The organism is Novosphingobium kalidii (assembly GCF_040534015.1).
Taxonomy (GTDB): Bacteria; Pseudomonadota; Alphaproteobacteria; order Sphingomonadales; family Sphingomonadaceae; genus Novosphingobium; species Novosphingobium kalidii.
In genome coordinates, this window is record NZ_JBEWLY010000013.1 from 277,500 (window position 1) to 503,519 (window position 226,020).

The 226,020-nt window shown below is 62.7% G+C and carries 208 protein-coding genes, 4 tRNA genes, 1 other RNA gene and 4 pseudogenes (2 of these 217 running past the window's edge); 110 read left to right on the forward strand and 107 right to left on the reverse strand.

Annotated elements, in window-relative coordinates; translation table 11 throughout:
• Nucleotides 1-156, forward strand: the 3' portion of a protein-coding gene (locus ABVV53_RS08090) for an ArsC family reductase (protein WP_353983879.1). Its footprint begins 192 nt before the window's first position; 156 of the gene's 348 nt are visible here — the last part of the coding sequence; its start codon lies off the left edge, out of view; it ends in the stop codon at nucleotides 154-156.
• Between the two features lie 3 nt (nucleotides 157-159).
• Here the strand turns inward: ABVV53_RS08090 and ABVV53_RS08095 are convergent, their stop codons facing one another.
• From ABVV53_RS08095 to ubiG, 3 genes are all read right to left on the reverse strand, one after another.
• A complete protein-coding gene (locus tag ABVV53_RS08095) occupies nucleotides 160-1,185 on the reverse strand; it encodes a sensor histidine kinase (protein ID WP_353983880.1) in 1,026 nt (341 codons plus the stop codon).
• 144 nt (nucleotides 1,186-1,329) lie between these two features.
• Nucleotides 1,330-2,388, reverse strand: coding sequence for an NAD(P)H-dependent amine dehydrogenase family protein (locus ABVV53_RS08100; RefSeq protein WP_353983881.1), 1,059 nt, complete (start codon nucleotides 2,386-2,388; stop codon nucleotides 1,330-1,332).
• A gap of 93 nt (nucleotides 2,389-2,481) precedes the next feature.
• Nucleotides 2,482-3,216, reverse strand: a complete 735-nt coding sequence (gene ubiG, locus ABVV53_RS08105) for a bifunctional 2-polyprenyl-6-hydroxyphenol methylase/3-demethylubiquinol 3-O-methyltransferase UbiG (protein ID WP_353983882.1) — start codon at nucleotides 3,214-3,216, stop codon at nucleotides 2,482-2,484.
• Between the two features lie 81 nt (nucleotides 3,217-3,297).
• Between ubiG and ABVV53_RS08110 the strand changes: the two genes are divergently transcribed.
• From ABVV53_RS08110 to ABVV53_RS08130, 5 genes are all read left to right on the forward strand, one after another.
• Nucleotides 3,298-4,557: an aspartate kinase gene (locus tag ABVV53_RS08110; protein ID WP_419956762.1), complete on the forward strand. Its 1,260-nt coding sequence runs from the start codon at nucleotides 3,298-3,300 to the stop codon at nucleotides 4,555-4,557.
• A gap of 120 nt (nucleotides 4,558-4,677) precedes the next feature.
• Nucleotides 4,678-5,697, forward strand: a complete 1,020-nt coding sequence (locus ABVV53_RS08115) for an NAD(P)H-dependent flavin oxidoreductase (RefSeq protein WP_353983883.1) — start codon at nucleotides 4,678-4,680, stop codon at nucleotides 5,695-5,697.
• Entirely contained in the window at nucleotides 5,697-6,551 is an 855-nt protein-coding gene (gene purU, locus ABVV53_RS08120; protein ID WP_353983884.1) for a formyltetrahydrofolate deformylase, read from the forward strand. The genes ABVV53_RS08115 and purU overlap by 1 nt, the downstream gene beginning before the upstream one ends.
• Nucleotides 6,552-6,623: 72 nt before the next feature.
• A complete protein-coding gene (locus ABVV53_RS08125; protein ID WP_353983885.1) occupies nucleotides 6,624-7,025 on the forward strand; it encodes a VOC family protein in 402 nt (133 codons plus the stop codon).
• An 89-nt stretch (nucleotides 7,026-7,114) separates the two neighbouring features.
• Complete coding sequence (locus ABVV53_RS08130) at nucleotides 7,115-7,990, forward strand: dienelactone hydrolase family protein (RefSeq protein ID WP_353983886.1); 876 nt, start codon at nucleotides 7,115-7,117, stop codon at nucleotides 7,988-7,990.
• Nucleotides 7,991-8,204: 214 nt separating this feature from the next.
• On the opposite strand, the gene ABVV53_RS08135 is transcribed toward ABVV53_RS08130, so the two are convergent.
• From ABVV53_RS08135 to gntA, 3 genes are all read right to left on the reverse strand, one after another.
• Nucleotides 8,205-8,651, reverse strand: a complete 447-nt coding sequence (locus ABVV53_RS08135; RefSeq protein WP_353983887.1) for a hypothetical protein — start codon at nucleotides 8,649-8,651, stop codon at nucleotides 8,205-8,207.
• A gap of 236 nt (nucleotides 8,652-8,887) precedes the next feature.
• A complete protein-coding gene (locus ABVV53_RS08140) occupies nucleotides 8,888-9,472 on the reverse strand; it encodes an urea carboxylase-associated family protein (RefSeq protein ID WP_353983888.1) in 585 nt (194 codons plus the stop codon).
• Complete coding sequence (gntA, locus tag ABVV53_RS08145) at nucleotides 9,469-10,179, reverse strand: guanitoxin biosynthesis heme-dependent pre-guanitoxin N-hydroxylase GntA (protein ID WP_353983889.1); 711 nt, start codon at nucleotides 10,177-10,179, stop codon at nucleotides 9,469-9,471. The genes ABVV53_RS08140 and gntA overlap by 4 nt, the downstream gene beginning before the upstream one ends.
• 153 nt (nucleotides 10,180-10,332) lie before the next feature.
• Here gntA and ABVV53_RS08150 point away from each other — a divergent pair, with 153 nt between their 5' ends.
• Complete coding sequence (locus tag ABVV53_RS08150) at nucleotides 10,333-11,256, forward strand: SDR family oxidoreductase (protein ID WP_353983890.1); 924 nt, start codon at nucleotides 10,333-10,335, stop codon at nucleotides 11,254-11,256.
• A gap of 6 nt (nucleotides 11,257-11,262) precedes the next feature.
• Here the strand turns inward: ABVV53_RS08150 and ABVV53_RS08155 are convergent, their stop codons facing one another.
• The 4 genes from ABVV53_RS08155 to ccmA all read right to left on the reverse strand — a co-directional run bounded on the left by ABVV53_RS08155 (nucleotide 11,263) and on the right by ccmA (nucleotide 14,414).
• Complete coding sequence (locus ABVV53_RS08155; RefSeq protein ID WP_353983891.1) at nucleotides 11,263-11,886, reverse strand: carboxymuconolactone decarboxylase family protein; 624 nt, start codon at nucleotides 11,884-11,886, stop codon at nucleotides 11,263-11,265.
• Nucleotides 11,887-11,953: 67 nt separating this feature from the next.
• On the reverse strand, nucleotides 11,954-13,102 hold the full coding sequence (locus ABVV53_RS08160; protein ID WP_353983892.1) for a sulfotransferase family protein: 1,149 nt from the start codon (nucleotides 13,100-13,102) through the stop codon (nucleotides 11,954-11,956).
• Nucleotides 13,103-13,179: 77 nt separating this feature from the next.
• Nucleotides 13,180-13,836, reverse strand: coding sequence for a heme exporter protein CcmB (locus ABVV53_RS08165; protein WP_419956770.1), 657 nt, complete (start codon nucleotides 13,834-13,836; stop codon nucleotides 13,180-13,182).
• Nucleotides 13,836-14,414: a heme ABC exporter ATP-binding protein CcmA gene (gene ccmA, locus ABVV53_RS08170; protein WP_353983894.1), complete on the reverse strand. Its 579-nt coding sequence runs from the start codon at nucleotides 14,412-14,414 to the stop codon at nucleotides 13,836-13,838. Before ccmA ends, ABVV53_RS08165 begins: the two co-directional genes overlap by 1 nt.
• A gap of 11 nt (nucleotides 14,415-14,425) precedes the next feature.
• Between ccmA and ABVV53_RS08175 the strand changes: the two genes are divergently transcribed.
• Nucleotides 14,426-14,752 (forward strand): 4a-hydroxytetrahydrobiopterin dehydratase, encoded by a 327-nt coding sequence (locus tag ABVV53_RS08175; RefSeq protein ID WP_353984211.1) that lies wholly within the window; start codon nucleotides 14,426-14,428, stop codon nucleotides 14,750-14,752.
• Nucleotides 14,753-14,779: 27 nt separating this feature from the next.
• Here the strand turns inward: ABVV53_RS08175 and ABVV53_RS08180 are convergent, their stop codons facing one another.
• On the reverse strand, nucleotides 14,780-15,397 hold the full coding sequence (locus ABVV53_RS08180) for a DNA-3-methyladenine glycosylase family protein (RefSeq protein WP_353983895.1): 618 nt from the start codon (nucleotides 15,395-15,397) through the stop codon (nucleotides 14,780-14,782).
• Nucleotides 15,398-15,516: 119 nt separating this feature from the next.
• On the opposite strand from ABVV53_RS08180, the gene ABVV53_RS08185 reads away from it, so the two are divergent.
• From ABVV53_RS08185 to ABVV53_RS08325, 29 genes are all read left to right on the forward strand, one after another.
• The gene (locus ABVV53_RS08185; RefSeq protein ID WP_353983896.1) at nucleotides 15,517-15,834 is read left to right on the forward strand and encodes a 2Fe-2S iron-sulfur cluster-binding protein; all 318 of its coding nucleotides are present in this window, start codon (nucleotides 15,517-15,519) and stop codon (nucleotides 15,832-15,834) included.
• A gap of 98 nt (nucleotides 15,835-15,932) precedes the next feature.
• Nucleotides 15,933-16,946: a cysteine synthase A gene (locus tag ABVV53_RS08190; RefSeq protein WP_353983897.1), complete on the forward strand. Its 1,014-nt coding sequence runs from the start codon at nucleotides 15,933-15,935 to the stop codon at nucleotides 16,944-16,946.
• Between the two features lie 39 nt (nucleotides 16,947-16,985).
• Entirely contained in the window at nucleotides 16,986-17,306 is a 321-nt protein-coding gene (locus ABVV53_RS08195) for a hypothetical protein (protein ID WP_353983898.1), read from the forward strand.
• Nucleotides 17,272-18,030: a Gldg family protein gene (locus ABVV53_RS08200; RefSeq protein ID WP_353983899.1), complete on the forward strand. Its 759-nt coding sequence runs from the start codon at nucleotides 17,272-17,274 to the stop codon at nucleotides 18,028-18,030. The genes ABVV53_RS08195 and ABVV53_RS08200 overlap by 35 nt, the downstream gene beginning before the upstream one ends.
• A gap of 220 nt (nucleotides 18,031-18,250) precedes the next feature.
• Complete coding sequence (locus ABVV53_RS08205) at nucleotides 18,251-18,868, forward strand: division/cell wall cluster transcriptional repressor MraZ (protein ID WP_353983900.1); 618 nt, start codon at nucleotides 18,251-18,253, stop codon at nucleotides 18,866-18,868.
• Nucleotides 18,865-19,827, forward strand: a complete 963-nt coding sequence (rsmH, locus tag ABVV53_RS08210) for a 16S rRNA (cytosine(1402)-N(4))-methyltransferase RsmH (RefSeq protein ID WP_353983901.1) — start codon at nucleotides 18,865-18,867, stop codon at nucleotides 19,825-19,827. Before ABVV53_RS08205 ends, rsmH begins: the two co-directional genes overlap by 4 nt.
• Nucleotides 19,824-20,378, forward strand: coding sequence for a hypothetical protein (locus ABVV53_RS08215; RefSeq protein ID WP_353983902.1), 555 nt, complete (start codon nucleotides 19,824-19,826; stop codon nucleotides 20,376-20,378). The genes rsmH and ABVV53_RS08215 overlap by 4 nt, the downstream gene beginning before the upstream one ends.
• Nucleotides 20,379-22,193 (forward strand): peptidoglycan D,D-transpeptidase FtsI family protein, encoded by a 1,815-nt coding sequence (locus ABVV53_RS08220; protein ID WP_474100953.1) that lies wholly within the window; start codon nucleotides 20,379-20,381, stop codon nucleotides 22,191-22,193. It abuts the gene before it with no gap.
• Nucleotides 22,190-23,668: a UDP-N-acetylmuramoyl-L-alanyl-D-glutamate--2,6-diaminopimelate ligase gene (locus tag ABVV53_RS08225; RefSeq protein WP_353983903.1), complete on the forward strand. Its 1,479-nt coding sequence runs from the start codon at nucleotides 22,190-22,192 to the stop codon at nucleotides 23,666-23,668. The genes ABVV53_RS08220 and ABVV53_RS08225 overlap by 4 nt, the downstream gene beginning before the upstream one ends.
• Before the next feature lies 1 nt (nucleotide 23,669).
• Nucleotides 23,670-25,139 carry a UDP-N-acetylmuramoyl-tripeptide--D-alanyl-D-alanine ligase gene (locus tag ABVV53_RS08230; protein ID WP_353983904.1) on the forward strand — a complete coding sequence of 490 codons (1,470 nt, stop codon included), beginning with the start codon at nucleotides 23,670-23,672 and terminating at the stop codon, nucleotides 25,137-25,139.
• A 15-nt stretch (nucleotides 25,140-25,154) separates the two neighbouring features.
• Nucleotides 25,155-26,225, forward strand: coding sequence for a phospho-N-acetylmuramoyl-pentapeptide-transferase (mraY, locus tag ABVV53_RS08235; RefSeq protein ID WP_353983905.1), 1,071 nt, complete (start codon nucleotides 25,155-25,157; stop codon nucleotides 26,223-26,225).
• A gap of 7 nt (nucleotides 26,226-26,232) precedes the next feature.
• Nucleotides 26,233-27,576 (forward strand): UDP-N-acetylmuramoyl-L-alanine--D-glutamate ligase, encoded by a 1,344-nt coding sequence (gene murD / locus ABVV53_RS08240; RefSeq protein ID WP_353983906.1) that lies wholly within the window; start codon nucleotides 26,233-26,235, stop codon nucleotides 27,574-27,576.
• Complete coding sequence (locus ABVV53_RS08245) at nucleotides 27,576-28,784, forward strand: FtsW/RodA/SpoVE family cell cycle protein (RefSeq protein ID WP_353983907.1); 1,209 nt, start codon at nucleotides 27,576-27,578, stop codon at nucleotides 28,782-28,784. The genes murD and ABVV53_RS08245 overlap by 1 nt, the downstream gene beginning before the upstream one ends.
• A complete protein-coding gene (gene murG, locus ABVV53_RS08250; protein WP_353983908.1) occupies nucleotides 28,781-29,965 on the forward strand; it encodes an undecaprenyldiphospho-muramoylpentapeptide beta-N-acetylglucosaminyltransferase in 1,185 nt (394 codons plus the stop codon). Before ABVV53_RS08245 ends, murG begins: the two co-directional genes overlap by 4 nt.
• A complete protein-coding gene (murC, locus tag ABVV53_RS08255; protein ID WP_353983909.1) occupies nucleotides 29,962-31,371 on the forward strand; it encodes a UDP-N-acetylmuramate--L-alanine ligase in 1,410 nt (469 codons plus the stop codon). The genes murG and murC overlap by 4 nt, the downstream gene beginning before the upstream one ends.
• The gene (murB, locus tag ABVV53_RS08260; RefSeq protein WP_353983910.1) at nucleotides 31,371-32,261 is read left to right on the forward strand and encodes a UDP-N-acetylmuramate dehydrogenase; all 891 of its coding nucleotides are present in this window, start codon (nucleotides 31,371-31,373) and stop codon (nucleotides 32,259-32,261) included. The genes murC and murB overlap by 1 nt, the downstream gene beginning before the upstream one ends.
• Nucleotides 32,262-32,272: 11 nt before the next feature.
• Complete coding sequence (locus tag ABVV53_RS08265) at nucleotides 32,273-33,241, forward strand: D-alanine--D-alanine ligase (protein ID WP_353984214.1); 969 nt, start codon at nucleotides 32,273-32,275, stop codon at nucleotides 33,239-33,241.
• Entirely contained in the window at nucleotides 33,238-34,167 is a 930-nt protein-coding gene (locus ABVV53_RS08270) for a cell division protein FtsQ/DivIB (RefSeq protein WP_353983911.1), read from the forward strand. The genes ABVV53_RS08265 and ABVV53_RS08270 overlap by 4 nt, the downstream gene beginning before the upstream one ends.
• The gene (gene ftsA, locus ABVV53_RS08275) at nucleotides 34,167-35,447 is read left to right on the forward strand and encodes a cell division protein FtsA (RefSeq protein ID WP_353983912.1); all 1,281 of its coding nucleotides are present in this window, start codon (nucleotides 34,167-34,169) and stop codon (nucleotides 35,445-35,447) included. The genes ABVV53_RS08270 and ftsA overlap by 1 nt, the downstream gene beginning before the upstream one ends.
• 152 nt (nucleotides 35,448-35,599) lie before the next feature.
• On the forward strand, nucleotides 35,600-37,183 hold the full coding sequence (gene ftsZ / locus ABVV53_RS08280) for a cell division protein FtsZ (protein ID WP_353983913.1): 1,584 nt from the start codon (nucleotides 35,600-35,602) through the stop codon (nucleotides 37,181-37,183).
• A 217-nt stretch (nucleotides 37,184-37,400) separates the two neighbouring features.
• Complete coding sequence (locus tag ABVV53_RS08285) at nucleotides 37,401-39,281, forward strand: tetratricopeptide repeat protein (protein ID WP_353983914.1); 1,881 nt, start codon at nucleotides 37,401-37,403, stop codon at nucleotides 39,279-39,281.
• A gap of 131 nt (nucleotides 39,282-39,412) precedes the next feature.
• Nucleotides 39,413-39,931 (forward strand): type III secretion system chaperone family protein, encoded by a 519-nt coding sequence (locus ABVV53_RS08290; protein ID WP_353983915.1) that lies wholly within the window; start codon nucleotides 39,413-39,415, stop codon nucleotides 39,929-39,931.
• A 30-nt stretch (nucleotides 39,932-39,961) separates the two neighbouring features.
• A complete protein-coding gene (gene proC, locus ABVV53_RS08295) occupies nucleotides 39,962-40,768 on the forward strand; it encodes a pyrroline-5-carboxylate reductase (RefSeq protein WP_353983916.1) in 807 nt (268 codons plus the stop codon).
• Between the two features lie 115 nt (nucleotides 40,769-40,883).
• On the forward strand, nucleotides 40,884-41,624 hold the full coding sequence (locus ABVV53_RS08300; RefSeq protein ID WP_353983917.1) for a Bax inhibitor-1/YccA family protein: 741 nt from the start codon (nucleotides 40,884-40,886) through the stop codon (nucleotides 41,622-41,624).
• A 146-nt stretch (nucleotides 41,625-41,770) separates the two neighbouring features.
• Nucleotides 41,771-42,460, forward strand: coding sequence for a hypothetical protein (locus ABVV53_RS08305; protein ID WP_353983918.1), 690 nt, complete (start codon nucleotides 41,771-41,773; stop codon nucleotides 42,458-42,460).
• A gap of 99 nt (nucleotides 42,461-42,559) precedes the next feature.
• A tRNA-Ala gene (locus ABVV53_RS08310) sits at nucleotides 42,560-42,635 on the forward strand.
• 99 nt (nucleotides 42,636-42,734) lie between these two features.
• Nucleotides 42,735-43,790, forward strand: coding sequence for a GTPase ObgE (gene obgE, locus ABVV53_RS08315; RefSeq protein WP_353983919.1), 1,056 nt, complete (start codon nucleotides 42,735-42,737; stop codon nucleotides 43,788-43,790).
• Between the two features lie 103 nt (nucleotides 43,791-43,893).
• Nucleotides 43,894-45,024, forward strand: coding sequence for a glutamate 5-kinase (proB, locus tag ABVV53_RS08320; RefSeq protein ID WP_353983920.1), 1,131 nt, complete (start codon nucleotides 43,894-43,896; stop codon nucleotides 45,022-45,024).
• Nucleotides 45,021-45,929, forward strand: a complete 909-nt coding sequence (locus tag ABVV53_RS08325) for an NAD-dependent epimerase/dehydratase family protein (RefSeq protein WP_353983921.1) — start codon at nucleotides 45,021-45,023, stop codon at nucleotides 45,927-45,929. The genes proB and ABVV53_RS08325 overlap by 4 nt, the downstream gene beginning before the upstream one ends.
• A gap of 23 nt (nucleotides 45,930-45,952) precedes the next feature.
• Here ABVV53_RS08325 and ABVV53_RS08330 read toward each other — a convergent pair whose 3' ends face one another.
• Both ABVV53_RS08330 and ABVV53_RS08335 read right to left on the reverse strand, forming a co-directional pair.
• Nucleotides 45,953-47,230, reverse strand: a complete 1,278-nt coding sequence (locus ABVV53_RS08330; protein WP_353983922.1) for an MFS transporter — start codon at nucleotides 47,228-47,230, stop codon at nucleotides 45,953-45,955.
• A gap of 43 nt (nucleotides 47,231-47,273) precedes the next feature.
• Entirely contained in the window at nucleotides 47,274-47,888 is a 615-nt protein-coding gene (locus ABVV53_RS08335; protein WP_353983923.1) for a TetR/AcrR family transcriptional regulator, read from the reverse strand.
• Between the two features lie 77 nt (nucleotides 47,889-47,965).
• Between ABVV53_RS08335 and ABVV53_RS08340 the strand changes: the two genes are divergently transcribed.
• From ABVV53_RS08340 to ABVV53_RS08365, 6 genes are all read left to right on the forward strand, one after another.
• Nucleotides 47,966-49,426: an efflux transporter outer membrane subunit gene (locus tag ABVV53_RS08340; RefSeq protein WP_353983924.1), complete on the forward strand. Its 1,461-nt coding sequence runs from the start codon at nucleotides 47,966-47,968 to the stop codon at nucleotides 49,424-49,426.
• Entirely contained in the window at nucleotides 49,419-50,594 is a 1,176-nt protein-coding gene (locus ABVV53_RS08345; protein ID WP_353983925.1) for an HlyD family efflux transporter periplasmic adaptor subunit, read from the forward strand. Before ABVV53_RS08340 ends, ABVV53_RS08345 begins: the two co-directional genes overlap by 8 nt.
• The gene (locus ABVV53_RS08350; protein ID WP_419956763.1) at nucleotides 50,594-52,159 is read left to right on the forward strand and encodes a DHA2 family efflux MFS transporter permease subunit; all 1,566 of its coding nucleotides are present in this window, start codon (nucleotides 50,594-50,596) and stop codon (nucleotides 52,157-52,159) included. Before ABVV53_RS08345 ends, ABVV53_RS08350 begins: the two co-directional genes overlap by 1 nt.
• A 42-nt stretch (nucleotides 52,160-52,201) precedes the next feature.
• Entirely contained in the window at nucleotides 52,202-52,804 is a 603-nt protein-coding gene (locus tag ABVV53_RS08355) for a DUF938 domain-containing protein (protein ID WP_353983926.1), read from the forward strand.
• Nucleotides 52,805-52,887: 83 nt separating this feature from the next.
• Nucleotides 52,888-53,844, forward strand: a complete 957-nt coding sequence (locus ABVV53_RS08360; RefSeq protein WP_353983927.1) for an aldo/keto reductase — start codon at nucleotides 52,888-52,890, stop codon at nucleotides 53,842-53,844.
• A 94-nt stretch (nucleotides 53,845-53,938) separates the two neighbouring features.
• Nucleotides 53,939-54,685: an alpha/beta fold hydrolase gene (locus ABVV53_RS08365; protein ID WP_353983928.1), complete on the forward strand. Its 747-nt coding sequence runs from the start codon at nucleotides 53,939-53,941 to the stop codon at nucleotides 54,683-54,685.
• Between the two features lie 39 nt (nucleotides 54,686-54,724).
• Here ABVV53_RS08365 and ABVV53_RS08370 read toward each other — a convergent pair whose 3' ends face one another.
• Nucleotides 54,725-55,972, reverse strand: coding sequence for a cytochrome P450 (locus tag ABVV53_RS08370; RefSeq protein ID WP_353983929.1), 1,248 nt, complete (start codon nucleotides 55,970-55,972; stop codon nucleotides 54,725-54,727).
• A gap of 23 nt (nucleotides 55,973-55,995) precedes the next feature.
• On the reverse strand, nucleotides 55,996-56,322 hold the full coding sequence (locus ABVV53_RS08375) for a 2Fe-2S iron-sulfur cluster-binding protein (protein WP_353983930.1): 327 nt from the start codon (nucleotides 56,320-56,322) through the stop codon (nucleotides 55,996-55,998).
• 128 nt (nucleotides 56,323-56,450) lie between these two features.
• Here ABVV53_RS08375 and ABVV53_RS08380 point away from each other — a divergent pair, with 128 nt between their 5' ends.
• The gene (locus tag ABVV53_RS08380; protein ID WP_353983931.1) at nucleotides 56,451-57,098 is read left to right on the forward strand and encodes a TetR/AcrR family transcriptional regulator; all 648 of its coding nucleotides are present in this window, start codon (nucleotides 56,451-56,453) and stop codon (nucleotides 57,096-57,098) included.
• Nucleotides 57,099-57,117: 19 nt separating this feature from the next.
• Here the strand turns inward: ABVV53_RS08380 and ABVV53_RS08385 are convergent, their stop codons facing one another.
• The 7 genes from ABVV53_RS08385 to ABVV53_RS08415 all read right to left on the reverse strand — a co-directional run bounded on the left by ABVV53_RS08385 (nucleotide 57,118) and on the right by ABVV53_RS08415 (nucleotide 65,368).
• Nucleotides 57,118-58,056 (reverse strand): 1-phosphofructokinase family hexose kinase, encoded by a 939-nt coding sequence (locus tag ABVV53_RS08385; RefSeq protein WP_353983932.1) that lies wholly within the window; start codon nucleotides 58,054-58,056, stop codon nucleotides 57,118-57,120.
• Between the two features lie 148 nt (nucleotides 58,057-58,204).
• Complete coding sequence (locus ABVV53_RS08390) at nucleotides 58,205-60,313, reverse strand: putative bifunctional diguanylate cyclase/phosphodiesterase (protein ID WP_353983933.1); 2,109 nt, start codon at nucleotides 60,311-60,313, stop codon at nucleotides 58,205-58,207.
• A gap of 65 nt (nucleotides 60,314-60,378) precedes the next feature.
• Entirely contained in the window at nucleotides 60,379-61,497 is a 1,119-nt protein-coding gene (locus tag ABVV53_RS08395; RefSeq protein WP_353983934.1) for an NAD(P)/FAD-dependent oxidoreductase, read from the reverse strand.
• Entirely contained in the window at nucleotides 61,491-62,198 is a 708-nt protein-coding gene (locus ABVV53_RS08400; protein WP_353983935.1) for a methyltransferase domain-containing protein, read from the reverse strand. Before ABVV53_RS08400 ends, ABVV53_RS08395 begins: the two co-directional genes overlap by 7 nt.
• Before the next feature lie 2 nt (nucleotides 62,199-62,200).
• Nucleotides 62,201-63,310 (reverse strand): type III polyketide synthase, encoded by a 1,110-nt coding sequence (locus ABVV53_RS08405; RefSeq protein WP_353983936.1) that lies wholly within the window; start codon nucleotides 63,308-63,310, stop codon nucleotides 62,201-62,203.
• 207 nt (nucleotides 63,311-63,517) lie between these two features.
• Nucleotides 63,518-63,694, reverse strand: coding sequence for a hypothetical protein (locus ABVV53_RS08410; protein ID WP_353984234.1), 177 nt, complete (start codon nucleotides 63,692-63,694; stop codon nucleotides 63,518-63,520).
• Nucleotides 63,695-63,781: 87 nt separating this feature from the next.
• On the reverse strand, nucleotides 63,782-65,368 hold the full coding sequence (locus tag ABVV53_RS08415; RefSeq protein WP_353983937.1) for an isocitrate lyase: 1,587 nt from the start codon (nucleotides 65,366-65,368) through the stop codon (nucleotides 63,782-63,784).
• Nucleotides 65,369-65,507: 139 nt separating this feature from the next.
• On the opposite strand from ABVV53_RS08415, the gene ABVV53_RS08420 reads away from it, so the two are divergent.
• The 4 genes from ABVV53_RS08420 (at nucleotide 65,508) to ABVV53_RS08435 (ending at nucleotide 70,754) form a co-directional block, all read left to right on the forward strand.
• Nucleotides 65,508-66,899 carry a helix-turn-helix domain-containing protein gene (locus tag ABVV53_RS08420; protein ID WP_353983938.1) on the forward strand — a complete coding sequence of 464 codons (1,392 nt, stop codon included), beginning with the start codon at nucleotides 65,508-65,510 and terminating at the stop codon, nucleotides 66,897-66,899.
• A gap of 173 nt (nucleotides 66,900-67,072) precedes the next feature.
• Nucleotides 67,073-68,629, forward strand: coding sequence for a class I adenylate-forming enzyme family protein (locus ABVV53_RS08425; RefSeq protein ID WP_353983939.1), 1,557 nt, complete (start codon nucleotides 67,073-67,075; stop codon nucleotides 68,627-68,629).
• Nucleotides 68,630-68,734: 105 nt separating this feature from the next.
• Nucleotides 68,735-69,589 carry a helix-turn-helix domain-containing protein gene (locus ABVV53_RS08430; RefSeq protein ID WP_353983940.1) on the forward strand — a complete coding sequence of 285 codons (855 nt, stop codon included), beginning with the start codon at nucleotides 68,735-68,737 and terminating at the stop codon, nucleotides 69,587-69,589.
• 115 nt (nucleotides 69,590-69,704) lie between these two features.
• The gene (locus ABVV53_RS08435; protein WP_353983941.1) at nucleotides 69,705-70,754 is read left to right on the forward strand and encodes a phosphotransferase family protein; all 1,050 of its coding nucleotides are present in this window, start codon (nucleotides 69,705-69,707) and stop codon (nucleotides 70,752-70,754) included.
• A 50-nt stretch (nucleotides 70,755-70,804) separates the two neighbouring features.
• Here ABVV53_RS08435 and ABVV53_RS08440 read toward each other — a convergent pair whose 3' ends face one another.
• From ABVV53_RS08440 to ABVV53_RS08460, 5 genes are all read right to left on the reverse strand, one after another.
• The gene (locus ABVV53_RS08440; protein WP_353983942.1) at nucleotides 70,805-72,385 is read right to left on the reverse strand and encodes an MFS transporter; all 1,581 of its coding nucleotides are present in this window, start codon (nucleotides 72,383-72,385) and stop codon (nucleotides 70,805-70,807) included.
• A gap of 50 nt (nucleotides 72,386-72,435) precedes the next feature.
• The gene (locus tag ABVV53_RS08445; protein WP_353983943.1) at nucleotides 72,436-73,635 is read right to left on the reverse strand and encodes an amidohydrolase family protein; all 1,200 of its coding nucleotides are present in this window, start codon (nucleotides 73,633-73,635) and stop codon (nucleotides 72,436-72,438) included.
• Nucleotides 73,636-73,732: 97 nt separating this feature from the next.
• A complete protein-coding gene (locus ABVV53_RS08450) occupies nucleotides 73,733-74,914 on the reverse strand; it encodes a thiolase family protein (protein ID WP_353983944.1) in 1,182 nt (393 codons plus the stop codon).
• Nucleotides 74,911-75,348, reverse strand: a complete 438-nt coding sequence (locus ABVV53_RS08455; protein ID WP_353983945.1) for a Zn-ribbon domain-containing OB-fold protein — start codon at nucleotides 75,346-75,348, stop codon at nucleotides 74,911-74,913. Before ABVV53_RS08455 ends, ABVV53_RS08450 begins: the two co-directional genes overlap by 4 nt.
• Nucleotides 75,348-76,565: a CaiB/BaiF CoA transferase family protein gene (locus tag ABVV53_RS08460; RefSeq protein ID WP_353983946.1), complete on the reverse strand. Its 1,218-nt coding sequence runs from the start codon at nucleotides 76,563-76,565 to the stop codon at nucleotides 75,348-75,350. Before ABVV53_RS08460 ends, ABVV53_RS08455 begins: the two co-directional genes overlap by 1 nt.
• Before the next feature lie 136 nt (nucleotides 76,566-76,701).
• Here ABVV53_RS08460 and ABVV53_RS08465 point away from each other — a divergent pair, with 136 nt between their 5' ends.
• On the forward strand, nucleotides 76,702-77,778 hold the full coding sequence (locus ABVV53_RS08465; protein ID WP_353983947.1) for a phosphotransferase family protein: 1,077 nt from the start codon (nucleotides 76,702-76,704) through the stop codon (nucleotides 77,776-77,778).
• Nucleotides 77,779-77,844: 66 nt separating this feature from the next.
• Here ABVV53_RS08465 and ABVV53_RS08470 read toward each other — a convergent pair whose 3' ends face one another.
• Complete coding sequence (locus ABVV53_RS08470) at nucleotides 77,845-80,406, reverse strand: TonB-dependent receptor (protein ID WP_353983948.1); 2,562 nt, start codon at nucleotides 80,404-80,406, stop codon at nucleotides 77,845-77,847.
• A gap of 278 nt (nucleotides 80,407-80,684) precedes the next feature.
• Nucleotides 80,685-81,404 (reverse strand): dienelactone hydrolase family protein, encoded by a 720-nt coding sequence (locus ABVV53_RS08475; protein WP_353983949.1) that lies wholly within the window; start codon nucleotides 81,402-81,404, stop codon nucleotides 80,685-80,687.
• A gap of 88 nt (nucleotides 81,405-81,492) precedes the next feature.
• Here ABVV53_RS08475 and ABVV53_RS08480 point away from each other — a divergent pair, with 88 nt between their 5' ends.
• The gene (locus tag ABVV53_RS08480) at nucleotides 81,493-82,233 is read left to right on the forward strand and encodes a TonB family protein (RefSeq protein WP_353983950.1); all 741 of its coding nucleotides are present in this window, start codon (nucleotides 81,493-81,495) and stop codon (nucleotides 82,231-82,233) included.
• A 1-nt stretch (nucleotide 82,234) separates the two neighbouring features.
• Here ABVV53_RS08480 and ABVV53_RS08485 read toward each other — a convergent pair whose 3' ends face one another.
• The gene (locus ABVV53_RS08485) at nucleotides 82,235-83,998 is read right to left on the reverse strand and encodes a fatty acyl-AMP ligase (protein WP_353983951.1); all 1,764 of its coding nucleotides are present in this window, start codon (nucleotides 83,996-83,998) and stop codon (nucleotides 82,235-82,237) included.
• Nucleotides 83,999-84,141: 143 nt separating this feature from the next.
• Between ABVV53_RS08485 and ABVV53_RS08490 the strand changes: the two genes are divergently transcribed.
• From ABVV53_RS08490 to ABVV53_RS08505, 4 genes and pseudogenes are all read left to right on the forward strand, one after another.
• A complete protein-coding gene (locus tag ABVV53_RS08490; protein ID WP_353983952.1) occupies nucleotides 84,142-84,726 on the forward strand; it encodes a regulatory protein RecX in 585 nt (194 codons plus the stop codon).
• Nucleotides 84,723-85,265, forward strand: coding sequence for a DUF192 domain-containing protein (locus ABVV53_RS08495; protein WP_353983953.1), 543 nt, complete (start codon nucleotides 84,723-84,725; stop codon nucleotides 85,263-85,265). The genes ABVV53_RS08490 and ABVV53_RS08495 overlap by 4 nt, the downstream gene beginning before the upstream one ends.
• Nucleotides 85,266-85,278: 13 nt before the next feature.
• Nucleotides 85,279-85,680, forward strand: a complete 402-nt coding sequence (locus tag ABVV53_RS08500) for an NADH:ubiquinone oxidoreductase subunit NDUFA12 (RefSeq protein WP_353984216.1) — start codon at nucleotides 85,279-85,281, stop codon at nucleotides 85,678-85,680.
• A 247-nt stretch (nucleotides 85,681-85,927) separates the two neighbouring features.
• Nucleotides 85,928-86,110, forward strand: a pseudogene (locus ABVV53_RS08505) (DUF2155 domain-containing protein); the annotation flags it as partial.
• Nucleotides 86,111-86,145: 35 nt separating this feature from the next.
• Here ABVV53_RS08505 and aat read toward each other — a convergent pair.
• Together aat and ABVV53_RS08515 are read right to left on the reverse strand one after the other, a co-directional pair.
• Nucleotides 86,146-86,949, reverse strand: a complete 804-nt coding sequence (gene aat / locus ABVV53_RS08510; protein ID WP_353983954.1) for a leucyl/phenylalanyl-tRNA--protein transferase — start codon at nucleotides 86,947-86,949, stop codon at nucleotides 86,146-86,148.
• Nucleotides 86,950-86,976: 27 nt separating this feature from the next.
• Entirely contained in the window at nucleotides 86,977-87,294 is a 318-nt protein-coding gene (locus ABVV53_RS08515; protein ID WP_353983955.1) for a DMT family transporter, read from the reverse strand.
• A gap of 174 nt (nucleotides 87,295-87,468) precedes the next feature.
• On the opposite strand from ABVV53_RS08515, the gene ABVV53_RS08520 reads away from it, so the two are divergent.
• The 10 genes from ABVV53_RS08520 (at nucleotide 87,469) to ABVV53_RS08565 (ending at nucleotide 95,138) form a co-directional block, all read left to right on the forward strand.
• Complete coding sequence (locus tag ABVV53_RS08520; protein WP_353983956.1) at nucleotides 87,469-88,752, forward strand: MFS transporter; 1,284 nt, start codon at nucleotides 87,469-87,471, stop codon at nucleotides 88,750-88,752.
• A 79-nt stretch (nucleotides 88,753-88,831) separates the two neighbouring features.
• Entirely contained in the window at nucleotides 88,832-89,323 is a 492-nt protein-coding gene (locus ABVV53_RS08525; protein WP_353983957.1) for an asparaginase domain-containing protein, read from the forward strand.
• Nucleotides 89,324-89,440: 117 nt separating this feature from the next.
• A tRNA-Trp gene (locus tag ABVV53_RS08530) sits at nucleotides 89,441-89,516 on the forward strand.
• A 26-nt stretch (nucleotides 89,517-89,542) separates the two neighbouring features.
• Nucleotides 89,543-91,051, forward strand: a complete 1,509-nt coding sequence (locus ABVV53_RS08535; RefSeq protein ID WP_353983958.1) for a hypothetical protein — start codon at nucleotides 89,543-89,545, stop codon at nucleotides 91,049-91,051.
• A gap of 125 nt (nucleotides 91,052-91,176) precedes the next feature.
• Nucleotides 91,177-91,371 carry a preprotein translocase subunit SecE gene (gene secE / locus ABVV53_RS08540; RefSeq protein ID WP_353983959.1) on the forward strand — a complete coding sequence of 65 codons (195 nt, stop codon included), beginning with the start codon at nucleotides 91,177-91,179 and terminating at the stop codon, nucleotides 91,369-91,371.
• A 40-nt stretch (nucleotides 91,372-91,411) separates the two neighbouring features.
• Nucleotides 91,412-91,948: a transcription termination/antitermination protein NusG gene (gene nusG / locus ABVV53_RS08545; RefSeq protein ID WP_353983960.1), complete on the forward strand. Its 537-nt coding sequence runs from the start codon at nucleotides 91,412-91,414 to the stop codon at nucleotides 91,946-91,948.
• A 259-nt stretch (nucleotides 91,949-92,207) separates the two neighbouring features.
• Nucleotides 92,208-92,639: a 50S ribosomal protein L11 gene (gene rplK / locus ABVV53_RS08550; protein ID WP_353983961.1), complete on the forward strand. Its 432-nt coding sequence runs from the start codon at nucleotides 92,208-92,210 to the stop codon at nucleotides 92,637-92,639.
• Nucleotides 92,640-92,643: 4 nt separating this feature from the next.
• On the forward strand, nucleotides 92,644-93,345 hold the full coding sequence (gene rplA, locus ABVV53_RS08555; RefSeq protein WP_353983962.1) for a 50S ribosomal protein L1: 702 nt from the start codon (nucleotides 92,644-92,646) through the stop codon (nucleotides 93,343-93,345).
• Between the two features lie 164 nt (nucleotides 93,346-93,509).
• Nucleotides 93,510-94,184, forward strand: a complete 675-nt coding sequence (locus tag ABVV53_RS08560; RefSeq protein WP_353983963.1) for a murein L,D-transpeptidase catalytic domain family protein — start codon at nucleotides 93,510-93,512, stop codon at nucleotides 94,182-94,184.
• Nucleotides 94,185-94,289: 105 nt separating this feature from the next.
• Nucleotides 94,290-95,138, forward strand: a complete 849-nt coding sequence (locus tag ABVV53_RS08565; protein WP_353983964.1) for a TauD/TfdA dioxygenase family protein — start codon at nucleotides 94,290-94,292, stop codon at nucleotides 95,136-95,138.
• A gap of 58 nt (nucleotides 95,139-95,196) precedes the next feature.
• On the opposite strand, the gene ABVV53_RS08570 is transcribed toward ABVV53_RS08565, so the two are convergent.
• Complete coding sequence (locus ABVV53_RS08570) at nucleotides 95,197-95,958, reverse strand: competence/damage-inducible protein A (protein ID WP_353983965.1); 762 nt, start codon at nucleotides 95,956-95,958, stop codon at nucleotides 95,197-95,199.
• 209 nt (nucleotides 95,959-96,167) lie between these two features.
• Entirely contained in the window at nucleotides 96,168-97,562 is a 1,395-nt protein-coding gene (gene rimO, locus ABVV53_RS08575; RefSeq protein WP_353983966.1) for a 30S ribosomal protein S12 methylthiotransferase RimO, read from the reverse strand.
• 69 nt (nucleotides 97,563-97,631) lie between these two features.
• Between rimO and ABVV53_RS08580 the strand changes: the two genes are divergently transcribed.
• Nucleotides 97,632-98,021, forward strand: a complete 390-nt coding sequence (locus tag ABVV53_RS08580) for a DUF1761 domain-containing protein (RefSeq protein ID WP_353983967.1) — start codon at nucleotides 97,632-97,634, stop codon at nucleotides 98,019-98,021.
• Here the strand turns inward: ABVV53_RS08580 and ABVV53_RS08585 are convergent.
• From ABVV53_RS08585 to ABVV53_RS08620, 8 genes are all read right to left on the reverse strand, one after another.
• The gene (locus tag ABVV53_RS08585) at nucleotides 98,013-99,062 is read right to left on the reverse strand and encodes a potassium channel family protein (protein ID WP_353983968.1); all 1,050 of its coding nucleotides are present in this window, start codon (nucleotides 99,060-99,062) and stop codon (nucleotides 98,013-98,015) included. The two genes, ABVV53_RS08580 and ABVV53_RS08585, sit on opposite strands and share 9 nt — an antisense overlap.
• The gene (locus tag ABVV53_RS08590; protein ID WP_353983969.1) at nucleotides 99,059-99,721 is read right to left on the reverse strand and encodes a LysM peptidoglycan-binding domain-containing protein; all 663 of its coding nucleotides are present in this window, start codon (nucleotides 99,719-99,721) and stop codon (nucleotides 99,059-99,061) included. The genes ABVV53_RS08585 and ABVV53_RS08590 overlap by 4 nt, the downstream gene beginning before the upstream one ends.
• Nucleotides 99,718-100,482 (reverse strand): 5'/3'-nucleotidase SurE, encoded by a 765-nt coding sequence (gene surE, locus ABVV53_RS08595; RefSeq protein WP_353983970.1) that lies wholly within the window; start codon nucleotides 100,480-100,482, stop codon nucleotides 99,718-99,720. The genes ABVV53_RS08590 and surE overlap by 4 nt, the downstream gene beginning before the upstream one ends.
• Nucleotides 100,483-100,485: 3 nt before the next feature.
• Nucleotides 100,486-101,772, reverse strand: coding sequence for a serine--tRNA ligase (gene serS / locus ABVV53_RS08600; protein WP_353983971.1), 1,287 nt, complete (start codon nucleotides 101,770-101,772; stop codon nucleotides 100,486-100,488).
• A 363-nt stretch (nucleotides 101,773-102,135) separates the two neighbouring features.
• Nucleotides 102,136-102,609 (reverse strand): EF-hand domain-containing protein, encoded by a 474-nt coding sequence (locus ABVV53_RS08605; RefSeq protein ID WP_353983972.1) that lies wholly within the window; start codon nucleotides 102,607-102,609, stop codon nucleotides 102,136-102,138.
• Nucleotides 102,610-102,646: 37 nt separating this feature from the next.
• Nucleotides 102,647-103,441: a DUF4198 domain-containing protein gene (locus ABVV53_RS08610; protein WP_353983973.1), complete on the reverse strand. Its 795-nt coding sequence runs from the start codon at nucleotides 103,439-103,441 to the stop codon at nucleotides 102,647-102,649.
• A gap of 53 nt (nucleotides 103,442-103,494) precedes the next feature.
• Nucleotides 103,495-104,169, reverse strand: a complete 675-nt coding sequence (locus ABVV53_RS08615) for a cell envelope integrity TolA family protein (RefSeq protein WP_353983974.1) — start codon at nucleotides 104,167-104,169, stop codon at nucleotides 103,495-103,497.
• Between the two features lie 100 nt (nucleotides 104,170-104,269).
• The gene (locus tag ABVV53_RS08620) at nucleotides 104,270-106,240 is read right to left on the reverse strand and encodes a TonB-dependent receptor plug domain-containing protein (protein WP_353984217.1); all 1,971 of its coding nucleotides are present in this window, start codon (nucleotides 106,238-106,240) and stop codon (nucleotides 104,270-104,272) included.
• A gap of 587 nt (nucleotides 106,241-106,827) precedes the next feature.
• On the opposite strand from ABVV53_RS08620, the gene ABVV53_RS08625 reads away from it, so the two are divergent.
• Nucleotides 106,828-107,997: a tyrosine-type recombinase/integrase gene (locus ABVV53_RS08625; RefSeq protein WP_353983975.1), complete on the forward strand. Its 1,170-nt coding sequence runs from the start codon at nucleotides 106,828-106,830 to the stop codon at nucleotides 107,995-107,997.
• A 283-nt stretch (nucleotides 107,998-108,280) separates the two neighbouring features.
• On the opposite strand, the gene ABVV53_RS08630 is transcribed toward ABVV53_RS08625, so the two are convergent.
• The 14 genes and pseudogenes from ABVV53_RS08630 to ABVV53_RS08695 form a co-directional block, all read right to left on the reverse strand.
• Nucleotides 108,281-111,610 carry a DEAD/DEAH box helicase family protein gene (locus ABVV53_RS08630; protein WP_353983976.1) on the reverse strand — a complete coding sequence of 1,110 codons (3,330 nt, stop codon included), beginning with the start codon at nucleotides 111,608-111,610 and terminating at the stop codon, nucleotides 108,281-108,283.
• Entirely contained in the window at nucleotides 111,610-112,071 is a 462-nt protein-coding gene (locus ABVV53_RS08635) for a hypothetical protein (protein WP_353983977.1), read from the reverse strand. The genes ABVV53_RS08630 and ABVV53_RS08635 overlap by 1 nt, the downstream gene beginning before the upstream one ends.
• 1 nt (nucleotide 112,072) lies before the next feature.
• Nucleotides 112,073-115,198: a DNA methyltransferase gene (locus ABVV53_RS08640; protein ID WP_353983978.1), complete on the reverse strand. Its 3,126-nt coding sequence runs from the start codon at nucleotides 115,196-115,198 to the stop codon at nucleotides 112,073-112,075.
• Between the two features lie 43 nt (nucleotides 115,199-115,241).
• Entirely contained in the window at nucleotides 115,242-118,118 is a 2,877-nt protein-coding gene (locus tag ABVV53_RS08645) for an SNF2-related protein (protein WP_353983979.1), read from the reverse strand.
• A 1,017-nt stretch (nucleotides 118,119-119,135) separates the two neighbouring features.
• Entirely contained in the window at nucleotides 119,136-120,047 is a 912-nt protein-coding gene (locus tag ABVV53_RS08650; RefSeq protein ID WP_353983980.1) for an ArdC family protein, read from the reverse strand.
• A 146-nt stretch (nucleotides 120,048-120,193) separates the two neighbouring features.
• The gene (locus ABVV53_RS08655) at nucleotides 120,194-120,451 is read right to left on the reverse strand and encodes a hypothetical protein (protein WP_353983981.1); all 258 of its coding nucleotides are present in this window, start codon (nucleotides 120,449-120,451) and stop codon (nucleotides 120,194-120,196) included.
• A complete protein-coding gene (locus tag ABVV53_RS08660; RefSeq protein WP_353983982.1) occupies nucleotides 120,448-120,774 on the reverse strand; it encodes a hypothetical protein in 327 nt (108 codons plus the stop codon). Before ABVV53_RS08660 ends, ABVV53_RS08655 begins: the two co-directional genes overlap by 4 nt.
• 32 nt (nucleotides 120,775-120,806) lie before the next feature.
• A pseudogene (locus tag ABVV53_RS08665) lies at nucleotides 120,807-120,989 on the reverse strand (DUF2958 domain-containing protein); the annotation flags it as partial.
• Nucleotides 120,990-121,028: 39 nt separating this feature from the next.
• Complete coding sequence (locus ABVV53_RS08670) at nucleotides 121,029-122,099, reverse strand: PGN_0703 family putative restriction endonuclease (RefSeq protein WP_353983983.1); 1,071 nt, start codon at nucleotides 122,097-122,099, stop codon at nucleotides 121,029-121,031.
• Nucleotides 122,100-122,417: 318 nt separating this feature from the next.
• Nucleotides 122,418-122,978, reverse strand: a complete 561-nt coding sequence (locus tag ABVV53_RS08675) for a hypothetical protein (protein WP_353983984.1) — start codon at nucleotides 122,976-122,978, stop codon at nucleotides 122,418-122,420.
• A 58-nt stretch (nucleotides 122,979-123,036) separates the two neighbouring features.
• Nucleotides 123,037-123,546: a hypothetical protein gene (locus ABVV53_RS08680; protein WP_353983985.1), complete on the reverse strand. Its 510-nt coding sequence runs from the start codon at nucleotides 123,544-123,546 to the stop codon at nucleotides 123,037-123,039.
• A gap of 77 nt (nucleotides 123,547-123,623) precedes the next feature.
• The gene (locus tag ABVV53_RS08685) at nucleotides 123,624-125,663 is read right to left on the reverse strand and encodes an AAA family ATPase (RefSeq protein ID WP_353983986.1); all 2,040 of its coding nucleotides are present in this window, start codon (nucleotides 125,661-125,663) and stop codon (nucleotides 123,624-123,626) included.
• Nucleotides 125,664-125,705: 42 nt separating this feature from the next.
• Nucleotides 125,706-126,527: a hypothetical protein gene (locus tag ABVV53_RS08690; RefSeq protein ID WP_353983987.1), complete on the reverse strand. Its 822-nt coding sequence runs from the start codon at nucleotides 126,525-126,527 to the stop codon at nucleotides 125,706-125,708.
• A gap of 116 nt (nucleotides 126,528-126,643) precedes the next feature.
• Complete coding sequence (locus ABVV53_RS08695; protein WP_353983988.1) at nucleotides 126,644-128,122, reverse strand: DUF2779 domain-containing protein; 1,479 nt, start codon at nucleotides 128,120-128,122, stop codon at nucleotides 126,644-126,646.
• Nucleotides 128,123-128,342: 220 nt separating this feature from the next.
• On the opposite strand from ABVV53_RS08695, the gene ABVV53_RS08700 reads away from it, so the two are divergent.
• Nucleotides 128,343-129,332 carry a helix-turn-helix transcriptional regulator gene (locus ABVV53_RS08700; RefSeq protein WP_353983989.1) on the forward strand — a complete coding sequence of 330 codons (990 nt, stop codon included), beginning with the start codon at nucleotides 128,343-128,345 and terminating at the stop codon, nucleotides 129,330-129,332.
• Nucleotides 129,333-129,775: 443 nt separating this feature from the next.
• Here ABVV53_RS08700 and ABVV53_RS08705 read toward each other — a convergent pair whose 3' ends face one another.
• Both ABVV53_RS08705 and ABVV53_RS08710 read right to left on the reverse strand, forming a co-directional pair.
• Entirely contained in the window at nucleotides 129,776-130,102 is a 327-nt protein-coding gene (locus ABVV53_RS08705; RefSeq protein ID WP_353983990.1) for a hypothetical protein, read from the reverse strand.
• Nucleotides 130,103-130,713: 611 nt separating this feature from the next.
• Nucleotides 130,714-130,935, reverse strand: a pseudogene (locus ABVV53_RS08710) (transposase); the annotation flags it as partial.
• On the opposite strand from ABVV53_RS08710, the pseudogene ABVV53_RS08715 reads away from it, so the two are divergent.
• Nucleotides 130,932-131,704: pseudogene (locus ABVV53_RS08715) on the forward strand (IS701 family transposase); the annotation flags it as partial. The pseudogenes ABVV53_RS08710 and ABVV53_RS08715 overlap by 4 nt on opposite strands.
• Here the strand turns inward: ABVV53_RS08715 and ABVV53_RS08720 are convergent.
• The 11 genes from ABVV53_RS08720 to ABVV53_RS08770 form a co-directional block, all read right to left on the reverse strand.
• Complete coding sequence (locus ABVV53_RS08720; RefSeq protein ID WP_353983991.1) at nucleotides 131,695-132,516, reverse strand: DUF5131 family protein; 822 nt, start codon at nucleotides 132,514-132,516, stop codon at nucleotides 131,695-131,697. The pseudogene ABVV53_RS08715 and the gene ABVV53_RS08720 overlap by 10 nt on opposite strands.
• A gap of 60 nt (nucleotides 132,517-132,576) precedes the next feature.
• Complete coding sequence (locus ABVV53_RS08725; RefSeq protein ID WP_353983992.1) at nucleotides 132,577-133,530, reverse strand: nucleotidyltransferase domain-containing protein; 954 nt, start codon at nucleotides 133,528-133,530, stop codon at nucleotides 132,577-132,579.
• Nucleotides 133,527-134,537 carry an HD domain-containing protein gene (locus tag ABVV53_RS08730; protein ID WP_353983993.1) on the reverse strand — a complete coding sequence of 337 codons (1,011 nt, stop codon included), beginning with the start codon at nucleotides 134,535-134,537 and terminating at the stop codon, nucleotides 133,527-133,529. The genes ABVV53_RS08725 and ABVV53_RS08730 overlap by 4 nt, the downstream gene beginning before the upstream one ends.
• Nucleotides 134,538-134,724: 187 nt before the next feature.
• Nucleotides 134,725-136,020, reverse strand: coding sequence for a three-Cys-motif partner protein TcmP (locus tag ABVV53_RS08735; protein WP_353983994.1), 1,296 nt, complete (start codon nucleotides 136,018-136,020; stop codon nucleotides 134,725-134,727).
• A gap of 431 nt (nucleotides 136,021-136,451) precedes the next feature.
• Nucleotides 136,452-137,126 carry a hypothetical protein gene (locus ABVV53_RS08740; RefSeq protein ID WP_353983995.1) on the reverse strand — a complete coding sequence of 225 codons (675 nt, stop codon included), beginning with the start codon at nucleotides 137,124-137,126 and terminating at the stop codon, nucleotides 136,452-136,454.
• Between the two features lie 114 nt (nucleotides 137,127-137,240).
• Entirely contained in the window at nucleotides 137,241-137,969 is a 729-nt protein-coding gene (locus ABVV53_RS08745; protein ID WP_353983996.1) for a hypothetical protein, read from the reverse strand.
• Complete coding sequence (locus ABVV53_RS08750; protein WP_353983997.1) at nucleotides 137,966-138,919, reverse strand: hypothetical protein; 954 nt, start codon at nucleotides 138,917-138,919, stop codon at nucleotides 137,966-137,968. The genes ABVV53_RS08745 and ABVV53_RS08750 overlap by 4 nt, the downstream gene beginning before the upstream one ends.
• Nucleotides 138,916-140,244: a bifunctional DNA primase/polymerase gene (locus ABVV53_RS08755; RefSeq protein ID WP_353983998.1), complete on the reverse strand. Its 1,329-nt coding sequence runs from the start codon at nucleotides 140,242-140,244 to the stop codon at nucleotides 138,916-138,918. The genes ABVV53_RS08750 and ABVV53_RS08755 overlap by 4 nt, the downstream gene beginning before the upstream one ends.
• Nucleotides 140,234-140,503 (reverse strand): hypothetical protein, encoded by a 270-nt coding sequence (locus tag ABVV53_RS08760; protein WP_353983999.1) that lies wholly within the window; start codon nucleotides 140,501-140,503, stop codon nucleotides 140,234-140,236. The genes ABVV53_RS08755 and ABVV53_RS08760 overlap by 11 nt, the downstream gene beginning before the upstream one ends.
• Nucleotides 140,493-140,768, reverse strand: coding sequence for a helix-turn-helix domain-containing protein (locus tag ABVV53_RS08765; protein WP_353984000.1), 276 nt, complete (start codon nucleotides 140,766-140,768; stop codon nucleotides 140,493-140,495). The genes ABVV53_RS08760 and ABVV53_RS08765 overlap by 11 nt, the downstream gene beginning before the upstream one ends.
• Before the next feature lie 1,361 nt (nucleotides 140,769-142,129).
• Nucleotides 142,130-142,204, reverse strand: a tRNA-Val gene (locus ABVV53_RS08770).
• A 79-nt stretch (nucleotides 142,205-142,283) separates the two neighbouring features.
• Between ABVV53_RS08770 and ABVV53_RS08775 the strand changes: the two genes are divergently transcribed.
• Both ABVV53_RS08775 and der read left to right on the forward strand, forming a co-directional pair.
• Entirely contained in the window at nucleotides 142,284-142,586 is a 303-nt protein-coding gene (locus ABVV53_RS08775; protein ID WP_353984001.1) for a DUF3297 family protein, read from the forward strand.
• 138 nt (nucleotides 142,587-142,724) lie between these two features.
• Nucleotides 142,725-144,095, forward strand: coding sequence for a ribosome biogenesis GTPase Der (gene der / locus ABVV53_RS08780; RefSeq protein WP_353984219.1), 1,371 nt, complete (start codon nucleotides 142,725-142,727; stop codon nucleotides 144,093-144,095).
• Nucleotides 144,096-144,099: 4 nt separating this feature from the next.
• Here der and ABVV53_RS08785 read toward each other — a convergent pair whose 3' ends face one another.
• Nucleotides 144,100-145,212 carry an AI-2E family transporter gene (locus ABVV53_RS08785; RefSeq protein ID WP_353984002.1) on the reverse strand — a complete coding sequence of 371 codons (1,113 nt, stop codon included), beginning with the start codon at nucleotides 145,210-145,212 and terminating at the stop codon, nucleotides 144,100-144,102.
• Nucleotides 145,213-145,365: 153 nt separating this feature from the next.
• Here ABVV53_RS08785 and ABVV53_RS08790 point away from each other — a divergent pair, with 153 nt between their 5' ends.
• Entirely contained in the window at nucleotides 145,366-147,381 is a 2,016-nt protein-coding gene (locus ABVV53_RS08790) for a prolyl oligopeptidase family serine peptidase (protein ID WP_419956771.1), read from the forward strand.
• A gap of 40 nt (nucleotides 147,382-147,421) precedes the next feature.
• On the opposite strand, the gene bfr is transcribed toward ABVV53_RS08790, so the two are convergent.
• The 4 genes from bfr to ABVV53_RS08810 form a co-directional block, all read right to left on the reverse strand.
• A complete protein-coding gene (gene bfr / locus ABVV53_RS08795; protein ID WP_353984003.1) occupies nucleotides 147,422-147,910 on the reverse strand; it encodes a bacterioferritin in 489 nt (162 codons plus the stop codon).
• 75 nt (nucleotides 147,911-147,985) lie between these two features.
• Nucleotides 147,986-148,207 (reverse strand): (2Fe-2S)-binding protein, encoded by a 222-nt coding sequence (locus tag ABVV53_RS08800; RefSeq protein WP_353984004.1) that lies wholly within the window; start codon nucleotides 148,205-148,207, stop codon nucleotides 147,986-147,988.
• Between the two features lie 55 nt (nucleotides 148,208-148,262).
• Nucleotides 148,263-149,474 (reverse strand): DUF418 domain-containing protein, encoded by a 1,212-nt coding sequence (locus ABVV53_RS08805; protein ID WP_353984005.1) that lies wholly within the window; start codon nucleotides 149,472-149,474, stop codon nucleotides 148,263-148,265.
• A 22-nt stretch (nucleotides 149,475-149,496) separates the two neighbouring features.
• Nucleotides 149,497-150,630, reverse strand: a complete 1,134-nt coding sequence (locus ABVV53_RS08810) for an SPOR domain-containing protein (protein WP_353984006.1) — start codon at nucleotides 150,628-150,630, stop codon at nucleotides 149,497-149,499.
• Between the two features lie 232 nt (nucleotides 150,631-150,862).
• Between ABVV53_RS08810 and ABVV53_RS08815 the strand changes: the two genes are divergently transcribed.
• The 3 genes from ABVV53_RS08815 to ABVV53_RS08825 are packed head-to-tail and all read left to right on the forward strand — an operon-like array spanning nucleotide 150,863 to nucleotide 153,190.
• Complete coding sequence (locus tag ABVV53_RS08815; RefSeq protein ID WP_353984221.1) at nucleotides 150,863-151,582, forward strand: ParA family protein; 720 nt, start codon at nucleotides 150,863-150,865, stop codon at nucleotides 151,580-151,582.
• A gap of 1 nt (nucleotide 151,583) precedes the next feature.
• A complete protein-coding gene (locus ABVV53_RS08820) occupies nucleotides 151,584-151,787 on the forward strand; it encodes a hypothetical protein (protein WP_353984007.1) in 204 nt (67 codons plus the stop codon).
• A 32-nt stretch (nucleotides 151,788-151,819) separates the two neighbouring features.
• On the forward strand, nucleotides 151,820-153,190 hold the full coding sequence (locus ABVV53_RS08825) for a tetratricopeptide repeat protein (RefSeq protein WP_353984008.1): 1,371 nt from the start codon (nucleotides 151,820-151,822) through the stop codon (nucleotides 153,188-153,190).
• 72 nt (nucleotides 153,191-153,262) lie between these two features.
• Here the strand turns inward: ABVV53_RS08825 and ABVV53_RS08830 are convergent, their stop codons facing one another.
• Together ABVV53_RS08830 and ABVV53_RS08835 are read right to left on the reverse strand one after the other, a co-directional pair.
• The gene (locus tag ABVV53_RS08830; RefSeq protein WP_353984009.1) at nucleotides 153,263-154,498 is read right to left on the reverse strand and encodes a dihydroorotase; all 1,236 of its coding nucleotides are present in this window, start codon (nucleotides 154,496-154,498) and stop codon (nucleotides 153,263-153,265) included.
• Nucleotides 154,495-155,475, reverse strand: a complete 981-nt coding sequence (locus ABVV53_RS08835; RefSeq protein WP_353984010.1) for an aspartate carbamoyltransferase catalytic subunit — start codon at nucleotides 155,473-155,475, stop codon at nucleotides 154,495-154,497. Before ABVV53_RS08835 ends, ABVV53_RS08830 begins: the two co-directional genes overlap by 4 nt.
• Before the next feature lie 142 nt (nucleotides 155,476-155,617).
• On the opposite strand from ABVV53_RS08835, the gene sppA reads away from it, so the two are divergent.
• A complete protein-coding gene (sppA, locus tag ABVV53_RS08840; RefSeq protein WP_353984011.1) occupies nucleotides 155,618-157,510 on the forward strand; it encodes a signal peptide peptidase SppA in 1,893 nt (630 codons plus the stop codon).
• A gap of 5 nt (nucleotides 157,511-157,515) precedes the next feature.
• Here sppA and ABVV53_RS08845 read toward each other — a convergent pair whose 3' ends face one another.
• Nucleotides 157,516-157,701 carry a hypothetical protein gene (locus ABVV53_RS08845; protein WP_353984012.1) on the reverse strand — a complete coding sequence of 62 codons (186 nt, stop codon included), beginning with the start codon at nucleotides 157,699-157,701 and terminating at the stop codon, nucleotides 157,516-157,518.
• 159 nt (nucleotides 157,702-157,860) lie between these two features.
• On the opposite strand from ABVV53_RS08845, the gene ABVV53_RS08850 reads away from it, so the two are divergent.
• From ABVV53_RS08850 to ABVV53_RS08870, 5 genes are all read left to right on the forward strand, one after another.
• Nucleotides 157,861-157,945, forward strand: a tRNA-Leu gene (locus ABVV53_RS08850).
• 60 nt (nucleotides 157,946-158,005) lie between these two features.
• Nucleotides 158,006-159,622, forward strand: coding sequence for a trigger factor (gene tig / locus ABVV53_RS08855; protein ID WP_353984013.1), 1,617 nt, complete (start codon nucleotides 158,006-158,008; stop codon nucleotides 159,620-159,622).
• 209 nt (nucleotides 159,623-159,831) lie between these two features.
• Complete coding sequence (gene clpP / locus ABVV53_RS08860) at nucleotides 159,832-160,509, forward strand: ATP-dependent Clp endopeptidase proteolytic subunit ClpP (protein ID WP_353984014.1); 678 nt, start codon at nucleotides 159,832-159,834, stop codon at nucleotides 160,507-160,509.
• Between the two features lie 112 nt (nucleotides 160,510-160,621).
• Nucleotides 160,622-161,884 carry an ATP-dependent Clp protease ATP-binding subunit ClpX gene (gene clpX, locus ABVV53_RS08865; RefSeq protein WP_353984015.1) on the forward strand — a complete coding sequence of 421 codons (1,263 nt, stop codon included), beginning with the start codon at nucleotides 160,622-160,624 and terminating at the stop codon, nucleotides 161,882-161,884.
• A 141-nt stretch (nucleotides 161,885-162,025) separates the two neighbouring features.
• Nucleotides 162,026-162,880 (forward strand): VOC family protein, encoded by an 855-nt coding sequence (locus ABVV53_RS08870; protein ID WP_353984016.1) that lies wholly within the window; start codon nucleotides 162,026-162,028, stop codon nucleotides 162,878-162,880.
• Here the strand turns inward: ABVV53_RS08870 and ABVV53_RS08875 are convergent.
• Nucleotides 162,877-163,794 (reverse strand): cation diffusion facilitator family transporter, encoded by a 918-nt coding sequence (locus ABVV53_RS08875; RefSeq protein ID WP_419956764.1) that lies wholly within the window; start codon nucleotides 163,792-163,794, stop codon nucleotides 162,877-162,879. The genes ABVV53_RS08870 and ABVV53_RS08875 overlap by 4 nt on opposite strands.
• 408 nt (nucleotides 163,795-164,202) lie before the next feature.
• Here ABVV53_RS08875 and ABVV53_RS08880 point away from each other — a divergent pair, with 408 nt between their 5' ends.
• The gene (locus ABVV53_RS08880) at nucleotides 164,203-166,716 is read left to right on the forward strand and encodes a TonB-dependent receptor (RefSeq protein ID WP_353984017.1); all 2,514 of its coding nucleotides are present in this window, start codon (nucleotides 164,203-164,205) and stop codon (nucleotides 166,714-166,716) included.
• 161 nt (nucleotides 166,717-166,877) lie between these two features.
• Here ABVV53_RS08880 and mtgA read toward each other — a convergent pair whose 3' ends face one another.
• Entirely contained in the window at nucleotides 166,878-167,546 is a 669-nt protein-coding gene (mtgA, locus tag ABVV53_RS08885) for a monofunctional biosynthetic peptidoglycan transglycosylase (protein WP_353984018.1), read from the reverse strand.
• A gap of 87 nt (nucleotides 167,547-167,633) precedes the next feature.
• Nucleotides 167,634-168,194, reverse strand: a complete 561-nt coding sequence (locus ABVV53_RS08890; protein WP_353984019.1) for a nuclear transport factor 2 family protein — start codon at nucleotides 168,192-168,194, stop codon at nucleotides 167,634-167,636.
• Between the two features lie 233 nt (nucleotides 168,195-168,427).
• Between ABVV53_RS08890 and ABVV53_RS08895 the strand changes: the two genes are divergently transcribed.
• The 5 genes from ABVV53_RS08895 (at nucleotide 168,428) to ABVV53_RS08915 (ending at nucleotide 174,068) form a co-directional block, all read left to right on the forward strand.
• Entirely contained in the window at nucleotides 168,428-169,165 is a 738-nt protein-coding gene (locus tag ABVV53_RS08895; protein ID WP_353984020.1) for an SRPBCC family protein, read from the forward strand.
• On the forward strand, nucleotides 169,162-170,031 hold the full coding sequence (locus ABVV53_RS08900; RefSeq protein WP_353984021.1) for an FAD binding domain-containing protein: 870 nt from the start codon (nucleotides 169,162-169,164) through the stop codon (nucleotides 170,029-170,031). Before ABVV53_RS08895 ends, ABVV53_RS08900 begins: the two co-directional genes overlap by 4 nt.
• Nucleotides 170,028-170,504, forward strand: coding sequence for a (2Fe-2S)-binding protein (locus ABVV53_RS08905; protein ID WP_353984022.1), 477 nt, complete (start codon nucleotides 170,028-170,030; stop codon nucleotides 170,502-170,504). The genes ABVV53_RS08900 and ABVV53_RS08905 overlap by 4 nt, the downstream gene beginning before the upstream one ends.
• Nucleotides 170,501-173,305: a xanthine dehydrogenase family protein molybdopterin-binding subunit gene (locus ABVV53_RS08910; RefSeq protein WP_353984023.1), complete on the forward strand. Its 2,805-nt coding sequence runs from the start codon at nucleotides 170,501-170,503 to the stop codon at nucleotides 173,303-173,305. Before ABVV53_RS08905 ends, ABVV53_RS08910 begins: the two co-directional genes overlap by 4 nt.
• Nucleotides 173,306-173,507: 202 nt before the next feature.
• Nucleotides 173,508-174,068, forward strand: a complete 561-nt coding sequence (locus tag ABVV53_RS08915; RefSeq protein WP_353984024.1) for an opacity protein — start codon at nucleotides 173,508-173,510, stop codon at nucleotides 174,066-174,068.
• 221 nt (nucleotides 174,069-174,289) lie between these two features.
• Here the strand turns inward: ABVV53_RS08915 and ABVV53_RS08920 are convergent, their stop codons facing one another.
• The 3 genes from ABVV53_RS08920 to ABVV53_RS08930 all read right to left on the reverse strand — a co-directional run bounded on the left by ABVV53_RS08920 (nucleotide 174,290) and on the right by ABVV53_RS08930 (nucleotide 176,792).
• Nucleotides 174,290-174,646 carry a hypothetical protein gene (locus ABVV53_RS08920; RefSeq protein WP_353984025.1) on the reverse strand — a complete coding sequence of 119 codons (357 nt, stop codon included), beginning with the start codon at nucleotides 174,644-174,646 and terminating at the stop codon, nucleotides 174,290-174,292.
• A gap of 228 nt (nucleotides 174,647-174,874) precedes the next feature.
• Nucleotides 174,875-175,783: an RNA polymerase sigma factor RpoH gene (rpoH, locus tag ABVV53_RS08925; protein WP_353984026.1), complete on the reverse strand. Its 909-nt coding sequence runs from the start codon at nucleotides 175,781-175,783 to the stop codon at nucleotides 174,875-174,877.
• A 94-nt stretch (nucleotides 175,784-175,877) separates the two neighbouring features.
• Entirely contained in the window at nucleotides 175,878-176,792 is a 915-nt protein-coding gene (locus ABVV53_RS08930; protein ID WP_353984027.1) for an RluA family pseudouridine synthase, read from the reverse strand.
• 48 nt (nucleotides 176,793-176,840) lie between these two features.
• On the opposite strand from ABVV53_RS08930, the gene ABVV53_RS08935 reads away from it, so the two are divergent.
• The 10 genes from ABVV53_RS08935 (at nucleotide 176,841) to ABVV53_RS08980 (ending at nucleotide 186,058) form a co-directional block, all read left to right on the forward strand.
• Nucleotides 176,841-177,236, forward strand: coding sequence for a M67 family metallopeptidase (locus ABVV53_RS08935; protein WP_353984028.1), 396 nt, complete (start codon nucleotides 176,841-176,843; stop codon nucleotides 177,234-177,236).
• An 89-nt stretch (nucleotides 177,237-177,325) separates the two neighbouring features.
• Nucleotides 177,326-177,970: a histidine phosphotransferase family protein gene (locus ABVV53_RS08940; protein ID WP_353984225.1), complete on the forward strand. Its 645-nt coding sequence runs from the start codon at nucleotides 177,326-177,328 to the stop codon at nucleotides 177,968-177,970.
• A gap of 59 nt (nucleotides 177,971-178,029) precedes the next feature.
• Entirely contained in the window at nucleotides 178,030-178,734 is a 705-nt protein-coding gene (locus ABVV53_RS08945) for an N-acetylmuramoyl-L-alanine amidase (protein ID WP_353984029.1), read from the forward strand.
• 8 nt (nucleotides 178,735-178,742) lie between these two features.
• An RNA gene (rnpB, locus tag ABVV53_RS08950) (RNase P RNA component class A) lies at nucleotides 178,743-179,189 on the forward strand.
• Nucleotides 179,190-179,421: 232 nt separating this feature from the next.
• Nucleotides 179,422-179,841 carry a VOC family protein gene (locus ABVV53_RS08955; RefSeq protein ID WP_353984030.1) on the forward strand — a complete coding sequence of 140 codons (420 nt, stop codon included), beginning with the start codon at nucleotides 179,422-179,424 and terminating at the stop codon, nucleotides 179,839-179,841.
• Nucleotides 179,842-179,948: 107 nt separating this feature from the next.
• Complete coding sequence (locus ABVV53_RS08960) at nucleotides 179,949-181,364, forward strand: glycosyl transferase family protein (protein ID WP_353984031.1); 1,416 nt, start codon at nucleotides 179,949-179,951, stop codon at nucleotides 181,362-181,364.
• Entirely contained in the window at nucleotides 181,361-182,566 is a 1,206-nt protein-coding gene (locus tag ABVV53_RS08965) for a hypothetical protein (protein ID WP_353984032.1), read from the forward strand. The genes ABVV53_RS08960 and ABVV53_RS08965 overlap by 4 nt, the downstream gene beginning before the upstream one ends.
• 64 nt (nucleotides 182,567-182,630) lie before the next feature.
• Complete coding sequence (locus ABVV53_RS08970; RefSeq protein WP_353984033.1) at nucleotides 182,631-183,545, forward strand: sulfite exporter TauE/SafE family protein; 915 nt, start codon at nucleotides 182,631-182,633, stop codon at nucleotides 183,543-183,545.
• Complete coding sequence (locus ABVV53_RS08975) at nucleotides 183,542-184,294, forward strand: TIGR02186 family protein (RefSeq protein WP_353984034.1); 753 nt, start codon at nucleotides 183,542-183,544, stop codon at nucleotides 184,292-184,294. The genes ABVV53_RS08970 and ABVV53_RS08975 overlap by 4 nt, the downstream gene beginning before the upstream one ends.
• An 84-nt stretch (nucleotides 184,295-184,378) precedes the next feature.
• The gene (locus ABVV53_RS08980; RefSeq protein ID WP_419956765.1) at nucleotides 184,379-186,058 is read left to right on the forward strand and encodes an ATP-binding protein; all 1,680 of its coding nucleotides are present in this window, start codon (nucleotides 184,379-184,381) and stop codon (nucleotides 186,056-186,058) included.
• A 16-nt stretch (nucleotides 186,059-186,074) separates the two neighbouring features.
• On the opposite strand, the gene ABVV53_RS08985 is transcribed toward ABVV53_RS08980, so the two are convergent.
• From ABVV53_RS08985 to ABVV53_RS08995, 3 genes are all read right to left on the reverse strand, one after another.
• Nucleotides 186,075-187,559 carry an MATE family efflux transporter gene (locus ABVV53_RS08985; RefSeq protein WP_353984036.1) on the reverse strand — a complete coding sequence of 495 codons (1,485 nt, stop codon included), beginning with the start codon at nucleotides 187,557-187,559 and terminating at the stop codon, nucleotides 186,075-186,077.
• A complete protein-coding gene (locus ABVV53_RS08990; RefSeq protein WP_353984037.1) occupies nucleotides 187,556-188,290 on the reverse strand; it encodes a 7-carboxy-7-deazaguanine synthase QueE in 735 nt (244 codons plus the stop codon). Before ABVV53_RS08990 ends, ABVV53_RS08985 begins: the two co-directional genes overlap by 4 nt.
• A 235-nt stretch (nucleotides 188,291-188,525) precedes the next feature.
• Nucleotides 188,526-191,174, reverse strand: coding sequence for a valine--tRNA ligase (locus ABVV53_RS08995; protein WP_353984038.1), 2,649 nt, complete (start codon nucleotides 191,172-191,174; stop codon nucleotides 188,526-188,528).
• 124 nt (nucleotides 191,175-191,298) lie between these two features.
• On the opposite strand from ABVV53_RS08995, the gene ABVV53_RS09000 reads away from it, so the two are divergent.
• From ABVV53_RS09000 to ABVV53_RS09015, 4 genes are read left to right on the forward strand one after another with little or no spacing between them, the layout of a single operon-like run.
• Nucleotides 191,299-192,417 carry an ABC transporter permease gene (locus tag ABVV53_RS09000; RefSeq protein WP_353984039.1) on the forward strand — a complete coding sequence of 373 codons (1,119 nt, stop codon included), beginning with the start codon at nucleotides 191,299-191,301 and terminating at the stop codon, nucleotides 192,415-192,417.
• Complete coding sequence (locus ABVV53_RS09005; RefSeq protein ID WP_353984040.1) at nucleotides 192,414-193,316, forward strand: ABC transporter ATP-binding protein; 903 nt, start codon at nucleotides 192,414-192,416, stop codon at nucleotides 193,314-193,316. The genes ABVV53_RS09000 and ABVV53_RS09005 overlap by 4 nt, the downstream gene beginning before the upstream one ends.
• A 9-nt stretch (nucleotides 193,317-193,325) precedes the next feature.
• Nucleotides 193,326-194,264, forward strand: coding sequence for an MlaD family protein (locus ABVV53_RS09010; protein ID WP_353984041.1), 939 nt, complete (start codon nucleotides 193,326-193,328; stop codon nucleotides 194,262-194,264).
• A complete protein-coding gene (locus ABVV53_RS09015) occupies nucleotides 194,261-194,899 on the forward strand; it encodes an ABC-type transport auxiliary lipoprotein family protein (RefSeq protein ID WP_353984042.1) in 639 nt (212 codons plus the stop codon). The genes ABVV53_RS09010 and ABVV53_RS09015 overlap by 4 nt, the downstream gene beginning before the upstream one ends.
• 17 nt (nucleotides 194,900-194,916) lie before the next feature.
• Here ABVV53_RS09015 and ABVV53_RS09020 read toward each other — a convergent pair whose 3' ends face one another.
• From ABVV53_RS09020 to crcB, 9 genes are all read right to left on the reverse strand, one after another.
• Nucleotides 194,917-195,360: a CAP domain-containing protein gene (locus ABVV53_RS09020; RefSeq protein WP_353984043.1), complete on the reverse strand. Its 444-nt coding sequence runs from the start codon at nucleotides 195,358-195,360 to the stop codon at nucleotides 194,917-194,919.
• A gap of 215 nt (nucleotides 195,361-195,575) precedes the next feature.
• Complete coding sequence (locus ABVV53_RS09025; RefSeq protein ID WP_353984044.1) at nucleotides 195,576-196,205, reverse strand: L,D-transpeptidase family protein; 630 nt, start codon at nucleotides 196,203-196,205, stop codon at nucleotides 195,576-195,578.
• A 23-nt stretch (nucleotides 196,206-196,228) separates the two neighbouring features.
• A complete protein-coding gene (locus tag ABVV53_RS09030; RefSeq protein WP_353984045.1) occupies nucleotides 196,229-196,861 on the reverse strand; it encodes a PEPxxWA-CTERM sorting domain-containing protein in 633 nt (210 codons plus the stop codon).
• Nucleotides 196,862-197,066: 205 nt separating this feature from the next.
• Nucleotides 197,067-197,765 carry an ATP12 family chaperone protein gene (locus tag ABVV53_RS09035; RefSeq protein ID WP_353984046.1) on the reverse strand — a complete coding sequence of 233 codons (699 nt, stop codon included), beginning with the start codon at nucleotides 197,763-197,765 and terminating at the stop codon, nucleotides 197,067-197,069.
• On the reverse strand, nucleotides 197,762-197,980 hold the full coding sequence (locus ABVV53_RS09040) for a hypothetical protein (protein ID WP_353984047.1): 219 nt from the start codon (nucleotides 197,978-197,980) through the stop codon (nucleotides 197,762-197,764). Before ABVV53_RS09040 ends, ABVV53_RS09035 begins: the two co-directional genes overlap by 4 nt.
• Nucleotides 197,977-198,627 carry an HAD-IA family hydrolase gene (locus ABVV53_RS09045; RefSeq protein WP_353984048.1) on the reverse strand — a complete coding sequence of 217 codons (651 nt, stop codon included), beginning with the start codon at nucleotides 198,625-198,627 and terminating at the stop codon, nucleotides 197,977-197,979. Before ABVV53_RS09045 ends, ABVV53_RS09040 begins: the two co-directional genes overlap by 4 nt.
• A complete protein-coding gene (locus ABVV53_RS09050; protein WP_353984049.1) occupies nucleotides 198,624-199,199 on the reverse strand; it encodes an FMN-binding negative transcriptional regulator in 576 nt (191 codons plus the stop codon). The genes ABVV53_RS09045 and ABVV53_RS09050 overlap by 4 nt, the downstream gene beginning before the upstream one ends.
• 38 nt (nucleotides 199,200-199,237) lie before the next feature.
• Nucleotides 199,238-200,518: an RluA family pseudouridine synthase gene (locus tag ABVV53_RS09055; protein ID WP_353984050.1), complete on the reverse strand. Its 1,281-nt coding sequence runs from the start codon at nucleotides 200,516-200,518 to the stop codon at nucleotides 199,238-199,240.
• Nucleotides 200,515-200,931, reverse strand: a complete 417-nt coding sequence (crcB, locus tag ABVV53_RS09060; protein WP_353984051.1) for a fluoride efflux transporter CrcB — start codon at nucleotides 200,929-200,931, stop codon at nucleotides 200,515-200,517. Before crcB ends, ABVV53_RS09055 begins: the two co-directional genes overlap by 4 nt.
• A gap of 241 nt (nucleotides 200,932-201,172) precedes the next feature.
• On the opposite strand from crcB, the gene rpsU reads away from it, so the two are divergent.
• The 5 genes from rpsU to gatB all read left to right on the forward strand — a co-directional run bounded on the left by rpsU (nucleotide 201,173) and on the right by gatB (nucleotide 205,489).
• Nucleotides 201,173-201,379 carry a 30S ribosomal protein S21 gene (gene rpsU, locus ABVV53_RS09065; protein WP_091145878.1) on the forward strand — a complete coding sequence of 69 codons (207 nt, stop codon included), beginning with the start codon at nucleotides 201,173-201,175 and terminating at the stop codon, nucleotides 201,377-201,379.
• Between the two features lie 159 nt (nucleotides 201,380-201,538).
• Complete coding sequence (locus ABVV53_RS09070; protein ID WP_353984052.1) at nucleotides 201,539-202,081, forward strand: FKBP-type peptidyl-prolyl cis-trans isomerase; 543 nt, start codon at nucleotides 201,539-201,541, stop codon at nucleotides 202,079-202,081.
• Nucleotides 202,082-202,188: 107 nt separating this feature from the next.
• The gene (gatC, locus tag ABVV53_RS09075; protein ID WP_353984053.1) at nucleotides 202,189-202,491 is read left to right on the forward strand and encodes an Asp-tRNA(Asn)/Glu-tRNA(Gln) amidotransferase subunit GatC; all 303 of its coding nucleotides are present in this window, start codon (nucleotides 202,189-202,191) and stop codon (nucleotides 202,489-202,491) included.
• A gap of 2 nt (nucleotides 202,492-202,493) precedes the next feature.
• Nucleotides 202,494-203,981, forward strand: a complete 1,488-nt coding sequence (gene gatA / locus ABVV53_RS09080; RefSeq protein WP_353984054.1) for an Asp-tRNA(Asn)/Glu-tRNA(Gln) amidotransferase subunit GatA — start codon at nucleotides 202,494-202,496, stop codon at nucleotides 203,979-203,981.
• 5 nt (nucleotides 203,982-203,986) lie between these two features.
• Nucleotides 203,987-205,489, forward strand: a complete 1,503-nt coding sequence (gene gatB, locus ABVV53_RS09085; protein WP_353984055.1) for an Asp-tRNA(Asn)/Glu-tRNA(Gln) amidotransferase subunit GatB — start codon at nucleotides 203,987-203,989, stop codon at nucleotides 205,487-205,489.
• A 105-nt stretch (nucleotides 205,490-205,594) separates the two neighbouring features.
• Here gatB and ABVV53_RS09090 read toward each other — a convergent pair whose 3' ends face one another.
• From ABVV53_RS09090 to ABVV53_RS09105, 4 genes are all read right to left on the reverse strand, one after another.
• Nucleotides 205,595-206,266: a hypothetical protein gene (locus ABVV53_RS09090; RefSeq protein WP_353984056.1), complete on the reverse strand. Its 672-nt coding sequence runs from the start codon at nucleotides 206,264-206,266 to the stop codon at nucleotides 205,595-205,597.
• A gap of 188 nt (nucleotides 206,267-206,454) precedes the next feature.
• A complete protein-coding gene (locus tag ABVV53_RS09095) occupies nucleotides 206,455-206,751 on the reverse strand; it encodes a hypothetical protein (protein WP_353984057.1) in 297 nt (98 codons plus the stop codon).
• Nucleotides 206,748-209,645 carry a M16 family metallopeptidase gene (locus ABVV53_RS09100; protein ID WP_353984058.1) on the reverse strand — a complete coding sequence of 966 codons (2,898 nt, stop codon included), beginning with the start codon at nucleotides 209,643-209,645 and terminating at the stop codon, nucleotides 206,748-206,750. The genes ABVV53_RS09095 and ABVV53_RS09100 overlap by 4 nt, the downstream gene beginning before the upstream one ends.
• An 85-nt stretch (nucleotides 209,646-209,730) precedes the next feature.
• Nucleotides 209,731-210,177, reverse strand: coding sequence for a nuclear transport factor 2 family protein (locus ABVV53_RS09105; protein ID WP_353984059.1), 447 nt, complete (start codon nucleotides 210,175-210,177; stop codon nucleotides 209,731-209,733).
• A gap of 339 nt (nucleotides 210,178-210,516) precedes the next feature.
• Here ABVV53_RS09105 and clpB point away from each other — a divergent pair, with 339 nt between their 5' ends.
• A complete protein-coding gene (gene clpB / locus ABVV53_RS09110) occupies nucleotides 210,517-213,108 on the forward strand; it encodes an ATP-dependent chaperone ClpB (RefSeq protein ID WP_353984060.1) in 2,592 nt (863 codons plus the stop codon).
• A 24-nt stretch (nucleotides 213,109-213,132) separates the two neighbouring features.
• Here the strand turns inward: clpB and ABVV53_RS09115 are convergent, their stop codons facing one another.
• On the reverse strand, nucleotides 213,133-213,531 hold the full coding sequence (locus tag ABVV53_RS09115; RefSeq protein WP_353984061.1) for a hypothetical protein: 399 nt from the start codon (nucleotides 213,529-213,531) through the stop codon (nucleotides 213,133-213,135).
• Nucleotides 213,532-213,547: 16 nt separating this feature from the next.
• Nucleotides 213,548-216,487, reverse strand: coding sequence for a TonB-dependent receptor plug domain-containing protein (locus ABVV53_RS09120; protein WP_353984062.1), 2,940 nt, complete (start codon nucleotides 216,485-216,487; stop codon nucleotides 213,548-213,550).
• A 206-nt stretch (nucleotides 216,488-216,693) separates the two neighbouring features.
• On the opposite strand from ABVV53_RS09120, the gene ABVV53_RS09125 reads away from it, so the two are divergent.
• From ABVV53_RS09125 to mtnP, 4 genes are all read left to right on the forward strand, one after another.
• Nucleotides 216,694-217,209 (forward strand): hypothetical protein, encoded by a 516-nt coding sequence (locus ABVV53_RS09125; RefSeq protein ID WP_353984063.1) that lies wholly within the window; start codon nucleotides 216,694-216,696, stop codon nucleotides 217,207-217,209.
• A gap of 143 nt (nucleotides 217,210-217,352) precedes the next feature.
• Nucleotides 217,353-218,138: an SDR family oxidoreductase gene (locus tag ABVV53_RS09130; RefSeq protein WP_353984064.1), complete on the forward strand. Its 786-nt coding sequence runs from the start codon at nucleotides 217,353-217,355 to the stop codon at nucleotides 218,136-218,138.
• Nucleotides 218,139-218,146: 8 nt separating this feature from the next.
• Nucleotides 218,147-218,788 (forward strand): TetR family transcriptional regulator, encoded by a 642-nt coding sequence (locus ABVV53_RS09135; RefSeq protein ID WP_353984065.1) that lies wholly within the window; start codon nucleotides 218,147-218,149, stop codon nucleotides 218,786-218,788.
• Nucleotides 218,778-219,668, forward strand: a complete 891-nt coding sequence (gene mtnP, locus ABVV53_RS09140; protein ID WP_353984066.1) for an S-methyl-5'-thioadenosine phosphorylase — start codon at nucleotides 218,778-218,780, stop codon at nucleotides 219,666-219,668. The genes ABVV53_RS09135 and mtnP overlap by 11 nt, the downstream gene beginning before the upstream one ends.
• A gap of 47 nt (nucleotides 219,669-219,715) precedes the next feature.
• On the opposite strand, the gene ABVV53_RS09145 is transcribed toward mtnP, so the two are convergent.
• The 6 genes in view from ABVV53_RS09145 to cpaB are tightly spaced (at most 57 nt apart) and all read right to left on the reverse strand, a layout consistent with a single transcriptional unit that may run on beyond the window.
• A complete protein-coding gene (locus tag ABVV53_RS09145; protein ID WP_353984067.1) occupies nucleotides 219,716-220,723 on the reverse strand; it encodes a type II secretion system F family protein in 1,008 nt (335 codons plus the stop codon).
• Between the two features lie 16 nt (nucleotides 220,724-220,739).
• On the reverse strand, nucleotides 220,740-221,711 hold the full coding sequence (locus ABVV53_RS09150; protein WP_353984068.1) for a type II secretion system F family protein: 972 nt from the start codon (nucleotides 221,709-221,711) through the stop codon (nucleotides 220,740-220,742).
• A gap of 57 nt (nucleotides 221,712-221,768) precedes the next feature.
• Complete coding sequence (locus ABVV53_RS09155; protein WP_353984069.1) at nucleotides 221,769-223,061, reverse strand: pilus assembly protein CpaE; 1,293 nt, start codon at nucleotides 223,059-223,061, stop codon at nucleotides 221,769-221,771.
• 3 nt (nucleotides 223,062-223,064) lie between these two features.
• The gene (locus tag ABVV53_RS09160) at nucleotides 223,065-223,721 is read right to left on the reverse strand and encodes a CpaD family pilus assembly protein (protein WP_353984070.1); all 657 of its coding nucleotides are present in this window, start codon (nucleotides 223,719-223,721) and stop codon (nucleotides 223,065-223,067) included.
• A gap of 11 nt (nucleotides 223,722-223,732) precedes the next feature.
• Nucleotides 223,733-225,319, reverse strand: coding sequence for a type II and III secretion system protein family protein (locus tag ABVV53_RS09165; protein WP_353984071.1), 1,587 nt, complete (start codon nucleotides 225,317-225,319; stop codon nucleotides 223,733-223,735).
• 47 nt (nucleotides 225,320-225,366) lie between these two features.
• Nucleotides 225,367-226,020, reverse strand: partial view of a Flp pilus assembly protein CpaB gene (gene cpaB, locus ABVV53_RS09170; protein ID WP_353984072.1) — the 3' portion only. It continues 360 nt past the right edge of the window; the window shows 654 of its 1,014 coding nt (coding positions 361-1,014); the start codon falls outside the window, past its right edge; the stop codon is at nucleotides 225,367-225,369.

Consider the following 226,020-nt stretch of genomic DNA (forward strand, 5'->3'; position numbering starts at 1 on the left):
GCGCTGCCAGATGCCGCTAAGACAGGCCTTGATGCCGACAAGGCCGTCGCTCTGATGGCGGCGAACCCCAGCTGCATCAAGAGGCCCGTCGTGGAGTATTCAAGCGGCCTGCTGGTGGGCTTCGATCCGACAGCCTGGGAGCAGGCGCTGCGTTGAGGCTCAGGCTTCGTCCCGCTCGTAGATCAGAGAGACTTCACACCCGCATGACGCGTAGCTTGTAGCATGGCGCGCGCGGGCCTGACGGGCGAACGCTTCGAGCAGTTGTGTCCCGATCCCGCCGCCGCTGTGCGCAGGAGGGGGCGCTACGTCGCCTACGCCATTGTCCCGGATGATAAGGCACCAGCCTTGTTTATCCACGTCAAACGTGATCTCCACCAAGCCTGCGCGCCCGTCGGGAAAGGCGTACTTGGCACAATTGGTCAATGCTTCGTTAGCGAAGAGGCCGATGGCCACGGCAGCCTCGCGAGGCAGACTCGCTTCTGAAAAGCGACCTGACACTCTCACCTGCGGGGGGAGCATCGCGTTGCTGGCCCGCGCCAGCATCCGCTCCAGATAAGGCTGCATCTCGACCATGACGCCTTCTCCTTGCTCCCCTGCAAGGTGGGTGTAGGCCTCCGAGAAAGTCCGCACGCGACCGATTGCATCGTCGAAAGCCCGGCGGACCTGTTCAGAGTCCTCGCGTCGCTTTTGAAGCTCGAGCAGGCTTGCGACGAGCGCGAAGTTGTTCTTGGTGCGGTGTTCCAGCTCCGCCAGGAGGACGGCACGACGCTCGATCTCCGCCTCGCCGTGCTGCTGGGCGGCCTCTACGGCCCGACGAAACCTCTCGGCAAAGGCAAGAGCGATCAGTGCTGAGGCGGCATGTAGCGCCACGTGGGCGAATTTGCTGGCATCGGAAGTCATGAGGTCAGCCATCGGCAGCACCTGGGACCAGCCCCAAAGGAAACAGATCCCGTAAGCGACCAATCCTGCTTCCCATCGGCCATACAGGGTCGCCAGGAGAATAGCCGGGTAGACCGTGGCAAACGGCCCGGCACCGGGGGCCAACATGTCGATCGTCAGTCGCAGGACGACCATTGCAACACCGCAGGCCGCGCCTAGCGCGAGCCGCGCTATGGTTTGCGTGAAGGGGCGAGCGAACCAGAGGCCGACATCAAAGTGCGCGAGACGCTGCATCTTCTCGTCCATCCCATCCCCCAACACAGCGCTCAAAAATGCGAATGTCGTGCCACAGCATGGCACGACCTGATCCAGGATTAAGCGCCTTGACCTTCGTAGTCGAGAGACAAGTAGAGCCGAACTCGTGGAGCCGCGGTAATGCGCACCTGAAGACTAGTGGCCGGCTCGCCGCGCCCGCATCCACTCACCAACAGGAGCGTGCGGAAGGCCGACGTCGCGAAGGCCAAGAATGCCAGGACGGGCCGCCTTGATCTGAAACAAGGCATTTACCGCAGGGAGTGCGGTCATCGTGTCCCAGTCATGATTTCCCCAGTGCTCGGGCGGAGTGAAGCGCATCTTCACATCGACGTCGGGGTCGCCTTTCACTTCCAGGCGATACTGATCCGCGTCGATCTCCCACCCTTCGGCAAGCTTCTTGGTGAGATACCAGACGACCTTCATCTGCACGACGGTTCTGCCGCCGACTTTGCCGTTCCAGCCGCCGCGCAGAGCCGCATTGGTGCCTTCGCCCATTTTGAACCATCCGAGGTCCACGTCTTCGGCAGCCGTGGCGTACTCGCAGAAGAACTCGATATCGTCATAGGCGATTTCCAGTGCAGCGCCGATGCGGACGACAACGTCGCGAAACAGAATCAGCCAGTCATGCGCCCGCTTCATCAGATCGTCGGTCATGCCGCCCGGCTCGCCCATCCCGAGCAAGGTCCAGGTCTCGACGGATTCGTAGACCGAGCAGTCCGCCGATTCCGTGGTGCCGACGTAATCGACGTCGCGGCAGATCGCCGTGATGGCAGTCACAACCGAATTGATCCAGCCAGGGTTGATGCCCGTGATATACAGCGAACTGCCCCCGCGTTGGCAGGCTGCCTCCAGCTTCTCCTGAACTTCCCCCTGAATGCCGCCGACATTAAGGAACAGGTTGGTGCTAACGACGTCGAGCCCGCTTTCAAGCAGCCGAACCGCATGGTCCAAGTCCGCCTGGAAAGGCGTGTAGAGGACCGTATCGGCGCCGAGCGCGAGCAGTGCGTCGATGTCGTTGGTCGCTTTGATGCCGGTAGGTGCCCGTCCACACAGATCGCCGGCGTCAGTGCCTGACTTGCTGTCGGAGTAGGCATAGACACCGACAAGCTCCAGTCGCGGATCGTCGAGAATTGCGCGCAACGATAGTTTGCCCACTTTGCCGGTGGTCCATTGGATGACCCGCAGCCTGTCCATATCCCTCTCCTATCAAGCCGGGATTGTCCCCAGTCTGGAGAGCATGTTCGCTCGGACGTGCGGAGAGGGGTAGTTCCCTTTCGGGAACAGCGATCAGGCGCGGGTTGCTGTCACGATGTAGTTGAGCGCGAGATCGTCTGTCAGGTGGAGCCCCGCTAACGGCGACCAGCCGATGCCGCGAGGAGCGCTCATCACCAGTCCCGCGGCCGTCAGCAGCTCGCTGAGCTCTTCGGGCGTCACGAAGTCGCTCCAGCGGTGCGTGCCGCGCGGCACATGCCCGAGGCGTTCCGCCGCCTCGACCAATAACAAGCGCGAACGGGCAGTACGGTTGGGCGTGGAGACCACCAGCAGCCCTCCCGGTGCGAGCGCATCGGAAAGGGCGGCCACGAAAGCCCCCTTGTGCGCAACGTGCTCGATGACTTCCATGGCGCAGACAAGATCGATACCCCTGGGGGCGATCGCTCCGATCTCGCCGGCCTGGTAATCGATCGAAAGCCCCATCGCGAGTGCGTGCGCCGATGCTGCGGCGATGTTTTCGGGTGCCGCATCGATTCCCGTGACGTCCGCACCAAGACGGGCCAGGGGTTCTGCCAGCAGCCCGGCTCCGCAGCCGACATCGAGCGCTCGGCGGCCCGAAAGCGGTTTCAGCGCCTCCGCATCCGTGAAGAAGTGCGCATCTATCGCCTTTCGGATGAAGGCGAGTCGTACCGGGTTCAGCCGGTGCAGCATCGCCGAGGACCCTTTTGGATCCCACCACTCTGCGGCCAGCGCGCCGAAGTGCGCAGCTTCCTCGGGGCGAATAGTGTCCGGACTTATTGCATTGTTCATAACCTACCCCTAACAGCGCGCCCGACTCTAATCCACCTGCCCGAACATTGGGGCTCAGGCGATCGAAGGAGCAGTTGCGACGTGGCCCGCATCGTGATGAAATTCGGCGGCACCTCCATGGCCGGCACCGAGCGCATCCGGCGCGTGGCTGGTATCGTCAAGCGCCAGCAGGAAGCTGGGCATGAAGTGGCTGTAGTCGTTTCGGCCATGGCAGGCGAGACCGACCGCCTCGTCAACTTCTGCCGCGAGGCGAATGCGCTTTACGATCCGGCTGAGTACGATGTGGTGGTGGCGAGCGGCGAACAAGTGACATCGGGTCTGCTGGCGCTGACGCTGCAGGCCATGGGCTGCAAGGCGCGCTCCTGGTTGGGCTGGCAAGTGCCCATCCGCACAGACGACGCGCATGCCAAAGCGCGGATCGAGGACATCGACGCCGAAGCGCTAACCGCTTCCATGGCGAGTGGCGAAATCGCAGTGATCCCCGGCTTCCAGGGCGTGTCGCCGCAGGGCAGGGTGACGACGTTGGGCCGCGGCGGTTCGGATACTTCGGCCGTGGCTGTGGCAGCGGCAGTGCAGGCGGACCGCTGCGACATCTACACGGACGTCGACGGGGTCTATACGACCGATCCTCGCATCGTCGCCAAGGCGCGCAAGCTACCACTGGTCACGTACGAGGAAATGCTCGAGCTTGCTTCAGTGGGCTCGAAGGTGCTGCAGACCCGCTCGGTCAGCCTGGCCATGAAAGAGAAGGTGCGGGTTCAGGTGCTCTCGTCGTTCATCGATGAAAGCGCGCCGCCCGCCGATGATCTGCCGGGAACGATGATTGTCAGCGATGAGGAACTCGAAGGAAGCGACATGGAACGCCAGCTCATCACCGGCATCGCCGCCGACAAGAACGAAGCCAAGATCACGTTGACGCGCGTGCCCGATCAGCCCGGCGCCGTCGCGGCCATCTTCGGCCCGCTCGCCGATGGCAACATCAACGTGGACATGATCATCCAGAACGTCGCCAAGGAAAAGGCCGAGACGGACGTGACCTTCACGGTCCCGCAGGCCGACCTCCTGCGCGCGCAAGCGATGCTGGAGGAGCGCAAGGAAGCCATTGGCTACTACCGGCTGATCTCCGACGACAAGGTCGCCAAGATCAGCGTCGTGGGTGTGGGCATGCGCAGCCATGCAGGCGTGGCATCGACGATGTTCCGCACGCTGGCGGACCGCGGCATCAATATCCAGGCAATCTCGACCAGCGAAATCAAGGTCTCCGTCCTGATCGACGCGGATGAGACCGAGCTGGCGGTGCGTGTGCTCCACACCGCCTATGGCATGGATGCAACGGCTTAAGCGTGCTCTGAAGGACGCCCTCGTAAGCGGCAGGGGGCGTTTGCGCTCCTCCCAGCTTGTGCGAAGGAGCGCCCCGGCCTAAGGCGCCTGCCTTTCCCATTGCGGGTACACGGAGCATTGATGGCCGCCTCTCCCAAGACTTCCGCGCTGATGGCGCGCGGTGCGCAGTTCCTCGGCAGCGAGTATGCGATCCTGTGCGGCGCGATGTCCTGGGTATCGGAGCGTAACCTCGTTTCCGCGATCAGCAATGCCGGCGGCTTTGGCGTGATCGCTTGCGGCGCAATGACACCCGAGCTGCTCGATGCCGAGATTGCGGCCACGAAGGCGCTGACCGGCAAGCCCTTTGGTGTCAATCTGATCACCATGCACCCTCAGCTCTTCGACCTCATCGGTGTCTGCACGGAGCACGGTATCGGTCACGTGGTGCTCGCAGGTGGCATACCGCCCAAGGGTAGCGTTGAGGCGATCAAGGGCAGCGGAGCGAAAGTCATCTGCTTTGCTCCCACGCTTGCGCTCGGCAAGAAGCTGCTGCGCTCCGGTGCAGACGCGCTGGTGATCGAGGGGATGGAAGCCGGAGGACATATCGGCCCGGTTTCGACTTCGGTGCTCGCACAGGAAATTCTGCCGAGCTTGGCAGCCGAGAACGTGGTGTTCGTTGCAGGTGGCATCGGGCGGGGTGAGGCCATCGCCGGTTACCTTGAGATGGGCGCGGCTGGCGTGCAGCTTGGCACTCGCTTTGCGTGCGCAAGCGAGTCCATTGCGCACCCGGACTTCAAGAAGGCATTCTTCCGCGCGTCCGCCCGCGATGCTGTCGCCTCCGTGCAAGTGGATGGACGGCTTCCGGTGATCCCCGTCCGGGCTCTCAAGAACAGGGGCACCGAAGCGTTCACCGCCAAGCAGATCGAAGTCGCCAAGCTGCTCGATGAGGAAAAGGTCGTAATGGGCGAAGCGCAGCTCCAGATTGAGCATTACTGGGCAGGCGCCCTGCGTCGCGCGGTTGTAGATGGCGATGTCGAGAACGGTTCGCTCATGGCGGGTCAATCCGTCGGGATGGTGACCAAGGAGGAACCCGTTGCCGAGATCATCGGCGCGCTGGTCACGGAATGCGAGGCGGCGCTGAGCAAGCGCGCGGCTGCTTGATGGCCGAACCGCTGATCCTGGCTCTCTCGTGTGTCGACAGACCCGGCATTGTCGCCCGGGTGACGGGATACCTGGCGCAAGTCGGCGGCAACATCATCGAGGCGCAGCAGTTCAACGACCTCGCCGAGAACAAGTTCTTCATGCGCGTGGCCTTCGATCCCGGCGCGGCCGACCGTGAGGACATCCGCGAAGGCTTCGGGCCGATCGCCCACGAATACGGCATGGCCTGGTCGATGCTGCGCCGCGACCGGCCGAGGCGCGTGCTGCTGATGGTCAGCAAGTTTGACCATTGCCTTGCGGACTTGCTCTATCGCCAGCGAATTGGCGAGTTGACCATGGAAGTGGTGGGCATCGTCTGTAATCACCCCCGCGAAGTGCTGAACGTGCCGTTGATCGGCGATATTCCCTTCCACCATTTGCCGGTGACGAAAGACACCAAGGCGGCGCAGGAAGCGCAGGTGCGCGCCATCGTGGAGGACAGCCGAGCCGAACTGGTGGTGCTCGCGCGCTATATGCAGATACTCTCAGACGAGATGGCGGCCTTCCTCTCTGGGCGCTGCATCAACATCCATCACTCGTTTTTGCCAGGCTTCAAGGGGGCCAAGCCATATCATCAGGCTCACGCGCGCGGGGTGAAGATGATTGGCGCGACTGCGCACTACGTGACAGCGGATCTGGACGAGGGCCCGATCATCCACCAGGACGTGGAAGCGGTCACCCACGCGGACACACCGGATGACATGGTTCGCAAGGGCCGCGATATCGAGCGTCGGGTTCTGGCCGAAGCGGTACGTTTGCACCTGGAGGACCGGGTGCTCCTGAACGGCACGCGCACGGTAGTCTTCCAGAGCTGAGCAGCCAGCCGATAGTTCTTGCGCCCCTTGCTGCACCGCCTCATCAATGAGGAAAAGCACGGGAGAGCGACCATGCTGGTCAGCGGCATCGATCACATCAACATTCTTACCCACGATCTTGAAGCAACGGCGGCGTTCTACGAGCGGGTGCTGGGCCTGACCCGCAGTGAAAACCTCGGGGTTGCTGCTGGCTTTCGTGGCGCGTGGATGCGCGATGGCTCAGGCGCTGCAATCGTTCACCTCGTCTGGAAGGACCCAGCCTCGGAGCGGTATGATGGGTACATGCCGGGGCAGTCCACCAATGGGGTCCATCACGTCGCTTTCCGATGCCGGGGCTTTGAAGCCGCTCGTGAAAAGCTCGATGCCATGGAACTGCTGTATCGGGTGAATGACGTGGCGAACGGTTCGATCCGGCAGATATTCCTCGTGGATCCGAACGCCGTAAACGTCGAGTTGAACTTCGCCAACGATTGAGCGGCCGTTGCTATGGCCGAGCAATCACTGGCCCGCGGCTTTGCTCTTGGCTAAGCTTGGCCGTTAGCAAGTCAAATTGGAGTGCGAGCATGTGCGAGGATCCGACCGCTCAAGGGCAAGACTCCGGAGAGGGCAACCGAGCGGTAAGCCGTCGTGAGTTCACCGTCCTTGGCGCCGCGATTGCTTTGGCTGGGTGCACCGCAGACGTGCGCGCGGCCGGCACGAGCAGCAATCTGCGGGAACGCATGGTGGAGATTACCACCGCGGACGGCATCGCTGACGCCTTCTTCGTCTATCCCGCACAAGGTGCGCACCCTGGAATCGTGATGTGGCCGGACATCGCAGGTTTGCGGGAAGCCAAGAAGGTGATGGCTCGCCGGCTGGCTGCGGCAGGGTACGCCGTCCTTTGCGTCAACCAGTACTACCGCGGCGGGCCCGCACCCATCCTGCAGAGCTTCTCGGAGTTTCGCACGCCGGAGGGGCAAACCAAGATCAAGCCGCTGCGCGAGGCGCTCACGACAGAGGCGGTAACGCGCGACGCGGGCGCATACGTCACGTTTCTTGATGGAGAAGCGGCGGTAGATAAGACCCGCGGGATCGGCAGCAACGGGTACTGCATGGGCGGCCCATTCACAGTGCGCACAGCCGCTGCCGCCCCCAGGCGAGTGGGTGCGGCAGCCTCGTTCCATGGGGCAGGGCTGGTGACGGACGAGCCGGACAGCCCGCATCGCTTGCTGGCCCGGACGAAGGCCGCATACCTGTTCGCGATCGCCCGCAACGACGATGCAAAGGATCCTTCCGTCAAGGAGCAGTTGCGCAAGGCCGCTGATGCCGCCGGAGTGCCGGCAGAGATCGAGGTCTATCCCGCCGACCATGGCTGGTGCGTACCGGACTCACCCGCGTACGACCCCATCGAGGCCGACAAGGCGTGGGAGCGGATGTTGACCCTCTTCGACAGACTCTAAGTTGTCGCCCGTCCAGGGGCGCTCCTCCGGTCTTGCATGTGACGACCTGGGGATGCGCCAGGATTGACCGGCCTCATCCCGGCGAGCGAAGCCATGGCGTGTTTGATGCCGGCGCTGATGGCGCGGGGTTCAGCTAGCGGCTCAAGAATTTCGACGCTAACGGCATCATCCTGATTGTCGCGCCCGCTGCAGAATCGCGAGAAAGCGGCCGCGCTCAGTTCCCACTGCCAGGCGCGGCAACCGTATCGCTGGGAAATATGCCGGCTACGGCGAGCGCGGCACCCACCTTCGAGAGCGAGTCGAGCAGGTCTCCGACTGCGTCCTCCTGCAAGATGAGTTCCAGTGTGTCGCGGGCGGTGCCTGCTCCGTTGTCGCGCAGAGCCATCAACAAGCTGAGGATGATGGCTTCATGCTCGGAGACACGGCTGCATGCCAGCGGCGCAAATCCGAATGTCTCCAGCGCATCGCGGTTGAACAGGAGCATGGTGCGGTGAAACGCTTGGAGGCCTCCGATCATGCGCCAGCGGGCGAACGCAGGGGCGAGCGCTTGTGCCGGGCAGGTATGTTGGCCCATCGATGTAACCCATGCGCGCATCGACCAGACCAGAAAGCGGCAACCGCAATCGAGGCTCTCGAGCGGACGATCGACGAACTGGTACATTCCGGCATCTCCTGAACGTTCAAATTGGGGCTTTAATTTGCGAACGATTATCATTAGCGTTTGTTGCGCGGCTTTTCCGAGCGGTCAACCCCTTCCGGGATGATCGGCCGGTTGAGCGGCCGGGGGCGGCGTCAGTCATGGGGCGCCGTTCTCTTCTCCCAGCCTTACAGCCGGGGCGGGGCTCAAGCCCGCCCCGGTCTTTTCTCAGCTAATTTCCGGATGAAAGCGGCAGGTGCTCAGCCGTCGATCCGGTAGTCGATCGGCTTAAAGCTTCCTCCGTTGCTGTCATAGGCAGAGCAGGCGGTGAGACCGACGATCAGGTCCTTCTCTGCTCTCAGCGAGATCGAGTCGCCTGCTTTGCTGATGGGCGGCAGGACGCTGACTTTGCCTTCGCCATTCAGCGGCACATTCATGAAGCAGTTGAAGGCGACTGGGATCGCGTCAGGCGTGATGCTCCACGGCGCCAGAGCCTCTGCAAGATTTCCGAAGCAGCCGCGATGGACCGGCTTGTCGGGGTAAAAGTGGCGGAACGTGTGCTCGCTGCACGGCGTCAAGAGGAAATCGTGGCAGCCCACATTGTCCGCCTCGATCGTCATCAGCACGTTAGAACGATTGGACCACAAACGATTGCCGGTGGTGAGGCGAATTGTCTCTTCGTAGTCAAAGGTGCGCCCATTGCTGATCACCTCCCGCGTGTCGTCGCGGCTGAAGGCGAGCAAGTCGGCCACTTGCACGCCTTCGGGATCGACGACCGTGAGAAGCTGGCCTGCGCGCAGTTCAAATCCAGCCGCAGAGCGCGGCGTTATGCGTTGGGTGTTCATTCGGCTTCCGCACGCTCCTGCTTGCCCCGACGCGGGTCGACAAAGGGGCAGCGCCAGCTTTCGCTCACAAGCCGGCCGCTGTATTGCGCAGCCTCGCTTGTATCACCGTGGCGTGCGAGCATCGGGTTCACGGAACCTGCCAGCTTCTCGTCGCGAGCTAGGATGGCCTTGCGGATGTTTTCGTATTTCCCTTGGTCCCGCAGCTGCTCGAACTGATCGTGCAGATTGAAGACTAGCACGGGCCGAGGGAATCGACGCGCAGGACGGCTGGCATTCGGATGCATGCCGACAACGAAGAAGCCTTCGCCGCCAAAGCTGAGCGAAAAATGAGGGTCCTCAGGATCGCCGCTGACTCGTGGATCGTAGGGCTGGTTCAGCCAGGCGTCCTTGTCCGCCAATGACTGGATCCGCTCCCACATCGCCTTCTCGAATCGTTCTTCCGAAAGCTCGCCCGGGCTGGCAAAGATGAAGGCGATGCTGCGAAACAGGCCCGGGTCATCGCGATAATGGAAAGCCCAATCCAGCAGCTCGCGGTGGATGCGCACGTCGTCCCAGCCGCTCTCGACGGACCAGCAGACGATAGTCTTCAATGTACCATGCGCAAGCGCCGACTTCGCGCCGACGCACGGAAAGTCGTTGTCGCGAACGAAGGCAGTAAAGTCCTCTCGCAGCCGAAGCTCGGCCGTTTGCGTAATGTTCGGTCCCATTTGCCTCAATCGATCGTCTTGATCTCGCATCAAGCGCATCTTCTTTGGATGGGGAAAGGGTTTCAGGAGCCCGAAGGTTCCCCGCTTGCCCCCAAGTGCGATGGCCGCGATGCTGCTCATCCAGGAAAAAAGATATGGGAAGGGTTAGTGACCATGGAAAGGGCGTTTGCGGTCGCTGGACGGGCGGTCGTCGTCACCGGCGCGGCGCGGGGGATCGGTCTCGCTCAAGCGCAGTTGCTGGCAACATGCGGTGCGCGGGTCGTACTGGTCGATAACGGCTCGGCGCTTTCGGGTGCGAGCGGTCATACGGGAGCGGCGCATGAGGCAGCCGCTGCAATCGTTGCCGCGGGTGGTGTGGCGGTGGGCTGTGCTGCCGATCTTTCGACGCTGGCGGGCTGCGAAGACGCGATTGCGACCTGCATCAAGGCTTACGGTACGATCGATGGCTTGTGTCACTATGCCAGCCCTTGTCCCGACTTGCAGGGACCCGACGCGATGCGGGACGAGGATATTGCGCTGCTTCTCGCGGTGAATCCCATGGCAGCCATGCGCCTGACTCGTGCCGCATGGTCTATCATGCGCGATCAGGGCTTCGGACGCATCGTTCTGGCGCCCTCGGCGGCGCTCTACGGAGCGGCGGGGAACACGCCCTACGCGGCGAGCAAGGCGGCATTGATCGGGGTCGTGCGGTGCCTGGCCGTCGAAGGATTCGAGCACGGGATTCGCGTCAACGGTGTCCTCCCGGCAGCACAGTCGCGGATGACGGAAGGCTTTCTACCGGAGCCTTACGCCACCTGGTTTTTCGAGCGGATGAAGCCGGAGCACGTGGCCGCAGGCGCCGCGTGGCTGCTCTCTGAGGCATGTGACCTCACCGGCGAAATCCTGGCTGTCGGGGGAGGCCGCGTGGCGCGCATGCAACTCGCCGAAAGTGACGGCGGGTTCGCGTCCGGGGACGATCCGGACGCGGTTGAAGCGGCGATCAGGAGCGCCATGGCCGAGCAGCAGCCCGAGAGTTTTCCCCGCGACCTTGCAGAGCGCAGCGCACGCGTTGCGGCTCTGTTCCGGCCAGCCGGGTGAGCGGCCTCAGCGGTACTCGAAACCAGCCTTGCACTGTATCTTGAGCGAGTTCTGCTGCAGCGCCGTCATGAGGTAGGCGCCCACCAGCATCGGAACTTCGAGCATCTGCTTTTCGGAGTAAGTCTTCGCCAGCGTCTCCCAGGTGTCGTCGGACATGCAGTGATCCGCGATCAGCTCCTCGACGGCGCGTAGCAGTGCCGCCTCGTGCTCGCTCCAGCCTTTCGCTTCAGAGCCGTGGGTCACTCGCTCGATCTCCTCGGCCGTAATGCCAAAAGCCTTGCCGATGTCGACGTGCTCGCACCACTCGAAAGGCGCACGGGCAAGCAGCGCGAGGCGCAGGATCGCCAACTCGCGCTCACGAGGGGGAATGGTGCCGCGCGCAGCCAGTTCGATACCCAGCACCATCTGGCCCTTGAACATGCCAGGATGCCGAAGCGTGATCAGGCTGACGTCTGGGAAGGGGCGATCTTCAGGAATACTGAATGCGCTGCGGATCTCCGCGACCTGTTCCCGTCCTTCGGCAGAGATTTCATCGAGCTTCAGCGGTGCATAGCGCGGACCGCCAGCGATGACCTGCTCCTCGCGGGCAGCGGTATCGAAATCGTACTTGCCGGTGATGGGCTCGCTCATGCTCTCTCCTCTCATGTTCAGCTCTGCCTTGCCTTAATCGCTCAATAGAGCTGGGCAAGGGCGCAGGTCAGTGCGGTTCGCCATCATCCGGGACCCACTTGCGCATTTGGGCGAAATAGTCTGCGAACTGCGCACGTACAGCACCGGTCTCGAGCCCGAACAGCGAAGGGTCTGGCTTGCTGGCGCGTTCACGCTCGTCGTTGCGCGCCCACCAGAGCGCCATCGCCTCGGCGAACTCGGCCGACACATCTTCTCCGAGCCAGGCGTAGAGCCCGCGCACTTGGTCGACAGGGTCTTGCTGCATGGCCTTGAAGTGGATGTCGTAGAACCGCGCATCGTTGCTCTCTGCAGAACGGAAAGCGATCGCGCGCCGCATGCCTTCCGACCACGTGCGAAGGTTAAGCTCTCCGATGTAGCCGTGGTCCAGCGTGTCGGTGAACCGTCCCATGATGTCGGCATAGACGACACAGACGGATAGCAGCACGTCAGAGGGATCGCGGTGAGTCATCACGAAGCGCGCATCCGGGAACGCGCTGTCGAGCGCGTCCAAGTAGAGCAGGTGGGAAGGGGCCTTGAGCCGCCAGCGCCGCTCCGGCTGCCTCCACTGCAGCAGCTTCAGCACGCGTTTCTCGTAAGCGTATGTGGCCGTGAGATCGGCGTTCAGCAGCCAGTCTGCATAACTTGGCATCTTGGCGAAGGAGAGGAAGATCTGGCTGGCCATCGTCAGGGCCATCAGGTCCTGGCACTCCATGGCGCCATCGATACCGGTCGGTGTCCGGGTGCCGCCCTGAAGTTCGCCGTCCAGCGCGCTTGCGGCCATGCCGCGCCTCGGATCGGGGCCTGAGACCGTGGCCGGAGGCGGGCAGGGCTGGGCGCTTTCCCAGACGCGTAAGTAGCGGATCGCCGGATCGCTCGAGAGCAGAAACGACAGGGCCGACGAGCCGGTCCGCGGCAGGCTGACGCCGAACAGCGGCTTGCGGATTTCGCCCTCGTCGATTTCGGGATGCCGGCGGTACCAGTCCTCGATCATCAATCGCTGCTGCAGGTGCAGAAGAATGCGGCCATACACGGCTTTCTCGCCTGCGGCGTTGAGGTCGGCCTCCTGCTCAAGAGAGGAGACCAGCACCTCCAGCCCCTCGCGAAACGCGTCGCCTCCGAAGTCCTCAAGGCCGGTCTCGCTGCGCGCTTTGTCGATGAGTTCGCGTGCGCTTGTCATCTCCGTGCTCTCCCGTGCGATTGTGTTGTTGGCGCTTTATGCCTGTGTCCTGGCGAGCCGAGCAATCGCCGGGACGATCAGTCGCGCGAGGCGCGCACCGCCGCTCCTCCCGCAAACGGGGCGACCGCCAGCAGCACGAGACTGACTGCGCCGGTAAGCGCAATGCCGCTTTGGCCGCCGGTCGAAAGGCTTCCGGCGCCAAAGATCAGCAGGGGCACGCCAAGAGGGATGACGAGGAGACCAGCAAGGGCGGCGCCGCCCCGCAGGCCCGCCGTGATCGCCGCCACTGCCACTCCGAGCGCGGCCAGCCCTGGAGTGCCGGCAAGCAGGCCAAGTTCGACTCTGAGCAGGGCTTCGCCATCGAGCCCGAGCAGCGCTCCGGCGGGAAGAGCGGCGAGCATCAAGGGTGGCCCGAAGCTCAGCCAGTGCGAAAGCACGCGCACGGCGATGACCCACTCTTCGCTGATCCCCCGCAGCGCCCATTGGTCGAACATCCCGCGCTCCAAGTCGGGCTCGATGAGCCGGTCGAGCGGGAGGATGGCCGCCAGCAGGGCCGCGATCCAGATCACCCCGCCCCCGGTCCGCGCCAGGAGGGGCGCGTCGGGACCCACTGCGAAAGGGTAGATCATCGCAACGGCCAGGAAAAACAGGATGGGGAGCATCGCCCCGCCGCCTTGACCGGAGCCGAGCAACCGGGAGAGGTCGCGTCTCAGAAGAGCGGCAAAGAGCCGGATCACGCCGCGTGCTCCTGAAGCGCGAGTGTCGTCATCCCCGGCAAGGCGAACGGCTGGTGAGAGGCGACCAGAGCAATTCCACCCGCCGCACAGTGAGATGCTGTGAGTTCCTCCACTGCACGCGCTGCATGCACGTCTAGGCCGTTGAGCGGCTCGTCCAGCAGCCAGACTGCCGCCTTTTGCCCGAGCAGGCGGGCCATCGCCGCACGCTTGCGCTGTCCAGTCGAGAGATAGCGCACGGGAACGTCGAGCAGTTCGTCGAGGCCCAGCGCCTCGAAAGCGCAGTGAGAGCTTCCGTCGATACCGCTCCAAAAAGCAAGGGCTCGGGCGAGGGGCAGTTCCGGGTCGAGGGCAGGTCGCTCGTCCACAAGGCCGATCGCACCTTGGCGTTCCACTCTCCCTGCGAAGGGGCGTGCGAGGCCGGCCATTAGGCGCAGAAGGCTGGACTTGCCGACGCCATTCGCGCCAACCACCTGCAGCGCGTCTCCTGCAGCTAGCGCAAAGGACACGCCGCGAAACAGCAATCGGTCGCCGCGTCGGCAGGCGAGGTCGTGTGCGGCGATGCGGGCCTCTTGCATGGCATGGCGCGATAGGGGATGTCGCGAGGACTGCCAAGGAGAGCGCAATGACGATACCCCGCCTGACTGATGAAGAGCGCGCCGATGCACTTGCCTCTCTTCCGGCGTGGAGCCTGCGTGAGGATGGACTGGCCATCACGCGCAGCCTGCAGTTCGCCGATTTCAACGCCGCTTTCGGCTTCATGACGCGCGTGGCGATCCAGGCCGACAAGGCCGATCACCACCCGGAGTGGTTCAACGTCTACAACCGCGTCGAAATCACGCTTACCACGCACGATGCTGCCGGCTTGAGTGCACGCGACCTCGCCATGGCGAGGTTCATCGACGCTATCGCCTGAACCGCGCGAACTCGTGCGGCTGTCGCCTCAAAGGGCTGCGTTGTTGTAACAGTGCCAGGTGAAGATCGCCGCCGCGCCGCGGTGAGGGCGCCAGGCCTCGGCAAGCGCTCGCGTCTCCTTCTCGCTGGGGCGAGCGGGCAGGCCCAGAATCTTGTGTAACCCGGCCTGTACCGCAAGGTCGCCGGCGGGCCATATGTCGGGCCGCCCTTCCGCAAACAGGAGATAGATCTCGGCGGACCAGCGGCCGATCCCCTTGATCTGTACCAGTTCGGCAATGGCCTCTTCGTCGTCGCTCGGCAGGTTTTCCAAGTCGAGCGTGCCCGCGACCACCAGTTCGCACAATGACCGGGCGTAGCCTTGCTTCTGTCGCGAGAGCCCGCAGCCTCGCAATGCGTCGAACTCGGCGGCAAGCAAGCGGTCGGGGGGCAGCTCGTCCCCCAGCAAGGCCTGCAGCCGCGCCCACACCGATGCCGCCGCCGCGACACTGACTTGCTGGCCGACGATCGTGCGCAGGAGCGTTGCATAACCCGTTGGGCGGATGCGGGGCTCAGGATAGCCGGCTATGCCAAGCGCCCGCGCCACGCTTGGTTCCCTGGCGGCTAGGGCATCCAGCCCTTCGCGGAGTGCTTCTGCTTGTAGTCCCATGCGATTCGGTTGCCTTGCCAAAGCGAGAGTCACCCACTAGCAGCCTGCAGCGGAGGCTTGTATAGGCACTCGCTATGATACAGTGAGTATCATAGATTTGAAGATGGGACAGAAGCGACATGCCGCAGATCATCGTTGTCAATCAGTCGGGTGAAGAGTCGAGCGTCGAGGCGAACGAAGGCCGCACGCTGATGGAAGTGATCCGTGACAGCGGCTTCGACGAGCTTCTGGCGCTTTGCGGCGGCTGCTGCTCTTGCGCGACCTGCCACGTCCACATTGCTCCGGAGTACTTCGACAAGCTCCCCAAGATGACCGAGGACGAGAACGATCTGCTCGACAGCTCCGAGCATCGCAATGAGTACTCCCGCCTGTCATGCCAGGTGCCGATTACCGGCGTGCTTGAGGGCTGCAAGATCACGATCGCGCAGGAAGACTGAGCGCGCGCACTTCATTGAGGGGCGGTGCCGCAATTGTTTTATCACGCACCACGCGCAAAGGGTTTGCGCCGGACCGCGTGAGTTCCTAATTCCCGACCATGACCGCGCCCCCTACGACCGCGCCTGACGCCCGGACTTCGACTCTCGACCTCATCGGCAATACGCCGCTCGTTCTGCTAAAGGGGCCGAGCGAAGCGGCGGGCTGCGAGATCTGGGGGAAGTGTGAGTTCGCCAACCCCGGTGCCTCAGTGAAGGACCGCGCCGCGCTGTGGATCCTGCGCGATGCGGAGGCCAAGGGGCTACTGCAGCCCGGCGGAACGATTGTCGAGGGGACTGCTGGTAATACCGGCATCGGCATGGCCCTGGTCGCTAACGCCCGCGGCTACCGCACCATCATCGTGATGCCGGAAACGCAGTCGCGTGAGAAGATGGACACTTTGCGCGCGCTCGGGGCCGAGCTGGTTCTGGTGCCAGCGGCGCCATTCTCAAATCCGGCACACTTTGTGCATACGTCCCGGCGCCTCGCTGAAGAGACGGAGGGGGCGATCTGGGCCAATCAGTTCGACAACATCGCGAACCGCAAAGCCCACATCGAAAGCACCGCGCCAGAGATCTGGCAGCAGATGGAAGGCCGGATCGACGGCTTCACGTGCGCAGCCGGAACCGGAGGTACGATCGCGGGCGTGGGAATGGGCCTGAAAGCCTTTGATGAGAACATCACGATCGCGTTGACGGATCCACATGGTGCTGCGCTCTACAACTACTACGCCAATGGCGAACTGAAGGCGGAAGGCTCCTCTGTTGCCGAGGGGATCGGGCAGGGGCGGATTACTGCCAATTTGGATGGTGCGCCGATCGACACGCAGTTCCGGATTTCCGACGAGGATGGCCTTCACTGGGTGGGGCGCCTTCTGTCCGAGGAAGGTCTCTGCCTGGGCCTCTCTTCGGGCATCAACGTCGCGGGCGCGGTGGCGCTTGGGCGGCAGCTTGGTGCCGGCTCGCGTGTGGCGACAATCCTGTGCGACACGGGTTTTCGCTACCTTTCCTCGCTCTACAATCCCGGTTGGCTGGAGGCAAAGGGGCTGCCGGTCTTCCCTTGGCTGTCGAGGTAAGCTACTCTGTCGCTGATGGCAGGGAACGCTCCACCCCGCATGATCGACCCGATCGTCGCAGCACGTCACTATGCGCCGCCGACGGCGCGCGAATTGCGTGCACAGGCGGTCCACCGGCTGCAGGTGGGCATATTCGGCCTTTCAGCCATGCTCCTGATCGTGGGGCTCGCCAACATCATCATGGATCGCGCCCGGCTGACTGAAAGCAGGGAGCCGGTGGAAGCCGTTATCGCCGCCGACGCGCAGCCCAAGAAAGCTGCGAGCGAACCTCTGGCTGATATCGGCGTGGTTCCCTCCGCCGACCCGACGCCCGACGCGATGGTCGATGCGATACAACCCGAAGCTTCTTTTGCGCCCTAGCGCCGCCCGTACGACCTGCACGGCCCTACTGGCGCTTGCGCTTGCTGCGTGCGGAGCAAAGCCGGTTGAGGTTCCTGTTAGTGAGCCGCTGACGATCGGCATCTCGACAAGCCTGCCGCTGCTATGGTCCGAGAGCGGGGATATTCGGGGACAGCTGGCGCAACAGGCACCAGCGCACTGGGCATCAGGATTACTGGACGCGAAAGGTCAGGTAGCTCCGCTCGATACCTTGGCCGACGCCGAAGGTCGCCTTCCCCTGCCGCAGGATGCGCTGCTTGTCCTTGCTCAGCCGCAAGCCCTTACGCCGCAGGAGAACGTGGCGCTCGACGCTTGGGTGCGCGGGGGCGGGCGTTTGCTGTTGTTCGCCGATCCGATGCTGACGTCGCATTCTGCCTTTCCTCTGGGCGACCCGCGCCGCCCGCAAGCCATTGCAATGCTTTCGCCGATCTTGCGTCACTGGGGGCTGGAGCTGGAGTTCGACGCGGATCAGCCCTCGGGTGAGCGTCTGGCGAACGCTTATGGCGTGCAGCTGCCGGTTGATCTCCCCGGACGGTTCCGCATTGCGACGGAAACGCAGTGCCGGCCGGAAGCCGATGCCTTGGTGGTGGAATGCGCAATCGGGGAAGGGCGCGTGCTCGCGGTCGGGGACGCTGCGCTGTTTGATGGGGATGATGCGGGACGAGCCGCCGCCCTCGACGCTCTGATCGACCGAATCACGCGCTGATCTCCGGTCACCGCGCTCCCTGCGGGGATGAGGCGGGATCACTGGTGCAGCTGCCTTTTCAGGCATTTTCTAGGATCTGCGCAGGGGCGAGAGCTTCGCTCGCGTCACCGAACCGTCAGGTTCGCTGCAGCTTGCCGCTGTTTTGCGCAGCTTATCCCATTCATCCCCATTTTTCCCTTTTCGGCCCGGAGCGAAGGGGTTAATAGGAACAGCAATCGGAATGGCTGAACTCGCCGTGCTCGCATCGGGCTCGGAAAGCCGGCCCCGCGCGACCGCGGGGTTCGGAAGAGGGGTGCTGTTTTCGGGAGGGGCATTTCAGGGGATCGAGTCGGCACAAATGGCGGGGCAGCCGTTGATCTATCGAGGACAGGGCTTCTCGCTTCGCCGCGACAAGAACCGCTTCGTGCTGCCCAATCTCTTTCGCGGCACGGTTCGCGAATCGAGCCAGGCGCCGGTCCTCTGCCTGGCCAAGCATGATCGCTGGCCCTGCCTCGTCGGCTACGGCCTCTCGCGCGTGAATGAGTTCGAGAACATTATCGAGCAGGAGCGTGAGTTCGCCATGAAGTCCGGCCAGCCTTTCGATCGCGATATGCTGGCGATGACGCTCTACAACTATCACGAGATTCCTTTCGACGGCAGCGGCCGGTTCGTGCTGCCTGAAGATCTCGCGACTCTCGCCGAGGTGGACGATCAGCTCTACTTTCAGGGTGCGGGTCAGTACTTCTTCGTCTTCGCCCCGGCTGCCCTCGCCGCCATGACGGAGCCTACCTTTAAGGGGGCGCAAGTCTCTTGCGCCAGCCTTGCCGCTGCCGAGTTGAAGAAGGCAGCTCGCAAGTGAGCGCCGCTCCTCACGTTCCCGTCCTCCTCGAAGAGGTGGTCGTGGCACTGCACCCCGCCCCGGGTGCGGTGATTGTCGACGCCACCTTCGGTGCGGGCGGCTACACCCGCCGCCTGCTCGATGCCGGGGCCACCGTGCATGCCTTCGATCGTGACCCCGACGCGATTGCCGCCGCACGCGACGATCCGGAACGCTGGCCCGAACTGCAGGCGCTTGAGCCGCGGCTGGTGCTACACCCGCGGCGTTTTTCCGAGATGGCGGAAGCTCTTGCAGAGCTGGGGATAGAGCGGGTCGACGGCATCGCCATGGATATTGGCGTATCTTCCATGCAGCTTGACCAGGCCGAGCGGGGCTTCGCCTTCTCCAGCAACGGTCCGCTAGACATGCGCATGAGCCAGGAAGGCGAATCCGCAGCCGACTTTCTGAATTCCGCCGACGAAAGCCATATAGCCGATGTGCTCTACCTCTACGGCGAGGAGCGTCAGTCGCGCCGGGTAGCGCGCGCGATCGTTGCCGCACGGCCGCTGGAGACCACCGAGGATCTCGCGCGCGTGGTGAGGAAGGCGCTTGGCTACCATGCCGGTGCGCCCAAGGACCCCGCCACCCGCAGCTTCCAGGCCATTCGTATTCACGTGAACGGCGAGCTCGATGAGCTGGAAGCGGGTCTCAACGCTGCCGAGACACTGCTCGACACCGGCGGCCGGCTCGCGGTGGTGTCCTTCCACTCGCTTGAGGACCGCGTCGTGAAGCAGTTCTTGCGTGCGGCGAGTGGGGCAACTGCCTCCACCTCCCGCCACTTGCCGCAAGCGGCCTCGAACGAGGCACCCACGTTTATCCAAGTATCCAAGGCAATCCGGCCAAGGGAGGCCGAAGTCGCCGCCAATCCCCGTTCACGTTCCGCCACCCTGCGCAGCGCCGTGCGTACTGATGCTACAGCACGCCAGAGGAAATCCGCATGAACCTCACTCGTGACCGCGTTCACTCCATCGGCTGGATGACCGTGCTGCTGATCTGCGGAGCGCTCAGCGTCGCGTTGATGCTGCGGGTGAACGCTGTGAAAAGTCAGGTGGCGGCTTCCGAGAAGCGGCTCGTCTATCTCCAGCGGGACATCGAGTTCCTGGAGACGGAGTTTCAGACGCGCTCGAACCAGCAGCAGTTGAAGACGCTCAACGACGTCGAGTTCGGCTATGAGGCGCCTCGGGCCGAACAGTATATCGAGGGCGAACGGCAGCTTGCCGCACTCGGCAAGGCGCGCGCGCCCGGCGCTCCTGAACCGATCCGTTATGCCAGCGCCGATGTCGGCGCTGAGGAGGCAGAAGATGCAGGCAGTCGTTTCCTGGCTCTGGTCTCACCGGTCACTGGCGTCACGCCGGCTGCAGCAAAGACCGGAGCGGAAACGCACTCCAGCAGCAGCGATGGTGACGAGGCCGAGGCGAAAGTTCTGGCGCGCGATGCAAGGAACCTCAGCAAGCGACTGGCGCGGATCGAACTCGCCGGCGGTGCAGAGTAGATGGCCTCTCGAGCCATCTCGTCTGGTTTTACTGCACCCTTACGCTCCGGGTCGGCTCGTGCAGCGACTGCACCACGCCTGGCGTTCTCCAACCCGGAGCCGGTCTCGTCCGCGGCCCCGCTTTCGACAGGGCGGCATCGGCTTGTCAATGTGCGCCAGCGTGCATTAATCGTTGCCAAGTGGCGAGCGCTTTGGGTGCTTTGCGGCTTCGCGCTCTTGGCGATGTGTGCTCTCGTAAGGCTGACGTTTCTCGGGCTCACCGGAGGCACCGCGCAGCGGACCGATTACAGTAGTCTGCTGCTGCCTGCACGCGGTGTCATTGTCGATCGAAACGGCTCTCCACTCGCGCGTGACTTTCGAGTCTATTCGCTTTGGTTCAATCCCAAAGCGATGACGGATGGCCCGCCCCTCGTGGGTGAGCCCCGTCAGATCGTCGCGAAGCTGCAGGCGATTTTCCCCGACCTGGACACCGCGAAAGTGACACGCCAACTTGCCTCGGGCCAGGCGGGCTACTTGCGGCGCTCTATTCTTCCCGAGGAGGCCAACCGGGTTCATGCCATCGGTGAGCCGGCTTTGCAGTTCCCTCAGGAAGCGTCGCGCTTCTATCCGCAAGGGTCGATGGCGGCCCACGTGCTTGGCTTTGTGGATTCCGGAGGGCAGGGCAAAGTGGGGATGGAGCAGGTGCTCGATGCCCACCTCAAGTCTCCCGAGGGGCGCGCGCAGAGTACGGCTTTGTCGATCGACGTTCGGGTGCAGGGCGCGCTGGAAGATGAACTGGGCCGCGGCATGGCGCTTTCGAATGCCAAGGGCGCGGCGGGTGTGGTGCTGGACGTCGATACGGGTGAAGTGCTTGCGCTTGCCTCGCTGCCCTCGTTCGATCCTAACAAGATCGAACGTTCGAGCACGCCGAACATCTTCAACCGGGTGACGAACCAAGTGTACGAGCTTGGCTCCACGTTCAAGCCGATAACCGTCGCCGCCGCGCTCGACGCGGGTACGATCACCTCCCTGGGCCGTCGCTGGCCGGCCGCGCCGCTGCACGTGGCCCGATTCACCATCCGTGACAGTCACGCCATGGGCTCCTCGCTGAACGTTCCGGAAACGCTGATGCATTCGTCCAACGTGGTCACCGCGCAAATCGCCGATGAGCTTGGCGGCGTGCGGATGAAGAAGACGATGGAGTCGCTCGGCATGAACGAGCGTCCCACGATCGAGTTGCCGGCGCGCGGTTTTCCGATTTGGCCATCGGGCAAGTGGCCGCGGTTGCGCACCATGACCGTGTCCTATGGTCACGGCATCGCAGTGACGCCGCTACATCTCGCTTCCGCTTACGCGGCGCTCGTCAACGGTGGCATCTGGCGCCCGACAACACTGCACAAACTGGCGCCGGGACAGGTGCCTGAAGGGCGGCGCGTGTTCACCGCTTCCACCAGTGCCCGCATGCGCCAGCTTCTGCGGATGATCGTGTCCTTCGGCACAGGCCGCAAGGCTGACGCTCCCGGCTTTCGGGTCGGCGGCAAAACCGGTTCTGCGGAGAAGCCGGGCGCGGGAGGCTATCGCCGCAGTTCCCTGATTGCGACATTCGCTTCTGCGTTTCCAATGGATCATCCCCGCTACGTCGTCATTGCCATGCTGGATGAGCCGCAGGGTACGCCGGCGACCTCGTTCCAGCGCACGGCTGCCTGGAATGCCGCGCCCGTGATCAGCCGCGTGGTGCCGCGTATCGGTCCGCTGCTCGGCATCATGCCGGACGAGACGCGCGATGTGGATATCTCGGATTTGAAGCCCCTGGTACCCGGAGAGGCGAAGGAATGAAGCTCTCGGCTCTCGCGCACGCTGCCGGCATGGCGATGCCCGCCAATGGTGAGGCAGATGTCACCGGGTTCGCCATCGACCACCGCAAGGTGGCTCCCGGAACCGTGTTCGGTGCTTTTCCCGGCGCACGCTTCAATGGCGAAGCCTTCATCCCCGCTGCGATCGAAGCGGGCGCGGTCGCCATAGTCGCTCGTCCCGAGGCAACAGTGCAGGGCGCCGTCCACTTCGCCAACGCCGATCCCCGACACGCCTTCGCGCGCCTTGCTGCCGGCTTCTTCACGCCGGTGCCTGAGGCGCTGGTTGCGGTAACCGGCACGAACGGCAAGACCTCCACCGTCGAGCTCACGCGGCAGCTCTGGCGTATGGCCGGGTTGCGGGCAGCCTCCATCGGAACACTTGGCGTGACCACGAGCGACGAGAGCGTCTCTACGGGGCTCACCAGCCCAGACATCGTCACTTTCCTGTCGAACATGACTGGGCTCGCGCGTGAGGGTGTGACGCACGTGGCCTATGAAGCGTCCAGCCACGGGCTTTCGCAGTATCGCAGCGAAGGGCCGCGAGTGGCGGCGGGTGCCTTTACTAATCTCAGCCGCGATCACCTCGACTACCATGCGACAATGGAAGACTACTTCGCGGCCAAGATGCGGTTGTTCGAGGATGTCGTCGCGCAGGACGGAACGGCAGTGATCTGGGCTGACGATGTGTGGTCCCAGAAGGCGATCGCGCATGCAGAGGGCCGCGGACTTGCACTTTTCACCGTGGGTACTCGGGGTACCGGCCTCAAGCTGATCGAGCGCACGCCGACTGCGCTGGGTCAGACGCTCCACATCGAGCACAATGGCAAGGCTCTCAAGCTGGAGCTGCCGCTGATCGGTGCGTACCAGGCCGCCAACGCGCTGGTCGCGGCCGGTCTTGTGATCGCGACCGGGGGTGAGCCTGGGCTGACCTTCGATGCCATGAAGCGACTGCAGACCGTGCGTGGCCGGCTGGAGCGCGCCGCCATCTCGGCAAAGGGCGCGCCGATCTACGTTGATTACGCGCATACGCCGGACGCCCTTGCGGCTGCCATCGCGGCCCTTCGCCCGCACGTAGCTGGACGGCTTATCGTCGTGTTCGGCGCCGGTGGAGACCGGGACCAGGGCAAGCGGCCGGAGATGGGTCGCGCGGCCTGCCAGGATGCTGACGTAGTCATTGTGACCGACGACAATCCGCGCGGCGAAGATCCTGCCGCGATCCGAGCCATGGTGCTCGCCGGGTGCGACGACGGAGCAAAGGAAATCGGAGATCGCAGCGAAGCCATCGGCGCGGCGATCGCTGAGGCTGGCAGCGGGGACATCGTTCTCGTTGCGGGCAAGGGGCATGAACAGGGGCAGGTGGTTGGCAGCGGCGCGGATACGCGCGTGCTGCCGTTTGACGACGTAACCGTCGCCAGGGAAATGTCTGGCGCGAGCTCTATCCCTTTGGGAGACCAGTAAAATGAATGCCACTGCCCGTATCCTCGACTGGCCCGTCGACGCATCGGACGAGCACCCGCTAGCTCTATGGGACGCGGCCAGCCTTGCGCGCGTGCTGAAGGGTACGACCAGTGCCGAGTTCCTCATCTCCGGCGTCGAGATCGACAGCCGTGACGTGCAGCCCGGCGACTTGTTCTTTGCGCTGAAAGGCGAAACGATGGACGGCCATCGCTTCGTCGAGACTGCGCTTGCCAAGGGCGCGGCTGCCGTGGTTGTGGATCGCCCCGTCAACGGCCCTCACATTATGGTGAAGGACACGATGGAAGCGCTGGTGCGCCTTGGCTCTGCGGCGCGCGCGCGGACCCGTGGCCGCATCATCGGCGTGACCGGATCGGTGGGCAAGACAGGCGTCAAGGAATCGCTCTTCGCAGCCCTCGACCGCGCTTCACACGGCGATGCCCATCGTTCGGTCAAGAGCTACAACAACCATGTCGGCGTGCCCCTAAGTCTCGCGCGGATGCCCGCCCGGGCCCGCTTCGGCGTGTTCGAAATGGGTATGAACCACGCTGACGAAATTGCGGACCTGACACGTCAGGTGCGCCCAGACGTCGCCGTCATTACCACGATCGCGCCAGCTCACATCGAGATGCTCGGCTCCGAGGAAGCGATCGCCGATGCGAAGGCAGAGATATTCGAGGGGCTGGAGCCTGGCGGAGTGGCTGTGATCCCAGCCGACAGCCCGCATTTCGAGCGCTTGAAGGCCGCTGCCGACAAGCTCGGCGTGACGACCGTGTCGTTCGGCAAGTCCGCTCACGCAGATGTGCGCCTGCTGGATACGGTTGCGGCCATAGGTGGCGGATCGCTGGTGACAGCTGACATGGGCGATCGCCGGGTATGCTACACAGTGGCTGCTCCAGGAGAGCACTGGGTGATCAATTCGCTCGCGGTTATGGCCGCGGTCCGCGCGGTGGGCGGGGACCTCGGCGCGGCGGGCGTCGCGCTGGCCGAGATGGAGGGTCTGGCCGGCCGCGGCGCCCGCATCGAAATCGACGTGCCCGGCGATGAGCCCGAGGCAAAAGCCCTGCTTATCGACGAGAGCTACAACGCCAATCCTGCCTCGATGCGGGCGACGTTGGCCCAGCTCGGCCGTACTCCGGCACGCCGGCGCATTGCGGTGCTGGGCGCGATGAAGGAATTGGGCAGCTTTGGCTCTGACTTCCATGCCGCTCTGGCAGAGCCGATGCGCGAAGCCGGAGTAGACTACGCCGTCCTGGTGGGGCCCGAAATGAGCTCACTTGCAGACGAACTGGGGAAAGCAGAAGCCAACGCGCTTGGCAAACCGCTGAGCTTCGCGCATTGCGCAAGTGTGCAGGAGGCTACTGGCACTCTGCGCGCCTTCGGGCTCGAGCGTGACGACGCGATCCTTGTGAAAGGATCCAACTCCGTCGGGCTGGCTGCCCTTGTTTCAGCTCTTAGCAAGCGCGAAGGTTAGGTTCCGCCCCCCCACATGCTGTACATCATCGCAGATTGGTTTCACTTCGAAGGGGTTGCAAACCTCTTCCGCTACCAATCGTTCCGTGCCGGCGCCGCACTGATGACTGCTCTCCTGGTAGGGTTAGTCATTGGTCCGCGGTTCATCAACATGCTGCGCGTGCGCCAGGGCAAAGGGCAGCCAATCCGCGAGGATGGTCCCAAGACGCACCTAGCCAAGCGCGGTACGCCCACGATGGGTGGCCTGATGATCCTGACGGCGCTTGTCATATCGGTGCTGATCTGGATGGACCTGACGAACCCGTTCGTCTGGGCCTGCCTTGCAGTGACGGTGGGCTTCGGCGCGATTGGCTTCCTGGATGACTACGACAAGGTGACCAAGCGCCACCATGCCGGCTTGTCCAGCAAGATCCGGCTGCTGCTGGAGTTTGTGGTGGCCGGGATCGCGGCCTTCATCATCGTCAACCAGATATCCACGAACCTTTATGTTCCGTTCCTCACCGGGCACTACATACCGCTGGGGCCGTTCTACTACGTCTTTGCCGCCTTCGTTATTGTGGGGGCAGGCAACGCAGTGAACCTGACGGACGGGCTCGATGGCCTCGCGACGATGCCGGTGATTATCGCTGCTGGCACGTTTGCGATCATTGCCTACCTTGCGGGCCGCGTGGACTATGCCGGTTATCTCGGTATCCCGCATGTGCCGCGTGCAGGTGAGCTGGCCATTCTCTGCTTTGGGATCATGGGGGCAGGGCTCGCCTTTCTCTGGTTCAACGCGCCGCCGGCAGCAGTGTTCATGGGCGATACCGGAAGCCTTGCTCTGGGCGGCGCGCTTGGCGCCATCGCGGTTGCCTCACATCACGAGATCGTGCTGGCCGTGGTCGGCGGGCTTTTCGTTCTTGAGGCGGCATCCGTCATCATTCAGGTTTTCTTCTTCAAGCGCACCGGCCGCCGGGTGTTTCGCATGGCACCGATCCATCACCACTTCGAGCAACTCGGCTGGGCGGAATCGACCGTGGTCATCCGCTTCTGGATCATCTCGATCGTGCTTGCGCTGGTGGGTCTTTCCACTCTGAAACTGCGATAGCCCCGCAGTGCTCACTTCTCCCTTCTTCGCTGGCAAGCACTATGCGGTCCTCGGGCTTGCCCGCTCCGGGTTGACCGCCGTCGAGACGTTGCTGGCCAGCGGGGCGCAGATCATGGCCTGGGACAACCGTGAGGAGCCGCGTGCCGCATTGGCGGACCGGGTCGAACTCGCCGATCCCGTAGGCGCAGACCTCACAGGGCTTGACGGAATAGTCGTCTCGCCGGGGATTCCGCTCAATCGCCATCCGATTGCCGAAGCCGCCCGTCAGGCGAACGTTCCCGTCATCGGCGATATCGAACTGTTTGCGCTGTCGCGGTCCAACTTGCCTGCGCACAAGGTCGTCGGCATCACAGGGACGAACGGCAAGTCGACCACAACGTCGCTCGTCCATCATGTCCTCGAGAGTGCGGGCGTTCCCAGCTGCATGGGCGGAAACATCGGGCTGCCCATTCTCGGCCGGGAGCCGCTGCCCGAAGGCGGTGTCTATGTACTCGAGCTGTCCAGCTACCAGATTGACCTGACCTACAGCCTCGACTGCGATGTTGCGGCGTTGCTGAACATTACTCCCGACCATCTGGATCGCTACGACGGGTTCGCAGGCTATGTGGGCTCGAAATCGCGTCTGTTTGTGATGCAGGGGCCGGATCATCACGCCGTGTTCGGCGTCGGCGATGATGACACCGCAGCTATCGCCGGAAGGCAGGTCGCGTGTCACGAATCGGGCCGCGTGCACTTCGCGGATGGTCGAGACCTTCTGAATCTGCAGAAAGACTGGCCATCGCTGCAGGGGCCGCACAACCTGCAAAATGCCGCGGTCGCTGTAGGGATCGTAGAGGCGCTCGGTCTCACCCGAACTCAATGGGAGCCGGCGTTGCGCACCTTTGCCGGTCTTCCGCACCGCATGGAGCGCGTGGCCGAAGTGGACGGTGTGCTGTTCATCAACGATAGCAAGGCGACTAATCCGGCCTCGACGGCTCCGGCTCTTGCTGCCTTCCCCCCCAATCCGGAGCGGCGTATCCACTGGATCGTCGGGGGGCTGCCGAAGGGCGAGGATCTCGACGAATGCAGCCGCTACTTCGGGAACGTGGCCGCAGCTTACACGATCGGCGATGCGGGCCCAATCTTCGCCGATCTTCTGGCGCCGCACATGCAAGTTCATCGCAGCGAGATGATGGCCGAAGCCATTCGGATGGCAATTGCTCAGGCGCGGCCAGGCGAGGTGGTGATGCTCTCCCCCGCCTGCGCCAGCTTCGATCAGTTTCGCGACTACGAAGCGCGTGGAAACGCCTTTCGCCAAATCGTCGAAGCGCTGACTGCACCGGGGCTCAGCAATGAGCAGGAGTTGGGGTGATGGCGACACATGCCCCCGTCGCGCCGCGCCCGGACGGAATTGCTCTGGTACGGTATAACCGCAGCCGTCGCAGCAGTCTGGCCATCTGGTGGCAGGAAATCGACCGCGTGGTTCTGGGGCTTGTGCTGATCCTCATGGCCATCGGCACAATCTCGGTGGCGGCTGCCTCTCCAGCCGGCGCAAGGCGCCTGTCCACTTCGGCCAAGCAGCTGGCAGACCTCCACTTCCTGATCCTACACTTGCGCTGGCAGGCGCTGGGTCTCGTCGCGCTTTTCGTCACGTCGACCCTGTCGAAGGATGCGGCGCGTCGGCTGGGCATCCTGATGGCAGGGGCCATGCTGGCCGCTCTCGTACTGGTGCCGTTCGTTGGCAGCGAAGTGAATGGTGCACGGCGCTGGATCAATCTCGGCGTCTCGATCCAGCCGTCGGAGTTCCTCAAGTGCGGGTTTCCGATTCTCGTCGCATGGATCCTCTCATGGCGAGTGCGCGACAAGGATCTCCCCGTCATACCGATTACGATTGGCGTCGTCGGCATAATCGCCCTTCTGCTGATGATGCAGCCGGACTTCGGCTCGACAATGCTGTTCGGTGGCACGTGGTTCGTCCTTGTGCTGCTCTCCGGCCTAGATGTTCGGCGAGTGGTTGCTGCTTCTGCGGCAGGGGTAGCCGGTATTGCCGCGGCATACTTCTTCTACGATAACGCGCGGAATCGCATCGACGCTTTTCTGGGCGGTGGCAGCGCTTTCGACCAGGTGGACCTGGCGCAGCGCACGCTGCTCAACGGCGGCTGGCTGGGCGCCGGTTTCTGGATGGGGACGCGCAAGCTGGCGCTGCCTGAGGCGCATACCGACTACATCTTCTCCGTTATCGGTGAGGAGTTCGGTCTCGCTGCCTGCGCTGTGGTGGTCATGGTCTATAGCGCGATCCTGGTGCAGACGATCTTGCGCCAAGTGCGAGAGGACGACTTGTTCACGGTGCTCGCCTCCACTGGTCTGGCAGCTCAGTTCGGTGGGCAGGCCTTCATCAACATCCTCGTCAATCTGCAGCTGTTTCCGTCAAAAGGTATGACGCTGCCGCTCGTCTCCTACGGCGGCTCGTCGACGGTGGCGGTGTGTACGTGCTTGGGATTGCTGCTGGCGCTGACGCGCCGGAACCCCTTTATCGATCGTGAGCGCTTCTCGCTCAGCGATGTCGGAGACCTCTCATGACCGCCGTGAGCCGTCATTACGTGCTGGCCGCCGGAGGAACCGGAGGACATCTGATTCCAGCTTTCGCCCTTGCAGTCGAACTGGAGAGACGTGGCCACCACGTCGCCCTGATCACAGACGAACGCGGCGCCGCAATCCCGGGTAAGCCAGACACCTTGCCCGCACACATCCTGCCGCCCGGACGCATTGCGGGCAAGAACCCGGTCGGCTGGGTAAAGGGTGGCAAAGGAGTCCTCGAAGGGCGTCGGATGGCGCTACGCCTGTTCGAAAGCTTCAATCCCGCTGCTGTTGTCGGTTTCGGCGGCTATCCCGCGCTGCCCACCATGCTAGCTGCGCGCGCAGCGAAGATCCCCACCGTCATTCACGAGCAGAACGCGGTGCTGGGGCGCGTAAACCGCATGTTTGCGTCTCGCGTCGATGCGATCGCGACGGCCTTCGCCAATGTCGACCGACTGTCGCCGAAGCAGCAGGGCAAGGTTTCGCTTGTTGGCAATCCCGTACGAGCCGAGGTGCTGGCCCTGCGTGAGGCGCCGTTTCCTCCATTTACGGAAGACAGCCTACTGCGCATTCTCGTCACTGGCGGAAGCCAGGGCGCGCGGATACTGTCGGAGGTGGTTCCCGACGGGCTCGCCATGCTCCCAACCGCGCTGCGTTCGCGCTTGCAGGTGATCCAGCAGTGCCGCGCCGAGGACATCGAAGCCGTGCGTCAACGCTATGCCAGCCACGGCATCCCGGCCGAGTTGGCCACATATTTCGAGAACATGGCTGAGCGGCTTGCAGGTGCGCATTTGTTTATCGGCCGTGCCGGTGCGTCGACCATCGCGGAACTTACCGCGGTGGGGCGCCCCGCAATCCTCATTCCGCTGCCGATCGCGACCGACGACCACCAGGCCGCCAATGCCCGCGAGATGGCATCTGCTGGCGGTGCGCGCTCGATCCGGCAGAACAAGTTCACTGCAGGCGAACTGGCGAAGCAGATCCGGGCTATGGCTCAGAGGCCCGAGACTCTCGCGAACGCGGCACATGCGGCTTGGAATTGCGGCTATCCCAACGCTGCGGCCGATCTGGCTGACCTTGTGGAGAGCTTTGGCGGGGCGCCGCTGATGGACGTGATCCGCGTGGGAGCGAAACCGGCCGCAGTGAAGAAGAAGGAAGCTCTGGCGCGGGAGTCCGTGGAATGAAGGGTGTCGCCACAGACATCGGTACCGTACACTTCGTAGGGATCGGCGGCATCGGCATGTCCGGCATCGCGGAGGTCATGCACAACCTCGGCTACACCGTGCAAGGTTCCGACATCGCCGAGAGCTATGTGGTTGAGGGCCTGCGCTCACGCGGGATCAAGGTTATGATCGGCCATGCCGCCGAGAACGTGACCGACTGCGCCGTTGTCGTGACTTCGACCGCCGTCAAGCGCGACAATCCCGAAGTGGTTTACGCGCTGGAGAACCGCATTCCGGTGGTGCGCAGGGCAGAGATGCTGGCAGAGCTCATGCGGCTTAAGAACACGGTCGCCGTGGCCGGCACTCACGGCAAGACGACAACCACATCCATGGTGGCCTGCTTGCTGGAAGCGGGGGGCGTAGATCCGACCGTCATCAACGGCGGGATCATCAATTCCTACGGCTCCAATGCGCGGCTGGGCACCAGCGATTGGATGGTTGTGGAGGCGGATGAGAGCGACGGTTCGTTTCTGCGGCTCGACGGCACCATTGCAGTCGTTACCAATATCGATCCCGAGCACCTCGAACACTACGGCAGCTTCGACAAGGTGAAGGACTGCTTTGTCGAGTTCATCGAAAACGTGCCTTTCTACGGCGCCGCTGTGCTCTGCGTCGATCATCCGGAAGTGCAGGCGCTGATCTCAAAGGTGCGCGACCGCCGCGTGATCACGTATGGCTTCTCGGCTCAGGCCGACGTGCGGGGCGAGAATGTCACTCCAGTGCCGGGCGGCAACCGCTTCGATGTCGTGGTGCGTGAACGTGATGGCACGCAGCGCTGCATCGAAGGGATGGAACTTCCGATGCCCGGCCGCCACAACGTGCAGAACGCGCTGGCAGCCGTCGCAGTCGCGATCGAGATGGGCTGCGGCGATGAAGTCGTGCGGACCGGGTTTGCGCAGTTTGGTGGCGTAAAGCGCCGCTTCACTCGCGTAGGCGAAGTCGACGGCGCAACCGTGATCGATGATTATGGTCACCACCCCGTAGAGATACGCGCGGTCCTCGCTGCTGCTCGCGAGGGCGTGAAGGGTAGAGTGCTGGCGGTTGCGCAGCCGCACCGCTTCACGCGCCTTCGTGACTTGATGGATGACTTCCAGACTGCCTTTAATGACGCCGATGCCGTCTATGTCACACCTGTCTACGCGGCGGGTGAGACGCCCATTGAAGGTGTCGATGCCGAGGCGCTCGTAACCGGCCTGAAGGCGCGCGGTCACCGTGATGCGCATGTGGTCTCCGGCTTTGACGACCTCGCTGATTCCCTCGCACGAGTGGTGCGGGCTGGCGATGTGATTGTTTGCCTGGGGGCAGGCGATATCACGAAATGGGCGGCGGGTTTGGCCGATGCGATCCGGGCGAAGCTGGTGGCGTGATGGCGGATACGCTTCCCAAGGTAGCCGGTAAGCTGACGCCCGGCGCACCGCTTGCACCGCTGGTCTGGTTCAAGTCGGGCGGCGCGGCAGAGTGGCTGTTCGAGCCGCGCGATCTGGCCGATCTGCAGGGTTTCCTGTCCGAGCTCGATCCGCAGCTAGCAGTGATGGCGCTTGGTCTCGGTTCCAATATGATCGTGCGGGACGGCGGGGTCCCCGGCGTCGTCGTGCGGCTTGGCAAGGCTTTCGCGGCTGTGCGCAAGTTGGACGCAGTGACGCTCGACTGCGGCGGTGGTGCGTCAGGCATCCTCGTCTCCTCAACAGCGCGTGATGGCGCCATTGCCGGCCTTGAATTCCTCCGCTCGATCCCGGGCACGGTCGGGGGCTTCGTGCGGATGAATGGAGGGGCCTATGGCGGGGAGGTGAAGGACATCCTTGTCGATTGCGACGTGGTGCTGCGCTCGGGCGAACTGGTGACGCTGCAGAACGCGGATCTGCACTATACATACCGTCATTCAGAGCTGCCTGAGGGCGCCATCGTGGTCTCCGCACGCTTCCGCGGGCAAGCTGGCGATCCTGTGGCGATCCAGGCCGAGATGGACCGCATCTCAGCCAGCCGCGAGGCATCCCAGCCGCTGCGTTCCAAGACCGGCGGTTCGACGTTCAAGAACCCCGAGGGGCACAAGGCGTGGGAACTGGTGGACGGTGCGGGTTGTCGGGGGCTGACACTCGGCGGGGCGCAAGTGAGCGAGAAGCACACCAACTTCCTCATCAATACAGGGGAAGCAACCAGCGCCGAGATCGAAGCACTGGGTGAGGCCGTGCGGCAACGGGTGAAGGATACCTCCGGCGTAGAGCTTGAGTGGGAAATTCAAAGGGTGGGTAACAAGTGAGCGGGGATGATATGCTGCCCAAGCTTCACGTGGCGGTCCTCATGGGGGGCTGGTCCTCGGAGCGTCCAGTATCCCTGATGAGCGGCGAGGGCGTAGCGAAGGCGCTCGAGTCCAAGGGGCACAAAGTCACGCGGATCGACATGGATCGCGACGTGGCTCTGCGACTTGCCGAGGCAAAGCCCGACGTGGTGTTCAATGCCCTTCATGGCGCGCCGGGCGAAGACGGCACCGTCCAGGGAATGATGGACCTGATGGGGCTGACCTACACCCATTCCGGCCTCGCGACCTCAGTCATTGCGATCGACAAGGAACTGACGAAGCAGGCGCTCGTGCCCCATGGCATCCCCATGCCGGGCGGCCGTATAGTCGAATGCACCGAGATCTTCGAGCGCGATCCGCTCCCGCGTCCGTATGTGCTGAAGCCCGTGAACGAGGGCTCTTCTGTCGGAGTCGCCATCGTCACGGCGGAGGGGAACTATGGTACCCCGATCGCGCGCGACGCAACGGGCCCATGGCAGAATTTCGACAGGTTGCTGGCAGAGCTCTTCATCCGCGGGCGCGAACTGACGACCGCGGTGATCGGCGACCGCGCGCTGCTGGTCACAGAACTCAAGCCCAAGTCCGGCTTCTACGACTTCGATGCCAAGTACACCGACGGGATGACCGAGCATGTCTGCCCGGCAGAAATCCCGGACGAGATTACCGCCGCCTGCAAGGACCTGGCGTTGCGGGCCCATCAGTTGCTCGGTTGCCGCGGTACCAGCCGCTCTGACTTCCGCTGGGATGACCAGAAGGGCGTAGACGGACTGTTCCTCCTCGAGGTGAACACGCAACCCGGCATGACGCCGCTCAGCCTCGTGCCTGAGCAGGCCCGCGCCTGCGGGATGGACTATCCTGAACTGGTGGAGGCGATCGTCGCCGAAGCGCTGACGGACGCCCGCGCGAAGCAGGCGTCGCAGAAGAAAGACGTCGGGCCATGAGCCAGACCATCCGCCGCAAGGCCACCAGCGTCCGCAAGACAGCAGCGGCGCAGGGCAAGCGGCAGAGGGTGAATCAGGCCAAGGCCCGCACCGGCTCTGCGCTGGATCTGCTCATGGCCTGGTTGCCGTTCAGCGAAGCGCAGCTCCACCGTATGTTCCTCGCGATCATTCTGGGAGGAGCGGCCGTACTGGTCTGGGCCGTCGCGTCGGTCGCGGGTCTCCCAGCGATGGCCAATCTCCAGCTGGCGCAAATCGCGTCTGACGCAGGGTTCGAAGTCCGGCACGTCGACGTGCGCGGCGTCAAGAACCTGAATGAGCTCAAGGTCTATGAGCGTGCGCTTGCGCAGCAGGACCGGTCTATGCCGCTCGTCGACCTGGAAAACCTGAGGCAAGATCTGATCGGTCTCTCGTGGGTGAAGGACGCACGTGTTTCGCGCCAGCTACCCGACACGGTTGTGATCGATATCGTCGAGCGAGCCCCTCATGCGGTGCTACGCAAGGCTGATCGCTTCGTCTTGATCGACGAGACCGGTCACGAACTCGAAACGGTCACGCGCGCTCGCGCGCAGGGCAGGCTGATCGTGTCCGGTCTTGGCGCTGGGCAGCAGGTCATCGGGCTCACGCGCCTGCTGGACGCGGCGCCGGCTTTGAAGCCGCGCGTGCAGGAGGCTGAGTGGATCGGTAATCGCCGCTGGAATATCACCTTTCAGACGGGACAGGTCCTGGCGCTGCCCGAAGGAGAGAAGAAGGCGGCCGGAGCGCTGGTATCCTTTGCTCGCCTGGACGGGACCAACCGGCTGCTGGGCGGCAAAGTTACGATTTTCGACATGCGCGCCTCAGATCGGATCTACTTGAGGATCCCTGGTCGCGAGGCAGAGCAGGCCGCACTGAGCGCAGGCGCCGTCCGCAAGGTGGAGAACAACTGATGGCTGCTCCTCGCATCAGCCGTGTATTCGGCGCGGTGAATATCGGCTCGTTTCGGATCTCGGCGATCGTGGCCGGCATCTCGGACGTGGGCGACATGGTCGTGCTCGGGTCCGGGCACCGCGCCAGTCAGGGCGTGCGGCGCGGCTACGTCACTGACATGGCCGCCGCTACTTACGCCGTGCGCGATGCCATCGATCGTGCCGAGAAGATGGCGGATACCTCAGTGCAGCGCGTGTGGATCGGTTGCTCAGGCGCGGGGCTTGCGAGCCAGGTGGCCGAGGTCGACGCAGAAATCGGCGGGAGGCGTATCGAGCAGGAAGACATCGACCAGCTTCTCGTCTCTGCCCGCGATGTCATCCGCCCGGACGGCCGCGTCGTCCTTCATGCGCAGCCCGCGCAGTACCGGCTCGACGGTGCACACGGCGTTGCTAGCCCCAAGGGGCTGCATGCAGAGCGTCTGGGGGTTGATATCCACATCATGCTCGCAGACGGCGCACCGATACGCAATCTCACCGAGGCCGTTCAGTGCGCGCACCTAGAAGTCGAGGCCGTGGTCGGTTCACCGATCGCAGCGGGTCACGCCTGCCTCTCGCTCGAGGAGCGGGATCTGGGTGTCGCCCTTGTCGAGTTCGGGGCAGAGGTCACCAATGTCGCGGTTTATTCGCAAGGCATGCTCGTGGGCCTGACGCCGATCCCCATGGGCTCGGCCGACATCACTGACGCGATTGCATCAGCGTTCGGGATCCGGCGCTTCCAGGCCGAGCGTCTCAAGTGCGTCAATGGTTCGGCGCTGGCAAGTCCGACCGATCACCGCGAGATGATCCCCGTCAACGCCCCGGGCGAAGAAGAGACCGGCCCCGTGGCGCGCCACGCGGACGACAAGAACCGCATTCCGCGTGCAGAGCTGATCGCTGTCATCACTGGCCAGCTCGGCATCCTCATGGAAGAGGTCAATAAGTCGCTCAAGATCATGCGCTTCAACGGGCAGCGCGGAAAACAGGTGGTTTTCACCGGCGGTGGTGCCGAGCTGGTAGGGCTTGCCGACTATGCTCAGGCCGCACTTGGCAAGCCCGTGCGCATCGGCCGGGTTCCACATCTCAGTGGGCTTGCGGAAGCACATGTAAAACCGGGGTTTTCAACCCTGGCCGGACTCGTGCTATACGCCGCCGCTGATCCGGTTGACATCCGCACGCTCAAGCATCGTCGTCAGACTACGGTTCGAGCGGAGCGCATGGGGTCGGTTGGTCGTATCTACCGCGCGTTTCGGGAGTACTTCTAAGCCAGAGAGGGATCATGGGCAGCGGCGAATCGTTCGTCTGTTGCGCTGGCCGGCTGTGGACAAAGCCTTGACGCACTTTGCTTGGTGGAGTTCAGGATGCCATCAGGCTTGGTTAAGAACCTTCATCCGCGCGTGTCTGCCAGGAGAGTGAGATGAGCATCAATATCGGACCGCCGGCGATTGAAGAGCTGCGCCCGCGGATCCTCGTGATCGGCGTTGGCGGCGCCGGTGGCAACGCAATTGCCAACATGATCAATGCGCAGATCGAAGGCGTCGACTTCATCGTCGCCAACACCGACGCGCAGGCGCTGAACAGCTCGATCGCTGAGAACCGCATCCAGCTCGGTCCGGAAATCACGCAAGGCCTGGGCGCAGGTTCGCGGCCCGAAGTTGGCCGCGCGGCTGCCGAGGAGACGATCGAGGAAATCGAGCGCCTGCTTGAAGGCGTGCACATGGTCTTCATCGCCGGAGGCATGGGTGGAGGCACCGGCACAGGTGCGGCGCCGATCATCGCCAAGGCGGCGCGCGACAAGGGCGTGCTGACGGTGGGCGTGGTGACCAAGCCGTTCCTGTTCGAGGGTACACGCCGCATGCGCTCCGCCGAATCCGGCATCGAAGAGCTGCAGAAGCATGTCGACACCCTGATCGTCATTCCCAACCAGAACCTGTTTCTCGTCGCCAAGGCTGAGACCACTTTCAAGGAAGCCTTCCAGCTCGCAGACGAAGTGCTGCAGCAGGGCGTTCGCTCGATCACCGACCTCATGGTGATGCCAGGCCTCATCAACCTCGACTTCGCGGACGTGCGCTCGGTTATGGGCGAGATGGGCAAGGCGATGATGGGCACTGGCGAGGGCGAAGGTCCGAACCGCGCCTTGGAAGCAGCCGAGCGCGCTATCGCCAACCCTCTGCTCGACGGAGTGTCGATGCAGGGCGCCAAGGGCGTAATCATCTCGATCATCGGCGGCGACGACATGAAGCTGCTGGAGGTCGACGAGGCGGCCAACCACATTCGTGAGCTGGTCGACAGCGATGCGAACATCATCTGGGGCTCGGCTTTCAACCCGGATCTGCAAGGCAAGATCCGCGTCTCCGTTGTCGCGACCGGCATCGAGCAGTCAGCCGAGCAGGCAGAGATCGCCTCGCGTCCGGTGAACCTTGGCATGTCGCGCGGACCGGTTCGGCCGAACGCAGCGCCTGCGGCTATGGGCGAGCGCGTTCAGGCTCCTGCGACCGCGCCCACCCCCGCGCCTCAAGCATCTGAGCCCGAAGCTGAGCCGTTCGACTTGTCCGAGGAGGCTCAGTTCGAGGAGGACGATGCAGCGCTCGAACTCGGTGGAAGTGAAGAAGTGGCCGACGACGAGGTTGAGAGCGCACCAGCCAGCTACAGTGGCGCAGGCGAGGCGCGTGCCGCGCGGCAGCCGCTTGATCTGAGCGCTGCACAGCAGGCTCCCGCGCCCAAGCCGAGCCGCCAGGACGAGCTTGATCTTGCCGCGCAATCGGCTGAACCGTCGCCCGCCTTTGGCCGCCGCCGTGCGCTCCCGCCGGAGCCGGCTCCCGCTGCTGCTCCCGCACCCGCTCCGGCGCAGCGCCCCGCGGCAACCGGAAGCACGTTGTTCGAACGTATGTCGAACCTGTCGCGCGGTTCCAAGGCGGCTCCGGCTGCCGACGCGGATGACGACGACGATGGCGGCTCGATCAGCATCCCCCGGTTCCTCGGGCGTCAGAACAACCAGTAGGGCAATTTGGCAGGAGCGGCCTGGGAAGGGCGTTCCTGCTCAGTTCAGCTTGGCTTCGCCATTGGAGTGCTGGATATTCCGGTGCTTGCGGTAAGGCCGGACGCAAAGGAAGTGCCACATCTTGCAGCTCAGGCATCGTCTTGGGGCATGGCTCGCAAGCGCAGCCTCCACGGCATTGCTCGCGTGCCCTCACATTGCACAGGCGCAATCGGCGCCCGTGGTCGCCCGACCCGTGGTGCAGGCGCTGCCGAGTGCGGAGTCACGGCAGCTCAATGAGGCGCTGGCGCGGTTAGCGAGAGATCCGCGTAACATCGATGCGCTGATCGAAGCGGGCGATGCTGCCAATGCGCTAGGCGATCCTGAAGCTGCCGCCGGTTTCTACAGGCGAGCGGACGGAATTTCGGCCAACAATCCCCGCGTGCAGGCGGGATTGGCGCGGGCGCTTGTACTGCAAGGCGACCCCACCCAAGCCATCCCGCTGTTTGCGCGCGCTGAGGCCGGCGGCGCAGCTGGCGAAGTCGCCGCAGACCGAGGGCTGGCCTACGATCTGGTCGGTGATCCCCTTACGGCGCAGAAATACTATCGCCTGGCACTGTCGCGAGAGGATGACGATGAGGTGCGCAGGCGCCTGGGGGTAAGCCTCGCCATCACGGGCGATGCTGCTGGTTCGGAAGCCATGCTGATGCCGTTGCTGCGCAAGCAGGACAAGCCAGGCTGGCGTTCGCACGCGTTTGCAATGGCGATTGCGGGTAAGACGAAAGAGGCGGTCGAGACCGTCCGCGCTATTTTGCCGGAGCCGCTGGCGCAAAGCATTACGCCCTACCTCCGGTACATGCCACGTTTGACGCGCGCGCAGCAGGCAGCTGCGGCGAACCTGGGCAAGTTCCCGCGCGCCGCCGAGATAGGACGCGACGATCCGCTCATCGCGGCTTTCGCGTCCTCGGCTCCGACCGCGCGAGTTGCGGCTGCGGGTGCTCAGCTGATACCTCAAGGCCGGGCGCTAGGAAGCGGGCGAACGGCGGTAGCGCAGCAGTCTGCAGCACAACCCCTTAGCCGCGCCCAGACACGGGCCAAGGAGCGGGCAGACAGGCTTGCGCGCGCTCAGGCGAATGCGGCCGCGCGGGTCGCGCCTCCAGAGCCGATTCCTGCTATTGACCGCGACAGCGGTGAGCTGCCTTCAGTGGCTGCGCGACCACGAACCGCAGTGGCAACAGGTGCCGCTCAGGTGCCCGCAGCGGCATCTTCGGTGCCCGGTCGCGCTTTGGCGAGTTCGCCGGCCTCAAGCACAATCGCTTCCAACACATCGGCTTCTACGGCCTCTCGTGCAGGCACGACGAATTCTGCGGTTCCCACCACCGGGGGAGCCGCACGGGGTATGGGGATCTCGCGCTCGGCGGCTTCGGCAGCACCGCAGGGGACGCCTTCCGGCCCGGAAGGCTCGGCCCCTGCAGGCCCGGCCACGGCACCGACGCCAGCACCCGGGTTCGATCTCGCTCGCGTCGGGGCGGCAAATGCCTCCAGCGCGAACTCCGTAGTCCAGACCCCTCCCAACCCCGCCACTCTCGAGCAGGTCTTTGCCGATCTTGGAGCGCCGAGCCGCGCGTCTGCGCCGATCGCCGGGGCTGTCGATGTTCTCTCGATAGAACCTGCCCAGCCGGCACCACCTCCTGCTCCGGCGGCTGAGCTGGCAAAAGCGCCCGTAAGCAAGACGGAGGAACCGACGCCGGCACCCAAGCCCGAGGCCACGAAAAAGCCTGTCGGGAAAGCGACCGACAAAAAAGCGGCTGGGAAGAAGGCAGAGGGCAAGAAGGCGGTGCCCAGCCATCCCAGTCGCATCTGGGTGCAGACCGGCGTCGGCCGCGACGAAAAGGCGATTGCGTTTGATTGGGGCAGGAGAGCCAAGGCCAACCCTGCCTTGTTCAAGGGGCGGCAGCCCTACGTGACGGAAATGGGTCGCACCAACCGTATTCTGGTTGGGCCTTTCGAAACGCAAAAGGCCGCGAGTGATTTCGCAGCCCAGGTTAAAAAGGCGGACGTTGCGAACGCCTTTGTTTGGACGAGCCCCGCCGGTCAGGTGGTCGATCGTCTTCCAGACTAAGGCGCATTTCGTAACGAACAGCTTATCCACACGCTGTTCACAGGCTTGTGCAGTTTTACGCAGCCGTGTGCGGCCGTGCGATTGTGCCGCACACCCGAGCCGACGCAATCACTAGGCGTCTTGGAGGCGTAATGACGGGATTTATGAGAAGCGTGGGCGACGAGATCGAACGCGAAGAAGAGGCCGCACCGGTAGAGATGCTGGCGGCGCTCTTCGAAGCGCGTGACTGGCCCTACGAATACGTGGGCGAGGATGAAATCTCTGCCGAGGTGAAAGGAAGCTGGGCGACGTACCAGTTCCAGGCGATCTGGCGGTCCGAAGACCATGTCTTGCAATTGTTGTGCCTGCCGGAGATCCGCGTGCCCGAAGGCAAGCGTTCCGCGACAGTCGAGGCGCTGGCGCTCATCAACGAGCAGCTCTGGCTGGGTCACTTCGACATCTGGTCCAGCGGAGGGGTCGTCTTGTACCGCCATGGCTTGATGCTGGGCGACGAAGGCCTGCTTGGTCCCGCACAGGCGCAAACCGTCGTGGAAGCCGCGATCGATGAGTGCGACCGGTTCTATCCGGTCTTCCAGTTCATCCTTTGGGGGGACAAGACGCCGGCTGAAGCCCTGGCGGCCGCCTTGGTCGACGCGGCGGGCGAGGCCTGAGGACGGTTGGCGCCGAGCAAGGAGATGGCGATGGAGCGGTTCAAGCAAATACTGATTGTCGGCTGCGGCAACATGGGCGGCGCAATGCTGCAGGGCTGGCTGAAGGGCGGCCTCGACCCCTCTCGCTTCACGATTGCGGACCCGGGCCTGGAGGCCGCTCCTGAAAGCGTGGCGCTCCTGCGTGAAGTGCCCGACCGAGTGTTTGACGTCGTATTGTTCGGGGTGAAACCGCAGTTGCTTGATGCCGTGGCGCCGCAGGTCGCCAAGACGGTGGGCGGCAACACTGTGCTTCTCTCCATCCTTGCTGGCGTCGAACTGCAAACGCTTGCTGCCCGCTTTCCCGACCACGGCGGGATAGTCCGGGTCATGCCTAATCTTGCTGCCGCTATCGGCAAGTCGCCGCTCGCCTTGGCAGCGCTGGGCTTGGCTGAGGGCGAGCGAAATACACTGGAGAGCTTGCTGGCCCCGCTCGGCTCCCCTGAGTGGTTAGACAGCGAGGCGCTGTTCGATGCAGTCACGGCATTGTCGGGTTGTGGGCCGGCTTTCGTCTACCGCTTCATCGACGCTATGGCCGCTGGCGCCGTGGCGCTCGGCGTGCCGGCCGCGCAGGCGCAGCGACTCGCGCTGAATACGGCCGAAGGCGCGGCCCTGCTGGCAGCTTCGTCTCCGCATGGGCCTGGCGAGCTGGCCCGGCGCGTAGCAAGTCCTGGCGGCTCCACCCAGGCTGGGTTGGACGTGTTCGATCAGAACGCGCAACTGTCGCGCCTGGTGGAAGAAGCCATGGCCGCCGCCCAGCGCCGGTCAGCCGAAATGGGTAAGGCCGCCCGCTCTACCTGACACAATTCGTCACGCACAGGCTCGGCGGGTTCTTCTTGAAATGTCAACGAAGAAGGCCAATATTCGCATAGGCCGGAAACCACCGCATTGGGCGGTGCCGGTAAGGGAGTTTACAATGGCTAACTGGAACGACCCCCAGCCCCGCACGGGCTTCGGTGCGTCCCCGGGCCTCGGCGGCCGCGCGGATGTGCGGGCTGGCTTTGACGCCGGACTGCGCAAGCACATGCTGTCGATCTACAACTACATGGCGTCCGGCGTGCTGCTTTCAGGCGTCGTAGCGATGCTCTTTGCCAATTCGGGTCTGGCCGCGCAGGTGGTCGGGACGCCGCTTTGGTGGGTGATCGCTCTTGCTCCGCTTGGTTTCGTGTTCGGCATGAGCTTCGGTGCGAATCGAATGAGCACGGCGAAGCTGCAGGCACTGTTCTGGGGCTTCTGCGTGGTCATGGGCCTCTCGCTGTCGACGATCTTCCTGGTCTTCACCGCCTCGTCGATCGCAACCACGTTCTTCGCCACGGCAGCCGCTTTTGCGGGTCTGAGCCTTGCAGGGTACACGACGAAGAAGGACCTGTCCGGCATGGGCTCCTTCATGATCATGGGTCTCGTCGGTATTCTGGTTGCCATGCTGATCAACTTGTTCGTGCAGTCGACAGCGCTGCAGATGGGGATCTCGATCCTTGGCGTGCTAATCTTCGCGGGCCTGACGGCTTACGATACTCAGCGTCTGAAGCAGCAGTACTTTGCACTGGCCGGCACCGATTTCGCCGGCAAGGCGATCGTGCTTGGCGCGCTCAGCCTCTATCTGGACTTCATCAACATGTTCCAGTTCTTGCTGAGCTTCATGGGTCAGCGCGACTAAACGATGTTTCGAAGCGTTCCGCTTCGAATCATCCACAGGTGAATGAATATGCCCGGCGCGGGATCCTCGCGTCGGGCATTTGCAATGAGTGGCTAAGCGTTTAGATGGAACACCTCACATGGTGGAGAGGGTCGGTGACGGTTCCGATGTGTAAACGTTTTTGGAAGTTTGCGCCCGCTGCGGTGCTCATCAGCATTCTCGCTGCTTGCGCGCAGAAGGCACCACCCCCGCCGCCGCCGCCGCCGCCCGTGGTGGTGATCCCTCCGCAGCCGCAGCCGCCGATGGGCGCTCCGGAAAGCATGCGCATTCCTGAAATGGCGGATAACGGCGTCCGCACCACAGTGAACAGCAACGTGTCGACCGCGCAGACTGTGTGGAACTTTCGGTCCGCCTTCAACGTGGCGGCGCTGAACTGCGTTGAACCCGAGTACGAACCGATTCTGGCGGGGTACAAGCAGTTCCTCAAGGTTCACGACAAGTCGCTGGACCGCGTCGACGACGAGCTGGACAAGAATTTCAAAGGCGCCTTTGGCAAAACAGGCATCCGCGAGCGCGAGACATACCAGACGCAGGTCTACAACTTCTTCGCTGTTCCACCGGTGAAAACCACTTTCTGTGAAGCTGCCATGCAGATCGCTGCAGAGCTTGCGCAGGTACCCGCAGGCCAGTTGGAAGGCTACGCTCCACAAGGGCTGGCGAAGATCGAAGCCCCGTTCATGGACTTCTTCAACGCTTACGACCAGTACCGCGCCGACCTCGCGGCTTGGCAGGCAAAATACGGCGGCATCATCGTCCTTGCGCCGGAGCAGCGCGCGGAGGCGGTAACCGCACAGTGAGCTGTCGTTGACGGAAATTACCTCTTTCGTGCGCGGGGTGGGTTCGCTAATGAGGCCACTCGCGAGGTGGTCGCTTCTGCCTTGTGCGATTGCTGGAACGGGGCCGTAGCTCAGCTGGGAGAGCGCGTCGTTCGCAATGACGAGGTCAGGGGTTCGATCCCCCTCGGCTCCACCAGTAATTGAAAAACTGCACCAGCGGCCGCACATAACTGCGGCCGCTCGCATTTTGGCGGACCGCGATTGGCCGCATACGCTCCATCGGACTTGACCGCCCATGCATTTTCTCGACCAAGCCAAGATCTATATTCGCTCCGGCGGGGGCGGCCCCGGCGCGGTGAGCTTTCGGCGCGAGAAGTACGTCGAGTACGGCGGTCCCGATGGTGGCGACGGCGGCAAAGGCGGCGATATCATTTTCGAAGCGGTCGCGGGTCTCAATACGCTCATCGATTTCCGATACACGCAGCATTTCAAGGCGCCGCGCGGCGGGCACGGGATGGGCAAGGACCGAAAAGGCGCACAAGGCAAGGACCTCGTGATCAAAGTCCCCGTAGGGACGCAGATCATCGATGACGAGGATCGGGACATGGTGCTGGCCGATCTGGTCGAAGCCGGACAGCGCTTGACGCTGCTGGAAGGCGGGCTCGGTGGCCGCGGCAACGCTTCCTACAAGACGTCGACCAACCGCGCACCGCGTCAGCACCAGCCTGGTTTGCCGGGGGAAGAATTGTGGGTGTGGCTGCGGCTGAAGCTGCTGGCGGATGTTGGCCTTGTTGGTCTGCCGAATGCCGGCAAGTCTACCTTCATCAACCAGCTCACGAACACCCGCGCGAAGGTCGGCGCTTATCCCTTCACTACGCTGCATCCCCAGCTGGGGGTGGTGCGGCACAAGGCGCGTGAGTTTGTGCTGGCCGACATCCCCGGTCTGATCGCCGGTGCCGCGGACGGTGCGGGCATCGGTGACCGCTTTCTTGGCCACATTGAGCGCTGCCGCGTGCTCATCCACCTTATCGATATCGCCGGCACCGATCCGGCGGAGGCGATGCAGGTCGTGGAAGAGGAACTCGCGGCTTATGGTGCTGGCCTGGACGAGAAGCCGCGCCTGATCGTGCTCAACAAGATCGATCTAGCCGACCCTGAACTCGCTTCAGGGTTTGCCAGCGAGTTGCAGGAAGCCGGAGCTGACAAGGTTTTCGCGATCTCTGGTGCAACGGGCGAGGGCATCGATGCTTTGCTCGACGCCGTGATCGCGCATCTGCCGGCAGCCACCGTAACCGAGCGCCCTCAGGGCGAGCGCGAAGAGGAAGACGAGACCCCTTGGTCGCCGCTCTGAGCGGTGGTGAGACCAGTTCCATCGGAGGCACGACGATCCGCCCCCAGCGTCGGACCTCGGTGCTTTCCATGACAGCGTGAATTGCCTAGAGGCTTGCGCTCCCATGACGATCGCCAGTCTTTCCGACCTTGCCGATACGGCGCTGTGCCCTCTCCTCGTAGTGAAGGTGGGCTCGTCGCTTCTGGTTGGAGCAGGGGGCGTCCGACGCGAGTGGCTGAGTGGTTTGGTGGCGGAAATCGCCGAGGTGCGGGCGCGAGGGCAGGGCGTCATCATCGTTTCGTCGGGCGCCATTGCCTTGGGCGCCGCGCGTCTGGGCCTCGACAAGGGTGGCCGCGGCAGCTTGGCTGACGCACAGGCGGCGGCGGCTGTCGGCCAGATTGCGCTCTCCGGCCTGTGGGCGGAACTGCTGGGCAGCCACGGGCTGACGGCGGCGCAAATTCTGCTCACGCTGGACGACCTCGAGGACAGACGCCGCTATCTCAATGCCACAGCCACCTTGGCGCGGTTGCTCGATGCGGGCGCCGTGCCGGTGATCAACGAGAACGACACGGTAGCGACGCAGGAAATCCGCTTCGGCGACAATGACCGCCTTGCCGCTCGCGTGGCCCAGGCGGCGCAAGCGAGTGCGGTGCTGCTGCTTTCCGATGTGGACGGGCTTTACGATCGCAATCCCAGAGAACCCGGTGCGCAGCTGATCGCCGAAGTTGATGGCGTCACGGCCGAGATTCACGCGATGGCGAGCCGCGAATCAGCATCGGGCATGGGCTCGGGTGGGATGACCTCCAAGCTGCAGGCCGCCGAGATCGCGGAGCTCGCCGGGATCGCGCTGGTGATCGGCAATGGAATTCACGAGCGGCCAATCGCGCGCGTAACGCAGGAGGGTATCGGCACGCTGTTCCGGGCGCGGCGCAAGTCGGGTGCGCGCAAGGCGTGGCTTGGTGGGCGGCTTCGTCTCAAAGGCGAGCTGACCGTCGACTCGGGCGCGGCGGTGGCTCTGGCGGGCGGATCGAGCCTGCTGGCCAAAGGCATCACGCGAGTGGAGGGGCAGTTTGACCGCGGCGATCCGGTTGCGATCTGCAGCGAGGAAGGCTGCGTGCTGGCGCACGGGCTTGCTGAGTACGACGCCCAGGAGTGCGCGCGGCTGAAAGGCCGGCACTCCAGCGAGCATGCGGAGTTACTGGGATATGCACCCCGCTCTGCAGTTATTCACCGCGACCAGCTGGTTCTGAAGTGATTATTGCGCTGACTGGAGGGACCGGCTTTGTCGGCCGGGCTTTTGTGGAGTCCGCACTCGAGGCTGGGCATGAGCTGGTCGTGCTCGCGCGCTCGCCGCAGGAACCACGAGCCGGTGTCGAGTGGGTTTTGGGAGATCTGGAGAATCGCGCCGCGCTTGCCGAACTCGTGCGTGGTGCCGACGCGGTTGTGCATGTTGCGGGCGTGGTCAATGGGCCGGACGCCAAGGCGTTTAGGGCTGGCAATTACGTTGGCACGTTGAATCTCGTCGAGGCGGCGGGTGCCGAAGGTGTGCGGCGCTTTATCCACGTTTCTTCGCTCTCGGCGCGAGAGCCGGGGCTTTCTGCCTATGGTGCATCCAAGGAACGGGGCGAAAAGGTCGTCATGGCCAGCCTGCTCGACTGGACGGTCGTGCGTCCACCGGCCATTTACGGGCCGCGCGACAAGGAAATGTTCGAGTTGTTCCGGGCGGCACGCTGGGGCGTCATCCCTATGCCGAAGGAAGGCCGAGCGTCGCTTATTCACGTTGACGATCTCGCGCGGCTGCTCCTCGCTCTGCTTCCGGGCGGCGAAGGTGTGAGCGGGCGCACGTTTGAGCCGGATGACGGACGCGCTGGTGGATGGGAGCATCGCGAACTCGCCTTGGCGATCGGCTGGGCGGTAGACCGGCGACCCAAGGTGCTCGGCCTTTCACCTGCGGCGCTGCGTCGCGCCGCGGGGATCGATGGGTTCCTGCGCGGGCGCGGAGCCAAGATGACGCCAGATCGCGCTGCATACTTCAGCCATCCCGACTGGACCGGACACCCTTCCGCCCATGTGCCGCCCGAAATCTGGGAAGCTCAGGTGGAAACGCGTACCGGCCTCAAGGCCACGGCGCAGTGGTACCGCGAGCAGGGGTGGCTTTGAGGCTGGCCTGAGGTGGGCTTCGCCTACTTGATGGCGGGCTGCTTCCAGGTGCCGTAGAAGGCTATTAGTGCCACAGCGAGGGTGGCAAAGCCGAGTGTGCCGATCACGCCGGGGACGTCGATGCCGCTGGCCAACAATGCGCTGACTGCGCCGACCACGACCACGGTGACGGCGGCATTGATGATGTTGTTTGCCGCAATCACCTGGGAGCGTTCATCCAGTGCAGTATCGACTTGCAGGATGGCGTAGAGCGGCACGATGAACATGCCGCCCGCGAACGCGATCAGCACCACGTCTGCAAGTGGCCGCCAAGCTCCCGGATACGACAGGAACTCCCAGACGCCCGCCCGCGTGGCCTGCATTTCGAACGCTTGTGAGGATAGCCAGAGATCGATGAGCCCCGCTGCCATGCCGAGAGCACTGACGGGGACGTAACGGGCGGAGACTTCGCCCTTGAGCAGCCGGTTTACGGCAAGCGAGCCGATTGCGATTGTCACCGAGAAGACCGCGAGAAACACGTTCACTACGGACTGCCCTCCGCCCAACGTCCCCGATACCAGCGGCGCGAACTCGCTCACCAGAACCGTCCCGGCCGTAAAGAACCAGCTGATGCCCAGGATGGCCGCCCATACTCCGCGGCCGTGCCGGGCCGCTCGCACGACTTGCCAAGTGCCGCGCAGGATGTTCAGGTCGACAGGGTGACCGCCGCGCGATGGCGGAGCAGGCGGCACGGCAAGGCTTGCGAGAAGACCTGCCAAAGAGAGAATGAGGGCAACCATGCCGGCGGATTGAGGGGCGATGAAGCCAGCCAAAAGCTGGCCGCCCAAGATCGCAACGAATGTGCCACCTTCGATCAGGCCAGTGCCGCCCATGATCTCGTCCCGGCGCAGGTGCTGCGGCAGGATCGAGTATTTGACAGGGCCGAAGAATGCAGAGTGCGTACCCATCAGGAATAGACAGACCAGCAGTACCTGCACTGATTGGAGCCAGAACCCTGCCAGGGCAACGGTCATGATCGGCACTTCGGCACACTTCACCAGCCGCACGAGCCTGCTCTTGTCCACCCGGTCCGCGATCTGACCCGCAACCGCTGAGAACAGGAAGTAAGGCAGGATGAACAAGCCGGCCGAGATCACCGCTAGCTGCTCGGTCTTTTCCGGCTCAGCGGCGAAGACGGTGAAGTTGGCGAGGAAGAGAAGGGCGAACTTGAGCAGATTGTCGTTGAAGGCGCCAAGGAACTGGACGGCGAACATTGGCCCCAATCGGCGCGTGCCCAGAAGCGATAGATCGGGTGCTGACACGCTTACTCCTGCGATGGCCGCGGATCTGCCTCTCGGCAGAGCGCTAGGTTCCGGGCTGCTTCGGAGTGTCTTTGTATTCGGGTAGCTGCAGATGAGCAATGAAGTCGTCCACGAACTGCTCGGCCTCGCCCGGCAATACGGGGCCTGGGCGCGTCAATACTTGCGAACGCCATCCCACCAGCGCGGAAGTGACCAGCAGGGCCACTCGCCCCGCCTCGGCGCGGCTGAAACGTGTCGCCATGAATTCGGTCAGGTAGTTCAGCACTTTCGCGGGGCCACGGACGTGGAACACGGTGTTGAGCTCCGGAAAGCGGCCGCCCTCGCCCATGATAAGGCGGAACACGCTGATCGACTGCGGGCGCATCAGCGTGCGTAAGAAGCGAAGGCAGTAGCGATGTAGCCCGTCAACGGAGAAGCCACCAGCAACGGTGGCGCCCTCCATCTCAGAAGCGAACTGCGCAACCAGTTCGTCTACCACTGCGCTGAACAGCTGTTCTTTCGACGCGAAGTGAGACCACAGCGTTGCTTTGGAGCCGCCTAGTTCGTCGGCAATCGCAGACATGCTGGTGGCCGCATAGCCTTGTTCGAGGAACGAGCGCGTCGCGACCTGAACGATCGCCGCACGACGCTTCTGCCTGTTCTGCTCCCGCTTTCCCATCTCTTTTTCCATTGTGTACGGGGCAGTACACTTTTGTATTGACAAGCGCAATGCGAAACACGAATGGAGCTGTACTGATGAGTACACATTTCTCTTTCCGAGTCGGTGCGTCGGGTCTGCTGACGATTACCTTGGCACTCTCCGCTTGCGGCATGCCCAACCTCGGGCCGCGGCCTCAGGTCCGCACCCCCGCCATGCTTGATACCAGTCGCACTTTCGCCACGGCAGAGCCGTCGGCCGAATGGCCGCGGCAGGAGTGGTGGAGAGCTTATGGCGACCCGCAGCTTGACGCGCTCGTTGCCGAGGCGCTTGCGGGATCGCCCAGCGTGGCGGCCGCCGAGGCCCGCATCCGGCAGGCGCGCGGTGCGGCCGAGGTCGTGGGGTCGCAGCTCCTCCCGCAGATCGGCGGCCAAGGCTCTGCCGGTGTAGTCAAGCAAAGCTACAACAACGGCATTCCGGCCGAGTTCGTGCCGAAAGGCTGGAAGAGCAGGGGCGATCTGGCGCTGACCGGCGACTTTGATCTCGATCTATGGGGGCGTCGCCGCAATCTGCTTGAGGCGGCGACATCGCAAGCCGAAGCCGCGATGGCCGATGCCAGCCAGGCGCGGCTGCTGATCGCAAGCAACGTCGTTTCCTCCTACCTCGACCTTGCTCGGCTGATCGCTCGAGAGGCGACGTTGTCAGAAGCGGTGGCGTCGCGGGAAAGCCTGGGCGGTCTGACTCGGAGGCGCGCTGAGCAAGGTATCGAGAACCAGACGCCAGTCCGCCAGACCGAGGCGGAGACCGCCCGTGCGCGCATCGCATTGTCCGCCAACCGCGAGCAGATCGCGGCGCGGCGCCATGCGCTCGCTGCTCTGCTGGGTGCCGGTCCCGATCGCGGGCTGACCATTCGGCCGCGCCCGCTGACGCAAGTCGACGAGGCAGTGCTGCCCCCTGACGCCGGGATCGCGCTTGCAGGACGGCGCCCGGACATCGTCGCTGCTCGCCTGCGCGTGGAAGCCGCGGGCAGCCGCATCGACGTTGCAAAGACGGCTTTCCTGCCGGACATATCGCTGCGGGGGCTGCTCGGGCTCACCTCGATCGGCTTGTCGAACCTGATCGATTCCGGCTCGACTTACGGCAATGCCGGTGCAGCCTTGAGCCTGCCGATCTTCGACGGAGGCAGACTGGGTGGGGAGTATCGCCGGGCGCGGGGGGATTTCGACCTGGCCGTGGCGGATTACAACGCCACCGTCGTGGACGCCTTGCGCGAGGTCGCCGATGCGCTGGCGACACGCGAGGCCGCGCGGGAGCAAGCGCATGACGCGCAACGCGCCGTTGCCGCCGCGGACGCCGCCTATGATCTCGCCCGGCTGCGGTACGACGCCGGGCTCTACAGCTACATCGAGGCGCTCAGCGCGCAGCAGCTCGCACTCGCATCGCGTGAGGCGGCGATCGATGCCCAATTCCGCATTGTGGCCAGTGAAGTCGCTCTCAAGCGAGCGCTCGGCGGGGGTTACGCGGAGCATATGAAGGAAAAGGTTTCGACAGATGAGTGACATCGAGCACAACCAGCCCGCTGGTGAGGCGCCGCGCGCCGCAGGGGCAGGTGATCCGTCGGGTGCCGTGGTGGACAAGTCGAAGCGCCGGCCTCTGCTGATGGGCGTGCTGGTCGCCGTCGTCGTCATCGGCGGTCTCTATCTGCTGTACGAGACGTTCATCGGCGGCCGTTGGGTCTCGACCGACAACGCCTATGTGGCGGCCGACACCGCGCAAGTGACACCGCTGACTGCAGGTCAGGTGGTTGAGGTCGCCGTGATTGACACGCAGCCGGTCCGTCGCGGCCAACTGCTCATGCGGCTCGACGACGAAGATCAAAGCATCGCCGTCGCACAAGCAGAAGCCGAACTGGCAGCGGCTCAGCGCCGCTACACGCAATCACGGGCGCAGGGCTCTGCTGCCGGCGCCACGGCTCAGGCAAAGGAAGCGGCGGTGCCTGCTGCACAAGCTCAGCTCGCGTCGGCCCGGGCCGACCTCGAAAAAGCGCGAGCGGACTACCAGCGGCGTGCCTCGCTTGAAGGAAGCGGCGCCGTTTCCGGGGAGGAACTCACCAGCGCACGCAACATCCTCAGCGCCAGCCAGGCGGCTGTGCTGCAGGCTGAGGCGAGCCTCAGCCAGGCGCGCGCGGATGCCACCAGCGCGCGGCGCAACGAAGCCGCTACGGTGGCCCTGACCGAGGGCTTGCCGATGGACGAGGCGCCCGAAGTGAGGGCTGCAAGAGCGCGCCTCTCGCAGGCGAAGCTGGACCTTGCCCGTACGGTGATCCGCGCACCAATCGATGGTGTGGTGGCACAGCGCTCGGTTCAGGTGGGGCAGCGCGTCACGAACGGATCGGTCGCGATGGTCATCGTGCCGCTTGAGCAGCTCTACGTCGAAGCCAACTTCAAGGAAGACGAACTCGGCAAGGTGCGGAGCGGCCAGACCGTGGACCTGACCTCCGACTTTTACGGAGACGATGTCGTCTATCACGGCAAGGTCATGGGCTTTGCCGGGGGTACGGGCTCGGCGTTCGCCTTGATCCCTGCGCAGAATGCCACGGGCAACTGGATCAAGGTCGTCCAGCGCCTGCCCGTTCGCATCTCACTGGATGCCGAGGAACTGCGGGCGCATCCCTTGCGTGTCGGCCTGTCGATGGAAGCCACTATCGACCTCACGAGCCGTCGCTGATGGCCTCGCGCGCAGCAGCTGTTCAGGGGCTGTTCGAGCCCTCGGAGGAACCTCGGCCCTATAGCGGCGTGAAGTTGATGATCGCCGGTCTGGTGCTGGCGATGGCGAACTTTATCGTCGTGCTGGACCTGACAATCGCCAATGTCTCGGTGCCGCATATTGCCGGCGGCCTCGCAGTCTCCGTGTCGAGCGGGACCTGGGTCATCACCTCCTATGCGGTTGCGGAGGCGATTTGCGTACCTTTGACTGGCTGGCTGGCTGGACGTTTCGGCACGCTGCGCACATTCGTTTTCTCTCTCCTGGGCTTTGGCATCTTCTCGGTCCTGTGTGGCCTGTCCGAGAGCCTCGGCATGCTGGTGGCGTTCCGCCTCGGACAGGGCTTCTGCGGCGGTCCGCTCATGCCGCTCACTCAAACCATCATGCTGCGGATCTTTCCTCGGGAACTGCACCCCAAAGCGATGGCAATGTGGGCGATGACGGTCGTGATCGCTCCCATTCTCGGGCCGATCCTGGGCGGCTGGATCAGCGATGACTGGTCCTGGGAATGGATCTTCTTCATCAACGTCCCAATCATCGCGCTGATACTCTTTGGCGTGGTCACGCTCCTTCGCGGTGTCGAAACTCCCACGCAGAAGACGCCGATCGACGGCATCGGCCTTGCTCTCCTCGTTACCTGGGTCGGGGCGCTGCAACTGATGCTCGATAAGGGACGTGAAGAGGACTGGTTTGCCTCGTCCTTCATCGTCGGCTGCGCCGTGGTGGCCGCCATTTTCTTCGCGCTGTTCCTGATATGGGAGCTGACGGAGGAACACCCGATCGTCGACCTCAAGGTATTTCGGCATCCCGGCTTCACGGCGGCGACGCTGTCGCTAATCCTGGCCTTTGGCACGTACTTCTCTTCCATCGTCGTCATCCCGCAGTGGCTTCAGACTTCGCTGGGATACACTGCGACACACGCGGGGTACGTCATGGCCTTTAGCGGCGTATTGGCGGTGGTCATGTCGCCCTTGGTGCCGGCACTGATGAAGCGGTTCGACCCGCGCCTGCTGGTGTTCACCGGCATTGCATGGCTCGGGGTGTGTGCGCTCCTTCGCTCGGTGTGGTGGTCGACCGATGCGACCTTCTGGACGCTTGCTATGCCGCAATTGCTGCAGGGGGCCGGGGTGGCACTGTTCATGGTGCCCCTGACCACTATCAGCCTGGGAGCGGTGGAGCCGCGTGAGACTGCTTCCGCTGCCGGCATGGCCAACTTCGGCCGCACTCTTGGCGGCGCGATCGCGACCGCAGTGGTAACGACGTACTGGAGCAACCAGGCCCGAACCGACACCGCGCAAATGGCAGGAGAGCTGAATGGCGCACCCGAGCTGCTCGCGCGCATGCAGGAACGGGGCTTCGGGGTAGAGCAATCTCGGGCGGTCATCGAACAAGTGGTGACGCAGCAGGGTTTGGCTGTCGGGACTACGCATCTGTTCATGGTGGCTGCTGTTGTCCTGGTGTTCGCCGCCATGGCGATCTGGCTGGCGCCACGTCCTCCCAAGGGCGTCGGTCCCGCAGCGGCGCACTAGAGCGGCGTTTGCATGAGGGCGGGAAGGGGCTAGGCAACCCCGATGCATGATGCTCGCCGCCAGGCTCCCGCCGTCGCTCGCAACCGCGATTCCATCCTGCAGGTGCTGCGCGATACGCTGCCGCCCCAAGGTTTGATCGTAGAAGTCGCCAGCGGCACCGGTGAGCATGCTCTGCATTTCGCGCGCGAGTTGCCGGGACTCACCTGGCAGCCAACGGACCCTTCGCCGGAGGCGCGGGCCTCGATCGCCGCATGGCGGCTAGCCCACCCTTCGGCCAATCTTCTGGAGCCTCTCGCGCTGGATGCAGCCGACCCGGACTGGCCCGTTGAGCGCGCCGATGCTCTGCTGTGCATCAACATGGTCCATATCAGCCCGTGGGAGGCTACGGTCGGGCTGATGGCGGGTGCGAGGCGGCTGCTCGCGAAGGGCGCGCCTCTGCTGCTCTACGGACCGTACCGCCGGGGCGACCGGCCGCTAGAGACGAGCAACGCTGCGTTCGACGCCGACCTCAAAGCCCGCGACCCGCGTTGGGGGCTGCGAGAACTCGACGACGTGTCGGAGCTTGCGGCCGCGCACGATCTTGCGCTCGAGGCGACGTTCGAGATGCCGGCTAACAACCTCATCGTGGTGTTTCGTCACCGCTGAGGCCTGCTGCCGTTCCCCCGTTTGGCACGGGCGGCCGGGTATGCTTTCATGCAGGCAAGGTGGAACGGCGAGAGAGGACAGCAATGGACAAGCGCGAACTCGGCAATGGCCTGAGAGTCACCAAGCTGGGGCTCGGGTGCATGAGCATCAGCGGTGCCTACGGCGAGAAAATCACGCAGGCAGAGGCCGATGCCTTGCTTGGCAAAGCTTACGAGCAGGGGATTACGCTGTTCGACACAGCCGAAATCTATGGGCCCTTCATCGGTGAGGAGATGGTGGGGCGTGCCATCGCGGGGTTCCGCGACCAAGTAGTGCTTGCCACCAAATTCGGCTTCAGGATCGATCCGGAGACGGGCAAGGCGAACGGCATGGACAGCCGACCCGAACACATCCGCGAGGTCGTGGAAGCCTCGCTGCGGCGGCTGGGCACCGACCGCATCGACCTGCTTTATCAGCACCGCGTCGACAAGGAGGTTCCAGTTGAGGACGTCGCTGGCGCGGTGAGCGAGCTGGTTGCCGCGGGGAAGGTGCAGTGGTTCGGCATGTCCGAGGCCGATCCGGACTCGATCCGGCGGGCGCATGCAGTGCATCCCGTCGCGGCGCTGCAAAGCGAATATTCGCTGTGGTCGCGCAACATCGAGGCGGAAGTGCTCCCTACCATCCGCGAGTTGGGGATCGGCCTTGTGCCCTACAGTCCCCTAGGTCGCGGCTTTCTGACCGGCACCGTCCAGCCCGGCACGCTGCCAGACGGCGACTTTCGCGCGACCATGCCGCGCTTCCAGACCGAGGCAGGACAGGCAAATCTGCGCCTGGTGGATGCGCTGGTGGCGCTGGCGAGCCACAAGGGCTGTACTCCGGCGCAACTGGCACTCGCCTGGGTGCTGCATCAGGGAGAGGACATCGTGCCGATACCGGGCACCCGAAAGATCGAGCGCCTGAACGAGAACGTGTCGGCGGCTGAACTTACACTCTCTGCTGATGACCTGGCCATGATCGAGCAGGCCGTGCCTGCTGATGAGGTCGTGGGCGGGCGATACTGATGGAAGCGCAGGCTGCGGACCCGGAGACCGCTCTTAGAGACGTTGCATCACGCGCCGAGCGGATCGAGACACCTTGCGGTCACGGTACTGCGGTATGGCACGTCTGGGGAAAGGGAAGCCGCTGGTGCTGGCGCACGGCGCGCAGGGCTCTTGGCAGCACTGGATACGCAACATCGACGCGCTCGCCTCAGAACGGCGCGTGATTGCGGTGGACTTGCCAGGACATGGCGAGTCCGCATTGCCGGAGACACAGGATCACGCAGGGATGGTCAAAGCCCTCGCCGTGGGCCTGAAACACATATGTGTCGAGGAGAGGGCGGTTGACCTTTGCGGCTTCTCCTTCGGCGGAGTGGTTTTCGCGCATCTCGCGGCTTTCTACCCGAAGCTGGCGCGGCGACTGATACTTGTCGGCTGTGGCGGATTGGGCACGCCAAATGGCCGGGTCGCACTCAGCGGTGTGAGCGGATTGCGCGGGGAGGAGCGTGCGGCGGTTCTCAAGGCCAATCTCCTCGCACTCATGCTGCACCACCCTGACAGTGCCGATGAGCTTGCCGTGCATATGCTGTTGCCGAACGCAAAGCGCGCGAGGCTTTTCGCTGCAGACATGGTGCTGCCGGACAAGCTTTTGCGCATCCTGCCAGAGGTGCGGTGTCGTGTGGACGCGATCTGGGGTGAGTTCGACCGGCCGCATCCCGATCCCGCGCTCCAGCAAGAAGCTTTGCGCACGGTCTGCCCTGACGCACAGCTGGAGGTCGTTTCCGATGCTGGGCACTGGGTGATGTATGAGCGGCCGGAAGCATTCGGGCGCGCTCTTGAGGCGCTGCTGGCACAGCGAGCCTGATAGCGTCGCCCTGGCCCGATCCAGGGCGACGCTGGCATGTTACCAGACGAGTGGCAGGTATTCCGGTCCGACCACGCCGCCGGGTCGGTATTCGATATCGGTGCCCGGCTTCACCGAGAAGTCCGGGATACGCTTGAGCCATTCCTGCAGCGCGATTTTGACTTCGAGCCGTGCGAGGTGCGCGCCCATGCAGCTGTGCACGCCGACGGTGAAGGCCAGGATCGTCTTGCGCGGGCGATCGAAGTCAACTTCCAGCGGGTTGGGGAACACGTCGGGATCGAAGTTGCAGGCCGGCAGAACGCAAGTGATGCGGTCGCCTGCCTTCATCTTTGCGCCACGCATCTCATAATCCTGCGCCAGGACGCGGCCCGAGAAGGTGACGGACCAGCGGCGCAGTAACTCTTCGACGATCTTGTCGATGTCTTCGGGACGCTCGATGATCTCGCGGCGCTTATCCGGATGCTCGGCAAGGTAGAGCCAGATGTTGTTCATGGTGGCAAACACCGTGTCGAGCCCGCCGATGAACAGGAAGCAGACGAAGCCGAAGATCTCCTTGTCGGATAGCGGCACGCCGTCGAACTCTGCATGGGCAATGCGGCTCACCACGCCGTCATCCGGGTTTGCCTTCTTCTCGGCGATCGCTTCCTTCAAGTAGGCGGTGATTTTCTGCATCGCGTTGCCCATGCTCGCGCGATCGTTGGAATGCAGAAGTTCCACCGCCCAAGAAACGAACGTGTCGCGCATGTCCTGCGGCAGGCCCATGATGTCGAGGAACACCGACACCGGCAGAGGACGGCCGTATGCCTCGGTGAACTCGCACTCGCCTTTGTCGATGACCTCGTCGATCAGGTCGTTCGCAAGCTTGCGGATCTTGTCTTCCAGCTGCAGCACGGCTTTGGGGCTGAACAGCGGGTCCACGATGTTGCGGTACTTGCGATGGTGCGGCGGATCGATTTCGATCGGGATGAAGTAGAAGTAGTCGTTCGGATCGCGCGGAAAGGGCGTGGCGCCTTCGTTTGAGAAGATCTCCGGGTGGCGCAGGACGAACAGCGCGTCCTCGTGCTTGATCGCGGTCCAGGTGTTGCCGAACGGAGATACGTCGTACCAGATCGGCGGGTAATCCTGATGCAGCTTCGCCATGAAGTCGTGCGGCGCCTTCAGAAACTCAGGACTGAAAGTGATGCCAGCCGAGCGGATCATGTCCTGCGGTATGTGATCGGGAATCTGGTCAGGCCCAGCGCGGCGGGGCAATGTGGGCGGGACGGGGTTGGCGGCGTCAATAGGCATGTCGTTCCTCTCCGATCCGGTCTTCAGTACTGGGTTTCAGGCGTGTGTACGACCAGGCCGTCGAGTGCCTCGGTCATGTCCACCTGGCAACTGAGCCGGCTGGTCGGCCGAACCTCGGCTCCGGCTGATTCGAGCAGTTCTTCCTCAGCCTGAGACGCAGGTGACCCGACCCTCTCGGTCCAATCCTCGTCGATGTAGCAGTGGCAGGTCGCGCACGAGAGACCGCCGCCACACTCGCCAACGATTTCCTCTATGCCGTTGTACAGCGCACCGCGCATGAGGTTTTCACCCACGGGTACATCGACCTCAGTCGCACGGCCGTCGTGCGCGACAAATGTGACTTTCGGCATCTTCTTCTCCCAGAGAACACTGTTCTCAACAGTAGACGCGAGGTGGAGGCAAGTCAACATGCTCGCTCTTCCCGATCGCTCGACTCACTGCTGGACCGAGCCAATGATCGCGCGTAGCTCTTATTCCCATGGCCACAATGACCACTCCTGAGACGAGTAGCTTCGGCAGCGAAGACAAGACTGAACGCACACAGGTGCTCATCCGCGCAGCAAACGACCTGCTGGATGAAGATGGCTTGGAAGGCCTCACTATACGAGCCGTGCTCATGCGCTCAGGGCTGGCCCGGCGTGCCTTCTACGAGCAGTTCAACGGCAAGGACGATCTGGTCCTGGCGGTGTTTGAACGCACGCTTAGCCTGGCGGCTGAACACTTCGCGGGGGAAGCGGAGAAGGCCGGCGACCCCGTGGAAGGGCTGCGCCGCATTGTGACCGGACTTGTTCTGGGGCAGCTTGGCTACAAAGGTGCGGAGAGGGGGCGCCGCAGCGCAGCGCTGAGCCGGGAGCATTTGCGCCTGGCGGAATCCCGGCCTCAGGATCTGCAAGTGGCAATCAGTCCTCTCATCGCGCTGATGGCAGAGGAAATTGCCAAAGGCGTGAAACGTGGCGCGCTACGCCCTTGCGACGCCCATTTGCAGGCCAACTTCGTTTATAACTTCGTGGCTGCGACGGTGCATGTCGAGCTGCTCGCGGAAGAAGGAGGGGCTCCGGATCGCAGCAAGCGTGACAAACTCGCGGATGCGATCTGGGAGTTTTGCCGCCGCGCTATAATCGCCTGACGCGCCGAGCGAACACTGGTCAAACGCGACAGCTGCAGATTTGCTCATAAAGCCGCTCGATATCGTCGCGGTTGGCAAGACCGGTCCCCGGCGATAGCACTGCGGCAGACCCAGCGGCCATTCCCATGCAGAACGCGTCAAGCTCGTTGCGGCCGTTCGCCAGCGCGTGAACCATCCCGGCGACAAAACTGTCGCCCGCCCCAACTGCACTCTTGGCTTCGATCTCAGGAGCCGGAAGGAAGTAGACTCCTTCAGCGCGCGCGAGCACCGCGCCAAGATGGCCCATCGTCACGGCGACAAGGCGCGCCTTGCCTGTCTCCACGAACCGCATGGCTTCAGCGCCGATCTCTTCTGCGCTCTCGAGCTCGCGCCCGACAAGCGCCGCCAGTTCTCCCTGGCTCGGCTTGACGAGCAGGAGGCCTCCCGCCTCCAGTCCAGCCATCAGCGCCTCGCCGGAGCTATCCAGCACGACAGGTGTGCCGTGGGCGGTGGCCAGCTTGGCTGCTCGCGCATAGAAGTCTGCCGGCACGCCATGCGGCAGGGACCCTGAGAGTACGAGTGCATCGAGAGGCAGGGCATCGGATAGTGCATCAAGGCAGGCCTGCCACTCCGCTTCCTCGATCAAAGGCCCGGAGGGCGTAAAGCGGTACTCCTTGCCCGTCTCGAGCTCATGCACTGCAGAGGCAATTCGCGTTGTGCCGGCGATCGGCACGCGGCAGCATCCAAGGTCGAACTCTGCCAGCAGCCGCTCGAGCGTTGCACCGGTTGCGCCTCCGGCCAGATAGAAGCTGTACGCTTCGCCGCCGAGCCGCTTGAACACGCGCGCCACATTTATGCCTCCGCCGCCGGGAGCGTATTGCTCGTTAGTGGTGCGCATCTTGTGCGTATGCTGCACGCGCGTGACATCGTAGGACACATCGATCGTCGGGTTCATCGTGAGCGTGGCGATACGGGGCATGCTTGGACAATTCCTGTCGTTGTGTTGCGATGCCTGCTCCGGAGGGCCGGTCAGAGCAGGAGGCTTCAGGAAACAACGGCGCACCAGGGCAGAGGCTGCAAGTGGACAGTGCTTCCGCCGTCCCTTGCCTCGCGCGGTGCGCTCGACGCTATGCCGATATCCGATGCTTTTCGCGGGAGTCGCCCGAGAAGTCGACCAGTTCACTACCGGGTGCAGCGCGGCCGAAAAGAAAGCCCTGGCCCTGCGTGCACCCTTCATCGCGCAAGTAGTTGCGCACAGTCTCGTCTTCTATGCCTTCGGCGGTGATCGTGACGCCGAGGCTTCGGCCAAGCCCGATCACGGCGCGAATGACGGCGCACGAGTTGTTCTCACGGGTCAAGTTCAAGATGAAGGACTTGTCGATCTTGATTTTGGTGAAGGGGTAATTCAGCAAATAGCTTAGCGACGAATAGCCAGTGCCAAAGTCGTCCAGCGAGATGCCAATTCCGAAGGCGCGCAAGTTGCGGATGATCGCTCCGGGGCGCGGTCCTTTCTCCATGAGTACGGCTTCGGTGATTTCCAATTCAAGCCGCTCGGCCGGCAAATTTGCGGCACTGAGCGCACCGATAACGGTACTGATCAGATTTCCATTGCGAAACTGCAGGGGTGAGACATTGACGGACAGCTTGATGTGCTCTGGCCAGTTCATAGCCTCTCGGCACGCGGCCTGGATCACGAACCGCCCTACCGCTTCGATGAGTCCGATTTCCTCGGCCAGCGGGATGAACACATCCGGCGAAATGGCGCCTCGCAGAGGATGGTACCAACGGAGCAAAGCTTCATAGCACTCCACTGCGCCGCTCTCGAGATTGACGAGTGGTTGATAGTGGATCTGCAACTCTCCGCGTTGAAGCGCTTGGCGGAAGTCGATTTCCAGTCTCGTCTTCTCCTGCGCCGCCGCGTCCATCTCGCGCTCAAAGCTGCGGCACGTGCCGCGCTTTTCGGCTTTGGCGGCGTAGAGCGCCAGGTCTGCGTAGCGCAGCAGCGTCTCGGGATCTTTGCTGTCATGGGAGGAAAACGCCAGGCCGACAGTGGCTCCAATATGAAGCACGTTGCCTTGAACGAGGAACGGCTGCGACAGAACGCTGATGATCGAGCGGGAAACGATTTCGGCCTGTGTGCGGCTGCTTTTGTGGAAAATGAGCGCGAACTCGTCTCCGCCGATGCGGCAGAGCAGCGAGTTTGCTGGAAGCAACTCTTGCATCCTGCGCGCCGCATCGGTCAGCAACGCGTCGCCATAGTGGTGCCCGTACGTATCGTTCACCGCCTTAAAGTGATCGAGGTCGATGAGAGCCAGCGTAACCGCCTCACCGGTGTTCGCGTCTTCCAGTAGGTGACGCAGGTGCTCGCGGCAGTGGGCCCGGTTGGCCAGACCGGTCAGTTCATCATGCTTGGCCATGTGAGCCATGCGCTGTTCGATGCGACGACGCGCGGTTATATCGAACACGGAGATGATTGTGGCCGCATACCCCTCGAGCTGCGACAGGCGAGTGGAAATAACGGCCTCGACGATTTGACCGTCCGCGCGGCGCATTGGCCAAACCTGATGGGGATCTGTGACGTCCAGCGCAAGCATTCGCTCGGCGCGCTGCCACTCGCTTTCCGCGAACAGCTTGCGAGCAGCGCAACCTTCCAATTCCTCCACGGTATAGCCGAAGTAATCGGCCGCAGCGGGGTTGGCAGCGCGGATAAAGCCATTCTCGATGTCGTGAACCAGCATCGGCACAGGGTTGCGTTCGAACAGCAGGCGGAAGGCTTCTTCGCTCTCACGTAGTTCGGTGATGTCGACGCGAACGCCGATCGTGCCTCCATCCGAGGTTCTGCGCTCGTCGATCAAGATGCGGCGTCCGTTCGCCAAGCGCTGCTCGTGCCGCGACGCCGGTGCGGCCATGCGAGCGAGGCGCTCCTGCAGCCATTCCTCCTCGCGACCGATAGCTTCGGGGTAGTCGCCGCGCTCTATGCCCACTCGCAGTGTGTCGGCGAAACGGACGCCGGGAGCGAGAAGGTCGGCAGAAACGGCATAGATTTCCGCGTACTGCTGATTCCAGAGGATATATCGCCCGTCCGCATCGAGGAAGACGATACCTTGAGGCAGAAGGTCTATCGCCTCGCGCAGCCGCTGTTCGGCGCGGGTTGCAGCCTGCATCGCATCTTCCAGCGATTGCATGGCTCCATAGTGTTCACCGTACAGACCAGCTCCATCCAACTCGAGTTCCATCTGAGCCCCCAATGGGAACAGCATCTAACATGTACCAGTTAATTTTCCGGGAAAGGAAGGCCCTTCTACGGCCGAGATGCATGCACTTCGGGGTAGAAAGGTAAACGCGTGGCACGCGCGCCGAGCGCTAATAGGCCCGGCCAGAGCCGAGCCGCGAGCAAACCGGCGCCGAGTGCGAAAGGGCGTTCCGAAAGCCGCTGCAAACGCATAGCACGGCGCACTTGTTTACTTGTCTGGGCGGAAAGGAGGCGTTGGAAATCGGCAGTCGGTGCGCCGCTTACCAGACAGTCCGCTGCAACATGCGCACTGCGCAAGGCCACCGCCATGCCATCTCCGCTCAAGGATGCAGTCATCGCGGCCTGGTCACCAAGCCGCCACACATGTGCCGGCTCGTCTGCCCGCGCGCGGTGGAGATAGCCGTAAGGAAGGTTGGCGATGGCCAATGGCTTGGCGAAGAGTGGCTCTGCATCCTCAAGCCGCTGTCCAAGCCTCTGCTCGCGTAGGAGTGAAGCGAGCAACCTTTCCCAATTATTGCCGAGTTCGGCGAAGTGGCTGCGTTTGACCACTAGGCACAAGTTCGCCTCACGCGCGGCAACCCTTTGCAGCCCCGCATAACCGTGCCCGAACAGCACCAGTTCGATGGCCGAGCCAATGGCATCGAGCGAGTGGCGTGGCAGCCGCCAGTGCATCTTGAAGCCGATGTAGCCGCCTCGCGTAGCTGGAGGGGTGCGCGCGTGGCCGCGCAGGTCATGCTTGCCGGTGGCGAGCAGGATGTGCTCAGCCGTCCGTTCCCCATCGGAAGCAGACACGTTCTGTCCGCAAAGACCGGTCACGCGCACCCCGCGCACGACCTCGGCTCCGGCTGTGGCCGCCTCCTCCAGCAGCGCTTCGTCGAGGACAGCACGGCTGAGGCCCCGGGCCACGAAAGGGAGCCCGGTTTCAACAGTGTGGCGCCCACGGTGCACGCGGACGCAGTCAATCGCCACGCCGCCCAGGCGGGCGGGATCGAGACCTAGGCGTTCGAGATCGCTGCAGGCCTCTACCGAGAGAAATTCGCCGCAGACCTTCTCGTGTGGGCCTGCCTCGCGCTCGAGCACTGTGACCGCTCGTCCCGCCTGAGCCAGACGGGTTGCCACGGCTCCGCCCGCCAGTCCGCCGCCGATGACCAAGATAGGCGTCACCATCGTTGCCGCTCCACGCAGTAGCGGAACGGGAAGCGCCAGCGAACCTTCGCCTCCTTGACGCCAGCTTGAGAGAGAAGCCGCTCCCAATCGGCCCGGCGGAAGCTGCGTGCAACCGAAAGCGGCCCATCGTGCCGGACAAATGGATGCCAGCGGGCCAGAGCGGCCACGGCGGTGAAGCCGTGCCAGGCAAGGGCGTGGCGATGCAGATCGTTGACGAACCAGCCGCGCTGGGCAGTGCTCTCCATCCAGGCAAGGAACCGCACGACTTCAGCATCATCCATGTGGTGAGTGACCAACGAACTGATCACCAGATCGGGCGCATCCTTTTCCGGCCAGGCGTAAGCATCGCCGGTGTGCCACTCAATCCCGAGATCGGCGTCGGTCGTTGCGCGCGCGACGGCCTCGCTGCGCCAGTTGAGGTCGATCCCTATCAGCCTGGCCTTGCGCCGCTTGCGCCGTAGCATTGTTGCAATGCTGCGCAGCATGTCGCCTGCACCGAAGCCTACGTCGAGGATGATCGGTCGCGCGTTTGGCCCCATGCCCCTGATGGCGCGCTTTACAAAGGCGAGTGTGGGACCTCGAGCGAGCGTCACGGTGTTGACTTGCGCCAGATCCGTGACGCACGCGGAGAAAGCTTCCAGCGTCACATCATCGCCGTCCATCAGTTCGGGAGCCATCGAACGCTGGCGCAAGTCAGGCATGATCAGAGCAAGCTGAAGCGGAATGTCTCGGCGGCGAGGCCGGGTCCGAACGCCATGGCAAGGCCCGGCCGCGCACCATCGCCTTCCTTGCGCGCCGCCATCATCCGCGCAAGCACGAACATCAAGGTCGCGGACGACATATTGCCGCATTCCCGCAGCACCGTGCGTGAGGGCTCCAGCGCATTTTCAGGCAGCTCCAGGCCACGCTCCACAGCGTCAAGGATCGACCGCCCGCCTGCATGCACGGCCCACAGGTCATAGTCCGCGCAGGATTGCCCGCGCAGTATGCCCGTGTCGTCATTGCGGCTGCGCTCGATCGCGAGTGCCTCCGAGATGCGGATCGGCACCTGCCCGTCGAGGTGCATGGCGAAGCCCTGATCGCCAATCCGCCACGTGATGAGGTCGTCCGAACCGGGTATGGCGGCGGCTCTGAAGTCGTTGAGGGCGATGCCCTTGGGCTCCGCGGTGACGAGGGCGGCTGTTGCCCCGTCGCTGAACAGCAGCATTGCCAGCAACTTGTCGACTTCCGTGGTTTCCTGAAGGTGCAATGTGCAAAGCTCCACGTTCACCACCAGCACGCGCGCTTCCGGAGTCGATCGCACCAGATGATGGGCGAGGCGCAATGCATTGACGGCGGCGTAGCAGCCCATGAAGCCGACCAGCGTGCGCTCGGCCGAAGGGTCTATGCCGGTCCGGCGGATCAGAATTTGGTCAAGGCCCGGAGCCACGAAGCCGGTGCAACTCGCGACCACGACATGAGTGATCCCTTGCCTTCCGATGTCGTCGTCCAATTGGTCGATCGCCTGAAGCGCGAGCTCCGGAGCCCAGCGCTCATAGAGCTCCATACGGCGTGCGGTGCTGGCGAACTTGCCCCGGGTGTAGATGCCTTCGCTGTCGCTGACGGCGCCTTCTTCGGAGACGAGCGCCTCCACGAAAGAGTAGCGGCTCTCGATGGCCGAGCGCTTTGCCATGCGCTCATACACCGCGCGTTCGCGCTTGCCTGGGAGCATGTGATCGATCAGGCCGCGAAAGGCCGCGTGAACATCGTTAGGCGGTAATGCCGTGCCGATCGCGTTTATGTGGGCCGTAACCGGCGCGGGAGGGGTCTGCATTGTCAGCACTCTGCCTGTTCCGCATCCATCACCGTCATGCGCGGATGCGAGGATACAAACGCCCGCGCCGCTTGTTTGCTGCAAGCGTGACCCTAAGGGCGAGACATGCAAAACGACCCGCCGTGCTGGTGCACGACGGGCCGCGGCTTTCCTCCCCAGGAAACTGTTTTGCTTGATGCCGAGCCAGCTCGCTCGGTCGCCTCTCGCTCAGCGTCGGATCGCGCTGCCGAGGCGGTGATAGAGATTGGAAAACTTGGACGAGATCGGATCGTCCTCGTGGGCCTTGAGATAGAACAGGACTGCTTCCTGCAGAAGCTTGAAGTCCTCGTTCGAAAGCACCGCGCGGGCACGGCTCGGTTCGGTCTGAGTGGCCATATCGGTCATAGCACGTTTCCTTTCTTTAACGCGCGGGAAGCACCGCGTGGTCCGTGGCGGGGCGGCGCCGGTATCGTTCGCCGCCCACCGTCGAGATCAGGCGGCGAACTGATTCATCGTGTTGTGAGCGCCGCCGGCCTTCAGCGCGGCTTCGCCTGCGAAGTATTCCTTGTGATCGTCGCCGATGTCCGATCCGGCCATGTTCTGGTGGCGGACGCAGGCGATGCCCTGGCGGATCTCCTGGCGCTGCACGCCCTTGACGTAGCCAAGCATGCCCGCTTCGCCGAAGTACTCCTTGGCCAGGTTGTCGGTCGACAGCGCGGCGGTGTGGTAAGTCGGCAGGGTGATGAGGTGGTGGAAGATGCCGGCTTCGCGCGCCGCGTCCTTCTGGAAGGTGCGGATGCGCTCGTCGGCTTCGTCGGCCAGCTCGGTGCCGTCGTAGTCCACGCTCATCAGCTTGGTACGATCATAAGCGGAGACGTCCTTGCCGGCCTCCTGCCACGTGTCGAACACCTGCTGGCGGAAGTTCAGCGTCCAATTGAACGACGGCGAATTGTTGTAGACCAGCTTCGCGTTGGGGATCACTTCGCGAATGCGGTTCACCATGCCGCCGATCTGGCCGATGTGGGGCTTCTCGGTCTCGATCCAGAGCAAGTCGGCTCCTTTCTGCAGCGATTCGATGCAGTCGAGCACGCAGCGGTCCTCGCCGGTGCCGGAACGGAACTGGTAGAGGTTCGAAGGCAGGCGCTTGGGCTTCATCAGCTTGCCGTTGCGGCTGATCAGCACTTCGCCGTGGCCGACGCTGGAGACTTCCTCGCAGTCGAGGAAGGCGTTGTACTGGTCGCCGATGTCACCCGCTTCACGGGTGAACGCGATCTGCTTGGTGAGGCCGGCGCCGAGCGAGTCCGTGCGGGCGACGATCAGGCCATCGTCGACGCCCATTTCCATGAACGCGTAGCGGATGGCGCGGATCTTGGCGATGAAGTCCTCGTGCGGGACAGTGACCTTGCCGTCCTGGTGGCCGCACTGCTTTTCGTCCGAGACCTGGTTCTCGATCTGCAGGCAGCAGGCGCCCGCTTCGATGAACTTCTTGGCGAGCAGGTAGGTCGCCTCGGCGTTGCCGAAGCCGGCGTCGATGTCGGCGATGATCGGAACGACGTGGGTCTCGTAGTTGTCGATGGCGTGCTCGAGGCGCTTGGCTTCCATCTCATCGCCAGCTTCGCGAGCCTTGTCGAGTTCGCGGAACAGGCCGCCGAGTTCGCGAGCATCGGCCTGCTTAAGGAAGGTGTAGAGCTCTTCGACCAGCGCGGGAACCGAGGTCTTCTCGTGCATCGACTGGTCGGGCAGGGGGCCGAACTCCGAGCGGAGCGCGGCGACCATCCAGCCCGAAAGGTAGAGGTAGCGGCCCTTGGTGGTGCCGAAGTGCTTCTTGATGCTGATCAGCTTCTGCTGACCGATGAAGCCGTGCCAGCAGCCCAGTGACTGGGTGTAATTGGCGGGATCGGTGTCATAAGCGGCCATGTCAGCGCGCATCACCTTGGCGGTGTACTTGGCGATGTCGAGGCCGGTGCGGAACCGGTTCTGCAGGCGCATGCGAGCCACCGATTCCGCTTCGATCCCGTTCCAGGTGGGTTCGGTGCCGATGGTCGCGCCGGCTTCGGCGATGGTCTGCTGGTAGGTCACGTCAGATCCTCAAGTTGATGAAGTGCGTGCTGGAGACCTATGCGACCGCTGATGGGGGTAGAACCGCCCACGGAGTCGGCGTGTCAAACTTTACAGAAGTTCCTTGTAAAGTTGTGGAGACATGACAAAGGTGTGTGTCATGGCAGGAACCCGCCCCCTTTACCTCGGTCCCCGTTTGCGCCGCCTCCGCCGCGAGCTGGGGCTGACACAGCAGACGATGGCCGATGATCTCGGCATCTCGCCTTCGTACATCGCGTTGCTGGAGCGCAACCAGCGCCCGGTCACGGCGGACTTGCTCTTGCGGCTGGCACGCACGTACCGGCTGGACGTGTCCGATCTCGCCAGCGAGGACGGGGAGAACTACGCCCGCCGGATTGCCGACGTGCTGCGCGATCCGATCTTCTCGGACATCGACTTGCCCTCGCTCGAGGTGTCGGATCTCGCCACCAGCTTTCCCGGCGTCTCGGAAGCGCTCTTGCGGCTGCACGGCGCATATACGCGAGAACAGCAGGCGCTTGCCGAACGGAGCGCTGGCGTGGGCGAGGCGGATGGGCAAGACCCCGTGGCCGAGGCTCAACGGTTTCTGGCCGCCCGCCGCAACTACATAGACTTGCTCGATCGTCGTGCAGAGGACCTTGCGGCGCAGATCGACACCGAAGGCGGCATGACGCGATACCTTGCCAAAAAAGGCGTGCGGGTGCGCTTCCTGCCGCCCGACGTGCTTGTCGATGCGCTGCGCCGGTTCGACCGCCACAACCAGCAACTGCTGATTGCCGACACGCTCCGGGCCGAAAGCCGCGCCTTCCAGTTGGCGCTGCACATCGCCTATTCCAGCTTGCGGACCGAGATCGGGCAAGTCCTGCGGGAGGAGGCCTTCACCAGCAAAACCGCCGAGACCCTGGTTCGGCGCGGGCTGGCCGCCTATGCCGCCGCTGCGCTGCTGATGCCGTACGACCGTTTCGCGCGGACCGTGGAATCCCGCCGCTACGATGTGGAGGCCATCGCGGGCGTGTTCGGCACCAGCTTCGAGCAAGTGGCCCACCGGCTGACGACTTTGCAGCGGCCGGGACATGAAGGCGTGCCGTTCTTCTTCCTGCGCGTCGACGAGGCCGGCAATGTGTCGAAGCGGCTGGATGGTGCCGGCTTTCCTTTCGCGGCGCATGGGGGGGGCTGTCCGCTGTGGACGGTGCACAAGGTGTTTCGCCGCCCCGGCGAAGTGACGACGCAGTGGCTTGAACTTCCCGACGGCCAGCGCTTCTTCTCGATCGCACGCACCGTCAGCGCTGGCGGCGGAAGCCATGGACGTGGGCGCACGCTGCGAGCGATCGCTCTTGGCTGTGCGGCAGAGGAAGCTCCTCGGCTTGTTTACGCGCAAGCGGAGGAGCAGCGCCCCCCGACGCCGATTGGCGTGACCTGCCGCTTGTGCCACCGTGCGGAATGCGAGGCGCGATCCGCGCCGCCCATCGGTCGGGAGATCCTCGCGGACGATTACCGCCGGCCATCTCAGCCGTATGCCTTTGCCGAGAGCTGAGCGGGCGTGAAGCCATTCTCAAATGCGATAAATTGTTTGCAATGGCGAATGGCGAGTCTACTCCTCGCGTCGAGCAGGTCAGCATAGCGCGCATCGCAAACATGCGAGCGGGCCCTTCGCGTGTCGAGGGCTTTGCAAGACGGCCGTCTGAAGAGACAGAGAGGATGGAACCCGTGAGCCAGGAGCCCGCCGTGTCGAGCGATCCCCGACAGGCCAAGACATTCCCGCAACTGGTGCGTGCTGCCGCTGCAGCCTATGGCGATGAGACCGCCATAGTGCTGCGTGAGGCGTCGATCCCGAACGAGTCGGCCACGTACGCTGAACTGGACGCGCGATCGGCGCTGATCGCTCGTGGATTGCTGGCGCTGGGAGTGGGCAAGGGAAGCCGCATTGGCTTCATCTGTGGCAATGGACCCCGTTTCGCGGTGTGGTTCGCCGCTGCCGCGCGGATCGGCGCCATCGCCATTCCGATCAGCACAATGATCCGCGCCAACGAACTGGTCCGGGTGTTGCGGCAGTCCGATGTGCATGGGCTTTATGTTCAGCGCGAGCTTCTGGGCAAGGACTACGTCGAGCGTCTCTGCGAGGCGCTGCCGGAACTTTCCGAAGGCACCGGGTCGGACTTGCGCATCGCGCGGGCGCCGTACTTGCGCTGGATCGTCTCGCACGGTGACAATCTGCCGCCGACGTTCCGCACCATGGATTTCATCGAGCAAGCCGCGCAAAGCGTTAGCGACGAGCTGCTGCGCGAAGTCGAAAGCGAAGTGCACACCACCGACCAGCTGGTGGAGATCTACACGTCCGGCTCCATGGCGCTGCCTAAGGGCGTGAAGCACAATCACGGTCCCGTGCTTTTCCGCAGCCACTACCTAGCGGACATGCTCGGGCCCCAGCGCGGCAAGGAATCGCAGGCGATGATGCCGATGTTTTGGATTGGCGGCATGATGATGTGGCTCGTGCCGAACTGGGAGGTGGGGGCGCCCACCATCTGCACGGAGCGGACGCTGAACAACAGCCGCATGGCGTTCGGCTCGGTTCTCTCCGACGATGATCTCGCGCTGATGTCGAAGGCGCCCAAGCCCTGGTGGGGCCTGGGGATGAGCGAAACGCTTGGGCCTTATTCCTACGGCGACGATTTCCGCGCGCCGGGACGCCCCGTCTGCGCGCCGATGGACCATATCGCGCCCGGCTACGAGGTGCGCATCGCCGATGAGGACGACCAGCCGCTGGGAAGCGGGCAAGTGGGCGAGATGCAGCTACGCGGCTATCCCGTTGCCAGCGGCCTGCACAAACTAGAGCGCGAGGGCTACTATACCGCCGACGGATACTTCAAGACCGGCGACTTGTGCGAGATCGAGGACCGTCCGCAGGGGCGGCGGATCCACTTCGTCGGCCGCAACGGCGATATGATCAAGACGATGGGCTCGAACGTCTCTCCAGCCGAAGTCGAAATGGAGATGCAGTCGCTCGATGGCGTCCATAACGCCTACGTTTTGGGGCTGCCGGATGAAGACAGGGGGCAGCTTCTGGTGGCCGCGGTCGTTCCGCGAGACGGGGTCGAACTCGACTTCGCCATGATTGAGGCAACGCTGCGCCAGCGGCTGTCCAGCTACAAGGTCCCTCGTGCCTACGTCGCGATCGCGCGTGAGAACGTGCCTCTTCTTGCCAGCAACAAGGTGGCCCGCCGAGAGCTTGCAGAGATGATCGCACAGGAGCTGGGCCGCCATTGAGCTGGCAGCCTTGCTCTGTAGCCGCCCGCCTGTGGGCAATGCCGAGGCGGTATTGACGCACCGAAAGCAACGACTTACCCCCGGTTCGAAATTGCGAAAGATTATATGTCGCGGTCTTCCCCAGGTGTGCGCCGCGTCGCCGCCATTCTGAACTTCATTGCCGATCATCCCGGACAGGCGTTCGCGCTGACTGACCTGGTGCGTGCGCTCAAGCTGAGCCGCGCGACGTGTCACGCCTTGCTGACCGGCCTTGTCGATGTGGGCTATCTCTACCGTACAGGCGACAAGACTTATGTGCTTGGGCCTGCTCTGGCCGCGATCGGTCACACGGCGGCCGAGCATTTCTCCCCGTTGCAGGTGGCTCAGCCCGAGATGCGCAGCATAGCGGATGAGTTCGACGTGGTTTGCGGCGCCTACTTCCTTGAAGGGGACATGATGCATCTGCGTGAGCGGGCGGCATCGGCCAACCACGTGGGCTATCCGGTGCCGCTTGGCATTCGAATGCCGCTCACCACCGTGCAGGCAATTGTGTTTTTCGCCAAAGCGCCGAAAGAGGCGATGTCCTGGCTGGACCGCAACATTCCCGCGGCAGACGAGGGAAGGCGCCAGCTCCTTGAGTCCGGCATGCAGTTCGTCTGCGAACACGGCTATCTCCCGCTGACACGCGCGGCCGGTATCGATCCGGTCTTTAGCAGCGCCTCCAGTACGCTGCGCAGCGCCACCGATGATCCGCCGGTAGCGCCCTTGCTTACGTTCGAGGATGAGGCGCGTTACCCCCTCGCGGCGATCATGGCCCCGATTTACGACGCAAGAGACAGAGTTTCGATCTCGCTGTTGATGGCAGGCTTCCGGGACGTTCAACAAGGGGGAGAGGTGCGAGCAGCCGGTGAGCGGCTGACCGCCGCCTGTCAGCGCGTCTCCGACTTTCTCTCCGGACGCTTGAGCGCCGAGGAAGACTGACGCACTTTCGCCCCGCTTTCCCGCGCTTGACCGCGCTGCGGCACACACGTATCCCATGCCCTAAGTCGAAAATAAATTCGACATAGCGAAAAACAATAGGTTGGGGAGTGCCACTATGTCCGACGTGATCGTTGCTCCGGAGACGCGGGACCTGGAAGATCTCTCGCGCGACCTTAAAGCCTGGCTGGAGAGCCGGATGTCGGAGGCGCGCGATCTCAGGCTTGAGAACCTCGCGTATCCCAGAGGCGCCGGGCAGTCGCACGAGACGATCCTGTTCGACGCCCATTGGCGCGAAAACGCCGAGAACCGCTCGCAGGGCTGCGTGCTGCGCATCAGGCCAGAGAAGTTCACGGTCTTCCCCGACAACCTCTTCGAAGAGCAGTACCGCATCATGAAGGCCCTGGCCGACGATGGCCGGGTGCGCGTGGCGCGGCCGCTCTGGCTGGAGCCGGACGCGGGCGTGCTGGGGAAGCCGTTCTTCATCATGGAAAAGAAGCAGGGCCGCGTGCCGGTCAGCATCCCTCCTTATGCCCGCAGTGGCTGGCTGGCGGAGGCCACACCTGAGCAGCGCAGGACGCTGTGGCGCAGTGCCGTCACCCAGTTGGCGCTGATCCAGAAGATTCCCCTCGACGGCCTGAAGTTTCTGGAAGGGCCGGACGGCGCTCGCCAAGGGCTGGCACAAGAATGGGACAAGTACCGTCGCTTCGTGGCGTGGCTGGAAGAAGTCGAACCGCAGCCGATCCTGCGCGCTGCTTTGGCGCGGCTGGAGGCAGATTGGCCCGAGTGTCAGTTGGAGGGGCTGGTCTGGGGCGACGCGCGCATCGGCAACATGATGTTCGACGATGCATTCGAAGTCGTGGCAGTCATGGACTGGGAGCAGCCCTCGCTCGGCGGCGCATTGCACGATCTCGCCTGGTTCTGCGTGCTGAGCGAGACCATGCACGGGCCGAACTCGGCATACGGAGCCCCGCTGGAAGGCATGGGCTCGCACGACGAGACGGTGATGCTGTGGGAGGAGGTCAGCGGTAAATGCGCGGCCGGGCTGGAGTGGTACGAGGATTTCGCCCAGTTCAAGATGACTTGCACTGGTGTGCGCCTGGGGCACTTGCGGGGCACCCCGATGATGGACGCACAGACGATGGCGAAGCGGCTGAAAGTCGCCTGATCTCCCCAGACCTGAGCGTCATGTGCGCTCAGGTCTGGGGAGCCGCGTCGTTATCCCTCTGCCGGTTCGCCTGCCGCACGGGCCATAGCGAGGCGACCCTCGGGAGTCTCATGCGGGAGCCGGCGCGAAGCGAGCCAGAGGAATACCAAGGCAATCGGCGCGAGCACGAGCAGGCTCAGCATCCCGGCGGTGAGCGATCCGGTGACGGCGCTCACCTTGCCAGCCCAGTAAGGGCCGGTGCCCGAAGCCACCACGATCGCGATCAGGGAGTAGCATGCCGCAGCGGAGCCCCGCATGCGCGGCAGGACGAGGTCCTGAACCAGCGCTGCGATTGCGCCGCTCCACATCGCGCCGACCAGGCTGACCGCCGCGTAAGCCGCTAAGAACACAGTGATGTCGGTCGCGAGCAGCATGATCGGCACCGTGACCAGCGAGCCGCAGATTGAAATCGCCGCCAAGCCGAGCGGCGCGCGTGCGTCCCGCTGCTTCCAGGCGTCTGCCAGCCACCCGCCGCTGATTACCCCTAGGATCGCGCCAAGCGTGTGGATGATGCCAAGGCTCGCGCCCAATTCGCTGGCGTCCATGGCGTATGTCCGCATGGCGAAAGGTGCGGCCCAAACGTTGACCGCGCCGCCGACGCAGGCGATCAAGGCCGTGGCGGTCATGGCATAGACGAAAGTGCGGTCGCCAAAGGTAAGCGCGAACAGCGGCCGATCGCGAAGGGCCTGAATCTGGCCCCAGGTTACAACGACATACGTTCCCACGCCAAAAGCGATCCACTGCGCATAGTCGCCGGTAAGGGTGACGAGGAGCGCGGCTGCGACCGCCACGATGGCAAGCGCGCGCACATTGCGGCCAAGCGCGGGGCGTCCGCCTTCCCGCATTACGGTCCACAGAGTGAAGGGCGGCAGAGCTGCCGAGAACTCGCGGATGATGATACTGCTGGAGCCTGTCGCCACCGGCTTGGCCCGCGCCGGCTCACGAATGGTAAGCAGCAGGAGCGCAAGAGGAATGCCGGGCAAGCCCACGCAGATCAGCGCCGCCTTCCAAGCCGCCAGATCGCATGCGCCCGCGATCGGTATCGCGGTGCACATCGACGTCGACCAATGCTCGAGGAAATAGCCGCCCACGGCCATGGCCAGCGCGCCTCCCAGGAACGTGCCTGCGAGGTAGACGCCGAGCGCAAGCGCGCGATTTCGAGGAGGGAACACGTCCGACAGCAGCGAGTGCGAGCACGGGTTCGCCGCAGCCTCGCCCACGCCCACGCCGATGCGGGCCGCCGCAAGCCCGGCGAAGCTGGTTGCCGCGCCGCCGAGCGCGGTCATGACGGACCACAAGGTCAAGCCGAACGCCATCACCTTCTTGCGGCTGAGCCGGTCGGCGATGCCGCCCATCGCGATGCCGACGATGGAGTAGAAGATCGCGAACGCGGTTCCGAGCAAAAAGCCGAGTTGCGCGTCGTCCAGCCTCAGGTCGGCCTTGATGGCCTCTGCCAGGATCGAGACGATGTAGCGATCCAGATAGTTGAGCAAGTTCGCCGCAGCGAGCAGCAGCAGCGTGAAAATAGCTGTGCCACCTATGCGTGATGAGCCGGCGCCACTGCGCGCCGGGATGTCCGAAATTGTCGCCACGCCGTCTCCCTCGGCTATATTCTTATTTTTCTATCGTGTCGTTCCCGGCCTCAGGAGAGGCCGAGCAGATTCCGTGCATTGTTATTGATGATATCCTTGATCTCGTCGTCAGGCACGCCGGCGAAGTCACGCAGGATGATCTCGCGCGATTTCGGGAAAGTCGTTTCCGAGTGCGGATAGTCCGATGACCACATGATGTTCTTGCCACCCGGCAAGTTGCGAGTGAGAATGCCGGTGCGGTCCTGAATGAACGAGCCGAACACGTTCGTGTCCATGTAGTAGCTCGGCGGGTTCTTGATCGGGCACTCCGTCCAGAAGCGCTGCTTCTCCCAGGTGCGGTCGTTGTATTCGGCGAACCAGGCGAACCAGCCCACGCCGCTTTCCATCGAGCCGATGCGAAGATCGGGGAAGCGGTCGAAGATGGCGTTGTAGATGAAGATGCCGATCGGCTCTGCCATGGCCAGCTTGCTCATCGGCATGTCCGCCAGGAAGTACTCCTTTTGGCCGAAGCGCGGCACGCGAGCGCCCAGGTGGAAGGTGATGATGACGTTATGGTCGCACACCGTCTTCCACAGCTTGTCGAACGCCGGGTCCGAGTACTGCAGCGCGCCCTTCGGGTCTCCGGTCAGGGCCGAGACTTGTCCTTCTTTCAGGTTCTTGATGCCGGAAGAGGTCTCCCAGGCATTCTTGTTCTGCGGGAATGCGGGAAGGTTGATGGCGCGGAAGCCCTTCTTGGCCAGGCGCGCCACATGCTCGCACGTCTCGTCAATGTCGCGCATGGGCACGTAACCGACGGGGAACAGGCGGTCGGGCGCGGCGGAGCAGAAGTCCAGCACCCAGTTCTGATAAGCCTCGTAGCTCGCCATGTAGAGTTCGTTGTCGGTGGTGCCTAGTGGGCCGCCGCCGAACAGGAGCGCGGCATCCATACCGTCCGCATCCATGTCGGCCAGGCGTTGCGCGGGCTCCCACACCTTGCGCTGATCCGCCAGGCGGCCCTGCATCTTGAAGTTCTTGCCCTCGCGCCCCGCCTGGTTGTTGATCATCATGAACGGGCGACGATTGCCCTCAAACACGATGAAGTCGCCTTCCTCGGCGTGCTCGATATACGGCGCGCGATCTTTCAGGTGCGAGGGAAGATAGCTCTTCCACATGTCGTGCGGCGGATCGATGTGAGCGTCCGCATCGAAGATGGGGCCCAGGGTCCATTCGCTTGCGCCAGCACCCTTGATGGCCGGATCTGCTTCACTCATCTCCCCAACTCCATCTTTTTATGTAATTCTAAATAGTGAATTTAGTATCGCAGTTCTGAATGATTTAGTCAAGGAGATCGGCTCAGGAGCGACGCGGCTAGTCGCGGTGCAGGATCATTGCGCCGTAACCGTAGCCCCCATTCGAAACGATGCAGGTGCGGGCATCCTGGACCTGCCGACCTTCGCCGCGGCCCCAGAGTTGGACTGTCGCCTCGTGGATGTGCCCATAGCCGTGGAAGCGTCCGGCGGAGAGTTGTCCGCCGCCGGTATTGAGCGGCAGGTCGCCGTTGAGAGCGATCCTCGATCCGCCCTCCACAAAGCGGCAGGCCTCGCCCCGAGGAACCAGTCCGAGCGCTTCCATCCACATCCAGACGTGGATCGAGAACCCGTCATAGATCTGTGCGCAGTCCATGTCGGCTGGCTTCAGATCGGTGCGCGACCAGAGCATCTCGCCCGCCTTGTCTGCCGCAAGATGGGTGAAATCCCCTTCGAACTTGCCGACCCACAAGCCGCCGATGGACATCCCGATGGATTCGAACTGCAGAGGCGGGTTCCTGAGATCCTTAGCCGCATCAAGGCTGGAGACGACGATCGCTGTCGACCCATCGATGTGCGAATCGCAGTCGTAGAGCCGCAGTGGCGAGGAGATCACCCGGCTGGCGAGGTAATCGTCGAGGCTCAGCGGCTTGCGATAGACCGCATTGGGGTTGTGCATCGCGTTGGCGCGATTGTTGACCGCGATGGCGCCGAGTTGCTCTTCATTGGCGCCGTACTTCTCGAAGTAAGCTTGGGCGTAGAGCGCGAAGGTGTTGATCGGAGAGAGCGCGTTGAACGGAACGGTCCAGGCGTTGTTGCCGTCCACGCGATTGCGGCTGCCCGCCATCAGCGTCGAGGTGCGGGACTGGAGGCGCGCCTGCGCCTGCGCGACCGAGCGGAACACGATCACATGGCGGGCGAAGCCGCAGGCGATGGCGTTGATGGCGTTGAAGATCGGCGCCATGTGGCTGAACCCCTCGGCCGAGGCGAGAATCCACCTGGGGTCGATACCCAGAACGGCCGCGGCTTCCGAAGGGCTGACCGGCGCGATGCCGCCCCCTTCAGAGGACTTGCCGGGGTACGTGGCGATGCCGTCGATGTCGCAGGGCTTGAGCCCGGCATCGGCGATCGCTTCGAGGCAGGCGTCGGCGGTGAGCTGCAACGCACTGCGGGTTGAGGGGCGCCCGACTTCCGACTGGCCCGCGCCAGTGATGGCGCACAGCTTCTCAGGATAGGCCGTCATGCCGGCGCGCTCGGGCGGAACATCGGCAGCCAGACGTCCTCGTGCTGCTCGAACGCGACTTCGACGGCCATGCCGATATGCACGGTTTCGACCGGCGCGAGGACGTTGGTGAAGACGTAGAGTTCCGCCTGCTCTTCAAGCTCCACGACGCCGAAGATGAAGGGCACTTCCAGTCCCGGCGCCCAGCGCTCGCGATTGATCGTGTAGCTGGCGACGCGGCCTTTGCCCGAGACCGGCTGCGGCGCTACGTCCTCGCTGCCGCACCGGGCGCAGCGGGGCAGGGGCGGGTGCTGCCAGGTGCTGCACGGCGTACAGCGCTGGATGAGCATCCGCCCCTGCGCGCCCGCGGTCCAGTAGAACGCGCTATCCGGTTCCAGCAGCGGCAGCTTTCGCGGCGGGGGCGCTGTGTTGGTCTCCTTGGCCGCATCGCTCATCAGAAGACGACCCCCTGGACCTTGAGATCGATGATGGCGTCTTCGTCATACCCCAGCCCTGCGAGGATCGCGTCGCTGTCGGCGCCTAGCTCGGGCGATCGCTTGGAGGGCAGGGCCTGCTTGCCGAACAGCATGGGGACGCTCACCATCGGGATCGTCGAGCCGTCGCCGTAATCGACTTGTTTGAGATAGCCGTTCGCCTGGACCTGCACGTCGTCCTTCATTTCGCCGACGTTCTGCACGACATCCCACTGACCCTCCTGTCGCGCGAGGATATCCTTCCATTCGGCCAGGGTGCGGCTGGCGAACATGGCCTTCACTTCGGCATAGCAGGCGTCGAGGTTTTCACGGCGCGCTTTTGCGTCGATGAAGCGCGGATCGCTGGCAAGGTCCTCGCGTCCGGCGGCCAGCATCAGCGGCCCCCAGTATTTGTCCGCTTGCAACATGCACAGCGCAAGGAACCGCCCGTCAGAGGTGCGGTAATTGCTGACGAGCACGTTGTTCGGCTTGTCGGCAGGGGGCTTGGGGAAGCGATCGATGCCGTCGGCGGTGGCCTGGCAGATGTAACGCTGCATCGACCACATCGCCGTGCCGAGCAGGGAGACATCGACTTCGCTCGCCTCGCCGGTCAGTGCGCGCTTGGCGATCGCGGCGCAGATGCCGCCTGCCAGCATCGAGCCTGATAGCGTGTCGCCAAAGGCCGGTCCCGGAGGGCCCACGGGATGCGGCGCGTCGGGATCGGTCAGCGAGGAGGAAATGCCGCCGCGAGCCCAGAAGGTGATGGCGTCGTACCCGCCCTTTTCCATTTCCGGGCCGGCTGGGCCGACGCCGCTGCCGCTGGCGTAGATGATGCTGGGGAAGCGGCTGCGGATCGAGTCCGCGTCGATCTCCATGGCGCGGCGCGCGCGAGGAAGCAGGTTAGTGAGGAAGACATCCGCGTCTTCCAGCAACTTCCACAGCACCTCACGTCCGGTTGCCTGCTTGAGGTCGAGAGTGATGGAGCGCTTGCCGCGGTTGTAGCTCTCCCACGAGTAGTCGATGCGGCGGCCGGAGCCTGTGTCCGTGTTGCCGATCTGCAGCCCACGCAAGGGGTCGCCGGCGGGCGGCTCGATCTTGATGACGTCAGCGCCCATGTCCGCCAGCATGCCACCGCAAGCAGGCACGAAGGCCCACATGGCGACTTCGACGACTTTGATGCCTTCCAGCGGTCTGCCCATGCCTCTTCTCGTCCCTCGTCCAAATCGGGCGCTCGCAATGGCGCTTCTTTGTCGTGTAGAATTCTATATGGCGAAGCATGGAACGAAATAGCGAATTGGGTCAAGCGCTCTTGCGAGCGAAACGAGAGGGAGAAACATGCCAGGCACGACCATGCGCCACCGTCCAACACAGCCACAGGTCGCCGTCCCCAGGACGCTGGAGGAAGCGCTCGATCCCGGCTGGTTGAGCGCGGCGCTGGCGGAAGTCTCAGGCGGGCAGGCCGTCACATCGGTGGAGCAGGTTGAGGTCATTCGCACCGTGGCCACCAAGGTGCGGTTCGCCGTGACGTTCTCCGGGTCGGACGCGAGGCACGGCTTCTGCCTCAAGGGACTGCTGGACGTCGACGAGATGACCGCGCGCGGAGGGCCGACCTGCGTGCTGGAAGCGGACTTCTACTGCAAGGTCGCGCCCACCGTCCCGGATATGCGTGTGCCCGAGTGCGTGGCGGCCGTGATCGACCGCGAAGGGCAACAGTCCGTCATCATCATGCGTGACCTGATCGTCGACGGTGCGCGGTTCTGCTCGGCGCTGGAGCCGTTCACGGCTGACGATGCGCTGCTTAGCCTTACGCAGCTGTCGAAGCTGCACGCCAACAGCGCGTTTCTGGATGGTGCCGACTGGATCCAGCCGCGTGCGGCGCAGCTTGCGCAGATGACCTACGTCACGCCAGAGATGCTGCAGGAACTGCTGAACGGCCCCCGCGGCGATAATTTGCCTCCCGAGGTGCGTAGCGCCGCGCGGCTCGGCACGGCGATGAAGGCACTCGCCGCGCGCGACAGCGAGCGGCGGCAGTTCATGATCCACGGGGACGCCCACGCCGGCAACATCTTCCGCACCGCCGAGGGCGCGGGCGTGATCGACTGGCAGCTGCTCCAGCGCGGTGGCTGGGCGCTCGACGTCGCTTATCACTTGAACGCCGTGCTGCCGACCGAAGTGGCCGAACATGAGGAGCGGCGCTTGCTGCGCGAGTACCTGTCGCTGATGCGGGGGCATGGGCTGGACATGCCCGAAGACGAAGCGGCCTGGGCGGAATATCGGGAAGCGCCGATCTATGGCTTTTATCTCTGGTCCATCACGCGCCGGGTCGCGCCGGATATCACGGTCCAGTTCACCGATCGCCTCGGCAAGGCGGTGATGAGACACGAAAGCCACGCCCTGTTGGGCGTGGCCTGAGGTCGGCTCGGTGGCCGGTGTTTCGGCCCGCACGGTTTATCTGTGCGGGCCTTTATTCAATGCAGCTTAGCGGCCGAAGTTGTAGCGAACGCGCACACCGTAGATCCGCGGTGGACCATAGGCGAAGTCGCGGATGCCATAGCTTTGGAAACCGCCGCCAGTCGTGACGCGGTAGCGCTCGTCGGTGATGTTGGTCGCGAAGCCGACCACGTCGATGCCGCTGCCGCCAACGTTGTTCCAAGTGGCGTTGAGATTCAGCAAGCTGAACTGCGGAACCGAAATGTTGCCATCCACGATCTGCGAGGATTGGTGCGTGAAGATTGCGCCCAACGTGACCTCACCAAGGCTTTCGTTCACCGGGATTGAGAGGTCCCCCGAAACGGCGACACGGTGCTTGGGCGAGTAGGTGAGCGGGCTACCGACAGAGCCACGCGGGATGATTCGTTCGAACGGGCTGTCGGGACTGAGTGTCGGGGTGACCAGTTCTTTGATCTCCGTGTCGAGATAGGTGTAGTTGACGCCGAGCCGCAGAAGTTCAAACGCGGTGATGCCGGTGTCGACCTCGACACCCTTGATGACCGACTTGCCCGCGTTGATCAGCGCCGCACCACCTGACAGGCCACTGCTCTGCTTGGCTACCAGCTCGCCGAAGATCTGCTGGTCGGAGAAGTCGTTATAAAATGCCGCTGCGTTGAAGTACCCCGGCACTGCGCCGCGGAACGTGAGCTTGGCGCCGATTTCGAACGACTCCACCTTTTCCGGCCCAACGACTTCCAGGCCGGGATTGGTGAAGTTCACCGCACCCTGACGATAGCCGCGCGCGTACTTGGCATATAGCAGCGTATCCGGCGTTGGCTTGAAGTCCACGTCGATCAGCCAGGTCGGCCGACTCGTTTTCGCGGTAATCTCCGTACGGCAAGCGCTGACGTCGCCACCATTGGTCAGCAGATTGACGGTGTTGTCAGGAGTGGCGTTCGGCGCACCGGGGCCTGGGTGGTTGAGGTTGTCGTTACAGACGCGATTCACCAGTCGCGTGCCGCCCAGGGCAGGGCTGGTGAAGTACGTGTAGCGGTTGCCTTCTCCAACGCCACTGATCTTGTCGAAGGTCCAGCGCCCGCCCAATGTCAGCGCAAGTCGCTCTGTGAAGTTGTAGGTGCCCTGCGCGAAAATGCCGTGGTTGTCGAAGCTATATTGTGTCCGGGATTCAGAGATGATTGCCGCTGGGAACGGTGTCGTCGTGCTGACCGGTATACCACCCACGCAATCAAGAGTGCCCGGATCGACGCAGTTACCGTAAATGCCGGTGCGCTGCTGGTTCCAACCGAGCGGCCGGCTGAACTCCAGGTATCCGCCGACCACATAGTTGAAGGAGCCATCGCCCGAGCGGCCCTGCAGTTGCAGTTCCTCGGTCGTGGTCGAGCCCGCCGCCGCATCGTAGCCAGGCTGCGTGCCCAGGCGGATGTTGGTGAACCGCGAGCCCGGTGCTGGCCCACCACGAGCCTGGTAGAACCGGGTTACCGGGGTGTCGGGCACGAAGAAGTTGTCACTGTAGAGCGTGAATGCCGCCTTCTCGCGATACTCGCCATAGCTCGCCGTGTTCTTGATCGTTAGCGTGTCGCTGACTTGCCACGTGGTGGTGTTGATCACCTGCCAGATATCGATCTTGATACCCGGATTGGGATTGCTGACCTCGACGTCGAGGGGGCCGTCGCCACGAGCGGCCTGCCGGTCGATCTGGTCACAAGCGGCCAACGAGCTGTAGTAGCGGCTGATGGGGAAAGCTGAGCCGGTCGCCGGATTGATCGTCCGCGGATCGCCTGGGTTCCGATCGCATCCCTCGTACCGGGTGGCGTAGCCATTCGTGCTGGAGTGGCTGTAGGTGGCGACCGTGTAGTTTTCAATATCGGGCGTGAGATTGCCGATGATGCTGATGCGGCCGTACGTGTAATCGACGTCGTTATAGTCGTCAGGTCCGACACCGGACCGATTGCGCATGAAGCCGTCCCGCTTGTTGCGGTCAAGCGCCAGACGAACCTTGAAGGTTTCCGCCAGCGGAATGTTGAGCGCAGCCTGGACGCGCTTCTGGTCATAGTTGCCGTAAGTCCCCTCAACATAGCCTTCGAGGTAGTCGGTCGGCCTCTGCGGGACGAGCAGGACGGCGCCGCCAGTGGTGTTGCGTCCGAACAGCGTTCCTTGTGGCCCCTTCAGGACCTGGACGTTCTGCAGGTCGGTGAATGAGCCCGCGCCGACGTTGCTGCCGCTGGCCGTGCCGCCTTGCGCGCGCACGCCGACCACGTCAGCGAAATAGACGCCCACGGTGGGAGCTGCTGCCGCGTCCTGGTTAAAGCCACGGATGGCGAAGGTCGCCTTCTCCGGACCGTAACGCGTGTTTACGGAAAGCGATGGGGTATAGACAGCCAGATCCGAGGCAACGGCGATGTTGCGCTTCTGGAGCTGATCCTGATTGAACACCGTGATGGAGATGGGAACGTCCTGCAGACGTTCCTCAGTGCGGCGGGCAGTCACCACGATGTCGCCGCCGTCCTGCGCCACGGCCGGCATGCTTACGGCCACGCTGCTCATGGCGACGCCTGCGCCCAGTAAAGACTTCCAAGCCCTGTTAGTCATCTATCTTTCCTCCCAAGCATTCTCTCGCGGACGCAGTGCGTCATTCGGTTGCGACCGATTCTTGTCTTATTGTTTTTGTGAAGTACTGCCCCTGCGAAAAGCGCAATTCTGGGCAGTTAAAATACCCGGCCTCTCCCTGTTTTCGCGAGCCGCTTTTCGTGGCTTCGTCTCATCAGCTCTTGCTGACGCCAAGTTTGTAACCGAACCACCAGCCTTTCACAATCCTGAACTTTCGTTCCGGCCACGGGAAGGGCAGAGGCGGCCTGGCTGTCCGTCCATCACCTCAGGCAGTGATCCAGCAGGACGAGCGTCGCTGCCCAAGAGAGGCGGTGCGACAAGGGATCATAGGCAATTCCGGGCTTCAGTCCGTCGTGATCCGGGTCAGTGAAGGAATGCTCGGCCTGAGCGAACAGCGTCGCATGATAATCGACGCCGGCGGTATCGAACTCCCGGCGAAGGGCGTCGAGATCCCCCACCGGGGCGAACGGATCGCGTCCGCCGGACCATACGGCAACGCGCGCCGCGACGGCGCCGGGCTGCGCCGGTGCGTGCGTCTGGAGCAAGCCGTGGAAGCTGGTGACGCAGCGCACATCCGCACCGCTGCGCGCCAGTTCGAGCACGCACTTGCCGCCGAAGCAGTATCCGATCGCTGCCACTCGGGCAGCATCGACGTCTGGTCGGTCGCGCGTTGCTTCGAACCACGCAACGACGCGGCTGCGCAAGCGGTCGGGCGCATTGAGCAAGGCGGCGAAGTGCACGCCAGCGGCTTCAGGCGTGCTGATGTCTGCATCCACGCCATACATGTCGATGCCGATGGCCAAATACCCGAGGTCGGCCAGTTCACGCGCGGTGCGGCGGAACGTTTCGGCAGCGCCCGTCGCGCCCGGAAACATCAGAACGGCCGGGTGAGGGCCCCCGCCTGCGGGATGCTCAACGAAGCTTTCGAGGATGGTATCCTCGTGCACGAGGCGAAACTGCGCGTCCTGCGCTTGATTCATGCGCTTCTCTCCCTGTCGATGCGGCCTTTGCACCCGCCTGGCGCAACTTCTAACAAACGTGACGACCGCGCACTATATGAATCGTGCCATGGTCAATGCCGAGTTGAAGCCGCCGCGACTTACGCGCCTGGGCGTCGCCTTGTTCGTGGCAGTCCTTCACCTTGCGGTCGTGGCAGGGCTGATCCGCGCTTTCGCACCGGATCTCGCTGCGGACGCGGTGCGGCCGGTCGTTCGAGCATTCGATGTTATCATCACCGCGCCTCTCCCGGAGCCTTCGGTTCAGCCAACCCCGCGTCCTGCACCCGAGCAGGAAGAAGGCGCCGCAGCGTCGCCCGGGAAGACCGCAAGACCGCGAGAGGTCGCGGCGCCCACTCCCAAGGTGGTGCTGGCCCGTGATCCCGCGCCGTCAGTGGCAGGCACTGGCACGGACGATGATGCGGGAGCGAGCGACAGCGGACCTGGTACCGGTGCGGGCGGAGAAGGGCAGGGTACGGGTGCCGGTGCAGCGGGCTCGGGAACGGGGAGCGGCGGCGGCGCTGCAAAACCGGTCAAGATCGCCGGTGATATCGTTTCGGCACGCGATTACCCGCGAGCGACGCGTGATCTCAGGCTTGGTAGCTCAGTCACTGTCGCCCTGACCGTCAGCGCCGAGGGGCGGGTGAGCGATTGCCGCGTGCTGCGTCCCAGCCGCGCCCCTGAAGCGGACCGCATCACGTGCGAGCTTGCCACCAAACGATTCCGCTTTCGCCCAGCCCGGGATGCGACCGGTCAACCGGTCGCATCCGTCTATGGCTGGCGGCAGAGGTGGTTCACGCCCGGAGAGAAGTAGATCAGGCCGCCAGTTCGAACGGCGCTATCTCCCCCGAAAGATAGAGCTTCTTGGCTTTGGCGCGGCTGAGCTTGCCTGAGCTGGTGCGCGGCAGGCTCTTGGGCGGAACCAGCTCGATCACGCAGTTCATACCGGTGATGGAGCGGACCTTGTCACGGATCTGGTCGCGCAGCTCCAGCCGCTTGACCGGGTCCGACACCCGGCAATGGACGAGCACGGCAGGCGTTTCCTCGCCGTTCTCCATCTCGATGGAAAAGGCAGCAATGTCGCCGTGGTTGAAGCCCGGCAGCTGCTCCACCGCCCACTCGATGTCCTGGGGCCAGTGGTTCTTGCCGTTAATGATGATCATGTCCTTCGCCCGGCCGACGATGAACAGATAGCCGTTTGCCATGTAGCCCATGTCGCCGGTGTCCAGCCAGCCGTCGACCATGCAGGCTTCGGTGGCTTCGGGATCACGGAAATAGGAGTGCATGACGCTGGTACCGCGGCACCAGACTTTGCCGATCTGGTGACCACCCAGAATCTGCCCGCTCTCACCGCGGATAACGACTTCCATGTCGCGCACAGGCTTGCCGCAATTGACGATCGCGCGATAGCGGGCGGGGCGCGAGAGGTCGCGCGGCGATCCCGAAAGGCGCTCTTCCTCCACCAGTTCGACGCGGATGCCTTCGCCCGGGGGCATGACAGTGACGGCGAGCGTCGCTTCGGCCAGGCCGTAGCTGGGCAGAAAGGCGCTGGCCTTAAAGCCTGCATCCGCAAAGGCGTTGACGAAGTTCTGCATCACGTCCGGCCGGATCATGTCCGCGCCGTTGCCGGCGAGCCGCCAGCGCGAAAGGTCGAATCGGTCGGACACCGCTGTCTGGCTGGAAATCCGGCGGGCACAGATGTCATAGCCGAACGTCGGCGAGTACGAGATCGTACTGCCTTCGTTGCGCGTGATGAGGTCCAGCCACGCCAAGGGACGACGCGCGAAGTCTTCGGTCTTGAGGTAGTCGCCCGAGACCTGGTTGGCGATCAGCGAAAGGAAGCAGCCGACCAGCCCCATGTCATGGTACCATGGCAGCCAGGAGATGCACCGGTCGGTGGGCTCCAGCTTCATGGCGTGGCTATGGCTGGCGAGATTGGATAGCAGCGAGCGGTGCGTCACCGCCACACCGTGCGGGAAGCGTGTGGAACCCGACGAATACTGCAGATAACAGATGTCTTCGGGGTCCGTCTGCGGCAAGTCGCACGGCGCTGCGCCGGCCTGCGTAAAGTCGTTCCAGTTCGCGTGCTCGCACCCCTGACGCACCGCTGCTGCGGCAGTCATCTCGGCGATCTCCGCAGGGCCGACCAACATCTTCGGGTCCGCGCTGGCGAGCTGCACTGCGAGCTGCTCGATGTAATTCTCCTTGCCGCCGAAGCTGGTCGGCAGGGGCAGGGGAACGGGCCAGACGCCAGCGTAGACCGCGCCGCAAAACACCGCCGCGAATTCAGGTCCGGTCTCGGCAATCAGCGCGAGCCGATCGCCAGGAACAAAGCCGCGGGCAATAAGTTCATACGCTGCCGCCAGCGCATCCTCGCGCAACTCGGCAAAGGAATAGGGAAGCGTCAGGACGCCGCGCGGATCGTGGAAGTTGAGGCCGCGGACGCCTTGCGCAGCATAGTCGAGCGCCTCGCCGAAGGTGCCGAAATCCGCCATGCGGCGCGGCAAAACGTCCTCGTTGGGCGTCGGGAGCAGCGTCTGCTCCGTCACTTCCGGCACCAGTCTGATGGTGGCGTTCATTGCAAAGACCTTGTGCTGTTATACGTTTTTTCTGCGGTTTCGCGGCCCCTTATCCGGGTTTTTGCCAGTACGAAACAACTCTCTCCCGCGCCTTTTCAACGCCTCTCCTCAATCTGAGGCGAGTGTGGCACGAATAGGGCAGAATGCCACAGACCCGTCGCAAACCCCCGCCGCTGACGGCTGCTAAGCTGGAGGAGCTGGCGCTCGCCTACGTCGCGCGCTTTGCCACCACGCGTGCGAAACTGGGCGCGTATCTCGCTCGCAAGCTGCGTGAGCGCGGCTGGGAAGGGGATGGCTCGCCCGACGTGGAGGCGCTGTCGCGGCGCTTTGCCGAGGCAGGCTACGTCGATGACGCTGCCTTCGCCAGAATGAAGAGCGAGAGCCTGTTGCGGCGCGGCTATGGCGGGCGGCGCGTGGGCGATGCGCTTCGAGCGGCGGGCGTCGAGGAAGATGTGCGCGCGGACGTGACGCCGGACGCGGCACAAGCCCGCCGCGCTGCACTGATGCTCGCGCGGCGGCGCAAATTCGGCCCCTGGGGCGATCCGCTGCCTGACAGGGCACGACGCGAAAAGCAGATCGCGGCGATGCTGCGCGCCGGGCACACGCTCGACAATGCGCGCCAAATCGTGGAAGCGACCGATCTGGCCACGGCAGAAGCCCAGTTCGATTCTGAAGTGGGCCTCGGTTCTGAAGCCGTACCGCCGATGGGAGACGACATTTGCGAGTGACATCGACGATCCTGGCACTGGCTCTCGCGCTGGGCGGCTGCTCTTCGGGCGCGCTGGACAGCAGTTCGGCTGCGGCTGCGGTCACACAAGCGGACGCGGTGCATCCGGTGTCCAGGCTGCCGGTGATCGACCTGGCCGTCAGCAGCGAGACGGGAAGGCACAACTTTCGCGTAGAGGTTGCTTCCTCGCCCGAGCAGCAGGCGCGCGGTCTGATGTTCCGTACCGAAATGGGCCCGAACGAGGGCATGCTTTTTCCTGAAAAGACGCCGCGCCAGCCGTCGTTCTGGATGAAGAACACGGTTATTCCGCTCGATATCATCTACATCGGAACCGACGGGCGCGTTCTCAATATCGTGCAGGGCCTGCCTTACGATCTGACGCCGCTGCCGGCGGAAGGGCTGGCGAGCGGGGTACTGGAGCTGAACGGCGGGCGCGCGGCTGGACTCGGCATCAAGCCGGGGGACAAGGTCAGCTGGACCCTGCCTCAGGCAAGCGCAGCAGGTGGCAATCCGCTTGGCACGGGAGGAGAAGGGCGCTAACGCCCTCGGCATCATGGGCATCCTCTCGAAGATTTTCACCTGGTGGGACGGCGCGACGATCGGTACGTCGCTGTGGAGCTGGCGGCACGGTGAGCACGTCGGCACGGACTCGGCGGGCAACAAGTACTACCGCTCGACCAAGCAGAGGACGACGCAGGGCTACGAACGGCGCTGGGTCATGTACTCCGGCAGCAACGATGCCAGCCATGTGCCCGCTGAATGGCACGGTTGGCTGCACCATAGCTTTGATGGCGTGCCCGAAAGCCACTTGCCGCCGCCGCGCATCTGGGAGGTGGACTACACACCGAATGCGACGGGCACCGGTGAGGCTTACCTTCCGCAAGGCGCGCTGCAGCGTGGTGGCAAGCGCGCACGCGCGACGGGCGACTACGAAGCCTGGTCGCCGGACGCCTGAGGCTGCTTCGTTGAAGGCCGTCGCTCTAGCTGCACCAGCGGCGCTGCTGCTCTTGCTTGGTGGCTGCAACAACAACGAGCCGGAGCCGGTAGCGCAGGAGACCGGCATTCCCAAAGCCATCGCGCAGACTGGCAGCAAGGCTGCCATTCCTGCCGCAGCTCAGGGAAATTACGGCACGCCCCTGAAGGACCGGGTGGCCACTTTGGGGCTACTCAACAAGCGCAACAACCTCACGCAGGATATCACGATGAAGCCGGGCGAGACTCGCCGGGTGGGCAACGTTGTCCTGAAGCTCGCTTCCTGCGAGCGCACTCTGCCTTGGGAGAAGCCCGAGGATGAGGGCGCGTTCGTGCAGGTCTTCGTAGAGGATCGCGCGACGCCGCAAGAACCGCTGGCGTGGCACAAGATTTTTTCGGGCTGGCTGTTCGCCAACTCACCGGCGCTGAACGTCGTCCAGCACCCGATTTACGATGTCTGGCTCAAGAACTGTGAAATGAGCTTTCCCGGCGAGGAAGAGAGCCCGAGCAACGACGCCTCTTCCAGAAGCGCGTCGAAGGCATCGGGCAGCGGCAGCGGCTCGGCAATTAGGCCTGCCTCGCCAGCACCAACGCCGGCTCCTGCTGCACCGAGTCCTGCCGCCGAAGCACCAGAGGCTGCCGAGGCGGACTGAGCGCGCGCCAGCAGCGCGAGGTAGCGCTTCTGCGGCATCTCGATCGCGCCGAGCGAGGCAAGGTGCGGTGTGATGAACTGGCAATCCAGCAACTTCGCCCCGCCTTTTCTCAGCGCCGCGACCAGCCAGGCCAGCGCGACCTTTGACGAGTCCGGCCGGATCGAGAACATGCTCTCGCCACAAAATACCCGGCCAAAGCCCACGCCATAGAGCCCGCCGACGAGTTCGGGGCGCCCCCGCGCATCATTCTGCCAGCACTCGAGGGAATGGGCGTGCCCGAGCCGGTGAAGCATTTCGTAGCTCGCCTGGATGCGATGGCTGATCCAGCTTCCGTTGTCAGGCCCGCGCGGCGCGGCGCAGGCATCCATCACGCGTGAAAACGCCGCGTTGCAGGTGACGGTAAACCGACCACGCCGCAGCGTTCGGGCCAGCGAGTGCGAGAGGTGAAAGCCGTCCAACGGCAGGATGGCGCGCTGCCGCGGCTCCACCCAGAAGACCTCTGGATCGTGGCGGCTGTCGGCCATGGGAAAGATCCCGCTCCGGTATGCCAGCAGCAGCAGCTCCGGGTCGATGATCGTCGGGGTCGCAGGGGAATGCACGAGGCACCTTTAGCAGATTGTCATGCATCATGGGCTGGATAGCTTCATCAGCACAAGCCCGCTGACGATGAGCAAGGCGGCAAGGATGCGGCCGGTGGTAAGCGCCTCGCCATAGATCGCCACCCCCGCCAGGAACGCGCCGACAGCGCCGATGCCGGTCCACACCATGTAAGCCGTACCCAGAGGTAGGGCGCGCATCGACCACGACAGCAGGCCGAAGCTGATGAGCATGGCGCCCAGGGTGATGAGGCTTGGCCACAGACGCGTGAAGCCGTTCGACTGCTTCATGGCCGTCGCCCAGACGACTTCCAGCAGACCGGCAATGACGAGTGATATCCAGGGCATGGCAGACCTCGTTCCGAGCCGCCGGGCCGTCCCGGTCTTGATGGCCCTTGGCGGGGCGGGAACGTGGTCGCCGCCCTTGTGAGCTAGGTCGCCGCTGCAAAAAGATCAACGGTCCACAAGTGGGCGGACGCGGCAGCGTTGCGCTGGCTGCAGCGGCTCAGCATAGTTGCTGCCATGAACGAAGCGCACCAGCGGCATAGGCTCCGCAGCATCATCGGCGGATCGGCGGGCAATCTCGTCGAGTGGTACGACTGGTACACCTATTCCGCCTTCGCGCTCTATTTCGCGCCGATCTTTTTCCCGGAAGGGAGCAGCACGGCGCAATTGCTGAACGCCGCCGCCATCTTCGCGGTGGGCTTCGTGATGCGGCCCATCGGTGCCTGGGTCATGGGCATCTACGCGGACCGGCGCGGTCGGAAGGCGGGGCTGACGCTCTCGGTATCGCTCATGTGCACGGGTTCGCTGATGATCGCGCTGACCCCTGGCTATGCCAGCATCGGCACGCTGGCGCCGGTCCTGCTCGTCGTCGCGCGCATGCTGCAGGGGTTGAGCGTCGGCGGGGAGTATGGCGCGAGCGCCACCTATCTCAGCGAGATGGCAGGGCGCGAGCGCCGCGGCTTCTTCTCCAGCTTTCAATACGTGACCCTCATTTCAGGCCAGCTGCTGGCGCTCTCGGTCCTGCTGGTGCTGCAGACCGTGGTGTCGGAGGAAGCGCTGCGGAGCTGGGCCTGGCGCATACCCTTCGTGATCGGAGCGGCGCTGGCTGTGGTTGTGTTCTATCTGAGGCGGCGACTGAAGGAGACCGAAAGCTTCACCAACGCGCAACGCAGCGCCGCCCCCCGATCCAGCAGTTATTCGCTGTTCCGGCACCATCCCAAGGAAGCTTTCCTGGTCATGGCGCTGACGGCCGGGGGCACTCTCGCGTTCTATGCCTACACCACATACATGCAGAAGTTCCTGGTCAACACGAGCGGCTTTACCGTGGAGGCGGCGACTCGCATCACCGCAGCCGCATTGTTCGTGTTCATGCTGCTTCAGCCCGTCTTCGGCGCTTTGTCCGACAGGGTAGGGCGCAGGCCGGTGATGATTGCGTTCGGCATCGCCGGGGTGCTGCTGACGTATCCGATCTTCCGCATGCTCGAGGTGGTGCAGAACCCGATCCTCGCCTTCGCGCTGGTCCTCACCGCGCTGGTGATTGTCAGCGGCTACACCTCGATCAACGCAGTCGTGAAGGCGGAGCTGTTTCCCGCGCACATCCGCGCACTTGGCGTGGCGCTGCCGTATGCGATCGCCAACACCATCTTCGGCGGCACGGCCGAATACGTGGCGCTGTGGCTCAAGATGAGCGGCATGGAGAGCGTCTTCTACTGGTACGTCACGGCCATGATCGGCCTTTCGCTGATCGTCTACTGGCGGATGCGCGACACCAGGCAGAGCAGTCTGATCCTAGAGGACTGATCGTCCCTGTGTCGCACCCTTCCTGGCGCGCCTCGCCTGCGATAGAGGGCAGGCTGCCCTCCACCCGCAAGGCCAGACCATGACCTATCCCATTCTCGTGCTGACCACCGGCGGCACGTTCGACAAACAGTATTTCGATGCGTTGAGCGAATATCAGATCGCCGAGAGCATGGTCCCCAAGCTGCTCCAGGTGGCGCGGGTCACGCATCCGTTCCGGACTGCGGAGCTGATGCGCAAGGATTCGCTGGAACTGACCGACGCTGATCGCACTGCCATCCGAACTGCGATCGAGGGGGCGCCGGAAACCGCGATCGTGGTGATTCACGGCACCGACACCATGGTGCAGACGGCTGCCGAACTGGAAGGCCTTGCAGGACGGACGATCGTTCTGGTGGGGGCTCTCGCCCCCGCGCGCTTTGCGGAAAGCGATGCCGCGTTCAACCTAGGCATGGCCTTCGCAGGCGCGCAGGCGCTTACTCCCGGTGTGTATATTACGATGAACGGTACTGTTTTTCCGGCGAAGCAGGTCGTGAAGGATCGCGCGCAAAACGCTTTTGTCCCTAAGACGTGAACACGAAAGCCAGCCGATCCGGCCGGCTGTGCTGTGCGATCGTGGATAACAGCGATAAACCGTATGGTGATTCGCTTGCCAAGGATGATTGCGCGTTCTACAGGCACCGGCGCCCGCAGGAGTGTAGCTCAGTTGGTAGAGCATCGGTCTCCAAAACCGAGGGCCGTGGGTTCGAGTCCCTCCACTCCTGCCAGCATCCTTCCATGCAATTAGGCGCACATGCACGGTTCGACACGTCCCGACGCCGCCACGATGACTGAAGTCGGGGCGCGCAAGTGCGACGAGGCCGGCGCGCCTCAGCGCGATTGGGGGCTTTGGCTGGGCATCGTGCTCGCATTCCTCGCGGCGCTTCCGGTGCTGGTCGCCTGGGCGCCGCAGATGACGGACTATCCCTCGCATCTTGCCGGCTACAAGGTCATGCTCGACCATGGCCGGGACCCGTTCCTGACCGCTTACTACACCTTCCAATGGGAGTGGACCGGCAACCTGGGCGCAGAGCTGCTGATGGTTCCGCTCACACCGCTGCTGGGGCTGGAGCAGGCGGGGCGCTTCATCACCTGGCTGATCCCGGTGCTGACGGGCTTGTCGTTCCTGGCGGTGGCCTGGACCTTGCGGGGCCGTATCGGGGTCGGCGCGATTCTGGCGTTCACCACGATCTGGTCGCCGGCCCTGCTGATGGGCTTCCTCAACTATTCGCTCTCGCTCGCGCTTGCTCTCTTCGCTTTCGCAGGCTGGGTCCGGCTGGAAGGCTGGCGTTGGCGCTGGCTCTTGTTCGTGCCAGTGAGCTTCGTCATCTGGCTGTCCCACGTCTCGGGCTGGGGCGTGCTGGGTGTACTGGTGTTCGGATATGAGTGGCACCGGCGTAAGGGCATCTCGGCGTTCTTCGCCCCTTGGCCCCTGATCTTCCCGCTACTGCCGATGCTGGCTGGCATGGGCAGCAATTCGAAGATGTCGTATGGCCGCCATCTTCTCGAGTACAAGTGGTCGATTCTCTACAAGGGCCTGCGCAGCCACGTCGAATGGCTCGACATTGCGACAATCGCCATTGTCGTTGCCGTGCTGGCGGTCGCAGCGGCGACGCGGCGGCTCGACGGACGGCTCGGCTGGGCGGCGCTGCTCCTGCTGATCCTCACCCTTCTGGTGCCGCGGCACATTTTCGGTGGGGATTACGCCGACTATCGCCTGACCACGGCCGCACTGCTCGTCGGGTGTCTGGCGATCGACTGGCCGGCACCGCGCTGGGGGTTGGCTTTGGTCGCAAGCCTCTTCTTGGTGCGCCTCAGCCTGATCACGGTGCAGTGGTACGAGGACGGGCGTACCTCGCGGCAGATGCTGCAAGCGCTCGATCATGTGCCGCAAGGTGCCAGCGTGGCGACAGCGGTGGCGATCCCGCGTGACCAGTGGCGCTTCGGCAGTTTCGAGCACCTCGGGAGCTATGCGGTGGTGCGCAAGAGCGCGCTGGAGAACTCCAACTTCGCGCTTCCGAATGTCCACATGCTGAGCATGCGGCAGAAGGAGTACCGCCGCTTTGCGGACCCCAGCCATCGCATCGTCTTCGCGCCTTGGCAGCGCATCGACTTGCGCCGGTTCCGCGCCGGGAAGAAGGCCGACTACTTGTGGTATATCGGCACGGCCAAGCCCGTGGCCTTGCCCGATGGCGCCCGGATCCTGTTCCGCACGCCCAACTCGTTCCTCGCACGGCTTGCAAAGCCGGCCGAGTCTAGCTAGATCGCCTAACTCTTCCGACAAGAGGACTTTTACTGCCCCTCCCGGCTCCTGCCGGGGTGGCGATGAGCCCTAGCCGGAAGACAGGCAAAACCGCTCGCGAGCGAGCAGGCAAGAGACGAAACGAAATGGCAAAGACGAGCCCTGGCGAATTCATTCGGCAAGTGCGCACGGAAGCGTCCAAGATCTACTGGCCATCGCGCCAGGAGACTGTGACCACGGCGATCTTCGTCGGCCTTTTGACCGTCCTGCTTGCCGTGTTCTTCCTCGGCGTTGACTCGCTGTTCGGGTCGTTCGTTCGCTGGCTGCTTTCGCTGATCTGATATTCGTCCGCCCCGCGCTGGAAACGACCAAGAGAGACTCATGGCCCGCTGGTACATCATTCACGCCTATTCCGGTTTCGAAAGCAAGGTGAAGGAGGCGATCCTCTCCGAAGCCGAGCGTATGGGCCTGTCCCAGTATGTCGAAGACGTGCAGGTGCCCTCCGAGGTCGTGACCGAGGTGAAGCGCGGCAAGAAAGTGCAGACTGAGCGCAAGACGATGCCTGGCTACGTGCTGGCCAAGCTTTCGCTTAGCGATGACGTGTACCACCTCGTCAAGAACACGCCCAAGGTCACGGGTTTCCTGGGCACCAACGGTAAGCCGCAGGCAATCAGCGAGTCCGAGGCATCGCGCTACTTCGGTGCCGCCGAAGCTGCCGCTGCCGCGCCGCGCAAGACCATCAACATCGATTACGAGATCGGCGACTCCGTCAAGGTGCTCGACGGCCCCTTCGCCACCTTCAACGGCGTGGTGGAAGAGCTCGACTTCGACAAGAACCGCGTCAAAGTGTCGGTCTCGATCTTCGGTCGCGCAACGCCCGTCGAACTGGATTTCGAGCAGGTCGAACTCTCCAAGTAAGCTGCGGCATCGCGAAATTAGCCAAAAAGGCGGGGCGCTTCGGCTTCCCGCCCTTTTGGCGTATAAGGCTTTGGCATCGGTGTTTGAGGTCAGTGCCATTGCCTTTGCCGCACTTCGCAGCTATGGGCGGGCGCTTCGCGAGCGCCTCGGCGTGCGTGGATTCGCGCGGGAGGAGGGGGACACCCTTCCGTTTGACCGCTTAACATGAGCCGCAACTCTCCAGACGGATGCGCGGCGACAGTGTGAAAGGAGGCCCATCGTGGCCAAGAAGATTTCTGGTTACATCAAGCTGCAGGTTGCAGCTGGTGCCGCCAACCCCTCGCCGCCGATCGGTCCGGCGCTGGGTCAGCGCGGCGTCAACATCATGGAGTTCTGCAAGGCGTTCAACGCCTCGACGCAGGAACTCGAAAAGGGCATGCCGATCCCGACGATCATCACGGTCTATTCGGATCGCAGCTTCACTTTCGTCACCAAGACGCCGCCTGCCTCGTTCCTGATCAAGAAGGCCGCGGGCCTTAAGTCCGGTTCGAAGACCCCGGGCAAGGCTTCGGCCGGCACGATCAAGCGCTCGCAGCTTGCTGAGATCGCGCAGACCAAGTTTGCCGACCTCAACGCGAACGACATCGATCAGGCAACCAAGATCATCGAAGGCTCCGCGCGTTCGATGGGTCTCGAAGTGGTGGAGGGCTGAACCGATGGCCAAGCAGACCAAGAAGGCAAAGGCTCTCGAGATCAAGCTCGGTGAGAACCTGAAGCAGTACCCCGTCGACGAGGCGATCACGCTGCTGCGTGACCTCAAGAGCGCCAAGTTTGACGAGACCATCGAAGTCGCGATGAACCTGGGCGTCGATCCGCGTCACGCCGACCAGATGGTTCGCGGCATGGTGTCGCTGCCCTCGGGCACCGGCAAGACCGTGCGCGTCGCTGTCTTCGCCAAGGGCGACAAGGCGCAGGAAGCTTTGGACGCCGGTGCGGACAAGGTCGGCGCCGAGGACCTGATGGAAGACATGCAGGCCGGCAATCTCGACTATGATCGCGTGATCGCGACCCCGGACATGATGGGCGTCGTCGGCCGTCTCGGTAAGGTTCTGGGTCCCAAGGGCCTGATGCCGAACCCGAAGCTCGGCACGGTGACTCCGAACGTGAGCCAGGCCGTCAAGGACGCCAAGGGCGGCCAGATCGAGTTCCGCGTCGAGAAGCAGGGCATCATCCATGCCGGCATCGGCAAGATGTCGTTCTCGGACACCGACCTTAAGACGAACTTCGACGCTTTCGTTGACGCGATCGTCAAGGCGAAGCCTGCTGGCGCCAAGGGCAAGTACGTGCGCAAGATTACGCTCTCGTCCTCGATGGGCCCGGGCCTGAAGATCGATACGACCGAGGTTGCGGGCGCCTGACGTCCCTTAATTGGTAACGAGCACTGGGCCGGCGGGGAAACTCCGCCGGCCTTTGCGTTCCCGCGCTCGTCTCCTGCATCGCCCGGCTCATCGCGAACAGCGGCGAAGGGGCTGCCAAGTATCGGAAAACGCTCTATATTCTTTGCATGTCTAATGCACCTATTATGGAACGCCGCACGCTGATGATGTCCGGCGCCGCCGCCGCGCTGGCCACGCTCGGCACCTCGCAACGCCAATGGTTCACGGCCGGGTCGCCTGACACCTCACACCTCACGCCTATGGCGCCGCGCGCGGCACAGGCGCGCCCGGGATCGCTGCCGGCTGCGCCCAAGGAGCAGCCCCAATTGGTTAAGGAGGCGCTTGCGGCATTAGACAGCCATGGCCGCATGGTTCGCCATCATGACCGGGTCGCCATCGTCGATTTCTCCGCGCCCTCGTCGAAGCCCAGGCTCCAGATTCTCGACGTCGCCTCTGGCAAGACGACCGAATTCCTCGTGGCACACGGCTCAGGCTCGGATCCACGGCATACGGGCTTCCTCCAGCGCTTCTCGAACGAGCCGAACTCGAATGCATCCAGCAAGGGCGCGTTCGTGACAGCCAATTACTACGTCGGCAAGCACGGGCGTTCTCAGCGCCTGCTGGGGCTCGACCCCACCAACAACAACGCACTCGACCGTGCGATTGTGCTCCACGGCGCCTGGTACGCCAATGCCGACATGATCCCGGCGCATGGCAAGCTTGGCCGCAGCCAGGGCTGCTTCGCGGTGGGCGAGCGTGAATTGGCGCGTGTGTTCGACCTGATGGGTGAAGGCCGGATGATCTACGCCGCCCGCGTTTGACAGCTGAGCTCCGGCCGCCTCAACAATCCCGTTTACGCTCTCGATAATCCGATGTAGCAGCCTGCTGTACACCTGTTCAGCATGACACTTGGGAGATGTGGCCCGATGGCTATTCATTTCGAGAACATCAAGGAATTCATCGGCTCGCGCGTCTCCTGGGACAGCCGTGATGACATTTTTACGCCAGAAGCCGCGGCGGCGATTCGCGCCAAGGTGGAAGAGCGCACCGTCGTCGTCTTTCCTCAGATCGACCTGAGCGACGAAGAACAGCTGCGGATTACCGATTTGATGGGCGGCAAGGTGCGCCTGACCGCGCGCAACAACGTGCAGAGCAACGATCAGGACGTGTACCAGGTCACTCTGGACGAGAAGATCAACCCGCAGCCAGAATACGTGCTAGGGACGTTCTTCTGGCACATGGACGGGATCACGGTGGACATGCCACCACCGTTCGCCACTCTGCTATCCTGCCGCATCGCACCCGACAAAGGAGGCGAGACCGAGTTCGCCAGCACTTACGCCGCCTACGAGGGGCTGCCTGAGGAAGAAAAGCAAGCTATTGAAGGGTTGAAGGCGGTACATTCCGTGCGCGCCAGCCTGTCACCCATCGCCGATGCCATCCCCGAAAAGCACCGGGACAAAGTGCTGGGCATCGGTCTGGTGAAGGAACACCCGATCGTCTGGACTCACGAATCAGGCCGCAAGTCGATGGTGATCGGCACCACCGCCGACCACATCGTCGGCATGGAGATTCCCGCTGGTCGTGCCATGCTCATCCGTCTGCAGGAGTGGGCCGCGCAGCCCGCGTTCTCGCTGCGGCACAAGTGGAGCAAGGGCGACTTCGTGATCTGGGACAACACCGGCGCCATGCACCGGGCGATACCCTACGACAAATCGACGGGGCGCATGATGCACCGCACCTCCATCGCGGGTAGCGAAAAGGTCGCAGCCTAAAACGCGCTGCGCCGTCGCTTCGAGAGCGGCGGCGCAGTTCGACCCCGCGCTGAGCGAGCTAGATGCCGCCAGCCATCGGAGGGCGATCAATCGCGGCGAGCGCCTGGCTCAGCGCGCGCGAGCAGGCTGCTAGTTCAGTGGCATCGGTGGAACGGATCACGAAGTTGGCGCCGTGACGGCCCTCGCGCCAGAACGGGTAGCTGCCGATCTGTACGCCGGCATGTGCTTTTTCCGTCACTCGCAGCAAGTCTGCCACCTCGCTTTCAGCCACCCAGCAGCCTATCGTCTCCGACAGCACCGGCGCACCGCCAACAAGTGTGCCGGTGAGGGCATCGAGCATACCTGCCGTGATCTGTGGCACGCCCGCCATTACGAAGATGTTGCCGCACCGGATGCCGGGAGCGCCGGTGTAGCGGTTCGGGATCAGGTCAGCCCCTTCCGGGACACGAGCCATCCGCAGTCGCGCCTCATTAAGGCCGCCGCGCGTCTCATAGTACTCCTCAAGAATGGAACGCGCCTCCGGGTGGACGATCACCGGCACACCCAGCGCCTCAGCCACCGCGTCGACGGTGATATCGTCATGCGTGGGCCCGATGCCGCCTGTTGTGAACAGATAGTCATTGCGGGCGCGCAGTGCGTTGACCGCCTCAACAATCGCTGATGCCACGTCCGCCACCACTCGCACCTCGGCGAGGCGGATGCCCTGAACACCTAGCCACGCGGCAACTTGAGCGATGTTCTTGTCGTGCGTGCGGCCGGAGAGAATCTCGTCTCCGATAACAACGAGCGCGGCGGTGTAGATGCGGGATGAATCGGCCATAACGTCAATGCCTAAGCCAAATGCGGGCTCGTCGCCACAGGCATGCTCTATAAAAAAAAGGGCCGATCCGAAGATCGACCCTGTGAAAGTTTGGGAGAGGATGCCTGAAAGGCACGCTCGTTATGCTGACGTTTACGTCATGCTGCAAGTGCGAAATAGAACGGTATCATTGCAAAACTTGCAAATGAAACCGCGTCGACGATGGGTGCCTATCGCTCGCCCATGGTTGGGATCGAGCCATAGAGATCGTGTGCATCGGCATCTTCGATCAACACGTCCACGATGGCGCCGGGAGCGATTTCCGGCCCCACTTGGCGCAAGTGAACTGCGCCGTCGATCTCGGGTGCGTCCGCTTGTGAACGGCCCGTGGCGCCCACGTCGCCGTCCTCGTCAGGCTCGCCCACTTCGTCGATGATGACCGGCAGAACGCGCCCGATCTTTGCGGCCAGCTTGGCGGCGCTGATCGCGGCCGTTTTCTCCATGATGCGAGCGTAGCGTTCTTCCTTCACCTCGTCGGGTACGACACCCGGCATGGTGTTCGCGGCGGCGCCTTCGACCGGTTCGAAGCGGAAGGCCCCCACACGGTCGAGCTGGGCCTCCTCCAGCCAATCCAGCAGATACTGGAAATCGGCTTCGGTCTCACCGGGGAAGCCGACCACAAAGCTGGAGCGGATGGCGATGTCCGGACAGATTTCGCGCCACTTACGCAAACGCTCCAGAACTTTGGCTTCGTTCGCGGGACGCTTCATGGCCCGCAGCACATTTGGCGCGGCATGCTGGAAGGGAATGTCGAGGTATGGCGTCACCAACCCTTCGGCCATGAGCGGGATCACCGCATCAACGTGAGGGTACGGATAGACGTAGTGCAGCCGCACCCAAGGGCGGGTGCCATCCGGCCCCCGCAATCCGCCGAGTTCCCGTGCAAGGTCAGTCATGTGCGTGCGCACGGAATGGCCGTGAAAATCGCGCGGCTCGTATCCGACGTCGACGCCATAAGCCGAAGTGTCCTGGCTGATCACCAGCAGTTCGCGCGTGCCGGACGCAACGAGCTTTTCGGCCTCGCGTAGAACCGCATCGACACGGCGACTGGCGAGCTTTCCCCGCAACTGCGGGATGATGCAGAAAGCGCAGGCGTGATTGCAGCCCTCGGAGATCTTGAGATAGCTATAGTGCCGCGGTGTCAGCTTGATGCCGCGCTCGTCGGCAGCGGCTTGCGGTATCAGGTCGAGATAAGGGCCAAGCTCGGGCGGGGCGGCCTGGTGCACCGCCTCCACCACGGCCTCATACTGGTGTGCGCCCGTGACCGCGAGTACCTCGGGGAACCGGGCGCGGATAACCTCGGCCTCGTTGCCCATGCAGCCCGTGACGATGACGCGCCCGTTTTCGGCAATGGCCTCTCCGATCGCGGCCAAACTCTCTTCTTTTGCGGAATCCAGGAATCCGCAGGTGTTAACGAGAACGACGTCGGCACCATCATAGTCAGCGCTCATGGAATAACCGTCTGCGCGCAGACGCGTCAGGATACGCTCGGAATCGACGAGCGCTTTGGGGCAGCCGAGGCTGACCATGCCGACTTTACGCGGCGAGGGAAGTTCGATGGTCATGGAACGCGGGCCACTACACCTATTCGATGATTCTCGCTACCATGCCGGAACATAAAGGGGAGAAATGCGATGGGTCCGGTCAACTGGGTCGCGGTGATACTGGCCGCTGCGTTGGCGGTGGCAGTGGGGCTGGTCTGGAATGGGCCGATATTCCGAACGGGAAGGCCATTGCTGGGCGGGCCCGGGAGGGCGGGCAAAACCTGGTTGCCGGGCCTGATCTTCCTGCTGGCCGCGGTAATGCTTGGACACAACTTCGCGCGCATCGGCACGGAAACGCTGGAGGCCAAGCCCTGGCTCTATTTCATGCAGACCGGCGGTACGGCGCTGTTTTTCGTGCTGCCCGCCGTCTGGCTGACTCATGCGCGCAGCGGCAACGAACCCAAGCATCGCTTTCTGGACTGTGGGTTTTGGCTGGTCGCCTACTTGTGCATGGGCCTCGTGTTCTGGGCGCTAGGCTGAGGTCGTGTTTTCGTCTCCGCAGGTAGGAGCGATCTCTACGACGAGATCGCCGGCCTCCAGACGGTCGGCGGCGCTTTCCCAGAAACCTATGGCGCGCCCCCGACGGTAGATGCGCAAGCCACGCCCGCCGCTCTCCAGTTGGCTCAGGGGTTTGCCCACTTCGGCGGGTGTGACGAGGCGCTCGACCAATTGGACTCGCCCGCTCACTGACGCCAGATCGGCCAGATAATCGGAGATGTGTTTGCCCCTGGCCGATCCGGCCAGCAGCAGCCCGGTGAAGCGCACCGGATTGATCACGTTGTCCGCCCCTGCCTGCCGCGCGAGCAGTTCGTTGTCGTCGGCTCGCACCACGGCTGTGATTGGCACGTGTGGGGCGAGGTGCCGGGCCGTCAAGACAATCAGGATCGAGGTGTCGTCGCGGCCGGCGGAGACCAGTACCGCTTTGGCTTTGTCGATCTTCACCGCGGCGAGAGTCTCGTCCCTGGTGGCATCGCCTTCCAGCACGTTGCAGCCAACGCCCTCCGCGTGCTCCAGACGGGCCGCGCTTGGGTCCACGACGACGACACAGGACGGGTCAGTACCGCGCGCCAGGAGCTCTCCTACGGCTTCGGAGCCGCTGATGCCGTAACCGAGCACGACGATATGGTCTGAAAGCCGCTCCTGAATGCGTTTCATGTGCCACGTCTCCCAGCTTCGTCTGATGATGAAGTTGTAGGCGGTGCCCACAAATATGAAGATGACCGCGAAACGAATGGGGGTGACGATCACCGCCTCCACGAGCCGCGAGCGATCCGTAACGGGTGCTATGTCGCCAAAGCCAGTGGTCGTGATCGAGATCATCGTGAAGTAGATGACATCGAGGAAGCTCACCTCGCCGTCGAGCGAATCTTGCAGCCCCTCGCGATCGAACCAGTGAATGAAAACGACCACGAAAACGAGCGTCAGCGCTGCGCCTAATCGTAGGCCTAGATCCGCCCAGACCGGCACCGGTACGGCCCGGCGCAGCGGTTTGAACCGGCGCGGGGAGCGTTGGCGGCTCACGGAGGCGTGGGACGCGCAGGTTTGCTGTCGTTCGCTGCTCTGTTTTGTCCGGTCTCGTCTGCCGCGGCAGCATTGAGCAGCGTCGGGATTAGCAGCTCCTTACCCGGCACAAGCGCAGCGGCGGGGTCGATGCCATTGGCCACCGCGATCTGGTTCCACGGCACGTCGTATTGTGCCGCGATGTCGAGGCCCGTGTCGCCGTTTCGGACGGTATAGCGGCGGGTGCGGGGGATGTGCAGTTTCTGTCCGGTCAGGACCGCATAGGGCGGTGTGAGGCCGTTGGCTTCCGCGATTAGGATGCGCGGCACTTTTGCGCGGTTGGCGATACCGCCCAGGGTTTCACCCTCGGTGACGACGTGGATGCTTTCGCGTTCCGGCGATGAAGCCTGGGCCTTGCTCGCCGCAGGTGCAGTCTTGCGCGGGATCTTCAGCTTCTGCCCGGTCCGCACCGGGAACGGCGGCTTCAATCCGTTAGCTTCGGCTATGGCCTTGCTCGCAACGCCTGCGCGGTTGGCGATGCCGTTCAGTGTCTCGCCTTCGCGGACGGTGTATTCGGTTTCGGTGCGCGCAGATGTCTCAGCGGAACGGGCGCGTGCGGGGCTGGCGTGGGCAAGGATGGGCAGCAGCGCTGCTGCAAGCAGGAGCGCACGCACTGTCATCCCGCGTACCGGCTCGCCAGCGATGCCAGCGAGGCATTGTGGGTGAGATCGAGATGCAGCGGTGTCACCGAGATGAAGCCCTCCGCGATCGCTTCAAGGTCCGTTTCGTGCCCCGGCGTGTGTTCAATGCCGTGCAGGCCAAACCAATAGTAGGGGAAGCCGCGCGGGTCCATGCCCTCAACCAGAGAGCCGCGCGCATAGTCGTGGAAGCCCTGCCTCACCACCCGGATGCCCTTCACGTTTGCCGCCTCGACGGCAGGGAAGTTCACATTGACGAGAGTGCGGTGTGCAAATGGCGCCTCCAGCAGTGGTGCGATGACCTTTGCGCCCCATTCCTCCGCGGCAGAGAAGGACACCGCATCGCCCACTCCCTCGCGAGTATAGACCTGGCTAAGCGCGATGGACCGCACACCGGCCAACGCGCCTTCCAGGGCGGCCGAAACCGTGCCCGAGTACGTCACGTCGTCGCCGAGGTTGGCACCCCGATTTACACCTGACAGAATGAGGTCCGGCGGGCCGGGCAGAACCTTCTTCAGGCCCATCGTCACGGCATCGGTGGGCGTACCCGTGACCGAGAAGCGGCGTGGCGCGTGCTCACGCAGGCGGACCGGGCGCGTGAGCGTGAGTGAGTGCCCGGCGCCCGACTGCTCTTCCGAAGGCGCGCAGATCCAGATGTCGTCGGAGAGCTGCCCGGCAATCTTCTCTAGGACGTAAAGTCCGGGGGCGTTGATGCCATCGTCATTGGTGAGCAGAATGCGCATGGTCTAGCCCTGGTTCATGGGTTGAAGCTTCTCGAGCCCGCGCATCCAGGGGCGCAGCACTTCCGGCACTATGACTGAGCCATCCTCCTCCTGGTAATTTTCCAGCACTGCCACCAGGGTGCGCCCGACAGCGAGACCTGAGCCGTTGAGCGTGTGGACGAACTCGGTGCGCTTCGAGCCCTCGGGCTTGTAGCGGGTGTTCATCCGCCGCGCTTGATAGTCGCCGCAATCGGAGATCGAGCTGATCTCGCGATAGGCGCCTTGTCCGGGCAGCCAGACTTCAAGGTCGAACGTCTTGCGCGCCGTGGCGCCCATATCGCCTGTGCAGAGCAGGACCTTTCGATAAGGCAGTGCCAGCGCCTGCAGGATCGACTCGGCCGCCGCGACCATGCGGTCGTGTTCGGCCTTGCTCTCCTCTGGCTTGCAGATCGTGACCAGTTCGACCTTTTCGAACTGGTGCTGGCGAATGAAGCCGCGCGTGTCTCGCCCCGCTGCGCCGGCTTCAGAGCGGAAGCAGGGGGTGAGCGCGGCCATCCGCACGGGCAGGGCGTCATTGCCCAGGATCTGCTCACGTACGGCATTGGTCAGCGAGACTTCGGCTGTGGGGATCAGCCAGCGCCCATCCGTGGTGCGGAAGAGGTCCTCAGCGAACTTGGGGAGTTGCCCGGTTCCGAACACGGCCTCATCCCGCACGAGCAGGGGCGGGGCGCACTCCATGTAGCCGTTTTCACCGCTCTGCTGGTCCAGCATGAACTGCGCCAAGGCCCGGTGCAGGCGCGCCATGTGCCCCTTGAGAAACGTGAAACGGGCACCCGAGATCTGCGCTCCGGTTTCGAAGTCCATGCCAAGAGCGGGCCCGAGATCGGCGTGCTCCTTCGGCGTAAACCTGAACTCACGTGGCGTACCCCACCGAGCGACCTCGACGTTGTCCGTCTCGTCCGCGCCCTCGGGCACTTCCGGCAGGGGCAGGTTCGGCAATCGGGCGAGCTCGCCGCGCAGGGCCTCGTCCAAGTCCCGCTCGTCACCTTCCAAAGCGGGCAGGTTTTCCTTGATGAGCGCGACTTCGGTCTTGAGTGCTTCAGCACTCTCCTTGTCGCCCTTCGCCATGGCCTGGCCAATGGCTTTCGACGCTTCGTTGCGCCGGTTCTGTGCGTCCTGCAACCGAGTCGCGACGTCGCGGCGCTGCTGGTCGAGCGCGAGCACCTGAGTGGAGACCCCTTCCACCCCCCGTCGGGCAAGAGCAGCGTCGAAAGCGGCGGGGTCATCGCGGACAAGGCGGATATCGTGCATGGGGCCGGGCTATGCCGTCTCGCACGCGGCGGCGCAAGGCAGCGCCTGCGAGGCGGCCGTTTCTCTACGTAACTCACCGTAAGGGATTTCCCTGACCCGGTGTCAACCGAGGGTGACGACAGAACGCCTGTCGCCATAAAAGAACCTATAGACGCAGACAGCGCACAGCCTCTCGGGTTCGCAATCGAAGTCACCACGGTACCTCTCAGCCGCCGCAGATCGTTTCCTGCACGCTGGCGACAATCCACGCGGTTGAGGGGCCGGTCACCAACAAACGCTAGAGAGGCCAAAACGGCCTCTACGTCGTTCCCATGTGTCAGCGATGCTGGCGGCAGGAATGGTTATGCCTGCCGCAGATCATCATCAATAATTTTCGGCGCCGTCATTTTGGTCGACCACGCCATCTTTGTTGCTGTCGAGACGTGAGAACATGCGTTTGCCCGAGTCATTAAATTCAGCGAGGGTCATGTTCTTGTTTTTGTCAGTGTCGAGCACGCCATAGCGAACGTGAGCCTGCTTCAACTGCATTTCACGTCGCTCCGCCAGATCCCGTTCCAGGCGCGTCTTGTATTCGGTGACATATTCCTCCTCATCCACCTTGCCGTCGCCGTTGAGGTCGAACGAGCCGTGTTGAGGGCCGCGAATGGCTATGAATTCCGCGCTGGACACCTTTCCGTCGCCATTGGTGTCATAGGCGCTCATAAACGCGTCCTTGCTGTGGCCGCGTGCGCTTGACCCGCTCGGGACCAAGCCGGTGCCGCCGGGCTCAGCCATGGCCGTTGAGGACATAGCGAAGGCAGAAAGGGCCAGCAGGCTGTGTGAAATTGCTCGCTTCATGAAAATATTCCCTTGCTCTATAGTCAGGATGATCGTTTCAGCGCTGCACTTCGAATGTCAGTGCGGTGGTGTAGCTGCGAAGGTCGGTGTCGGCCCCGGCGGGCGCATCGGCGCGGTGGCGGGTCATAAGCACATAGACTCCAGGCTGATCGAAGCTGAGTGAAAGGCCGCCTTCGGCCCCCGTGCGGATTTCCCGATGGAATTTGGGCTCCTCATATTCAGCCCCTGCCCGATCCAGATAGACGAGTTGGTCTTGCAACGGCTGCCCGTCAAACATCACCTTCAGTGCAAATTCGCCATCCAGATAGACATCGCTGGGGTGGGTGACCGGCTGCAACCTCAGACGCCCGATCTGCATGTCCACGGGCGCCCGAGTGGGTGCTTTCTTGGTGACGAAAACGTCGGATACCGTTTCGGTCTGGCTGGTCTGCACTGCCGTGGCATTGGCTGGAATCTTGTCGTGAATCGGGACCCATTTGCCGTCCACTTCTGCCATCTTGCCCACGCGGCCCCGCCGGACGCCGGTGGTAAAGCGATAAGTGCCTTCTTCTCGCAAGTCGCTTTCCAGCACAACGAGCTGCTTCAGCTTTGCCACGCTGGTGAATTCCGCGCGCGAACCGTCGGGCATGATGACGTGGAAGTCATCGGCATCGACCGCGATTTCGGGCACAAAGAATTTCTCGGCAAAGGAGCTTTGCACGGTGACCTGCTGTTCAACGTTGGCGTTAAACACATTGGGCAGCATATAGGCGGTGTGGGCTGCCGCGGGCGCCGTGGCCGCTGCGGTCAGCGCCAGTCCGAGAATGGCGCGATAGACGATTGATCCTGACATGGCATGTTTCCTTCGTGGCATCGCTTTTGGAGTGATCGGGATCGGACGGTCGATCAGCGACCGGTGAACTCGAGATTGAAGCTGCGGCTGTTGCCGCCGGGTGGATGGGGAAAGGGTGCGGCGCGGCGCACGATCTGCATCGCCTCACGGTCAAAGCGGGATGAGCCGGAACTTTGCGCGACGCCCACGTCTGCTACGGTTCCATCGGCCAGGACGATAAAGTGGATGAAGGTCGATCCTGGCCCGACCGTGTTCTGCCGACGAAATCTCAGCAGATGCTGCTTGATGCTCGCCCCATAGCTGTCGGATTCCTCGGCGGCGCTGACTTCCCTCGCCGGATTCGGGACCAGGTTGGCTGTTTGCAAAGCGAGCATGCTGTCGGTCAGTGATGACATGACGCCTAAGCGCATCGGTGCATCGGACGTGGTCTGGACATTTAGCCGAAAGGGCGCGGAAGTCGTATCCGCCATTTGTCGCGCGGGATGTGCGAGTTGTTCGGGCCTTACCTGCAGCACCGGTTCCTGCGCCCGGGTAACGGCAGGCTCCGCCGTCGGAGCGGGCGACTGCGCAGGTGCCGGTGGCTGCGTCGACCCGCTTTGCGACGGCGAGGCTGCACCGATGTCGAATGCGGTGACGGTGGCGCGCGTCTGGTGCGATGTATCGGTAATGGTCGCAAAAGCGGCGAAGGCGACGAAGATGCCAAGATTGAGCAAGATCGATGCCGCCATCGACAACCCACGCTGGGATGCCCGGCCGAGCGATGATGGATGGTACATGACTTCCCCCAAATCCCAGAAAATTCGCCGCTTCGTGTTTTTCGCGCAGTCCTTAGAAGAGGACCGAGACAGACCCCTTGAAGTTACGGCCGGGGGCGGGCCGGGTGGCCAGCGCGGGGTTGTAGAATGTATCGAAGATGTTCTCGGCGCTCGCGCGGAACACCAGCCCTTGGAGAAAGCCAACAGGAGGAGAGAACGAGGCGCGCAGGTTGTGGACGTTATAGCCCTCGTCGACAGTCCCGTTGGTATTGAGATCTTCGGCGAGGACACCCTCCCAGCGAATGTCGAAGGTCTGGCCGAAGCGCTTGCCGATGGACAGCTGGTAGGTGTTGGCCGGAAGATTGGTCCAGTCGTTGACGATCCCGGCCGTCGTCAGCCGCTGGCCGTCGACGATATTGCCGTTGAAATCGACATAGAAACCATCCGAGGTAGCGTAGGACGCCTCGATCTCGAGACCGTTAAGATAGACTTCGGACACGCCGGAATAGGACGTGTTGTCGGTCAGTTCGGTGTCGTAATAATTTATCTTGAAGGCGAGGCGGTCACTGGCGGATAGAAGTCCGACGCGTTCGAAGGCGGCGCCTGCTTCCCATGTGTCGCCCTGCTCGGGCTGCCGCATGTAAGTCGCATTGGTCAGATCATCGAGGATCGGTAGGCTTTCCGTGTGGGCCCAGCTGCCAAAGAAGGCCAGGCCGAAAGGCAGTTCGTAGCGCCCCGAAACGCCGCCCATCAGTGCATCGTTGGTATAGCTGACACGGGTTCCATCACTGAGCTGGCCCTTGACCGTCGAGGTTTCCCAGCGTGCGGCAGGTGTCACGGTTAAGCCGCGGAACAGACCAATTTCGTCGACAAGGAAGGCGGCCAGGCGATTGTCGGTTCCGCCCGGCGCGCTATCGGCGGTCAGGCGGTCCCTGCTGATATATTCCGTGCCGATCCGAAGATTATGGCGCACCGACCCGGTGTTGAAGGAGGCGCCGTTCTTTAAGGTTATCTTGCTGGTTTCATAGCTGTGATCCGCATTGACGACATCGAACCCGCCCGGCGGCGCAAAGGGCGAACTGCCTTCGATATATTCCTGCTCGATATCTTGGTCAGCGAATGAATAGACAAGGCTGAAATTGATCGCATCATTTTCGATCGGATCGTAGTGATAGCCAAGGATGATGGTGCGGGACTGGGTGTCGCGGTCGACATTTCCGAACGATCCGCCGGTCGTGCCGAAGCTGTCGTATGGCCGGTCGCGCTCACTCGTCTCGGTCTGGCTGAACGAGGCCTCGATGGTATGGTCATTGTCGGCGCCGAAATGGACAGCGCCTTTCAACAGGTAGCTCGGTAGTTCGAAGGCGCTGTTCGGGATTTCGTCGCCGTGGCCGTCCTGTTGCGTCCCGCCTTTACGCCAAGTGTAGTTCGCTAGAAACTCGATATGTTCGTTCGGCATGGCGGCCACAGTGATGGAAGTGGCAAAGCCATTCCCATTGGTATAGCCGCTGAGATTCTCGTTGAGCGTAATGCCGGTCTTCCCGCGAAGGAGATCGGATGCGTCGCTTGTCTCGAGCCGCACCACGCCGCCAATGACGCCCGATCCATATTCCAAACTGCCGACGGTGCCGCGAATGACTTCGGCTTGGCGATAAAGCAGCGGGTCGGTGAACAGCTGGGTTCCGATGCGATAGAGTTCTTCCGAACCGCTGGTCGCTCCATCGATCAGCACCAGCACCTTCTGGTCTGTGCCATAAGTGCCGTTGGCGCCAAATCCGCGAATATTTATGCCCGACCCAATGGGCGTGGAGCCGTTGATCAGCGTTACGCCGGGAATGGAATCGATCAGTTCCGCGATAGTATTCGCATGACGATCCTCAATTTCCTTGCGGTTTATCTTGGAAACGGGGGTGGCGGTGTTCGTCTGGATGGCGCGTGTGCTTTCGCCAATATCAATCGTGCCCAGGTATTCGCCGTTGACGCTCCTGGCTCTATCCGACCGATCTTCGGTTTGCGCACGTGCGACACCCTGCCACGCAAGCATGGCGATCGCGCACGCCGAAGCGCGGAGTGCAGATTTTATCGGCTGACTGATACTCACCTATTCCCCCCAAAGGTCTGAGCAGTGAAGCTACATGCAAACGATTCGCATTAGCGATACGAATAAGGTAATGCGAAAGATTTGCAATAGCGTTTCGCGCAGGTCTCGGATCGTATCGGACCGGTTGCTCGGTGAGAATCAGGCTAGGAAGCTACAGCGAGTATCTCTCGGGGCTTGGATGAGTTTACCCGCGTGCGGGCGAATTTGGCGGGTGATCTGACGCCAACCAGATGCGCAGAACTACCTCGAAACCGAGCAGACGGCGAGATAGTTTACGAAGCAGTCGCCGGACTTGCTTCCCGCATCGAACGCCTTCCGACGGAACGTGGGCACCATAAAACCCCTATTCAGAGAGGTTTATGGTGGGCGCGACAGGGATTGAACCTGTGACCCCACCCGTGTGAAGGGTGGGAAAGTGCACTTCTGCGCACTTCAGCGGACGTACAAAGCCGACGAAACCGCCGCTATTGCTCGTAGGTGTTCGTCAGTGTATTTCATGGATGTTTCATGGAGAAGCTTCGTGGTGTAGGATGGCGGACCTCAGCAAGATCGGCGAGCGTGAGCGGCTGAAGCCTAAACCCGGAGATGAGCCTCACTGGCAGCGGCTGCGCGCCGGATGCTTCGTCGGCTATCGGCCTTCTAAGCGCGGCGGCAGGGGCACTTGGTTTGCTCGGGCTTATGATGTTGACGCCCTTAAGTATGCTCGCAAGGCGCTGGGGGATTATGGCGCACTGACTGGCAACGACGTATTCACCGCCGCCAAAAAGGATGCTGAGGCATGGGCTGATCAGGTCGAGGGTGGCGGAGTTCCAGCCGAAAAGGTTGAAACAGTTGCTGACGCATGCAGAGCGTACCTCAAGCAAAAGCCTGGCAAAATAGCGGAAGGAGTATTTCGGCGGCACGTGTATGCAGACCCACTCGCTAGGGTGCGACTGGACAAGCTGCGCCGCCGTCATCTGCGAGAGTGGCGGAAACGTCTTGAGGAAACGCCGGCTTTGATCAGCCGGAGCAAATCGGGGGAGAAGCGCACGAAGCTTCGATCCGGTTCAACCGTCAACCGCGATATGGTACCTTTGCGAGCTGCGCTCGGCCGGGTCCTTTCACCGGGAGCCCCCAATACGGATGGTGCATGGCAGGAGGCCCTCAAGCCTCTGAAAGGCGCCGATAAGCGGCGTGACGTGTATCTTGACCGTGAAGAGCGCAAACGGCTGTTGCAAAATACAGAGCCAGAAGCCGAGCCGTTTGTGCGCGCACTGTGTCTACTGCCGCTTCGCCCAGGAGCGCTGGCAAACCTGTCCGCCGGAGACTTTGACCAGCGCACCCGGACGCTAACCATCGGTAAGGACAAGAATGGGCGCCCACGCCAGGTGGCATTGCCGCAAAATCTCGCCCGCTTCCTGGCAGAGCAAATAGATGGCAAGGCGCTTTCATCGCCAATGTTCACACGGGATCACGAGCGGGCATGGAACAAGGACGCTTGGAAGCATCCAATCAAAAAGGCTGTGGAGGCAGCAAAGCTGCCCGTCCAGGTGACTGCGTACACCTTACGCCATTGCGTCATAACTGACCTCATTCGTGCTGGGCTGCCAGCTCTGACGGTGGCGCAGCTTGCCGGGACCAGTGTGGCCATGATCGAACGGCACTATGGACACTTGGTGCGAGACGACGCCGAAGAAGCGCTGGCGGGACTAGCGCTGTAGTAGGATCTGGGGATTTGGAGGCGAGTGACGAAGGAACTGCCGCGGCGGTAATCGCATCCTCCTCAGAAGACCCAGAGTGCATGCCACCTCAGCAAACACCTGAGCTGGTGGCTGCATTAGATGCAGTCCCAACGCGTCGAGTGAGCATTGGCGCACAAGGCTTTGCGTGCCATTCGCGGTGAGCACTGGGCGAGCGGCTTCAAATGGCGCAATGGTGCTTGCCAAATCTGCGCCCCCGTTGACGTAGACGCCCGCGCGTCAGCAACTCCACCATTCACGTAAATCATGCTGTGATTCGCTCGATGAGCTTTTGAAGGTATACATCCTTGCCGTCTTCCATGAAGAGCACGTTGCGCTCTTCCAATTCGCTCTTTGTTCCCGAATTTCCGATATTTAGCAGGTCAGAAAAGGGCGTGTACGATAAGATAAACGCGCTCAACGTTAGTGCAGGGTCGCCCAAATCTTTCTCGCGCTCCTTTACTTCTGAATAGAGTGAGAGCTTCGGGTCACTCAGGTCTAGGTTGCGAATGCCTTTGGGGTCCACAAAGCTCAGCCACTGCCGATCAGTTTCGTCGTCCACCAGCCAAAGCAGAAAGTCTGGGTAGAAGTTGCCTGCCCGGGCGAATCCCAGGCCCTTCGCTTTGGTGTCTGCATTTCGCAGCAGATACAGGCTTCGCCCAGCGAGCTGGGCCCGGGCGGCGGGGGAATTGTAGAATTCTTGGAGGTCTCGAACGAACTTGACTTCGCTCGGCGAGTCGAAGGCGAGCGGGCGCATCTTCAGAGGCAGGTCGCCGGTTACGTCGGGCGCCATAAGCGGATAGTAGAGATGCCGAGCAAAGCTGATTGCAACCATGTGTGGCGCGTTCCACTGGCTCGCTTCGCCGATCTCGCCAGCGGCAACCAGATCTCGGAGAACTTTCAGCTTGGTCTCGTATTCACGGCCGTCGTCCGTGCCATCGATCTCGAACTGATAGAGCTTGAGCATCGAACCGTGATCATCGGTGATGTAGGCGACGTCGTAGAACTGTCCTTCATACCCCGACTTGAGTGCCTGGTAGAAGCGATCAGTATACTCGGTCAGTAGCTGAGCAAGAATGTCCTGCTGCTTGATAACGTCGGCGAAGCCATTGATTGCGAGCTCGGCCTGGGGAATGAACAGCGTGTACCAGGCGTCGGCTTCGGTGCAGAAGTCGATCAGCCGCTGTCGGTCCAGCCGCATATTGCTCCAGGCCTTCAGCAGCTTGTATTCTTGCAACGCGAGGAACACCGCGTCCCAATCGAACATGGCCATCGCTGCTCGATCGAGCTTGCCCTTGTGGCGTGCATCGGCGGTAACCTTGAGGGTGCTTTTATCTTTCGTGCTCAGCGCCTCTATCCTAGGGTAGAGGTCGAGCGTCGCGTGCGGCGTCTTGATCTTGCCGACGAAATCGGCGGGCACTTCATAGAGCCAAGGGAAGTGCGTGCGTTTGAAGCCTTTGATCTGGTTGTCCTTGTAGCCGTCCTTAAGCTTGAGCGTTTTGAGGTGCTTGCCGGCGGGCAGGTTGGGCTTCGTCGGGAAATCCAGTGCGATGATTTCGTCGCTGGGCGTGATGCCCTCTTCCTTCAGGTAATCCTTGAAGGCGGCCATGTAGTTGGCGCGGACTCCGAAGATGTTGAGCGTTTCCAGCCGTTCCAGATGAACGCCCTTGGGCCGTTCGTGGGGGAGGGAACGCTTGAGCGACATGCCCTTGCCCTTCAGGCGCACGCCGCGCCCGAACAACTGTATGATCTGGGAGCCTTCGCCTTGCCCCATATTTAGCAGGCCCATGGTTGAAACGCGCCAGCTCGACCAGCCTTCGGTGAACTTGCGCGACCCAATCAGGACGTTGAGCTTGCTGCCTTCGAGGTTGATCGTGCCGAACAGCCCGCCCCCGAAGTCATCGGTCTCCGTGTCGAATGCTTCGATATCCTCGGCAGTTTTGAAGAACCCGGCATCGTCACCAATGTTAATGACGCCGAAGTGCGGCGCGTTGCCGACCCGCAGGGCCAGCTCGCCCTTGCTGCCCTTGAGGTTGACCAGCTTAAGCCGCTGGCGCGCTTCCGCGTTGAACAGCCGGCGCAGGATGTCAGCGTAGATCGTCTCTGCATCGCGCTGCATGAGTGGGGCGAAGCGGCCTGCGAATACGTCGTTACTTTTAGGATCGAGCAGGCGCGCCCTGTCCGCGATCAGGTCCGCGATCCATCCGATGGCCTGCGCGTCGTCGTTAAGGAACGAGGCCAGGAACTTAAGCACGGCCAGGACGTCGCCGTCTTCACCGGACACAGTGTTGCCGACGAATACCCATAGGGGCTTCTCGATGTTGAACTCGGCAATGCGGTCGCGGTGCGTGTCCCACAGCCACAGCTGCTGGTAGAAGCTGAGCAGGCAGGCGGTGAAATAAAGCGCGCCGTGCTTGTCGTATCCGGCATCGTCCAGGTTTAGGATTAGCGACTCCTTGCCGTAGCCATCGGCGTAGAAGTACTTGTAGCTGTAATCGATCAGCACAGCCTTGGCGTAAGCTTCACGCACCCCTTCGATCCGGGCGCGGCGGTGTTCGGCAGATGTCAGCGCGATCTGGGCCTGTTGGCTCGCTTCCAGGCGCGCATAGGTCGTTTCGAACTGGCGCTTGGCCTTCGCCTTCAAGATGTCCTGCTCGGCCTTTTCGACGATCGCGCCCTTGGCGACGGACTGGCTGAAAGTGGCGCTGTATTCGAAAGCGAAGCCGCCGCGCACTAGCGCCGCGCGCCGGGCCATCCACACGCCGCCAGCCGTACCGGCACCGCGATGCCCTTCGTCTACCAAGACAAGATTGTTGCCCTCGAACGCGCCGGTGGCGACGGTCTTGTCGCCCATTTCTTCGGCTAGCTTGGTCACTTCGATCACGTCGATCCAGCCCTTGTAGAGGCTGTCGGACTGGTTCTTGTCGAACGGGTGGGCATTGATGCCCGACAGGCGGAATTCCTCCAGATGCTGGCGGGACAGGCCTTCGTTCGGGGTCAGCAGGATGATCCGGTCGGGCCAGACGTTAGACCTGCCGTCCTGGAAATAGTGCAGGTACTGGTGGATGTTGACGTGGAGCAGCAGCGTCTTGCCGCTGCCGGTCGCGTTCCAGAAGGCCAGCTTGTTGAGATCGTCCGCCGTGTAGTCGCGGAAATTCTCGGCGCCCGGTTCCAGCCGATATGCCGCCAGCTGTTCGTTCAGGCCATCGAGCAGCTGCTGGGGCCGATTGAAATACCAGTCGAGGTAGATTTCCGAGAACAGCAGTGACAGGTACTGGAAGTACTTGAGCGTCAGGATGACGCCATCGGCAGCGTTCCGACGGTGGGTGATGGCCTGCCAGTGACGAACGATGTTCAGGTCATAGCGGCGCAGCTCGGCTTCGCTGATCCGGTCCATGTCGAACAGGTTGCGAGTCAGCTCGTGGAAGAAACGGGTCTGGCCGTCGTCGTCGATGCCTTCGTGCCGGCCTTCGCCGAGCCGTTCCTTAAGTGCGGAAAGCGATCCGCCCTTGAAATGGCTTAGCATCCAGCGGTTGAGCACCAGCTCCTGATGGAACGTGCGCCGGGCACGCGCGGCGCGGGGAGCGCGAGTCATCAGAAACCACACGCCTTATCGATAATCGGCAGTGCCTTCCTCGAAACGAAAGAGAAGCTCTGTGGCGCGAAGTATTCGAGCATCTTGATCAGCTCGGACATCGTTGCGACCTTCGGAGCAATTTCAACACTCTCGAATTTAAGGAGGCCAATTGTGGGAGAATCGCCTACATAGGACAGGATGTCGCTCTTAGTCATTTCAAGATATTGGTGGTGCTCCGCGGCAAAATTGGCAGAAACCCTCTCAATGGTGCCGACTCTGCCCCGAGCGATTATCGCACTCACAGGGGCATTCACGTGGAAATAGACGAATTCGGGCTTCGTCACCAATGGCACACGCTTTCTGATAACCCAAGTTGTCGCGCCACGCTTGATCGGATCAGCCCATTTCGCTCCGAACGACAAAATAACGGCATTAGATCTGTCGTCGGCATTGGCCGGTCGAACCGGGATCTGGTCCATATCAGGCCCCCTCTGCATTAGAGAACATGGCCTCCAGAAAAGCCGGCTCAATCTGGCGTAGCTTCAAGACCTTAGTGACCTCCCCTTCAGCCTCGCTGGTGGTCAGCGCCGATGGGATGTTGTGGTCCCCGTTGATATAGACAATCTCGTATTCACTGTCCGCCGGGTTTACCGCCAGCTTGTCGCACAAGCGGGTCAGGCCTTCGTAATCGAGCACTTCGCAATCGCGCCACAGGATCAGCGTTTTCTCGCCAGTCGGCAATGTTCCCTCGACCGTCACGAAGCCCGGCTTGTGCTGGATGTCGATGTGCCGAACGGTGAGGCCGATCAGATAGTTGAAGGTCTCGACCAAATCGACCTTGCGCGGTTCGTAGGCGCCCGCGCTGTCCACAGTGATGTTTAGCGTATAGTCGAACGGCTTGCGGAAGTCCTCCACTGACAGCAGTGACTCGCGCGCTTCCACATTGAGCATATAGTGCATCAGATAGTTCATGCGCGCCTGGTCGGTTATGCCGTCAAGCAGAGCGCCCTGCCGTTCGTTGCGCTGCAGATTCAGGTTATTGAGCGTGTCTTCGTAGCTTTCGATTCTGAGGACCTTGAAGGCGTGGCTGATGCCGGTGCCTGCACTCTGAGCACGTCCCGATGCCCAGTCCGCAGAGAAGACGGCCTTCTGCATCCGAGGCTTTAAGGCCGTCGAAAAATAAGCACCCTGTTCGATGAGTATGTACTTTCGACTGCCTCCATCCAGCCGATTAGCAGAAATCACTGCATGCCCTGTCGTTCCGGAACCTGCGAAGAAGTCCAGACAAAGAGCCTGCTTGTTAACGGCACCCGCAGCGCGGAGTGCATCTCGAACGAATGCGACGGTTTTGGGGTAGTCAAACCCACTGCCAGGGACAATCGCATCCATTTCAGGAGCTCCGAAATTGGCCGATGCGTATTCTCCCTTATCCCACCAGGTAGTGGGTGCCGCATCCGCATCTAATCGGGTTTTGAAGTCGATATTCAGCGTTCCTGAATTATCTATTCTTGAGCGATATTCAGAATATTCCGACCGAACCCTTTCGATGCCTCTTTGCCACCGCTTCTCTATGGTATTTCCATTGTCGTTTTTAATTGGATGGACGACCTTAACTTCTGGGGGTATTGGCTCCAGAATATCGTAGGCCTGAGCGCTTTCATTCCACTCCATCGCAGGAACGTGGATTCGGCCATCTTCATAGACCCAGATTGGGTAGTGGAGTTTGGGGCGATCTGTCCGAAGTTCTGCATTTCCTGCTCGAATAAAATTCATCCAGGCGTAACGCCCGCGATCATCTGTGAGTGGATACCTTTGTGCCTTCTTTTCGTCATATCCAATGGCAGAAGGAAATGCGGTGTCAGATCGCCCAAAGAACATGCAATACTCGTGAACGGGCGAGAATTTACCGCTAGCCTTCCTGCTCTGTGGATTTGATTTCACAACCGCAATTCCAATTTGCTTTGTGAAATGATCATGCAAAATGCTTCGGAAATGTGACACTTCGGTGTCATCAATAGATCCACAAATTATCGCAGTTGGATGACTGACTATCACGGCGGCCTGCACGCTTTGGTCAATCAGGCAATTCCAGGAAGAGTATTTATATCCGTTCTTATAAATAATCGCAGAGGCGTCAGTGTTGTATGGCGGGTCGATGTAGACAGACTGAACTCGGTCGCGGTACCGTTCGCCAATCAGCGTCAATGCTTGGAAATTGTCACCATTGATCAGCAAGCCATCGGTGCTGGCATCCAAATCGGGTAGGGCCTTGAGCAGGTCGGCGCGGAAAGAGGCATCGAACAGGGCCGTATCCACCATAAGATAGAGTGAGGCTTTCAGATCATCGACTCCGCCCGGCGCGGCACTCTCCCGCATCCCCAGATCGTGCCACTGTTCCCACTGTGCCGGATTGGCGGCAATCGCCGGGTAAAGCGCCTCCGGCACCCGGTCGAGCGTGACGCAATAATGCGCCGACACGACGAACTTCTTCTTAAGCCAGAGCTTCTTCTGGAAGTCCTCTATCTGAGCGAGGAAGGCGATTAGGTGCAGCGCGATGGTGCGCAGGCACTGGATCATGCGCAGGTTCTTCTCGATCGCGCCGAACGCTGCGGCGTTCTGGACGTCGTCAAGGTTCATGATCTCGTTCTTGATGTAGAAGTCCAGCTCCCGTCGCAGGAACCCGCCTAGGTTCTTGTGAATGAAATAGTCGGCGGTGTTCTTCTGGGTGTAGTTGGTGAGACACTTTTCCATTATGGTGCGCTGCGGGTTGCTGTCCGTCGGCGCACGCTCGGTCAGGCCCAGCCACTTTGCCTTGACTGTCTCGTCCCCCAGCACGGCAGCAACCGCCTGGCTGACCAGCGCATCCTGTTTCGTGCCCTTCGGCATTGCCTTGTAATCGAAGCGGATCACCAGCCTGCCGTCTTCCTCGCTGACGGGGACGATGGTTTCGTCGTATTCCTCGCCATCCTCGTCAATCCGGGTGACGGTGCGGGATTCGGCCAGGACGAACCGGCGCTCCTTGTCATTGTCCTTGCGGTTGTCCTTCGCGGTGTCGGCCGCGACCAGCCGGAATTGCACAGACCGCCCGTCTTGCAGCTTGAAGCCGTAATTGCTGAATGCCTCGCCAGACTTGGTGTAGTACTGGTCCTTGTTGGCCCAGTGCAGCACGACCTCTTCCCCGGAATAGGGGATGGCATAAGTATCGCCCTTGTACCGGCGCTGGCTGATGAAATCGCCCTTGTCGTAGTAGCGCGAGAAGAAGGTCAGCAGATGGGAAAAGACCTGATTCTCATGCTCTGATGCACCGGTAGTGGCGGCAGCGATGGCCTCACGGAGCTTCTGAACGGCAGGCACGGTGTCCGGATTGACGCCGTCGGCCTGATACTGAGCGATCTTCTCGGTCAGCTCCTTCGCCAGCGCGTCGGTGTTGGCTGCGGCGCTTGCGGTAAACGCCTCGGCCACCTGCTCCTTGAGCCGGGTGGTCAGATAGCCATCGATCTCGCCGGCGCGCGCGTTGAGGATGCGATAGACGCCGAAATCCAGCTCGGGCCGGTCAATCTGGAAAATCTCACGAAGCTTGGTGACCAGCGCGTCGAAGCTACTCATTTGTGTGAATTTCCCTCGGTACTCATGCTGTGGCGCTGGGCCTCTACACGACGGACCAGCGGATCGTGAACAAGGATTCGCTCGATTGCCCGCGCTGCAGGCGCTTCTGCAGTCCGGCGATCAGTTCATCACGCTTGTCAGCAATCTCGTCTTCCTGCGTGAAGATGTCCTGCCGCTGCTTGCGTTGGCGCCGCTCCAGCTCCTGAATGCGAGTCTGGAAGCCGTGTTCTTCCTCCAGCGTGGCGGCCTGGCGGGCTTCGCGTCGGAGCGTTTTGATCTGCTCCTTTGTATCCTTCAGCGCCTTTTCGGCGGCAAAGATCTTGTCCTCTGCCCATTGTTCCAGCCGTTCACGTGCGATGGCGAAGTGTCGGTTGTTGGCTTCCAGCGAGCGATTAAGCGTGGCGCGGATGTGCTGGTCGGCTTCGGCGTCGAGCCGGGTGGCCATACCCGCGGGAAGATCAACGGTATCGAGGACAGTGGCTGCAACCCCGAACAGCTTGGTGCAGGCTTCTTGGTCAATCGATCGCCCGGCATCATCGATTGCCGAGAACAGGAGGTATTCCTCAGTCTCGAAGGCGGCTACGCTCAATCGCCTAAGGGTCAGCCAGCCGCAGCGCCCCTTCAGTGCCTCGACGATCGCAACCCGTCCGGGGTGCGCTGAAATGTCAAACTGCAATTCAGCGACGGGCGTCTCGCTTGCTTTGGCCTGCTCAATGACGCGCTCACCCAGCGGGTGTGACAGGCGATAGAGGAAATAGCCATGGTCCCCAGCCGGCCGCTGCCCGGCGGCATTGCGGGAAATCAGGTGGTAGCGTCCCTTGTGGATTGCCGGGGTGGGTGGTTCGATCAGGTCGAACGTCAGTGCCTCTCCATCGAATCGGGCGCGGTCCTGCAGTACGAGGCGGGTTAGATCCCAAAATGTGCGCCCCACTCGGTCAAGCTGCTGGCGAGCGTTTTCCAGCCGCAGCCGCAGCCGCGCGTGAACATCCTCGTCGAAATGCTCCAGTAGGGCTTTGCGCGTGTCGTCCATGCGCGACTTGATCTGCTCGTCTAGTTCGGCCTGAAGGGCATCGAAGGCAGCGATAATCTCGGCAGGCGTTCGGCAATCCTGATAGATGGCCAGTATCCGCTTCTCGAAATCCACCCCAGACTCGATCGAGCCAAGCACGTCATCCGAGGCGCCGAACACCCCGTTGAACAGATTGAACTTTTCAGTCAGCAGTGCGTGAACGCGCCGATCAGCGTCGTTGCGCTCGTTCAGGAAGTTGATGACGATTACGTCGTGGGTCTGCCCATATCGGTGGCATCGCCCGATGCGCTGTTCAATGCGCTGGGGGTTCCAAGGCAGGTCATAGTTGATGACCTGGGAACAGAACTGCAGGTTGACTCCCTCGGCTGCTGCCTCGGTGGCGATCATGATCGAAGCATTGTCGCGGAATTCGTCGATCAACGCGCTGCGCAAATCAATCGCCCGCGAACCTGTAGCCCGGCCGCTGCTGGCGTTCTCCTCCACCCACTGCTCGTAGATTTCGGCAGTGCGTGGCCCGGAGTTCGTGCCGCTGAAAGTAACGATCTGCCCCGCATAACCATTGGAGTCGAGGAAGGCGTACAGGTAGTCTTGAGTTCGACGGGACTCTGTGAATATCAGCGCCTTCCGACCAGCGCCCATCCGCGCTTGCTCGGCAAACCCGATGTCGAGCGCCGTCAGCAATGCCTTGGACTTGGTGTCCGTGCCTATAGCGCGCGCCATTGCGGTGAGATCGGCAAGTTCGTCGATTTCCGAACGCAGCCGGGCAGGCTCAATGACCACCGGCAATGCACTAGTTTCGTCTTCGTTGGTCGCCCATTCGTCCAGCAAGTCCTCCTCGATTTCCTCGGCGGTGATGATCTCGTCGGTCCAATCGTTTTCCGACTCAGCCCCGTCGCGCAGATCGATCAGTCTTTGACGTAGCGTCGCGAGCGTGCCCGCAATGGCGTGAGAGGATGACGCGAGTAGCTTGCGGAGGATCAGGACGGTCAGATGGCGCTGTCGCGCCGGTATCGCATAGCTGTCCTCGCGCTGCAGAAATTTGGAGATCGCGTCATATAGAGCTTGCTCGGCGTCGGTGGGGCAGAACGGTTGCGTAACGGCGCGGCGCTGAGTGTAGCGGACATACTCGAGAACCTGCTTGCGCAAGGTGCGCTTGCAGAAGGTCGCCAGCCGCTGGCGCAGTCCCGAAATGTCGCCGCTAACGTTCACGTATTTGGCGCGGAAGGCGTTCGGGTCGCCGAAGATGTTTTCGTCGATGAACGACGTTAATCCGTAGAGCTCCATCAAGCTGTTCTGCAGCGGGGTGGCTGTGAGCAGCAGCTTCTTGCGTCCTTCGGTTCCCCAGCGCAGCGCTTGGCCAATGCGATTGCTGGGACGGTAAGCATTGCGAAGTTTGTGGGCCTCGTCGATGACCACGAGATCCCAGGCAATATGCCGCAGCTCGTCCTGCAGCTTGGCCGCGTAGTGATACGACAGGATTACCACGGCCTTCTGCTCAAGGGGCAAGGCATGGCCATCGCGCCGTAGATTGCGATGGCTCTTCGCGTCTATGACGGTCGCGGGAAGGTTGAACTTTTCGGAGAGCTCGTTGGCCCACTGCTGACGGATCGAAGCGGGGCAGATAATAATCAGTCGTCGCTTGCGTTCCGCCCACTTCTGACAAAGCACGATACCCGCTTCAATGGTTTTGCCCAACCCCACCTCGTCAGCAAGGATGGCCCCTTCGGATAGAGGCGATTGAAGCGCGAACATCGCCGCTTCGATCTGATGCGGGTTCAGATCGACCGACGCGTCAAAAAGCGACATCGACAACTGATCTGCAGCGCCCGGCGGAGCCTGCTTGGTAAGGTCGTACGCCAGATACTTGGCATGATAGGCCGTCAGATTCATGCGGCCTCTATCGGACTCGAATTCAATGTGTGACGCTCCGCTTGGCGATCCCGAGCCGACCAACGACGCCAAGCATCCCCAGCCGCCTGATAGGACGTTAGCGGACCCACAGCGGTGGTCGCTAGGTCAATTTTCTGTGTGCCTTCGCAGCCCATCAGCTGTGAGGCCGAGAGCTAGGCGTCAGGCGCTTCGCAAATGATCAAAATCGGACGGCACTGAACGGCAGATAACCTCGAAGTGGCGTCACAAACAGCTAATCCGAACCATCGGCCGAGGGTAAATCCTCGTCAGAACACCTGCCCGTCGACGAACCGTGAAACGCTAGCAGCGGATGCGACTCAGCCTGCGTGCAGTAGCGGCGGAATTCGCAGCTGAACGGACGTTCGCAGTGGCTGCCGGTGCTTCGCACGATCTCGGCCCCTTCAACCGCTCGCATCGCCGCAACGGCGACCGCCGGTCGAGTGCTAAGGTGGCGCCCAAGTCGCTGGCTTACGTCGGCATCCACAAATCGCACGGAAGCGATGTCAGGTCTATTCCACGAGAAAGGAGGGGCGAGGTGTCGTATAACTGCCTGATCAATTTGGATGCCGCAACCGCGCATGACCCAGACTTGGGTGGCTATATCAGCAAGCTGATACGATTTGACGCGAAGTGAGGCTTTGACCTCTATCGCCCGCCATCCGCCAGCAGGGTGCGGTTCGAGGATGTCAACGCAAACGAGTACATCATCATGCATAAACGTTGCTTCGAAGATCGGACGTGCGGGTCTCTGCCTGAGCAACTCTGCAGTGCGGTCGAGTGCGGCTTCGATATCAGGTCGCGCCTCGACGATGGCCCCGTCTGCGAGCAGAGACGTCGCGCGCGATCCGACTTCATGCCCGACTTTGAATCGCGCCAATGTATCTGGAGCGTACCGGGCCTCGTGGCGGCGATGCACCTGAAGCCATAGTCGCCGCGGGCAGTGCTCATAAGCCGCAATCTTCGATTTCGAGAGCCGGAAGGGCTTCGGTGCTGCTGTCACCCTACCTGCTCCATGCGGAGGGACACAGGTGTTTGGTGGCGCTTGCCAGCATCAGCTCCGCAAGCCAGCTCGACGAGGTAGTCCGCCGCCGCTTGCGCTCGCCCGGCGGCGGTAACGATCGCGCGTGGGTCGCCGCCGAGCACGCGGAGCCACGACGCCATATAGGGCGCATGGTCGATCCGCGGCTCGCACGCGAGCCCCAGATGGGCAACGGTGAATGCGGCGGCCAGCTCGGCAATCAGCTCCTCCATTGCATAAGCGTCCGAGCCGAAGCGGCCGGAGAGGTCACGGTTGAGATGGCGCTCGGCGCCAGTCCAGTGGGTCAGCTCATGCGCCAGAACGGAATAGAACGCCTCCGGCGATCGAAACGACGAAAAAGGCGGCATCGACACCATATCCGTTGCGGGATCGTAGAACGCGGCGTCGCTGCCTTGCCAGATGCTCGCCGGTTGCGATCGGAAGAAGGTCTCGGCACGCTCGATTCGTGAGCCGTCGGGCAAATCAGGCACAGGCTCGCGCTGGTAACCCTCGACCTGGTCTGCATTGAACAGATGGAAGGCGCGAACAAGGAGGCGGCCGGGCTGCGCATCTTCAACATCATCAGCTTGGGGTCGCGCTGCCAACGGCTTCCACAACATCACGGCGGTGGAGCGCTCCCCTTTGAGGATCTTACCGCCATTTTCGGCCCACTGTCGGTAGGTCGCCCAGCGGCCGGAGGAATAGCCGACGCGACTGGCCTCTGCCCAAAGGAGCAGCGTATTGATCCCGCGGTAAGCCCGGCCGGTGATGGCGTTCGCGGGAGCACCGACCCCGGTGCCGCAGTGCCAGGGCATCTGGTAGCGTTCAGCACCCCCTTCAATGGCTGCAATGATCTGCTGCGTGACACGCTGGTAGATATCTGCCTTCATGCCGAGCCCTTGTTCCTGTCCATGGACAAGGATTCACGAAGGTGCGGGACGTTTTCACCCTAGCAAACGCAAGCGCACGCAAGGCGATATGCAACGCTAGCCACTAAGAACCTCACCAACGATGACAGGGGGGCCCATCCGCATCATCAAAGGTCCTTCCACCAAATACGGGGCGGGGTGTTTAGATGGTCCAGAGGAACGCCGTAGTCGCGCGGCCCCCAAGCATCGGGGCGCTTGGCAGGCTGACGAAAGATGCGGTAGTCGCTGCCCTTGATGGCGTCCGGGTCCGGGTCGAGGAAGGCGCGGTCATCCCTAATCTCACGGATCGTCGCCCAACCTTGCGACCCTCTGCCCGTCCAGAAGGTGACGCGTTGACCAACGACGAAGGCGAGCTGGGCCGTCACGTGAGTGCGTCACGCGCCACGGTTGGTGGAACCTTCTCTAGAAACAGAGCTGTCTCTCCGGCGCAGGCATGGTAATGGGCGTAGTCGAACAGGCCTGTCAGCTGCCAAGTCTGAGTTTCTACATTCCAGCCGGCTCGATCGTCGTTGGCAATGTCCTCGCTGCCGCAGTGCTCGCAGATCCTCCGCTGAATGCCCATGTTCACGAAGCCGAGCCTGTGGGCGGCTGGCAACTCAATGACGATCTGCCCTGCGACACCAGCGGCCTCGGGATAAACCGACAGCGGCGGCGTTGCGAGGGAGCCGCCACCCACTTTGATTGCCAATCCGAGCCGGCCTCTGACGCCGGCAAGTTTCATCAGGCTGATAAGCCAAGCTCCGGAAAGCCAAGGGCCAGATCGCAGAGGCCGAAGGCAAGATCTGGATCGCGCGGATCGGCCTCGCTCAGCAGCGATCTCGCCTGCGCGTCGGGCGTGAACAGCTTGATGACAGATGGCGGATAGCTGTCTTGGCTCGCGTGACAGCACCCGTTTGCAATGAGCTGCGCCCACCAAGCTTTTGTTGATGAAGGTGGGGTGGCTCATCGAGGCTCCAGTGCGAGCAGGGCGTTGGGGCGCGCCGCAGGGATCGTAGACAGTGTCCAGCTCTGCGCACTTCTCGCTAGCGCCTGCTCAAGAGCGGCATCGACCTTGGTCCAGTCGGTGTAACGGTCGTGAAGGGCAAAGGCGTATTCAGGTTGGCCCGCTGAGCTGATAGCAGCGATGAAATGCTCGAGGGTGATCGTGGTGAAGCAAACTTGACCTTTGACCGGCTCCGTTAGGTAGGCGCTGTATAAAGCCGCAGCCCGTTGAACATGATGATTGTGGCGAGGGGCTACCAAGATAAAGTTGGCCTCAGCCCAGTCGCCTCGGATCAGCCCGGCCTGCGCCAGAAGATGCTCGCGGAACAACTGCTGTAGTGGGTTCAGGCGGAGTAGAGCGCTAGCGTGATCCTTGTACAGCCCCGAGGCGTCGGCGAGATCATCGTAGGGCTGCCGCAAACCTTGAGCAGGGCCCTCGTGCAGGCTTTCTGAGTATTTGACCTCGAAGCCAAGGAAGCCGTGCCTGCCGTCGTGCCGCTCGTAAACTATGGCCACGTCGAAGGCCGTACGGTCGGCGGTGAGTGCATGATGAAGCCGGCCGGGCGAGTGCTCGAACAGGATCTTAGTGACGTTGCGGCAGTCGAGCTCGGGAAGGAGGTTGCGCAGCACCTTGGTCGCAAGGCCCCCGTTAAGGCGCAGCGGCGCGAACAAGTTAAACGCCAGCGGCATGCTGCTGAGCAGGTTGCCGAAGAGCCTGCCACGATCAATCAGGGCGCCGTGTTCCTGATATAAGACCTCGCGACGGGCGAGCTGGGCCACCTGAGGTAGGAGGAAATTGCGCCCCTCCTCCGCGGCCTTAGTGCCGAGCAATGACCCAATGCGGCGTTTCGCCGCCCGGGGCGGCTTGAAGCTGCCGATGGGAAGTTCCTGCTCCTCCCGCCAGATCGCCTGGAGCAGGCGTGCGCAGGCGCGGAAGCGAGTATCGGCTTTCTCCCTTACCTGGTGCTTCTTCAACACCACATCGGGAATGAGCGGCAGTAGTTCCGGATGGTGGTAGGGTTCGGGGGTCACTGGGGATGCTCTCCTTGGCCTGCACTGAGGCAAAGGAATTCATGTCAGCGCACTAGCAATGTACGGGATCTGCCGCGGGGCTCGAGCTGGAGGTCGGCACACGTCCCAAACTCTGCCTGTGGTGCTTCCCGCGCTGTCGCGAGCCAGTGTCTTCAAACACTTAGTAGGCGCCAAATCCCCCGCTTTGCATAAATGGTGGTTGGGGGGAGGGCGCCTGGCTACTCGGCGGAGAGCCACAAAGAGGATCATTCACGGTGGCAATGCGACGACGTGCACTGCCTGCCCGATTTAAGGCTGTGCACGAGTACCTAGGGCGCTTTAGTCTCCGCGGCGCAGGTCGTGTGCCACAATCTCGAAAACGTCTTCCACATCCACGCCCTTCATTAGAAGGTCGATTAGTGCATCGCGACGTTTAATGATTTCAGGCCCATAAACCAGGCGGTTGGCCTTGTGGTAGGCGTTCATCAGCTGTTTGGCGTCTTCCCTGTTTCGACGGACCAGCGGTCGGCTGTTCCTCTGCTGACGTTCAACTTCAAGATAGAACTCTTCTTCGATCGATTCCCAGGCGAACGACCTGATCCGCTCGCGTTCCAACTCGTAGTTGCCATCCCAAGCCTCGCCGGGCTCGCGAGTCCTTGCGTTTACGACCAAGCAGCTGATGTCGGGATAGCCCCGTGGGCGGGTGAACTGCCGCACAACCTCCAACCGGCGAGCGACGTTCAGCGGGACCGCGCGGCCGAGCACGACATTGTTCGGATGAGCGGCTTGCGCTGATGTGAGGAACTCGCCGAAAGTGAGCGTTTTGTCCCGTTGGGCGAGATTAACGAGCAGCGGGTAGAACAGCGGCGCCAGTTCACAATCAGTGTCGGTCAAAGGCATTTATTGATTTTCCTTAAAAGAAACGGGCTAAGGCCATCTGCGCTGAAGAAGTGAAATTTTACTCAACTGACCAGTCGCTGTCGGCGATTACGTCCTGAATTTCCCACTCTATGCGCGGGTTAGGACCACCTGCCCCGCGAAAGGCGGGATAGGCCAGAAAGTGCGTGAGAAATCCGGGTTTGAGGTCGAGGGTCAAAGGCGTGCTGCTTTCGGCAACCGGGATGCACAGTTCAATATCACTCTCCGGATGCGGACACTCGTAGAGGCGGCCCGCGAGGACCGCGCTTTCCAGGGCTTCATCGCCATGGTTGCGGAACCACCCTTCCACAGTGAAAACAGGCTGCCGATCGGGGCTGGCGCTGTTCAACTCTTGCGCCTCAATCGCCCATTCTACTGACGACGAGCCGGCGGGTATCTCATGCTCACTCCACCAGTCTTGCACAGCCAACAGCCCTAGCCACGCGACGACCAGATACACGCACCATCGAAACGGCTTTACCTGCATCATCAAGGCAAAGATGATGCCCGTTCCAATCCACCCGATTAGATTGTCATCCCTGTCCGTCACGTCTGCTCCTCCTGCTGGACTTGACGTTTAAGAGGGGTGTGCGACAAAAACGGTCGTGTGCGACTTGCCTGCCAGCTCTAATGAAAACCGATGCACCTCTTGCTCTCGCCACGCGCCTCAGCTTCTTGCCGCAGCCATGCCACAGCGCGCTCGCAACTCTGCTCGCCCAGCATCTGCGCGCGCCGAGCGACAACGACAAAGTCGCCTGGCGTCAGTCCCTCTGGAAGCGTGGTGCTGCTTCCGAGCGGAATTCCGAAGTACTGCTGAAAGAGGCGAGCCGCCGTTGAGGGTGGCAGCGGCTCAAATGTTGCCCGAAGGGTGAAGTGGCGCTGCGTAGCGGGGTCCAGGCGATCCGCGAGATTAGTGGTGGCGATGAAGGGCGTCCGCAGCCTCTCCATGCAACGAAGCATCTCGTTTACCATGCCGACCTCCCAGCTTCGGCGCGCGCCTTGCCGATCGAACAGGAAGCTGTCCGCCTCATCCAGCAGTAACATGGCGCCGTTATCCCCAGAGCGGCGGAACGCGCTAGCAATGTTAGCCTCCGTTTCTCCCACGTAGGGAGAGAGGAGATCAGACCCGCGCACTTCGGCCACCTCCAGCCCAGCGCGGGAAGCAAGGAAGCGGGCGAAAGCCGACTTGCCGGTGCCAGACGGTCCGGCCAAAAGTAGGCTCCAGCTCCGATCGGGAGCGCCTGCCAGCTTCTGGGCAACGTCCTCGAGGTCCACGTCAGCTCGTGAAAGGCTTGGATCATAAAGCGTGAGGCTGCTGTTCTCGTGCACGACTGACTTTCCCAAGGCGGTGAGAATGCTCTCCCCGGCGCGCACCAAGCCGTCGACGCCGCATCCGCTCAGAACGCCAGCGGTTACAGCGTTGGCCAGCACGGCTGGAGCGGCGGGCAAGCTCGCCAGCCGGCGCACGCTCACGTCGTCCAGCGGCAAGTCGGCCGCTAGAGCCTGCCGCCGCACGATCTGCTCACGAACTGGACGGTTGGGCAGATCGAACCGAATAGCCAAGGTCATCCGACGTACGATGGTTTCCCCCAGCTCACGCGGGTCATTGGTGATCCAAAGGATGGAGGTGCGCGGATCTTCGACCATCTGGTTGAGCCACAGCTTGGACATCGTCCCGCGGACCCGGGAGCCGCTCGCGCCCAGCTGGAAGAGGTCATCTGCCTCATCCACAACTACCAGTCGCCGGACGCCCGGCGCGGTCATGCCGCGCAAGATGTTGAGATGGGCCAGCCGCTCGTGCCGACTTGGCTCGTCACCATCCTCGTCACTCTCGCCCGCAAACACAGCGTCCCAGCCGAGGCGGTCCGCCAGTGCACGCGCGAACTCGCTTTTGCCCGTGCCGGGCGCGCCGTGGAGCAGCAGGCTCACGGCGCGCCCGCGTTTGTCGGCTCCGCGCACCAGTTCCAGAGCCATATCCCTCAAAGCGCCGAGGTGAGAGAAATCTTCCCACGACAGAGTGGAGCGCGGTGCAACCGGCACGAGAAGCGCGAGCAGACTAGACGAATCGATCTCACGTAGGCGCGCGACGCGCCTGAGTAGGCGGCCGGCCTCGTATTCTCCCTCGCCGACCTCCTCGATCAGGCCAGCCCGCAACAATCGGCTGGCCGGCTCCAGGCGGCGTTCAACGTTGACAATCGAAAGCCCACCCAGAATTGCAGCCACGGCAGAGGTCACATGATGGCTGCGGAAGGGCAGCGCCTCGCAGAGCGAGCGCCAGCTGTCGAACAGCGCAATGCGCGCTAACAGGGCGAGCAGCGCTGTATCTTGCGGCTCCAGCTGCAACAAGTCGACCAGCAGCGCAATGCGTGTGTCGAGCGAGGCGGGCGGAAGGACAGTGACCTTGGGGTCGGTCAAGTCCCGCAGAAGAGTGGGATAGCCCGACGGTGTAGCTGGCTCGTCGTCCTCTGCGACGTCGATCCCGAGGAGCGCGCCTCGCTCCTGTACGAAGCGGAGAAGCTGTGGTCCCGCGAGGCGAAGCTGCTGGTCCGTGAGACGGTGGATAATGCGAGAGAAGGCGCAGCGCAGTTGCGCGCCTTCTTCCGGGGCGAGGCCGAGCGGTTCGGTAGTGGCGCCACGGCGCCGGCGAAGATGGGGACGAAATGCCATACCGCCTGTCTGCGGTATGGCTCCGCCATATTTGGTCGTAGCTCAGGCGGCGAGCGGGTGATCGCCGCAGTGAGAACCGCTTTCAGGCCGCGGATGTTCGACGATCCCCTGACGTGACGCCTCCATGAGGATCTTGTCGAAGTAGCGCAGGCGCCGCGGGGTCAGCACGCCGTCAACTTCAATGACGAGCTTTTTCACGGCAAGATCAATGGCGATTGCTTGGGGTAGGCTGGGCACTGCTCGGTTCGTGTCCAAAATGTCGGTCAGATCGTTTCCACCCAAGTTCGCCCAGACCATTGTACGGACCAGCCAACGGTCAGGCTTAACCGACAAACCAACGTCGGTCAGAAAATGCATCGTGGTGATGTGTCCCCAACCCCGACCAAGCTCGTGCATCATCGTCGGGACAAGGTCATGGCGATCAAGAGGAACAAACCTGATTAGCGGCGCAGCCGACTGAGCACTCCAACGAGCGAGTGCCTGCGCTGCGCCTTGGACTGCGAAGAGACGCTTCTTCGTGATCGGCAGCTCCCTAAGTTGCGGCGGGGCATAGTCGGTGTAGGCGAACGAATCATTGCGATTGGCGGGCCCGTTCAACGTCAGATAAGGGCGCGTCGGGTCGCCCCACTGCCGCCAAAGATCCCCTTCAACGAAGGGTGTGAGCTGAGCCACCCAATTGAGGCCGATCTGTACCATGGTGTTAGCAAAGAGTGGCTTGTTCCACATATGGCGCCACACTTCGGAAGGCCCATCACGCTCGGGTTTGCCAATGTCCGCGGCGAGCTCTTCTGCGTCCCTGACCATGTCAGGGCACTCCGCCTGCATGCGCAGTTCGATCCTACGAAAAACTTGAGCTTTAGTCATGAGCAGACGGTCTCCTCAAAGGCGTCTAGATATTGTTGCCAGCGATATAATATAGAAGCTGTGTCTCCCCCGCGGGCTTACACCCTCGAAATCATCCATATGACAGATGAATTTGGTTAGTGTGCAAGGTTTGCGAAGTTATCCTGGGACAGAGATTTTGCGATAATGATCATAGCTTTAGTGTCGCGCAAGCAATAGTTTCGCAGGCCCTCTTCCAGTTCTTCGCGGCGTTCGGGTGATGTGTCGGGTGCAACTGCCTCTCGATAGGCATCTTGTGCCTGCGCGCCGTCTTTTACATCGAGCGACGCATAGTCGAGCTGCGGTGCAATGGTCGGCAGAACCCGCTTGAGAGACCAGCTACCGCGCTGATCGCGGTGGTACCAATGGTCCCGCGCAACGGGGAGCAGGTCGACTACGCGATCCCGGAGGCTCGCAAGCGCCATGGCAAGGTCCGGAAAATCCTTGGCGAGTTCAGCAAGACGGTCCTTTTCGAACTTCTCGAACCATACGATCACGGAGCCCTGGGCTGGGAGCCCTGCCAGTGCTTCAGCACAGGCACGTCGCGGGTCGGCTCCGTCAGTTTGGAGAAACTCAACGTGGTCGATCACGCCGTGCGCTGTTTCAATGTGGGCAGAGAATTGGAACGGGACCTGTCGCCACGGGCCGCAACCCGCCCACTGGGGGACTGCTTCCGACACAGTCTCGAAGTCCAGCCAAATGCGAGGGTACACCCAATTCGCCATCGCTGCTTGAGCGCCCAGCGCATCATGCTCGACAGTGCCCGTCACCGTTGCCCGATGAATTCGTTGGTGCCCGGGCGTGCTGATGAGTTCCGCCGGTACGTCTCGCAGATCAGTATAACCCATTCGCGCTAGGCGCCTGCCGCCACCATGAGGCAGGATTTCAACCGGCCATTCGGCGCTAGGCTGCCCCGCAAGGCAGTGAGTCCGGAAGGAGCAATCGTACGGCTTACTACAGTGACTGCTGGGCACCACCGATGGTTCAGCGCCCTCCAGCACCATCCGTGCCGCCTCGACCACTGCGCCGCGCTCCTCTACTAGGGGCTCGATCGCCTCCATCTGCGTGCTGTCGACGAAGAGGCCGCTAAGGTCTCCGCTTTCCGGTAGGCGGAAGGCCGGATTCAGGTGTCGGATGGAGGCTGCTCCGACGCGCAGCCCAGCGCCTCGGGCAACCCAGAGTTGCGTGGCCAAATCGGTCAGGTGCTCGGGTTTCGCAGTGGTGGAGGACTTCACCTCCACCATATGCCAGCTGCCATCCACACGTCGTTCCAGGATGTCGCAACGTACAAGCACACCCTCAAAGCGGAAGGTGGCCTCGAATATCGGCCCGTTATGACCATCCGCCAGAAGCTGCTTGGTTTGGCGCAGGGCAGCAGACAGGTCGGGGTCGGCCTCTACCATAACGCCGCCCGGACGTTGGCGGCAAGCTACGTCGCCAACAACATGCCCCGAGGCGAACCTCGCCCGCGTGCCGGCGTTTTCCTCGGCGAGTTCCGGCCGTTGGGTCATCAGCCACAACTTGCGGGAGCACTGCTCGAAAGCAGCGATGCGAGACTTGGAAAGCGAATGAGCCATGCCTTTCTCCTTAGGCGGCGGTCGTTAAGGCTGAGTATGCGTAGTCGGACGACAAAATTGGTCGCACCAGCGGAGATTAGGAGACCTGCAAGGATCAGTGCGTAGGGAGAGCCAAGTAACGGAAGTTGGCACAAGAGCGGGGTGACGAAGCCAGTATGACCGCAAATAAGTTCTCACCCACTTGGCTCACGCGTGCTGGCTCCAGGGCCGAGGCAGTACGATGACGCAGCGTATGGCCAAGCTGGACCGCATTCTGATGCTGGTCAGCGAATTAACAAGAACATCGGAGGGTCTTACCCTAGACGAAATGGCCGAGCGTGTGGACGTGAGCCGTCGCACTGTGGAGCGAATGCGCGACATAATCCTCCTCCATTTTGACCTTGAGGAGGTCCAGGACGAGCGTCAGAAGCGATTCCTGATCCGCGACAGCTTGCGCCGTGTCTACACGCGGCCGACCGCGGCGGAAGTCGCGGCCTTGCAGGCAGAGGTCGACGGCCACCGCGCTGCCGGACGAATGGTGCGTGCCGAGCCGCTTGGAGTGCTGTTGTCGAAGGTCCGCGGCGCATTGGATGATCGAGAAAAGCGTCGCCTTGATCCTGACCTTGACGCCTTAGCCCGGCTGCAGCGCACCCTCCCGCAGGCTGGCCCGGACGCGCCCGTGGCGCCTGAAACCCTGGTGGCCATCCAAACTGCAATAATGGCAGGGCAGTGCGTGGAATTCGAGTATCTTCCTGTCGGTCAGACCCAACCCGGGTGGCGCCGGGTCATCCCTTACGGCCTTGTCCACGGCGCCCTCAGCTACCTAATTTGCAACATAGCCAAAGACGAAGGTAAGCCGTTCTACTACCGACTAGACCGCATGACCGATGTTCGGGTTAGCGATCTAATGGGGAGTCCGCCCCACGACTGGGACCTGGATACCTGGCTCGAGCCAAACTTTGGTGTCTACCAGGAAGCGCCGCAAGAGGTCCGATTGCGCGTCAAGCCTCATGCTGTCGAGCGCGCGCGAGGATGGCGCTTCCACGCTAGCCAGGTGATAGAGCAGTCGGAAGACGGCGGCCTGGTCGTACGGTTCCGAGCTGGCGGTATGCAGGAACTCGTCGATCATTTGTTCAGCTGGGCGGGCATGCTCGTCATTGACGAACCTCCGGCTTTGCAGGCGATGATGGCTGAGCGGCTGGCGTCAGCTCAGAGCATGATATCGGATTGACTAGAGCGCGGTACGCAGCTTAGCGGGCCGATCGGGACTGAATCGGCAATTCAGCTCCTCCGGATCGGGATGGTTTGTTGGCTCGCCCAAGTCTGGGGCCACCCGATGAGACGCCCATCAGCGTACAGTTCGGCATCCCTCATCTGCGACCAGTGATAAGTGCGCCGAGGGAGCGCTGTGGCGAATGCCCGCGCTCCACTTGATGTCCACTGCGATCACAAAGTGCCGGCTGCGGAGTCTGTGGAGAGAGTAGGGCACGCGACGTGCGCGCTATAGTTTTGGTCAATGAAGCATCCCGTCAACCCAAGCTGTGCTGGAAGCGCACCGCGTGACCTAGCTAATGTCCGGGTCGGGTAGTAGGTGCTGCTGTACGCCGCCGGCAAGGTCGAGGTCCTCCGCGAGAGGTCAGCATCACCTGAAGGCGGAGGGTCGTCCTTGACAGACTATGAGCGAGCACCCGATTTCGCCGGGCTCCTGATAGCGATCACGCGCTGGCCATGGCGGCCAGTTGCGGCGTCAGAAAGTTGCGGCCGGCTGAGGTCGCCGCCGGGGCTCAGCCTTGACCCAAGCCGCCGCGCATGACCATCCCGGCCCCGATGAACGCCCATGGGAATGTCGCGGCTTCGAAGCCAAAGAGCCTGCAGGAGGCGGCCGCAGGCTTTGAGCCGATCATCATAGCGTTTAGGGACATGAGAACGCTTAAGCACCTCACCCGGGATGATTGGCAGGTTCAAGCGGTACGCACCAGACAACGTCGGCAACTGCGGCATGGCATATCCTGTTCGAGAGCCCCGCGCGGGGCAGGCGAATAGGATTCATGAAAGTGTCGGAGATCAGAACGACAGCAAACCCTCAAATGTGATCAATCAAGCTTCTGTCTCCTGTCCCTAAAAGGATGGGGGAAGCATGTATGGGTAAAGGTGGTAGGCAGGGTAGGCAGGGTAGGCAGGGTAGGCAGGGTAGGGCGCAAGCGCATATAGAACGAAACCGCACACCCGTATGGTTGCCTTCTAACGGTAACTCCTACAGCGTTGCGTAAGCCTATCCTTAAACTCCCGCGTAAAGCGTCACTGATTTGACACCGAGCTCGCTTTTCATCGTGGGATATGTCCATCTATTCGGCGCAGATCCACTGCGCATCGCGCGGTCGTTTGACGTTTTCTGTTCTTGAACTGGTCCAAACGCCCGCCGGAAGTAGCTCCGGCTCAGGTCTTCGGCAGCTGATTTGAGGCGTAGGTCGCAATGTCCAGGAAAGCTGGGCACCTCCATTAACCCGTCGATCTGAGCGGGATTGGGTGCGGGCGTCGGATCTGGCGTGATTGCGAGCCGCATGGGTCCTCATTCGGCCGGTTTCGTTGGCATTCCTGACCTTCGGGCGTAGCTATCCCGTGGCTGCCCGGCGTTCGTGGAAGATCAGGCGGTTCATGTTGTAAGCAAGGTTGGCGAGGGTGATCTTGGCTTCTGCGCGCTTCATGCCGATGGTGCGGATGAACAGCTCCATTTGATCCTTCTGGCGAGCAAACACATGTTCGACGCGGGCTCGGATCTTGGATTTGGCAGCATTAGCTCTGGCGGTGCGTTCGGGCATTGGCTTGCCGCGCGGCTCCGTTCCGGCAGGCGCTGAGCGCACGTGGCCTTTGCTGGGCCGTCGGCATTCCCCGGCACCAGAAGGTCTATCCCGCCGACGTGCAACTGATCTTCCCAGTCGCGGGGCGTGGTCGCCCAAGGGTGCGTCACGTGCCGGACGTCAAATCCATAGCTGCGCATGCCATGCTTGAAGGCGCGAAGTGGCGACAGGGCAGTTGGCGAAAGGGAACGAAGGGACGCCTGACGGCCCGCTTTGCTGCCATGCGTGTGCGCATTGCGGATGGCGCACCCCAGCGGATCGGCTCCGCCGGAGCTCAGCACATGCCGGGCGAGGAAGCCTGGCTGGTGGGTGAACATCGCTCAAATGGCGAGCGCAAATATTATCTTTCCAATTTGCCCGCTGACACCCCGATCAAGGCTCTCGCCGGCGCAATCAAGGCGCGTTGGATCTGCGAACAAGCCCATCAGCAACTCAAGGAAGAACTGGGGCTGGATCACTTCGAGGGCCGATCATGGACCGGACTTCACCGCCATGCCCTGATGTCGACGATGGCCTACGCCTTCTTGCAATCCCGAAGGCTCGCTCAGGCGGGGCGGAAAAAAAAGAGTTCTCGGCCCGCCTCCTCATCCCAGCCTGCCAGCAGTGCGCCAGGCCATCCTTGACCGCCTGTCCGCTCACCGCCGCGCCACTGCCCTCACTGTGGATGCAGCCTCAACAGACCTCTCCACGCTCTTCTGCCAAAGTAGTGCTAGCGTACATTGCGCAAAACGCGGTCTACCCGTGATCAACTTTGGGCAGCCCGTTCCATTGTTCGCCATCAAGTAAACGGCCCGCAGCCTTCTTCCCTATTCGTAACATGGTCGTTCCGTCAGCTGCGGCCGCGTGCCTGGCCTTCGCGAGGTTTATTCCTTGCCCGGGAGCCCAGTCACCCCATTGCTTGAAGTGAAACGGTATGTCGGCTGCCATGCACTCGTTTAACAAAGACCTAAACCATGACGGGCTCGAAGGCCGGGCATTCGGGCCGCTCTCCCCGCCGGTGATGACCCAGTGGATGTATTGAGTCCAAGGTCCAAGCTTGACCGGTCCGAGTAGTGGTTCGGCTGATATGAAGCGGACTTTAGCTGGTATGCGCGCCAATGCCGGAAGCCGCTGGTCGGCCCATTCTTGGTCTTCGGTAGTTGTGCCAATCCAGACGTTGCTCGGCCAGCTGTCGCCCCAAGGTGTTAACTGGCCTACCAAGTCCGGGCGCTTGGTGAGGAGAAGCCAGTCAAGACCTCGGGTCTCACTGATCAACTCCCATAGCTTCTCGCGCTCACCGTCGAGATCTCTACGGTCCTCGAAAACGTCCGCCATCGACGCGCAGAACACGCGCGGCCGCTCGCCAGAGACGAGGGCGGCGCGGTTCCAAGCGAGCGGCTCTGCCCAATGCCGGGGACCGAAGAAGCGCCTTTCGGAATTGATGCCCCAGACGTTCTTTCCGAGGCGCTTCGACCAGCTTTCAGCGTAGCAGAACTTGCAAGCAGGAGACATTTTCACGCAGCCCCACCAAGGGTTGAACGTGTGGGTGGTCCACTCGATCCTGGAATTCTTTGCCACTGCTATTTCCTATCAGATTTCACCGTCACGCCTTGCGTCACGCTCGTCAAGGAAGATGGGTCAGAGCATGAGAGCTGTGACCGTCGGACTTTCTGTTCCAAAGTGCTCTTTCAGCAACGTTAGAAGATTTCCCCTGAACTGCTGTGCCTTGGCTCTCAGCTGCAGATACTGGTCGGACTCTGTTTGAACCGATTGGGGGTGGGAAAGTGCTTCGCGCACCTTCGGATCGTCGAGCGAGCGCAGAAAATCGGCGTAGAGTTCGAGGGATGGGCTCGCCTTATCACCGGCGAGTGTCGTCAAGCGCTTGTAGGCAGGCAGCGCCAGCAGTTCCGACAGCCTTTTGATCTTCGCATCGCGCTCCAGTCCGTGCGTTGCTCCCACGGCCATTACACCTGCAAAGAACAGTAGCATGCGTGAGAAGCGAAGCTTGATGAGCCGGATTTCGCGTGGCTTGTTGTCGCTCTGAACCTTGTACTCAAAATCTACGCAGATCGTTCGCCAGTAGCGAATGATGTCGTTGAGGAGAAACATGCATATCTGGTCGGCCCGAATGTTCGGCGCGACATACTGGGTGAGCAGACGCGTCCGAGCGTCATTGAAGCCGCTCTCGTTGTACAGCCATTCGCCCTCCAGCAGGAGTAGCATACGGCGTGTGATGAACTCGTTCTTGTCCTCCATACCGCCAATAGTCTGGCTCAATACGCTAACGCTCAGGGGCGTGTGAAATACGCCCCCATCTGCAGGCATCTTGAACCCGGCCGCCTGGAGACGAGTGCGCAAGGTTTCCTGCGCGGAGATCGCATCGGCGATCGCATCCTTCCTGTAGAGGACAAAAAGATCAACGTCAGAGCCGCTGGTGGCTTCTCGCCTGGCGTAGCTCCCGTTGACGCCAACGATCAGTTGCTGATTGTCGCCGATGACCTCTTGAGCAACGGCCCTCATCTTGTCCAGATCTGCTTCGGATCGGCTCGAGGTATCAGCGAAAACGGCTGCCGCATTCTGGCTCAAAGTCATGCCGTGGCAGCCTTGGTCATCACGTTTTTTCCTACAAGTTCAGCAATCGATATGCTTCTGCTCAGCTTAGTCTGAATGTAGCGCTTGCTCAGGTCGGACGCTGTGCAAACCGACGTGCTTTCATTCACCGAAAAATGCCGAACTGGCGCCTTTACGGCATGCTCGAAGATCTTCGGGTTTTTCTCAGACAGACGATGCAGGGCGCGGCGCTTGGACGACCGCGCCCAGGCAAAGATGCTGAAAAGGCCAGGCTGGCGGCCGCGCAATTGCTCTTCGTTCCAGAGGAAATTGCTCGGCCGGAACTGTGCGATTTCGAGAGACATGTAGGCTTGAGCAAGGCCGTCGAACAGCAGGCCGCTGGGGTGATGGATAATCAGGTTGTAGACGCTGTCCTTCAGTCGCCAGAACTCATCCGCGGCCTTCGCGGGCCATTCTGCTTCCGCCGCGATCAACGCCACTAGACGCTTTGGATTGAACGGGCGTGTCGCCTTTGCAGCAAAAAGCCTGGAGCGGCTGATGCCTTCGATTGTGTCTAGATTGATGGGACTGCCAAAGAGGAAGGCGTGCTGCCCCGTATGTGTGCCATCGACCATCGCGACGACTTCATCGAGGTCGATCTTGTAGGCTCGCATGATCTCCTGGATTTCCGAACCAAGAGGGGTCTTGCCTTCCAGGATAGCCGTTCCAGCCTTGTGGTGATTTATGCCGAAATTGGCATTGAACACCGGCTCGAGCGTGTGAGACAGCGGCCCGTGGCCGATATCATGGAGAATGCCCGCAGCCGCCAGAATACGGGTGTCGTAGCGGTTTAGAGCGCGAATATCGGCATAGAGTAGGGCGAGCTCGGCCACACCCAGTGAGTGGTCGTAGCGATTGTGGCGCCGACGATGAAAGCCTGCGCCATTGGATGCGCGGATATAATCGAGCGCACCAAGGAAGCCGATATTCTTAAGTCGCTGCAATGGCTTGGTATGAGCAAGTTCAGCGAGGAACGGATCGGCAAACACACGTTCCTCAGCATCCACGAGAAGCGGTGGACTCGGGGCGAGTTCAGGAAACAGAGGCAGCCGCTCCCACTCATCATCGTCCCGCCAAACGGTATCCACAGTTCACTCTCGCCGAATTCAGATCCATGCCGTGAATGCTGGTGCTCGGCATTCAAGCGGTCTAGCATCACCAAGTTAACGAGCCAAGCTAGGGTTGGCTCCTGTCTGTTGGCAAGTTAGAATTCAGCCGGCTGAACAGGGACGGTTGACGGGCCAGCATAATCCGGTCGGTCCAGGCGACCGTTTGCGTGCGGGGCTTGTCCTTGCCAAGGTCATCCTCGATCCGGATTTCGCCCTCGTCTCGCAGGGAGATCAAGACCTCCTCGAAAATTTCGCGAGTGACGGGCGTATCGTTGCAATGATTGCCGAACAGCGTCTCGAGGGAAGGAGCAATGTCCGAATCGATAGCAGCACGAATCTTGTGCGGAATCTGTTCCATCAGGATCTTGTGAGACAGGCGCCTGGAATGGGCATCGAACGTGTATGGTAGCAGAAGCTGGTCCGGATGAGTCGCATTGGCAAAGCCAAGCGCTTGTAGGCCCGCGCCTCCGTGGTGGAGCGAGATGGTGTTTTCCTGCCAGTGGATATTGCCGATCACGTTTCGCGCCTCCCGGTGGCGAGAAAGGTGCAGGAACCAATAACTTCTGTGTGCCTCGGGCGAGTGAATGAAGAAGGGGGAGTAAAACTCCGCCCCGGTCTGCTGCTTGAGGTGTTGGTAAAGCGTGTTCTGGATCAGAGTCCGCCAGCCCGGTCCTTCGCCCTTTTCTGTGGTGAGTTCCGAGATAAAGCCAGGATCAAGATTGATATCCCGGTAGCTGCGTTGCTTGAGACGCGTCTCGCTCATGTAGTCGATGAGGCTGTCGACACTGAAGGTTAGGAAAATCTCGGCCTTCTCCAACTGGCCGAGAATCTTGCGCATCGATCCGAACGCGACATCACTCCAGCCATATTGATCTAGGAGCCAGATCGATCTTCCCCGCTGGGGCGATCGCTTGCGCACGAGGCTGATGGCGTCGTCGACGCGGTCGTTGAAATCGTCGTTCCAAATATGAATGGTCTTGTCGAGCTGCTCCCTGAAGGGGGAGGCTTCGATCTCCGCACGAAGATAGTCGGTGTGGAAGCGATGGAGATCCCCAAACACGAACTCGGTGCGTATCTCGAAGCCCTTCGGGCGCGTGCGGTTCAGGGCTTCCTGAGCTTCTGCAATCGCATTCAGGAGGACGAGAGGAGAGCCTGGCACGTCGCGGTTGTTGAAGCGATACCTGCCGCCGCCACAGTAACCATCGATGACGGTAAGATTTAGCCTCTCTTGAACCGGAGTGGCCGTACAAACCTCGATATAGCGCCTGATGTAGCGATCCAAAATGCGATGCTTTGCAAGACTGTGACCGCCGATTTCGGGCGGTGCTTCGCCCGTTCGCCAGGTGTAGTGTTTTTTCGCCATTTGCCGAGCACTTTACACAACAGCGACCGCCTCGGGAAGCAGCAAGCCAACTGAACCGCGTGCTGAACCGCGGCGGATTGGCCCTCGGCTCCCGACTCCGAGTGTATCGACCCTGTCTGTGAAGGACTATGAATTTGGTTGCCCCTCGGGTGCGTCAGCGAGAGGCGCGAACATTGCTGAATCACCAGGCATGTCATTCCTTGTTAGGCGAAGATGATTTGCGGCACGCTGGCGGCAGCGCTGGCTCGCTGCTTTAGTTGTCTGAGCTAGTATTCCGCAGCCGAGCAGGCCGAAATTGAAGTAGACGGCGGTCTCGAGCTGGAGGTCGGCACCGTCCTTCAAACCCGCCTGTTGGCCAATTTGCCGTGAGGCGAGGCTCTGTTTTCAAACACTTGCACGCGTGCAGAACGGCCGGTTCACACGGATGCGCGCTACTCCGAGGTCGTGTCGACCGGCGGGGTGCCGTAGATCTCGGGCCAGTGGCGACGATGCTCTGTGATCAGGCGCTCGACCTCGTCGTGGTCGGCCCAATCGTGGGGGTCAACGTACCATTCGCTCGCCGGGTCGTCGAAGCCCTCGCCGGCGGGAAGCAGCGGGCGTGCCTCTGCAGCGCTGACCCACCACCCGCGGTCAGTCGAATGGGCGGCGATTACGTGCGCCTCGATCAGCCGGCGCAGCGGCGACGGCTGCGTGCTGGTGCGGTGGACATGTATGTCGAAAGGCCGCGGCGGCATCGCGCCGACCAAGTCGGAAAAATAGTCCGCCATGCGCCGTGCGGAGGCGAGGAATTCCTGCTGATACGGGGACGCGTCCGCGGTGACCGGGTTCGGCAGGTACGGCACCTCCAGCACGGCCTCTGGCGGTACGAAGCTGGGATCGTTCGGGTCGTACAGCTTGTGACCGAACCCCACGGCCGCCGCGAGTTGGGCGCGGGGCACCCACAGCTGCGTGCCGCGCGCGGTATAGCAGGAGAGATAGCCGGCAACCAAGGCAGCCTTGGTAAGCGACAGAAGCGGCTCGGTCAGACGCCGCACGTCCACATCGTAGTTGATTGAATGGTCGGGGCCAATGCCTTGGGCGCCTCGAGCGAAGATGTTGATCTGCATGGCAGGTGCCTGTTCGATGGAGCTGAGGGCGGTGGCGGACGCTGCCGCATGCTGAAACGTTCAGACGCAGCGGCCGCCGATGCGGGGAAAGCGGGGACGCGACGGGCGCCCGCCTCAGGACCATGCCCCGTGTGGACTCCAGCCGGGCTGCTGATAGCCTCGAGCAAGCCACTCCGGATGCTGGTACCCGTAGATCTCCGGCCAGTGACGACGATGCTCGGCATCGAACCGGTCCAGAGCGTCGTGGTCCGTCCAAGCCTGCGGATTGCAAAACTCGTTGCCCAGTCCGTCCCCGGAGTAATCAACGGGCGGCAGCAGCTTCTGCGCGTCAGTCCCGACCACCCACCAGCATCGGTCACCCGGAAAGGCGTCGAGCAGCCCAATATGGATCATACGGGTCAAGGGTCGCTGATCGTCTGGAAACCATTGAACGCGCAAGTCATAGGGCCGTGGTGGGAACTCGAGGCGCAAATTCGTTAGGAACTGAGCTTTGACACGCGAGCGGTCCAAGGCAGCGCGGTAGGTGGGGCATCCAGCGGCAACGCTCCCAGTGATGAGTTCCGGCAGGAAGACGGGTTTCGCCCTCGCTCTCGGCGGCACGAAGTATGGGCAGGTAGGATCGTCGAGCGGTATCCCAAGTCCGGCATCGATCGCCAGTTCGGCGTAAGGAACCCAGGTTTGTGAGTAGCTGCTATGGTAGTAGGGAATGCCGCGCGATATGGCATCCCGTGCGAGCTCGACTGCCGGCTCAGGTAACCTTTCTACGCAGATATCAAAGTCGACCGGCCGGTGACGATCATAGTCATCTGCGCCCTTCATTGTGGCGAAGATGTCAAACTTCATGGCAACGCTCCTACGTGGGGGAGGGTGGTTTCGCAGGCCGGCTCTGGCTCCGGCTCCTCTGGTGCCAGCGTGATCTCGGCGGGCCAGGAGGAACTTGCCGGCTCGTCGTTCAACGAGATGCCTATGCCTCCATCGTCGCTACTCAGGCTGCGCATGAGCTCGGGGTCGCGGAAGAGGCCGTGGGTCGAACATTTGCGCTCCTCGACCGAGATGGCGGGCCGGCCCCGGTGCTCGATGACGGCTAGGTTGAAGTCCTGCAGGTCGTTCGCCTCCACCACCGCTAGGAGGTGCTCCCAAGGCGTACCGGGCATGCGGTCGGGTAGAGGTCCAACGCGCGCCAAGGCATCACGCTGAGTGATGATCTGCTCGTTCGTTCGGCGATTGCGACCGACCCAGCTGCGCCCCCAGCCGTCCAGGCGGAAGCGCGTAAACGGAAGCTGGCTTGTGTGCCGCGGTGCGGACACAACTTCGCCGTCCATCAGCTCGTCGTCCAGCCAGGCCGACGTCTTGATGGTGAAGCGACCGGGCGTGCGCCGGCGCGCCTCGACCAGCGGAAACTTGCGCGGGTAGTGGCGCTCCTTCCAGTGGTCGAAGGTGAGTAGCGTTCCGGTGGCTCGGCGCAAGCCGTCCACGATCTGCTCCTCGGCGCAGGGCGCCAGCTCGTAGTAGGCGCACAGTTCCGTGACGGCGAGCTCGAGCAGATCAGGACGGGACACTGACCCCAGCTGCTTGTGCCGCTGGAGAGCAATGTAATCGAGAATGAACGCGTCGTCCGTCCTTACGAGCTCCACGCCCCGGTAGCGCTGATGAAGCTGACCGATCACGCGCTGCTGCTTCTCCCAGCACGTGAAGGTTACCCTAGCTTGCGAGCCGTTAGAGAGGATCGGCATCCGCATGCTCGGCCGGAATCGGATATGGTGCCGATCAACATGGCGAGTGGCATGGCTCATGTGCCACCCCCGACCGACCACCGGCCGAGTGAAATGAAATCCTCGATATTAGAAGACCTTTTTTCTTCCCGGTGCGGCTCCTCTAGGCCTTCCTCACCCCCTCTACTGGTTATCAGGGCGCCAAGCGCGGTGACCTTTTCGGCTGCGACGATCGCGGCTTCGAGGCACGGCACATACTCGCTCCGGCTACCGCGACCCTTGCCTTGAACCCGGCGAATCCAGAGCTGCGCGGCCACGAGACGCGCCCGCAGCCGTTTGACGGAGCCCTGCGCTAGATCGAGCTGGCGGGCGAGTTTCTCGACGCTGACATAGCAGCCGCTACCGTTGCGGCAGAAGCAGAGCATCAGCTGCGAGAGCCGCACTGCGCTGGGCGACAAGTGGCCGCGTGCGCCTAGCGCATCGGTGGCCCGGGCGAACGGCTCGAGTGCGGGCGAATAGGTCAGGATTTCGCCAAACCCGGTCGAACGTTTCACCTTACCCTCGGCGGCCCGCGCCAGCAGGTACTTGGCCTTCTGGCGGGCATCAGCAATGGTCCAAGGTTTCGTGCCGCCGCGCTTGGGGCGGGAAAGGTCGGCCTTTTCCTCGAAGAGGCGCCAAGCCTTTGCGGCGAGCTTGTCGACTTCGTTCATACCGCGACTCCAGATCTCGTACACGATGGCGGTGAGAAGGGCATCGCGGCCATCCAAGACGCGCTTGGCCGAATGCCTGCTCGACGCATTCATCGAGCTCGACGCCGCCTGCGAAGCGGCAGGCGTCGGCGCCAACGCTCGGATGATCTGGTCGACCTGACTTGACGTGATCACCGGAAGGTCTGCCAACGGCACGTCCATCGGTGAGCGTCCCACCCAACGATATGGCTGGCCCGTCGGATGAATGCCAAATGCCATGATGTATGTGCCGGTGCCTTGGATGTCGAAACTAGCGCATTGCCTTTTCCTGATCGGCTCAGCCGCCAGGTAAAGCAGAGCCCGACGTGGAGCTTGGCCCTCCCGTACCAACGGATCACCAGCCACGATGCTTCGGACGACGCTCTGCGCCTCAGCGATGCGCCTTGGATCAGTCCAGTCAAGGTCGAGAGCAATCAGAGAGCCGCAGCGGAGTGCCACCCCATGATTGGGGTAGCGCTGTATCTCCTTCTGCAGCAACGCATCAGACAAATAGCTGGAGCTACGGGTCTGCCAGTTCTTCAGCTTCGCTCGTTTAGATCGCCGCGGGATCGGTATTGGTACATAGCCGTTCTCCAGGAGCACCCGCGCGGTGTCGGCATAACGGACGATTTCGTGTCCTAGCTCATCGGATGTGACTTGGCCGACCTTAGGCGTCATGGCCAGCCTCCATGGGAACGGTCGCGCAAGCGTTAAGCCACTCGACAACTGCGGCGGGCCTATACGCCCAAGACCGATCGTGCTGTTCGCAATGCGGTCCGGTTCCACGCCGCCGCATAGCTGGCAGCTGCGTCACTGACTTGCCGATCAGGTTCGACACGTCGGCTGCGGTCACCCAGCCGTCGCCTCTCAACATTGGAGCGAGCACAAATTTGCTCTCGTCCGGCTGACCATCCATGGAGAAGCGCTCAATCGGCATCGCTCGTCTCCTCAAGGAGGCGCAGAACACTCGCCGTGAGAATCAGTGTGCGGCGGCCGAACTTGCGAGTTTCCAAACGGGATTCGGCTATAGCTTTGTAGATGCTGGTCCGACCGATGCCGAGCGCCGCCGCCACTTCAGCAATGGACATGGCGATCGCAGGCAGCTGGGCCGCTTGTCGGTTGGCGAGCATCTTTCGCCCAGCGACACCACCTGTCGACGCAGTCGCAGCGAATCTGAGATCGGCTTCAATTTTCGAGGGCATGGGCTGTTCCTGAACGCCGGCGAAGTTGCCGGTGTCCAAGCGGGTGCCAGACCTAAAAGTGCATGGACAATATACTTAGTCGCACCCACGCCTCTTCGGCGGCCGGGACTTCGGAAGCGCCAACCCCGCTAAGGATCGAATGCTGCGAAACCGCTCCTTTCCGATCAAAGTGCCCGTCCGCTTCTCGAGCAAAGTGCGCAGGCTATTGTTCGTCAAAGATAGTTCATCGGGCGTGCAGCCTTTCAACGCGCTTTTGATTGCCTCGTCTGAGGCCCTTGCGCTTCCGTCGGTACCTTTAGATCCGTGGACCTTGCGGATACGAGTAAGCCACTTGAGAGCAGTCGTCCGATAGATCCAGAAGTTACGGCCCTCGACCTCAGCGGGAATACCCCGCCGATCATTATCCCAGCCATGAGGATTGAGTTTAGCCCTACTTAGCTCGAAAATACGCTCGACTTCGTCTCCCCTCCATGTATCTCTGGGTATGCGGTACGAAAGACTTGCATCCGCGGTAGTTACATATGCGTGCAGTTCGCCATTTATCAGGGATTGCAGCATCAAATGGTAGGTCCAATCTAAAAAGTTTTGTGACATGACGTACACATCTGCGAATATCTTGCATTCGCGGTTTAGTAACTCGACGCGGTGAAGATCTGAAAGAGCTCGTTCAGCCAGATCAGAAGGAAGATACAGTTCGCTTCCTTTTAACGTCTTAGACGGGAGCCACTCGTCCCTTCTGTTATTGATCACGTGCTCGATCCTGTTTTCTCGACTTCGGCGTAGTTTGTTGTAACCGGCTCCAGAGGAGGAATCGCGGCAAACGCTTCCCATACCGCGCATTCAGGCGGTTACTCTAATCCTTGAATATCGCTACCGCATCCGCGCTCTAACTTCGATAGATCTGGGCTGAGCCCGACCCTCAGCAGTAGCTTACGTGCGACACAGGGCTGCTAACAAACGCGCGATGCCGTCGACCAAAATCTTCTCGTCTGCGAGATCGGTATGTTGACGCTCCGGTAGCGGCCACCACTGGCAGGACACAGGCACAGCAGCAACCGCGACAAGCTAAGGGCGCGGGGCGGCGAAGATCTGCTCTTTCCGAGAGCACGCGCCACCGCGTCGGTAAACGCTTCCACGTCCGCGCTACCGCCGCTCCGCCACCGTAGCACATTACCACGCGCCTCAGTGTCTCGGACGTCCAATCATTAAGCTAGATCCTGCCGGCACGTCGACCCGTACGATTGAGGATCGCGCTAGATCGACCCGAACTAGACGATCGCTCTGCTCTCGACGAGTTCACCCGTGCTTTTCATGGCAATTTCATGCATCGCACCACGATTTCCGCTAACCGCTTGAAATCGTGGTGGGCGCGACAGGGATTGAACCTGTGACCCCACCCGTGTGAAGGGTGTGCTCTACCGCTGAGCTACGCGCCCGCTACCACTGCGGAAGGCGCGCCCTTAGGCCAAGCCGCTTGCGTTGACAAGCCGCCAATCGACTCTAAACCGGCGCCTCATGAGCGAAGACACCATTCCCGAAACCGGCTCCGGCGCGGATGTACCCCCCGATCGCCTGGCTATCAGCCCCCGCAGTCCACACTTCGATGCGGACAAGCTGCAGAGGGGCATAGGCATCCGCTTCAAGGGCACCGTGCGCAACAATGTCGAGGAGTACTCGATTTCGGAAGGCTGGATCCGGGTACAGGCGGGCAAGACCAAGGACCGCAACGGGCAGCCGCTGACCATAAAGCTCAGCGGCCCGGTAGAGGCTTGGTATGAGGATCTGGGTGAAGAGGCGCCCGTCGCACGTAAGGACTAAGCGGTCGCAGCGGGCGTCGGTGGGCGTCCGCGCTGATCGCTTTGCCGCCCAGCGCCGGCCGGCTTTGCGGCCGCTAGGGGCGACGGGAGGTGACGGGGCTTGCCATTGTCGGCACAAACCGCCACGTCCCGGTTTATCATGCCCCCTGAAGTTATCATCATCGGCCGTCCGAACGTCGGCAAATCCACGCTCTTCAACCGCTTGGTCGGAAAGAGACTGGCTCTCGTGGACGACCAGCCCGGGGTGACGCGCGACCGGCGCTTTGGCGATGCGGAGCTGCTTGGTCTCAAGTTCCAGATCGTCGACACTGCTGGTTGGGAAGACGAGGACGCGGAAACGTTGCCGGGGCGCATGCGCCAGCAGACGGAAGCTGCGTTGCGGACAGCGCACGTGGCTCTCTTCGTCATGGATGCACGCGCCGGCCTGACGCCGCTCGACGAGGAAATCTCGCGGTGGCTGCGTGGTTCGCCCGTTCCGGTAATCCTGGTTGCCAACAAGGCGGAAGGGCGCGCGGGCGAGGGCGGGCTGCTCGAAGCGTATTCGCTGGGGCTTGGCGATCCGGTGGCGATCTCGGCCGAGCACGGCGAGGGAATGGCCGACTTGTTCGAGGCGTTGCTGCCGCACCTTGATCCTCTTCAGGAGGACGAGAACGATGAGGAGTTCGACGAGGAAGCGCTGCTGCAAGGGCCGCTCAAGCTCGCGATCGTCGGCCGCCCGAACGCCGGAAAATCGACGCTGATTAACAAGCTGCTTGGTCAGGATCGCCTGCTGACGGGGCCCGAAGCCGGTATCACGCGCGACTCGATCGCCATCGACTGGGAGTGGACTGCGCGAAACGGGGAAGTGCGCCCCGTTCGTCTGATCGACACCGCCGGAATGCGCAAGAAGGCGCAAGTGATCGAAAAGCTGGAGAAGCTCTCGGTTGCCGATGCGCGCCACGCGATCGACTTTGCCGAGGTCGTTGTACTCCTGCTCGATGCGACACGCGGGCTTGAGCACCAGGATCTGAAGATCGCCTCGATGGTGCTGGAGGAAGGTCGTGCGTTAATGATCGCGATCAACAAGTGGGATGTGGCGGAAGAGGCCTCATCGTTGTTCCAAGGCATCCGCGCGGCGCTTGACGACGGTCTGGCGCAAGTTCGCGGCGTGCCGATGTTTGCCGTCTCTGCACGCACCGGCAAGGGCTTGGACGACATGATCAAGGCTGCTTTTGACCTGCGGGAAGCCTGGAGCCGCCGTGTCACAACTTCGGCGCTCAACCGCTGGTTCGATGACGCGCTGGCGGCCAATCCGCCTCCGGCCCCTGGCGGCAAGCGTATCAAGCTGCGCTATATCACGCAGGCCAAGACGCGGCCCCCTGGCTTCGTGCTGTTCGGCACGCGGCTCGACATGCTGCCTGAAAGCTACAAGCGCTATCTGATCAACAGTATCCGGCGCGAACTCTCTTTCGAGGCGGTGCCCATCCGGCTCACGCTGCGCAGCCCGAAGAACCCTTTCAAGAAGGATTGAGACCTTAAGGCAGGACTGTGACGGTCTTGGGAGGGGGAAGCAGGTCGGGTTCGTGGTGGTCCTTGCTCTCGATCGCCATGCTCCACACGGCGATGAACAAGGCGGCGATCACCGGGCCCACGATGAAGCCGCTCAGGCCGAACAGCTGCAATCCCGCAAGTGTGGCGATCAGTACGACGAAGTCCGGCATACGCGTGTCTCGGCCGACGAGGATCGGGCGAAGCAGGTTATCCACCAAGCCAATGATGAAGAAGCCGCAGAAGATCAGGATGGTGCCTTTGATCCAGGCGCCGGTTGCAAGCAGGTAAATCGCCACCGGCACCCAGATGATGGCCGTCCCCACTGCCGGGAGCAGCGAGAACACGCCCATCAGCGTGCCCCAAAGAAGGGCGCCTTCCACGCCAAGCGCCCAGAAGATAAGGCCGCCCAGAGCGCCTTGAACGACGGCGACGACGACAGTGCCTTTCATCGTGGCGCGTACGACGATGATGAAATGGTCGATCAGCCGGTCGCGCAGATCAGGTCGCAGCGGCAGTGCTGAGCGGATGATCGAACCATAGCGGCGGCCATCGCGCAGCAAGAAGAAGGTCAGGTACAACATCACGCCTAACGCCGCGAGGAAGCTAAGCGCACCTTGCCCCACGACCAGCGCCCGCGAGGCGACGGTCTGCAAACCGCTGGCGATGCCTGTACCGAACATGCGGCGAACCGAGTCGAAGTCGCTCAAGTTCTGCCGATCGATGTATTGCTGAACACGGAGCGGCAAGGAATGCTTTATGCCGTCCATTATTCCGGGAACGTCGATCTGGCCGAGCCGGATGCGCTCGTATAGCGAGGTCGCTTCCTGCACCAGGCTAGAGCCCAGAAGCAGCGCTGGCACCAGGATCAGGCCGACGATCAGAAGAAGAACGAGTGCGGCGGCTACGTTCTTACGCCCGTTCATGTCGGCTGCGAGGCGCTGCGTGGCGGGCTCGAAGAGGATCGCGGCGACAAGCCCCCACAGGATCGCGCCGAAGTAAGGTGCGATGAGCCAGCAGAAGAGCAGGGTGACTATGGCGACGACCGCCAGGAAGCTGCGATCTTCCAGTCTGGACTCGTGAGGTTCGGTGCCGGGCATGGCGGCATAAGTAGCAGGTTTGAATCAGGTTCCAGAAGTTTGTTCGATAGCCCCGCAATTGCGCTGCTGGATTTCACCCTTTCGTCGTTGCAATGGTGCAGCTTAGCTCAACCGATCGGAGACGAAACTTTGCGCCGAGCTCTTCCGCTTCTCTTGGCCGCGACTGCGGCTGCAGGCTTCCTGGTGCCGGTCAACCTGGCCTCGGCGGCTGAAGGTCCGGCGCGCGCGTTCGCCGGTGAGGACTTGTTCAGCCTTGCAGGAGCGACCGATCCGCAGATCAGCCCTGACGGGACGCGCGTGGTCTATGTCCGCATGTCCGGTGACATCATGACGGACAAGGAAGTGCCTTCGATCTGGCTGGTGGATGTCGCCTCGGGACGTCAAACTCCGCTAGCGGCAGGCAAGGGAGCGCATCGCTCGCCCCGCTGGTCGCCCGACGGCAAGCGAATAGCTTATGTCTCATCCAACACAGGCGCGCCACAACTGCACGTGTTGTGGATCGACAGCGGCCGCAGCGTTCAGGTCACGGGATTGCCGGAAAGTCCTGGCAGCATCACATGGTCGCCGGACGGCAAGGCTATCGCCTATACCATGCACGTGGCCGGCGAGGGCATGAAGCTGGGCAGGGCTCCCGAGAAGCCCGAGGGCGCCGAGTGGGCAGAAAGCCTTCAGGTGATCGATCGGGTGAACTACCGCGCGGATGGCGGCGGATACGCGCAACCCGGCTTCGATCACCTCTTTGTCGTTCCGGCTGATGGCGGCGCCCCGCGTCAGGTCACCTTTGGCGACTGGAACGATAGCGGTCCCTTGTCGTGGAGCCCGGACGGCAGAACCCTTGTCTTCTCCGCAAATCGCCGCCCGGATTGGGAGCGCGAGTTGAACAACACGGAAGTCTACGCGCTGGACGTGGCCAGCGGCGCTGTCACCGCGCTCACCACGCGCGAAGGCCCGGACCAGAGCGCGGTGGTCTCACCCGACGGCAAGCGCATTGCCTATCTCGGCTTCGATGATGTGAACCGCAGCTACGAAAACACTGAGCTGTACGTGATGAATGCCGATGGCACCGGGGCGCGTTCGCTGACGGCGGGGCTCGACCAGTCGATCGATACGGTGACATGGGGCGGCAACTCGCAGCTTTACGTATCCTATGACGATCACGGGAAGAAGCGGGTCGCGCGGGTCGGTCTGGACGGTTCCGTTCGAATGGTGAGGGAGGGGCTCACCGCCGGCACTCACTATGACCGCCCTTATACTGGCGGCGAGTTCAGCGTCTCGAATGGCGGCAAGGTCGCCTACACCGCAGGTACCACTGCAGCCCCTGCGGACGTGTGGGTCGATGGGCGCAAGCTGACCGACCTCAATGCAAACTGGCTTCAGGCGAAGACCCTCGCGCCGGTCCGCAAGCTGTCTGTAACGGCACCTGATGGGCGGCCGGTCGATGCCTGGCTCGCAACACCGCCGGGATGGCAGGCGGGGCAACGAGTGCCGCTGATCCTGGAGATCCATGGCGGTCCCAACACCGCCTATGGCCCATCCTTCTCGACCGATGTGCAGCTCTATGCTGCGCGTGGTTACGCGGTGCTTTACACCAACCCGCGGGGGAGCACCTCGTACGGTGAGGAGTTCGCCAACCTGATCGACCGCGCCTATCCTGGCACTGACTATAACGACCTGATCGCTGCGGTTGACGCCGCGATTGCCGAAGGCGTGGCGGATCCCAACAATCTGTTCGTCACCGGCGGTTCGGGCGGCGGTGTCCTGACGGCCTGGATTGTGGGCAAGACGGACCGGTTCAAGGCGGCCGCGACGCAGAAGCCCGTCATCAACTGGATCAGCGAGGCGCTGACCATGGATGCAACAACGTTCACGTCGCGGTACTGGTTCGACAAGAAGCCTTGGGAAGACCCGATGTCCTACTGGAGCCGCTCGCCGCTCAGTCTGGTGGGCAACGTCAAGACTCCGACGCTCGTAGTCGTCGGCAGCGAGGACTATCGCACGCCGGTCAGCGAGGCCGAGCAGTACTATGCTGCGCTGCAGATTCGCGGTGTGCCCACAGCGATGGTCAAGGTACCCGGTGCCAGCCATGGCGGCCTCACCGCCCGGCCCTCGCAGTCTGCTGCCAAGGCCTCGGCCATTCTCGACTGGTTCGACAAGTACCGGACGAAGTAAGCTTCGCGGGGGCGGTCTAGGCCGCCCCACGCACTTGGCGTCAGCCGTTGTTCTCGCCCGCAGGCTTGCTGTTGAGCTGGACGTAGTTCTCGATGCCCATCAGCTTGATCAGGTCGAACTGCTTTTCGAGGAAGTCGACGTGCTCTTCCTCGTTCTCGAGGATGCGCTCAAAGATTTCGCGGCTGATGTAGTCACGCACTGCCTCGCAGTGAGCGATGGCTTCCTTGAGGAGCGGGATGGCTTCGTGCTCAAGCGCAAGATCGCACTCGAGGACTTCCTTCACGCCTTCGCCGATGCGCAGTTTGCCCAGGGCCTGGAAGTTGGGCAAACCGTCGAGGAACAGGATCCGCTCCGATAGGATGTCGGCGTGCTTCATTTCGTCGATCGACTCGTGCCGCTCGTACTCGGCGAGCTTGTAGACGCCCCAGTGATCCAGCATGCGGTAGTGCAGCCAGTATTGGTTGATCGCCGTCAGCTCGTTGAGCAGCGCCTTGTTAAGAAAATCGATGACCTGCCGATCGCCCTGCATCGCGTAGCCTCCTTTGCAGCCAAAGGTGCCCTATGGCCTAGCTGAAGAAAGGCCGCAACGCGCAGATTTGTTCCGTCAGCTGTGAAGCGGACGGTAAGGATCGCTTGCGGGACGAGGCACCGGGACGCGAGTGGAAACGCGCTCTTCCGCGATGATCTCTTCCGCTTCGTCGATGCACTGCCCGCACTGGGGTGGGCGTCCGATCTGCGCGTAAAGCGCTTCGGCATCGCCGCAAGAGGTCCGCGCAGCCTTGCGCAGTTCGCATTCCCGGATGGCGTTGCAGATGCAGACGTACATGCGTTTTCCTCTCGAATCGCAATATAGTCGTATGAGAATGGATCGCAATAGCAAGTTAGCGGCGATTGTTGAGCCAGGTCTGCTCGGTCAGCGATCGCCATAGCCACTCCAGCGGTCCGCGCCGCCAGCGGGCGAGCGAAGCCGGCCCCCAGGCGAGCATCGCCGCCCAGCCGAGAGCGACAAAGCCCCATTGCGCAACGGGATCGACTCGGCCGAACAGGCCGAGGCCCCAACCATAGAAAATAGCGGTCATCACCAGACTGGTTCCGAGGTAATTCGAAAACGCCATCCGGCCGGCAGCCGAGAGTCTTTGGCCCAGGTGAGTTCCGCTTAACCAGGGAGTCGCGAGCATCAGCAGCGCACCATAGCCCGTCGCTATCAGAGCGCTGGGCAGAGCGAGGCCATAGCGTAAAGCCGCGTCCATCGCCGCGGGCGGGAAGTGGCGAGGCCACAGCCAGCTCAGCGCTGCAAGGTTCGCCGCCAAACCGACTGCAAAAGTGCCCAATCCCAAGACAAGCACCCGGCGCCTTGACCATGCACCGGCGAAAAAGCCGCTTCGCTGGAGAACGAGACCAAGCGCCATCAGCGGCAGATATTCGCCGAAACCGTCGCGAACTCCCTGCAGCAGCCAGAATGGGTGCTCGCGCATCTTGATCGTCAGGATATGCAGGAAGCCGCCGGAATACTGCTGCAACTCCTGCTCGAAAGCCCGTTTCACAAACCCTTGATACTGCGCGTATGCGGCAGCTTCTCGAGGGCTTCCCTGGCCCAGCCGAAGCGCTTCCTCCACCATAGCCAGAGGAAGGGACAGCAGCAGTCCCTGCAGATGGAGGACGAGAAACAGTCCACCGGCGCCGGCCACAAGAAGGCGGCTTGGCAGCCGGTGAAACAGCAACAGGACCAGCCCGCAAGCTCCATAGGCGAAGAGGATATCGCCCCACCACAAGAGCACGTAATGCAAGATGCCGAACACCATCAGCCAGCCAAGGCGAACCGCTTGCAGGCGATCGCCGTCGCGCCCGCGTGCGTCCGCCTGATCGATGAACAGTGCCATGCTGGCCCCGAACAGGATGGCGAAGAGCGCGCGCATCTTGCCTTGGAACAGCACGAAGCCGACTGCGTATGCGGCCTCTTCGTGAAACGTTGCGGGGGTCGGTATGTTGGGCGCCAGCGCGCTGATCGATGGGCCCGCAAAGCCTGCGATGTTGATGGCAAGGATGCCGAGAACCGCGACGCCGCGGATAAGGTCGAGCGAGGCGACGCGCATGGGCGGCCCCGCTGTAGCAGCGTCAGTCGCGGGTGGCGAGGCAGGCGAAGCCCGCGCTCTTCAGCCGCGCGCAGGCTGCGTTGGCTTCTTCACGGCTGGCAAATCCGCTCGCCTGCAGCCTGGTGAGGTTGTCGGCTGTGTTCACCAGTTTGCCATGTCCTGCGAGTTCCGGCCGATCCTTGACTCGTTTCCAGAGTCCGTCCGCGTTGCTCGCCACTCCGAACGCACCGAGTTGGACTCGCCAGGGTCCTGACGCGACTTTCGCTCGTTCCGCCGCTCGCGGAGGTTGCGCCTTGAGCGATGATGCGGCTGCCGAACGAGCCGAGGATGCGCGACTGGTCGGAGAGGAGGGCTTCTCGCCCGGATCAACTGCCTGGAGCCTTGGTGCGGCAGTTCTTGAGCCTGTGCCGGCGACTCGTGCCGCGTCAGCGACTGCTTGCTCCACAACTGCCCTCGACGGCGCACGATCCGCATCCGTCGGCGGTTGCCCGGCTTGGGCCGCAGGAGTGGGAGCGATTTCGTGAGAGGGCGTACTGCCGAGATTGAAGGCGGCGAGTTGACGAGCGCGGGTCGCCTCGGTCCGTGTCGCGATCTCTCCAGCCAGCGACACCGCCTTTTGCCGGTCTGCCATTGGGATATGCTGATCCATCTGGGCGAGCGCGACCGTCGCCTGCGGCAGGCCGCCCTGTTGCGCGAGGCTCGCGTATGCGTAGGCGCGGACCCAGTCTTTGTCCACGCCGTCGCCGTTGAAGAGCGCCAGGCCATGGATGTACTGTGCGCGGGCATCGCCGCGGGCTGCTGCTGCCTTGATGTAAGGTGCTGCCTTCTCCCGCTCGCCACGCTGGAAAAGCAGAATGCCGTACGCATCGCTTGCCTCCAGATGCCCCTTGGCGGCAGCAGCTGCATAAAGCGATTCGGCTCTCGCCAGGTCGTGAGGAACACCGCGGCCCAGCTTGTATGCCTGGGCAAGGTTGAACTGCGCGTCCGGGTCGCCGGCATCGGCCGGGCGCTTCCACTCGCGCACGGCGCCCTCGAAGTCGCCGGCGGACCACGCGTCCACGCCTGCCTTCACGTCTGCAAGTGCGATCCCGGCGCCGCCAGCCAGAGCGGCAGCGGCAAACATCCCGGCGAATACGCCTCTAACTGAATAGAACACCACCCGATCCTTTCGCGCCCAGAAGGACAGCACACCGTGCGTGCTGCTCAATGAGGCACCACTGGCTTGTTCTAGGTGACATAGTGAACAACCGTTTAGCAAAGCCTTTATGCGGGAAATCACGCGGTTCTCCTGCGGTGGGGCGGGGCAGCGCTTAACCGTAAGTTAGGAACGTTCTGCGATTGCGGCAGTGAGGAAACTCAACGGCATCGCAACGGCGGGGGACGTTCACTTGCGAGTATTGGCACTGGCATCGCAGAAGGGCGGATCGGGCAAGACTACGTTGTCTGGTCACCTGGCAGTACAGGCCCAGCGCGCGGGTGCAGGTCCGGTTGTCCTGATCGACATCGACCCGCAAGGCTCGCTGGCAGACTGGTGGAACGAGCGCGAGGCTGAAATTCCTGCTTTTGCCCAGACTACCATTTCCCGCCTGGCCAGTGACTTGCAGTTGTTGCGCCAGCAAGGCTTCCGCCTCGCCGTCATCGACACGCCCCCTGCGATCACCATGGCGATCCAGAGCGTGATCGCCGTTTCGGAACTGATCGTCGTCCCCACGCGTCCAAGCCCGCATGATCTGCGCGCGGTCGGTGCTACCGTCGACTTGTGCGAGCGTGCCGGAAAGCCGCTGATCTTCGTCGTCAACGCCGCGACGCCCAAAGCGCGGATCACCGCTGAGGCCGCAGTCGCGCTGTCGCAGCACGGCACTGTCGCACCGATCACGCTGCACCAGAGAACTGATTTTGCGGCCTCGATGATCGACGGTCGCACAGTCATGGAAGTGGATCCCGGCGGCCGTTCCGCCATCGAGGTGACCGCCTTGTGGAACTACGTTGCAGACAGGCTCGAGAAGAACTTCCGCCGGACGGTGTTTGCGCCGCCGGCGAGTCCTTCGGCGCTGCCAGGCACCAGCCGCCCGGTCGGCGGCTTCGGGCGCCGGATCGCGAGCGCCTGACGTGGCCGAGTTCGCCCGCGACTTGCGTGACCACGCACCGCTTTGCGCCAGCCTTCTCGTTCGGAAGGATGCCCGCTGCCACACGCCGCGGCGCCAGGCCAGCATACATTATTACCGCAGCGCCCAGTCCGTCGTGACCGAGGCGCTCGGTCGCGATCTGACGGACCTGCCGCAGGCGCAAGCGCTTGCCGTGGGTCTGCGGTGATCGCTGAAGATCGACCAGAAGGATCTGCTCCGATGCAAGCAAAGTTCAACAAGAGCGCACGCGTCCGCCTCGCCCTCCGCACTGCCTTCGCTGTCGCGGTGGCAAGCGGCTCCATTGCAGCTCCCGGTTTCGCGGAGGCGAAGTCGCGCAGTCGTGCCGAGCGGGACGAAGACCAAGCGCACAAGAAGCTCGAGGTGCAGCTCGCCGCCACCGAGCAAGAAGTCTTCGAGGCACCGCAAGATACGGACAAGCGCGCGAGACTGGCGCAGAGCTACTTGTCTGCGGGCCGCTTCGTATCGGCTGCAACCACCTTCGAAGACGCAGTTGCACTGGGTGACACGGCACCTTCTACAGCGCTGGGCATGGTGCTTGCGTACATCGGCAGTGGCCGCAACACCGAAGCCGTGGCGCTGCTGGGCCAATGGCGCGAATCGCTCCCCCCCGGCGACTTTGCCCTCGCGCTGGCGCTTGCAGGTCAGCCTGGCGAAGCCGTGACGCTGCTGGGCGAGAGCATCCGCAAGGGCGAAAATACGCCAAAGATCCGGCAGAACCTTGCCTATGCTTATGCGCTCGCCGGTCACTTGCGTGAAGCCCGGATCGTTGCATCGCAAGACGTGCCAGCGGACCAGCTCGACGTGCGGGTGAGCGAATGGGCGCTTCAGGCCAGCGTCGGATCGCAGCAGTCGCGGGTCGCGGCGCTGCTGGGCGCGCCGCTACGCGGCGACCCAGGACAGCCGGTGCAGCTTGCGCTTGGCGAGGCGGCTGAGCCTGTCTCTCTTGCTGCGCAGGAGCTTGCTACAGACCAAGAACTGCCGCCCATGCCGCGCTATGCGGAGGCGCCCGTCATGGAGCCGCAGAGTGCATTCGCGGACTCGGCTTCCGGCCACGAGGCAGTCGTCGAGCGCGCCGTCGAGGCGGTGAAGCCTCAGACCACGCTTCTCGCCCAGGCATCCCCTATCTCTGCCGATCATGATCCGCAGTTTGTCTCAAACCCGGTGGTACAGAGCGTCGCGCCTGCGCGGCTCGCTCGTGCCGATGTGCCAGTCGCCGCCTCTCCTGCGCCCCGCAAGGCCGCAAAGGCGAAGGTTGCGGAGGCTACTGTGGGCGATTATGCCGTTCAGCTGGGTTCGTTCGCCAGCGAAGAGGGCGCGCGCCGGGCTTGGAACCTGTTCGTCCGCAAAGATCCAAGCCTGAAGGACCGCACCCTTCGCATTACCGAAGCAATGGTAAAGGGCCGCCGCTACTGGCGCGTGGCTGCCGCTGGCTTTGGCGAGGGCGAGGCCCGCGCAAAGTGCTCGACCGTGCGCGGGCAGGGCAGGGGTTGCCTGGCCTATGGCGAGGATCGCTCACTGCCCGGAGCGGCCCCGGTCCAGAGCGCAGCAGAGCGCCTCGCGACCCGCTGAGATTTACCGAACTTCACCTCCCCATGTGAAGCACTCCGCGCCCCCGTCTTATGGCGGGGGCGCTTTTTTGCGTTACTCGACTTGCGCGCCGCCTTTGAACAGGGCGAGCACGCGGCCCTGCACCGGCTGGCGATCGAACGGCGTGTTGCCGGCGCTGGCCGCCATCTTGCGCGAATCGACGATCCAGGGCCGGTCGGGATCGATGATCGCGATGTCCGCTTCGGCCCCTGGCTCCAGACATCCCGCCGACACCCCCAGCAGGCGGGCGGGGTTGGTGGCGAGCAGTTCGAACGCGCGGCTCAACGAGATCACGCCATCGCGAACCAGCGTGAGGGTGAGCGGCAGCAGCGTCTCGGCACCGGACATGCCGGGCGCGGAGTCGGCGAAGGGCAGGCGCTTGTCCTCAGGGCCGCGCGGATCGTGACCTGAGGCGATGACGTCGATGGTGCCGTCAGCGATGGCCGCGATCACCGCCTTGCGGTCTGCCTCCGAGCGGAGCGGCGGCGAAAGGTGCGCGAATGTGCGGAACTCGGCCACTGCGAGATCGGATAGCATGAAGTACGCGGGCGTAACGCCTGCGGTCACTCGCGATCCGCGCTCCTTCGCCTGACGGACGAGTGCTAGGCCTGCAGCGGTCGTCACCGTGCGAAAGTGGATCGTGGCGCTGGCCATCTGGGCGATGGCGAGATCGCGTGCGATAGCGAGCGCCTCTGCTTCAGCGGGGGCGGCAGGCAGGCCAAGGCGAGTAGCAATCTCGCCCGCAGTCGCCACAGCAGGGCCTACCAGGCCTGCATCCTCGGCATGGGCGCACACGGTCATGCCCAGCATCCCCGCGTACTGGCACAGGCGCAGCATGGTGCCGGAATCGCCGATCCAGCCTCGGCCGGTTGCGACTCCGCGCGCACCGGCTTCGCGCATGAGGGCGATTTCCGCTAGTGACTCGCCTTCCAACTCTCGCGTTGCGGCGGCAAGCGGGTGGACCCAGAAGTCAGGCTTGCCTGATTGTGCTGCGAACCGGACTCGCGCCGGTACGTCGAGCGGCGGGTTCTGGTCAGGCATGAGCGCCGCGCGTGTGATGCCACCGAAGTGGAAAGCCGGCTTGTCGGTGGCGAAGACGCCATAATCCACCAGCCCCGGCGCGATGAGATGGCCGCCGGCATCGTGCAGGCGGTCGCCATCCTGCGCCGTTACGTCTGGCCCGACAGCGACGATGCGGTCTCCTTCGCAACGAAGCGCGCCTTTGGCGATCGTGCCGCCAGGCAGGATGAGCCTGCCGTTCGTGATGCACAGTGGAGTTGCAAGGCTCATGCCCAGCCCTCCACGCCGCGGCCGCGCCGAGTCAGGACTTCAAGGCACGCCATGCGCAGGGCGACACCCATTTCGACTTGCGTCGTGATCTGTGAGCGGCCCACGAGGTCGGCGACGTTGCTGTCGATCTCGATGCCGCGGTTCATTGGGCCGGGGTGCATGACCAAAGCCTCAGGGTGGGCTTTTGCGAGTCGCTCGAGCGTCAGACCGTAGAGGTGCCGATACTCGCGCGGGGAAGGGATGAACTGGCCTTGCATCCGCTCAAGCTGCAAGCGCAGCATCATGACCACATCGGCGCCTTTCAAGGCCGCGTCGAAGTCGTGGAAGACCTGCACCCCCATCATCTCGATCGCCTCCGGCAACAGCGCAGGAGGCGCGCAGACGCGCACCTCTGCGCCCAATGAACTGAGGCATAGGATGTTCGATCGCGCGACCCGACTGTGCAGGATGTCGCCGCAAATGGTGACGACCAGGCCGTTGAAGTTGCGCTTGGCGTGGCGGATCGTGAGCGCATCCAGCAGGGCCTGCGTCGGGTGCTCGTGCTGCCCGTCGCCGGCGTTGAGCACGGGGCAATCGACTTTGTCGGCAATGAGTTGCACCGCGCCGGAACTGCCGTGCCGGATCACGATCGCGTCGGCATGCATGGCGTTAAGGGTCATCGCCGTGTCGATCAGCGTTTCGCCCTTTTTCACGCTCGATGTCGCGACCGCCATGTTGACCACGTCGGCACCCAGGCGCTTTCCGGCGATTTCGAAGCTCAGCAGCGTGCGAGTCGAGTTCTCGAAAAACGCGTTGATGATCGTCAGCCCGGCCAGCAAGTTGCGGTGCTTCTGAGCGTGCCGATTGAGTTCGACCCACTGCTCGGCTTCGTCGAGCAGATAGAGGATCTCATGCGGGGCGAGGCCGGCAATGCCGACGAGGCCGCGGTGCGGGAAGGCCGCAGAGCCTGCCGGGTAAGTGAATGCTGGCGATGTCATCGAAGACGGCGTCATAGGCACCTGGCCCTCCATGCTCAAGCTTCACCTTGCTGCAATCCCCGAACTCGGCACGAGAACGGTCCGGCCATGACTTTCATGCCAGGGCGCCACCGGCTAAAGGACGCTGGAAAGGCAGGTTTGAATGATATTCGCCCGCAAGGTCTGGAAGTTGCTCGTCGGAATCAAGGATGCGTTGGTGCTCCTGTTCCTGCTTTTGTTCTTCAGCCTGCTCTATGCCGTGCTGTCGATGCGCCCGTCGCCCGGCATTGTCACGGAAGGTGCGCTGGTGCTGCAGCTAGACGGCGCGATCGTCGAGGAAACGGCGCAAGTCGATACCTTCGACCTGCTGCTGGCCCAGACGAGTGCGTCTGTTCTTCCCCAAGAGGTGCGCGCGCGCGACGTGGAGAGGGCACTTCGCCTCGCCGCGCGGGACGACAAGATCAAGCTGGTGGCGATGGATCTATCGCGATTCACTGGTGCGGGTTTCGTCCACTTGCGCAACGTCGGCGCTGCGATGGACACGGTGCGCGCGGCCGGTAAGCCGCTGCTCACATATGCGGACGCCTATACCGACGATGGCACCCAACTTGCCGCCCATGCGAGCGAAGCCTGGGTCAACCCGATGGGCGGCGCTTTGGTGAGTGGCCCCGGCGGGCAGACCCTCTACTTCGCCACGCTGCTCGATAAGCTGAAGGTCACCGCGCACATCTTCCGGGTGGGCACCTACAAGACGTTCGTGGAGCCCTTTACCCGCACCGGCCCTTCGCCAGAGGCGATCGAAGCTTCCACTGAACTCTACAAGGGCTTGTGGCAGTCTTGGCAGGCTGACGTGAACAAGGCCCGGCCCAGGGCGAACATTGCGCTTGTCGCCACGAACCCGGTCGGCTGGGTGCGCAGCGCTGGCGGAGATCTGGCACAAGCCTCCCGCAGCGCCGGACTTGTCGACCGAATCGGCACGCCCACGGATTTCGCCGTGCGAGTCGCAGAACTTTCCGGCACCGATACTTCCGGCGCGTCTTCCGGCGAGCTCGTCGGTACGCAATTTGCCACGTACCTCGCTGCGAATCCCCAGCGGAAAGCCGGCGCGGCGATCGGCGTCGTTACCATTGCCGGGGATATCGTCGATGGCGAGGCAGGGCCGGGCACTGCCGGTGGCGATCGCATCGCGAAGGCGCTCGACGATGCGCTTGATAGCGGGTTGAAAGCCTTGGTTGTTCGGATCGATTCGCCGGGCGGCTCTGTGCTGGCGTCGGAGCGCATCCGTCGCTCGATCGAACGCTATCGCCAGAAGGGCATTCCGGTGGTCGCCTCGATGGGCAATCTCGCCGCAAGTGGGGGATACTGGGTGTCCACCCCGGCGCAGTACGTCTTCGCTGATCCCGCCACCATCACCGGTTCCATCGGGGTTTTCGGCATCCTGCCCACTTTCGAACGTGCGCTTTCGGAAATCGGCGTCAACTCCGCAGGCGTGCGAACGACGCCGCTATCCGGGCAGCCGGACCTCTTGGGGGGGCTTACGCCGGAGGTTGAGCAGATCGTGCAGCTTGGAGTGGAGAATGCCTACGCCAAGTTCCTGGCTCTCGTAAGCCAGGCAAGGAACATGACCCCAGAGCAGGTGGACGCCGTCGCCCAGGGGCGCGTGTGGACTGGCGCGCGTGCGCGCGAACTCGGACTTGTCGACGGATTCGGCGATCTTGATGCCGCGCTGGCTTACGCGGCGCGCCAGGCCAAGCTCGGAAACGGCGAGTGGCACGCGAGGGATATCGGCCAAACTGACGATCCACTGAGCGCTCTTCTCGTCCAGATGCGCCAGCGTAGCGATACCGGCGGTGACATCGCCTCCCTTGCCGCGCGGCGTCAGCGGGAGCAAGTCACAGGCTTGCTCGCGCGGGCTGAATGGCTTCTGGCTGGACCCGGCATGCAGGCGATGTGCCTGGAATGCCCGGCCGGGCCGTCCGCTCTGGCCCTGCGCCCATCGCAGGAGACGCTGATGTCAGGCTTGCTGCTACGGGCGCGGGCGCTGCTCGGGGGTTAAGCCACTCAGAGCGGAGTCGGCGCCTCGACGGGGCCTGTATCGGGTGCGTCGTAGTCAGGCGTGTCGGCCGGCAATTCGTCTGGCGCCTGCGGCGCGCCGGGCTGGCTGGGCTCGTTCGGCGTGGCAGGCATTTCTGCAGGGCTGATCGGCTGGTCGATGTCGGGTGTCGGTGCACCGGGCTGGGTGGCCATCGTGCAATCCTTTCGCATGAGGGGGGCGTTTAGATGAAACGTCGGGTGGTCCTTCGGGTTGCCGAGCGCCGCGACGCTTGCCCTTTTCGCGTCGGGATTATAAGGGCACGTCCCTTGAGTTTCAGGTCACGGCCATCAGGCCGCGTCCAGGCTTCATTCGCGGGCGTGGCGGAATTGGTAGACGCGCTGGTTTTAGGTACCAGTATCGCAAGATGTGGGGGTTCGAGTCCCTTCGCCCGCACCAGTTTCCGCCGTCGGAGGGGGAAGCCGGACGACGAGTATCGCACAGGAAGGCGTCAAGGACATGCAGATCGTCGAAACCACCAACGAGGGGCTGAAGCGCGCCTACACGGTGACCATCCCCGCAAAGGACATCAGCGCCCGTATTGAGGGCGAAGTCCAGCGTATGGCGCCGCAGGTGCGCATGCCCGGCTTCCGTCCTGGCAAGGTGCCTGCCAACCTCATCAAGAAGATGCACGGTCCGGCGCTCCACCAGGATGCGTTGCAGAACTCGATTCGCGACGCGATGGACAAGCTTGTCGCCGACAACGCGCTGCGTCCCGCGATGCAGCCCGATGTCTCGCTGGGCGAGGGCTATGAAGAGGGCAAGGACGCCGAGCTCTCAGTGAGCCTGGAAGTGCTTCCCAAGATCGAGGCGCCTTCGCTCGATGGCCTCAAGCTTGAGAAGCTGACCGTGCCTGTCAGCGAAGACGCGGTGGATGAGGCGGTGGATCGCATCGCCAGCCAGCAGAAGAACTACGAAGCCGCCGAAGGCCGCGCCGCCGAAGATGGCGATCAGGTGATCTGCGACTTCGTTGGCAAGCTCGACGGCGTCGAGTTCGAAGGCGGCAAGGCCGAGCAGCAGGCGATCGTGATCGGCTCTGGCCGTCTGATCCCCGGCTTCGAGGAGCAGCTCGTCGGCGCGAAGGCTGGCGAGGAGCGCACCATCACCGTGACGTTCCCGGAGGACTATCCGGCCGAGAACCTGAAGGGCAAGGAAGCAACCTTCGACATCACCGTGCACGAAGTGAAGGTGCCCGGTGAGACCAAGGTGGACGACGAGTTCGCCAAGCAGCTCGGCCTTGAGAGCCTGGAGCAGCTGCGCAACCTCATGAAGGGGCAGCTCGAGCAGGAAACCGCCGGTCTCACGCGCACCCAGATGAAGCGCCAGCTTCTCGACCAGCTCGCTGCCGGCCACGACTTCGATGTCCCGCCCACGATGGTGGAAGCCGAGTTCGAGCAGATCTGGCAGCAGCTCCAGCACGAAGCGAGCCACGAGGAAGACCCCGAGGCCGCCCGTGCTGAAATCGAAGCCGAGAAGGATGACTATCGCAGCATCGCCGAGCGTCGCGTGCGCCTGGGTCTGCTGCTCTCGGAAATCGGACAGGCGAATTCCGTCGAAGTATCCGGCCAGGAAATGCAGATGCTCCTCCAGCAGGCGGCACAGCAGTACCGTCCCGAGGATCGTCAGCGCTTCGTCGAATACGTGCGCAACGACCCGATGGCCGCTGCCCAGCTGCGTGCGCCGCTCTATGAGGACAAGGTCGTCGATTTCCTGATCGAGAAGGCTGAAGTCACCGAGCGCGAAGTGACGCGCGAGGAGCTCCAGGCCGCGATCGAGGCCGATGCCGACGGCAATGGCGCCCATTCCGAGGACAAGCCCAAGAAGGCTTCGGTAAAGAAGACGGCGAAGAAGAGCGACGAATCGGCTGAGGATGCTCCTGCAACCGACTCGGAAGCAAAGAAAGCTCCTGCGAAGAAGGCAAAAGCCGCTGAGCCAGAGGCCGATGAAGGCGAGGCTAAGCCGGCAAAGAAGGCTCCGGCCAAGAAGAAGACTGATGCTGCCGATGAGCAGGAAGAAGGCGAGGCCAAGCCCGCCAAGAAACCTGCGGCAAAGAAGGCTGCGAAAGACGCTGAGTAAGCTCCACTTGCGGGCTATCGCGAGTTGCATGTGACGCAGAGGGGCGCGCCGGGAAGGCCGGTGCGCCCCTTTCGTTTGCGCCGGGGACGGGCTGTCGGACTGCCGCTATCCCCAGCCGCGTTGCAGCCGCCCTGCCGATACTGCGTTAACGCCCTTGAACATCGGCGGGTGGCACGCGACATAGGCGTGCCAGATTGAAGAGGACCTCCATGATCGACCTGTTCGGCGCTGCGGGCGCCCAAGGAAAGTTCACCACCGATCCCGTTACCGGCGCGCTGGTGCCGATGGTGGTCGAGCAGACCAGCCGCGGCGAACGTAGTTTCGACATTTACTCGCGACTCCTACGCGAGCGCATCGTGTTCATCACCGGCGCGGTCGAGGATCATATGGCGTCGCTGATCGTGGCGCAGCTGTTGTTCCTGGAGAGCGAGAATCCTTCCAAGGATATCTCGATGTACATCAACTCTCCGGGTGGTGTGGTCACGGCGGGCATGGCGATCCATGATACCATGCAGTACATCCGTCCTCGCGTTTCGACCGTTTGCGTCGGCCAGGCCGCCTCGATGGGCAGCTTCCTGCTTGCAGCGGGTGAGCCAGGGATGCGTATCGCTCTGCCGAACGCGCGCATCATGGTGCACCAGCCTTCCGGCGGAGCACAGGGCATGGCGTCGGACATCGAGATCCAGGCGCGTGAGATACTGCGGATGCGCCGTCGTCTGAACGATCTTTACGTCAAGTATACCGGCAAATCGCTGGATGAGATCGAAAAGGCCATGGATCGCGATACCTTCCTGGAAGCGGAGGAGGCGCTGGCATTCGGTCTCGTGGACAAGGTCTTCGAGAGCCGCCCCGATGCGGAGAAATCTGCTGATGAGACAAAGGGTTGATCGCAAGGTCACCCTTCATCTCGTCGCAAGGTTGTCGGGGTAGGATTGATCAACAGGTCGACTGCAGAGTAGAGTCGGCGAGTCGCCCCGGGCCGGGGCAGCAAGAACGAGAATGACGAAATTGAGCGGATCTGACGCCAAGAGCACCCTTTACTGCAGCTTCTGCGGCAAATCGCAGCACGAAGTGCGCAAGCTGATCGCCGGGCCGACGGTCTTCATCTGTGACGAATGTGTTGAGCTTTGCAACGACATCATTCGCGAGGAGACCAAGGCTGGGATCGCGGGCAAGAAGGATGGCGGCGTGCCGTCTCCGCGCGAGATCTGCGAAACCCTCAACGACTACGTGATCGGCCAGAGCCGCGCCAAGCGCGTGCTCTCGGTAGCGGTGCACAACCACTATAAGCGGCTGAAGCACTCCGGCAAGTCGGGCGACGTCGAGCTGTCGAAGTCGAACATCCTGCTCGTCGGACCGACCGGTTGCGGCAAGACGCTGCTCGCGCAGACGCTAGCCAAGACCTTCGACGTGCCGTTCACGATGGCTGATGCGACGACCCTCACCGAAGCGGGCTACGTCGGCGAGGACGTCGAGAACATCATCCTCAAGCTGCTCCAGGCGTCGGACTACAACGTCGAGAAGGCGCAGCACGGCATCGTCTACATCGACGAAATCGACAAGATCAGCCGCAAGGCAGAGAACCCGTCGATCACGCGCGACGTCTCGGGCGAGGGCGTGCAGCAGGCCTTGCTCAAGCTCATGGAAGGCACCACCGCTTCCGTGCCTCCGCAAGGCGGCCGCAAGCATCCGCAGCAGGAGTTCCTGCAAGTGGACACAACGAACATCCTGTTCATCTGTGGCGGTGCCTTCGCCGGCTTGGAAAAGATTATCGCCGATCGCCTGCAGAAGCGCTCGATCGGCTTCGGCGCGCACGTCGCCGATCCCGACAAGCGCCGGGTTGGCGAGCTGCTCCAGAAGGCTGAGCCTGAGGATCTGCTGAAGTTCGGCCTGATCCCTGAGTTCGTCGGTCGTCTTCCGGTGATCGCGACGCTTGAGGATCTCGATGTCGTCGCGCTGGTGAAGATCCTGCGTGAGCCGAAGAACGCTTTGATCAAGCAGTACGCCAAGCTGTTCGATCTCGAAGATGTCGAGCTGACCTTCACTGACGACGCACTTGAAGCGATCGCTCAGAAGGCGATCGAGCGGAAGACAGGTGCGCGCGGGCTGCGCTCGATCGTGGAAGGCATGCTGCTGGACACAATGTTCGATCTGCCGACCGAGACGAACATCGCCGAAGTCGTGATCGACAAGGACGTCGTGGAAGGCCGCAAGGAACCTGTCCGCGTCCACAAGGGCGACAAGGCGGAAGCCGCCGCCTGACGCCGAGATTGCTTGGCCCGTCTTCGGCACTGCGCACGAAGACGGGCTAGCAACGCTTCCACGATACAAGTTTAAGTCACCGGCACCTGCTTGCCAGCAGGATGCCGTTTCGCCACCCTGTTGCAAAACAGGGGAGAGCAAATGTCCAACCGCGTCCATGTCTCGCGTATCATTCATACGATCCACGCCACGACTGACATCACCAAGTGTCGCCAGCTCTATCTGGATGCACTTGGCGGTCTGGTGTTCGCGGAGAACTATTTTCCGGCGGAAGATCGTGACGCCGCGCTGCTCTATGTCACCGATCACATGATGGAGCCGATGGCTCCTCGCCATCCAGACGATCTGTCCAAGCCGTTCGCCAGAATGACCGCGAAGATCGGGCAGGCCTTCCACTCTTTTGAGATCAAGGTGGCTAGTGGCAAGGCGGCGAGTGCTGCGTTCCGAGAAGCTGGCTGCACCGTAGCTGGCGACTACGGCGTCTTCTTCTTCGTAAAGCCCGAATCGACGGGCGGCGTGCTGCTCGAAGTATGCGAGCTGCCCATGCCGAACGATCCGTACGAGCGTGGAAACTGGAACCCGGCCGTCGGCGCAGGACACGCATGCTCAGTACGCGGGCTAGATCACATCGCCTGCGTCACACGCGACATGGCAGCTGTGCTGCGCTTCTTCACTGAGATCATCGACGGAGAAGTGCTGGAAGATGGCCGCACCTCGCTTCCTCAACCGGGACGTCGCGTCATGCTACGCGTCGGAGATACTCGGGTAGCGTTCATCCAACCTGACGACATCTCTGATGGCCCGCTCGGCGCCTTTCTCGCGCGCGAGCAGAACGGGATCTATGCGCTGGTCTGGGCGATCGAGGACGAGCCTGCAGCGCGCGCGCATTTCGAAGACAAGCTCGGTCTTCGGCTCACGCAGGCCGGCTGCATTGCGCATGGATTCGCGATTGGACCGGAGGATTTCCTGGGCGCGCGCCACGAGTTCCTGGCTTAGAGCGCCTCGCTCTGTTGCAGCGCGCAAGCGCTGTCGCCCATTTCGATCTGCAGAGTGGGATGACCGATCCCGAACCGGTGCTCCAGTTCATGCGCCACGTGATGCAGGAAGGCGTCGCCGACCCGCGGCTCGGGAATGATGAGATGCGCGGTGAGGGCGGTTTCCGTCGTGCTCATGGGCCAGACGTGCAGATCATGGACGTGACGCACGCCCGGCAATCCCTCAAGGAAGTGGCGCACCTCACGTAAGTCGATGTCATCGGGCACGCCCAACATGCCCATGCGCAATGAATCGCGCATCAAGCCCCAGCCGGACCAGGCGATCACCGCAGTGACGATCAGCGAGGTAACCGGATCGATCCAGGCGTGCCCGGTCAAGGCAATGAAGATGCCCGCGAGCACAACGGCGGCTGAGACCGCCGCGTCTGCCATGAGATGAACGAAGGCGGCGCGAACGTTCAGATCGGACTTCCGGCCGCGTGCGAAGAGGAGAGCGGAAGCCGCATTCACGACGATTCCCATTGCGGCGACCGCTATCATTGCTGTGCTGGCGACGGGCGCAGGCTCTGCCAGACGACGTATCGTTTCCACCGCGATCACGCCGATCGCCACCCACAGCAGCGCTGCGTTGGCGATAGCGGCCAGGATCGACGAACTCTTGAGTCCATACGTGAAGCGTTCGGACGGTGGTCGCACAGCCAGCGCGCTCGCGCCCCACGCGAGCAATAGCGCGAGGACGTCCGAGAGATTGTGTCCAGCATCGGCAATCAGCGCGATCGAACCACTGAGTAGCCCGGCTACCGTCTCTGCCACAACGAATGCGAGGTTGAGACCTACGGCGATGCCGAACGCCATGTTGCCGCCGCCTTTGGGTGGCGGCGCGTGGTGATGGTGGTGGTCGTGGCCAGAGCTCATGGGTGATCTGTCGCAGGCCTCGCGCAGAATTCAAGCACTTCGCCTTCACGTCGTTGTGCACCTGCGAATATGCCATGCGACGGACGAAGGTGTCGTGATATTTTTGCCGCACTGCAGCAAAAAAGAACACTCCCCCGGTGCTTTGTCACATTTGCTCGATTAAAGGCGCGCATTGGCGAGGAACCAATTGGTTACCGGCTAGGGCAGCCTCAGATTGCCTCACCGGCCGCACACGGGCGCATCTTTAGGGCTGTAACAGTAAGGTCACAAAAGAGTGATTAATGCGCCCGCGAAATCGCCGGCAGTTTGGCCGGGTGTTTAAGCGCCCAGCCGTGCGTCGGGCTGATGGCAGTTCGTAAGACTATATGCCCACCAAGGGATCGGGGGCATCACAGGGGACGTGTGATTATGCATCTTAGAGTTCTGCTCGCGAACGCGACGAGCACGCTGGCCATAGGGATCGGCTTTGTTGCTGCGCCGGCCTGCGCGCAGTCGACCGGTTCGGCTGATTTCGAGAACACGATCATCGTGACGGGCAACCGCACTGGCGAGGTTGCCGGCATTCGGATTCCGGACTCGCCGAAGGCCAAGGTCCAGATCGGTCAGGAGATCATCAGCGCGCAGCGCGCAGGTCAGTCCGTTAATGAGATCATCAATCTTGTTCCGGGCGTCAGCTTCACCAATAACGATCCTTGGGGTTCGAGCGGCGGTTCGTTCACTATCCGCGGCTTCAACTCCGATCGTATTTCGCAGACCTTCGACGGTATCCCGCTGAACGACTCGGGCAACTACGCGATTTATACCAACCAGCAGGTCGATGCTGAGTTGATCGAGAGCGTCAACGTCAACCTTGGGTCGACCGATGTGGACAGCCCGACCCCTGCCGCAGTCGGCGGCACCGTAAACATCAACACGATTATTCCGGATGAGAACTTCGGTCTGATCACCAGCCTGACCTATGGTGACATCGTCGCGGAAGGCTCTGGTGGTGAGGACCGCTCGTTCAAGCGGTTCTTCGCAAAGGTCGAGACCGGCAATCTCAACGCGATCGGCACGCGCGCCTGGTTCTCGGGCTCCTATGCGCACAACGGTGCTACTTTCGCGAACTACGGAAAAGTCGAGAAGAAGCAGTTCAACGGTAAAGTCTACCAGCCGATCGGTGAGGACGGGAACTTCATCTCGCTGGCCGGGCACTACAACGAGAACCGCAACAACTTCGGCGGCTCGCCGCTAAGCGCGCAGGCGATCACCCTCGACAAGGACGAGCGTTTCTACGAGGTATCGGACGGCATCCCCTGCACCACTAGCACGGGCAGCATCCCCAACAGCTGTGGTTCGCAGTTCGAGCGTCGCTATAATCCCTCGAACACCGGCAACGTGCGTCTGAACTCACTGTTCTATCTTACGGACAAGCTCACGCTTTCAGTCGACGGAGCCTATCAGTACGTCAAGGCGAACGGTGGCGGTACCTCCATCGGTGTTGAAGGGCTCAGCGACGACGGCCTGACCGGCGTCTTCTTTGAAACATTAGCTCCCGTGAGCAGCCGCGCAGCCTCTTACTACTTCTTTGGTGACGTCGACCTCAACGGTGACGGTGTGACCGGATCGGGCGATGCCGTGCGCGTTCTCACCCCCAGCCAGACCATCACCAATCGCTGGATCGCGATCACCAATCTGGCCTACGAAATTGACGACAACCACAGCGTTCGCCTTTCGTACAGCTTCGATCGCGCGCGTCACCGCCAGACGGGATCCGCCGGATTTTTGCAGCGCAACGGCGAGCCTGTCGATGTCTTCCCGATCAACGATCCGATTTTTGACGAGAACGGCGATCGCCTCGATAAGCGCGATCGTCTGTCCTACGCCACGCTGCACCAGATTTCGGGCGAGTATCGCGGGCAGTTCCTGAACGAACAACTCACGGTTCTGCTTGGCGTTCGCGCACCATTCTTCAAGCGCGAGCTGAACCAGTACTGCGTCACCACTTCGGCGAGCGGTAACGTCTCGTGCCCGTCTGCCACCCTGGTCGGCGACTACCTGGATGCAAATCCCCGCTTCGGTGGTCCGGGCTCGCGCACTGCGAAGTATGACAAGGTGCTCCCGAACGTCGGAGCCGTTTTCAAGCTTACGCCGCAGCTGAGCTTGGCAGGCAGCTACGCCAAGAACATCTCGGCGCCGAGCACCGACGCGCTCTATGGCACCTTCTACTACGCCGAGAACGATCCGCTGGGCCGCCGCGTCGCGGAGACTTCAGACAGCTTCGATCTCAGCTTGCGTTACACCACGCCGATGATCCAGGCGGTGGTGACCGGATGGTACTCGAAGTACAAGAACCGCATTGTAACTGCAGTCGACATCGACGGTAACTCTACCGACACCAACCTGGGGCCGGTTAAGAAGTACGGTATCGATGCCAGCGTAGCGATGCGGCCAATCCGTGAGCTGTCGCTTTACGCATTCGCCTCATACATCGAGGGCGAAATCCAGAACGATGTCTTCAACGGCAGCAGCTGTGCGTCCAACTTGGGCAGCTACTGCTACGTAGATGCTAACGGCGATGCATTCTTGCGGACCAGCGGCAATCGTGAGCGTGAGGCTCCCCAGTGGCTGGTCGGAGGTCGTGCCGAGCTGAACCTGGGCGATTTCTCGGCAGGTACTCAGGCGAAGTACACCGGCGATCGTTACCTGAACGACATCAACTCGGTGCGGTTCAAGGGCTACACCGTCGTCGACCTGAACCTGAGCTACAAGCTTGAGAGCCTTGGCCTCAACAAGAGCGAATTGCAGCTCAACGTCACGAACCTCTTCGACAAGTTCTACGTCGGCTCATTCAGCGGCGCGCTTGCCACGGCCGCGAGCTCGGCTTTCGTGAACTTTGGTGCGCCGCGCGCAGTCAGCGGCACTTTCGTGATGGGCTTCTGATCTCAGAGCTGTTGTGTGAAAACGGGAAGGGGAGGGGTGAAAGCCTCTCCCTTTTTCGTGCCTGCTCCCATCAGTGTGAAAGCGCTGAGAGGAGCCTGCCCCGGACTTAGGAGCGGGGTGGGTCAGGTCCTCTCACTCTGGCGCCGAACGGCGCCCAAGCGTCACTCGTAGATGCAGGCGTCGTAGCCACCGCGCTTCACCACGCCCAGGCGTGCGGCGATGGTGTTGCCGTGGCGGCGGGTGAAACCCTTTGGGTTTTTTACACTGCGCTTCTTGGGGCTGGGCAGGGCAGCGGCCATGCGGGCAGCTTCGGTTGGGGAGAGCCTGGCGGCGGACTTGCCGTAATAACGCTGTGCACCTGCCTCTACACCGTAGGTTCCAATGCCGGTCTCGGCGACGTTGAGGTAGACTTCCATGATCCGTCGCTTGTCCCACAAGGTTTCGATCAGGAACGTGAACCAGACTTCCAGCCCCTTACGCAAATAGCGGGTCCAGCCTTCACCCTGCCAAAGGAACACGTTCTTGGCGGTCTGCTGACTGATCGTGGAGCCACCCCGCAGACCTCCGCCGCTCGCGTTGCGCTCCATTGCTTGCTCGATCGCTTCTGTGTCGAAGCCGTTGTGGCTGCAGAACTTCCCGTCTTCCCCTGCGATGACGGCGGCAACCATGTCACGGTCTATCCTGCTCAGGGGTGTCCAGTCCTTGGTGATGCCATTGGCGTCGACCAGCATCGTCACGGTCACCGGCGGCGGCACGAAGCGGAAAAGCAGCGTCAGCCCAAGGCTGATCGCAAGAAACCAGAAGACGATCTTGGCTATGATCCGCAGCATGCGTCCGGTGGAGCCCCTCGCTCGGTGCGCCCGGCATGGATCGCACTTGTCGTTCCTAGCGGCACCGGACCCTGGCCAGCAAGGCCCCTACCACCGCACGCCCTCGTTCGTGTCCCTTGCTACGAACGGACGTTCGTAGGAGGGATCTTTCCTCGACCAGAGCCCCTTGAGAAATCCTTTGATGGCGTCCGAGTTAACCCACTCGGCATCACCGTCACAAGTCATCTCGATTGTGCAGCGGCGCGTCAGGATGCGCCACTCATCCCCCCTTCGCTCCATGCGGTCCAGATAGCGGCCGAACGCGATAGACGTGCGCTTGCCATGCTTCCAGGCGAGGCCGCCGATCACGTAAGACTCGCAATGCGCGATATCGCCGTCGAGTTCGCAAAGGTGATTGGTGATATTGTGGCTCGTTTGCAGGAAGCCGCGGCGATGCCCGAAATTGGCTCGTTCGGGATAATCGGGTGCGGCGGTGATGATGGCGCCGTGTTCGTCCACGCCGTCCTCCCACCAGCAGGAGGCGATCATCTCCACGTCCTGCCGGTCGCGGGCGCGGCTCTCACGCTGGATGCAATCGAGTATATCTTGCCGGTCCTTCAGGTGTCGAACGGTGGCGCGCAGTTTCTCGAGTTCCTCGTCCACGATCATCTCCTTCAGAGCACCAGCACTGCGCCTTTTTTCACCAGATCTCCGAGCTCTCGTATTCAACAAGGCGTATCGAACGAGCGGGTGCGGGGTCAAGCAGCGCGAATATTGCTTCGCATTGTCTTCAAAATGAGCCACACTGGATCGTACTCTTTCTGCTCATTGCGTTCCAGTGCAGGAGAGGCGCTCGTGGATTGAGCGCGGCGCTCAAGCGTTGTGGCCAGGGGAGAATATAGATGCGCATGACGGGCGAGCAGACGATCGCTGCCGAGCGAAGCGAGGTCTGGAACGCGCTCAATGATCCCGCTGTGCTCGCGCAGTGCATTCCTGGCTGCCAGAGCCTTGAGCGCGAGGGCGAAAATCGCTTTGTCGCCGTGGCGGAGATCAAGATCGGCCCGATCGGTGCCCGCTTCAAAGGTCATGTCGAACTCACGGAGCTGAACCCGCCGAGCGGTTATAGGATCAGCGGGTCGGGCAATGCCGGGATCGCGGGTACCGCAAAGGGCGGCGCGAAGGTCCGGCTCTCCGATGCACCAGGCGGTGGTACTCTCGTGACGTATGACGTCGATGCCGAAGTCGGCGGACGTATGGCGCAGCTTGGCGGCCCGATCATCGATGCGACCGCCAAGAACCTGACGGGCAAGTTCTTCGCACGATTCAATGCCGTGGTAAGCGCATCGGGTGATCAGGCCGGGCCGGTACCGGTGGCCGAGCCCACCGGCGATGCTGCGACTGCGTCCGTCATGGCGGCACCTGCCGTCTCTGCTCCTGCTGGTCCGACCCAGACTTCGCCCATTGCCAGCGCTCCGGCACCGCTGTGGAGCTGGGTTGTCGCTTTGGTGTTGGCGGTGCTCACTGGCTTCATGCTGGGCCGCAACTACTATCATGGCGTGGTCGCCCTGATGGTGGCGATCCTGGTGATCCTCTCCGCGGCAGCAGGGTATGAGGCCGGTCGGCGAGGCGGTCGCACATGAAGCCGGCGCCATTCGATTACGTTGCACCGACGACGGTGGCGGAAGCCTGCCAGATCCTGAGCGAAGCGGGGGGCGGCGCAACTGTGATCGCAGGTGGGCAGACGCTCATGCCCTTGCTCAACTTGCGGATGAGCCAGCCTTTCATCCTCGTCGATGTTAATCGTATCGAGGGTTTCGCAGGAGTTACCCGCGTTTCGAATGGTACCCGCATCGGTCCCACCACCCGGCAAGCTGACGCTCTGAACGACAAGGTGCTCGCACGCGAATTGCCGGCGCTTGTGCAGGCACTGTCGCACGTCGGGCATCACCAGACGCGCAACCGCGGCACCATCGGCGGCTCGATCGCATTGGGCGAACCGGCTGCGGAAATGCCGGCCACAGCCGTTGCTTTGGGTGCCACGATCGAGATCGCGTCGGTGCGGGGCACTCGGCGGGTTGCAGCGCGCGATTTCTACATCGGCCCGTACATGACCGTGCTTGAGCCTGACGAGCTTGTCACCGGCATCGTCTATCCGGATTGGCTGGAAGGGCATCATGTCCTGTTTCGCGAAGTCGCACGGCGGCCTGGCGACTTTGCGCTGGTCGGGATGGTAGGCGCGGCAGTGGTCGAGAGCGGAACGATCGCTCGGGCCGGGCTCGCCTGGTTCGGCATGGGCCCAACTCCCATAGGCATGAACAGGTTGGAGGGCGCGCTGGTGGGTGAGGCGCTTGATCGCCTTGATCTGGATGCCCTCGCCGCCGTTGGCCTGGCAGATGCGGCCCCGTTCGATGATCACCACGCCAGTGCCGAATACCGGCGGACGGTCGGCCGCCGCATTTTCGTCAAGACGATGCGCGAAGCCTTTGCCTTGAGGGAACCCGCATGAGCGAACACGCCATCCAGTTGACCATCAATGGACGTCGCCACACCGGCCGGGTCGAGGCCCGAACCTCGCTGGGCGACTTCCTGCGCGCCGACGCCGGCTACACCGGTGTCCATATCGGCTGCGAACACGGCGTTTGCGGCGCCTGCACCGTCGTGGTCGACGGCCGTGCTGTACGTTCATGCCTGATGCTCGCGGTCCAGGCCGACGGCGCCGAGGTGACGACCGTGGAGGGTCTCGCCGATCCTGAGGGCACGTTGCACCCGGTGCAGCAGGCCATGCGTGATGCGCACGGGCTGCAGTGCGGCTTCTGCACGCCTGGCGTCGTCATGACGTTCGCCGCGCTCACCGCCGAGGGCGCGAAGCCGACCGAGGAGCAGCTGATCGCGGCAATGTCAGGCCATATCTGTCGCTGCACGGGCTATCAGGGCATCCGCAAGGCTGCCCGGATCCTGACCTCGGGGGACACCGCATGAGTGAGGCGGACGCACCGGCTCGTCGCGAAGGCGCGCCCGGTATCGGTGCGGCCCGCTGGATCGGCAAGCGCGTTCCTCGCAAGGAGGATGCGCGGCTCCTCACCGGGCGCGGGCAGTACACCGATGACGTAATGCTTCCAGGAACGCTCCACGTCGCCTTCGCGCGCAGCCAGATCGCGCGGGGGAACATCGTGTCGATCGATACTGGCGCGGCGCTGGATGTGCCAGGCGTCCACTCCATCATGCTGGCCAAGGACCTCGCGCGGCAGCCCATCACCATGATGAGCTTCTTCTTCACGCCGTCCGAGGTGCCCATCACGCCACTGGCCGATACTTACGTGCAGTACGTTGGCGACCCGCTTGCGCTCGTCATCGCCGAGACCCGCGCGATCGCGGAGGACGCTGCTGCGCTCATCGCAGTGGAGTACGAGGAACTCGAGCCTGTGGTCACGGTCGCCCAGGCGATGGGCGGACCTCCGATCCATCCGGGCACCGACAGCAACGTCTCAGCGGAGATCGGTGACGAAGAGCCCGAGGGGGAACTTTTGGACGCCCTAAACGCGGCAGCGCATCGCGTGCGGCAAACGGTCGTGCATCAGCGCATCTCGCAGGCACCCATGGAGAACCGTGCGATCCTCGCCACGCGCGAGGGGCCCGAGGAACTGACGCTCTACATCACGTGTCAGAGCCCGCACAACATTGCCCGCTGGGTAAGCCTTGCGCTGGGCCTTCCGGAAGCGGCGATCCGGGTGATCGCCAAGGACGTCGGCGGCTCCTTCGGCCTGAAGAACACCCCTTGGAAAGAGGAGTGCGCGGTCATCTGCGCCGCGATGCTGTTCGGCCGACCGCTGAAATGGACCGAGGATCGCTACGAGGCGCTTACCGCTTCTGCGCAAGCTCGCGAGGCGGAGATGAGGCTTGAGGTGGGCTTCGACGCCGACGGGCGCATGCAGGCCAGCCATGGCATCTATGACTGCAATAACGGCGCCTATCCTCAAGGTGCCGACAACAACATCGCTGTGCACATGTTCATGTGGCCCGCGTACAAGATGCCGACCTATGGGTTTGTCAGCCGCGGCTGGTACACGAACACCAATGGCCTGGCTGCCTATCGCGGGCCTTGGGCGATGGAATCGCTGATCCGCGAGACGCTGCTCGACAAGGCGGCGCGCAAGATCGGTATCGACCCTGTGGAGATCCGGCGGGGCAATCTCGTCTATCTGTCGGACCAGCCGACCACCTCGTGCATGGGAATCCCCGTCGACGACATCACGCCCGGTGAGTGCCTGGAGAAGCTGGTCGCTAACTTCGACATCCCTGCCTTCCGCCGCGAGCAGGCTAATGCGCGCAGGGAAGGCCGCTACCTCGGACTGGGCATTGCGACTTATATAGAGCCTACAGGATCGGCCGGTTCTATGGCCCCGATGACCGGCGAACTCGCCCAGGTGCGGATCGAACCCACCGGCAAAGTCACGGCGGCGATGTCAACGCACTCGCAGGGGCACGGCACCGCAACCACAATGGCGCAGTGCATCGCCGACCGTCTTGGCGTGCGCTATGAAGACGTGACCGTCTATGAGGGCGACAACACTAGGGGCGGCTTTGGCCCTGGGGCGGCTGGCAGCCGGCAAGGCGTGATCGGTGGTGGTGCGGCGATCCGCGCGTCCGAGATGCTGGCGGACAAGGTCAAGACGCTTGCAGCGCACCTCTACAATGCTTCGCCTGAGAGCGTGAGCATCGAGGAGGGGATCGTCCACATCGCCGGCGCGCCGGAGATGTCGCGGCCGATCGGCGAACTCGCGAATATCGCTTACGGGGAGCCGCATCGCCTGCCTCCCGGGTTCGAGGCAGGGCTGGAAGTTCAGTTCCGCTATCAGCCCCCGCCTATGACGATGACCAGCGCGGCTCATGCTTGCGTGGTCGAAGTGGACGCCGATACGGGCTTCGTGAAAATCCTGCGCTGGATCGCATCGGAAGACTGCGGCACGGTGATCAACCCGGCGGTCGTCGAAGGCCAGGTGGCTGGCGGGCTAGCGCAGGCGATCGGCATGGTCCTGCTTGAGGACATGCCATACGACGCGCGTGGCAATCCGATGGCGGCGACGTTCAAGGACTACCTGCTGCCAGCGATCACCGACGTTCCGATCTTCGAGTATATCCATGCCAACACCCCATCAAAGACCATCGGGGGGATGCGCGGGGTGGGTGAGGGCGGAGCGATCATCGGCCCGCCGACGCTGGTCAATGCCATCGCCGACGCGCTGAGCCCCTTCGGCGAGATCGAGGAACTGGTTCTGCCGCTTACCCCTGCGCGTATTCTCGACGTGATCGAGCAGCGGGACGTGTCCGGCACCGCCAGGTTGCGTGCCGGAGTTCGGGAGATGGAGGAGGCGGCCGCAACAGCCATTCCGCAAGCGGGTCCGGCAAACGCCATGGCCCCGCCCGCCGCCTCTCTTGTTCTTCCGGGCGGGACGAAAACGGCAGCAGCTACAGCAGCGGCTATCGACGGTGACTGGAACTTGGTGCTGAAGATGCCGATGGGGCCACAAGCCATGGTTGCCCATTTCCAAACCGACGGAGGCGTGCTGTCCGGGTACCTCTCGGCTTCCGAAGGACGGCAGGAGTTTGCCGGCGGCAGTTGGGGCGAAGGCTGCGCGAGGTTCGAGGTAAAGGTGGAGCAGCCCATGAAGATCACGCTCAAGTACGACCTTCAGGTGGATGAGGATGCAATCAGTGGCAGGTGCAAGATGGGTATGTTCGGCTCGGCCAAGGTCACCGGTGAGCGGGCTGGGCGCCGCTAATCTTCTGCGCGACGGACTGCAGAAAGTGCTCCGTCGCTGGCGCATCTATGACTGATTGCTGACCTCGGGGTGGGGACTCCGAGGAGTGACGCAAATATACAACACCCGGATTTAAAGGTTTCTGGGGCGAAACTCTTTGGGTGGCTATCGGGTTAGACCAGGCTCAAGGGTTCGCCCACGACGATAGACCTCGGAGATACCAATGAAGAAGTTTCTGCTCGCCGCGACCATCGCGCTTTCCATTCCCGCCGCTGCGGTGGCTCAGGACGGCGGCATGGCCACAGCACCTGATGGCACTCCGGCATTCGGCATCGAGCCCTATGTCGGCGTTCTCGGCGGCTACCATGAGTTTGACCGTGACAGCGAATTCGGTTCGCCCCGCGGCGGCACCATGAATGGCGGCCTCGTCAGTGGCGTCGCCGGCGTCAACGTTCCGCTTGGCCCCGTGTTCGCCGGCGTCGAAGGCAACGCGACCAAGGGCTTCGGCGACATCGATTGGGAATACGGTGTGCGTGGCCGTTTTGGCGCACGCGCAGGTGACAGTGGCATGATCTTCGCTTCGGCCGGCTACCAGTGGGTGAACGGCAAGCGCGCCTATAGCGACCAGAAGGACTGGATCTACGGCCTCGGCGTGGAAGTCGGACCCAAGGACATCGGTTTGGGTGGCATCACCACCAACAGCGGTATTCGCCTGCGTGTTCAGATGGAGACGTATGACTTCGACAGCATCCGCCCGATGGCTGGTGTGATCGCACACTTCTGATCTGGGATGGGCCGGCGGTCAGCCGGCCCCGCTCATGATTGAGAGAGATCGACCCCCGCGCTCGCTTTTTTGACGAGAGCGGGGGTCGAGCCTTACACGTTGGCTAGCCTGTTGAGCATCCGCCGACGAGCAAGAGCAAGACAGAAGGCGTCGAAGATCGCGCCTCCCCCTTGGCGAATTTCCTCAGGCCGAGCAAAATGGAAGTGCTCTAAGCTACGAGCCTACAGCTTTCCCAGCGCACGCTTCGCGTCAAAGATCGCGTCCGCGGCCTTGCCCTGCACCCGGTCCACATCCTTATCGAACTGCGCCACGATGCCGGGCGCCGTCAGACCGTTCATGCCTTCGCGTACCAGCTTCTGATACTCCTGCCGGCTGTCCGCTTTGGCAAACATGCGCGCCTGATGCTCGCGGATGGCCGCTTCCAGCTTGATGCGCTGGGCCGGTCCTATGTCCTTCTTTGCCTCCCTGAGGCTGCTTTCGTAGGCTTCCTGGCTGCTGCCGTCGATGACCGTCGGCCCACCGTCTCCTCCGCAGCCCGCGAGGAGCGTGCAAGCGAACAGAATGGAGGGTAAGCGCATGGTGGCATCCAGTAAAAGCATTCAGCGTTGGCGATGAACAGTCAGTGCAATCGGCTGCGTTCTTCAAGATAACCGTGGTGGCGGCGCTGCGTTCCCGTGCGAAATGCCAGGACAGGGCTTGACAAGAGGCCGGACATCCTCAGTCAGCCGATCATGCGGGCCTTGAGAGCGTAACCAAAAAGGGCCGCCCTTTCGGACGGCCCTCTTGAGCGTGTAAGTGAAGCCCGTTCAGCCTGCCGCCGGCATCAGTCGCTTGTCGGTGGCGATACGAGTCACCGCCTTCTGCAACTTCTCGAAGGCGCGCACCTCGATCTGACGCACGCGTTCGCGGCTGACATGATAGACCTGGCTCAACTCTTCAAGCGTCTTCGGATCGTCGGTCAGACGACGCTCTGTCAGGATGTCACGCTCGCGCTCGTTGAGAGTGTCCATGGCCTCAACCAAAAGGTCGTGACGCACAGTCTTCTCCTCGGCGCTGGCGACGATCTCATCCTGCAGCGGATTGTCATCTTGCAGGATGTCCATCCACTGGCCTTCGCCTTCCTCGCGCAGGGAGACGTTGAGCGAAGCGTCGCCGCCCATCATCATCCGGCGATTCATGTTGACCACTTCCTGCTCGGAGACGCCGAGCGTAGTTGCGATCGACTTGACGTCGTCGGGATGCAGGTCGCTGTCCTCGTAGGCGTCGAGGTTCTTCTTCATGCGGCGCAAGTTGAAGAAAAGCTTCTTCTGCGCGGCCGTCGTGCCCATCTTAACCAGGCTCCACGAGCGCAGAATATACTCCTGGATAGAGGCTTTGATCCACCACATCGCGTACGTGGCCAGGCGGAAGCCCCTTTCGGGCTCGAACTTCTTGACGCCCTGCATCAAGCCGATGTTTCCTTCGGAGATCAGCTCCGAAACCGGCAGGCCATAGCCGCGGTAACCCATGGCGATCTTCGCCACGAGCCGAAGGTGGCTCGTCACGAGTTGCGCGGCGGCTTCCCGATCCTCATGTTCCTTGTAGCGCTGCGCGAGCATGTATTCCTGCTCCGGCGCCAACACCGGGAACTTCTTGATCTCGGAAAGGTAGCGGTTGAGGCTCTGCTCGCCCCCAAGTGCGGGAACGGCTGGCAGATTGCGTTCCTTAGTGCTCACGTGATCCGTCCTTTCTGTGTCGGCCCACGGTCAAAGGCCCTTGAAGGCACCTTAGCTTGAGGCCACATGTTCAGTATAGCACACATATCCGATTTCAGTGTTTCAATTCCCTGATCAGTGTCGCCATATCTTCCGGCATGGCACTGACGAAGTGAACCGTTTCTCCTTTAACGGGGTGGACGAAGCCGAGTTCCGCAGCGTGTAACGCTTGGCGGTGGAAGTCGACCCGGTCGAGGAGGGGCCGCAGCGCGGATGGTGTGCGTCCATATGCTGGGTCCCCTAATAGCGAATGGCCGATTGACGACATGTGAACGCGGACCTGATGCGTGCGCCCGGTTTCAAGCCGACATTCTACCAAAGCGGCACTTTTCAGCGATTCCAATACTTTGTAGTGGGTTACGGCGCGCTTGCCGCGCCCATCGGCGACGATAGCCATCTTCTTTCGATTCGCAGACGATCGCGCGATCGCTCCTTCGATGCGTCCCGCTGCCGGACGAGGAATCCCCGATACGACGGCGCGGTAGGATCTCACGATGGAATGCGCGGCAAACTGCTGCGCCAGCCCCTCGTGCGCCCGGTCGCTCTTGGCAACCACCAGCAAGCCGGAGGTGTCTTTATCGATACGATGAACGATGCCGGGGCGCGCGACGCCGCCGATACCGGAGAGCTGCCCACGGCAATGGTGAAGCAGCGCGTTCACCAAAGTCCCGTCCAAGTTGCCTGCGGCGGGATGGACCACGAGCCCCGGGGGTTTGTCTACGATAATGAGGTCGTCATCCTCGTAGACGATGTTCAGCGGGATCTCTTGCGCTTCCGCTTCAGCTGGCGCAGCTTGCGGAACCAGAATGGTGAAAGCAGACGCCGGGGAGACCTTGAGTGAAGGCTGCGAAGCAACCGTGCCGAACACTGTTACCAGCCCCTTTGCAATCAGCGCCTTCACCCGCTCGCGCGAGAGGCCGCTTGCATCGGCCACCGCTTTATCGAGCCGTGCCGCTTCCGGGCCGGTCATGCCGGCAATTCTATGTTCCTGCCCCCCATTCACCGCTAGGATTTGGTTATGACCATAGAAGTGACAAGTGGCGCGATGGCCACACTGCGAGAGGAAGCCGCAAGAGCATCGCCCGATGAGTGCTGCGGCCTGCTTCTGGGAGCAGGGCAAAGGATAGAACAGGCCGTTGCGGCCCGGAATGTCTCACCGCAACCGCGGACGCGCTTCGAGGTCGATCCCGTGGCGCTGCTGGCTGCACACAAGGAGGCGCGAAACGGCGGGCCGGAGGTGCTTGGGTACTTTCACTCTCATCCGGCGGGCCACCCCGTGCCCTCAGCCACCGACTGCGAACATTCCACTGGCGATTCGCGCATCTGGGCGATCGTTGCAGGAGACGAGGTTGCTTTCTGGCGCGATAGCGGGAAAGGTTTCACTCCGCTTTCCCATCGAGTTGTTGAACGCTAGGAGCGCGGGGGCAGGGAAGGGGCGGAGAGCGAAAGCCGTTTGCTCCGAGACCTTGGCGTGGCGCCAACGAAGAACGGATGCACAAGACCATGACGACCAGCTCGCTCGACCTTGCTAGCCTGCTCTGCTCGCGGCTCTGCCACGACATGCTGAGCCCGGTGGGTGCGCTGAGCAACGGCCTCGAACTGCTCGCCGACGAGAAGGACCCGGAGATGCGCCAGCGCTGCTTCGAGTTGCTGGAGCAGAGCGCGCGCATTTCGGCCGACAAGCTCAAGTTCTTTCGTCTGGCTTTCGGTGCGGCCGGCGGTTTCGGCGAACTCGTTCCGGTCAACGAGGCGCGGGTCCTCGTCGATGCGCTCATTGCCAACAATCCGCGGATCTCCGTGGAGTGGGCGCTCGGCAGCGACGCTATGCCCAAGCCGGCAATCAAGACCCTTCTGAACTTTGCCCTCATCGGCATAGAGGCGTTGCCTCGTGGCGGCACGCTGTCGCTGGCAGCCGAGCTGCGTGATGGCGCAAGCGAGATCGTTGTGCGCTCGGAAGGCCCCCGCATTGCTTTCGATCGTGAAATCGGCCGTGCTCTGGAAGGTGCCATGTCTCCGACCGAGCTATCCAGCCGCACCGCTCCGGCAGCTATGCTGGCGCAGCTGGCAGAGACCGTCGGTGGGCACCTCCAGTTCGTGCTGAGCGACGAGGCGCTGGTGCTCGGGGCGATGCTGCCGCAGGCTGCGTAAGGACGAGGTCTCAGGGACGGCGGCTTCGCCGCCGACGGCGGACAAGGAGGCGCAGGGCAATGAACCGCTGGCTGGTAAATCGGGTGGTGTCGTCTCCGAATTGCAACGAGCGAGCACTGCCGATCTCGATGGTGGTTCTGCACTACACTGGTATGCGCAGCAGCGACGAGGCGCTGGCTCGGCTTTGTGACCCGTCCGCACAAGTCTCGGCGCACTACCTGATCGACGAGGATGGAGCGGTCACCAACCTGGTGCCTGAGGACAAGCGTGCCTGGCACGCCGGCAAGTCTTACTGGCGCGGCATCACCGACGTAAACTCGGCGAGCATCGGGATCGAGTTGGCCAATCCGGGGCACGAGTTCGGGTATCGTCCCTTTCCCGAGCCACAAATGGATGCCCTTCTGCCGCTGCTGGCGGACATGATGGACCGGCATGACATCCCTCGCGCCAACGTGGTCGGACACTCAGATGTGGCGCCGGCACGCAAGCAGGATCCGGGGGAATACTTCGACTGGGCGCGGCTTGGCCAGCTGGGGCTCGCATTGGAGATCCCGAAAGCCAAGATGAACCTGTTCTATGACAACCCCGGCGCCTTTTACCTGGCGCTTGAGCGGTTTGGCTACGATATCACGGATGGACGCGCGGCAGTCAGCGCCTTCCAACGGCGGTGGCGGCCAGAATACATCGACGGCGAAATCGATGGGGAAATCGGCGGCATTCTGTTCGAGCTCCTGTTGGAGCGGGACATCGGCCATGCTAGGTAGCCCGCGCGTCGGGGAGCCGGGCAGCCGCGTCGCTACTTGTTAGCGCCGAGGAAAGTCCGGGCTCCACGAAACGAGGGTGGCGGGTAACGCCCGCCGGGCGAGTCTTGCGAAGGCAAGGGGAAGCTTAGGGAAAGTGCCACAGAGAGCAGACCGCCGATACGCTCCTTGTGAGCGATAGGTAAGGGTGAAAGGGTGCGGCAAGAGCGCACCGCGCTTCCGGCAACGGTAAGCGGCATGGCAAACCCCACCCGGAGCAAGACCGAATAGGGGCTGCGCGCCGGCGTCAGCGAAAGCTGAGGGATCGGCGGGTTTGTTTCGGACCCAGGCAGCCCGGGTTGGTCGCTGGAGCGGCGCAGCGATGCGCCGCGTAAGAGGAATGGCTGCCCTTGCCGATACGGTCCTGCGATAGGATACCGTCGGCAAGACAGAACCCGGCTTACAGGCTCCCCGGCGTATTATGGCCTTCAGCTGAGCGGTCTCGCTTCAGCCTTGGGCGGTATGAGCGACTGACAATAGAGTCGCTGCTTTGCTGCAGGGTTGCAACAGCCCTGAATGTCGTCCGGTAGCGCGACTTGCGCCCAGGCATGCGGTCAGCCTAGTCCGAGAGCCTGGCACATGCTGTGCACCGCCGGCTTACCCGGCGAGAAACCGCTTTTTGGCTTTGAACGAAAAAAGGCAGACCTCCCCATGACCCGCTATCTGCACACGATGATCCGCGTGAGCGATCCCGATGCGACCATCCGCTTCTTCAATCTCATCGGTCTGGAAGAAGTTCGGCGGACGCGGAATGAGCAAGGGCGCTTCACCCTGATCTTTCTGGCCGCGCCCGGACAGGAAGGCGTCGCCGAGGTAGAGTTGACGTACAACTGGGATCCGCAGGAATATACCGGCGGCCGTAATTTTGGTCACCTCGCGTACCAAGTCGATGACATCTACGAGACTTGTCAAAGGCTTATGGACGCAGGTGTTGTCATCAACCGCCCGCCGCGGGATGGACACATGGCTTTCATCCGTACGCCGGACGGAATCTCGGTAGAGCTTCTCCAGGATGGCCATCTGCCCGTTCAGGAACCTTGGGCCAGCATGCCCAACGAGGGCACCTGGTAAGGCTCTGGAGCTATCCGGCGGCGAACACACGGCAAATCATGGTTACATAATTGTAAATGGCACGTCCCCTTGGGTACCTGTAGCGAGGTACCCTGGGGGTGCGGACCATGACAGTAGAGCTTCTGCGCGTTGCGCTGGGTGGGCTGCAGCTTTTGCAGCAGGAATTGCTGTATTTCACTGCGTTCTGGTTCGTGCTCGGCGCCTTGGATGAGATGGCCGTCGATCTCATTTGGCTCGGGCTGCGCCTCATGCGCGGGCTTCGGTCAGGACAGGTGGTGACTACTGCGGCCGGAAGGCCACTCTCCACTCCCCTTGCAGTGTTCGTGCCTGCGTGGAGAGAATCTGCGGTAATCGGCCACATGATCGGGCACGCCTTGCGCGTCTGGCCGCAGCGCGATCTGCGTCTTTATGTGGGGTGTTACGGAAACGACCCGGCGACTGTCGCGGCCGCCCTGTCAGGTGCAAACGGAGACGGACGGCTGCGGATCGTCATCCATGATCGAGCGGGCCCTACGACGAAGGCCGACTGCCTCAATCGCGTCTACCGCGCCATGTGCGAGGATGAACGGCGCGCTGGCGTCCGCTTTCGTGGAGTGGTGATGCATGATGCGGAGGATATGGTCCATCCCGAAGCGATCGGTGCGATCGACGCGGGTCTGGCAGAGGCGGACTTCGTACAGCTGCCGGTGCTGCCCGAGCCGCAACATCTCTCACCGTGGATTGCCGGTCACTATTCCGATGAATTTGCAGAAGCGCACGCGAAGGCGCTTGTGGTGCGCGACGCGATCAAGGCGCCGATCCCAGCTGCCGGGGTAGGCTGCGGTTTTGGCCGGGAGCGGTTAGAGGCGCTGGCGCACTTGCGCGCTCAAGAGGGCGGAGATGGGCCCTTCGCTTCCGAGTGTCTGACCGAAGACTACGAATTGGGGCTGCTCTTCTCGCATGCAGGCGGCCGCTCGCGCTTCCTGCGCCTGCGAGCTGCGGATGGAGGGCTGGTTGCCACCCGCGCGTACTTCCCTTCCACCCTCGAAACCTCGGTGCGGCAGAAGACCCGGTGGATACACGGCATCGCACTGCAGGGGTGGGACCGCCTCGGCTGGTCGCGCCGGCCGCTCGACGTGTGGATGCGGCTTCGCGATCGGCGAGGGCCGCTCATGGCACTGGTGTTCACGGCGGCGTATCTGTGGCTGTTCATCTCCGGCTTGCTCTTTGCGGCCAGACTCGCTGGCTGGATGACTCCTGCGCATCCAACCTCGCCCATGTTGCGGGCAATGTTGGTCTTGTGCCTGTTCAGTCTCTTGTGGCGAATGCTGATGCGGTTTGCCTTCACCACGCGCGAGTACGGAGTGCGGGAGGGGCTGCGATCCGTGCCGCGTATCTTCGTTGGCAATATTATTTCCATCATGGCGGGGCGAAGGGCTCTGTTCTCCTATGTGCAGACGCTGCGCGGCGCTGCGGTAGTCTGGGACAAGACCGAGCATCGCCATCACCCTGCCACCGTCTTGGCACAAGGAGCAGCGGCATGATCGCGGGACGCCGTCGCCGCGCACGCGGACAGCCGCTCGTCGTGCTGACGGCTTTGCTGCTGGGTTGGGCCGGCGCGCGCATCACCAGCCTCGGAAGCGAGGGTGGTCTTAGCCTGCCTGAGGTCGTGCTCACGGTGGGCACTGCGACGGCAGCCGCGGCGGAGAGTTCGGACGCGCCTCTCAGGACGGGGCCGCAGTCTTACGCGGGGACTGGCTATGGGGTGCTGCCGATGGGATTTTACGGCGCGCCGGTGCAGTACTCGCCCGCCCGAAGCGGCATGCGAGGAGGGCCGATAGTCGCAGCTGGTGGAGAAGGGCCGCACTTCCTTGCTCCGGGCACCTTCGCCCCGGCTCCAAGCCCGGCCGAGCCTGCGCTTCGTTTCTTTGACGATTTGCCGCGCGACCATATGACGCCTCCCGGACGCCGCGAAGACGGAATCTTCGCCGCAGCGCTGCCGAGCCTGAACGCCCAGCCGACTTCCGCAAGGTATGGAGAAGTGGCCGCGCTCCTGGGAGGGCGGATCGGAAAGCTTATCGGCAATGGTCGCCGATGGTCGGCAGATGCCTGGGCCTTGATACGTGACGATGGCGCAGCCGTGCTTCCCACGGGAGCCTTGCCCGCCACTTATGGGGCAAGTCAGGCGGGCGCGGTCCTGCGCTATCGGCTGGATATGCAGGACTCTCACGCGCCGACAGCGTACTTGCGCACGACGTCCACTCTGGGCGCCGTGAGCGAAACGTCCGCGGCCCTTGGTCTCTCCGTTCGGCCGCTCCCCGCCGTTCCGATCGTCGGCGCTATCGAGGGGCGGCTAACCGATCAGGCCGGATCGCGAAGGGTGCAGCCCGCCGCGATGGCGGTGACTGAACTGCCGGCGCTGTCTTTGCCTGGTGCGCTGCGCGCAGAGGTCTATGGACAGGCAGGATACATCGGCGGTCGTTACGCAACTCCGTTCGCCGACGGGCAAGTCCGTCTCGATCGGGGCTTGTTGAGCATAGGACGCTACGAAGCCAGAGTTGGCGCAGGCGTTTGGGGCGGTGTGCAAAAGGGCGCGTCGCGGCTGGACGCAGGGCCGACTGCAATTGTGTCCATGCCGCTAGCCCCCCGGGTATTCGGGCGGATCGGCCTTGATTGGCGGTTTCGCGTCACCGGAAATGCCGAACCCGGATCGGGCCCAGCGTTGACGGTAGGCGCCGGGTTCTAAAAACGACGTTCTTTTTTCGACGCGCCTTTTCTCGGGCACATGGGTGAGCTAGCGAGGCTTGCCGATGGACGTTTATCTGCCAATCGCCAACCTGTCCGTGAACGGGTTGATCATCGTTGGCCTTGGTGCGCTGACAGGCGTGCTCTCGGGCATGTTCGGCGTGGGCGGCGGATTCCTGACTACGCCGCTGATGATCTTCTACGGTATACCGCCCACCGTGGCTGCGGCCTCGGCGGCCAGCCAGGTGACCGGCGCCAGCGTCTCGGGCGCGTTTGCGCATTCCCGACGTGGCGGCGTGGACTACCAGATCGGCGGGGTCATGGTGGCGGGTGGCATCGTTGGCACCGGGATCGGCGCTGTGCTGTTCAACATTCTGGCGCAGCTCGGCCAGATCGACACCGTGATCAACATTCTCTACGTGCTGCTGCTCGGATCCATTGGTGCGCTGATGGCGCGAGAGAGCATTCAGACCTTGCGGTCAGAGCGGAGCGGGATTCCGTTGCCTGCTCGCAAACGGCGTCATCATCCTCTCGTCGCTCACTTGCCGATGCGCTGGCGGTTCTACCGCTCCGGACTCTACATCTCTCCATTGGCCCCCCTGCTGCTTGGTGTGCTGACGGGCATTCTGACAATGCTCATGGGCATAGGTGGCGGCTTCGTGCTGGTGCCTGCCATGCTCTACATTCTGGGTATGAGCGCCAACGTCGTTGTGGGCACGTCACTGTTCCAGATCCTGTTTGTGACGATGGCGACCACGATGATGCATGCGTTAACGACCAAGTCGGTCGACATCGTGCTGGCATCGCTGCTGTTGATAGGTTCTGTCACCGGGGCGCAAATCGGAGCGCAGTTCGCGCAGAAGCTCAGCCCCGTGAAGCTGCGGCTGCTGCTTGCGGTCATCGTTATTCTGGTCGCTCTGCGCATGTCCGTAGGTCTCGGCTTCAGGCCGGAGAACATCTACACGGTGGCGCCGCTGTGAGAGCTGCGCTCGCCGTTGTCCTGTTGCTGCTTCTGGGGGGCGCGCGCGATCCGATCCTGGTGCCGGAGGTTTCCCAGCACGAGGTTCTGCTGCGCCAGGGTTTTACCGGCACCGAGCTGCTGCTCTTCGGTGCGGTGCTCAACCCGGAGGGCACCCGCGCCGCCCAGGAGTACGACATCATCGTCGTTCTCAAAGGGCCCACCCACTCGATTGTGGTGCGCGAGAAGCAGAAGGTGGCGGGCATCTGGATCAACGCGGAAAGCACCGAGTTCCGCTCCGCGCCTTCGTACTATGCGATTGCCTCGACCCGCCCGATCTCCGAGATCGTGGATGAGAAGACCGCTGCGATCTACGAGTTGGGCCTGGAATGGCTGCAGCTCTCGCCGATTGGCGCGATCGAGCCAGACGAGCAGTTACGCTTCTCGCAGGGGCTGGTCGGGCTCAACGCGAAGAACGGTCTCTACCGGCAGGAGGAGAGCGCGGTTAAGGTGAGTGAGCAGGTGTTGTACCAAGCTCGGATCGCGCTGCCGTCAAGCGTGCCGATCGGTGTCTACACGGCAGAAACCTTTGCGGTGTCTGACGGCAGAGTGGTTGCGTCCGCCAGCAGCACGGTGGAAGTCCGCAAGATCGGTCTGGAAAGAGCCATCGCCGACTTCGCCGACCAACACGGCTTGTTCTATGGACTTCTTGCCGTCATCGTTTCGGTCGCCATGGGTTGGCTGGCTGGGCGTCTCTTCGCGCTGGTCTGAAGACGTACGGCCGAGCTTAGGCCCCCGTTAACTTGCGCTACCTAAAACGAAATCCATCTTCTTGGTCGTTCGGCAGCGGGAAAAATGACATTTCACACGTCCGATTTCGGGGAATCCCGACCCGCGCACATCTCAGATGTAGCCGCATATGCTCCCGGAGCCAGAAACCCGTATGCACCGATCGGGGTAGTCATCGAGATCGCCGGGGCCGGATCGAAGATTATGCTCGATGTTCCGCGACTGACTGAATGCTCTGTAGATGCCGACCCTTCAGTGGCGCTCTCGGGGCAGGTGGGTAGCCAGATCAAGGTGCGAGCTGGCGACAATTGGTTGCTGGCCAGCGTGCGCAGCCAGAAGCAGGACGGTAATTCCCCCGATGCTATCGTGGCCGTGATCGACTTCCTGGGCGAAGGACGGGGCGAAGCACAAACCGGGCGCATAGTCGACTTCCGGCGCGGGGTCACCGCGTATCCAATTCCAGGATCGCTGGTCTACCCTGCGACGGACGAGGATCTGCGGCAGGTTTATGCAAGCACGGGGCATGCCGCGATCCAGATCGGCAACGTTTTCCCCACGAAGGATATTCGCGCCGGCCTCTACATCGACGCCCTGCTGGGAAAGCATTTTGCGCTGCTCGGCTCGACCGGTACCGGCAAGTCGACTGCCGCCGCGCTGATCCTTCACCGCATCTGTGAGGCAGCGCCCGAAGGCCACGTGGTGATGATCGATCCCCACGGAGAATACGGCGCCGCGTTTCGCAACAACGGCGTCACGCTCGATGTCAGCAACATGCAGATGCCGTATTGGCTGATGAACTTTGAGGAACACTGCGAGGTGTTCCTCACCGCGCGAGGAGACGAGCGCCAAGAAGACGCCGAAATCCTGGCCAAATGCTTGTTCGAGGCGCGCATGCGCAATCGCCTTTCCCAGGAGTTGGGCAGGATTACGGTCGATGCGCCGATCCCTTACCTGCTTTCCGACCTGACGGCGGTCGTCAACGCGGAGATGGGCAAGCTCGACAAGGGCCGGACCACTGCGGGGTATCTGCGGATCAAGAACAAGATCGAGGAGATCAGGGCCGATCCGCGCTACCAGTTCATGTTCTCTGGCATGCTGGTGGGCGACACGATGGCGGAATTCATCGCCCAGCTGTTTCGTCTCCCGTCTGACGGGAGACCGATCTCGATCATCGATGTTTCTGGTGTGCCCTCCGACATCACCTCGACCGTGGTCGCCGTGCTCAGCCGGCTGGTGTTCGACTTCGCCGTGTGGGCCCGCGACGAGAGCACGCAGCCAATCCTGCTGGTCTGCGAAGAAGCGCACCGGTACGTGCCGAACGAGAGGAACGCCGATGGTTCATCGGTCGGTCGCATCCTGTCGCGGATCGCCAAGGAAGGCCGCAAGTACGGTGTCTCGCTGGGCCTCATCACGCAGCGCCCGTCTGACCTGGCGGAGGGCGTGCTGTCGCAGTGCGGCACGATCATCGCCATGCGCCTCAACAACGACCGCGACCAGGCTTTCGTGCGCGCCGCCATGCCCGAAGGGGCACGCGGCTTTCTGGATGCCATCCCGGCCTTGCGCAATCGCGAGTGCGTGATCTGCGGCGAGGGCGTGTCGATCCCGATCCGCGTTTCCTTTGACGACCTTGAGGAGTGCAAGCGCCCTGCTTCCTCCGATCCGTCGTTCGTGCAGCTGTGGAGTGAGAGCGGTGGCGAGGAGGCGCTGGTCCAGCGTGTTGTCCAGCGCTGGCGCTCCGGCCGCTGAGCCTCTCCCGCTGGGATCAGGCGGCGGGCGCTCCTGACCGCGGCGGCAGGGCGTTCGCCTGCCGCCAACGTCCATACATGTAGTACGGCACCGTCAGCAGTACCGATACGACCGATCCCACCGGGTAGGCCCACCACACGGCGTCTCCACCAATATAGGGATAGGCGAGGGCGTAGAAGCCCAGCCGTCCCGGGTAGAGCGCCAGGAACAGGATGATCATCGGCACGACGACAACGCCATAGGCGCGCATCGTGCCCGACAGGATCATGCTGATGCACATCAGCACGAACGACCATGTGCAGATGAGCTGCATATGCTGCGCGATCGGCATTGCCGGGCTGTCACTGCCGAGGAACAGTGCCAGAAGCGGCTGGTCTGCGAGGACGATCAGCGAGGCGAGCGCCATCGACATGGCGAGCGTCGCGAACAGGCCCACGCGGGTGACTTCGCCCACGCGCTGGTGCTTGTTGGCCCCGATGGCCTGGGCAACCATTGCACTGACGGCCGAGCTTACGGCGAAAGCGGGCATCTGCAGATAGTTCCACAACTGCAGGGAGGCACCATAGGCTGCGGCCGCGTTCAGTCCCTCTCGGTTGACGAGCCCGATCATCACGAGGCCGGCCGAGGAAGCCAGCAGCATCTGCGCGCCCATCGGGATGCCTTTGGTGATGACATAGCGCAGCGCCTCGCCTCCCGGCACGAGGTAGCGCAGTTCCGCACCGCGGAGGCGCAGCGGCAGATCCTGCGAATAGATCCGCTGCAGCTGATAGCTCAAACCCGCGATGTTGGCGAAGGCGGTCGCCATGGCCGAGCCGGTGATGCCCAGCGAGGGGAGAGGTCCCATACCCATAATCAGCACGGGGTTGAGCACCACGTCGACGGCGGCGGTCAGGATCATGGCGTAAAGTGGAGTCTTGGAATCGCCGGCGCCGCGCATCCCCATCGACACCATCATCGACACGACGCCAAAGGGGATCGTGATGAAAACCACCTGAAGATAATCCAGTGCCATGGTCGCGCTGGCAGCGGGGGTGCCGAGCGCATCGAGGATGTCCGCCGCGAAGAACCATCCCACCACGGCGGTTGCGATGCCCAGCACGATGCAGAAGCCGACGCCGGTGCCGAAGTTCTGCCGGGCCGCATCGAAGTCGCGCGAGCCGAAGAACTGCCCTACCCGAACCGTCGTCGCAGTGCCGAAGCCGATCACCAGCGCAAACAGCATGAACATGATGATGTTGGCGTTCGCGGTCGCTGCCAGCGCGCTTTCGCCCAGCAGCCGACCGACCCAGATGGCATTGATCGAGCCATTCAGCGTTTGCAGGACGCTGCTGATCAGCATCGGGATGGAGAACATCAGCAGAGTGCGAAGGATCGGCCCCTGCGTCAGGTCTCCGCGAAGGGCCTCCGCCGCTTCCTGCGGCGTGCGAGGCGGCGGCGTCTGCGGCAGCGGCTGAGTCTCGGCCGCATTTTCTGCGATGGGGATCGGAGACGCCTCGTTCATGTCCCTCTTGTGTCCCCCCATAAGTGGATGTGCAGGCGGTCGGTGAACCGCAGGCCATGGCGCAGACAGACGTCGGCCAGCCAGCCCTGACGCCCGCGCAACTCGGCTGTAGAGCGGCCTTCCGCCATCAGGAACAGGCGGTCCCCCGGTATTGCGTACTGTCGCTGCAGTTCCAGCACCTCTTCCAGATCGTCTTCGTCGGCTACGACGAACTTGAAATAGGCCCGCTCGTCCGCGGCCCATGCGCGAAGACGCTCAGGAATGAGCGCCAGCTCGGCTGCATTGCCGCTGTGCGAGAGCTTAGGGCTGACGTTGAATTGCTGCACGAGAGGGTCGAGCGCTGCGTGGGGCGCGACCGTGCCGTTGGTTTCGATCTCGACATGCATGGCTGGCAACAAGGTGCAGAGGCGGGCCAATGCCGCTCCCTGGAGCAAAGGTTCGCCGCCGGTGATCACCAGCCGGTCGGGAGAAAGCGCGGCAATGCGAGCTGCGACGTCTTCTTCAGGCAGCGTGAGCTGGTTGGCAGTGCGCTCGAAGGCGAGGTCGTCCCGGTGGGGGCGGTTATCGCCGGCAAAGCGCCAGGTGTAGGCAGTGTCGCACCACTGACACGCCAAGTTGCAGCGGGAGAGGCGAAGGAAAGTGGAGGGGCGGCCGATCGAGGGGCCCTCTCCCTGCAGCGACGCGAATAGCTCGGGCTCGCCGGGTGTGGTGGTGGCGAGAGTCAGCGGCATGGTCGAGCCGTGTGGTTGCCGCAATTGCCGGTGTCCTGGACACAAACGGCCACCGCCGGATTTCCGGTGTTCTCAGAAGCGTGACGCGCAAGACGAGTGGCCGGAATCATCCGGCCGCAGATGGCAGATCAACTCGGCGTAGGAAAACAATTTGTCTTACGCTCCGCCGACGAGGCACCTTCCCTTTCCTCCTCGCCACTCCCTCGGCCGCGGGAATGACGAGGGGTCGGGAGCGTTAGCCCAAGCGCGCCAGCGCCGCTGTCAGCCGCTCCGCTTCGGCGGCATGAGCAGCATGATCGGCGCGGGCCTTTTCCACTGCTTCCGGCTTGGCCTTGTGGACAAAGGCGGGGTTCTCCAGCCGCTTGCCAAGCGAATCCCGCTCTTTCTGGGAGGCGGCGAGGGCTTTTTCCAGCCGCGCCTTTTCCGAGGCGATGTCGATCACGCCCTCCAGCGGGATCGCCAACATCGCATCTCCTGCACCGACCTGCATCGCAGCACCCGCCGGTGCGGTTTCAAACCGAATGGCATCAAGGCGCGCGAGGCGATCGATAGCAGCGCTGTTGCGGCCGATGATAGCGCGGGTCTCGTCGGATGGCTCGGCGACGTAGGCTGTGAGTCGCGCGCCGGGGGCAATGCTAAGTTCCGCTTTCGCGCCGCGCAAGTTGCCAACGAGCGCGATCAGCCACTCGACCTCGGCCTTGGCCTGTGCATCCACCTGTGCATCGGGCTCAGGCCACTTCGCGACGATCAGCTCGTAGGGGCGAGCGCCCATTTTTGACCACAGCTCTTCGGTGACGAAGGGCATGAAGGGATGGAGCATGACCAGAATCTGATCGAGGACCCAGCCGGCGACGGCTTTCGTCTCCTCATCGAACTGCCCCTTGATGAGCTCGATGTACCAGTCGCAGAACTGGTTCCAGACGAAGTGGTAGATGGTGTTGGCGGCGGCATCGAAACGCAAGTCGGCCATGGCCTTGTCGAGCGCCGCGACGGTCTCGACGACCTCTCCGACAATCCAGCGGTTCACGGCGTTCTTCGCCTGGGGAGCCGCTACGGAGGCGCTGGCGGTAATGCCGTTCGACTGGCAGAAGCGGGCCGCGTTCCACAGCTTGGTGGCGAAGTTGCGGTAACCCTCGACCCGCTTTTCATCCATCTTCACGTCGCGGCCCTGGCTCTCCATGGCCGCCATGAAGAAGCGCAGCGCGTCGGCGCCGTACTGGTCGATCAGGCCGAGCGGGTCGACCACGTTGCCCTTCGACTTGGACATCTTCTGCCCATCGGTCGCACGCACAAGACCATGGAGGTAGAGCCGCTTCCACGGCACTTCCTTCATGAAGTGAATGCCCTGCATCGCCATTCTCGCATCCCAGAAGAAGAGGATGTCGAACCCGGAGATGAGCAGGTCGTTCGGGTAGTGCTTGGCGAGCAGCGGCGCATCGGCGTCCGGCCAGCCCAGCGTGGCGAAAGGCCACAGCGCGCTGGAGAACCAGGTGTCGAGGACGTCCTCGTCGCGGCTGAGTTTCTTATTGCCGGCCTGCGCCTGCGCTTCTTCTTCGGTCTCTGCGACGTAGATGGAGCCGTCCTCGGCGTACCATGCGGGGATGCGGTGCCCCCACCAGAGCTGGCGCGAGACGCACCAGGGCTGAATGTTCTCCATCCAGTTGAAGAAGGTCTTCTCCCAGCTCTTGGGCACGATCTCGATGGCGCCGGAGCGGACGGCTTCGATCGGAGCCTTGGCCAGCGTTTTCGCATCGACGTACCACTGGTCGGTGAGCCAAGGTTCGATCACCACGCCGCCGCGGTCGCCGTAAGGCGTCTGGATCACGCGGTCCTCGATCTTGTCGAGCAAACCGTCCTGCTCCATCAGATCGACCACGCACTTGCGGGCTTCGAAGCGGTCCATGCCGATCAGCTGTCGGGGGATCAGCCCGTCGGCGGTCTGGCAAACCTTCGCTTCGGCATCGAGCATGTTGAGCATGTCCGCAGCCTTGATGCCGGCGCGCTTGCCCACTTCGAAGTCGTTGAAGTCATGGCCCGGCGTGATCTTGACCGCGCCCGAGCCAAGCTCGGGATCGGCGTGCTCGTCGGCAACGATGGGGATTTCGCGCCCGGTGATGGGCAAGGTCACGGTCGCGCCGCGCTCCAGCAAGTGCTTGTAGCGCTCATCGCTGGGGTTCACCGCCACAGCCATGTCGGCGAGCATCGTCTCAGGCCGCGTGGTGGCGACCGAGATGTGGCCCGAGCCGTCCGAAAGCGGGTACTTGAAGTGCCAGAACTTGCCGTCGATCTCGCGCGTCTCGACCTCAAGGTCCGAGATCGCGGTCTTTAGGCGCGGGTCCCAGTTCACCAGCCGCTTGTCGCGGTAGATCAAGCCCTGGTTGTAAAGGTCGACGAAGGTTTTCACCACAGCGCGGGTGAAGTGCGGGTCCATGGTGAACTGCTCGCGCGACCAGTCCATCGAGCAGCCCAGGCGGCGAAGCTGGCGCGTGATGTTGCCCCCGCTCTCGGCCTTCCAGTCCCAGACCTTCTCGACGAAAGCCTCGCGCGAGTGGTTGGTGCGCTTGTCGCCCTTGGCTTCGAGCTGGCGCTCGACCAGCATCTGCGTGGCAATGCCCGCGTGATCGGTGCCGACCACCCACAAGGCGTCCTTGCCGCGCAGGCGCTCATAGCGAACCACCACGTCCTGCAGGGTATTGTCCAGCGCATGGCCGATGTGGAGCGAGCCCGTGACGTTCGGGGGCGGATTGACGATAGTGAACGGTGCTGCATCCGGGCGCTCAGGCCGGAACAGGCCAGCGCCTTCCCAGTGCTGGTACCATTTTGCCTCGATCGCTGCCGGATCAAAGGTCTTGTCAAGCATCGTAGCTGCGCTGTCCTCGGTCATGACCGGCCTTTGCCAGCGCGGCTAACCGGGTGCAAGCGCGAGAGCGCGGCTCCCCCTCTCGCCCTCTTGTCGCATCTTTGGAACCCCTTGCCGCGCCGGGTATTATCCCCCATGACGAGGGCGCATGCGGGAACGGGCTAATTTTACTCTTGCCGAGACACGGGAAGATGGTGTGCCCACGCTGGCGCTGACCGGCCCTTTGCGTATCTACGCGCTCGGCAATCTCGACGCCAAACTCGACGCCGTCGACGCAGGCAGCGTCGGCCGTGTCGATATGTCCGGGGTTTCGGATATCGACACGACCGGCGCATGGCTGATCCAGCGCTTCGCGCGCGATCACAACGCTGAGATCGTAGGGCAGAGCGAGAAGACGCGCCGCCTCTTCGCCGCCATCGGTGAGCTCGACAGCGAGAAGGCGGAGTTCGAGCAGCCGGCAGGATTGGCGACCCGCACCTTGGCGGAAGTGGGAGACGTCATCTCCGGATGGGGGCATGGCTTCGTTCGGATTGTGGGCTTTCTGGGTGACACCATGTTCAGCATGGCTGCGGTGGCACGTCATCCATCACGGCTTCGGGGCACCGCTATGGTGCACCACATGCAGTACATCGGCGTCAATTCGCTGTGGATCATCGGGATGATGAGTTTCCTCATCGGCATCGTGATCGCGCAGCAGGGCGCCGTGCAACTCGCGCAGTTCGGCGCCGAGATCTACACGATCAACCTCACCGGTCGTCTATCCATGCGCGAACTCGGCATTCTCATGACCGCGATCATGGTAGCTGGACGCTCGGGTTCCGCCTTCGCAGCGCAGCTTGGCACGATGAAGCTGACCGAGGAAATCGACGCGATGCGCACCATTGGCGTATCGCCGATGGAGGCACTCGTGGTGCCGCGGGTGCTCGCCGCCGTCCTGATGATGCCGCTGCTCGGCTTCTATGCTTCGATCATGGCGATCATCGGCGGAGCATTCATCTCGAACTTCGCGCTCGACATCCCCTTCTTCACCTTCCTGCAACGGACCCAGGAAGTGGTGCCGATTACCGACGTCTGGATCGGCCTTATCAAGGCGCCTGTCTTCGCCCTGATCGTCGCTTTGGCCGGCTGCTATCACGGCATGCAAGTGAAGGGCAGCGCCGAAGAAGTTGGTCTTCGCACGACACAATCGGTGGTCACCGCAATTTTCACCGTGATCGTGCTCGACGCGTTCTTCGCCATCTTCTTCACCGAGATTGGCTGGGCATGAACGCGGATCAGGCTCTTCAGGACGACGCTCCGCCGCAGCAGGAACCGAGGGATTTCGAACACCCGATCGTGGTGCATGGCCTGCGCAATGCGTTTGGCGATCACGTCATCCACGATGACTTGTCCCTTGAGGTGCGTAAGGGGGAGATTCTGGGCGTCGTAGGCGGCTCGGGTACCGGCAAGTCGGTGCTGATGCGCTCGATTATCGGACTGCAGCAGCCCTCTGCGGGCGACGTCTGTGTTCTCGGTCAGAACATGACCGAGAAGGCCGACGATGACGAGATCGACATTCGCTCGCGCTGGGGCGTGCTGTTCCAAGGCGGAGCGCTCTTCTCCACGCTGACCGTGGGCGAGAATGTCGAAGTGCCGCTCAAGCAATTCTATCCGGGGATGAGCGAGTCCCTGCGCAGCGAAGTCGCCCGGTTCAAGGTTCGGCTTTCGGGTCTGCCGGATGAGGCGTCGTTCAAGTATCCCTCGGAACTGTCGGGCGGCATGCGCAAGCGTGCCGGCCTGGCGCGGGCGCTGGCGCTCGACCCTGAGCTTCTGTTCCTCGACGAGCCGACTGCCGGCCTCGATCCGATCGGCGCCGCCGCGTTCGACGAGCTGACCCGGGAACTTAAGGAGACGCTGGGACTTACGGTGTTCCTGATCACGCACGATCTCGATACGCTTTACGCAATCTGTGATCGTGTGGCCGTGCTGGCGGACAAGAAGGTCATTGCAGTCGGCACGATCCCCGAACTGCTCGCGCTCGACCACCCCTGGATCCAAGAATACTTCAACGGCCCGCGCGGGCGAGCGGCAGACACCAGCCGCGCGCGTCAGGCGGAGCACGCACTGCCGGCAGGTTCTGCAAATGGCGGAAACAAGACTGGCGAAGTGAACGAGGCGGGAGCATAGGACGAGACGATGGAGACAAGGGCAAACCACGTCTGGGTCGGTGCAATCACCCTCGCTTTGCTGGCGCTGCTGGCCGGATTTGTTATCTGGATCGCGCGTCTGAACCAAGGCGCGCAGAATGAGTACGATATCTTCTTCAGGCAGTCCGTGGATGGGCTCGCGAAGGGGTCGGGTGTCGACTATGCCGGGGTGCCGGTGGGGCAGATCAGCCAGATCGAGCTATGGCCGCAGGACCCCAGCTTCATCCGCGTGCGCATCCGGGTGGACGAGAAGGTGCCGATCACCGTTGGCACCACAGCCACCATCCAGGGCAGCTTTACCGGCCTCTCCGATATTCAGCTTGAGGGCGCGGTCAAGGGCGCCCCGCCCATTGTGGAACCCGGCCCAGAGGGTGTTCCGGTCATTCCGACGAAACGCGGCGGACTGGGCGAGATCCTGGCGAACGCGCCGCTGCTGCTGGAGCGGCTTGCCACGCTGACCGAGAACCTCAACTTGTTGCTGAACGAGGAAAATCGCCGATCGCTGACCGGTATTCTCGCGAACACCAACAAGATGACGCGCGACATTGCCGCTGCCACGCCGGAACTTCGGGGTACAATGGTGGAGCTGCAGAACGCGCTGGCGCAAGCGACGATGACCCTGCGCGCGTTTGAAGGCGTCGCTCACAAGGCGGACTCTCTGCTTGGAAGCGAAGGCAACTCGCTTGCGGTTCAACTTCGTGAGACACTGAACGCAGCGGAGGGGGCGATGCAGCAGCTCAATAACACTCTTGAGAGCGCTCAGCCCGCGCTCGATCGCGTCTCAGGCTCGACGATACCTTCTGCAGAAGCAGCCATTCGAGACCTGCGCGCTACCACGCGGGCGCTGCGCAACGTGACCGAGAAGGTCGACCAGCAAGGGGCAGGGGCGTTGATCAAGGGCCCGAAGCTGCCGGAGTATGAACCGTGAGTCAGAACATGAAGCTGGTCTCGATCATCGGAGGCGCTCGCATGTTATCCAGCGTTAGAGGCGGTACATTCGCCGGAGTCATCAGTCTGGCTCTTGCAGGCTGCGTCAATCTCGGCGGCAAGGCGCCCGAGCAACTCATCAGCCTTTCAGCAAACACCCGCGAGCAGGTTGGGCCGGTGACGACCGCGAACATGGCTGATGCCATTGTCGTGCTTGATCCCGAAGCGGATCGCAGCCTTGATATGCTGCGGGTTCCGGTTCGAATCGATCCGGCAACGATCGCCTACCTCAAGGATATAGCCTGGGTAGAGAGGCCAGCACGCCAGTTCCGCGCCCTGTTGGCTGAGACCTTGCGAGCCCGTACAGACCGGATCGTGGTGGAAGATGGTGATTACGACGTGGTCGGCCGCACCACCGTGTCGGGACGGCTCTTGTCTATGGGCTACGATGCGCCAAGCCAGTCCGTGATCGTACGCGTCGACATGCGGCGCGAAGAGCAAGGCGGCGCGATCACTTCGCGGCGTTTCGAATCGATCGTGCCTGGTGTGCAGCCACAGGCGGAACCCGTCGCTGCAGCGCTCGGTCGCGCCGCGAACGATGTGGCGGATGAAGTGGCAAGCTGGGTGGTGCAGTAGGCAGCGCGGCGAGGGGCCTAGAACGGCGTCTCACCGAGGTAGTTTCCAGCCTCGCTATAGCGGCACACGAGTACGTCCTCTTCGTGGCCCCTTGCCGTCGCACATCCGACTTGCCGGGTTCTACGCCAGATGAGCTGCGTATAATGGCCCACGTCCTCGACCCGACCCGTCGTGCTGTTGTTCGGGAAAGTGCCGGGGCGGAAATGCCGCTTCTCGCGGACCCAACCGTCGACCATCGCCTCAAGTGAAAAATAGCCCTTGGTGCCGGCCCAGAGGTTTTCGCCTTGCGGATCGGGTATCCGTTCCGGAGCATGTTTGAACTGGCCGGTGCTGGCGAGGTGGTTGGCCCATTGCCGAGCGGAAGCAGCAAGCGCGGGGTTCCACTTCAATGGTTCGATGCCCATGGCATGACGTTCACGGTTGTGAGCGGCCAGGACGCGATGCTCGAAATTCCCCCTCATGTTCGTCGCCCCGATCAGGGCGGGAGCGCTCGCCAGCAAGGCAAGGCAGCTCATAAGCCTCAGTCCACAGCCTGACACGGTTTGATGCTCCGAAAGAGATCGGAGCATCCTGGCGGGAAGAGGTCACGAGGCGGTTTGCTGGTATGGTTAGCGGGTCGTAAGGATTGTGACTTGTTGCCGAACTGGTTGGAGTGATCGGTTCGACAGGATTCGTGTCAGATTGAGCTGGGGGGCTGTCTAGCAGCGATGATGGCCACGCGGTCTCCTGGCTCGACTTGTGCGAACAGAAGCCGTGCAAATTGCAGGGGTACGCCGATGCAACCGTGAGTGGCCGCGGATGGACGCACATCGCTGGCGTGGATCGCGATGCCGTCACCCGTCAGCCGGAGCATATACGGCATCTCGGCGTCGTAGAGGCTGGAGCGATGCTGTTCGGCCTTTGCCAGAACAGGGTAGACTCCGGGAGGCGTGGGTTTGCTCTTCGCTCCATAGAGGATGAGAGCGGATCCGATTTCATGACCGGCCCGGAATACGGAAATGGTTTGAAGCGCCAGATCCACCCGGATCCAGACTTGCCCGGGCGGCACTCCCGAATCGTCCCAGACGTATTCGCCGTAGGCATGCGGAGCGGCCGTGTTCAGCAGGCTGTGGACGACGCGGCGCTCGCCATCGGGAAGCCTCAAGACGGGGTACTGGCCCACGGGATAGTTAATGCGCGTGCCAGAGGGTTCCGCGCGTTTGATCCGGGGCGCTTGGGGCTCGCCGCTCGGACTGGTGAGAAGCACGAGTGCAAGCGCCAGGCCGGCAAGCAGCGGTAACCCGAGAACCGCGATCCGGCGCAACATGGGCGGCGCAACCTATGCCGTTGTCAGGCGCCGGCTGGGAGCCGCGTCTGGCGCCGGAGTGCGGCACCGACAAATCCCAGGCCGAGGATAAGCAGCATCCAGGTCGCTGGCTCGGGAACGGCTGGGGGCGGTGGAACCGGGTTCCCGCCCTCTACCGGAGGGGCCCCGATCACCGGGCCGCCTGGAGGGAAAGGCAGATAGCCAGAACCGACGTCCGGAATGTAAGGCGAGCGGAACGCAGGGCCAGGAACGCTCGTCGGCAGCGGGACGGCGTCAAGGGACAGGCCTTGCGGCGCCACGTTCGGCGCGCCCGGCGCAATCTGTAGCGGTCCGCCTGGACGTATCCGGACGGGTGACAGCACTCTTTCGCGCGGTATGACCACGGCCGGGCGCGGTCGCGACCGGGGAGCTGCCGCAAGCCGCCTCTTGGTCCGGAACAGCGCGCCATCTGCCCGGGCGCCGGGCGAGCGCGATGCAAAGATAGACAACGGACTGCGCGCCGCACTGGCTGCCGTGCCTCCCGCCTGCGGGCGAGACGTGAAGCCGAACATCGCGCCGGCCAAAGCCACAAGGGCGATTGCGCACAGCATCAGGATCTTGCGCTGCGAGAGCGTAAGTCCCGAGAAAAGTTGATTAAGCGCCCTCAAGATCTGCACCCCCACCGTTCTATCGGGCCAACACGCCGGCTTGGTCGCTGGTTTCTCACCAAACCGGAATGGACCGGTCTGGCAAAAGGCATCCGCCGTACACTTGGCGGCTCATCCATCTGAAGCCATTGACCTTGTCCACGCATCTGCACGCAAACGCGCCAAAATGCTGGCAAGGAATGCTCGATTATGGAGTGTTGTGGGTGATCGTCGGTCAGGCAGGGCAGGCGAGGGACGCGAAACGGGCCGCAAGGGTGAAGGCCTCAAGGCGCTCCTTTCGGCGGTCCTCCGCTTCGGCATCACGGCCCCAGAGTTCCGCTTGCCATTCCTCCTCCAGGCTCGCCGCACGCCAGAGCGCTGGAATGTCCGCGCCCGGTTCAATCGCCAGCAAAGCTATGCTGAGCGACGCAGAAAGGCTTGCCAGCATACGTAGCGCGGCGAGTGGGAAGGGGCCGAGTGCTTCCAGTTCGGTCCGCAGGGTCGCCAAAGTCTCCGGCGGCTGTGGCTTGTGCACAATTCCCGAAACACGCGAGAAGCGAACGCTAAAGCGCTCCTCGGCGCGCGTAAGCACTGGCTCCCAGATCTCGATCTGGCGACGGTGCAGCGGCTCATCGGGATCGGCGCGATAACACAGCGTGTCGGTTTCGGCATAGGGCAGGAGCCCGGCCACGGCATCTTCACGCCCGCCGGCAATCGCATCCAGGGCATAGTCGGTGAGGTCGCGCAGGGGGAATGCGGATGCATCGATGGTCTCGCCCTGTGCCTCCCACTCCTGCGCCAAGGCTTCTGCCAAGGCCCGGGTCGGCACGCGTTGCGGCACCCCGCCTGGTGTCTTGATGCTGCGACCGTCGAGCAGGACTCGCCAGCCTGCCTCATCCTCTGCGACAGTGACCGACTTGTAGAAGCGCTTCACTTCGGAGTTCTCCATTTCCGCACCAGCATGGCGGGAATGACGAAGACATCGACAAGGCCGTTGGCGATGAGGAGGTAGCCGAACCAGACCGGACCCCAGCCGAACACCGAAGCCCGCTGCGTGGCGATCAGCATCCCCAGGACAACGCACGCCACGCCAGCGATGCGCACCGCATTGATCGTGAAGAAGCGCGCGCGCGCGGGATCATCGCTCATGCCAGAAGCACCTTGACCAGTTGTGCGGGGCTCTCGACCACCACATCGGCGCCGGCTGCACGCAATTCATGCGGATGGTGGTAGCCCCAGTCCACGCCGATGCCGCGCACTCCGGCATCCCGGGCCATCTGCATGTCGTACGCAGTGTCGCCAATCATCACTGCTTCCTCCGCCTGCGCACCCGCTTCATAGAGCGCGGCTTCCAGCATGGCGGGGTGCGGCTTCGACGGATGATAATCCGCCGTTTGAAGCGTGACGAACAAGTCCGCGACATCGTTTGTGGCCAGGCAATGCGACAGGCCCCGTGCCGACATGCCGGTGGCGACACCCAGCGTCCATCCTGCAGCGGAGAGGCTGCGAAGGACCTCCTTTATCCCGTCGAAAAGCGGCTGAGACAGTCGCCCATCGCTGCGGGCGGTGCGAAAAGCCTCCTTGTAGCTCTCGGTCAGCGCTTGGTGCACATCGTCCTCGCTGTCCGGGAGCAGGACGCGCATGGCTTGCGGAAGGGAAAGGCCCACGGCGCGACGGATCGCGGATCGCTCAGGCGCGGTCAGCCGTTGTGCCGCAAAGGCGGCTTCCATGGCTTCGCAGATGCTGGCTTGCCCATCGATGAGCGTGCCATCGCAGTCGAATACCGCCAGCTTCATGTGATCAGATCCCGCATCAACCGCGCGACGCCGGTTGCACCTGCCTCTTCCAGTCCGCGCGCCACGCGCTCACGTTCCTGGCCAGACTTGTTTTGCGAGAGTTTGAAGGTGGGGCGCCATTCGCGCACTTCCAACTCAAAGCCGACGATCTCCGCAATCATTGCGTTGACGTCATCAGCGGGCACTTGGTCGAAGGTAGAAGGCGTGCCGTTCGAGAGACGTGCCTCGTGGGTCGCGATCAGAGTGGCCAACTGGCGGCGCAAGCCGTCTTCGTCCAACTCCCGCACATAGCCTTCCAACTCGACGCTCACGTAGTTCCAGGTGGGCACTTGTGCGGGCTTGGAATACCAGCGGGGCGAGACGTAAGCGTCCGGGCCATTGATCACGCAGAGTGCCGTGGCCCCCGGCAAGTGCGGCGCTATGGCATTGCGCCGCGCGACATGGAACTGCACCGCGCCATCATCCGTCCAAAGAACCGGCGCGTGAACCACGCGCGGCCCCTCTGGTGTGCCGGCGAATATCATGCCGAACCCGACGTCTTTCACCAGCGCCTCGCACAGTGACTGGCTCACGGCGGGCTCTTCCGGACGGAAGCAAGAGTCTGGGTGCATCAGCGCTTACCCCGCGGTGCGGCTGGCCCCCCAGTCGGCTTGCGAGGAGCAGGTTTGCCCACGGGCTTTGTTCCGGATTTCGCGCCTCTGGGTGCAGGCTTGCTGCCAGGCTTACCACCGAGCTTGCCACCCGGCTTAGCCGAAGTCTTCCCCGCCGGCCTGCCGGAGCGAGCCCCTGACCGGGATCCCGGTCCTGCTGGACCGTCGCCGCGTGACCGGCGCTCGCCACGCCGCTCCTTCCGCACTTGTTTTGCGTGCGCCTTGGCCAAGCGCTTCTTGTCTTCGCGGGTGTCCTGAGCGGGCGGTTCGGGCAATTCGGCCCCGTCTGCCTCGTTGAACCCAAGTTGCTCGAGGCCCATCGCGAAGTGCTCGGGCAGGGGCGCGGTGACGTCCAGCGGAGCGCCATCGGGGTGGTCGATGATCAGGCGCCGCGCATGCAAGTGCATCTTGCGGCTAATTGAGCCGGACAGAAAGGCTTCCTGCCCGCCGTACTTGCCGTCACCCACAATCGGGTGGCCGATAGCGGCCATGTGCACGCGCAACTGGTGCGTGCGGCCCGTGAGCGGGTGGAGTTCGACCCAAGCCGCTCGATTGCCGGCGCGATCCAGCACGCGATAGCGCGTGCGCGCGGACTGGCCAGCGGCCTCGTCCACATGCATCTTCTCGCCGCCAGTGCCGGGCTGCTTTGCTATGGGTAGTTCGATTATGCCGTCGTCGATTGAAGGCACGCCGACGACGAGTGCCCAGTAAATCTTACGCGCGGAACGGCCGGAGAAGCGCTTGGAGAAGAATGCAGCGCTGCCTGGGGTGCGGGCTATCAGCAGAACGCCCGAGGTGTCTTTGTCGAGCCGATGGACCAGACGCGGACGCGGTCCCTCCAGTGCAAAGGCGTCGAGCAGCCCGTCCACGTGTTTCGTGGTTCCGCTGCCGCCCTGCGTTGCGAGACCCGGCGGCTTGTTGAGGACGATAGCTGCGCGATCCTGAGTAAGAACCATGCTGTCTGCGAGTTCCAGCTCTTCTTCGCTGAGCTCGCGGCTTGGCCGCAGGGCAGAACCGCCGGGCTTCGCCTCACCGCCCGGTGGTACGCGCAGGAGTTGCCCCGCCTCAAGCCGATCGGCGACATCGGCGCGCTTGCCGTTGACCCGGATCTGGCCGGTGCGGGCCCAGCGCGATACGGTGGCAAAACCGATTTGCGGAAGGTGGCGCTTGAACCAGCGGTCGAGGCGTACTCCGTCGTCGTCAGTGCCGACCGTAAATTGGCGGACGTTGTCGCTGCTCATGCCGCGCTCCTCATCAGCAGTAGTCCTAGCCAGAGGCCCAGCATCCCCGCCGCCATAGAGACGGCCCCGTAAAATGCGGCCAGACCCGGCGCGCCGCGTTGAAATAACAAAATAACCTCGAGGCTGAAGGACGAAAAAGTGGTGAACCCCCCAAGCAGGCCGACAGCCAGCAGGAGCCGCGTCGCTTCACTTTGCCCAGCGAAGCGCGCTAGCCAGCCGACAAGCAGCCCCATCGCGACGCTTCCGGCAATGTTGACTGTAAGTGTGGCAAAGGGGAACGCACTGGCTCTTGCGGGTCCCGCAGCGGCTACCCAGGCGCGGCCTACGACAAAGCGCAACCATGAGCCTATACCACCCCCGAGCGCGACGAGCAGCGAGGCATTGAGAAACGATAGCTGAGGCGGTAACGGCATGGCCGCGCCCATAGACCGGCTCTCCCGCCAAGCCAAATCATTCCACCTCCCCAGTTGTTTGAAGCGTCGGTGAAGCGGCCTTTCGACTTGCCAAGCAGGGGCACCTCTGGTAGCGGCGCGCCGTTGCCGTGGGATCCGTTTGGGTCTGCGCGGCGTTCGCTATTTATGGTTTTGCAGGTTGCCCCGTCGAAAGGTGGTGCGGGGCGGCCTCGTTTCGTATTTTTTTGAGGTGTGTCGGTTTATGCAGATTCTCGTTCGCGACAACAATGTCGATCAGGCTCTTCGTGCGCTTAAGAAGAAGCTCCAGCGCGAGGGCGTGTACCGCGAGATGAAGCTGCGTCGCCACTACGAGAAGCCCTCCGAGAAGCGTGCTCGCGAAAAGGCGGCTGCTGTTCGTCGCGCGCGGAAGCTTGAGCGTAAGCGGCTTGAGCGCGACGGCGCAAAGTAGGGCGATTTCCGCCGCTTTTTGAGCGGCTGAGCCAGAGCAGCTGACCGCAACACCGGCGCGGTTAGTTGCTTGAACGCTTGGCCTGCTTGAGCCATGAGGGCGCGGTATGATCCGCGCCCTTCGCGTATCTGTACCGGACTTGCTGACGAGGCCCACGACATGACCGAGATCACCCGCGTTCCGCTTCAGCCGATATCCAAGGGTTCCTTGACGAAGCTTTGGCTCGGCGTCGCCGCAGCTGCGCTTCTGGGCGCCGGCGTTGCCTGGGCCGCTTTGCCCGAATCGGTGGATGTCGTGACGATCACCGAAGGCACCGGCGAATCGCCCACGCGCGACGATGTGGCGCTGCTGAACTACAGGGGCACGCTGCCCAACGGTCAGGTCTTCGACGAAGGTCAGCAGGCAGTGCTGCCGCTGGCTGAAGTGGTGCCGGGCTTCACCAAGGCGCTTGAGCAGATGCAGCGCGGCGGCAAGTACAAGGTGCATATCCCCTCTGAACTTGCCTATGGTGAAGAGGGTGCAGGACCGATCCCGGGGAACACCGACCTGAACTTCGAGATCGAGCTTCTCGACTTCAAGAGCCGCGAAGAGATCGAGCAACAGCAGCGCATCATGCAGCAATTGCAGCAGATGCAAATGGGTGGCGCAGGCATGCCGGGCGCCGGAGTGCCAATCGCGCCGCCGCCAGCCCCGGCTCCCTGATGCTGGCGCGCCTTGGCGGCGCTTGAACCCTGTGTTGTCGGGTGCTAGCTGCCCGCCTTCAGCTTATCGCCCGCAGTAGCGGGCCCGTTCGGACGTGAGGACCAGCCATGTCGGTCGATACCGCAACCGTGGCGAAGATCGCCTCCCTTGCCCGTCTCAAGCTGGGCGAGGGTGAGCTTGAGGCCATGGTGCCTGAGCTGAATGGCATTCTCGCCTGGGTAGAACAGCTCGGCGAAGTCGACGTCACCGGCGTCGAGCCGATGACCGCCGTCATCCCCAACCAGTTGCGCCTGCGCGAGGACGCGATAGACGCCGATCCGCTCACCGGCGGCAACATCCGCGAGAAGGTTCTCGCCAATGCGCCTGCGGCCGAGCACGGCTTCTTCGGCGTACCCAAGGTGATCGAGTGACCATGACCGACCTGACCGACCTTGGCGTTGCCGCTATCCGCGACGGTGTCTCCGGGGGTGCCTTCACCGCAGTGGAAGTGGCCGAAGCATTCAACGCCAATGTGGCCGCCGCACAGGAGGCGTTGAACGCCTTTATCGTCGCCACCCCGGACAAGGCGATTGAAGCCGCGCAAGCGGTGGACGCAAAGCGCGCCAAGGGCGAGCCGCTGGGCAAGATGGGCGGCGTGCCGATCGGCATGAAGGACCTGTTCGCCACCAGCGGCGTGCAGACCACTGCCGCAAGCCACATGCTGGAAGGGTTCGTTCCAGAATATGAGAGCACGGTTAGTGCCCGGCTCTGGGACGCCGGGGCGGGCATGCTCGGCAAGCTTAACCTCGACCAGTTCGCCATGGGGTCCTCCAACGAGACGAGCTACTTCGGCAACGTCGTATCGCCTTGGCGCCGCAACGACGGTGGCGACGCGGCGCTGGCGCCTGGGGGCAGCTCCGGCGGCTCCTCTGCGGCCGTTTCGGCGCGGCTTTGCCCCGCTGCGACCGGCACCGACACAGGCGGTTCCATTCGCCAGCCCGCCGCCTTTACTGGCATCACCGGCATCAAGCCGACGTACGGGCGTTGCTCGCGCTGGGGCGTCGTCGCATTCGCCAGCTCGCTCGATCAGGCTGGTCCGATGGCACGTGACGTCACGGATTGTGCGATCATGCTGGAAGCCATGGCCGGGTTCGATCCCAAGGATTCAACCAGCCTCGACATGCCCGTGCCCGAGTGGGAGCGGGGGCTCGACTGCAACTTGGCAGGCAAGAAGGTGGGCATCCCGCGCGAGTATCGCATGGACGGGATGGATGCAGACGTCACCAAGTCCTGGGATGATGGTGTCGCTTGGCTGAAAGACGCTGGTGCGCAGATTGTCGACATCTCGCTGCCACATACGAAGTACGCTTTGCCGACATATTATATTATCGCTCCGGCAGAGGCGTCCTCCAACCTGGCGCGCTATGACGGTGTTCGTTACGGCCTGCGGGACCTGCCGGAAGGCTCCGGTCTGCAGGACATGTACGCAGCCACGCGCGCAGCGGGCTTCGGAGACGAGGTTAAGCGCCGCATCCTGATCGGCACTTACGTACTCTCGGCGGGCTACTACGACGCGTACTACACCCAGGCACAGAAAGTGCGCACGCTCATCAGCCGCGATTTCGCACAGGCATTCGAGACATGCGACGTGATCCTCGCCCCAACGGCACCGTCCGCTGCCTTCGCTCTGGGCGAGAATGTCGACGATCCGCTGTCGATGTACCTGAACGACGTCTTCTCTGTACCCGCGTCGTTGGCTGGGCTGCCGGCCATGTCGGTCCCGGCCGGGCTCAACCGTGATGGGCTGCCGCTTGGTCTGCAGATCATCGGCCGCCCCTTCGACGAACAAGGCGTGCTCAATACAGGGCTTGCAATCGAACAGCGTGCGGGCTTCACGGCCCGCCCGGCGAAGTGGTGGTGACGAGCATGACCATGAGCACATACCGCATCCAAGGCGCCACGGGTGAATGGGAGGTCGTGATCGGCCTTGAGGTCCACGCCCAGGTCACGTCGCAGTCCAAGCTGTTCTCCGGGGCCGCCACCGCCTTTGGCGCAGAGCCGAACGCACAGGTGAGCCTGGTGGACGCAGCGATGCCGGGCATGCTGCCGGTGCTGAACAAGGAGTGCATCCGTCAGGCAGTGCGCACCGGGATGGCCATCGATGCGCAGATCAACAAGTGGAGCCGGTTCGACCGGAAGAACTACTTCTACGCCGATCTGCCGCAGGGTTATCAGATCAGCCAGCTGTATCATCCGCTGGTGGGCGAGGGCTCGCTGATGATCGACGCCGACGAGAAGGCCGGCATCTCCGAGCCCAAGACCATCGGCATCGAGCGCATCCACGTGGAGCAGGACGCGGGCAAGTTGATGCACGATCAGCACCCCACGATGTCCTACATCGATCTCAATCGCTCTGGCGTGGCGCTGATGGAGATCGTCAGCCGTCCTGACATGCGCTCGCCCGCCGAGGCCGGAGCTTACGTGCGCAAGCTGCGCGCGATCCTGCGCTACGTCGGCTCGTGCGATGGCAACATGGAAGAAGGTTCGATGCGCGCGGACGTGAACGTCTCCGTGCGCAAGCCGGGCGAGGAGTTCGGCACCCGCACGGAGACGAAGAACGTCAACTCCGTGCGCTTCGTGATGGCCACGATCGAGTTCGAAGCGAATCGCCAAATCGACGTTCTCGAGAGCGGCGGCACGATCGTGCAGGAAACGCGGCTGTTCGATCCGAGCACCGGCACCACGCGGTCGATGCGGTCCAAGGAAGACGCGCATGACTATCGCTACTTCCCCGACCCCGACCTGCTGCCCTTGGTGCTGGACGATGCCTTCCTTGAGGATTGCCGCAACTCACTGCCCGAGCTGCCCGACGCCAAGCGCGCGCGCTACGAGAATGAGCTAGGCCTGTCGGCTTACAACGCCTCTGTGCTGACCGCTGAGGTGGAGACCGCCCGCTGGTTCGAGTTGCTGCTGGGCGAGACGGCAACGGCACAGGGCAAGCAGCCCGCCGAAGTCGCGAAGCAGGCGGCGAACTGGCTGATCTCCGAACTGTTCGGCGCCCTCAACAAGCTCGGCAAGAACTTGGAGGATTCGTCCGTCAGTCCTTCCGCGGGCGCCGAATTGCTGGCTCTCGTCGGAAAGGGCACGATCTCGGGCTCCATCGCCAAGCAGGTGCTGGAAAAGATGCTTGAGACGGGCGACAGCGCGGGCGTGATCGTCGAGCGCGAGGGGCTCAAGCAGGAGTCAGACACAGGGGCGATTGAAGCCACTGTCGACAAGGTCCTGACCGACAACGCGGACAAGGTCGAGCAGTATCGCGGCGGCAAGGAGGCCTTGTTCGGCTTCTTCGTCGGCCAGACCATGAAGGCGATGCAGGGGAAGGCCAATCCGCAAGTCGTGAACGAGATCCTCAAGACCAAGCTGGGCTGACGTTCCGGCTCGGCTCAGGTGAGTCGCGCAAGGTCATTTCGCTGCGCGGTATAGAGGCGCGGGGAGACAGAGCCGTTGGTTCCGTCTCCCCGCGCCTGTTGTCGTTCAGAAGCCGTAGCGGAGCGAGAACTGGAGGATGGGGAAGGTGTCGTACTTCTTGACGTCGTCTTCGATGCTCTGTTCCTCGCGGGCCAGGGCGTCCTGGAAAACGGGGTTGGAAGCCAGCGGGCCTGATGCCGCGAGATTGCGGATGCGCGGCGATCCCTGGAACAGCACGCCGGCGTCGATACCGAACTTGAGCCCCTTGGTCAGTCCACCGCCGTATCCCACAGTGAGAGTGGGCACGAACTCGTCGACATTGACGGTGCCAGTGAGGAGGCCGACGTCGGCAGCCGTGTAGGGCGTGCCGCCGACACGGAGCACCTCAGCCGGATCGGGTGTGGCGGTGAGTTCAACCTTGTTGTCATTGACGCGTAAGCCGCCCGAGAGGCGAAAGCCGTTCTTAAAGGGATGGAGGTCGACCATGGCGCCAATGGAAGAAAGCTTCAGATCGCCGTTGTACGTGATGTCATCGCTATCGACGGAGTGACTGATGCCGAAGAACGTCGCGTTGGCACGAAGCGCGAGGAGGGGGGAAACCCGGACTGCCACCTCGGGACCAATGCCCAAGGTGCCGCCGGTGACGCCGGCGCTCACGACGGATGTCTGCTCCTGCGCAAGGGCGGGCGTGGCGGTAATTACGGCCAGGACGGTGGCGGCGGCGTGAATCGGTTTCATAGGGCCTCTTGCTCGGCGAAAGTTGCGCGTCGCCTGTCCAAGTACCGGGCGGCCGCGATCGTAGCGGCGGATAGCGAGCAGGGCCAATAAATGGTTAATATGGAACTACTTGGCAAGCACCGTCTTTAGTGAGCGGCCTGCGGGGAGAGTGGTCGATACTCTCCCCTCGCTACGCTCCGGACGCCTCGTCAGGCGCGTGTGCCGGTCAAGGGCATGGTGCCGAAGAAGCCGGCCTTCACGCCGCCGGACATGGTGTCACCCTCCACGTCGGCGTGGCAGTTCAGATCGAGCGGCATTGGCTTCGTGGTTTTCATGTCCCAGCTCAGCCGATTGCCGTCGATTTTGCCGTGGATCGGCATGGAACCGGGATCGCCGCTGACATTTCCGCTGAAACCTCCCATTCCATCCGGGACGACAGTGATCTGGGCGGCTTGGTCGCCGATCGGTGTCTTGATCCGGATGTCCCAGGTTCCTGCAGCACTCATTCTTCGCTTCCTTCTGCGCCGCCGTCGCCCAGAGCGGGAGCCTCGCGGTATTCCACGGGCAGGCCCAGCCCTTTCAGCTGGGGCTCGATCACCTTGCGGTCTCCCACCACAACGATCGTGAGGCCATCTGGTCTCAGGTATTCGCGCGCAGCTTGTTCGATAGCGGGAGCACCGAGGGTGCGGTATGTGGTCGCAAGCTTCTCGTAGTAGTCGTCCGGCCGGTCGAGACGCTCGTTCGTTTCGATGGCCTGAAGCACGCTCCCATTAGTCTGAAACGAATTCGGCATCGCGCGAATGGCGCCTTCGGTCACGCGTTGAAGCTCGACCGGAGTAACCGGCGCCATGCCGGGGAACGTTTTCATGTTCTCGACGATCGCCTGGAGCGAGGCGCCGGTCTTGTCGCTTTGTACTGGAGCCCTCACGAGTAGGCTGCGCGGACCCACAGGGCGGGAGACGGCGCTATAGACGCCATAGCTCCAGCCCTTGTCCTCGCGCAGATCGCCGTTGAGCCGTGAGAGGAAGCTGCCGCCCAACACGTCGTTCGCGAGGTTGAGCGGTTCAGTGCCCACGGTCTTACCCGTGATCGGCAGGACGCGTCCTCCGACAATGAACGACTGGGGGGAGTTCGGCCGATCCAGCACCACCACGCGCGATCGCGGCGCTGGCAGGGGCGCATCAAGCGCCTTTCGAGGAGCGGGTGTGGCGGGTGGTTCCCAGCCGGCGAAGGCCTCCTCCAGCAGGGGCACCAGCTGCTCCATCGTGATGTCGCCAACAACTGTGATACGCGCAAGATCCGGCCGCAGCCACTTCTCGTGAGCCGCGCGCAAGTCCGCCGGGTCGAGGCTCGCGAGTGCTTCCGCGTTACCTAGGCCGTCAGAGGGCTGGCCGTAAGGGTGTGATCCAAAGAGCAGGTTGTCGAGCGTGCGCTGCGCAAGGCTGCCGGGAGAGGCGTTCGCCTGCTGCAACGCGGTAAGCTGTTGACGCTGTACGCGCTCAACGTCGTCGGGCCTGAAAGCGGGTCTCAGGACGACATCTGCCAGCAGGGCGAGGGAAGGCGCGAGGTTTGGCGTGAGCGCCGACATCGTCACTGCGCTGCGATCGATATTGCCGCTGGTGTTGATCGCCGCGCCCAGACGCTCCTGCTCCTCGGCGATACGCGTCGCGTCACGCGTGGTGGTGCCTTCCTCGAGCGCCGCTAGCATGAGAGCCTGAGTGCCGGGCTTATCCAGCGTATCAGCGGCGAAGCCTGCGTCGAAGGAGAGTGAAAAGGCCACCTTCGGGATCGCCGTGCGTCGGGCGAGCGCCACAGGGATGCCATTCGACAAAGTTGCATGTTCGACTTCGGGGAAGTCCAGATCGGCGATCGGCGCTACCGGGGGAGGCGTGCGCTGGGGTGCGGGGGCAACGTTCGTGGCGGACTGCTCGGGAACGGCGGGAGCGGTTTGCTGGCTGTCCTCGTCTCCCCAGCCGCCCATCGTTTCACCGGATTCGGTCCGCTCTCCCGGCACCACGTCGAGTGCGAAGACGGGGCGCGTCAGCCAGCGCTGGAGTGCCGCCTGCACGTCAGCAGGCTTCAGCGCGGCCATGCGTGCAAGGTCTTCCTTGTACTTCGCGGGATTGCCCGAATAGAGTTCGCCCTCCGCCAGCGTCGCGCCCTTGCCGGACATACCGCCAACGACTTCGAGGCCGCCGATCGCCGCACTGATCGTGCGCGTGACGGCGCGGCGCACTTCATCCTCAGTCGGCCCCTCGGCGATCAATCGGGCTATGACCTGGTCGAAAGCTGCTTCGGCCTCCTTACGGTCGACGCCAGGCTTCACGTCAAGCATCGCCTGGAGGAAACTGACTTGTTCGAAGGTCTGCGCGTTCGCACTGACGGCGACAGCCAGTTCCTTGCCACGGACAAGAGCGTTGTCGAGCCGCGAGCTGGCAAGTCCGCCGAGAATGCTCATGCCGATGTCGAGCGCGACGGCATCGGGGTGATTGAGGCCGGGGCCGCTCCAGTTGCGAGTGAGGCGTGCGACCGGCACTCGGTCGGTCATCTCGCGCGACTGAGAGCTTGCGAGCGTAACCGGGCCAGCCTGCACCGGAGGCACTTCGGGGCCGCGCGGAATGCTGCCGAACCATTTTTCGATCAGTGGCCGCGCCGTTGCCGCGTCGATGTCTCCGCTTAGGGAAAGCACGACATTGTTTGGCCCGTAATGATCGGTGAACCACTTGCGCACGTCGGAGAGCGTTGCAGCCTCAAGGTCCGCCATCGAGCCGATTGTCTCATGGCGGTAAGGGTGCCCTACCGGAAACAAGCCTTCGCCGATTGCGTATCCCATCAGGCCATAGGGCTGGTTGTCGCCTTGGCGCTTTTCGTTTTGAACGACACCGCGCTGCTTATCGAGCTTGTCCTGAGTAACCGCCGGCAGGAGATGCCCCATGCGGTCGCTCTCCAGAAACAGCGCGAGATCGACTGCGCCTATCGGCACTGTCTCGACATAGTTGGTGCGATCGTACCAGGTCGACCCGTTGGTCGGGGTGGAGCCAGCGGCTTCCAGGGGGACGTCGAAGCTGGGCGCGTTGGCCGAGCCGCCGAAGAACAAGTGCTCGTACAGGTGCGCAAAGCCGGTTTTTCCGCGCGGTTCGTGCTTAGAGCCGACTCGATAATACGTCGTGACACCCACCACCGGAGCCTTGCGGTCGGTATGGACGATCACCGTCAGGCCATTCTCGAGCGTGAACTTCTCGTAAGGGATGTTCACCGCGCCCACCAATTCCTGCGGGGAAGCGGCGGCCGGCATCTCTGTGCCGGATTGCGGGGCCGGGCGTGCTTGCTGGAGGTGCGGCTGGGCGGCGCAGGCGGCGAGCGCCAGCGTCAGGGCGATAGAAACGAGCGGCTTGTTCATGTGCCGCGGTTCTGAGGTCCCGAACCTTGCTGCCAGATGAACGAGGCGCAGCGGCATGTTCGCCGCGCCCCGGTTTCGCGTGGCTTCAGCGGCGGAAGATCTGTCCGCTGTCGAACAGCGAGATGCGCCATTCGCCGGAGGCGTCGCGGGTGCATTCCATCTTCACGTCAGCAACGGCAAGCGGGTCGCAGTAGCCGTCGAAGGGCGGTGTTCCGGCCTTCGCGAAGAAGACCAGCAGATAGCCGACTTTTGCATGATCTGAGCCGGTGAACGAAACGCGCAAGCTGGTGATGATGTGGCGCATCACCGGAGCATTGTCGCCCAGCTGCTCCTTGCGGCCTTGATAGAACTGGCCGACGGCCTCCTTGCCCTCGCGCCATTCGCCGCCGACGAAGTAGCGAACGTCATCTGCAAGAACGCCGGAGTCGAGGATCTTCAAGCCGTTGTTGATGTCGAGCTCGTCGCCCCACTCGTAGATCACCTGCTTAACCGCCAGAACGTCTGCCGCCTGCTCGGGAGTGAATTTCGCCACTGTCTTCCTTATCCTCTGTGATTGGTCTCGCAGGGGCGGACGCTAGGCCCTCGCCGATCTCTCGCCAAGCGCTAACCGACAGTGCTGTCGATTAGCGCTGAGGCTTGTTCCGCACGGAGGGAGGGTGCCTCCTCGCAGATGATCGAGCCGATTGCCACTTTCCCACGCTGGCAAAAGCGGGTGTACCTTACCATGTGTTGAATGAGCCTCGTGTGAATTTGCCGCCGATCAATGTCAGCGGGAGAGAAAGCGCAGAAGAAAAGGACAAGCACGAGTTGAGGGCATTGTGTTGCAATAATGCAACACTACATAGTCGGGAACAGGAGGAAGCATCCCACCATGAATCTCGAAAAGTTCACCGACCGCGCCAAAGGGTTTTTGCAGGCGGCGCAGACGACCGCCATCCGCCTCAACCATCAGCGCATCACTCCAGAGCACATCCTCAAGGTGCTGCTCGATGACAACGAAGGTATGGCCGCGGGTCTCATCCAGCGCGCCGACGGTAATCCCCGCCTTGCCCTTGATGGCGTGAACACAGCGTTGGAGAAGATTCCAGCCGTCAGCGGCTCCGGTGCACAGAATACGCCGGGGCTCGACAATGACTCGGTCCGCCTCCTTGACCAGGCCGAGCAGCTCGCTGCCAAGTCGCAGGACGCTTATGTCACTGTCGAACGTATACTGCTGGCGCTGACGCTCGCGCAGACCACAGCAGCCGGCAAGGCACTGGCAGCGGCGAACCTCACCGCACCTGCCCTGGAGGCAGCGATCACCCAACTTCGTGGCGGTCGCACCGCTGACAACGCCTCCGCCGAGAACGCCTACGACGCGATGAAGAAGTATGCTCGCGATCTCACCGAGGCCGCGCGTACAGGCAAGCTTGACCCGGTGATCGGCCGCGACGAGGAAATCCGCCGCACCGTGCAGATCCTCGCGCGCCGCACCAAGAACAACCCTGTGCTCATCGGCGACCCCGGCGTTGGCAAGACTGCCATTGCCGAAGGTCTGGCGCTGCGCATCGCCAATGGCGATGTGCCCGACAGCCTCAAGGACCGCACGCTGATGGCGCTCGACATGGGCAGCCTGATCGCGGGCGCAAAGTACCGCGGCGAGTTCGAGGAGCGGCTGAAAGCCGTGCTCGATGAGGTGAAGGGCGCAGAAGGCCAGATCATCCTCTTCATCGACGAGATGCATACGCTGATCGGGGCTGGCGCTTCGGAAGGTTCAATGGACGCAGGCAACCTGCTCAAGCCCGCTCTTGCGCGTGGCGAGCTGCACTGCATCGGCGCGACCACGCTCGACGAGTACCAAAAGTACGTCGAGAAGGACGCGGCCCTGCAGCGCCGCTTCCAGCCGGTCTTCGTCGGAGAGCCGACTGTGGAGGATACTGTCTCGATCCTGCGCGGGCTCAAGGAAAAGTACGAGCTGCACCATGGCGTGCGCATCACCGACGGTGCGCTGGTCGCGGCGGCGACGCTCTCGAACCGCTACATCACCAATCGCTTCCTCCCGGACAAGGCGATCGACCTGATGGACGAAGCCGCCAGCCGCATCCGCATGGAAGTGGAGAGCAAGCCTGAGGAAATCGAGAAGCTGGATCGCCGTATCATCCAGCTCAAGATCGAGGAGATGGCGCTTTCCAAGGAGACCGACACCTCCTCGCAGGACCGCCTGGCGAACTTGCGCGACGAGCTGGCGAACCTGCAGCAGCAGTCCAGCGAGCTGACGACCCGCTGGCAGAATGAGCGCGACAAGATCGCGGCCGAGGGAAAGCTGAAGGAGCAGCTCGATGCTGCCCGGCTGGAGCTCGAGCAGGCGCAGCGCCAGGGCGATCTCGCCAAGGCGGGCGAGCTCTCCTACGGCACGATCCCCGCGCTGGAGAGAAAGCTGGCAGAAGCGCAGGCTCAGGCTGGCAATGCGATGCTGCGCGAGGAAGTGACCGAGGACGACATCGCTGGCGTCGTCAGCCGCTGGACCGGCGTGCCTGTCGACAAAATGCTGGAAGGCGAGCGTGAGAAGCTCCTCAAGATGGAAGAGGTGATCGGTGCGCGTGTCATCGGGCAGCAGCAGGCCGTGGCCGCTGTCTCCAGGGCAGTGCGGCGTGCGCGTGCCGGCTTGCAGGATCCGAACCGGCCTTTAGGCTCGTTCCTGTTCCTCGGCCCAACGGGCGTCGGCAAGACGGAGCTGACCAAGGCCTTGGCATCGTTCCTGTTCGACGACGATAACGCGATGGTGCGCATCGACATGAGCGAATTCATGGAGAAGCATGCCGTTGCTCGTCTGATTGGCGCGCCTCCGGGATATGTTGGCTACGAAGAAGGCGGTGTTCTGACTGAAGCGGTACGGCGCCGGCCCTATCAGGTCGTGTTGTTCGACGAGGTCGAAAAGGCGCATCCGGACGTCTTCAACGTACTGCTGCAAGTGCTCGACGACGGTCGCCTGACGGATGGACAGGGCAGGGTGGTGGATTTTACCAACACACTGATCATCCTGACCAGCAATCTCGGCAGCCAGTATCTTGCCAACCTCGATGAGGGGCAGGACGTCTCGACTGTGGAGCCGCAAGTGATGGAGGTCGTGCGCGGACACTTCCGGCCCGAGTTCTTGAACCGGCTGGACGAAGTGATCCTCTTCCATCGTCTGGGGCAGAGCGAGATGGGGCCGATTGTAGAAATCCAGGTGGGTCGGGTGCAGAAGCTGCTCAAGGACCGCAAGATCGTGCTCGATCTGACCGACGCCGCCAAGCGGTGGCTGGGACGCGTGGGCTACGATCCGGTTTATGGCGCGCGCCCTCTCAAGCGCGCGGTCCAGCGGCATCTGCAAGACCCCCTGGCGGAGAAGCTCCTCGCGGGCGAAATTCCGGATGCCACCACAGTGCACATCGACGAAGGCGATGGGGCGCTGGAGATTTCCCTGCGCGGAGAAGACACTTGATCCGAGGGTGAGGACCGCCGCCGGTTAGCCGCCGTTGGGGGTGGTCCAAGCCGGTTGCATGTCGCGCGTCAACTGCTGGCTCTGACGCGCGACATCATCCCATTCTGCTTTGGTCATGCAGACTTTGCGCCGCGAAATGTGAGAGCCCGTCTCGCGAATGCGGCGGCAGACCTTTTCTTCCGCCTGTGCCGCTTCCTTCGTTTGTTCAGATACAGGTTGCGCTGCGGCTTTGGTATTGAGTCCAGCGGCTTGCGCTGAGGCAGCAAGCAAAATGGCGGCGAATATCGACAGCATGAGAGTTCCCCGTTCATGGGCGTCATCAATGCCCAGGAAGATGTCAGTGCAGGTCGCAGGAATCAAGTTCTTGTGTTCATCAAAGAAAAAGGCGGCGGATCGTGTGATCCGCCGCCCTATTTTATTCATTCCGATCCTAAAGTGATCAGAAAGTGACGCGTCCGCTAACTGCAAAGCGACGGCCTAGAGCGTCGTAGGTCGACGGATAGACGTTGCCGCTGTTGTACGCCGTCGAACCGATGTTCGCGCCAACCACCTTTGGCTGGTTGTCGAGCAGGTTCAACACGGAGAACGTCAAGTCGAAGTTCTCCGTCACGCCGAAGCGCGTGGTCAGGTCGAAGTAGTGCTCTGCACCGATTGTGCGGAACCTCTCAAGCGGACCGGCAGTCTCATCACCATCAGCAGCAGCGATGTCGTCAGCAAGAGCCAGCGGCTCGTACTTCACGCCGTCGATGTAGCGCCACAGCAGCGAAACGTCTGCCGCACCAAACGACAGGGTCGTGCGCTGATTGAAGCTGAACTCCGGCTGGATCGATTCGCAGTTGACGCTGTAGAAGCCAACGCACTCACGATTCACCGAGGTCGGCGTCGCCTGGAACTTGTTGCGGTTGGTCCAGTTGCCGTTGAACGACAGAGCGAGACCGGCGAAGCCAAGATCGCGGCGATAGTTCAAGACCACATCGATACCGTCGGTCATGAGACGGCCCAGGTTCGAGTACGGCAGCGGAAGACCAGAGGCAGTGCCGTTCAGGCTTCCATCAACCGGATCACGACCGATCCCGGCGCAAGCGGCCGAGGTGGCCGGCTGCAGAGGGGTAAAGCAGGCGCTGAGGGCGTCACCGATCGTCGGCGTGGTGATCGCGTCCTTGATGGTGATGTTGTAGTAGTCGATGCTTGCGCTGAAGCCGGAGAAGAAGGTCGGCTGGATCACCGCACCGATCGTCCACGTGGTGGCGCGCTCAACATCCAGGTCGGCGTTGCCGCCAATTGTGGTGTTGATCTGACCCGCCGATGGCGTGGGGATGTTGCCGAGCAGGGCATTGGCTTGAGCCTGCGTTGCGCCACCGGCAACGATCTGCGCTGCACAGACGGTCCCCAGAGGAGTCCCCGGCTGCACGCCTGGCCCTTGGCAAGGGTCAACCGTGAGGTTGTTTAGGTCCCTCACGTTGGGCTGGAACAGCTCGAAGATGTTGGGTGCGCGAGTAGCCTTCTGATAGTTGCCGCGGATCTTCAGGGCAGAGGTCGGTTCCCAAGAACCGCCGGCTTTCCAAGTCCAATTGGTTCCCGCAGTCGAATAGTGCGACACGCGTCCACCAGCTTCCAGCGTCAGGCTGTTAAAGAAGGGACGATCCTCAATCAGCGGCGCGATCAATTCGACGAAGCCTTCGTAGACGTCGTATCCACCGCTGACGTCGGGCGAAGCGCGACCGTTGCCCAGGACTTCGTCAGGGCGCTGGGTCAACTCGTCAGAGATCACTTGTGCCTGGTACTTGCGGTACTCGGTACCGAGAGCGAAGGACACCGGGGTCTCGGCGCCAGGGCTGGCGAATCCGACATCGCCGCTGATAACACCGCGGGCTTGAGCGAGGCTCGTCTTCGTGATGGTACCGTTGGTCACGCCAAGCAAGAAGCCCAGCTGATCGGGAGTGATGCTGCCGGCGGGGCCGAACAGGTTCAGCGGTACGCAGCCGTTGCTGTCATCGAGGCAGGTTTCGGTGTTGGTGGCGAGAGTGGCCTGACGCACGCGGGTCAGCGTACCGTTGCCGCTCTGGCGCTGCGAGTTCTCGCTCTCACCGTACGAACCAGAAATGTCGAACTGGATACCGTCGGTGATGTCGCCGCGCAGGCCAGCCTGGTAGTCGAACAACTGGGTCGTGTAGGTCGAGAGACGCGGTCCGGCTTCGACGAAGCGACGGAATGCGTTGGTCTGGAACGTGCGGTAAGCCGGGTTCGTGGGGTCGGTAGCTGCGGCCGCTGCAGCACAGTCCGCCGCAGAGATGCTCTGCGCGGCGCAAATCTGGTTGCGGGCTGCGGTGGGCAGATACGGGTTGGAGAACGGAACCGTGACCGTGTTACCGAACGTACCCGAAGAGGCGATCACCGTCTGCACCGTGTTCTTCGAGAACAAGCCGCGGGTGTAGACTTCAACGCCATCAGCCAGCTCGTACCAGGCCGAGCCGAACATGTTGAAACGTTCAAATGGGGTCTGAAAGATGTTCTGGGGATTGAAGTTGAACTGCGCGTAAGTAGGAATCAGAGCGCCCGTTGCGGGATCGATCTGCTGGTTGTCGCCCAGGCCCAGGCCGGTGAAACGCGAAGGCACCGTCGTGCCCGAACCGCCTGCAAGACCTGTGTAAGAACTGATATTCTCGACCGAGTAATCGCGCGCGCCCTGAAGTACGGGGTCAGCTTCCTGATAGCCGACGCTGAATACGGCGTTGCCGCGGCCATCGTCGAAGTTGGCGCCCACCGTCACGTCGATGCGGAAGACGTTACCGTCACCGCGCTCAGTGATCTGGTTGCTGGCAGTCGCTTCCAGCCCCGAGAAATCGCGCTTGGTGATGAAGTTGATGACGCCCGAGACCGCATCCGCACCGTAGGTCGTCGATGCGCCGCCCGTCAGAATGTCCGTACGCTCAATCAGAGCGATGGGAATGTTGTTGAGGTCAACGATGCCGTCCAGGTCGGCCGGCGCAATGCGCGTGCCGTCGAGCAGCACGAGATTGCGATTTGCGCCAAGGCCGCGAAGGTTGACGTAGGAAGCGCCGCCGTTGCCGTTGTTCACTGCGGAGCCGAGGCTGGGCACGACGCCAGGCAGTTCGCGCAGGAACTGTTCGGCCAGGTTGGTCTGGCGCAACTGCAGTTCTTCGGAAGTCACCGAAGTGACGGGCGATGTCGCGACGAGGTTCGGGTTGCGGATCAGGGTGCCGGTAACGACGATGGCGTCGGCAGGCGTGGCAGCATCTTGTGCTACGACACCTTCCTGCGGCGCCACTTGCGCCAGTGCCGGAGCGGCAAACAGCATCGCTGCGGCAGAGCCGCCCAGCATCAGGCCGGCTCTGGCGAGCTTGGTTTCTGACTTCATTTCGTGTGTCCCCTTCAATGCTCGACCGCCTACAAGCGCTTCCTCGTGCGACGGCAATGGCCAAGGGGTATCGCATTCCCGTGCCCTGTAAACGCACTTGACGCAAAAGTGCCAAAATATGATGCCGCAGTGTGGCAAAGAAAACACAGCTGGTGTGTTCATCCGGATTGTGCGAACGAAGCCCATCGAATTTTTAAGAGGTTCACATGCGCACCAAGGCTGCCTTCCTGATCTTCGCGCTGTGGGCCCAGGGTGCTGTCGCACAAGAGAGCCAGCCGGCTGCTGGCGCACAGCGAGTGGGGCAGTTGGTGCAATGCAGGGGCGTTGCTGATCGCGACGCTCGCCTTGAGTGCTACGACCGTGAAGTCGCCGGGCTGGCGGCGGCGATCGACAGTCGTGAGGTCGTTGTGGTTGATCGCGAAGTGGTACGCGAGACACGCAGGAGCTTGTTCGGCTTCGCAACTCCGGCTCGGGGGCTGCTTGCCGAGACGCCCGCGGATGAGATCACGCAATTGACCACATCGTTAACAGCGGTACGTCCATATGGAGCGGGTCGATACCGGCTGGCGCTCAAGGACGCAGGGGTCTGGGAAACGCTTGAGGCGCAAAGTACGCTGTTCCCGAAAGTAGGTGACGCAGTGGAACTGAAGCGCGGTCTTCTGGGGAGCTACATAGCGACTGTCGGGAGATCGCGCGCCGTTCGGGTGAAGCGGGTCGACTGAGCCGCATACCCGATCCTGGATGCTGGCAAGCGGGGCCGTGGGACAACGATCATTGACCCTGCGGAGTTGCCGATTTAACCGCATACTTAAATCGGGCTGAGGTGTCTGGGTTTCAGATGTCTCCGTAGACAAAGGGTATGTCGATGGAACTGAGTGGCAATGTTTCCGCAGTTGTAACGGGCGCAGCATCGGGCCTTGGCGCTGCAACCGCCAGAGCGCTGGCCTCAAAAGGCGTGAAAGTCGCCATCTTCGACCTGAACGCGGAGCTGGGTGAGGCTGTTGCGGCGGAAATTGGCGGCGTGTTCTGCGAGGTCAACGTGACCGATGATGCCAGCGTGGACGCAGGCTTTGCCAAAGCGCGTGCGGCGCATGGTCAGGAGCGGGTGCTGGTAAATTGCGCGGGGATCGCTCCGGCCGCCAAGACCGTCGGCAAGAACCGTGAGACCGGGCAGCCCAAGGCGCACGATCTCGGCCTGTTCGAGAAGGCCATCGCGATCAACCTTGTCGGCACCTTCCGCTGCATCGCCAAGGCTGCCGCAGGGATGGTCACGCTCGATCCGCTCGACGAGGCCGGCGCGCGTGGCGCTATCGTCAACACGGCCTCTGTTGCTGCACAGGACGGGCAGATCGGGCAGGCGGCGTATGCGGCTTCAAAGGGCGGTGTGCTGGCGATGACACTTCCCGTCGCACGCGATCTGATGAACGACGGTATCCGCGTGAACACGATTCTGCCGGGCATCTTTGAGACGCCGATGATGGCCAGCATGCCTCAGCAGGTACAGGATTCGCTGGCCGCTATGGTCCCGTTTCCCAAGCGCCTCGGCAAGGCTGAGGAGTACGCCAAGCTCGCTCTCTTCATGCTCGAGCATGATTATCTCAATGGCGAGTCCGTACGTCTCGACGGCGCCATTCGCTTGGGTCCGAAGTAAGCACCGCGATGAGTGAGCGCAGCGTTCCGGGGGTGGGGCTCGCCGTGCCTCCCGGCGCGCGAGACCATCTGCTCGACACCGCCGGCGCCATCATGCGCGATGGCGACATCGTCGACATTTCGCTGTCGGAACTGTCGCTGCGCTCGGGCCTGAACTCGGCACTGGTGAAGTACTACTTCGGCAACAAGGCCGGATTGCTGAAGGCGCTGCTCGATCGGGACTGGCAGGCGATCGTCCGCAGCGTCGATGCGCTTGTGGCCAAGGACGACATGGAGCCCGAGGCAAAGCTGCGGCGACACATCTCGAAGGTAATCGATACCTTCTATGCAGTGCCGTATCTCAATCGTCTGACCATGCGGATGGTCCGCGAAAGCGATGATGCAGAAGCGCGGCGTATTGCCGACTGCTACCTTTCTCCGATCTATCGTGCTTACGAGCACCTGATAGGCGAAGGCGTGCGAGCGGGGGTGTTCCGCAGCATCGATCCGCAGCTTTTCTACTTCACGGTCACAGGCGCCGTGGACCGCTTTTTCTCGACCCGGCTGGTGATGAAGTACTGCTTCAATCAGGACACCCTGACCGAAGAACTGCGTGACCGCTACCGCGAACACACCATCGACATCATCATGGCAGGCATCCTTGCGCGCTGAAAAACCCGAACGCTGGCACATCGGGGTCATCGGAGGCTCGGGTCTTGCCGGTGGAATCGCTCTGGATGAGGCGCAGGAGATTTCGGTCTCAAGCCCGTTCGGCGCTCCGTCGGGGCCAGTGGTCACGGGGCATCTGGAGGGAGTTCGCTTCACGTTCATCGCGCGGCATGGCGCCGGGCATGCCATCCCGCCGTCGAGCGTCAACTATCGGGCCAACGTCGATGTTTTGAAGCGGTGCGGCGTGACGGACGTGCTTGCGCTTTCCGCAGTGGGATCGCTGCGTGAAGCAATGGCGCCGGGTGAGTTCGTTGCTGTGGACCAATTCATCGATCGCACGGCCGGACGCCAGGGAAGCTTCTTCGGGCCGGGGCTCGTCGCGCATGTCAGCCTTGCCGACCCTGTTTGCCCCCGGCTGTCCGGGCAGGTCAGCCGGGCAGTTCAGGAGGCTGATGCGCGGGTTCACGAGGGTGGCTGTTACGTTGCCATCGATGGTCCTCAGTTCTCAACGCGGGCCGAAAGCCGGCTGTATCGCGCTTGGGATTGCGATGTGATCGGCATGACTGCCATGCCTGAGGCGCGGCTCGCGCGGGAGGCGGAACTTCCTTATGCATTGCTGGCGATGGTGACCGATTACGACTCCTGGCGCGAAGGTGAGGAGGGCGTCGACGCAGAGCAGGTGCGCCACGTGATGCACGCCAATGTGGATCGGGCGCGAGAGGCGGTGCGCAGGCTTGCCGCGATGCTGCCACCGACCCGCGAGCCGAGCCCGATCGACTTCGCGCTGGATGGTGCTGTCTTTACCGCGCCTTCGGCGCGTAACGATGCGCTCGTGGCGCGCCTCGATGCAGTGGCATGCCGCCTGTTCGGGGAGCGCGACTGAGGAGGGCGGCTGCCGCTAAAGCAGACTGGTGCGCCTCAGGCGTTGCCTCAGTTCGCGGCAGGGCCGCTGGTGAAGGCATCGGTGATCGCACAGGCCGCAGGGCCGAGAATGACGATGAACAGCACCGGCAGGATGAACAGGATCAGCGGCACCGTCATGATCGCCGGCAAGCGCGCCGCCTTTTCCTCGGCGCGCATCATCCGCTCGTTGCGGAACTCGGCGGAGAGCACGCGCAGTGCCGAAGCGAGCGGTGTGCCATAGCGCTCCGTCTGGATCATGGTGGTGACGACGCCGCGTACAGAGTCCAGGTTCACGCGGTAAGCCAGGTTCTCGAACGCGGAACGACGGTCGGTAAGGAAGGCCAGCTCGATCGAAGTAAGAGAGAACTCGTCGCCAAGTTCGGGGTAGGCGCGGCCAAGCTCTCGTGCCACGCGCTCGAAGGCAGCATCGACGGTCAAGCCTGCCTCAGCGCAGATCACGAGCAAATCGAGCGCGTCGGGCAGCCCTTTGCGGACAGCGTCGGTGCGCTTGGTGATCATGTTCTGCAGGAAGATATCCGGTCCCTTGTAGCCCAGACCCACTGCGGCCGCGAAAGCGAAGAAACGCTTCATGCTGCTCCACTCCGGAAAGTAGTCCACCCAGTACACCAGGGCACCCGCTGTCCCGCCAAGCAAAATCGGCATTACGAGGCGGGCGAAGATGACGGCGACTGCGTACTCCTTCTTGCGCACGCCCGCTTGAGCCAACTTCTGCTGGACGGCCTTGACCTGGCTGTCCTGCAGCATCTGGAACGAGGCCATCAGCTGCGTGAGCTTGTCGGTCGCTTGGTTGCGCCGGATAAGGCTCTGGCGTTTGCGGGGGGTTACAGCGATACCGGCCTTGAGCTCCTCGCGGCGAGCATTCAGCGCCTTCACTCGCTTTGACATGGGATCGCGTACTGTGATGGCGGCGTAGATCGCCAGCACCACCGAGGCTGCGGCAAGTGCGATCAGCAGCGTGCCGACGAAGACGACGTCGAAGCCGAGCAGAGTTGGTCCAGCGGTTTCGTTCAACATGATGCCGTCTTCCCGCTCAGATCTCGAAGCTGACCATCTTGGCCATGATAAAGGCGCCGATGCTCATCCATATCATGCCGCCCATTCCCGCCACGATCAGACGATCGTCCTCAAAGAATTTGCCGATGTAGCTCGAGTTCACCCAGTAGATCAGGCCGAAGACGATGAAGGGCAGCGATCCGACGATGTAAGCCGAGGCTTTTGATTCCGAACTCATCGCGCGTATCTTGAGCTTCATCTGCGCTCGCTTGCGCAGCACGTCGGAGAGGTTCGCAAGGGTTTCCGCCAAGTTGCCGCCGGTCTCGCGCTGAATCGCCAGGGTGATGCAGAAGAAGCTGAATTCAGGCAGGTTCAGGCGGTCGGCGGTATCCTGCAGCGAATCCTCCATGGTCTTGCCGATCTTGATCCGCTCAGTAATCAGCTTGAACTCCTGCCCCACAGCGCCGGGGATTTCGCTGGCAACGATCCCAAGCGTTTCCGTCACCGGCAGGCCCGAGCGCAAGCCACGGACCAGCAAGTCGATGGCGTCCGCAAACTTCCCGATGAACTCGTTGGTCCGCCGCTTGATGAGGTGGTTGACCACGATGTGGGGAATGCCGGCTCCAGCGAGGACGCCAACCACAAGCGCCAGCAACGGTGCTCCTGACTTCAGCAGGACGAAGGCTGCGACCGCACCGAAAATGGCGAAAGACGCGAGAAAGTACTGCTGCAACGTCCAGTCCTTGCCGGTGCGATGCAAGCGGAGCGCCAAGGCTTCGATGCGTGAGGTAGAGCCGGCAATCTGGTGCACCCTCGGCCGCCGCGCCGCGACGGCCTTGCGCATTTGCGCCTCGACCTTGTCCACCGCACTTTCGGAGTGACGATAGCGCACCTGGCTTAGTCGCCGAGCGGATTCCTTCGCCGGCGAAGGACCAGCCAGCGCCAGCCACACTACTCCAAGCGAAGCTGTAAGGCCGGCAGCGAAAAGCAGGATCTGGAAAATGTTCATAGCCTCGTCCTGCTTTTCGAACTGCTCATTGCGCGCGGCGACTTGGGCGCGGGCGGCTTAGCGTCCTGCCTTTTCTTTTCCGTTGGCGGGTGCCTTGCTTTTTTTCGTCAGCATCGTCTTGAAGTCGAACTTGCTCAGCAGCGCCCTCTTGCCTGCGCCCGCATCGATTTCGCCTGCTTCGCTGGTCCCCACAACGAGTTGTGCAAGCTCGCGCAGCCCAGCGCTTGCCTTGCTCGTGCGGTTCGCCTCGGCAAACGTCTGTCCCAGCTTTGCGGCGTGGCTCGCGGCCTTGACGTCGTACGGGATCGACAAGTTGATCTTGCGCTCGATCGAAGCTTCGAAGTCCGCCTTGCTGATTTCCGAAAAGGTTGGCTGCACTTTGTTTGCAGCGACGATGATCTTCGCATGCGACGCATTGGCTTTCAACCACGAGAGAAGCCGGATGGTGTCGCGCGCAGACGCCAGCGTCATCTCGGCGACTAGAACGATGACGTTCAAGTCGGCCAGCAACTGCGGGAAGTTGACCAGCATGTTGCGGGGCAAGTCGACCACCGTCATCTCGAATGCTTGGCGGAACTCTTCTTCAAGTTGCAGAAAGGCGCCGCCATCAGTCAGAATAGGCATGTTGATAGGCGCTTCAGCCGAAAGGATTGCCAAGTTGTCGTTCGCGCGGATCATCGCTCGTTCGATGAAGAGGCCATCGATGCGGCTAGGGTTGTCGATCGCGTCAGTCAGGCCGCGACCCGGCTCCAGATCGAGGCTGAGCGCGCCGGTGCCGAAGTGGAGGTCAAGATCGAGCAATGCAGTGGGAAGCTTCTCATCAGAGCTGAACAGCCATGCCAGCGAGGTGGCGACTGTCGATGCACCCACACCACCGCGGGTGCCGATCACCGCCGTCGAGATGTGGCGCTTGCTCGCGGCTGCGTCCCCTGCCTTCGGTGCGGCAAATGTGGCCTGCGCCTGCGCAAGCGCATCGCGCAAGGCAGCCGGCGAAAGAGGCTTGAGCAGATAGTCGTGAATGCCGCTGGCCACCAGATCGCGGTAAAGGCGGACATCGTTGACCTGTCCCACCGCTACCACGACGGTGCCGGGCTCGCACACTTCAGCCAATCCGTTGATGTCATTCAAGGGATCTCCGCTCTCGGATAGATCCACAAGCAGGATGTTCGGGCTTGCCGAAATGGAAAGCGACTGGACGGCGTTGCGAAGCCCGCCTTTGTTGCATTTCTCGGGCGCCCAGCCGAGTTCGATCGCGATCGGGCGCAGCACGTCGAGCGAGCCGTCGTCGCACATGTAGGCCGCGAAAGGATCGCGGTTGCCAAGACTTCCGGTTTTCCAAGGTGCGTTCATGGCTCAGTTCCCCTGCGTAGAGCTCTGCTTGAGGCTGCCAGCGCCGCTTGGCTGTTGCTTGCGATAGCTGCTGATCGCCTTGTTTGAGCTCATCACGACCGTAGCGCTCGGTGAGCCGTCGCCCCTGAGCAAGTGCTCGGGATTAGCGATCATGGCCGCCATATTGCTGTTTGTGGCACAGCCATAATTGCGGGAGAGCGCATTTTGCGGATTCGCATCCGAGTGGGCGGACCAGTCCGGGCAGCCGTGGACAATCGCTTTGCTGCGAGTGATAACGACCCGGATCGTGCCGGCCTCGACATAGCCTGCAAGGGTGGGAACCTCGTCGTCGATGGTCATGCCGTGGCGCGACGCGGTGGCTGCGATGGCTCCGCGTGTTGCGGAGTTCTGCATGGGATCGACAACCGAGATGCGATCTCCGTAACGCAGGTTCAGCGCCTCGAACCAGCCGGCCAGGCGCTGCTGCTCTGCCAAGGAGAGCCCCTCGCTGCCTGTCGTCAGGTCGAGGGTGTAGTTCACCTTCTCCAGCACGGGCTGATGCACCGATTCCATCGACCGGTTCGTGGGGACGCCTGCGCAGCCGGCCAGAGTCACGCCGAGCGCAAGAGAAAGTGCCAGGCGAGTGGCCCGCCCGGCCTGAGTGAGGATGCCGTGCTTCATCATCGTTTTCCTCAGAAGGTGGTGGCAAAGCCAGGCGCGGCGGAAGCGGCGTCGGCGGAGCGTTTGCTCGACTTCATGGCCTTGCGCGAGGCGGGGACCAAATCGGCTGCGCCGACGCCGGAAGCCGTTGTAGCATTTGGCGCTGCTTGTGGTCGTCCCTGGGCAGCTCCGGACCGAATGTCCGTTTCCATGTTGCCCAGAATGCGCTGCAAATCATCGGGCGCGCGGAAGCCATCGGTTGGCAGTACGACCTGGCTCGCATCCATCGGGTTGACCAAGTAAGGGGTCACCACGATGACCAGCTCGGTCTCGCCACGGCGGTAGCTCGTTGAACGGAACAGCGAGCCCAGGATTGGAAGATCGCCTGCTCCTGGCAGCTTCTGGATCGTGTTCTGCGAACTGTTGCTCAGCAGCCCCGCGATCATGAAGCTCTGACCCGAGCCCAACTCTACCGTGGTCTCTGTGCGTCGAATGCTGAGCCCAGGGACGTTGAAGCCGCCGAAGCTGATCGAGCCTTGGCTCGTCAGCTCCGACACTTCGGGCCGAACTCGCAGCGAAATGCGTCCATTGGACAGAACAGTGGGGGTATAGCTGAGACTGACGCCGTACTTCTTGAACTCGATTGTGGTTGCGCCGAGACCCTGCGCAAGCGGGATCGGGTACTCGCCGCCCGCGAGGAAGTCCGCGGTCTCACCCGAGAGCGCCGTGAGGTTCGGCTGCGCCAGCGTGGTTACGAGGCCGACGGTTTCGCCTGCATCGAGGGCTCCAAGTATGTTGAGGCCCAGCAAGCGGCCCATGCCAGCTATGGTGGTTGTGCCTTCTGCACGGGTCACGCTCGTGCCCGGGAATGTACCGATCACCGCGCCGGTGACGGGATTTCGTACCACGTTTGCAACTTCGTCGGTGCCAATGCCGAGCGGACCGCGCGGATCCCCGTTCATCCTCGTGGCTGGCGTGCGGCCTTGTCCAAGCCCGAACTTGAAGCCCCCAGTGCCATCCATGGTTGTGATGTTCGAATTGAGCTGCTTCACCAGCGAGCGGCTCACTTCAGCGAAGCGCACCTGCAAGTTCACTTGCAAAGGCGTCGCTGTGCGAAGCCGGCTGATCACATTCGCATTTTCGCCGACATAAGCCTGCACCAGGCGCTCTGCCTCGGCGGCATCTTCCGGCGATTTGACCGTGCCTGTGAGCAAGAATGTGCTCGAACCCATCGTCGACACGCCGATCTGTGCGTCCGGCATTGCGAGCCGCAGCATTTCATCGACGCTGCCGAGATTGGAGCCGACGCGCACGGTGGCGGACCAGATGACTTCGCCCTTTGCGTTGTTGGCATAGACGGTGGCTACTCCGCCGCTTTTGCCGAAGACATAGAACCGGCGCTGCGACTTGACCTGCACGTCCGCGACCGCCTCGTTGGAGACAAACACGTCGGTCATGGGGCCAGGCGTGCTGACGAGTTGGCCTGAGCCGATCGACAAGCTGATGTCTTGCGTTGGCGGGATCACAGACTGGGCGAGCGCCGGAGCCGCCGGCAGAAAGGTCGCAGGCAAGGCCGCGCAAGCCGCAAGCAGCCCTGTCCGGATGTCACGGAACATCATGGTAATCCCTTTGTTTGTGCCGGGACGGGGGTCTTCGAGCCGACACATCAGTTCTTCGCCGCGGGTTCTGCGGTGGTCGTCTTGCCTCTGGTGACGCGCACTATCGGTCCCGTGGGGCCTGCTGCTGGAACGCCGGCTGTGACCGGAGCGGCCGCCATCGTCTGCGGTTCGGGCGTCGTAGAGCGTGGCACGTAGCGGGAAGGCTGGAAGCGCGAGACATCGCCGCCGGTCACGAAAGTGGTGCTACCTTCGATGGGCCTGTTCATCGCCTCGCGCATGAGCCTCTCCTCCTGCTCACGGCTGGCGCCCTCGGGCACTTTGACTTCACCGTTCGCGAGCACGCGCTCGAATTCGGCCTGGTTGTCGGCGAGGGGACGCAGGATCATGCTCAGTTCGCCAAGGGTCTGGGCCACGGAGATCTTCTCCGCGACGCGCGGCGTCACTTCCAGGGTTACGGTGCTGAAGGTGCGGACCACACTTTTGCCCTCCTCAGTCGCGGTGGTGGCCGACTGGTCCGTTGCCAAAACGCGCAAGTTGCGCAGGATCGTTTCGGAGGTCTTGAGTTCCTGCTCGCCTGCGGTTGGCACACCTTGCGTAAGCACGAGATCGACTCGGTCGCCCGGGAACACAAAGCCGCCAACCCCGGTCTTGTCGGAAACCGGGATGGTCATGGCGCGCATTCCTGGTCCGAGCGCGGCGGC

Coding starts and splice junctions, on each gene's coding strand:
- ABVV53_RS08095 (WP_353983880.1), bottom strand. CDS start 1,185: ATGGACGAGAAGATGCAGCGTCTCGCGCACTTTGATGTCGGCCTCTGG.
- ABVV53_RS08100 (WP_353983881.1), bottom strand. CDS start 2,388: ATGGACAGGCTGCGGGTCATCCAATGGACCACCGGCAAAGTGGGCAAA.
- ubiG (WP_353983882.1), bottom strand. CDS start 3,216: ATGAACAATGCAATAAGTCCGGACACTATTCGCCCCGAGGAAGCTGCG.
- ABVV53_RS08115 (WP_353983883.1), top strand. CDS start 4,678: ATGGCCGCCTCTCCCAAGACTTCCGCGCTGATGGCGCGCGGTGCGCAG.
- purU (WP_353983884.1), top strand. CDS start 5,697: ATGGCCGAACCGCTGATCCTGGCTCTCTCGTGTGTCGACAGACCCGGC.
- ABVV53_RS08125 (WP_353983885.1), top strand. CDS start 6,624: ATGCTGGTCAGCGGCATCGATCACATCAACATTCTTACCCACGATCTT.
- ABVV53_RS08130 (WP_353983886.1), top strand. CDS start 7,115: ATGTGCGAGGATCCGACCGCTCAAGGGCAAGACTCCGGAGAGGGCAAC.
- ABVV53_RS08135 (WP_353983887.1), bottom strand. CDS start 8,651: ATGTACCAGTTCGTCGATCGTCCGCTCGAGAGCCTCGATTGCGGTTGC.
- ABVV53_RS08140 (WP_353983888.1), bottom strand. CDS start 9,472: ATGAACACCCAACGCATAACGCCGCGCTCTGCGGCTGGATTTGAACTG.
- gntA (WP_353983889.1), bottom strand. CDS start 10,179: ATGGGACCGAACATTACGCAAACGGCCGAGCTTCGGCTGCGAGAGGAC.
- ABVV53_RS08150 (WP_353983890.1), top strand. CDS start 10,333: ATGGAAAGGGCGTTTGCGGTCGCTGGACGGGCGGTCGTCGTCACCGGC.
- ABVV53_RS08155 (WP_353983891.1), bottom strand. CDS start 11,886: ATGAGCGAGCCCATCACCGGCAAGTACGATTTCGATACCGCTGCCCGC.
- ABVV53_RS08160 (WP_353983892.1), bottom strand. CDS start 13,102: ATGACAAGCGCACGCGAACTCATCGACAAAGCGCGCAGCGAGACCGGC.
- ccmA (WP_353983894.1), bottom strand. CDS start 14,414: ATGCAAGAGGCCCGCATCGCCGCACACGACCTCGCCTGCCGACGCGGC.
- ABVV53_RS08180 (WP_353983895.1), bottom strand. CDS start 15,397: ATGGGACTACAAGCAGAAGCACTCCGCGAAGGGCTGGATGCCCTAGCC.
- ABVV53_RS08185 (WP_353983896.1), top strand. CDS start 15,517: ATGCCGCAGATCATCGTTGTCAATCAGTCGGGTGAAGAGTCGAGCGTC.
- ABVV53_RS08190 (WP_353983897.1), top strand. CDS start 15,933: ATGACCGCGCCCCCTACGACCGCGCCTGACGCCCGGACTTCGACTCTC.
- ABVV53_RS08195 (WP_353983898.1), top strand. CDS start 16,986: ATGATCGACCCGATCGTCGCAGCACGTCACTATGCGCCGCCGACGGCG.
- ABVV53_RS08200 (WP_353983899.1), top strand. CDS start 17,272: ATGCGATACAACCCGAAGCTTCTTTTGCGCCCTAGCGCCGCCCGTACG.
- ABVV53_RS08205 (WP_353983900.1), top strand. CDS start 18,251: ATGGCTGAACTCGCCGTGCTCGCATCGGGCTCGGAAAGCCGGCCCCGC.
- ABVV53_RS08215 (WP_353983902.1), top strand. CDS start 19,824: ATGAACCTCACTCGTGACCGCGTTCACTCCATCGGCTGGATGACCGTG.
- ABVV53_RS08220 (WP_474100953.1), top strand. CDS start 20,379: ATGGCCTCTCGAGCCATCTCGTCTGGTTTTACTGCACCCTTACGCTCC.
- ABVV53_RS08225 (WP_353983903.1), top strand. CDS start 22,190: ATGAAGCTCTCGGCTCTCGCGCACGCTGCCGGCATGGCGATGCCCGCC.
- ABVV53_RS08230 (WP_353983904.1), top strand. CDS start 23,670: ATGAATGCCACTGCCCGTATCCTCGACTGGCCCGTCGACGCATCGGAC.
- mraY (WP_353983905.1), top strand. CDS start 25,155: ATGCTGTACATCATCGCAGATTGGTTTCACTTCGAAGGGGTTGCAAAC.
- ABVV53_RS08245 (WP_353983907.1), top strand. CDS start 27,576: ATGGCGACACATGCCCCCGTCGCGCCGCGCCCGGACGGAATTGCTCTG.
- murG (WP_353983908.1), top strand. CDS start 28,781: ATGACCGCCGTGAGCCGTCATTACGTGCTGGCCGCCGGAGGAACCGGA.
- murC (WP_353983909.1), top strand. CDS start 29,962: ATGAAGGGTGTCGCCACAGACATCGGTACCGTACACTTCGTAGGGATC.
- murB (WP_353983910.1), top strand. CDS start 31,371: ATGGCGGATACGCTTCCCAAGGTAGCCGGTAAGCTGACGCCCGGCGCA.
- ABVV53_RS08265 (WP_353984214.1), top strand. CDS start 32,273: ATGCTGCCCAAGCTTCACGTGGCGGTCCTCATGGGGGGCTGGTCCTCG.
- ABVV53_RS08270 (WP_353983911.1), top strand. CDS start 33,238: ATGAGCCAGACCATCCGCCGCAAGGCCACCAGCGTCCGCAAGACAGCA.
- ftsA (WP_353983912.1), top strand. CDS start 34,167: ATGGCTGCTCCTCGCATCAGCCGTGTATTCGGCGCGGTGAATATCGGC.
- ftsZ (WP_353983913.1), top strand. CDS start 35,600: ATGAGCATCAATATCGGACCGCCGGCGATTGAAGAGCTGCGCCCGCGG.
- ABVV53_RS08290 (WP_353983915.1), top strand. CDS start 39,413: ATGACGGGATTTATGAGAAGCGTGGGCGACGAGATCGAACGCGAAGAA.
- proC (WP_353983916.1), top strand. CDS start 39,962: ATGGAGCGGTTCAAGCAAATACTGATTGTCGGCTGCGGCAACATGGGC.
- ABVV53_RS08300 (WP_353983917.1), top strand. CDS start 40,884: ATGGCTAACTGGAACGACCCCCAGCCCCGCACGGGCTTCGGTGCGTCC.
- ABVV53_RS08305 (WP_353983918.1), top strand. CDS start 41,771: ATGTGTAAACGTTTTTGGAAGTTTGCGCCCGCTGCGGTGCTCATCAGC.
- obgE (WP_353983919.1), top strand. CDS start 42,735: ATGCATTTTCTCGACCAAGCCAAGATCTATATTCGCTCCGGCGGGGGC.
- proB (WP_353983920.1), top strand. CDS start 43,894: ATGACGATCGCCAGTCTTTCCGACCTTGCCGATACGGCGCTGTGCCCT.
- ABVV53_RS08335 (WP_353983923.1), bottom strand. CDS start 47,888: ATGGGAAAGCGGGAGCAGAACAGGCAGAAGCGTCGTGCGGCGATCGTT.
- ABVV53_RS08340 (WP_353983924.1), top strand. CDS start 47,966: ATGAGTACACATTTCTCTTTCCGAGTCGGTGCGTCGGGTCTGCTGACG.
- ABVV53_RS08345 (WP_353983925.1), top strand. CDS start 49,419: ATGAGTGACATCGAGCACAACCAGCCCGCTGGTGAGGCGCCGCGCGCC.
- ABVV53_RS08350 (WP_419956763.1), top strand. CDS start 50,594: ATGGCCTCGCGCGCAGCAGCTGTTCAGGGGCTGTTCGAGCCCTCGGAG.
- ABVV53_RS08355 (WP_353983926.1), top strand. CDS start 52,202: ATGCATGATGCTCGCCGCCAGGCTCCCGCCGTCGCTCGCAACCGCGAT.
- ABVV53_RS08360 (WP_353983927.1), top strand. CDS start 52,888: ATGGACAAGCGCGAACTCGGCAATGGCCTGAGAGTCACCAAGCTGGGG.
- ABVV53_RS08365 (WP_353983928.1), top strand. CDS start 53,939: ATGGCACGTCTGGGGAAAGGGAAGCCGCTGGTGCTGGCGCACGGCGCG.
- ABVV53_RS08370 (WP_353983929.1), bottom strand. CDS start 55,972: ATGCCTATTGACGCCGCCAACCCCGTCCCGCCCACATTGCCCCGCCGC.
- ABVV53_RS08375 (WP_353983930.1), bottom strand. CDS start 56,322: ATGCCGAAAGTCACATTTGTCGCGCACGACGGCCGTGCGACTGAGGTC.
- ABVV53_RS08380 (WP_353983931.1), top strand. CDS start 56,451: ATGGCCACAATGACCACTCCTGAGACGAGTAGCTTCGGCAGCGAAGAC.
- ABVV53_RS08385 (WP_353983932.1), bottom strand. CDS start 58,056: ATGCCCCGTATCGCCACGCTCACGATGAACCCGACGATCGATGTGTCC.
- ABVV53_RS08390 (WP_353983933.1), bottom strand. CDS start 60,313: ATGGAACTCGAGTTGGATGGAGCTGGTCTGTACGGTGAACACTATGGA.
- ABVV53_RS08395 (WP_353983934.1), bottom strand. CDS start 61,497: ATGGTGACGCCTATCTTGGTCATCGGCGGCGGACTGGCGGGCGGAGCC.
- ABVV53_RS08400 (WP_353983935.1), bottom strand. CDS start 62,198: ATGCCTGACTTGCGCCAGCGTTCGATGGCTCCCGAACTGATGGACGGC.
- ABVV53_RS08405 (WP_353983936.1), bottom strand. CDS start 63,310: ATGCAGACCCCTCCCGCGCCGGTTACGGCCCACATAAACGCGATCGGC.
- ABVV53_RS08410 (WP_353984234.1), bottom strand. CDS start 63,694: ATGACCGATATGGCCACTCAGACCGAACCGAGCCGTGCCCGCGCGGTG.
- ABVV53_RS08420 (WP_353983938.1), top strand. CDS start 65,508: ATGGCAGGAACCCGCCCCCTTTACCTCGGTCCCCGTTTGCGCCGCCTC.
- ABVV53_RS08430 (WP_353983940.1), top strand. CDS start 68,735: ATGTCGCGGTCTTCCCCAGGTGTGCGCCGCGTCGCCGCCATTCTGAAC.
- ABVV53_RS08435 (WP_353983941.1), top strand. CDS start 69,705: ATGTCCGACGTGATCGTTGCTCCGGAGACGCGGGACCTGGAAGATCTC.
- ABVV53_RS08445 (WP_353983943.1), bottom strand. CDS start 73,635: ATGAGTGAAGCAGATCCGGCCATCAAGGGTGCTGGCGCAAGCGAATGG.
- ABVV53_RS08450 (WP_353983944.1), bottom strand. CDS start 74,914: ATGACGGCCTATCCTGAGAAGCTGTGCGCCATCACTGGCGCGGGCCAG.
- ABVV53_RS08455 (WP_353983945.1), bottom strand. CDS start 75,348: ATGAGCGATGCGGCCAAGGAGACCAACACAGCGCCCCCGCCGCGAAAG.
- ABVV53_RS08460 (WP_353983946.1), bottom strand. CDS start 76,565: ATGGGCAGACCGCTGGAAGGCATCAAAGTCGTCGAAGTCGCCATGTGG.
- ABVV53_RS08465 (WP_353983947.1), top strand. CDS start 76,702: ATGCCAGGCACGACCATGCGCCACCGTCCAACACAGCCACAGGTCGCC.
- ABVV53_RS08470 (WP_353983948.1), bottom strand. CDS start 80,406: ATGACTAACAGGGCTTGGAAGTCTTTACTGGGCGCAGGCGTCGCCATG.
- ABVV53_RS08475 (WP_353983949.1), bottom strand. CDS start 81,404: ATGAATCAAGCGCAGGACGCGCAGTTTCGCCTCGTGCACGAGGATACC.
- ABVV53_RS08480 (WP_353983950.1), top strand. CDS start 81,493: ATGGTCAATGCCGAGTTGAAGCCGCCGCGACTTACGCGCCTGGGCGTC.
- ABVV53_RS08485 (WP_353983951.1), bottom strand. CDS start 83,998: ATGAACGCCACCATCAGACTGGTGCCGGAAGTGACGGAGCAGACGCTG.
- ABVV53_RS08490 (WP_353983952.1), top strand. CDS start 84,142: ATGCCACAGACCCGTCGCAAACCCCCGCCGCTGACGGCTGCTAAGCTG.
- ABVV53_RS08500 (WP_353984216.1), top strand. CDS start 85,279: ATGGGCATCCTCTCGAAGATTTTCACCTGGTGGGACGGCGCGACGATC.
- ABVV53_RS08515 (WP_353983955.1), bottom strand. CDS start 87,294: ATGCCCTGGATATCACTCGTCATTGCCGGTCTGCTGGAAGTCGTCTGG.
- ABVV53_RS08520 (WP_353983956.1), top strand. CDS start 87,469: ATGAACGAAGCGCACCAGCGGCATAGGCTCCGCAGCATCATCGGCGGA.
- ABVV53_RS08525 (WP_353983957.1), top strand. CDS start 88,832: ATGACCTATCCCATTCTCGTGCTGACCACCGGCGGCACGTTCGACAAA.
- ABVV53_RS08535 (WP_353983958.1), top strand. CDS start 89,543: ATGCACGGTTCGACACGTCCCGACGCCGCCACGATGACTGAAGTCGGG.
- secE (WP_353983959.1), top strand. CDS start 91,177: ATGGCAAAGACGAGCCCTGGCGAATTCATTCGGCAAGTGCGCACGGAA.
- nusG (WP_353983960.1), top strand. CDS start 91,412: ATGGCCCGCTGGTACATCATTCACGCCTATTCCGGTTTCGAAAGCAAG.
- rplA (WP_353983962.1), top strand. CDS start 92,644: ATGGCCAAGCAGACCAAGAAGGCAAAGGCTCTCGAGATCAAGCTCGGT.
- ABVV53_RS08560 (WP_353983963.1), top strand. CDS start 93,510: ATGGAACGCCGCACGCTGATGATGTCCGGCGCCGCCGCCGCGCTGGCC.
- ABVV53_RS08565 (WP_353983964.1), top strand. CDS start 94,290: ATGGCTATTCATTTCGAGAACATCAAGGAATTCATCGGCTCGCGCGTC.
- ABVV53_RS08570 (WP_353983965.1), bottom strand. CDS start 95,958: ATGGCCGATTCATCCCGCATCTACACCGCCGCGCTCGTTGTTATCGGA.
- rimO (WP_353983966.1), bottom strand. CDS start 97,562: ATGACCATCGAACTTCCCTCGCCGCGTAAAGTCGGCATGGTCAGCCTC.
- ABVV53_RS08580 (WP_353983967.1), top strand. CDS start 97,632: ATGGGTCCGGTCAACTGGGTCGCGGTGATACTGGCCGCTGCGTTGGCG.
- ABVV53_RS08590 (WP_353983969.1), bottom strand. CDS start 99,721: ATGACAGTGCGTGCGCTCCTGCTTGCAGCAGCGCTGCTGCCCATCCTT.
- surE (WP_353983970.1), bottom strand. CDS start 100,482: ATGCGCATTCTGCTCACCAATGACGATGGCATCAACGCCCCCGGACTT.
- serS (WP_353983971.1), bottom strand. CDS start 101,772: ATGCACGATATCCGCCTTGTCCGCGATGACCCCGCCGCTTTCGACGCT.
- ABVV53_RS08605 (WP_353983972.1), bottom strand. CDS start 102,609: ATGAAGCGAGCAATTTCACACAGCCTGCTGGCCCTTTCTGCCTTCGCT.
- ABVV53_RS08610 (WP_353983973.1), bottom strand. CDS start 103,441: ATGTCAGGATCAATCGTCTATCGCGCCATTCTCGGACTGGCGCTGACC.
- ABVV53_RS08615 (WP_353983974.1), bottom strand. CDS start 104,169: ATGGCGGCATCGATCTTGCTCAATCTTGGCATCTTCGTCGCCTTCGCC.
- ABVV53_RS08620 (WP_353984217.1), bottom strand. CDS start 106,240: ATGCTTGCGTGGCAGGGTGTCGCACGTGCGCAAACCGAAGATCGGTCG.
- ABVV53_RS08625 (WP_353983975.1), top strand. CDS start 106,828: ATGGCGGACCTCAGCAAGATCGGCGAGCGTGAGCGGCTGAAGCCTAAA.
- ABVV53_RS08630 (WP_353983976.1), bottom strand. CDS start 111,610: ATGACTCGCGCTCCCCGCGCCGCGCGTGCCCGGCGCACGTTCCATCAG.
- ABVV53_RS08635 (WP_353983977.1), bottom strand. CDS start 112,071: ATGGACCAGATCCCGGTTCGACCGGCCAATGCCGACGACAGATCTAAT.
- ABVV53_RS08640 (WP_353983978.1), bottom strand. CDS start 115,198: ATGAGTAGCTTCGACGCGCTGGTCACCAAGCTTCGTGAGATTTTCCAG.
- ABVV53_RS08645 (WP_353983979.1), bottom strand. CDS start 118,118: ATGAATCTGACGGCCTATCATGCCAAGTATCTGGCGTACGACCTTACC.
- ABVV53_RS08650 (WP_353983980.1), bottom strand. CDS start 120,047: ATGAAGGCAGATATCTACCAGCGTGTCACGCAGCAGATCATTGCAGCC.
- ABVV53_RS08675 (WP_353983984.1), bottom strand. CDS start 122,978: ATGCCTTTGACCGACACTGATTGTGAACTGGCGCCGCTGTTCTACCCG.
- ABVV53_RS08685 (WP_353983986.1), bottom strand. CDS start 125,663: ATGGCATTTCGTCCCCATCTTCGCCGGCGCCGTGGCGCCACTACCGAA.
- ABVV53_RS08690 (WP_353983987.1), bottom strand. CDS start 126,527: ATGACTAAAGCTCAAGTTTTTCGTAGGATCGAACTGCGCATGCAGGCG.
- ABVV53_RS08695 (WP_353983988.1), bottom strand. CDS start 128,122: ATGGCTCATTCGCTTTCCAAGTCTCGCATCGCTGCTTTCGAGCAGTGC.
- ABVV53_RS08700 (WP_353983989.1), top strand. CDS start 128,343: ATGACGCAGCGTATGGCCAAGCTGGACCGCATTCTGATGCTGGTCAGC.
- ABVV53_RS08705 (WP_353983990.1), bottom strand. CDS start 130,102: ATGCCGCAGTTGCCGACGTTGTCTGGTGCGTACCGCTTGAACCTGCCA.
- ABVV53_RS08725 (WP_353983992.1), bottom strand. CDS start 133,530: ATGACTTTGAGCCAGAATGCGGCAGCCGTTTTCGCTGATACCTCGAGC.
- ABVV53_RS08735 (WP_353983994.1), bottom strand. CDS start 136,020: ATGGCGAAAAAACACTACACCTGGCGAACGGGCGAAGCACCGCCCGAA.
- ABVV53_RS08740 (WP_353983995.1), bottom strand. CDS start 137,126: ATGCAGATCAACATCTTCGCTCGAGGCGCCCAAGGCATTGGCCCCGAC.
- ABVV53_RS08745 (WP_353983996.1), bottom strand. CDS start 137,969: ATGAAGTTTGACATCTTCGCCACAATGAAGGGCGCAGATGACTATGAT.
- ABVV53_RS08750 (WP_353983997.1), bottom strand. CDS start 138,919: ATGAGCCATGCCACTCGCCATGTTGATCGGCACCATATCCGATTCCGG.
- ABVV53_RS08755 (WP_353983998.1), bottom strand. CDS start 140,244: ATGACGCCTAAGGTCGGCCAAGTCACATCCGATGAGCTAGGACACGAA.
- ABVV53_RS08760 (WP_353983999.1), bottom strand. CDS start 140,503: ATGCCGATTGAGCGCTTCTCCATGGATGGTCAGCCGGACGAGAGCAAA.
- ABVV53_RS08765 (WP_353984000.1), bottom strand. CDS start 140,768: ATGCCCTCGAAAATTGAAGCCGATCTCAGATTCGCTGCGACTGCGTCG.
- ABVV53_RS08775 (WP_353984001.1), top strand. CDS start 142,284: ATGAGCGAAGACACCATTCCCGAAACCGGCTCCGGCGCGGATGTACCC.
- der (WP_353984219.1), top strand. CDS start 142,725: ATGCCCCCTGAAGTTATCATCATCGGCCGTCCGAACGTCGGCAAATCC.
- ABVV53_RS08785 (WP_353984002.1), bottom strand. CDS start 145,212: ATGCCCGGCACCGAACCTCACGAGTCCAGACTGGAAGATCGCAGCTTC.
- bfr (WP_353984003.1), bottom strand. CDS start 147,910: ATGCAGGGCGATCGGCAGGTCATCGATTTTCTTAACAAGGCGCTGCTC.
- ABVV53_RS08800 (WP_353984004.1), bottom strand. CDS start 148,207: ATGTACGTCTGCATCTGCAACGCCATCCGGGAATGCGAACTGCGCAAG.
- ABVV53_RS08805 (WP_353984005.1), bottom strand. CDS start 149,474: ATGCGCGTCGCCTCGCTCGACCTTATCCGCGGCGTCGCGGTTCTCGGC.
- ABVV53_RS08825 (WP_353984008.1), top strand. CDS start 151,820: ATGCAAGCAAAGTTCAACAAGAGCGCACGCGTCCGCCTCGCCCTCCGC.
- ABVV53_RS08830 (WP_353984009.1), bottom strand. CDS start 154,498: ATGAGCCTTGCAACTCCACTGTGCATCACGAACGGCAGGCTCATCCTG.
- ABVV53_RS08835 (WP_353984010.1), bottom strand. CDS start 155,475: ATGACATCGCCAGCATTCACTTACCCGGCAGGCTCTGCGGCCTTCCCG.
- sppA (WP_353984011.1), top strand. CDS start 155,618: ATGATATTCGCCCGCAAGGTCTGGAAGTTGCTCGTCGGAATCAAGGAT.
- ABVV53_RS08845 (WP_353984012.1), bottom strand. CDS start 157,701: ATGGCCACCCAGCCCGGTGCACCGACACCCGACATCGACCAGCCGATC.
- tig (WP_353984013.1), top strand. CDS start 158,006: ATGCAGATCGTCGAAACCACCAACGAGGGGCTGAAGCGCGCCTACACG.
- clpP (WP_353984014.1), top strand. CDS start 159,832: ATGATCGACCTGTTCGGCGCTGCGGGCGCCCAAGGAAAGTTCACCACC.
- clpX (WP_353984015.1), top strand. CDS start 160,622: ATGACGAAATTGAGCGGATCTGACGCCAAGAGCACCCTTTACTGCAGC.
- ABVV53_RS08870 (WP_353984016.1), top strand. CDS start 162,026: ATGTCCAACCGCGTCCATGTCTCGCGTATCATTCATACGATCCACGCC.
- ABVV53_RS08875 (WP_419956764.1), bottom strand. CDS start 163,794: ATGAGCTCTGGCCACGACCACCACCATCACCACGCGCCGCCACCCAAA.
- ABVV53_RS08880 (WP_353984017.1), top strand. CDS start 164,203: ATGCATCTTAGAGTTCTGCTCGCGAACGCGACGAGCACGCTGGCCATA.
- mtgA (WP_353984018.1), bottom strand. CDS start 167,546: ATGCTGCGGATCATAGCCAAGATCGTCTTCTGGTTTCTTGCGATCAGC.
- ABVV53_RS08890 (WP_353984019.1), bottom strand. CDS start 168,194: ATGATCGTGGACGAGGAACTCGAGAAACTGCGCGCCACCGTTCGACAC.
- ABVV53_RS08895 (WP_353984020.1), top strand. CDS start 168,428: ATGCGCATGACGGGCGAGCAGACGATCGCTGCCGAGCGAAGCGAGGTC.
- ABVV53_RS08900 (WP_353984021.1), top strand. CDS start 169,162: ATGAAGCCGGCGCCATTCGATTACGTTGCACCGACGACGGTGGCGGAA.
- ABVV53_RS08905 (WP_353984022.1), top strand. CDS start 170,028: ATGAGCGAACACGCCATCCAGTTGACCATCAATGGACGTCGCCACACC.
- ABVV53_RS08910 (WP_353984023.1), top strand. CDS start 170,501: ATGAGTGAGGCGGACGCACCGGCTCGTCGCGAAGGCGCGCCCGGTATC.
- ABVV53_RS08915 (WP_353984024.1), top strand. CDS start 173,508: ATGAAGAAGTTTCTGCTCGCCGCGACCATCGCGCTTTCCATTCCCGCC.
- ABVV53_RS08920 (WP_353984025.1), bottom strand. CDS start 174,646: ATGCGCTTACCCTCCATTCTGTTCGCTTGCACGCTCCTCGCGGGCTGC.
- ABVV53_RS08930 (WP_353984027.1), bottom strand. CDS start 176,792: ATGACCGGCCCGGAAGCGGCACGGCTCGATAAAGCGGTGGCCGATGCA.
- ABVV53_RS08935 (WP_353984028.1), top strand. CDS start 176,841: ATGACCATAGAAGTGACAAGTGGCGCGATGGCCACACTGCGAGAGGAA.
- ABVV53_RS08940 (WP_353984225.1), top strand. CDS start 177,326: ATGACGACCAGCTCGCTCGACCTTGCTAGCCTGCTCTGCTCGCGGCTC.
- ABVV53_RS08945 (WP_353984029.1), top strand. CDS start 178,030: ATGAACCGCTGGCTGGTAAATCGGGTGGTGTCGTCTCCGAATTGCAAC.
- ABVV53_RS08955 (WP_353984030.1), top strand. CDS start 179,422: ATGACCCGCTATCTGCACACGATGATCCGCGTGAGCGATCCCGATGCG.
- ABVV53_RS08960 (WP_353984031.1), top strand. CDS start 179,949: ATGACAGTAGAGCTTCTGCGCGTTGCGCTGGGTGGGCTGCAGCTTTTG.
- ABVV53_RS08965 (WP_353984032.1), top strand. CDS start 181,361: ATGATCGCGGGACGCCGTCGCCGCGCACGCGGACAGCCGCTCGTCGTG.
- ABVV53_RS08970 (WP_353984033.1), top strand. CDS start 182,631: ATGGACGTTTATCTGCCAATCGCCAACCTGTCCGTGAACGGGTTGATC.
- ABVV53_RS08980 (WP_419956765.1), top strand. CDS start 184,379: ATGACATTTCACACGTCCGATTTCGGGGAATCCCGACCCGCGCACATC.
- ABVV53_RS08985 (WP_353984036.1), bottom strand. CDS start 187,559: ATGAACGAGGCGTCTCCGATCCCCATCGCAGAAAATGCGGCCGAGACT.
- ABVV53_RS08990 (WP_353984037.1), bottom strand. CDS start 188,290: ATGCCGCTGACTCTCGCCACCACCACACCCGGCGAGCCCGAGCTATTC.
- ABVV53_RS08995 (WP_353984038.1), bottom strand. CDS start 191,174: ATGACCGAGGACAGCGCAGCTACGATGCTTGACAAGACCTTTGATCCG.
- ABVV53_RS09000 (WP_353984039.1), top strand. CDS start 191,299: ATGCGGGAACGGGCTAATTTTACTCTTGCCGAGACACGGGAAGATGGT.
- ABVV53_RS09005 (WP_353984040.1), top strand. CDS start 192,414: ATGAACGCGGATCAGGCTCTTCAGGACGACGCTCCGCCGCAGCAGGAA.
- ABVV53_RS09010 (WP_353984041.1), top strand. CDS start 193,326: ATGGAGACAAGGGCAAACCACGTCTGGGTCGGTGCAATCACCCTCGCT.
- ABVV53_RS09020 (WP_353984043.1), bottom strand. CDS start 195,360: ATGAGGGGGAATTTCGAGCATCGCGTCCTGGCCGCTCACAACCGTGAA.
- ABVV53_RS09025 (WP_353984044.1), bottom strand. CDS start 196,205: ATGTTGCGCCGGATCGCGGTTCTCGGGTTACCGCTGCTTGCCGGCCTG.
- ABVV53_RS09040 (WP_353984047.1), bottom strand. CDS start 197,980: ATGAGCGATGATCCCGCGCGCGCGCGCTTCTTCACGATCAATGCGGTG.
- ABVV53_RS09045 (WP_353984048.1), bottom strand. CDS start 198,627: ATGAAGCTGGCGGTATTCGACTGCGATGGCACGCTCATCGATGGGCAA.
- ABVV53_RS09055 (WP_353984050.1), bottom strand. CDS start 200,518: ATGAGCAGCGACAACGTCCGCCAATTTACGGTCGGCACTGACGACGAC.
- crcB (WP_353984051.1), bottom strand. CDS start 200,931: ATGCCGTTACCGCCTCAGCTATCGTTTCTCAATGCCTCGCTGCTCGTC.
- rpsU (WP_091145878.1), top strand. CDS start 201,173: ATGCAGATTCTCGTTCGCGACAACAATGTCGATCAGGCTCTTCGTGCG.
- ABVV53_RS09070 (WP_353984052.1), top strand. CDS start 201,539: ATGACCGAGATCACCCGCGTTCCGCTTCAGCCGATATCCAAGGGTTCC.
- gatC (WP_353984053.1), top strand. CDS start 202,189: ATGTCGGTCGATACCGCAACCGTGGCGAAGATCGCCTCCCTTGCCCGT.
- gatA (WP_353984054.1), top strand. CDS start 202,494: ATGACCGACCTGACCGACCTTGGCGTTGCCGCTATCCGCGACGGTGTC.
- gatB (WP_353984055.1), top strand. CDS start 203,987: ATGACCATGAGCACATACCGCATCCAAGGCGCCACGGGTGAATGGGAG.
- ABVV53_RS09090 (WP_353984056.1), bottom strand. CDS start 206,266: ATGAAACCGATTCACGCCGCCGCCACCGTCCTGGCCGTAATTACCGCC.
- ABVV53_RS09095 (WP_353984057.1), bottom strand. CDS start 206,751: ATGAGTGCTGCAGGAACCTGGGACATCCGGATCAAGACACCGATCGGC.
- ABVV53_RS09100 (WP_353984058.1), bottom strand. CDS start 209,645: ATGAACAAGCCGCTCGTTTCTATCGCCCTGACGCTGGCGCTCGCCGCC.
- clpB (WP_353984060.1), top strand. CDS start 210,517: ATGAATCTCGAAAAGTTCACCGACCGCGCCAAAGGGTTTTTGCAGGCG.
- ABVV53_RS09115 (WP_353984061.1), bottom strand. CDS start 213,531: ATGAATAAAATAGGGCGGCGGATCACACGATCCGCCGCCTTTTTCTTT.
- ABVV53_RS09120 (WP_353984062.1), bottom strand. CDS start 216,487: ATGAAGTCAGAAACCAAGCTCGCCAGAGCCGGCCTGATGCTGGGCGGC.
- ABVV53_RS09125 (WP_353984063.1), top strand. CDS start 216,694: ATGCGCACCAAGGCTGCCTTCCTGATCTTCGCGCTGTGGGCCCAGGGT.
- ABVV53_RS09130 (WP_353984064.1), top strand. CDS start 217,353: ATGGAACTGAGTGGCAATGTTTCCGCAGTTGTAACGGGCGCAGCATCG.
- ABVV53_RS09135 (WP_353984065.1), top strand. CDS start 218,147: ATGAGTGAGCGCAGCGTTCCGGGGGTGGGGCTCGCCGTGCCTCCCGGC.
- ABVV53_RS09145 (WP_353984067.1), bottom strand. CDS start 220,723: ATGTTGAACGAAACCGCTGGACCAACTCTGCTCGGCTTCGACGTCGTC.
- ABVV53_RS09150 (WP_353984068.1), bottom strand. CDS start 221,711: ATGAACATTTTCCAGATCCTGCTTTTCGCTGCCGGCCTTACAGCTTCG.
- ABVV53_RS09155 (WP_353984069.1), bottom strand. CDS start 223,061: ATGAACGCACCTTGGAAAACCGGAAGTCTTGGCAACCGCGATCCTTTC.
- ABVV53_RS09160 (WP_353984070.1), bottom strand. CDS start 223,721: ATGAAGCACGGCATCCTCACTCAGGCCGGGCGGGCCACTCGCCTGGCA.
- ABVV53_RS09165 (WP_353984071.1), bottom strand. CDS start 225,319: ATGATGTTCCGTGACATCCGGACAGGGCTGCTTGCGGCTTGCGCGGCC.